Annotated in this window: 190 protein-coding genes, 3 tRNA genes, 5 pseudogenes and 1 riboswitch (2 of these 199 running past the window's edge); of the genes and pseudogenes, 114 read left to right on the top strand and 84 right to left on the bottom strand. The window is 68.4% G+C overall.

Annotation, left to right across the window (positions count from 1 at the left end; genetic code table 11):
* Both dnaN and dnaA read right to left on the bottom strand, forming a co-directional pair.
* Positions 1–1,099 carry the 5' portion of a DNA polymerase III subunit beta gene (dnaN, locus tag AB7878_RS09000; RefSeq protein WP_369494036.1) on the bottom strand. 2 nt of this gene lie to the left of the window's left edge, so the window shows 1,099 of its 1,101 coding nt (coding positions 1–1,099); it begins with the start codon at positions 1,097–1,099; only part of the stop codon is in view: it crosses the left edge, with 1 base visible at position 1.
* Between the two features lie 252 nt (positions 1,100–1,351).
* A complete protein-coding gene (gene dnaA, locus AB7878_RS08995) occupies positions 1,352–2,692 on the bottom strand; it encodes a chromosomal replication initiator protein DnaA (RefSeq protein WP_369494035.1) in 1,341 nt (446 codons plus the stop codon).
* Positions 2,693–2,913: 221 nt separating this feature from the next.
* Between dnaA and rpmH the strand changes: the two genes are divergently transcribed.
* The 4 genes from rpmH to mnmE all read left to right on the top strand — a co-directional run bounded on the left by rpmH (position 2,914) and on the right by mnmE (position 6,942).
* Complete coding sequence (gene rpmH / locus AB7878_RS08990; protein WP_008211413.1) at positions 2,914–3,048, top strand: 50S ribosomal protein L34; 135 nt, start codon at positions 2,914–2,916, stop codon at positions 3,046–3,048.
* 14 nt (positions 3,049–3,062) lie between these two features.
* Entirely contained in the window at positions 3,063–3,461 is a 399-nt protein-coding gene (gene rnpA, locus AB7878_RS08985; protein WP_369494034.1) for a ribonuclease P protein component, read from the top strand.
* 92 nt (positions 3,462–3,553) lie between these two features.
* Positions 3,554–5,266 (top strand): membrane protein insertase YidC, encoded by a 1,713-nt coding sequence (gene yidC / locus AB7878_RS08980; protein WP_369494033.1) that lies wholly within the window; start codon positions 3,554–3,556, stop codon positions 5,264–5,266.
* A 329-nt stretch (positions 5,267–5,595) separates the two neighbouring features.
* Positions 5,596–6,942, top strand: coding sequence for a tRNA uridine-5-carboxymethylaminomethyl(34) synthesis GTPase MnmE (gene mnmE / locus AB7878_RS08975; protein WP_369494032.1), 1,347 nt, complete (start codon positions 5,596–5,598; stop codon positions 6,940–6,942).
* Positions 6,943–6,951: 9 nt separating this feature from the next.
* Here the strand turns inward: mnmE and rbsK are convergent, their stop codons facing one another.
* The 8 genes from rbsK to lptM all read right to left on the bottom strand — a co-directional run bounded on the left by rbsK (position 6,952) and on the right by lptM (position 14,070).
* Positions 6,952–7,845, bottom strand: a complete 894-nt coding sequence (gene rbsK / locus AB7878_RS08970; protein ID WP_369494031.1) for a ribokinase — start codon at positions 7,843–7,845, stop codon at positions 6,952–6,954.
* 155 nt (positions 7,846–8,000) lie between these two features.
* A complete protein-coding gene (locus AB7878_RS08965) occupies positions 8,001–8,615 on the bottom strand; it encodes a hypothetical protein (protein WP_369494030.1) in 615 nt (204 codons plus the stop codon).
* A 181-nt stretch (positions 8,616–8,796) separates the two neighbouring features.
* On the bottom strand, positions 8,797–10,137 hold the full coding sequence (gene hslU / locus AB7878_RS08960; protein ID WP_369494029.1) for an ATP-dependent protease ATPase subunit HslU: 1,341 nt from the start codon (positions 10,135–10,137) through the stop codon (positions 8,797–8,799).
* Positions 10,138–10,262: 125 nt separating this feature from the next.
* Positions 10,263–10,799: an ATP-dependent protease subunit HslV gene (gene hslV / locus AB7878_RS08955; RefSeq protein ID WP_077481846.1), complete on the bottom strand. Its 537-nt coding sequence runs from the start codon at positions 10,797–10,799 to the stop codon at positions 10,263–10,265.
* Between the two features lie 321 nt (positions 10,800–11,120).
* The gene (gene xerC / locus AB7878_RS08950; protein ID WP_369494028.1) at positions 11,121–12,008 is read right to left on the bottom strand and encodes a tyrosine recombinase XerC; all 888 of its coding nucleotides are present in this window, start codon (positions 12,006–12,008) and stop codon (positions 11,121–11,123) included.
* Between the two features lie 4 nt (positions 12,009–12,012).
* On the bottom strand, positions 12,013–12,699 hold the full coding sequence (locus AB7878_RS08945; RefSeq protein WP_369494027.1) for a DUF484 family protein: 687 nt from the start codon (positions 12,697–12,699) through the stop codon (positions 12,013–12,015).
* A 337-nt stretch (positions 12,700–13,036) separates the two neighbouring features.
* Entirely contained in the window at positions 13,037–13,873 is an 837-nt protein-coding gene (gene dapF / locus AB7878_RS08940; RefSeq protein ID WP_369494026.1) for a diaminopimelate epimerase, read from the bottom strand.
* 8 nt (positions 13,874–13,881) lie between these two features.
* Positions 13,882–14,070 (bottom strand): LPS translocon maturation chaperone LptM, encoded by a 189-nt coding sequence (gene lptM / locus AB7878_RS08935; RefSeq protein ID WP_369494025.1) that lies wholly within the window; start codon positions 14,068–14,070, stop codon positions 13,882–13,884.
* Between the two features lie 126 nt (positions 14,071–14,196).
* Here lptM and AB7878_RS08930 point away from each other — a divergent pair, with 126 nt between their 5' ends.
* From AB7878_RS08930 to AB7878_RS08920, 3 genes are all read left to right on the top strand, one after another.
* A complete protein-coding gene (locus tag AB7878_RS08930; protein ID WP_369494024.1) occupies positions 14,197–14,886 on the top strand; it encodes a hypothetical protein in 690 nt (229 codons plus the stop codon).
* 158 nt (positions 14,887–15,044) lie between these two features.
* On the top strand, positions 15,045–15,323 hold the full coding sequence (locus tag AB7878_RS08925; RefSeq protein WP_369494023.1) for a hypothetical protein: 279 nt from the start codon (positions 15,045–15,047) through the stop codon (positions 15,321–15,323).
* A gap of 78 nt (positions 15,324–15,401) precedes the next feature.
* Positions 15,402–15,911 carry a hypothetical protein gene (locus AB7878_RS08920; protein WP_369494022.1) on the top strand — a complete coding sequence of 170 codons (510 nt, stop codon included), beginning with the start codon at positions 15,402–15,404 and terminating at the stop codon, positions 15,909–15,911.
* Positions 15,912–15,924: 13 nt separating this feature from the next.
* Here AB7878_RS08920 and AB7878_RS08915 read toward each other — a convergent pair whose 3' ends face one another.
* Positions 15,925–16,392, bottom strand: coding sequence for a GNAT family N-acetyltransferase (locus tag AB7878_RS08915; RefSeq protein WP_369494021.1), 468 nt, complete (start codon positions 16,390–16,392; stop codon positions 15,925–15,927).
* A 232-nt stretch (positions 16,393–16,624) separates the two neighbouring features.
* Between AB7878_RS08915 and AB7878_RS08910 the strand changes: the two genes are divergently transcribed.
* Positions 16,625–18,139 carry a RimK family ATP-grasp domain-containing protein gene (locus AB7878_RS08910; RefSeq protein WP_369494020.1) on the top strand — a complete coding sequence of 505 codons (1,515 nt, stop codon included), beginning with the start codon at positions 16,625–16,627 and terminating at the stop codon, positions 18,137–18,139.
* Between the two features lie 123 nt (positions 18,140–18,262).
* On the opposite strand, the gene AB7878_RS08905 is transcribed toward AB7878_RS08910, so the two are convergent.
* Positions 18,263–18,514, bottom strand: coding sequence for a hypothetical protein (locus AB7878_RS08905; protein WP_369494019.1), 252 nt, complete (start codon positions 18,512–18,514; stop codon positions 18,263–18,265).
* Between the two features lie 187 nt (positions 18,515–18,701).
* Between AB7878_RS08905 and aroE the strand changes: the two genes are divergently transcribed.
* The 3 genes from aroE (at position 18,702) to AB7878_RS08890 (ending at position 22,098) form a co-directional block, all read left to right on the top strand.
* Positions 18,702–19,532 (top strand): shikimate dehydrogenase, encoded by an 831-nt coding sequence (gene aroE / locus AB7878_RS08900; RefSeq protein ID WP_369494018.1) that lies wholly within the window; start codon positions 18,702–18,704, stop codon positions 19,530–19,532.
* A 160-nt stretch (positions 19,533–19,692) separates the two neighbouring features.
* Positions 19,693–21,441 (top strand): peptide-N4-asparagine amidase, encoded by a 1,749-nt coding sequence (locus AB7878_RS08895; RefSeq protein WP_369494017.1) that lies wholly within the window; start codon positions 19,693–19,695, stop codon positions 21,439–21,441.
* 111 nt (positions 21,442–21,552) lie between these two features.
* Positions 21,553–22,098 (top strand): energy transducer TonB, encoded by a 546-nt coding sequence (locus AB7878_RS08890; RefSeq protein WP_369494016.1) that lies wholly within the window; start codon positions 21,553–21,555, stop codon positions 22,096–22,098.
* Positions 22,099–22,104: 6 nt separating this feature from the next.
* Here the strand turns inward: AB7878_RS08890 and AB7878_RS08885 are convergent, their stop codons facing one another.
* Entirely contained in the window at positions 22,105–22,635 is a 531-nt protein-coding gene (locus AB7878_RS08885) for a gamma carbonic anhydrase family protein (RefSeq protein WP_369494015.1), read from the bottom strand.
* Positions 22,636–22,774: 139 nt separating this feature from the next.
* Positions 22,775–24,496 (bottom strand): patatin-like phospholipase family protein, encoded by a 1,722-nt coding sequence (locus AB7878_RS08880; protein ID WP_369494014.1) that lies wholly within the window; start codon positions 24,494–24,496, stop codon positions 22,775–22,777.
* Between the two features lie 372 nt (positions 24,497–24,868).
* Between AB7878_RS08880 and AB7878_RS08875 the strand changes: the two genes are divergently transcribed.
* Positions 24,869–26,929, top strand: coding sequence for a M3 family metallopeptidase (locus AB7878_RS08875; RefSeq protein ID WP_369494013.1), 2,061 nt, complete (start codon positions 24,869–24,871; stop codon positions 26,927–26,929).
* Positions 26,930–27,064: 135 nt separating this feature from the next.
* On the opposite strand, the gene AB7878_RS08870 is transcribed toward AB7878_RS08875, so the two are convergent.
* The gene (locus tag AB7878_RS08870; RefSeq protein ID WP_077480516.1) at positions 27,065–27,274 is read right to left on the bottom strand and encodes a cold-shock protein; all 210 of its coding nucleotides are present in this window, start codon (positions 27,272–27,274) and stop codon (positions 27,065–27,067) included.
* A 208-nt stretch (positions 27,275–27,482) separates the two neighbouring features.
* Here AB7878_RS08870 and xth point away from each other — a divergent pair, with 208 nt between their 5' ends.
* From xth to AB7878_RS08825, 9 genes are all read left to right on the top strand, one after another.
* The gene (gene xth, locus AB7878_RS08865; protein ID WP_369494012.1) at positions 27,483–28,262 is read left to right on the top strand and encodes an exodeoxyribonuclease III; all 780 of its coding nucleotides are present in this window, start codon (positions 27,483–27,485) and stop codon (positions 28,260–28,262) included.
* Positions 28,259–28,948 carry a YecA/YgfB family protein gene (locus AB7878_RS08860; protein WP_369494011.1) on the top strand — a complete coding sequence of 230 codons (690 nt, stop codon included), beginning with the start codon at positions 28,259–28,261 and terminating at the stop codon, positions 28,946–28,948. Before xth ends, AB7878_RS08860 begins: the two co-directional genes overlap by 4 nt.
* A 189-nt stretch (positions 28,949–29,137) precedes the next feature.
* Positions 29,138–29,971, top strand: coding sequence for a pirin family protein (locus tag AB7878_RS08855; protein ID WP_369494010.1), 834 nt, complete (start codon positions 29,138–29,140; stop codon positions 29,969–29,971).
* Between the two features lie 586 nt (positions 29,972–30,557).
* A complete protein-coding gene (locus tag AB7878_RS08850; RefSeq protein WP_369494009.1) occupies positions 30,558–31,016 on the top strand; it encodes an SPFH domain-containing protein in 459 nt (152 codons plus the stop codon).
* A gap of 426 nt (positions 31,017–31,442) precedes the next feature.
* Positions 31,443–32,078 (top strand): 16S rRNA (guanine(527)-N(7))-methyltransferase RsmG, encoded by a 636-nt coding sequence (gene rsmG, locus AB7878_RS08845; protein WP_369494008.1) that lies wholly within the window; start codon positions 31,443–31,445, stop codon positions 32,076–32,078.
* 56 nt (positions 32,079–32,134) lie between these two features.
* A complete protein-coding gene (locus AB7878_RS08840; RefSeq protein ID WP_077480502.1) occupies positions 32,135–33,016 on the top strand; it encodes a ParA family protein in 882 nt (293 codons plus the stop codon).
* A 9-nt stretch (positions 33,017–33,025) separates the two neighbouring features.
* Positions 33,026–33,892, top strand: a complete 867-nt coding sequence (locus AB7878_RS08835) for a ParB/RepB/Spo0J family partition protein (protein WP_369494007.1) — start codon at positions 33,026–33,028, stop codon at positions 33,890–33,892.
* A gap of 44 nt (positions 33,893–33,936) precedes the next feature.
* Entirely contained in the window at positions 33,937–34,452 is a 516-nt protein-coding gene (locus tag AB7878_RS08830; RefSeq protein WP_369494006.1) for a sigma-70 family RNA polymerase sigma factor, read from the top strand.
* The gene (locus AB7878_RS08825) at positions 34,439–35,209 is read left to right on the top strand and encodes a DUF3379 family protein (RefSeq protein ID WP_369494005.1); all 771 of its coding nucleotides are present in this window, start codon (positions 34,439–34,441) and stop codon (positions 35,207–35,209) included. The genes AB7878_RS08830 and AB7878_RS08825 overlap by 14 nt, the downstream gene beginning before the upstream one ends.
* A gap of 137 nt (positions 35,210–35,346) precedes the next feature.
* Here the strand turns inward: AB7878_RS08825 and AB7878_RS08820 are convergent, their stop codons facing one another.
* From AB7878_RS08820 to bufA1, 5 genes are read right to left on the bottom strand one after another with little or no spacing between them, the layout of a single operon-like run.
* The gene (locus AB7878_RS08820) at positions 35,347–36,141 is read right to left on the bottom strand and encodes a hypothetical protein (protein ID WP_369494004.1); all 795 of its coding nucleotides are present in this window, start codon (positions 36,139–36,141) and stop codon (positions 35,347–35,349) included.
* A 35-nt stretch (positions 36,142–36,176) separates the two neighbouring features.
* Positions 36,177–36,683 carry a DoxX family protein gene (locus tag AB7878_RS08815; protein WP_369494003.1) on the bottom strand — a complete coding sequence of 169 codons (507 nt, stop codon included), beginning with the start codon at positions 36,681–36,683 and terminating at the stop codon, positions 36,177–36,179.
* Between the two features lie 31 nt (positions 36,684–36,714).
* A complete protein-coding gene (locus AB7878_RS08810) occupies positions 36,715–37,500 on the bottom strand; it encodes an HvfC/BufC family peptide modification chaperone (protein ID WP_369494002.1) in 786 nt (261 codons plus the stop codon).
* Positions 37,445–38,371: an MNIO family bufferin maturase gene (gene bufB / locus AB7878_RS08805; RefSeq protein ID WP_369494001.1), complete on the bottom strand. Its 927-nt coding sequence runs from the start codon at positions 38,369–38,371 to the stop codon at positions 37,445–37,447. Before bufB ends, AB7878_RS08810 begins: the two co-directional genes overlap by 56 nt.
* A 5-nt stretch (positions 38,372–38,376) precedes the next feature.
* Complete coding sequence (bufA1, locus tag AB7878_RS08800; RefSeq protein ID WP_369494000.1) at positions 38,377–38,685, bottom strand: BufA1 family periplasmic bufferin-type metallophore; 309 nt, start codon at positions 38,683–38,685, stop codon at positions 38,377–38,379.
* A 346-nt stretch (positions 38,686–39,031) separates the two neighbouring features.
* Between bufA1 and AB7878_RS08795 the strand changes: the two genes are divergently transcribed.
* Together AB7878_RS08795 and AB7878_RS08790 are read left to right on the top strand one after the other, a co-directional pair.
* The gene (locus AB7878_RS08795) at positions 39,032–39,748 is read left to right on the top strand and encodes a glycosyltransferase (RefSeq protein ID WP_369493999.1); all 717 of its coding nucleotides are present in this window, start codon (positions 39,032–39,034) and stop codon (positions 39,746–39,748) included.
* Positions 39,749–39,815: 67 nt separating this feature from the next.
* On the top strand, positions 39,816–40,184 hold the full coding sequence (locus AB7878_RS08790) for a DUF488 domain-containing protein (protein ID WP_369493998.1): 369 nt from the start codon (positions 39,816–39,818) through the stop codon (positions 40,182–40,184).
* Between the two features lie 114 nt (positions 40,185–40,298).
* Here the strand turns inward: AB7878_RS08790 and AB7878_RS08785 are convergent, their stop codons facing one another.
* A complete protein-coding gene (locus AB7878_RS08785; protein ID WP_369493997.1) occupies positions 40,299–41,234 on the bottom strand; it encodes a patatin-like phospholipase family protein in 936 nt (311 codons plus the stop codon).
* A gap of 155 nt (positions 41,235–41,389) precedes the next feature.
* Between AB7878_RS08785 and AB7878_RS08780 the strand changes: the two genes are divergently transcribed.
* Positions 41,390–43,156 carry an SLC13 family permease gene (locus AB7878_RS08780; protein WP_369493996.1) on the top strand — a complete coding sequence of 589 codons (1,767 nt, stop codon included), beginning with the start codon at positions 41,390–41,392 and terminating at the stop codon, positions 43,154–43,156.
* Here the strand turns inward: AB7878_RS08780 and AB7878_RS18540 are convergent.
* The 5 genes from AB7878_RS18540 to AB7878_RS08760 form a co-directional block, all read right to left on the bottom strand.
* Complete coding sequence (locus AB7878_RS18540; protein WP_492614672.1) at positions 43,071–43,325, bottom strand: hypothetical protein; 255 nt, start codon at positions 43,323–43,325, stop codon at positions 43,071–43,073. The genes AB7878_RS08780 and AB7878_RS18540 overlap by 86 nt on opposite strands.
* Before the next feature lie 7 nt (positions 43,326–43,332).
* Positions 43,333–43,626, bottom strand: a complete 294-nt coding sequence (locus tag AB7878_RS08775; RefSeq protein WP_369493995.1) for a HigA family addiction module antitoxin — start codon at positions 43,624–43,626, stop codon at positions 43,333–43,335.
* Entirely contained in the window at positions 43,626–43,796 is a 171-nt protein-coding gene (locus AB7878_RS08770) for a type II toxin-antitoxin system RelE/ParE family toxin (RefSeq protein ID WP_369493994.1), read from the bottom strand. Before AB7878_RS08770 ends, AB7878_RS08775 begins: the two co-directional genes overlap by 1 nt.
* A gap of 212 nt (positions 43,797–44,008) precedes the next feature.
* Positions 44,009–45,079, bottom strand: coding sequence for a phosphogluconate dehydrogenase (NAD(+)-dependent, decarboxylating) (gnd, locus tag AB7878_RS08765; protein WP_369493993.1), 1,071 nt, complete (start codon positions 45,077–45,079; stop codon positions 44,009–44,011).
* On the bottom strand, positions 44,983–46,308 hold the full coding sequence (locus tag AB7878_RS08760) for a glucoamylase family protein (RefSeq protein ID WP_369493992.1): 1,326 nt from the start codon (positions 46,306–46,308) through the stop codon (positions 44,983–44,985). The genes gnd and AB7878_RS08760 overlap by 97 nt, the downstream gene beginning before the upstream one ends.
* A 110-nt stretch (positions 46,309–46,418) precedes the next feature.
* Between AB7878_RS08760 and AB7878_RS08755 the strand changes: the two genes are divergently transcribed.
* Positions 46,419–50,258 (top strand): GH36-type glycosyl hydrolase domain-containing protein, encoded by a 3,840-nt coding sequence (locus AB7878_RS08755; protein ID WP_369493991.1) that lies wholly within the window; start codon positions 46,419–46,421, stop codon positions 50,256–50,258.
* Between the two features lie 108 nt (positions 50,259–50,366).
* On the opposite strand, the gene AB7878_RS08750 is transcribed toward AB7878_RS08755, so the two are convergent.
* Entirely contained in the window at positions 50,367–51,263 is an 897-nt protein-coding gene (locus tag AB7878_RS08750; RefSeq protein ID WP_369495745.1) for an LpxL/LpxP family acyltransferase, read from the bottom strand.
* Positions 51,264–51,351: 88 nt separating this feature from the next.
* Between AB7878_RS08750 and dtd the strand changes: the two genes are divergently transcribed.
* The 4 genes from dtd to AB7878_RS08730 all read left to right on the top strand — a co-directional run bounded on the left by dtd (position 51,352) and on the right by AB7878_RS08730 (position 55,207).
* Positions 51,352–51,792 carry a D-aminoacyl-tRNA deacylase gene (gene dtd, locus AB7878_RS08745; RefSeq protein ID WP_369493990.1) on the top strand — a complete coding sequence of 147 codons (441 nt, stop codon included), beginning with the start codon at positions 51,352–51,354 and terminating at the stop codon, positions 51,790–51,792.
* Between the two features lie 146 nt (positions 51,793–51,938).
* Positions 51,939–53,810, top strand: a complete 1,872-nt coding sequence (gene rpoD, locus AB7878_RS08740; RefSeq protein ID WP_369493989.1) for an RNA polymerase sigma factor RpoD — start codon at positions 51,939–51,941, stop codon at positions 53,808–53,810.
* 245 nt (positions 53,811–54,055) lie between these two features.
* Entirely contained in the window at positions 54,056–54,622 is a 567-nt protein-coding gene (locus AB7878_RS08735) for a cytochrome b (protein WP_369493988.1), read from the top strand.
* A 66-nt stretch (positions 54,623–54,688) separates the two neighbouring features.
* Positions 54,689–55,207, top strand: a complete 519-nt coding sequence (locus tag AB7878_RS08730) for a VIT1/CCC1 transporter family protein (RefSeq protein ID WP_369493987.1) — start codon at positions 54,689–54,691, stop codon at positions 55,205–55,207.
* Between the two features lie 159 nt (positions 55,208–55,366).
* Here the strand turns inward: AB7878_RS08730 and AB7878_RS08725 are convergent, their stop codons facing one another.
* Positions 55,367–55,738 (bottom strand): SnoaL-like domain-containing protein, encoded by a 372-nt coding sequence (locus tag AB7878_RS08725; RefSeq protein ID WP_369493986.1) that lies wholly within the window; start codon positions 55,736–55,738, stop codon positions 55,367–55,369.
* A 124-nt stretch (positions 55,739–55,862) separates the two neighbouring features.
* Between AB7878_RS08725 and AB7878_RS08720 the strand changes: the two genes are divergently transcribed.
* Positions 55,863–55,938 (top strand) — tRNA-Ile (locus AB7878_RS08720).
* A 400-nt stretch (positions 55,939–56,338) separates the two neighbouring features.
* Here AB7878_RS08720 and AB7878_RS08715 read toward each other — a convergent pair.
* Together AB7878_RS08715 and AB7878_RS08710 are read right to left on the bottom strand one after the other, a co-directional pair.
* A pseudogene (locus tag AB7878_RS08715) lies at positions 56,339–56,459 on the bottom strand (IS5/IS1182 family transposase); the annotation flags it as partial.
* A gap of 225 nt (positions 56,460–56,684) precedes the next feature.
* Positions 56,685–58,145 (bottom strand): efflux transporter outer membrane subunit, encoded by a 1,461-nt coding sequence (locus AB7878_RS08710; protein ID WP_369493985.1) that lies wholly within the window; start codon positions 58,143–58,145, stop codon positions 56,685–56,687.
* An 89-nt stretch (positions 58,146–58,234) separates the two neighbouring features.
* Between AB7878_RS08710 and AB7878_RS08705 the strand changes: the two genes are divergently transcribed.
* The 6 genes from AB7878_RS08705 to AB7878_RS08680 all read left to right on the top strand — a co-directional run bounded on the left by AB7878_RS08705 (position 58,235) and on the right by AB7878_RS08680 (position 66,748).
* Positions 58,235–58,852 (top strand): TetR/AcrR family transcriptional regulator, encoded by a 618-nt coding sequence (locus AB7878_RS08705; RefSeq protein ID WP_369493984.1) that lies wholly within the window; start codon positions 58,235–58,237, stop codon positions 58,850–58,852.
* 82 nt (positions 58,853–58,934) lie between these two features.
* Complete coding sequence (locus AB7878_RS08700; protein ID WP_369493983.1) at positions 58,935–60,065, top strand: efflux RND transporter periplasmic adaptor subunit; 1,131 nt, start codon at positions 58,935–58,937, stop codon at positions 60,063–60,065.
* A complete protein-coding gene (locus AB7878_RS08695) occupies positions 60,062–63,124 on the top strand; it encodes an efflux RND transporter permease subunit (protein ID WP_369493982.1) in 3,063 nt (1,020 codons plus the stop codon). Before AB7878_RS08700 ends, AB7878_RS08695 begins: the two co-directional genes overlap by 4 nt.
* 42 nt (positions 63,125–63,166) lie before the next feature.
* Entirely contained in the window at positions 63,167–63,973 is an 807-nt protein-coding gene (locus tag AB7878_RS08690) for an oxidoreductase (RefSeq protein ID WP_369493981.1), read from the top strand.
* A gap of 100 nt (positions 63,974–64,073) precedes the next feature.
* Positions 64,074–64,601: a PaaI family thioesterase gene (locus tag AB7878_RS08685; protein WP_369493980.1), complete on the top strand. Its 528-nt coding sequence runs from the start codon at positions 64,074–64,076 to the stop codon at positions 64,599–64,601.
* Between the two features lie 533 nt (positions 64,602–65,134).
* A complete protein-coding gene (locus tag AB7878_RS08680; RefSeq protein ID WP_439653777.1) occupies positions 65,135–66,748 on the top strand; it encodes a GH39 family glycosyl hydrolase in 1,614 nt (537 codons plus the stop codon).
* Between the two features lie 229 nt (positions 66,749–66,977).
* Here AB7878_RS08680 and AB7878_RS08675 read toward each other — a convergent pair.
* Positions 66,978–67,136, bottom strand: a pseudogene (locus AB7878_RS08675) (ATP-binding protein); the annotation flags it as partial.
* Between the two features lie 393 nt (positions 67,137–67,529).
* Between AB7878_RS08675 and AB7878_RS08670 the strand changes: the two are divergent.
* Together AB7878_RS08670 and AB7878_RS08665 are read left to right on the top strand one after the other, a co-directional pair.
* Positions 67,530–70,646 (top strand): TonB-dependent receptor domain-containing protein, encoded by a 3,117-nt coding sequence (locus tag AB7878_RS08670; RefSeq protein WP_369493979.1) that lies wholly within the window; start codon positions 67,530–67,532, stop codon positions 70,644–70,646.
* 138 nt (positions 70,647–70,784) lie between these two features.
* Positions 70,785–71,036, top strand: a complete 252-nt coding sequence (locus tag AB7878_RS08665; protein WP_369493978.1) for a hypothetical protein — start codon at positions 70,785–70,787, stop codon at positions 71,034–71,036.
* Positions 71,037–71,284: 248 nt separating this feature from the next.
* Here AB7878_RS08665 and AB7878_RS08660 read toward each other — a convergent pair whose 3' ends face one another.
* The 4 genes from AB7878_RS08660 to AB7878_RS08645 form a co-directional block, all read right to left on the bottom strand.
* Positions 71,285–74,359 carry an efflux RND transporter permease subunit gene (locus AB7878_RS08660; protein WP_369493977.1) on the bottom strand — a complete coding sequence of 1,025 codons (3,075 nt, stop codon included), beginning with the start codon at positions 74,357–74,359 and terminating at the stop codon, positions 71,285–71,287.
* Positions 74,356–75,528, bottom strand: coding sequence for an efflux RND transporter periplasmic adaptor subunit (locus AB7878_RS08655; protein ID WP_369493976.1), 1,173 nt, complete (start codon positions 75,526–75,528; stop codon positions 74,356–74,358). Before AB7878_RS08655 ends, AB7878_RS08660 begins: the two co-directional genes overlap by 4 nt.
* 344 nt (positions 75,529–75,872) lie before the next feature.
* Positions 75,873–76,733: an alpha/beta hydrolase gene (locus AB7878_RS08650; RefSeq protein ID WP_369493975.1), complete on the bottom strand. Its 861-nt coding sequence runs from the start codon at positions 76,731–76,733 to the stop codon at positions 75,873–75,875.
* Positions 76,734–76,838: 105 nt separating this feature from the next.
* On the bottom strand, positions 76,839–78,845 hold the full coding sequence (locus AB7878_RS08645) for a S1 family peptidase (RefSeq protein ID WP_369493974.1): 2,007 nt from the start codon (positions 78,843–78,845) through the stop codon (positions 76,839–76,841).
* A 201-nt stretch (positions 78,846–79,046) separates the two neighbouring features.
* Here AB7878_RS08645 and AB7878_RS18500 point away from each other — a divergent pair.
* Positions 79,047–79,745: pseudogene (locus AB7878_RS18500) on the top strand (DEAD/DEAH box helicase); the annotation flags it as partial.
* Positions 79,746–79,868: 123 nt separating this feature from the next.
* Positions 79,869–83,750 (top strand): annotated as a pseudogene (locus AB7878_RS08640) (Lhr family helicase); the annotation flags it as partial.
* A gap of 127 nt (positions 83,751–83,877) precedes the next feature.
* Here AB7878_RS08640 and AB7878_RS08635 read toward each other — a convergent pair.
* The 3 genes from AB7878_RS08635 to glk all read right to left on the bottom strand — a co-directional run bounded on the left by AB7878_RS08635 (position 83,878) and on the right by glk (position 90,540).
* Positions 83,878–86,199: a beta-N-acetylhexosaminidase gene (locus AB7878_RS08635; protein ID WP_369493972.1), complete on the bottom strand. Its 2,322-nt coding sequence runs from the start codon at positions 86,197–86,199 to the stop codon at positions 83,878–83,880.
* 452 nt (positions 86,200–86,651) lie between these two features.
* Positions 86,652–89,354, bottom strand: a complete 2,703-nt coding sequence (locus tag AB7878_RS08630; protein WP_369493971.1) for a TonB-dependent receptor — start codon at positions 89,352–89,354, stop codon at positions 86,652–86,654.
* Between the two features lie 88 nt (positions 89,355–89,442).
* Positions 89,443–90,540, bottom strand: coding sequence for a glucokinase (gene glk / locus AB7878_RS08625; RefSeq protein WP_369493970.1), 1,098 nt, complete (start codon positions 90,538–90,540; stop codon positions 89,443–89,445).
* 469 nt (positions 90,541–91,009) lie between these two features.
* On the opposite strand from glk, the gene AB7878_RS08620 reads away from it, so the two are divergent.
* Both AB7878_RS08620 and AB7878_RS08615 read left to right on the top strand, forming a co-directional pair.
* The gene (locus AB7878_RS08620; protein WP_369493969.1) at positions 91,010–92,296 is read left to right on the top strand and encodes a sugar MFS transporter; all 1,287 of its coding nucleotides are present in this window, start codon (positions 91,010–91,012) and stop codon (positions 92,294–92,296) included.
* A 119-nt stretch (positions 92,297–92,415) separates the two neighbouring features.
* The gene (locus tag AB7878_RS08615) at positions 92,416–93,465 is read left to right on the top strand and encodes a LacI family DNA-binding transcriptional regulator (RefSeq protein ID WP_369493968.1); all 1,050 of its coding nucleotides are present in this window, start codon (positions 92,416–92,418) and stop codon (positions 93,463–93,465) included.
* Positions 93,466–93,938: 473 nt separating this feature from the next.
* On the opposite strand, the gene AB7878_RS08610 is transcribed toward AB7878_RS08615, so the two are convergent.
* A complete protein-coding gene (locus tag AB7878_RS08610; protein ID WP_369493967.1) occupies positions 93,939–94,145 on the bottom strand; it encodes a hypothetical protein in 207 nt (68 codons plus the stop codon).
* 75 nt (positions 94,146–94,220) lie between these two features.
* Here AB7878_RS08610 and AB7878_RS08605 point away from each other — a divergent pair, with 75 nt between their 5' ends.
* Positions 94,221–94,898 (top strand): DUF5343 domain-containing protein, encoded by a 678-nt coding sequence (locus tag AB7878_RS08605; RefSeq protein WP_369493966.1) that lies wholly within the window; start codon positions 94,221–94,223, stop codon positions 94,896–94,898.
* A 213-nt stretch (positions 94,899–95,111) separates the two neighbouring features.
* Positions 95,112–95,255: a hypothetical protein gene (locus AB7878_RS08600; RefSeq protein WP_369493965.1), complete on the top strand. Its 144-nt coding sequence runs from the start codon at positions 95,112–95,114 to the stop codon at positions 95,253–95,255.
* Between the two features lie 480 nt (positions 95,256–95,735).
* Here the strand turns inward: AB7878_RS08600 and AB7878_RS08595 are convergent, their stop codons facing one another.
* The 3 genes from AB7878_RS08595 to AB7878_RS08585 all read right to left on the bottom strand — a co-directional run bounded on the left by AB7878_RS08595 (position 95,736) and on the right by AB7878_RS08585 (position 98,764).
* The gene (locus AB7878_RS08595; protein WP_369493964.1) at positions 95,736–96,107 is read right to left on the bottom strand and encodes a nuclear transport factor 2 family protein; all 372 of its coding nucleotides are present in this window, start codon (positions 96,105–96,107) and stop codon (positions 95,736–95,738) included.
* A 78-nt stretch (positions 96,108–96,185) separates the two neighbouring features.
* Positions 96,186–97,790 carry a S10 family peptidase gene (locus tag AB7878_RS08590; protein WP_369493963.1) on the bottom strand — a complete coding sequence of 535 codons (1,605 nt, stop codon included), beginning with the start codon at positions 97,788–97,790 and terminating at the stop codon, positions 96,186–96,188.
* A gap of 116 nt (positions 97,791–97,906) precedes the next feature.
* A complete protein-coding gene (locus AB7878_RS08585) occupies positions 97,907–98,764 on the bottom strand; it encodes an EamA family transporter (protein ID WP_369493962.1) in 858 nt (285 codons plus the stop codon).
* 105 nt (positions 98,765–98,869) lie between these two features.
* On the opposite strand from AB7878_RS08585, the gene AB7878_RS08580 reads away from it, so the two are divergent.
* The 6 genes from AB7878_RS08580 to AB7878_RS08555 all read left to right on the top strand — a co-directional run bounded on the left by AB7878_RS08580 (position 98,870) and on the right by AB7878_RS08555 (position 103,754).
* Complete coding sequence (locus AB7878_RS08580; protein WP_369493961.1) at positions 98,870–99,382, top strand: GNAT family N-acetyltransferase; 513 nt, start codon at positions 98,870–98,872, stop codon at positions 99,380–99,382.
* Positions 99,383–99,403: 21 nt separating this feature from the next.
* The gene (locus AB7878_RS08575; protein WP_369493960.1) at positions 99,404–99,709 is read left to right on the top strand and encodes a DUF1272 domain-containing protein; all 306 of its coding nucleotides are present in this window, start codon (positions 99,404–99,406) and stop codon (positions 99,707–99,709) included.
* A 169-nt stretch (positions 99,710–99,878) separates the two neighbouring features.
* The gene (locus AB7878_RS08570) at positions 99,879–100,586 is read left to right on the top strand and encodes a hypothetical protein (RefSeq protein WP_369493959.1); all 708 of its coding nucleotides are present in this window, start codon (positions 99,879–99,881) and stop codon (positions 100,584–100,586) included.
* 103 nt (positions 100,587–100,689) lie between these two features.
* On the top strand, positions 100,690–101,280 hold the full coding sequence (locus tag AB7878_RS08565) for a DUF2239 family protein (RefSeq protein ID WP_369493958.1): 591 nt from the start codon (positions 100,690–100,692) through the stop codon (positions 101,278–101,280).
* A 38-nt stretch (positions 101,281–101,318) separates the two neighbouring features.
* A complete protein-coding gene (locus AB7878_RS08560) occupies positions 101,319–102,611 on the top strand; it encodes an MFS transporter (RefSeq protein ID WP_369493957.1) in 1,293 nt (430 codons plus the stop codon).
* Between the two features lie 261 nt (positions 102,612–102,872).
* A complete protein-coding gene (locus tag AB7878_RS08555; protein ID WP_369493956.1) occupies positions 102,873–103,754 on the top strand; it encodes a PhzF family phenazine biosynthesis protein in 882 nt (293 codons plus the stop codon).
* A 12-nt stretch (positions 103,755–103,766) separates the two neighbouring features.
* Here AB7878_RS08555 and eda read toward each other — a convergent pair whose 3' ends face one another.
* The 4 genes from eda to zwf all read right to left on the bottom strand — a co-directional run bounded on the left by eda (position 103,767) and on the right by zwf (position 108,721).
* The gene (gene eda / locus AB7878_RS08550) at positions 103,767–104,411 is read right to left on the bottom strand and encodes a bifunctional 4-hydroxy-2-oxoglutarate aldolase/2-dehydro-3-deoxy-phosphogluconate aldolase (protein ID WP_369493955.1); all 645 of its coding nucleotides are present in this window, start codon (positions 104,409–104,411) and stop codon (positions 103,767–103,769) included.
* A gap of 96 nt (positions 104,412–104,507) precedes the next feature.
* Positions 104,508–106,352 carry a phosphogluconate dehydratase gene (gene edd / locus AB7878_RS08545; RefSeq protein WP_369493954.1) on the bottom strand — a complete coding sequence of 615 codons (1,845 nt, stop codon included), beginning with the start codon at positions 106,350–106,352 and terminating at the stop codon, positions 104,508–104,510.
* 197 nt (positions 106,353–106,549) lie between these two features.
* The gene (pgl, locus tag AB7878_RS08540) at positions 106,550–107,254 is read right to left on the bottom strand and encodes a 6-phosphogluconolactonase (RefSeq protein ID WP_369493953.1); all 705 of its coding nucleotides are present in this window, start codon (positions 107,252–107,254) and stop codon (positions 106,550–106,552) included.
* A 3-nt stretch (positions 107,255–107,257) separates the two neighbouring features.
* The gene (zwf, locus tag AB7878_RS08535; protein WP_369493952.1) at positions 107,258–108,721 is read right to left on the bottom strand and encodes a glucose-6-phosphate dehydrogenase; all 1,464 of its coding nucleotides are present in this window, start codon (positions 108,719–108,721) and stop codon (positions 107,258–107,260) included.
* A gap of 214 nt (positions 108,722–108,935) precedes the next feature.
* On the opposite strand from zwf, the gene AB7878_RS08530 reads away from it, so the two are divergent.
* The 13 genes from AB7878_RS08530 (at position 108,936) to AB7878_RS08470 (ending at position 131,080) form a co-directional block, all read left to right on the top strand.
* Entirely contained in the window at positions 108,936–109,688 is a 753-nt protein-coding gene (locus AB7878_RS08530) for a GntR family transcriptional regulator (RefSeq protein WP_369493951.1), read from the top strand.
* Positions 109,689–109,735: 47 nt separating this feature from the next.
* Positions 109,736–110,767 (top strand): SIS domain-containing protein, encoded by a 1,032-nt coding sequence (locus AB7878_RS08525; RefSeq protein ID WP_369493950.1) that lies wholly within the window; start codon positions 109,736–109,738, stop codon positions 110,765–110,767.
* Positions 110,768–110,858: 91 nt separating this feature from the next.
* Positions 110,859–111,998 carry an N-acetylglucosamine-6-phosphate deacetylase gene (gene nagA / locus AB7878_RS08520; RefSeq protein WP_369493949.1) on the top strand — a complete coding sequence of 380 codons (1,140 nt, stop codon included), beginning with the start codon at positions 110,859–110,861 and terminating at the stop codon, positions 111,996–111,998.
* A gap of 248 nt (positions 111,999–112,246) precedes the next feature.
* Positions 112,247–112,470, top strand: a riboswitch (cobalamin riboswitch).
* Positions 112,471–112,597: 127 nt separating this feature from the next.
* Entirely contained in the window at positions 112,598–114,499 is a 1,902-nt protein-coding gene (btuB, locus tag AB7878_RS08515; RefSeq protein WP_369493948.1) for a TonB-dependent vitamin B12 receptor, read from the top strand.
* A 289-nt stretch (positions 114,500–114,788) separates the two neighbouring features.
* Positions 114,789–117,962, top strand: a complete 3,174-nt coding sequence (locus AB7878_RS08510) for an efflux RND transporter permease subunit (protein ID WP_369493947.1) — start codon at positions 114,789–114,791, stop codon at positions 117,960–117,962.
* 577 nt (positions 117,963–118,539) lie between these two features.
* Entirely contained in the window at positions 118,540–121,716 is a 3,177-nt protein-coding gene (locus AB7878_RS08505; protein WP_369493946.1) for an efflux RND transporter permease subunit, read from the top strand.
* Positions 121,717–121,906: 190 nt separating this feature from the next.
* Entirely contained in the window at positions 121,907–125,080 is a 3,174-nt protein-coding gene (locus tag AB7878_RS08500; RefSeq protein ID WP_369493945.1) for an efflux RND transporter permease subunit, read from the top strand.
* A gap of 186 nt (positions 125,081–125,266) precedes the next feature.
* A complete protein-coding gene (locus AB7878_RS08495) occupies positions 125,267–126,646 on the top strand; it encodes a M16 family metallopeptidase (RefSeq protein ID WP_369493944.1) in 1,380 nt (459 codons plus the stop codon).
* Complete coding sequence (locus AB7878_RS08490) at positions 126,643–128,145, top strand: M16 family metallopeptidase (RefSeq protein WP_369493943.1); 1,503 nt, start codon at positions 126,643–126,645, stop codon at positions 128,143–128,145. The genes AB7878_RS08495 and AB7878_RS08490 overlap by 4 nt, the downstream gene beginning before the upstream one ends.
* Positions 128,146–128,414: 269 nt before the next feature.
* Entirely contained in the window at positions 128,415–128,942 is a 528-nt protein-coding gene (locus tag AB7878_RS08485) for an acyloxyacyl hydrolase (RefSeq protein ID WP_369493942.1), read from the top strand.
* A gap of 102 nt (positions 128,943–129,044) precedes the next feature.
* Positions 129,045–129,377 (top strand): cupredoxin domain-containing protein, encoded by a 333-nt coding sequence (locus AB7878_RS08480; RefSeq protein WP_369493941.1) that lies wholly within the window; start codon positions 129,045–129,047, stop codon positions 129,375–129,377.
* Positions 129,378–129,386: 9 nt separating this feature from the next.
* On the top strand, positions 129,387–130,238 hold the full coding sequence (locus AB7878_RS08475) for an FTR1 family iron permease (RefSeq protein ID WP_369493940.1): 852 nt from the start codon (positions 129,387–129,389) through the stop codon (positions 130,236–130,238).
* A gap of 83 nt (positions 130,239–130,321) precedes the next feature.
* The gene (locus AB7878_RS08470) at positions 130,322–131,080 is read left to right on the top strand and encodes a hypothetical protein (RefSeq protein ID WP_369493939.1); all 759 of its coding nucleotides are present in this window, start codon (positions 130,322–130,324) and stop codon (positions 131,078–131,080) included.
* 73 nt (positions 131,081–131,153) lie between these two features.
* Here the strand turns inward: AB7878_RS08470 and AB7878_RS08465 are convergent, their stop codons facing one another.
* From AB7878_RS08465 to AB7878_RS08445, 5 genes and pseudogenes are all read right to left on the bottom strand, one after another.
* Complete coding sequence (locus AB7878_RS08465; RefSeq protein ID WP_369493938.1) at positions 131,154–132,680, bottom strand: DHA2 family efflux MFS transporter permease subunit; 1,527 nt, start codon at positions 132,678–132,680, stop codon at positions 131,154–131,156.
* Between the two features lie 142 nt (positions 132,681–132,822).
* On the bottom strand, positions 132,823–134,019 hold the full coding sequence (locus tag AB7878_RS08460; protein ID WP_369493937.1) for an HlyD family secretion protein: 1,197 nt from the start codon (positions 134,017–134,019) through the stop codon (positions 132,823–132,825).
* Between the two features lie 9 nt (positions 134,020–134,028).
* Positions 134,029–135,497, bottom strand: a pseudogene (locus tag AB7878_RS08455) (efflux transporter outer membrane subunit).
* Positions 135,498–135,712: 215 nt separating this feature from the next.
* Positions 135,713–136,171, bottom strand: a complete 459-nt coding sequence (locus AB7878_RS08450; protein WP_369493936.1) for a MarR family winged helix-turn-helix transcriptional regulator — start codon at positions 136,169–136,171, stop codon at positions 135,713–135,715.
* A gap of 73 nt (positions 136,172–136,244) precedes the next feature.
* The gene (locus AB7878_RS08445; RefSeq protein ID WP_369493935.1) at positions 136,245–136,493 is read right to left on the bottom strand and encodes a hypothetical protein; all 249 of its coding nucleotides are present in this window, start codon (positions 136,491–136,493) and stop codon (positions 136,245–136,247) included.
* Between the two features lie 167 nt (positions 136,494–136,660).
* On the opposite strand from AB7878_RS08445, the gene AB7878_RS08440 reads away from it, so the two are divergent.
* The gene (locus AB7878_RS08440) at positions 136,661–137,479 is read left to right on the top strand and encodes an AraC family transcriptional regulator (RefSeq protein WP_369493934.1); all 819 of its coding nucleotides are present in this window, start codon (positions 136,661–136,663) and stop codon (positions 137,477–137,479) included.
* An 11-nt stretch (positions 137,480–137,490) separates the two neighbouring features.
* Here the strand turns inward: AB7878_RS08440 and AB7878_RS08435 are convergent, their stop codons facing one another.
* The gene (locus tag AB7878_RS08435; RefSeq protein WP_077484037.1) at positions 137,491–137,745 is read right to left on the bottom strand and encodes a hypothetical protein; all 255 of its coding nucleotides are present in this window, start codon (positions 137,743–137,745) and stop codon (positions 137,491–137,493) included.
* Between the two features lie 290 nt (positions 137,746–138,035).
* Here AB7878_RS08435 and AB7878_RS08430 point away from each other — a divergent pair, with 290 nt between their 5' ends.
* The 8 genes from AB7878_RS08430 (at position 138,036) to AB7878_RS08395 (ending at position 144,328) form a co-directional block, all read left to right on the top strand.
* Entirely contained in the window at positions 138,036–138,908 is an 873-nt protein-coding gene (locus AB7878_RS08430; protein ID WP_369493933.1) for a helix-turn-helix transcriptional regulator, read from the top strand.
* Between the two features lie 106 nt (positions 138,909–139,014).
* Positions 139,015–139,554, top strand: a complete 540-nt coding sequence (locus AB7878_RS08425) for a DsrE family protein (RefSeq protein ID WP_369493932.1) — start codon at positions 139,015–139,017, stop codon at positions 139,552–139,554.
* Positions 139,555–139,736: 182 nt separating this feature from the next.
* Complete coding sequence (locus tag AB7878_RS08420) at positions 139,737–140,675, top strand: substrate-binding domain-containing protein (RefSeq protein ID WP_369493931.1); 939 nt, start codon at positions 139,737–139,739, stop codon at positions 140,673–140,675.
* Positions 140,676–140,683: 8 nt separating this feature from the next.
* Positions 140,684–141,334, top strand: coding sequence for a c-type cytochrome (locus tag AB7878_RS08415; protein WP_369493930.1), 651 nt, complete (start codon positions 140,684–140,686; stop codon positions 141,332–141,334).
* Positions 141,331–142,278 carry a c-type cytochrome gene (locus AB7878_RS08410; RefSeq protein WP_369493929.1) on the top strand — a complete coding sequence of 316 codons (948 nt, stop codon included), beginning with the start codon at positions 141,331–141,333 and terminating at the stop codon, positions 142,276–142,278. Before AB7878_RS08415 ends, AB7878_RS08410 begins: the two co-directional genes overlap by 4 nt.
* Complete coding sequence (locus tag AB7878_RS08405) at positions 142,275–142,706, top strand: protein tyrosine phosphatase family protein (protein ID WP_369493928.1); 432 nt, start codon at positions 142,275–142,277, stop codon at positions 142,704–142,706. Before AB7878_RS08410 ends, AB7878_RS08405 begins: the two co-directional genes overlap by 4 nt.
* Complete coding sequence (locus tag AB7878_RS08400; RefSeq protein ID WP_369493927.1) at positions 142,706–143,473, top strand: sulfite exporter TauE/SafE family protein; 768 nt, start codon at positions 142,706–142,708, stop codon at positions 143,471–143,473. The genes AB7878_RS08405 and AB7878_RS08400 overlap by 1 nt, the downstream gene beginning before the upstream one ends.
* Before the next feature lie 9 nt (positions 143,474–143,482).
* Entirely contained in the window at positions 143,483–144,328 is an 846-nt protein-coding gene (locus AB7878_RS08395) for a TlpA family protein disulfide reductase (RefSeq protein ID WP_369493926.1), read from the top strand.
* Here AB7878_RS08395 and AB7878_RS08390 read toward each other — a convergent pair.
* The gene (locus tag AB7878_RS08390) at positions 144,294–146,741 is read right to left on the bottom strand and encodes a S9 family peptidase (RefSeq protein WP_369493925.1); all 2,448 of its coding nucleotides are present in this window, start codon (positions 146,739–146,741) and stop codon (positions 144,294–144,296) included. The genes AB7878_RS08395 and AB7878_RS08390 overlap by 35 nt on opposite strands.
* 133 nt (positions 146,742–146,874) lie before the next feature.
* Here AB7878_RS08390 and AB7878_RS08385 point away from each other — a divergent pair, with 133 nt between their 5' ends.
* Positions 146,875–149,028, top strand: a complete 2,154-nt coding sequence (locus AB7878_RS08385; protein WP_369493924.1) for a prolyl oligopeptidase family serine peptidase — start codon at positions 146,875–146,877, stop codon at positions 149,026–149,028.
* Positions 149,029–149,032: 4 nt separating this feature from the next.
* On the opposite strand, the gene AB7878_RS08380 is transcribed toward AB7878_RS08385, so the two are convergent.
* On the bottom strand, positions 149,033–149,989 hold the full coding sequence (locus AB7878_RS08380; RefSeq protein ID WP_369493923.1) for a GlxA family transcriptional regulator: 957 nt from the start codon (positions 149,987–149,989) through the stop codon (positions 149,033–149,035).
* 131 nt (positions 149,990–150,120) lie between these two features.
* Here AB7878_RS08380 and AB7878_RS08375 point away from each other — a divergent pair, with 131 nt between their 5' ends.
* From AB7878_RS08375 to hemC, 5 genes are all read left to right on the top strand, one after another.
* Complete coding sequence (locus tag AB7878_RS08375; protein ID WP_369493922.1) at positions 150,121–150,765, top strand: cysteine hydrolase family protein; 645 nt, start codon at positions 150,121–150,123, stop codon at positions 150,763–150,765.
* A 68-nt stretch (positions 150,766–150,833) separates the two neighbouring features.
* Complete coding sequence (locus AB7878_RS08370; RefSeq protein ID WP_369493921.1) at positions 150,834–151,502, top strand: alpha/beta hydrolase; 669 nt, start codon at positions 150,834–150,836, stop codon at positions 151,500–151,502.
* 30 nt (positions 151,503–151,532) lie between these two features.
* A complete protein-coding gene (locus tag AB7878_RS08365; protein ID WP_369493920.1) occupies positions 151,533–152,615 on the top strand; it encodes a sensor histidine kinase in 1,083 nt (360 codons plus the stop codon).
* The gene (locus AB7878_RS08360) at positions 152,593–153,297 is read left to right on the top strand and encodes a LytR/AlgR family response regulator transcription factor (protein ID WP_369493919.1); all 705 of its coding nucleotides are present in this window, start codon (positions 152,593–152,595) and stop codon (positions 153,295–153,297) included. The genes AB7878_RS08365 and AB7878_RS08360 overlap by 23 nt, the downstream gene beginning before the upstream one ends.
* Positions 153,298–153,389: 92 nt before the next feature.
* Entirely contained in the window at positions 153,390–154,301 is a 912-nt protein-coding gene (gene hemC / locus AB7878_RS08355) for a hydroxymethylbilane synthase (protein WP_369493918.1), read from the top strand.
* A gap of 64 nt (positions 154,302–154,365) precedes the next feature.
* On the opposite strand, the gene AB7878_RS08350 is transcribed toward hemC, so the two are convergent.
* Positions 154,366–155,172 carry a DUF481 domain-containing protein gene (locus AB7878_RS08350; RefSeq protein WP_369493917.1) on the bottom strand — a complete coding sequence of 269 codons (807 nt, stop codon included), beginning with the start codon at positions 155,170–155,172 and terminating at the stop codon, positions 154,366–154,368.
* An 81-nt stretch (positions 155,173–155,253) separates the two neighbouring features.
* Positions 155,254–156,165: a hypothetical protein gene (locus AB7878_RS08345; RefSeq protein ID WP_369493916.1), complete on the bottom strand. Its 912-nt coding sequence runs from the start codon at positions 156,163–156,165 to the stop codon at positions 155,254–155,256.
* A gap of 148 nt (positions 156,166–156,313) precedes the next feature.
* Here AB7878_RS08345 and AB7878_RS08340 point away from each other — a divergent pair, with 148 nt between their 5' ends.
* Entirely contained in the window at positions 156,314–157,297 is a 984-nt protein-coding gene (locus AB7878_RS08340; RefSeq protein ID WP_369493915.1) for a helix-turn-helix transcriptional regulator, read from the top strand.
* A gap of 60 nt (positions 157,298–157,357) precedes the next feature.
* Here the strand turns inward: AB7878_RS08340 and AB7878_RS08335 are convergent, their stop codons facing one another.
* The gene (locus AB7878_RS08335) at positions 157,358–157,903 is read right to left on the bottom strand and encodes a DUF488 domain-containing protein (protein ID WP_369493914.1); all 546 of its coding nucleotides are present in this window, start codon (positions 157,901–157,903) and stop codon (positions 157,358–157,360) included.
* Complete coding sequence (locus AB7878_RS08330) at positions 157,900–158,112, bottom strand: hypervirulence associated TUDOR domain-containing protein (RefSeq protein WP_369493913.1); 213 nt, start codon at positions 158,110–158,112, stop codon at positions 157,900–157,902. Before AB7878_RS08330 ends, AB7878_RS08335 begins: the two co-directional genes overlap by 4 nt.
* 111 nt (positions 158,113–158,223) lie before the next feature.
* Between AB7878_RS08330 and AB7878_RS08325 the strand changes: the two genes are divergently transcribed.
* The gene (locus tag AB7878_RS08325; RefSeq protein WP_369493912.1) at positions 158,224–158,979 is read left to right on the top strand and encodes a Bax inhibitor-1/YccA family protein; all 756 of its coding nucleotides are present in this window, start codon (positions 158,224–158,226) and stop codon (positions 158,977–158,979) included.
* A 114-nt stretch (positions 158,980–159,093) separates the two neighbouring features.
* Positions 159,094–160,968, top strand: a complete 1,875-nt coding sequence (locus AB7878_RS08320; protein ID WP_369493911.1) for an MFS transporter — start codon at positions 159,094–159,096, stop codon at positions 160,966–160,968.
* 86 nt (positions 160,969–161,054) lie between these two features.
* Here the strand turns inward: AB7878_RS08320 and AB7878_RS08315 are convergent, their stop codons facing one another.
* From AB7878_RS08315 to AB7878_RS08290, 6 genes are all read right to left on the bottom strand, one after another.
* A complete protein-coding gene (locus tag AB7878_RS08315) occupies positions 161,055–161,924 on the bottom strand; it encodes a beta-lactamase induction protein (protein ID WP_369493910.1) in 870 nt (289 codons plus the stop codon).
* Between the two features lie 70 nt (positions 161,925–161,994).
* Positions 161,995–162,966: an NAD(+) diphosphatase gene (gene nudC / locus AB7878_RS08310; RefSeq protein ID WP_369493909.1), complete on the bottom strand. Its 972-nt coding sequence runs from the start codon at positions 162,964–162,966 to the stop codon at positions 161,995–161,997.
* 2 nt (positions 162,967–162,968) lie between these two features.
* Entirely contained in the window at positions 162,969–163,346 is a 378-nt protein-coding gene (gene erpA / locus AB7878_RS08305) for an iron-sulfur cluster insertion protein ErpA (protein WP_369493908.1), read from the bottom strand.
* Between the two features lie 88 nt (positions 163,347–163,434).
* Complete coding sequence (bfr, locus tag AB7878_RS08300) at positions 163,435–163,905, bottom strand: bacterioferritin (protein ID WP_192107942.1); 471 nt, start codon at positions 163,903–163,905, stop codon at positions 163,435–163,437.
* 103 nt (positions 163,906–164,008) lie between these two features.
* Complete coding sequence (locus tag AB7878_RS08295; protein ID WP_369493907.1) at positions 164,009–164,227, bottom strand: (2Fe-2S)-binding protein; 219 nt, start codon at positions 164,225–164,227, stop codon at positions 164,009–164,011.
* A gap of 56 nt (positions 164,228–164,283) precedes the next feature.
* The gene (locus AB7878_RS08290) at positions 164,284–164,844 is read right to left on the bottom strand and encodes an RNA pyrophosphohydrolase (RefSeq protein WP_369493906.1); all 561 of its coding nucleotides are present in this window, start codon (positions 164,842–164,844) and stop codon (positions 164,284–164,286) included.
* 182 nt (positions 164,845–165,026) lie between these two features.
* Between AB7878_RS08290 and AB7878_RS08285 the strand changes: the two genes are divergently transcribed.
* Positions 165,027–165,103 (top strand) — tRNA-Met (locus tag AB7878_RS08285).
* 68 nt (positions 165,104–165,171) lie between these two features.
* Here the strand turns inward: AB7878_RS08285 and AB7878_RS08280 are convergent.
* From AB7878_RS08280 to AB7878_RS08250, 7 genes are all read right to left on the bottom strand, one after another.
* Entirely contained in the window at positions 165,172–166,023 is an 852-nt protein-coding gene (locus AB7878_RS08280; protein ID WP_369493905.1) for a sulfotransferase family protein, read from the bottom strand.
* Positions 166,024–166,085: 62 nt separating this feature from the next.
* On the bottom strand, positions 166,086–167,093 hold the full coding sequence (locus tag AB7878_RS08275) for a LacI family DNA-binding transcriptional regulator (RefSeq protein ID WP_369493904.1): 1,008 nt from the start codon (positions 167,091–167,093) through the stop codon (positions 166,086–166,088).
* Between the two features lie 16 nt (positions 167,094–167,109).
* A complete protein-coding gene (locus AB7878_RS08270) occupies positions 167,110–169,830 on the bottom strand; it encodes a glycosyl hydrolase 2 galactose-binding domain-containing protein (RefSeq protein WP_369493903.1) in 2,721 nt (906 codons plus the stop codon).
* A 4-nt stretch (positions 169,831–169,834) separates the two neighbouring features.
* The gene (locus AB7878_RS08265) at positions 169,835–171,286 is read right to left on the bottom strand and encodes an APC family permease (protein ID WP_369493902.1); all 1,452 of its coding nucleotides are present in this window, start codon (positions 171,284–171,286) and stop codon (positions 169,835–169,837) included.
* 75 nt (positions 171,287–171,361) lie between these two features.
* Complete coding sequence (locus AB7878_RS08260; protein ID WP_369493901.1) at positions 171,362–174,556, bottom strand: TonB-dependent receptor; 3,195 nt, start codon at positions 174,554–174,556, stop codon at positions 171,362–171,364.
* 141 nt (positions 174,557–174,697) lie between these two features.
* On the bottom strand, positions 174,698–177,076 hold the full coding sequence (locus tag AB7878_RS08255) for a beta-N-acetylhexosaminidase (protein ID WP_369493900.1): 2,379 nt from the start codon (positions 177,074–177,076) through the stop codon (positions 174,698–174,700).
* Positions 177,077–177,132: 56 nt separating this feature from the next.
* Positions 177,133–178,197, bottom strand: a complete 1,065-nt coding sequence (locus AB7878_RS08250; RefSeq protein WP_369493899.1) for a glucokinase — start codon at positions 178,195–178,197, stop codon at positions 177,133–177,135.
* Positions 178,198–178,461: 264 nt separating this feature from the next.
* Here AB7878_RS08250 and queD point away from each other — a divergent pair, with 264 nt between their 5' ends.
* The 13 genes from queD (at position 178,462) to glmU (ending at position 189,387) form a co-directional block, all read left to right on the top strand.
* The gene (queD, locus tag AB7878_RS08245) at positions 178,462–178,815 is read left to right on the top strand and encodes a 6-carboxytetrahydropterin synthase QueD (RefSeq protein WP_369493898.1); all 354 of its coding nucleotides are present in this window, start codon (positions 178,462–178,464) and stop codon (positions 178,813–178,815) included.
* A gap of 295 nt (positions 178,816–179,110) precedes the next feature.
* Positions 179,111–179,494, top strand: coding sequence for a phasin family protein (locus AB7878_RS08240; RefSeq protein WP_369493897.1), 384 nt, complete (start codon positions 179,111–179,113; stop codon positions 179,492–179,494).
* Between the two features lie 260 nt (positions 179,495–179,754).
* The gene (locus AB7878_RS08235; RefSeq protein ID WP_369493896.1) at positions 179,755–180,120 is read left to right on the top strand and encodes a hypothetical protein; all 366 of its coding nucleotides are present in this window, start codon (positions 179,755–179,757) and stop codon (positions 180,118–180,120) included.
* 3 nt (positions 180,121–180,123) lie between these two features.
* Positions 180,124–180,942: a F0F1 ATP synthase subunit A gene (gene atpB, locus AB7878_RS08230; protein WP_369493895.1), complete on the top strand. Its 819-nt coding sequence runs from the start codon at positions 180,124–180,126 to the stop codon at positions 180,940–180,942.
* A gap of 63 nt (positions 180,943–181,005) precedes the next feature.
* Positions 181,006–181,299 (top strand): F0F1 ATP synthase subunit C, encoded by a 294-nt coding sequence (gene atpE, locus AB7878_RS08225; protein WP_056390773.1) that lies wholly within the window; start codon positions 181,006–181,008, stop codon positions 181,297–181,299.
* Between the two features lie 98 nt (positions 181,300–181,397).
* Positions 181,398–181,868, top strand: coding sequence for a F0F1 ATP synthase subunit B (locus AB7878_RS08220; protein ID WP_369493894.1), 471 nt, complete (start codon positions 181,398–181,400; stop codon positions 181,866–181,868).
* 3 nt (positions 181,869–181,871) lie between these two features.
* Positions 181,872–182,405 carry a F0F1 ATP synthase subunit delta gene (locus tag AB7878_RS08215; RefSeq protein ID WP_369493893.1) on the top strand — a complete coding sequence of 178 codons (534 nt, stop codon included), beginning with the start codon at positions 181,872–181,874 and terminating at the stop codon, positions 182,403–182,405.
* 96 nt (positions 182,406–182,501) lie between these two features.
* Positions 182,502–184,052 carry a F0F1 ATP synthase subunit alpha gene (atpA, locus tag AB7878_RS08210; RefSeq protein ID WP_369493892.1) on the top strand — a complete coding sequence of 517 codons (1,551 nt, stop codon included), beginning with the start codon at positions 182,502–182,504 and terminating at the stop codon, positions 184,050–184,052.
* Between the two features lie 77 nt (positions 184,053–184,129).
* Positions 184,130–185,047, top strand: coding sequence for a F0F1 ATP synthase subunit gamma (gene atpG / locus AB7878_RS08205; RefSeq protein WP_369493891.1), 918 nt, complete (start codon positions 184,130–184,132; stop codon positions 185,045–185,047).
* A gap of 184 nt (positions 185,048–185,231) precedes the next feature.
* On the top strand, positions 185,232–186,665 hold the full coding sequence (atpD, locus tag AB7878_RS08200) for a F0F1 ATP synthase subunit beta (protein ID WP_369493890.1): 1,434 nt from the start codon (positions 185,232–185,234) through the stop codon (positions 186,663–186,665).
* 100 nt (positions 186,666–186,765) lie between these two features.
* Entirely contained in the window at positions 186,766–187,188 is a 423-nt protein-coding gene (locus tag AB7878_RS08195; protein WP_369493889.1) for a F0F1 ATP synthase subunit epsilon, read from the top strand.
* Positions 187,189–187,416: 228 nt separating this feature from the next.
* Complete coding sequence (locus AB7878_RS08190; RefSeq protein WP_369493888.1) at positions 187,417–187,953, top strand: energy transducer TonB; 537 nt, start codon at positions 187,417–187,419, stop codon at positions 187,951–187,953.
* A 60-nt stretch (positions 187,954–188,013) separates the two neighbouring features.
* A complete protein-coding gene (gene glmU / locus AB7878_RS08185; protein WP_369493887.1) occupies positions 188,014–189,387 on the top strand; it encodes a bifunctional UDP-N-acetylglucosamine diphosphorylase/glucosamine-1-phosphate N-acetyltransferase GlmU in 1,374 nt (457 codons plus the stop codon).
* Positions 189,388–189,403: 16 nt separating this feature from the next.
* Here the strand turns inward: glmU and AB7878_RS08180 are convergent, their stop codons facing one another.
* The gene (locus AB7878_RS08180; protein WP_442777768.1) at positions 189,404–190,327 is read right to left on the bottom strand and encodes a chorismate transformation FkbO/Hyg5 family protein; all 924 of its coding nucleotides are present in this window, start codon (positions 190,325–190,327) and stop codon (positions 189,404–189,406) included.
* 157 nt (positions 190,328–190,484) lie between these two features.
* On the opposite strand from AB7878_RS08180, the gene AB7878_RS08175 reads away from it, so the two are divergent.
* Positions 190,485–190,757, top strand: coding sequence for a phosphopantetheine-binding protein (locus tag AB7878_RS08175; RefSeq protein WP_369493885.1), 273 nt, complete (start codon positions 190,485–190,487; stop codon positions 190,755–190,757).
* Positions 190,758–190,770: 13 nt separating this feature from the next.
* Positions 190,771–191,697, top strand: a complete 927-nt coding sequence (locus AB7878_RS08170; protein ID WP_369493884.1) for a lysophospholipid acyltransferase family protein — start codon at positions 190,771–190,773, stop codon at positions 191,695–191,697.
* A gap of 144 nt (positions 191,698–191,841) precedes the next feature.
* Here AB7878_RS08170 and AB7878_RS08165 read toward each other — a convergent pair whose 3' ends face one another.
* The 3 genes from AB7878_RS08165 to AB7878_RS08155 are packed head-to-tail and all read right to left on the bottom strand — an operon-like array spanning position 191,842 to position 194,593.
* Positions 191,842–192,612 (bottom strand): glycosyltransferase family 2 protein, encoded by a 771-nt coding sequence (locus AB7878_RS08165; RefSeq protein ID WP_369493883.1) that lies wholly within the window; start codon positions 192,610–192,612, stop codon positions 191,842–191,844.
* Positions 192,609–193,400 carry a beta-ketoacyl synthase chain length factor gene (locus AB7878_RS08160; RefSeq protein ID WP_369493882.1) on the bottom strand — a complete coding sequence of 264 codons (792 nt, stop codon included), beginning with the start codon at positions 193,398–193,400 and terminating at the stop codon, positions 192,609–192,611. Before AB7878_RS08160 ends, AB7878_RS08165 begins: the two co-directional genes overlap by 4 nt.
* Positions 193,397–194,593 (bottom strand): beta-ketoacyl-[acyl-carrier-protein] synthase family protein, encoded by a 1,197-nt coding sequence (locus AB7878_RS08155; protein WP_369493881.1) that lies wholly within the window; start codon positions 194,591–194,593, stop codon positions 193,397–193,399. Before AB7878_RS08155 ends, AB7878_RS08160 begins: the two co-directional genes overlap by 4 nt.
* Before the next feature lie 174 nt (positions 194,594–194,767).
* On the opposite strand from AB7878_RS08155, the gene hemF reads away from it, so the two are divergent.
* Positions 194,768–195,670, top strand: coding sequence for an oxygen-dependent coproporphyrinogen oxidase (hemF, locus tag AB7878_RS08150; protein ID WP_369493880.1), 903 nt, complete (start codon positions 194,768–194,770; stop codon positions 195,668–195,670).
* 8 nt (positions 195,671–195,678) lie between these two features.
* Here hemF and AB7878_RS08145 read toward each other — a convergent pair whose 3' ends face one another.
* Both AB7878_RS08145 and AB7878_RS08140 read right to left on the bottom strand, forming a co-directional pair.
* Positions 195,679–195,900 (bottom strand): hypothetical protein, encoded by a 222-nt coding sequence (locus AB7878_RS08145; protein WP_369493879.1) that lies wholly within the window; start codon positions 195,898–195,900, stop codon positions 195,679–195,681.
* A gap of 85 nt (positions 195,901–195,985) precedes the next feature.
* Positions 195,986–196,636, bottom strand: coding sequence for a DUF4097 family beta strand repeat-containing protein (locus tag AB7878_RS08140; RefSeq protein WP_369493878.1), 651 nt, complete (start codon positions 196,634–196,636; stop codon positions 195,986–195,988).
* Between the two features lie 127 nt (positions 196,637–196,763).
* Between AB7878_RS08140 and gpmA the strand changes: the two genes are divergently transcribed.
* Both gpmA and AB7878_RS08130 read left to right on the top strand, forming a co-directional pair.
* Positions 196,764–197,507 (top strand): 2,3-diphosphoglycerate-dependent phosphoglycerate mutase, encoded by a 744-nt coding sequence (gene gpmA, locus AB7878_RS08135; RefSeq protein WP_369493877.1) that lies wholly within the window; start codon positions 196,764–196,766, stop codon positions 197,505–197,507.
* A gap of 111 nt (positions 197,508–197,618) precedes the next feature.
* On the top strand, positions 197,619–198,170 hold the full coding sequence (locus AB7878_RS08130) for a CcdC protein domain-containing protein (protein WP_369493876.1): 552 nt from the start codon (positions 197,619–197,621) through the stop codon (positions 198,168–198,170).
* A 6-nt stretch (positions 198,171–198,176) separates the two neighbouring features.
* Here the strand turns inward: AB7878_RS08130 and AB7878_RS08125 are convergent, their stop codons facing one another.
* The 6 genes from AB7878_RS08125 to AB7878_RS08100 all read right to left on the bottom strand — a co-directional run bounded on the left by AB7878_RS08125 (position 198,177) and on the right by AB7878_RS08100 (position 203,966).
* Positions 198,177–198,563 carry a peptidase C13 gene (locus AB7878_RS08125; protein ID WP_369493875.1) on the bottom strand — a complete coding sequence of 129 codons (387 nt, stop codon included), beginning with the start codon at positions 198,561–198,563 and terminating at the stop codon, positions 198,177–198,179.
* 41 nt (positions 198,564–198,604) lie between these two features.
* The gene (locus AB7878_RS08120; RefSeq protein ID WP_369493874.1) at positions 198,605–200,395 is read right to left on the bottom strand and encodes a putative bifunctional diguanylate cyclase/phosphodiesterase; all 1,791 of its coding nucleotides are present in this window, start codon (positions 200,393–200,395) and stop codon (positions 198,605–198,607) included.
* A 44-nt stretch (positions 200,396–200,439) separates the two neighbouring features.
* Positions 200,440–201,333, bottom strand: coding sequence for a type 1 glutamine amidotransferase domain-containing protein (locus AB7878_RS08115; protein WP_369493873.1), 894 nt, complete (start codon positions 201,331–201,333; stop codon positions 200,440–200,442).
* Positions 201,334–201,342: 9 nt separating this feature from the next.
* Positions 201,343–202,464, bottom strand: a complete 1,122-nt coding sequence (gene zapE / locus AB7878_RS08110; RefSeq protein WP_369493872.1) for a cell division protein ZapE — start codon at positions 202,462–202,464, stop codon at positions 201,343–201,345.
* A gap of 9 nt (positions 202,465–202,473) precedes the next feature.
* On the bottom strand, positions 202,474–203,157 hold the full coding sequence (locus AB7878_RS08105; RefSeq protein ID WP_369493871.1) for an alpha/beta hydrolase: 684 nt from the start codon (positions 203,155–203,157) through the stop codon (positions 202,474–202,476).
* A 287-nt stretch (positions 203,158–203,444) separates the two neighbouring features.
* Positions 203,445–203,966, bottom strand: coding sequence for a c-type cytochrome (locus tag AB7878_RS08100; protein ID WP_439653822.1), 522 nt, complete (start codon positions 203,964–203,966; stop codon positions 203,445–203,447).
* 396 nt (positions 203,967–204,362) lie between these two features.
* Here AB7878_RS08100 and AB7878_RS08095 point away from each other — a divergent pair, with 396 nt between their 5' ends.
* From AB7878_RS08095 to AB7878_RS08065, 7 genes are all read left to right on the top strand, one after another.
* The gene (locus AB7878_RS08095; RefSeq protein ID WP_369493870.1) at positions 204,363–205,580 is read left to right on the top strand and encodes an efflux RND transporter periplasmic adaptor subunit; all 1,218 of its coding nucleotides are present in this window, start codon (positions 204,363–204,365) and stop codon (positions 205,578–205,580) included.
* A gap of 132 nt (positions 205,581–205,712) precedes the next feature.
* A complete protein-coding gene (locus tag AB7878_RS08090; protein ID WP_369493869.1) occupies positions 205,713–208,955 on the top strand; it encodes an efflux RND transporter permease subunit in 3,243 nt (1,080 codons plus the stop codon).
* A gap of 428 nt (positions 208,956–209,383) precedes the next feature.
* Positions 209,384–212,521, top strand: coding sequence for an efflux RND transporter permease subunit (locus tag AB7878_RS08085; RefSeq protein ID WP_369493868.1), 3,138 nt, complete (start codon positions 209,384–209,386; stop codon positions 212,519–212,521).
* Between the two features lie 339 nt (positions 212,522–212,860).
* Positions 212,861–214,594 carry a sulfatase-like hydrolase/transferase gene (locus AB7878_RS08080; protein ID WP_369493867.1) on the top strand — a complete coding sequence of 578 codons (1,734 nt, stop codon included), beginning with the start codon at positions 212,861–212,863 and terminating at the stop codon, positions 214,592–214,594.
* Positions 214,587–215,285, top strand: a complete 699-nt coding sequence (locus AB7878_RS08075; RefSeq protein WP_369493866.1) for a lysoplasmalogenase — start codon at positions 214,587–214,589, stop codon at positions 215,283–215,285. Before AB7878_RS08080 ends, AB7878_RS08075 begins: the two co-directional genes overlap by 8 nt.
* Positions 215,282–216,544: a sterol desaturase family protein gene (locus tag AB7878_RS08070; protein ID WP_369493865.1), complete on the top strand. Its 1,263-nt coding sequence runs from the start codon at positions 215,282–215,284 to the stop codon at positions 216,542–216,544. The genes AB7878_RS08075 and AB7878_RS08070 overlap by 4 nt, the downstream gene beginning before the upstream one ends.
* A gap of 131 nt (positions 216,545–216,675) precedes the next feature.
* The gene (locus AB7878_RS08065) at positions 216,676–218,223 is read left to right on the top strand and encodes an amino acid permease (protein WP_369493864.1); all 1,548 of its coding nucleotides are present in this window, start codon (positions 216,676–216,678) and stop codon (positions 218,221–218,223) included.
* A 206-nt stretch (positions 218,224–218,429) separates the two neighbouring features.
* Here the strand turns inward: AB7878_RS08065 and AB7878_RS08060 are convergent, their stop codons facing one another.
* The gene (locus tag AB7878_RS08060) at positions 218,430–218,909 is read right to left on the bottom strand and encodes a GNAT family N-acetyltransferase (RefSeq protein WP_369493863.1); all 480 of its coding nucleotides are present in this window, start codon (positions 218,907–218,909) and stop codon (positions 218,430–218,432) included.
* Between the two features lie 215 nt (positions 218,910–219,124).
* Between AB7878_RS08060 and AB7878_RS08055 the strand changes: the two genes are divergently transcribed.
* The 7 genes from AB7878_RS08055 to AB7878_RS08025 all read left to right on the top strand — a co-directional run.
* Positions 219,125–220,150, top strand: a complete 1,026-nt coding sequence (locus AB7878_RS08055) for a DUF3667 domain-containing protein (RefSeq protein ID WP_369493862.1) — start codon at positions 219,125–219,127, stop codon at positions 220,148–220,150.
* Between the two features lie 169 nt (positions 220,151–220,319).
* On the top strand, positions 220,320–222,272 hold the full coding sequence (locus AB7878_RS08050) for a M61 family metallopeptidase (protein ID WP_369493861.1): 1,953 nt from the start codon (positions 220,320–220,322) through the stop codon (positions 222,270–222,272).
* Between the two features lie 189 nt (positions 222,273–222,461).
* Positions 222,462–224,360 (top strand): M61 family metallopeptidase, encoded by a 1,899-nt coding sequence (locus AB7878_RS08045; protein ID WP_369493860.1) that lies wholly within the window; start codon positions 222,462–222,464, stop codon positions 224,358–224,360.
* Positions 224,361–224,524: 164 nt separating this feature from the next.
* Positions 224,525–224,601 (top strand) — tRNA-Arg (locus tag AB7878_RS08040).
* A gap of 107 nt (positions 224,602–224,708) precedes the next feature.
* Positions 224,709–225,758, top strand: a complete 1,050-nt coding sequence (locus tag AB7878_RS08035) for a glycerophosphodiester phosphodiesterase (RefSeq protein WP_369493859.1) — start codon at positions 224,709–224,711, stop codon at positions 225,756–225,758.
* A gap of 181 nt (positions 225,759–225,939) precedes the next feature.
* A complete protein-coding gene (locus AB7878_RS08030; RefSeq protein ID WP_369493858.1) occupies positions 225,940–227,583 on the top strand; it encodes a multicopper oxidase family protein in 1,644 nt (547 codons plus the stop codon).
* A gap of 199 nt (positions 227,584–227,782) precedes the next feature.
* Positions 227,783–229,105: the 5' portion of an alkaline phosphatase family protein gene (locus AB7878_RS08025; RefSeq protein ID WP_369493857.1), read on the top strand. Its footprint extends 723 nt past the window's final position; the window shows 1,323 of its 2,046 coding nt (coding positions 1–1,323); the start codon lies at positions 227,783–227,785; its stop codon lies beyond the right edge, outside the window.

Genomic DNA, 229,105 nt, shown 5'->3' with positions numbered 1-229,105 from the left:
AGAGGCGCAAGGGCATGATCACGTGGCGGGCCTGCTCGCCATCGTGTTCCTGCACGAGGCAACTGGACTGCGCGTCGCGCAGGCTCAGCCTGGCCTGGTCGCCACGCAGCGCGGACAGCGCATCCAGCAGATAACCCACGTTGAAACCGACCGCGAGATCGGAGACGTGGGTGTCGGCCTCGACCTCTTCCACGGCCTCTTCCTGCTCGGGGTTGTGCGCCACGATGCGCAGCTTGCCCGGGGACAGCTCCAGCTTCACGCCGCGGTACTTTTCGTTGGACAGGATCGCCGCGCGCTGCAGCGCGCCGCGCAGCACCTCGCGATCCAGGATGGCGGTCTTGTCGGCGCCCAGCGGGATCACCGCTTCGTAATCGGGGAAACGGCCGTCGATTAGCTTGGAGGTGAAGGTGACGCCGCCGCGACGCACGCGCAGGTGGTTGCGGCCGAATTCCAGCTCCACCTCGCCCTCGCCCGGTTCCAGCAGGCCGATCAGCTCGTTGACGCCCTTGCGCGGGATGATGATCTGCCGGCGCGCCTGCACCGAGGTGGCCAGACTGGTTTCCTTCATCGCGAGGCGGTGGCCGTCGGTGGCCACGCAACGCAGGCTGTGCTCCTGAAGGTCCAGCAGCATGCCGTTCAAGTAGTAGCGCACGTCCTGGTTCGCCATCGCGAATGCGGTGCGCTCCATCAGGTCGCGCAGCGCCTCTTCCGGCAGGCTGACCTTTTCCACCAGTTCGATCGAGTCGATGGTGGGGAATTCGCTGGCCGGCAAGGTGGTCAGGGTGAAGCGGCTGCGGCCCGCGTTCAACGCCACGCGGTCGCCGTTGAGCTTGAGCTCGATGTTGGCGCCATCGGGCAACGCGCGCACGATGTCGAAGAACTTGCGCGCCGGGATGGTGATCTCGCCGTCGGCCAGCTTGTCGGCCGCCGTGGTGGCGATCATTTCCACTTCCAGATCCGTGCCGGTCAGGGACAGTTGCCCGTCGGCGACCTTGACCAGCAAGTTGGCCAGTACCGGCAGGGTCTGCCGGCGTTCCACCACGCCAACGACCTGTTGCAGCGGCTTGAGCAGAGCTTCTCGTTGGATGCTGAATTGCATGTCTGCGCGTCCCCTATGCCTGCTGTTCTGTCTTTGAAAAGAAGTTGGTGGTTGTTGTAGGCGGCGGGGATAACTTTTTCTCGCCGTTTATGCTTTGAAAATCAATGTGTTGCCTGGTTTCCAAGGTGTGCGGAAAGCCGTGCTTTCGAAGTGGGCGGAATGTGGATAACTTTGCCGCCTCGTTCGTCCACGCATTATCCACAGCTTCCCACCCAGCTTATCAAGAACTTGTGCGCATGCCGGGCGAAAAACTCAACCGGTAAGGGTGCGGATCAGCTGTTCCCAGTCCTGGCGCATGCGCGCATCGGCCTCGCACAGCTTCTTGATCGTGCGGCAGGCGTGCAGCACCGTGGTGTGGTCGCGCCCGCCGAAGGCCTCTCCGATCTCTGGCAGGCTGTGGTCGGTGAGTTCCTTGGACAGCGCCATCGCCATCTGCCGCGGCCTCGCCAGCGAGCGCACGCGCCGCTTGGAAAGCAGGTCCTGCAGGCGCACGTTGAAGTATTCGGCGGTGATCTTCTGGATGTTCGGCACCGTCACCGCCTGGGCATGCGTGGCCAGGAGGTCGCGCAGGGTTTCCTCGGCGAAGTCGATGGTGATCGGCTTGCCGTAGAAGTTCGCGCGCGCCGCCAGCGTGTTGAGCGCGCCTTCCAGGTCGCGCACGTTCGAGCGGATGCGCTTGGCCAGCAGCATCGCCACATGCGCGTCCACCGCCACGCCCTTGTCCTGCGCCTTGGCCAGCAGGATCGCCGCGCGTGTCTCGAAGTCCGGCGGCTCGATCGCCACCGACAAGCCCCAGCCCAGGCGCGACTTCAGCCGCGGCTCCAGCTTGTCCACTTCCTTGGGATAACGATCGCAGGTGAGGATGATTTGCTGCTTGGATTCGAACAGCGCGTTGAAGGTGTGGAAGAACTCCTCCTGCGTGGTGTCCTTGCCCGCGAAGAACTGGATGTCGTCGATCAGCAACGCGTCCACCGAACGGAAGCGCAGCTTGAACTGGTCCATGCTCTTGGTGCGCAGCGCCTCGATCATCGATCCCACGAACTGCTCCGAGCGCAGGTACAGCACCTTGCATGCCGGGTTGTTCTGCCGCATCAGGTTGCCGGCCGCGTGCATCAGATGGGTCTTGCCCAGGCCCGTGCCGCCGTACAGCAGCAACGGGTTGTAGGCGCGGCCGGGGTTCTGCGCCACCTGCATCGCGGCGGCCTTGCCCAGCTGGTTGGATTTGCCCTCGACGAAGGTCTCGAAGGTGTAGTGCGGGTCGAGGTTGTGGTTGAACGCTGGTGCGGGCACCGCGGCCGGCTCGGCCACCGCGCCGGCACGTGGCGCGGCGGCGGGCCTGGCGGCGGCACGCGGCGCGCTGGAACCCACTTCCAGACGCACCGGCAACTCGCGGCCGGCCAGTTGGCGGAGCAGCAGGGTGATCTGCGCCAGGTAGCGCTCGCGCACCGTGTCCAGCGTGTACGGGTTGGGAGCGAACAGGGCCAGCCCGGTGTCGTCCTCGCGGGCCTGCAGCGGCATCAGCCAGGTATGCAGATCCTCGGCGCTCAATTCGCCTTCCAGACGCTCCAGGCAGCGCCGCCACAACTCACTCATGAATGTTTCTCGTCCACAGGCAGGGGCGCTTGCGCGCGGGGTGGACGGACAAGTCTAGCAGCACGCTCCAGCTCGCCGATCCCCGACTCGTCCACACGGATATCCACAAGTCGCGGCCCGGCGCTTTACCCGGCAAACCGCGCCGATTTGACATCACAGCCCGCAGCCCCGCATAATTTCCAACCTTTTTATCCACATACACTTCCCTTCGGAGCCACGCCATGAAGCGGACCTTCCAGCCCAGCAAGCTCAAGCGCGCTCGCACCCACGGCTTCCGTGCCCGCATGGCCACCGCCGACGGTCGCAAGATCCTCAACGCCCGCCGTGCCAAGGGCCGCAAGCGCCTGATCCCGTAAGCGGCGCGCGCGCCATGCACCCTGCCGGCCTGCCGCGCGAGTTGCGGCTGCGTCTGGCCGGCGACTTCGCAGCGTTGCGCACGAGCAGCGGTCGCCTCGGCGGCCGCTGTTTTCATGTGCGCTACCGGCCCAACGGACTGGGGCATGCGCGGCTGGGCCTGGCGATTTCCAAGCGGGTGTCCAAGCGCGCGGTGGAACGCAATCGGCTGAAGCGCCTGCTGCGCGAATCGTTCCGTCGCATCCGCGACCAGCTGCCGCCGGTGGACGTCGTGGTGATGGCGCGCGACGTGGCTGCCGGCCTGCCGGGTGCGGAGCTGCTGGCCGAAGCCGACGCGCTGTGGCAACGCCTCGCGGCGATCCGGCTGGCGCCGCCGCCCGCCGCCGCGCCCGCGGCATCCGATCCGCACCATTGATGCCGGTGGATGCCGCCGCCACAATCGCGCGTTGACCTTTCCCTTTCCCCTGTGGCCGCGTGCTGCGTGGCGTCGTCCGGATCCGTGAGCCGATGAACCAGACCCGCAATTTCCTCCTGTTCGCCCTGCTCGCCGTGGCCTACTTCCTGTTCATGGCCTGGGAGAAGGACTACCTGACGCCGCCGCCCGCGCCCGCCGCGAGCAGCAGCGTCGCGAACGCGGCCAGCGCGCCCGGCGTGCCGAACGCCCAACCCGGCAGCGCGCCCGTGGCGCCGACGATCAGCAACGCCGCCGGCGCGAACGCGCCCTCGTCGCTGGTCACGGTCACCACCGACGTGCTGCGCCTCACCATCGACACCCGCGGCGGCAGCCTGGTGCAGGCGCAACTGCTCGACTACCCGGTGGCGCCGCGCACGCACAAGGATCCGAATCCCGCGCCGGTCACCCTGTTCGACAACACCAACACGCATTACTTCGTGGCGCAGAACGGCCTGGTCAGCAGCAGCGATCCCGTGGCCGCGGACCAGCCGAACCATCTCGCCGCGTTCGTCGCCGCGCAATCCAGCTACACACTGGCGCCGGGCCAGAACGAACTCGACGTGCCGCTGACCTGGCAGGACGCCAAGGGCCTCACCGTCACCAAGACCTACCGCTTCACCCGCGGCAGCTACGTCATCGCGCTGGACCAGAAGATCGCCAACGGCGGCAGCACGGCCTGGCAGGGCAATGCCTACACCCAGCTGCTGCGCACCGAGCCGCCGCACGCCGGCAACTGGCTGAAGAACATCTCCAACCCCGAGTCGCGCAGCTTCCAGGGCGCGGCGTGGTACACCGGCGAGAAGTTCGAGAAGCTGCCGTTCAAGGACTTCAGCGAGTCCAAGGACACGCTCAACGGCGACTTCAAGAACGGCTGGGCGGCGATGCTGCGGCTGTACTTCTTCGCCGCGTGGATTCCGCCGGCCGGCGAGACCCTGCACTACGCCACCGACACGGTGAACCCGGGCAGCGCGCACCCGCGTTACCTGATCCGCGCGATCGGCCCCACGCTCAGCGTGGCGCCGGGGCAGAGCGTGGACGCCAAGGCGCGCCTCTACGTGGGCCCGAATGTGCAGGGCAAGCTTGACGCGATCGCACCGGGGCTGGACCTCACCATCGACTACGGCATGTTCAAGGCGATCGCCGTGCCGATGCACGGCATCCTCTCGTTCTTCCATTCCCTCGTGAAGAACTGGGGCCTCGCGATCATCCTGCTGGTGCTCGCGATCAAGGCCGCCACCTGGAAGCTCACCGCGATGCAGTACCGCTCCAGCGCGAAGATGCGCAAGCTGGCGCCGCGCGTGCAGGCGCTCAAGGAGCGCTACGGCGACGACAAGGTGAAGCTGCAGCAGGCGCAGATGGAGCTGTACAAGAAGGAGAAGGTCAACCCGATGGCGGGTTGCTTCCCGGTGCTGATCACCTTGCCGGTGTTCTACGGCCTGTTCTACGTGCTGGAGTACTCGCTGGAACTTCGCCACGCGCCGTTCCTGTGGATGCCCGACCTCAGCGCGCCCGATCCGTACTACATCCTGCCGATCATCTACGCGCTGGTGATGCTGGGCACGCAGTGGTTGAACCCGGCTACCGTGGGCATGGACCCCACGCAAGCGAAGATGATGAAGGTGATGCCGCTGCTGTTCACCGTGATGTTCGCTTTCTTCCCCGCGGGTCTGTGCTTGTACTACGCGGTGAACGGCCTGGTCGGCCTCGGCCAGCAGTGGTGGATCACCCACCACGTGGATCGCGAGGAAGCGGCGACCAAGGCGTAAACCTTGCGATCGTCCGTGATCGAGAGAATCAAACGGGCAGCCATCCCTGGTTGCACTTTCAATTGAAGCGGCCGCGCCGGGCAACCGCCGCGGCCGTCTTCGTTTGTAAACTCCGGCTTTGCCCGCCCTTCGACTCCGCCGCTGCGCGGCTACGCTCAGGGAGAACGGTGCAGGGGCAAGTTGACCCGTTCGTCCTGAGCGTAGCCGCACAGCGGCGCACGCGGGGAGCAGCCATGGATGGCTGCAACTTTGAGGAGCGAGGAAGTCGAAGGACAATGCGTGCGGCAAAATCTTGGTCCAGACCAGAGCGCGACTTGTGAAGCCCCGCCATGACCGTCCAGCCTGACGACACCATCGCCGCCATCGCCAGCGCGCCCGGCGCCGCCGGCGTCGGTGTGCTGCGCGTGTCGGGGCCGCAGGTGCCGGCGATCGCGCAAGTCCTGCTGGGCCGTGCACCGCAACCGCGCCACGCGCACTTCGCTTGCTTCCGCGACGCGCAGGGTGAGCCGATCGACCACGGCCTGCTGCTGCACTTCCCCGCCCCCGCCTCCTACACCGGCGAGCATGTGCTGGAGCTGCAAGGCCACGGCAGCGCCGTGCTGCTCGATGCACTACTGCGCCGCGTCTGCGAACTCGGCGCGCGGCTGGCGCGTCCCGGCGAATTCACCGAGCGCGCCTTTCTCAACGGCAAGCTCGACCTCGCCCAGGCCGAAGCCGTCGCCGACCTGATCGCCGCGCGCTCGCAGGCCGGCGCGCGCGCCGCGCTGCGCTCGATGGAAGGCGTGTTCTCGCGCAAGGTCAAGGCGCTGCTGCAATCCTTGATCGCGTTGCGCGTGCACATCGAGGCCGCGATCGACTTCCCCGAGGAGGAGATCGACTTCCTCGCCGACCCCGCCATCGCGCAACGACTCGACGCGCTGCGCACGCAACTCGACGAACTGCTGCGCGAAGCGCAACGCGGCCTGCGCCTCAACGACGGCCTGCGCGTGGCCATCGTGGGCCGCCCCAACGCCGGCAAGTCCAGCCTGCTCAATGCGCTGGCCGGCAGCGACCGCGCCATCGTCACCGCCATCGCCGGCACCACCCGCGACGTGCTGCGCGAAAGCGTGGCGCTCGACGGCGTGGCGCTGGAACTCGCCGACACCGCGGGCCTGCGCGACACCGACGACGAAGTCGAACGCGAAGGCGTGCGCCGCGCCCACGGCGAACTCACGCGCGCCGACGCCGCCCTGCTGGTCACCGACGCCGAACACGCCGCCGCCGACCTCGCCCTGTTCGACGCCCTGCCCGCCGGTGCCGAGCGCGTGGTGCTCGTCAACAAGATCGACCTTGCCCACACCGCGCCGCATGCGGAAACCCGCGACGGCATCCGCTGGCTGTGGGCCTCCGCGAAAACCGGCGACGGTCTCGACGCCTTGCGCGAACACCTGAAGCTACTTGCCGGTGCCGGCAGCGGCGAAGGCGCCTTCAGCGCACGCCGCCGCCACGTGCTCGCGCTCGAAGCCGTGCGCACCCATCTCGCCCACACCGCCCACGCGCTTGCCACCACCCGCGCCGGCGAACTCGCCGCCGAGGAACTGCGCCAGGCCCAGCATGCGCTGGGCGGAATCACCGGCGACTACACCAGCGATGATCTGCTCGGCGCGATCTTCGGGTCGTTCTGCATCGGCAAGTAGCCGACGCGGTCAGTGCGCGAGCAGGGCCACCACCTCGTGTGCGGACGGCATGCCGCCCTGCGCGCCCAGCTTGGTCACCGACAACGCGGCGGCGGCGCAAGCCTTGCGCACGGCCGCGGGCAAACCTTCGTGCAGGAATACCGCGAGCGCGCCGTTGAAGGTGTCGCCGGCGCCGGTGGTGTCGATCGCGTCGACTTTGAAGCCGGCTTGGTGCGCGGGTTCGGGGTGGACGTCGTCGCGGTACCAGGCGCCTTCGCTGCCGCGGGTGAGCACCACGGGGCACGGGGCGCGGCGCATCAGTTCACGGAAGTCCGTTTGCTCGTCGGCGCCCAGTGCGGTGGCGAGTTCGTGCTGGTTCGGGGTGAGGTAGCTCGCGAGCTTGAGCCACTCGGCGGGCAGCTTCTGCGCGGGCGCAGGGTTGAGGATCACCGGCACGTTTTCGCGGCGGGCCAGGCGCAGCGTGGCTTCCACGGCATCCAGCGGGATTTCCAGCTGCACCAGCACGGCGTCGGCGCGGGCGATGGCGTCGCGCGCGGCTTCGACCTGGGCCGGGCTGACGCGCGCGTTCGCGGCGGGCACCACGATGATCTGGTTCTCGCCTGCGGCCACGGTGATGGATGCGCTGCCGCTGCCTTCGTCGGCCAGGCGGACGACGTGGTCGAGGGCGATGCCTTCGCGCGCCAGCCCGGCGTGCAACTGGTCGCCGAACGCATCGCAACCCAGCGCGCCGACCATCGCCACCTCGGCGCCCAGCCGCGCGGCGGCCACCGCCTGGTTCGCGCCCTTGCCGCCGTGCGCGGTGAGGAAGCGGCTGCCGAGCAGGGTTTCGCCCGGGCCGGGAAAGCGCGGCGCGAGCGTGACCAGGTCCATGTTGATGCTGCCGACGACGACGATGCGGGGCATGGGGGTTCCTGTGCGGTGTTGGTGTGTCCCCTCTCCCGCTTGCGGGAGAGGGGAGCAGAGCGCGCAGTTTGCCTTCGTGGGAAGGATGCGCAAAGCCCAAACAAAACGCCCGCCGGGGTGCGGCGGGCGTCGAGGTGTGGCGACCAAGCGTGCCGTCAGTGCATGTGCTCGATGCCGGCGTCGCCGGGTTCCAGCGCCGGCGCGGGGCCGGCCACGGCGAGCAGGGACTGCGCGTAGCCGTCGCCGATGCTGAGCGTGGAGACTTCGTCCCAGGCGAAGAACGAGGCCTGGCGCATCCATTCCGCGTCGGGGCTGAGTTCCTGCAGGTAGAAGCCGTCGTCGTCGACGCGCACTAGGTGGCCGATGTAGCAGACCTCCTCTTCTTCCTCGGTGTCCACGTGCACGCCGATCACCGGCGACATCGCGCCGGCGGCCTGCACGGCCTCGCGGATGCCGTCCAGCGGGAAGCCGCGCGGCAGCTGCGGGGCAATGCCCTTCAGTTCCAGCGCCTTGGCCATGAAGACGTGGTGGCGCTCCGGCGACTCCAGCTCGGAGATGTCGCGGTGGCGCATCACGTAGATGCCGTCGTCGGTGATGCCGTCGCCGAGCACCCACAGCAGGATGAATTCGCGGCCGACACCGCCCACGTAACCGCAGAAGCTGCCGTGTTCCAACTCGCTGCGCCACAGGCGCACCATGGTGTGCTGCTGCTGGGCCTCGCGCAGCTGGGCGCGCAGGCCATTGGTCTTGAACTCGAGAATCTTTGCCATAGCGGACCTATTTTAGCAGAGTGGCCTCTCTGGCTTGTTCAAACGACATAAGTTCGGCGAACGTGCCAACAAAATGCGGCAATTACGGGATTTGGTGGGATATCTGGCGCCGACGCGCCCTATTCTGGCGTCATGCCCGCTTTCGCGGGCATGACGTTGGCGTGGCGCAGGCGCCACCCTGTTACAGGATGTAACGGCTGAGATCTTCGTTGCTGACCAGGTTTCCGAGGCTTTTGTCTACCTGTTCGGCGTCGATCAGGTATTTTTCGCCGGATTTGTCTGCCGCATCGTATGAGATCGTTTCCAGCAGCCGCTCCATCACGGTGTGCAGGCGGCGGGCGCCGATGTTCTCGGTACGCTCGTTCACCTGGTAGGCCACCTCGGCCAGCCGGTCGATGCCGGAGTCGGTGAACTCCAGGCTCACGCCCTCGGTGCCGAGCAGGGCCACGTACTGCTTGGTCAGCGCGTTGTGCGGCTCGCGCAGGATGCGCTTGAAGTCGTCGACGCTGAGCGCCGACAGCTCGACACGGATCGGCAGGCGGCCCTGCAGCTCCGGAATCAGGTCCGACGGCTTGGCCAGCGAGAACGCACCCGAGGCGATGAACAGCATGTGGTCGGTCTTCAGCGGGCCGTACTTGGTGGATACGGTGGAGCCTTCGACCAGCGGCAGCAGGTCGCGCTGCACGCCTTCGCGGCTGACGCCGGCGCCGCCCCATTCGGAGCGCTGCGCGATCTTGTCGATCTCGTCGAGGAAGACGATGCCGTTCTGCTCGGCGGCCTCCACCGCCTGGGCGCGGATCTCCTCGTCGTTGAGCAGCTTGGCGGCCTCCTCGTCTACCAGCAGCGGGCGGGCCAGCTTGATCGCCAGCTTGCGGTGCTGGCTCTTGGCGCCGCCCAGGTTCTGGAACATCTGGCGCAGCTGCGCGCCCATCTCCTCCATGCCGGGCGGCGACATGATCTCCACGCCCACGTTCATGGCGAAATCCAGCTCGATCTCGCGCTCGTCCAGCGCGCCTTCGCGCAGCTGCTTGCGCAGCTTCTGGCGGGTGTCGCTGTCGGCGGTCGGCGTGGCGGCCTGGTCGTGGCTCCAGTCGGTGGGCGTCTGCCGGCGCGGCAGCAGGGCGTCGAGGATGCGGTCCTCGGCGCGGTCCTCGGCCTGCGAGCGCACGCGCTTCATCGCCTGCTCGCGGGTGAGCTTGTAGGCCACGTCGGCGAGGTCGCGGATGATCGATTCGACATCCTTGCCCACGTAGCCGACCTCAGTGAACTTGGTGGCCTCCACTTTCACGAACGGCGCGTTCGCCAGCGTGGCGAGGCGGCGCGCGATCTCGGTCTTGCCCACGCCGGTGGGGCCGATCATCAGGATGTTCTTCGGCGTGATCTCGTTGCGCATCTCCGTCGGCAGCTGCATGCGCCGCCAGCGGCTGCGCAGCGCCACCGCCACGGCGCGCTTGGCGCCGTGCTGGCCGATGATGTAGCGGTCGAGTTCGTTGACGATTTCGCGGGGGGTCAGTTCGGACATGAAGTCACCGGAAAATGGAGTCTTGCTGGCTCGTCATCCCAGCGAAAGCTGGGATCCAGCGTCTTTCGCGGGCGGCAGAGGCACTGGATTCCAGCTTTCGCTGGAATGACGGCATTGAAGCGCGCCTACAGTTCTTCGATCGTGGTGTTGTGGTTGGTGTAGATGCAGATGTCGCCGGCGATCTTCAGCGCGCGCTCGACGATGCCGCGCGCGTCCAGCTCGCTGTTCTCCATCAGCGCCAGCGCGGCGGACTGCGCGTAGGGGCCGCCGGAACCGATCGCGATCAGGCCGTGCTCGGGTTCCAGCACGTCGCCGTTGCCGGAGATCAAGAGCGAGGCCTCCTTGTCGGCCACCGCCAGCATCGCTTCGAGCCGGCCGAGGCGGCGGTCGGTGCGCCATTCCTTGGCCATCTCCACCGCGGCGCGGGTGAGGTTGTTGCCGTGCTTGTCCAGCTTCTGTTCGAACAGCTCGAACAGGGTGAACGCATCGGCGGTGGCGCCGGCGAAGCCGGCCAGCACGTTCTGGTCCTTGCCGAGGCGGCGGATCTTGCGCGCGTTGGCCTTCATCACCGTGTTGCCGAAGGTGACCTGGCCGTCGCCGCCGATCACGACCTTGCCGTTGCGGCGCACGCTGATGATGGTGGTGGCGTGGAAGGATTCCATAAAAGCTCCAATGTTGAGCGGACGACATGGGGTCGTGTCGCCGGCGCTTCAATGCGGAACGAAACTGCATGGCACGTTCGCCTCCTCTCCCCTTTGGGACGCGGGGAAGGGCCATGGATGGCCCTGCCTTGAGGAGCGAGGAAGAGGATTGAGGTGAGGGGGCACTTTCGCGAAGGATTTAGTCGAAGCGAGCTTCGATGAATACTCTCGTAAGCACCCGCCCCTCATCCCAACCTTCCTCGCTCCTCAAAGCCGACGCCATCCATGGCGTCTCCCCGCGTGCTCTCCGGAGGGGAGAAGGGGCAAACGCAACAAGCGCGTTTACTTTTTTCGGGCCCTTGGATGCGCCGCGTCGTACACCTTCGCCAGATGCTGGAAATCCAGGTGCGTGTAGATCTGGGTGGTGGCGATGTCGGCGTGGCCGAGCAGTTCCTGCACCGCGCGAAGGTCGCCGGAGGATTCCAGCATGTGGCTGGCGAAGGTGTGGCGCAACAGGTGGGGATGCACGTGCTTGGCGAAACCGTGCATCAGTGCGAGTTTCTGCAGCCGCGCCTGCACGGTGCGCGGGCTGATCGTCGCGCCGCCGCGGCCGCGGAACACCGGCGCTTCCGGCGCCCGGCCTTCGGTTTCGCCCAATGTGCGCAGCGCGGCCACGGCGTGGCGGCCCACCGGCACGATGCGCGTCTTGCGGCCCTTGCCCAGCACGCGCACTTCGCCGCCGTCGAGGTCGAGGTCGCCCCAGCGCAGGCCGACCAGTTCGGACAGGCGCAGGCCGGAGGAATAGAACAGTTCCAGCATCGCGCGATCGCGCACGCCCAGCGCGCCATCGCCGCCCGCTTCCACCAGGCTGGCGGCCTCGTCCACGTCCAGCACCACCGGCAGCTTGCGCTGCACCTTGGGGCCGCGCACGCCGGCCAGCGGGTCGTGCGCCAGCGCGCCTTCGCGGCTCAACTGGCGGAACAGGCTGCGGCAGGAGGACAGCAGGCGCTGCAGGCTCTTCGGCGCCAGTCCCGCGCGATGCTGGGCGGCGACGAACTGGCGCAGGCGGTTCGGTTCCAGCGCGGCGAACCCGGCGATGCCCTGCGCCTCCATCCAGGTGGTGAGCTTGGCGAGGTCGCGGCGGTAGCCGTCCACGGTGTGCGGCGAGGCCTGCCGCTCGCCGGCGAGGCGGGCCAGCCAGGCCTCGACCTGCTGCGGGGGCGTGCTCACGGACTCAAGTGAGGTCGTGCGCCCGTGCCAGCGCGGCGGTGACGGTGGCGGCGATCATCTTCAGGAACAGCGTGCCCATGCCGGGCTGGAAGCGGTCCGGGTCCTGGCTGCCGATCGCGAGGATGCCGGCATCGCCCAGCGGCATCAGCGCCGCCGAGCGGATCGCGGCAGCCTCGTCGCCGAACAGCCGCGCCAGTTTGTCGGCCGACAACCGGCCGGAGACGGGCTCGTGCCGCTGCAGCAGCTCGGCCAGCTCGGGCAGCTCGGCGGCGCCGCCGCCCACCTGGCGCAGCCAGTCCGAGCGCGGCAGGTCGGGGTTGTTGCCGAACAGCAGCAGGCGCACCTGCTCGGTGTGGAAATCCTCGCTGAGCCGCGCCATCACGGTGCGCGTGGTCACTTCCAGCGTGTTCGCGCGCAGCAGCGCCACGGTCAGCGCGTGCACGCGTTCCATCAGCCGCTCGTTGTCGGCGGCGATCGCGGTGAGCTCGGCGAGGCGGCGCTCCAGCTCCGCGTTCTTCTCGCGCAACTGCTGCAGCTGGTAGGTGGCCAGCGAGGCCACCGCGCCCTGCTCGCGCGGCAAGGTGAGCTGGGCGGCCAGCTCGGGGTAGTCGCTGAGGAAGGCAGGGTGTTGTTTCAGGTAGGCCGCGACGGCGCCGGCCTCGGTGGCATCGTCGGACAGCGGGACGTTCATGCGCGTTTTCCTCGGGCCGGTCATGCCCGGAGTGTGCGATGGACGCGCGCAGGGATCAATAAAGGATGCTCTGATTGGCCCCGGCACAAACGACATGATGCCCAGAAGGCGCGCAGATTGTCGTGCGTGGCGCTGCCCAGACTGGCTGTCTGGGCAAGACGCGCGCGGCGATGTGCGCGCCTTCTGGGCATCACCCCATCATTCGAATTCAAAAGCAGGGCCGGTCTGTCTGCCTGCATCCCTTCGGCGCGCCGTTTCGACAGACGGCCAGTCTGCCTTCAACGTCGCACCTGTGGTCTGCAGGCAGACAGATCGGTGTCGTTTGTGCCGGGACCAATCAGAGCATCCCGAGCCATTCACCTTCGAACACGAACGCGGCGGGGCCGGTCATCCACAGCGTGTGGCCGGGGCCGCGCCAATCGATGCGCAGCACCCCGCCGGGCAGCTCCACCCGCACGCTTTCGTCCACCTCGCCGCGCCGGCGCAGCACCGCCATCGCGGCGCAGGCGCCGGTGCCGCAGGCCTGGGTCCAGCCCGCGCCGCGCTCGTGCACGCGCAGCTTGAGGCGGCCGCGGTCGAGGCGTTCGGCGAAGCCGGCATTCGCCCCCTCGGCGAAGCGTGCATGCGTGCTGAGCGCCGGGCCCAGCTGCGCCGGCGCGTCCGCGGCCAGCGTGTCCGTTATCACCACCGCGTGCGGATTGCCCATCGACACCGCACCGATCTCCAGCGTGGCGCCGTCGACCTCGATCGCGTAGCGATCCGCCTCGGCCGCCGCCGCGAACGGGATGCGCGCCGGCGCGAACGCCGGTTCGCCCATGTCCACGGTGACCTCGTGCGCGGCGAGCAGGCGCACCGTCACCGGGCCGGACGGGCTCTCCAGCCGCACTGCCTCGCCCAGAGCCAGCGCGCCGGCGCGGTGCAGCCACGCCGCCACGCAGCGCACGCCGTTGCCGCACTGGCCCGAGGGCGAACCGTCGGTGTTCCAGATGCCGTAGTAGTACGCGCAGCTGGGATCGCGCGCCGGCTCCACGCTGAGCAGCTGGTCGAAGCCGACGCCGGTGCGACGGTCGGCCAGCGCGCGGATGCGCGCCACGTCCAGCGCGAACGGCGCGCTGCGGCAATCGAGCACGACGAAGTCGTTGCCCAGGCCGTGCATCTTGGAGAAGCGCAGCATCGCCGCGCTCAGTGCGTGGCGGCGGGCGCGGCGCTGCTGCTCGCCGGGGCCGGCGCCGATTGCGCCGGCACGGGCTGCGGCGGCACGTGGACCGGCGGATGCGGGTTGTTCGGCAAGTACAGCGGACCCTTGTTGCCGCAGCCGGCAAGCAGGGCGGCGGCGAGGCAGAGCGGCAGCAGCAGCAGCGGACGGCGCATGATCGGACACCAGAGGGAAATGGGCGGGAAGGCGCACGCGGCGACCGTGGTCGCCGGGAACGTCCGCAGTATAGCGAGCGCATCCGCGCGGCTTATCATGCGCACGCCCCTGCCCCGGAAAGCCCGATGAACCCGATCGAACTGCTGCGCCTGCCCGCCACCGTGCTGCTGGTGCTGGCGGCGGTCCTGCTGCTGCTGTGCCTGCTGCAGCTGGTGACGTTGCGTCGTCGCCTCGACGCCGGCGCGCGGCTGGCGGCGTGCTGGCATGGGCTGCTGTGCGTGGCGTGTTTCGCGCTGGCGGTGCTGCTCGGCACCGGCGGCTGGGCGCTGCGCGGCTATCGCCTGCTGGGCGAGGAGACGCCGGTGGTCGATATCGACGCGCACATCCTCTCGCCGCAGCGCTGGGCCGTCACGCTCGCCTGGCCCGACGGCAGCACGCGCCGGCTCGAACTGGCCGGCGACGACTGGCGCGTCGAGGCGGTGGTGCTGAAGTGGAAACTGCCGGCCGTGCTCGCCGGCCTGCCGCCGCTGTACCGGCTAGCCCGCATCGACGGCCGCTACGACGATCCCGCGCAGGAGGCGAGCGCGCCGCGCACCGTGGTCGGCCTCGGTTCCACCGACGGCTTCGACCTGCTCGACCTGCGCCGACAATACCCGCGGGCGCTGCCGATGGTGGACGCGGTCTACGGCAGCGGCGCCTTCCTGCCGCTGGTCGACGGCGGCCACTACAGCGTGAGCCTCGCCCGCGATGGCGCGCTGGTGGCGCGGCCGGACGCGGCCACGCAGCAACGCATCAGCTCGCCGCTGGGCGGTTAGCGGCGGAGTCGCCATCCGGCCAACCGGCGCAGGAGCCCCCGCACCTGCCGAACGAAGGCGACGCAGGAACTTGAAGCGCGGCCGCGCTAGATTTCGCGTCGCCACGAGGGCGCGACCGTGCGCCGCCCGTGGCATCCACACCACCGGGGGAGACGCACATGAAGAAGCTCACAGGGGCCGTTTCGGCCGCCGCGCTGGCGCTGGTCGCCGCCGCCGCGTTCGCTGCGCAGCCGGTACGCGACGTCAGCGGCCATCGTCATCCGAACATCGCCGCGGCGCAGCGGCTCACCGACCAGGCCTACCACCGCATCGTCGCCGCGCAGCAGGCGAACGAATGGGACATGGACGGCCACGCGGCGAAGGCGAAGGATCTGCTCGACCAGGCCAACCGCGAGCTCAAGGCGGCGGCGGAAGCGGCGAACCACGACCGCAAGTGACGACCGCGGCGCGCGCGTGAATCGCAACCCGGCCTTGCCGCTGCCGCGGCGAGGCCGGATCGACGGAGAGACGAAGCCATGCGAAATCTTTCACCCTGGTGCTGCGCCAGCCTGCTGTTCGTCAGCGTCGCCGCGCAGGCGGCCAGCGACGGGCTGGACCGCATCACGGTCTACGCCGGCACCTGGCATACGCAAGCCGAGCACTACACCACGCCGTACAGCAAGGTCGGCAAGGAAACCGGCACGCTGCACAACGACTGCTGGCGCGGCCGCGCGTTCTACGCCTGCGAGCAGATCGTGGACGGCCAGCCCAAGGCGCTGATCGTGTTCCAGCGCGGCAAGGACGGCGATCACTACGTCACCCACGCCATCCCCGTCGACGGCGATGCGGGCGGCGCGGGCACGCTGATCGTCGAGGGCGAACGCTGGACCTTCCCGTGGCAGTTCAGCGACCACGGCAAGACCGTCTACGCGCGCACCGTGAACGTGTTCACCGGCCGCGACCGCATCGACTACCGGCAGGAATACTCGCTCGACCAGGTGCACTGGATGCCGATGGCGAAAGGCGTCGAGACGCGCCAGCCCTGATGCCCGCGACTGCTCAGCCAGTCAGCAGCTTCTCGTAGCGCCAGCCATCCCCGCCGTCCTCGTAATAGCTCTCCAGCGCCGCCAACCGACGATAGCCGAGGCGCTCGTACAGGCGGGCCGCTGCGGGGTTGTCGGCGCGCACTTCCAGGCGCAGGGCGCGGCAGCGGCGGCGGCGCGCGAGTTGCTCGGTGGCGTCGAGCAGGGCCGAGCCCACGCCTTGGCCGCGCGCCGCGTGGTGGGTGGCGATCGAGTACAGCCGCGCCACGCCGCTGCGCCTGCGGAAGAACACCACGGCGGTGCCGAGGAAGCGGTGCGGGCCGGTGCTGGCCACCAGCACCTTGGCGCTGTCGCTGTCGAGGTGGCGGCGGAATTGCGCGCGGCTCAGCCGGTCGCTGGTGAAGCTGTGTTCCTCCAGCGCCACCAGGTCGTCGAGGTCGGAGAGTTCGGCGGAGCGGATGCGCACGGTGGCGGCTGGCGTCATGGATCACGGCCTCGGTTGACGGCGGGTGCAGCCGGCCGCGCAGCAAGTCCGTCGGCCGGGGCGGACTGTAGTGCCGGGCTCGCGGTGCGGCAATCGCGATGTCGTGCGGACGCTCAGAAAAGGTTCAGTGCCACGCCTTGTGGAGCGGTCTTGCTGTGCGACACTGCGCGCTCGCGACTCCGCCGCCCTGCGCGCAGGGCGCTTCCCCGCAATCGCAAGCCTGAGTGGTGACATGGCCCGTCTGGTCATCGTGGTCGAGAAAGCCTCCGACTGGGGTTCCTACTACCCGTCCGTGGACGTGGTCAGCGCGGCGGACTACCTGCGCGAGCCGGCGGGCAGCGACGACGAGCGCACCCACGTCATCAACCTGTGCCGCAGCTACAAGTACCTGGGCACCGGCTATTACGTGTCGCTGCTGGCCGAGGCGCGCGGGCACAAGGTGATGCCATCGGTGCGCACCATCAACGACCTGGGCCGGCGCTCGCTGTACGGCGTGGACATCGAGGACCTCAACACCAATCTCACCCACTTCCTGCCCGCCGGCGGCCGCGACACCACCGATTTCGGCATCCTGGTCTACTTCGGCGAGACCGCGTATCCCGCGCTGCAGGACCTGTCGCGGCAGGTGTTCGAATCCTTCCCCTGCCCGCTGCTGCGCATCGAGTTCGAGCGCGACCGCGTGTGGCAGGTCAGCTCGATCAAGCCGGTGGGCCTGCACACGCTGGACGATGCCCAGGAGGACGCGTTCGCCGAGGAGCTGGACCGCTTCTCGCGCAAGCTGTGGCGCAAGCCACGCGCACGCAAGCTGTACCGCTACGACCTCGCGATGCTGGTCGATCCCAACGAGCAGATGCCGCCGTCGAACAGGAAGGCGCTGAAGCAGTTCGTCGCCGCCGGCAAGGAGCTCGGCATCGAGGTCGACACCATCGGCAAGAACGACTACCAGCGCCTCGCCGAGTACGACGGCCTGTTCATCCGCGAGACCACCGCCAGCGACAACCACACCTACCGCTTCGCCCATCGCGCGGAGAAGGAAGGCATGGTGGTGATCGACGACCCGGCCTCGATCCTGCGCTGCACGAACAAGATCTTCCTCAACGACCTGATGGTCTCGCGCAAGCTCGCGGTGCCGCGCACCGAGATCCTCTACCGCGACGACAGCAAAGGCATGAAGGAAGTCGCGGCCCGGCTCGGCTACCCGCTGGTGCTGAAGATCCCCGACGGCTCGTTCTCGCGCGGCGTGGTGAAGGTGGAGAACGAGGAGGCGCTGGGCAAGGCGAGCGGCGAACTGTTCCAGCACAGCGCGTTGCTGCTGGCGCAGGAATACGTCTATACCGAGTTCGACTGGCGCATCGGCGTGCTCAACCGCGAGCCGCTGTATGCGTGCAAGTACTACATGTCGCGCAATCACTGGCAGATCTACAACCACGGCGCCAAGGGCACGGCAAAAACCGGCGGCTCCGAAACCGTCGCGGTGGCCGGCGCGCCGGCCGAAGTGGTGAAGCTGGCGCTGAAGGCCACCAGCGCGGTCGGCGACGGCTTCTACGGCGTGGACCTGAAGCAGGTCGGCGACAAGCCGGTGGTGATCGAGGTCAACGACAACCCGTCGATCGATGCCGGCGTGGAAGACGTCCACCTCGGCGAGGAGTTGTACCTGCGCGTGATGCGCGAATTCCTGCGCCGGATGGAACGCAAGCGGCAGGGCATCGGCAGCCGGGTGCCGCAGCGCGAGCATGCCGGCAGCTGACTGAAAGGGATCGTGCCGGATGCCGCATCCCTGCGGCATCCGGCACCGGGCGCGCTCCCTCGCGCAATGCACTCCCTGGTCCGCGGCATCCCGGCCGCGGGCCGTTCCACTGCCAGATGGAATTCAGTGACGGCGCGTCGCGTGCCCGCGCCGCGCATGCCGCCATGCAAGCCATTGCCGCGGCAGACCCGGTTCGAGGATCAACAGCAGCGCCAGCGGCGCCAGCAACAGCCACACCAGCGGCGCCCAGCCCAGCAGCGCGGTATGCGCCGGCACCAGGGTGGTGACGAGCAGCGCCGCGCCGATGGCCAGCCACAGCAGGGCGATGGCGAGCAGGCGGTCGTGACGGCGGTGGTCGATGATGGTGGGGCGCATGGCGGCTTCCTCGCGGGACGATGGAGCCAGCATGCCGACGGGCTATCTCAAAACCCGCGACGGCAGCTGAGGCAGTCGGTTTGGACGTTGCAGGTCGGGATTCATCCCGACTTCCCGCCCGGGCAGCGCCGATGCCGGGCTGAAGCCCGATCTACGTACAATGGCCGTCCCTTCCCAGGAGCCCCGCATGAGCCAGCCCGCCCAGTTCGCCGTGTTCGGCCATCCGATCGCGCATTCGCTGTCGCCGCGCATCCACGAGGCCTTCGCGCGGCAGTTCGGCATCGCGCTGGAGTACCGCACCATCGACGCCGCGCCGGCGGACTTCGTGGCGGCGGTGCGCGGGTTCTTCGCCGCGGGCGGCGCGGGCGCCAACGTCACCCTGCCGCACAAGGGCGCGGCGTTCGCGCTGGCGGACGAGCGCAGCGCGGCGGCGATGCGCGCCGGCAGCGCGAACGTGCTCACCCGCCTCGCCGACGGCCGGCTCGCCGCGCACAACACCGACGGCGACGGCCTGGTGCGCGACCTCACCGAACGGCACCAGGTGGACCTGCGCGGCCACGACGCGCTGATGCTGGGCGCGGGCGGCGCCGCGCGCGGCGTGGCGTGGTCGCTGCTGGACGCGGGCGTGCAGACGCTGACCATCGTCAACCGCACGCCGGAAACCGCCGATGCGCTGGCCGACGCGATCGGCGAGCCGGCGCGCGTGCATACCCGCTACTGGAACGACCTCGCGAACCTCGGCAGCTACGACCTGATCGTCAACGCCACCTCGGCCGGCGTGCTGGGCGGCGGCCTGCAACTGCCGCCGTCGCTGGTGGGCGCCCGCGCGCTCTGCTGCGACCTCGCCTACGGCGCGGCGGCGATCGGCTTCCTCGCCTGGGCGAAGGCGGCCGGCGCGCGCTACGCCTTCGACGGCCTCGGCATGCTGGTGGAAACCGCGGCCGATGCGTTCGCCCTGTGGCACGGCCGTCGCCCCGACACCGAGCCGGTGTACCAGGCGCTGCGCACGGCGGGCTGAGCACACCTTTGCCAAGCGCGTCACTCTTTCGCGCCGGCATTTGACCCCGTCTAAAAATCCCGGTGCCAGCATGTTCGGCGCAGGGGGTGACGGTGCCGGTCCGCAATGACGCGAGAAGTCACGGGCAGGCCCACATGCAAGGGGAAATCGCATGTTGCGCATGGGAGTGTTCGCTCGCAGCCTGGCCATCGCCGGGCTGACGTGCTTTGCCTGCAGTGCCTACGCCGCCGATGCCGGCGCCAGCCCGGTCGGTTCGTCCAACACCACCACCGCCGATCCGACCGTGCCGCGCCCGCCGGGCCAGCCCTGCGCGGTGCAGCTGTTCAGCAACGACACCTTCAACGACTTCGGCACCCGCCCCTACAGCTACGCGCCGCCCGTCGGCTGCGGCACGCACTGGGCCAAGGTGGTGCTGGAGGCGGATTTCTCCGTGACCGCGGGCCGCCAATTCGATCGCACCGGCTCGATCTGGCTAGGCGGCGTGAACCTGTATTTCGGCACCACCGCCGAGCCTTCGGCCACGGTGGCGCGGAGCTGGCACGTGGAGCGCGACCTCACCGACTACAGCGCGCTGCTCAGGAACGCCGGCCAGGGCCAGGCGATCCTGTGGAACCTGGTCAACGGCACCTACACCGGCGTGCTCCACGGCAGCGCGAAGCTGCTGTTCTACCCGGCGTCGGGACGGGCGCCCGCCCCGCGCGTGCCCGACCAGGTGATTCCGCTGGGCAGCGACCCGGTGGGCAGCGTCACCAACCTGTCCACGTCCACCGACCAGCTGGCCAAGACGCTGAGCTTGCCGCGCAACGTGGAACGCGCCTACCTCGACGTGTTCGCGCAGAGCCAGAACGCCGACGAGTTCTGGTACACCTGCGTGCCCGACCAGTACGCCGCGGCGGTGAACGAGTGCGGCGGCGGCAACTTCCGCGAGGCCGAGGTGAGCATCGACGGCCAGCCGGCCGGCGTGGCGCCGATCTATCCGTGGATCTACACCGGCGGCATCGATCCCTACCTGTGGCGGCCGGTCCCCGGCGTGCAGACGATGAACTTCATGCCTTACCGGGTCGACCTCAGCCCGTTCGCGGGCGTGCTCAGCGATGGTGCGCAGCACACGGTGGCGCTCAGCGTGGCCGGCGCGAACAACTACTTCTCCACCGCCGCGACCCTGCTGGTGTACCAGGACCCTCACAAGAAGCAGGTCAGCGGCCAAGTGACGCGCAACACCCTGGTCGGCCAGGCGCCCGTGCCGACCATTGCCAGCACGCTGGACGGCAGCGGCAACGGCGACATCACCACGAACCTCTCGCGCCACTTCGTGATCGAGGGTTACGTCGACACCTCGCACGGCCGCGTGCAGAACTCGGTGGACCAGACCGTGAGCTTCGCCGACACCCAGGCCTTCACGGTCAACGCGAGCACCTATCGCCAGGTCACCGACCAGCTCACCGCGATGGACGGGGTGAGCCGCAGCCGCATCGGGCCGATCGTCACCCGCGAGTACCGGCAGCAGGTGAGTTATCCGCTGCACGTGGACTACGACCAGCCGGTGGCCGCGGACGGCAGCTTCGCCGCGGCCACCACGGTGCAGCAGGGTTACTCGCTGCGTCGTTCGCGCGCGTTCGCCGGCATCACCTTGTATGCGGACCACGTGGACAACACGGTGGACAGCGCCGACACGCTGGACTTCGACGCCAGCGGCAACCTCACCGGGCACAGCGGTCAGGCCAGCACGCAGGCGTTCGCCTACCGCGATTCGCTGGGCGGCTGCTACCGCGCGGACGTGGCTTCGGCAGCGGGCGCGGTGACCGCGTACAGCAGCGGCCAGGGCTGCCCCGGTGGGCAGAACGGCGTGTACTGGTTCAGCCATCCGGACGGCTCGCCCGACCAGGGCAGTGCACTGCTCGACTGGTGAACGCGCAAGCGCGAGTCATCGGCCTGACATGATGCGCCGCTAGCTTGCCGCCACGGTCGCGGTCGTCCCGATGGACGGCCGCGACCGCGGTTCCGGTCAGGCACAGGTGTCATGCAAGCTCTCGCAACCCTCCTTTCTCGCCGCAAGCTCTGGCTGGGCGGCCTCCTGGTGCTGATCCTCGCCGGTGGCGGCTGGTGGCACTGGAACGCGCGCGCCGCGGCCGCGCCGACGGCCGACGACGGCGGCACGCGCATCCTGCTCGGCCTCGCCGGCGACGCGCTGCACGACGGCCGCCTGGTGGCGCCGGTGGGCAGCAACGCGTTCGAGTTCTACTTCAGCGTGCTGCAACTCGATCCGCACAATCGCACCGCACTGGACCAGTTGCGCGATGCGTTCAAGCCGGCCAGCCAGGACGTGGAGCGGACGATCGCCACGGGCGACCTCGACGAGGCGCAACGCGAGCTGCAGCTGCTGCGTGCCTACGATGTCGGCAACTACAAGTACGACCCGGCGCACTACGAGATGCATTCCAGCAACTACCGGCTGGTTCTGCTCGGCAGTTACCTCGATGCGCAACGCAAGCTGCAGCGCCAGCAGCACGCGCAGGAAGCGGCGGCGATCAGCGCCCGGCAGGCGGATGCGGCCGTGCCGCGATAAAGCCGCTCAACCCGCGAGGTAGTCGTCCTTCAGCCGCACGTAATGCGCGGCCGAATACAGCAGCTGCGCGACCTGGGCGTCGCTGAGCAGTCGCACGAACTTCGCCGGGTTGCCCAGCCACAGCTCGCGTTCGCCCACCACCTTGCCCGGCGGCACCACCGCGCCCGCGCCCACGAAGCCGTGGCGCTTCACCACGGCGCCATCCAGCACGCTGGCGTGCATGCCGATCAGGCAGCCGTCCTCGACCGTGCAGGCATGCACCACCGCGGCGTGGCCGATGGTGACGTCCGCGCCGATCAGGCAGGGGAAACCCGGGCCGTACGGCCCCTGGTGCGCCACGTGCACGATCGCGCCGTCCTGGATGTTCGTGCGCGCGCCCACGCGGATGTGGTTCACGTCGCCGCGCAGCACCGCGCCGGACCAGATCGAGACATCGTCGGCCAGCGCCACGTCGCCGATCACGCTGGCGGCGGGGTCGACGTAGACGCGTTCGCCGAGGACGGGGGCGATGCCCTTGTAGCTGCGCAGGGAGTTCATGACGGGCATTGTAGCGGCGCATGAAAGCCCCTCTCCCTATGGGAGAGGGGTTGGGGAGAGGGTGCGGGGCTAGCGTTGACGCTGCGGCAAGAGCAAACCCTCTCCCCCCGGCCCCTCTCCCGCAAGCGGGAGAGGGGAGTTAGCCGCGCTCCGCTTCCAGCACCCGCATCGTCTCGTTGTGGCCCGCCTCCACCGCGCGCTGCCAGTCCTTCCAATCCAGCATGCCGATGTGGTCGAGCGGCGGGGTGATCAGCCGCTGCGGCAACGCGCGGCAGTGTTCGCTGGTCTCCTCGCTGTTGACCATCGCGGCGCGGGTGAGCGTGGAGACCAGGCCCGGCCAGCGCGGGCCGCGACGCTGTTGCAGCAGCAGGCGCCACCACGGTGGCGTGGCGAAGTCCTCGATGCCGCTGCGCAGCTCGATGTCGGCGCGGATGCTCACGGCGGTGAGGTGGGCGAGGCCGTCGGCGGCCATCACGTCGGTGGGCAGGTTGTCGACCAGCGCGCCGTCCACGTAGACCTCGCCGTGGTGCAGCACCGGCGGCAGCACGCCGGGGATCGCGCTGGAGGCGCGCAGCCACAACCACAGTGGCCCGTGCCGGTGCACCACGCGGCCGGCGCCGGACAGGTTGGTGGAGACGCAGAAGAACGGCTTGGCGAGGTCCTCGATGTCGATCGCGCCGAACGCCTCGCGCAGCAGCCTGGCGGCGCGGCGGCCGCGGGTCAGCGCCACCAGCGGCAAGGTCCAGTCCGACAGCGGGCGGCCGCGCACGAAGGCGGCGTGGAATTTGTGCAGCAAGGTCGGCGTGTCCCAGCCGTCCGCCACGCCGGCGCCGATGATCGCGCCGATGCTGGTGCCGCCGATCGCGTCGAACGTATGGCCGGCCTCGCGCAGCGCCCGGATAGCACCGAGGTGGGCCAGCCCGCGCGCGCCGCCGCCGGCCAGCACCAGGCCGCGGCCGTGGCCGCTGACCAGCCGCGCCACCCGCGCGATGTCGTCCTCGCCGCGGATGTGGTGGTGCATGAACTCGCCGCTGAACTGCGCGCGCCAGCGCCGCGCTGCGCCGGCCTGCACCTGGTGTCCCGCGTGCAGCAGCAACAGGTGACGTGGGCGATGGCGTGCGCGCGATGGATGGCCGGGCGCCGCTTCCGGCCACGGCCGCGCCGGCTGCGCGGCCAGCGCGGGCAGCAGCAGCACGTCGGCCTGGCGCAGGCAGCGCTGGCGCCACAGCGCGTCGCCGCTGCTGTCGAGGTAGATCACGAAGCGTGCCTGCGCCTCGCGCTCGGCGAACCAGTCGCTGCCGCGGCCGGCGCCCAGTTCGGCGTCGATCACCACGCAGTTGCCGTGCGCCTCCAGCGCCTGGCCAAGCTGCAGCGCCAGCGCGCGCACCGGCACGCCGGCGTCCACCGACACGATCGCGAAGGTGCGCGGTGCGTCCGGCGCGGTGTCGCGACGTTCGTTCTGCAGCAGGCGCTGCATCGCCACACGGGCCACGTCCAGCATTGCGCGCGGGTGATGCTCGACCAGCGCCTCGAATGCGGCACGGTCCAGCCGCAGCAGTTCCGAGTCGCGCAGCGCGCGCACGGCGAGGCGGTGGTGGCCGCCCGAGAGCAGGCTGATCTCGCCCACGCATTCGCCGGCGGCGAGCTGGTGCAGCAAGGTGGTGGGGCCGTCGAACACGCCGAGGCTGCCGCTGCGCAGCAGGTACAGCGCGTCGGCCGGCTCGCCGGCCTTGAACAGGTATTGCCCGCCGGGCAGGCACAGCCAGCGCAGCTGCCGCGCCAGCGCCGCGCGTTGCGCGTCGCCCAGGTGCGCGAACATCGCGGTGCGTCCAAGCAGTTCGGCCAGATCGGTCGGCGACATGCGGCGGATGCTACGCCCAAGAGCCTGTTCAATGCTTCCGCATGGCTCGCGCCGGAAGCTGTTTGCGCGCAGACCAAGGAAGAACGAGGGAGTGGACGTCCGTCCACGACTGAGTGATGACGCAGGGATGCGGGCAAACAGATCCGGCCCTTTGGGTTGCCTTGCCGTGGCCGCCATGCGGCAGCGCGTGGCTTGACCTGCCAGCCAGGCAGGCGCTGCGCCACACGCCACCACCTGACGGCCACGGCAAGGCAACGCGGGCTATGCGGAAGCACTGAACAGGCTCTTCAGCATGACAGCCGACCCCGTCACACGGCCACGCTTGATTTCGCCGAGGGCGCTCGCCACGCTTCCGGTTCGAAAGGAGCTTCCATGAATCACGACAACCCGCTGCTGGCCGACGACGCGCTGCCCGCGTTTTCGCGCATCCGCCCCGAGCACATCGCGCCGGCGATAGACGCCATCCTCGCCGACGACCGCGCCGCGATCGACGCGCTCACCGCGGCCGGCGCGCCGCGCGACTTCGCCCACGTGATGCTGGCGCAGGAACGGCTGGAGCAGCGCCTGGCCCGCGCCTGGGCGCCGGTGTCGCACCTGCATTCGGTGGCCGACAACCCCGCGCTGCGCGAGGCCTACGCCCCGGCCGAGGAGCAGCTCACCGACTACGGCCTCGAGCAAGGCCAGAACCGTGCGCTGTACGCCGCCGTGCAGGCGGTGGCCGACGCGCCGGGCCATGCCGCGCTGGGCCGGCCCGAGCGCGCGCTGGTGGAACACGCGCTGCGCGACTTCAGGCTGTCCGGCGTCGCGCTGGAGGAACCCGCGCGCAGCCGCTTCCGCGAGATCGGCGTGGAGCTGTCGAAACTCTCCACCGAGTTCTCCAACGCGGTGCTGGACGCCACCGATGCCTGGCACGAGCACGTCACCGACGAGCGCGACCTCGCCGGCGTGCCCGAGTCCGGCCTGGCGGTGCTGCGCCAGTACGCGAAGGAGCAGGAGCTGGACGGTTTCCTGGTCACGCTGAAGCAGCCCAGCGTGCAGGCCGTGCTCACCTACGCCGACAACCGCGGCCTGCGCGAGCGCATGTACTGGGCCTACCAGACCCGCGCCTCCGAGCAGGGCCCGCACGCGGGCAAGTACGACAACAGCGCGCGCATCGAACGCATCATGGCGCTGCGCCACGAGGCCGCGCGGCTGCTCGGCTACGCCAACGCGGCGGAGGAATCGCTGGCCACCAAGATGGCCGGCACGCCCACCGAGGTGATGGAGTTCCTGCACGACCTCGCCGCGCGCGCGAAGCCGGTGGCGCAGCGCGAGCTGGCGTCGCTGCGCGCGTTCGCGCGCGACGAGCTGGAGCTGGCCAACCTCGAGCCCTGGGACGTGGGCTACGCGTCTGAGAAGCTGCGCCAGCGGAACTACACGCTCGACGAGGAACAGCTCAAGCCCTACTTCCCGCTGCCCGCGGTCATCGATGGCCTGTGGGCGATCGTGCACAAGCTCTACGGCATCCGCCTCGCCCCGCGCGAAGGCGTCGACGTCTGGCATCCCGAGGTGCGCTATTACGACGTGCAGGACGGCGACGGCCGCGTGTTCGCCGGCGCCTACGTCGATCTCTACGCGCGCACCGGCAAGCGCGGCGGCGCATGGATGGACGTGTGCCGCGCCCGCTTCGACGACGGTGCCGCGAAGCAGCTGCCGGTGGCCTTCCTCACCTGCAACTTCGCGCCGCCCACCGAGGGTCGCCCGGCGCTGCTCACCCACGACGACGTGCTCACCCTGTTCCACGAATTCGGCCACGGCCTGCACCACCTGCTCACCGAAATCGCCCTGCCCTCGATCGGCGGCATCGACGGAGTGGAGTGGGACGCGGTGGAGCTGCCCAGCCAGTTCATGGAGAACTTCGGCTGGAACCGCGAGGCGCTGGACCTGTTCGCGCGGCACTGGCAGACCGGCGAGCCGCTGCCCGAGGAACTGTTCCAGCGCATGCTGGCCGCGCGGCATTTCCACGCCGGCCTGTTCCTGGTGCGCCAGCTGGAATTCGCGCTGTTCGACTTCAGCCTGCATCTGGGTTACGACCCCGCCGCCGGGGCACGCGCGCTGGCCGTGCTGGAAGAGGTGCGCAAGCAGGTCGCGGTGCTGCATCCGCCGGCGTGGCAGCGCTTCCCGCACGCGTTCAGCCACATCTTCGCGGGCGGCTACGCGGCCGGCTACTACAGCTACCTGTGGGCCGAGCTGCTCAGCACCGACGCGTTCGGCGCATTCGAGGATGCGGCGAAGGAAACCGGCAGCGTGATCGACCCCGCCACCGGCGCGCGCTTTCGCCACGAGGTGCTCGCGGTGGGCGGCAGCCGCCCCGCGCTGGAAAGCTTCGTCGCCTTCCGCGGCCGCAAGCCCGAGCCGGAAGCGCTGCTGCGCAGCCACGGCTTGCTGGACTGAAACGACGGGACTGAAACGAAGCGGGGGCGGCCACGGATGGCCACTCGTTCGACGTTCGCGATCAGGGACGATCGCAAAAACCAAGAAAAAGCCCGCCATGCGGCGGGCTTTTTCTTGCAGCAGGAGGCAGCAGGCTCAGGCCTTCTGCACTTCCTCGGCCTGCAGGCCCTTCGGGCCCTTGGTGACCACGAAGGTGACACGCTCGCCTTCCTGCAGCGACTTGAAGCCGTTGCCCTGGATCGCGCGGAAATGCACGAACAGGTCTTCACCGCTTTCCGGCGTGATGAAGCCGAAGCCCTTGGCATCGTTGAACCACTTGACCGTACCGCTTTGACGTTCCGACATGACACATACCCTTGAAACATGAATGATTTTGCGGCCGGGAGCGGGTGCAACCGAGCGCAGGATGTAGCAGGAAATCCGGGTCCTCCCCGGCCCTTGCCCGGACGAGCTTACACGGAAACGCGTCGCGGCGTCGGCCGCGGTCGCCGGCGATTCAGCTGGCGGCAGCCCGTACCCAGGCCGGTTCACGGGCATCCCGTACAATATCCGCATGAAGATCGCCTCCTGGAACGTGAACTCGCTGAAGGTGCGCCTGCCGCAGCTGACGCAGTGGCTGGCGGACGCCAGCCCGGACATCGTGGCGCTGCAGGAAACCAAGCTGGAGGACGCGAAGTTCCCCGCCGCGGAGCTTGCCGCGGCCGGCTACCGCAGCGTGTATTCGGGGCAGAAGACCTACAACGGCGTGGCGATCCTCGCCCGCGAGGGGCTGGGCGAGTTCGCCGACGTGGTCACCGACATCCCCGGGCTGGAGGATCCGCAGCGGCGCATCCTCGCCGCCGGAGTCGGCGGGCTGCGCATCGTCGACCTCTACGTGGTCAACGGCAAGGCGGTGGGCGACGAGAAATACGCCTACAAGTTGCATTGGCTGGAACGCGTACGCGAGTTCCTCGCCGGCGAGATCGCGCGCCATCCGAACCTGGTGGTGCTGGGCGACTTCAACATCGCGCCCGACGCGCGCGACGTGCACGATCCGGCCGCCTGGGGCGAGGACATCCTGTGCTCGCCGCCCGAGCGCGCCGCGCTCAAGGCGATCACCGACCTCGGCATGCACGACAGCTTCCGGCTGTTCGAATCGGACGGTGGCCACTACAGCTGGTGGGACTACCGACAGGGTGCGTTCCGGCGCAACATGGGCTTGCGCATCGACCTGATCCTCGTCGGCGAGGCCCTGAAATCCGCCGCCGTCGGCGCGGCGATCGACCGCGAACCGCGACGTTGGGAACGCCCCTCCGACCACACGCCGGTGACGCTGCAACTGGATACCCGATGACTACAAGCAAGACCGATTGGCCCAGCTCGCTCACCGACGACGAGCTCGACGAACTGGACCGCTACCTGCGCGCCCACGTCCGCGAGGGCGACGACCGCCTGCTGCTGGACGGCGTGCACGGCCTGCTCAGCGCGCTCGCGGTCGGTCCGCTGCAGGTGCTGCCGGACGAATGGCTGCCCGAGGTGCTGCACGAACCCTTCGCGAACGAGCGCGAGGGCAACCGCGTGCTGGAACTGCTGGCCAAGCTCAACGACTCGATCAGCGCAGAACTCGACGTGGACGCCTACGAGCCCATTCTCGGCGAGATCGATACCGAGACCGGCCCGCAGCTCTCCGCCGCCGGCTGGTGCGAGGGCTTCAGCCGCGGCATCGACCTGCGCGCCGCGCTGTGGGAAGGCCGGCTCGCCGACGATCCGCAGTTGATGGAACTGCTCGGCCCGGTGATGGCGCTGGCGGTGGACGACGGTGTGCTCAGCGCCGACGCCGAGTTCGAGAAGCTCAGCGACGACGAATACGACGAGTGCCTGTCGCAGGTGCCCGCCGTGCTCGACGCGGTCGGCCAGTACTGGCAGGCCAAGCCCGCCACCGAGGCCGAAGTGGAGGCGATGGTGCAGCGGCACACCGCGCCCGACACCGACCACGACGGCACCCCGCCGCGCCACCGCAGCGGGCACTGGGTGCACTGAGGCCGCTGCGCACGCGGCGGCCTCGTGGGCCACGCAGGAATGCGCGTCCCGGACATCCAGCAGCGGTTTCGCCTTGCGCTCTGACGCCAGGCTTCACACGTGCAGGGAAACGATCCGTTCCCGCCGTGGCGCTTGGATAACGCCCCGCGCGCGATCATCTTGGCGGCATCACCTCACCGGAGCACCGCCATGAGCGAACGCCGCATCCTCCGCCGCATCCGCGGCACCGACACCTCCGACGGCGCGGGCGTGAAGCTGAAGCGCGTCATCGGCCAGCCCGCGCTGGACATGCTCGATCCGTTCCTGCTGCTGGACGAGTTCCGTTCCGACAGCGCCGACGACTACATCGCCGGCTTCCCCGAGCATCCGCACCGCGGCTTCGAGACCGTGACCTACATGCTCGCCGGCCACATGCAGCACGGCGACAACCACGGCAACCGCGGCGACCTCGTGCCCGGCAGCGTGCAGTGGATGACCGCCGGCCGCGGCATCCTGCACTCGGAGATGCCGCAGCAGGAGAACGGCCTGATGTGGGGCTTCCAGCTGTGGGTGAACCTGCCGGCCAGCGACAAGATGACCGCGCCGCGCTACCAGGACATCGGCCCCGAACGCATTCCCACCGTGCAGCCGGCCGCCGGCGTCACGGTGAAGGTGATCGCCGGCGAGCTGGCCGGTGCCACCGGCCCGGTGGCCGGCATCGTCACCGCGCCGGTGTACCTGGACATCGCGGTGGAGCCGGGCGCGCAGGTGGAGATTCCGCTGCCCGAAGGCCACCACGCCTTCGCCTACGTGTTCGACGGCACGGACGCCGAGGTGGCCGGCGAGAAACTCGCACGCAGCGAGCTGGCCGTGTTGTCCGAGGGCGACAGCGTGCGCATCGCCGGCCGCGCAGCGCCGGCACGCGTGCTGCTGGTCGCCGGCAAGCCGTTGAACGAGCAGGTCACTCGCTACGGGCCGTTCGTGATGAACACGCCCGAGCAGATCCACGAGGCGATTGCCGACTTCCGCGCCGGCAAGTTCTGAGGGTCTGTGAAACAAACAGACTCTCAGTCCGGCCACGGATGGCCGGTCGCGGGTCAGGCACCCATGTGCCTGATTCGCGGGAGCGAGTACGGACAAATACGTCTGGAGCGGATTTGGACAGCCGCAGGCTGGCCCGAAGGGGGCATGCCATGGATGGCATGCACACATGAGCCGGACTCGCGACTGGAAAATTCCACAGGATGTGGAATTTTTCACAAACACTGACGCGCCGCGTCCACAGCTGCCCCGGCCGCGCAGGTCGGGGTTTGGCCCTGCCGCCGGCGTACCGCCCGCGCGGATGGGCGCGGTAGGGCGAAAAGCAAACCGGTCGACATACCCGGCGTGACCGCCTGCCCGGAAGCGCGCGCTGCACGGCCGTGTGCGCTTCCTGCCGGTGCGGCTGGTACGGCTGATGCTTGACTTCAGGCGAGTCGGTCGATGCCGACACAGATTCAGACGGCGGTGCTTGCAAGCCACGCAGGACCGGCGTTAAATAAAGATTAATCTTCGCATGTTCATGTGGCTGTATCCTCAAGTTGCTGTCGAACCACAACAAACGATAGATAACCCACTGATTTTTCTAGCCATGTTCGCACTGATCCTCGCCGCCGCCCTCAGCCTGCTCGCGCTTGCCGCGATCGCGGTGAAGCATGTGCCCGACGGGCAGGTCTACAGCCTCTACCGCCACGGCAAGCCGGTGCGCCTGTTGCAGCCGGGCACCCACGTGGTGCTGCCGCTGCTGGACCGAGTCGGTCATCGCATCGATCTCGGTGGTCGCGTGCTGCGCTTCGAGGAGCCGCTGGCCGACGCGCGCGACGTACGCGGCACGGTGTACTGGCAGGTGCTGGAGCCCGAGCGTGCCGACGCGGTGATCGAGCAGGCCGACCAGCTGATCCGCCGCGGCGCGCTGGAAGCACTGCACGGCGAGGCCGAGGCGAACGCCGACGATCGGCGCGCGCTGGGCCAGCAGCTCAAGCAGAGCCTCAACGGCACGCTGCGCTCGCGCGGCGTGATGGTGACCCGGGTGGAACTGGACTTCGCCTGATCCACCACGGCTCCGCGCAGAGCGCCCGAGAGCGCCGCGCGACAGGGGAATGAAGCAAGCCTTGAACCCGCCACCCGGCGGGTTTTCTTTGAGCTTGTGGCCGCCTGACTAGCGACAAAGCTCAGCCATACCCCACCGTTCGCCCTGAGCGTAGGCCCGCAGGGCCTACGCGGGGAGTGGCCACGGATGGCCACGCTCTGGGAAGCGAGGAAGTCGAAGGGTGATATCGCCGCCGGGCGCTTCGACTTCCTCGCTTCCCAGAGCGCAACCATCCGTGGCCGCTCCCCGCGTGCGCTTGCTATACGCAAATCTTGTTGAGCAGTGTGACCAAGGATGGCTGCCCGTTTGATCTTCGCGATCATGGATGATCGCAAGGATGGATTACCGGATACTGGCCGGCCCTTCCATCGCTCCACAGGATTCCGCATGACCGCCCGCGCCGCCCTGCAAGCCCGCCTGGAACAAGGCGTCGCCGCGCTCGGCCTCACCCTGCCCGTGGGCGCGGCGGAGCGCCTGCTGGATTACCAGGCCCTGCTGGAACGCTGGAACGCCGCCTACAACCTCACCGCGATCCGCGATCCCGCCGAGATGGTGACCCGCCACCTGCTCGACTCGCTGGCGATCCTGCCCTACGTGCAGGGCGAGACGCTCGCCGATCTCGGCACCGGCCCCGGCCTGCCCGGCATCCCGCTGGCGATCGCCGCGCCGGGCCGGCAGATCCTGCTGGTGGACTCCAACGGCAAGAAGGTGCGCTTCCTGCGCGAGGCGATCCGCGCGTTGCAACTCGACGGCGTGCGCGCCGTGCAGTCGCGGGTGGAGGACGTGGAAGGCACGTTCGACTGCATCACCGCGCGCGCCTTCGCCAGCCTCGCCGACATGCTGGGCTGGGGCGGCCATCTGCTGGCGCCGGGCGGCGTCTGGCTGGCGATGAAGGGCAAGGCGCCGGACGAGGAATTGCCCGGCGTGCCGTCCGGTTTCGCGGTGCGCGGCATCCACGCGCTGGCGGTGCCGGGGCTGGACGCCGAACGCAGCCTGGTGGTGCTGGGCCGCACCGGCGACTGAACCCGTCCTGCCGGGCCTGCTAATCTACGTCTCCTTTCGCGACACGAAACGACGACATGGCACGCATCCTCGCTGTCGCCAACCAGAAGGGCGGCGTCGGCAAGACCACCACGGCAGTGAACCTCGCGGCGGCGCTGGCCGCGGCGAAGCGCCGCGTGCTGCTCGTCGATCTGGACCCGCAGGGCAACGCCACCATGGCCTCCGGCGTGGACAAGCACGCGGCGCGGCCGAACGGCTGCGCGGTGCTGCTGGAGGAAGCCACGGTGGCCGATGCGGTGGTCGCCACCGACGCCCATTACGACCTGCTGCCCGGCAACGGCGATCTCACCGCCGCCGAACTGAAGCTGATGGACACGCTGGCGCGCGAGCACCGGCTGAAGGAGCAACTGGCCACGGTGGCCGGCCGTTACGACACCATCCTGGTCGACTGCCCGCCCTCGCTGAACCTGCTCACGCTCAACGCGCTCACCGCCGCCGACGGCGTGCTGATCCCGGTGCAGTGCGAATACTTCGCGCTGGAAGGCCTTTCCAGCCTGCTGGAGACGGTCAAGGCGGTGCGCCAGCGGCTGAACCCGAAGCTGGAGATCGAAGGCCTGCTGCGCACCATGTACGACGTGCGCAACAACCTCGGCAACGAGGTCTCGGCCCAGCTCACCCAGCATTTCGGCGACAAGGTGCTGCGCTCGATCATCCCGCGCAACGTGCGCCTCGCCGAGGCGCCCAGCCACGGCCAGCCCATCCACCTGTACGACCGCAGCTCGCGCGGCGCGATCGCCTACATCGGCCTCGCCGGCGAGATCATCCGCCGCGAACGCGGCCTGCCGCCGGTGGCGGTGGAGTCGCACGAGGCCGACGATTCAACCGACATGATCGAGCCGTCCCCCGCGGGCGCGCATGGCGTGGTGCTCAAGGCACCCGCCGCCAACCACCAGGATTGAGGCTGAGGAATGGCTGCTGCAAAGAAACGAGGACTGGGTCGCGGGCTGGATGCGCTGCTCGGCGGCGAAGGCGCCGCCACGCCGGTGCTGGAGCAGGAGGGCGAGTTGCGCATGCTGCCGATCCAGCAGATCCAGCCCGGCAAGTACCAGCCGCGCCGCCACTGGAACGACGAAGCGCTGGACGAGCTGGCCGCCTCGATCAAGGCGCAGGGCCTGATCCAGCCGGTGGTGGTGCGCGCGATCGGCAAGCACCAGTACGAGCTGATCGCCGGCGAGCGCCGCTGGCGCGCCGCCCAGCGCGCGCAGATGAGCGAGATTCCCGCGCTGGTGAAGGACGTGCCGGAAGTCGCGGTGCCCGCGATGGCGCTGATCGAGAACATCCAGCGCCAGGACCTCACCCCGCTGGAAGAGGCCGACGCGATCAAGCGCCTGATCGGGGACTTCGACCTCACCCACCAGCAGGCCGCCGACGCGGTGGGCCGTTCGCGCGCCTCCGTGTCCAACCTGCTGCGCCTCACCGAGATGCCCGAACCGATCAAGCGGCTGCTCGACGACGGCAAGCTGGAGATGGGCCACGCGCGCTGCCTGCTTACGCTGGACGAAACCCTCGCCGTGCCGCTGGCCCGCCAGGCGGTGACCCTGGGCTGGTCGGTGCGCGATCTGGAAGACGCCGCGCGCCGCGCGCAGGCCGCGCCGAAGGGCAAGGCCAAGGGCACGCCGCCGCGCGACCCCAACATCGCCGCGCTGGAACGCGAGCTGGCCGAGCGCTTCGCCACCCGCGTCGAACTCGCCGCCGCCCGCGGCGGCCGCGGCAAGCTGGTGATCCACTACCACAGCAACGACGAGCTCGAAGGCATCCTCGGCAAGATCCGCTGACGATGGCTTGAAAGATGAAACGCCTCGGGCCGGTCTCTCTAGTCGTGAACCCCCGACAGCGACAATTCGAGGCGCTGACCCGCGCGCACGCCGGCGACCTGTACCGCTACGCCTACTGGCTGTGCGGGCAGGACGCGCTGGCCCAGGACTTGGTGCAGGAAACCCTGCTGCGCGCGTGGAAAAGCCTCGACGCGCTGCGCGAGGCCGAGTCCGCCAAGCCCTGGCTGCTCACCATCCTGCGCCGCGAGCACGCGCGCCTGCACGAGCGCAAGCCGCTGGACACTGTCGAGCTGGACGACAATCTCGCCGAGGACGCCGCCTGGGCCAGCCCCGAGCGCCACGGCGACGCCGCCGAACTGCGTGAAGCCATGTCGAGACTGCCGCACAAATACCGCGAACCGCTGCTGCTGCAGGTGCTGGGCGGCATGAGCTGCGAGGAGATCGCCGCCGAACTGGACCAGCAACCCGGCGCGGTGATGACGCAATTGTTTCGCGCGCGGCAGAAGCTGAAATCCATCCTGCAGGGCCGCCGCCCGGAGGTGCAGCATGGACTGCCTTGAATTCCGCCGCCGGCTAGCGGCCGAGCCGCAGTCGCGCGATCCCGAGCTGCTCGCCCACCGCGACAGCTGCGCCGCCTGCACCGCCGCGTGGGAACGCGCCCAGGTGTTCGAGCGCGAACTGCTGGCAGCGCTGGAGGTGCCCGTGCCGGCCGGCCTCGCCGACCGCGTGCTGCTGGCCCAGGCCACCGACGAGCGCCGGCAGCAGCAGGTGCGCCGCCGCCACGTGGCCTTCGCGCTGGCCGCCTCGCTGCTGCTCGCGCTGGGCGTCGGCGGCTACGGCTGGCGCCAGCTCGATGCACGCTCGCTGCCCGCGCTGGCGGTGGCGCACATGCCCGGCGAAATCCACTCGCTCGACCTGAACCAACCCATCAGCGAAGCCGCCATCGCCGCCGGCTTCGCCGTGCGCGGCGTCAGCCTGCGCGGCCCCGCGCCCGCCGACGTCACCTACGTGCACGACTGCCCGGTCGGCCCGTACAAGACCGTGCACCTGGTCAGCCGCATCGACGGCACCCCGGTGGCCGTGCTTTACCTGCCGCACAAGCAGGTAGCGCAAGCCCGCGACTTCCACCGCGACGGCTGGCACGGCCGCATCGTGCCACTCGCTCACGGCACCTTGGTGATGCTCACCGACCGCAGCGGCGCGCCGCACTTCGATGCGGTGGCGCGGGGGTGGCGGGTGGCGATTGATGGGGTGGGTGGGGTGCAAACGGCGGGAAGCGGCGCGGTGGATGAGGAGCCGGGGCGGTTGGCGCCTTGAGGGTGATGGCGTTTCTTCGCATACAGGACCGCGTCAACCGCGAGGCCCTGGCTCGCCGATTGCCTGAGCTGAATTTTGCTGACGACCGGGAAGCGTGATACGAGCACGTGGGGGCGCTCGTTGTTGACTCAAAGCAGTCATTCAAGACTTGAGGGATAAGTCTTCGCAAACTTCCCTCGCGGCTCGGCGGTCCCGGCCAGTTCAGCTGCTGCTAGGAAATCAGCGCACTCTTCGGGCTTGAGGATCGACACGTACTTCTTCAAATTGGCACCCGCCAATGAAACCTTTTGCCATTCCATAGGAATCGTTTTTCCAACAAAACACCGAAACGCAAGGCCGGCAAGCAGAAATCCATGCAACCAGCCTATATTCACCCTGCTGGAAGATGGTTCTGAAACCCAGCCTCTGGCATCAACAGTAGGCGACTTCTCTAATAGTGCGACGGATATTGAAGCCTCGCGAGGGAACTGTGCCTCACCAAGAAGGTATTGCCGAAATGTTGACTCATAGGGTCCTAGCCTGCAGCTGCTAGTCATCACGCTTGCACGCCACACTACACTGGCTGCGAAATACGCTAGGTGATCGCCGTCTTCAACGCGATTCAGGAGCGCCAATACTTTCCTCGGCGTATCGAGTCGCGTGACATGCTTGAAAAGCATGATCTGGTCGTTATCTGGCTTTGTAAGCCTTGCCAAATGATCCTCGCTCTTGGAGAAGAGCTTTTCGCAGCGAGCACAAAGGAGGTGCTTTGTGGTCTGTCTGTTGGTAAGGGCTGCGGTTCCGCCAGAAATATGTATTGGTGCCTTTGGATTTGAAGCATCAACCTCGCAAATCCTGCGATAGGACCATGCCGGGATCAGATGGCTATTCTGCAAATCACCGTGCTTGTGGCAAAGAGCGCAGACGCCCATCATTTTCGTGATATCCACCATCCGGCTGATGGCGTGATTCTATCTGGTGAGCTGCTTTATCGTCCCGCAGCCTGTGGGGCCGATGTGGCATTACGCCGAAATACCCGCTTCACCACCCCATCCACCGATACTCTTCCCGCCCCCAGCGCCACCAAGGCCAGCAGCATCAGCCCCCAGGCCTTGTGGTCGTTGAAGTCGCCGCCGATCAGGCCGGTCCAGAAGCCGTGCGGCCACAGGTCGGGGTACGAGACCACGGCGACGATGTTGTAGACGAACAGCACGGCGGCGACGACGCGGGTGCCGAGGCCCAACGCGAGGAACCACGGCAGCACCAGTTCGGTCCAGGTGGCGAGCGCGGCGGCCAGCGCGGGCGCGAGCAGGGGCACGTGGTATTCGTTGTCGAACAGGTAGGCGGTGCCGCTGGGGTCGGCCCACTTCACGACGCCGGCGCGCCAGAACGCGAGCGCCACGAACACGCGGAACAGCAGCAGGGCGAGCGGGGTGAGCACGGCGAGTTGTGCGGTGAGGCGCGACCAGCGGGCGATGGCGAGGGTAGCGTTCATGTGGACGATTCCTCCGAGGTGAAGTGATGGATCACGCGGCGAGCAGCGCGTGTTCGAGCAGGGGAAGCAGCAGGGTCTCGGGTGCGACCTGTGCATCGATGAGCTGCGCGGCCGCGAGCGCCAGGGCTGGCGATGCCTCGTGCTGCAGCGCGCGCACGAACGCGGCTTGCGCGGGAGCGATCGCGCGCATCGCCACCTGGCCGTCCTCGCGCCACAGCAACACGGATTGCGGGATGGCGGGATCGAGATCGCCGGCTTGCGACGACTGCGCGTAACGCCACAGGTCGAGCACCGCCCAGGCGGAGGACAGCACGCGCATGCAGGGCCGCAGGCGCAGCGCGTGGTCCACATCGGCGAGCGCGGCGATCAGCGCCGCGGCATCGGCGGGCGCCTCGTCCGCGGCCAGCGCGACTTCCTGGCGCAACCATTCCAGCCTCGCCACGTCGCCCAGCCACGGCCATGCCGCGGTTTCCGGCTGCGCGGCGAGGTAGTCGGCGAAATCGGCGCCATAGTCCTGCAGGTTGCCGCTGCGGCTGCCGCGGTACGCGGCGTGGCGGGTGGCGAGGCCGTCGAAGCAGTCGTCGCCGAGCAGGCGCTGCAGCGCGGGGTAGCTGGTGGCCAGGGCGTCGACGTGGATCGCGAGGTTCGCATTGCGGTAGATGCGCAGGCGTGCGGAGGGCGCGATGCCGCGTGCGGCGATCCACGGCTCCAGTGCGGGCGCGGCGCCGTCGACGATGGCGCCGGCGAACGCGCGCTGCAGCTCAGCCAGCGAGGGCGGCGAGACCGGCATGGGCGTGCTCGTCGGGATGGTGTTCATCGAGGCCTCGCTCATCGGGGCGGTGCTGGTCGAGGCAGGCCGTGGCGAGCCGCGCCTCGTCCTCCAGCACGGCGAAGTCGGGCAGGTCCTGGTCCCATTCGATCAAGGTGGGCTGCGCGCCGAGGCGCGCCAGCGTGTAGTCGTACAGCGCCCACACGGCGGGATCGACGCGGCGGTCGTGCGAGTCGATCAGCAGCGGCCCGCCCAAGCCTTGCTTGCGCGTGAAGCCGGCCAGGTGCAGCTCGCCCACCGCGGCGGCGGGGATGCCGGCGATGAAGGCGTGCGCGTCGTAGCCGTGGTTCACGCTGTTGACGTAGACGTTGTTGACGTCGAGCAGCAGGCCGCAGCCACTGCGCTCGGCGAGCGTGGCGAGGAATTCCCACTCGGGCATCGTCGAATGGGTGTAGTGGATGTAGCTGGAGACGTTCTCCACCAGCACGCGGCGGCCCAGCGCGTCCTGCAGCTGCGCCACGCGCGCCACCATCAGGTCCAGCGCCTCGTCGGTGTATGGCAGCGGCAGCAGGTCGTTGTAGTGGCGGCCGCCGATCGCGCCCCAGCACACGTGCTCGGACACCAGCGCGGGCTCGGCGCGACGCATCAGTTCACGCAGCGCGGCGAGGTGCGCGGGGTCCAGCGGATCGGCCGAACCCAGCGACAGGCCCACGCCGTGCAGGCTCACCGGGTAGTCGCGGCGCACGGCGTCGAACGCATCCCACAGCGCGCCGCCGGCGCAGAAAAGGTTTTCGCTGTGCAGTTCGAAGAACGGCACGGCGGGGCGATGTTCCAGCACGTGAGCGACGTGCGCCGGCCGCAGCCCGATCCCGACCTGCGTCGGGATCGGCTGCGCACGCACGGGGCGTGACGGGAACACGGCTATCAGCTCTTCTTCATCATGTCGTCGTGCGACATGGCGGCATGGGCCTGCAGCGAACCGCCATCGATCTTGCCGCACAAGCCGGCCGGCACCGCCACGAAGGCCTGCGGATCGCGTGCCTTGCTGTCCTGGCCGGCGCAGGAATGACCCGGCGACTGGCAGTCGTTCTTCATCGCGGCGTTGACGCCGTAGCACTTCTGGGTGGCCTGCGCGGCCATCTTGTCGGCGGCGTGGGCGGTGCTGGCGGCGCCCAGCGCGCCGGCGGCGAGCAGGCTGAGCAGGGCGGAGCTGAGGATGGTCTGGGCTTGCATGGGTGTCTCCCGTGGATGCCGGAGGATTCCGGCTGCGGTAGATGACCCGGCGGGGGCGGATTTCATTACAGCGGGTTTGCGCCCCCGTTCCGGGCACTGCCCCGGACTCGCCAGTCGTCATCCCGGCGCAGGCCGGGATCCAGTAGCGGCAAGGCCAGCTCAGGCCGCACCGTCACTGGATGACCAGCTTCGCTGTTGTGAAGCTCCTCCGGCCTGCGCCGGAATGACAATTTTTGGAGCTCGCAAGATGCTCGGAGCATTGCCATCCGGCGACCCGTGCCGCGAGGCATTAAACTGCGCTGCCGCCGCGCGTCCGCGGCGCCCGTTTCCGCCGAAGGCCCGCCCCATGCCGCAACTGTCCGTCGTCGTCCCCGTGTTCAACGAGCGCGACAACATCCCGCCGCTGCTCGCCGAGATCGCCGCCGCGCTGCGCGGCCGGGTCGACTACGAGGTGGTCTACGTCGACGACGATTCCAGCGACGACAGCCGCGCCGTGCTCGATGCGCAGAAGGCGCAGCACCCCGAGCTGCGCGTGCTGCACCACGTCACCCGCAGCGGCCAGAGCACGGCGGTGTGGAATGGCGTGCGCGCGGCGCGCGGCACGTGGATCGCCACGCTGGACGGCGACGGCCAGAACGATCCCGCCGACATCCCGAAGCTGCTCGCCGCCCGCGACGGCGCCGCGGCCGAGGTGAAGCTGTTCGCCGGCTGGCGCACCACGCGGCGCGACAGTTTCAACAAGCGCATCTCCTCGAAGATCGCGAACGCGGTGCGCTCGCGCATGCTCAAGGACGCCACCCCCGACACCGGCTGCGGGCTCAAGCTGTTCGACCGCGAGGTGTTCCTGCGCCTGCCCTACTTCGACCACATGCACCGTTACCTGCCCGCGCTGGTGAAGCGCGCCGGCTTCCAGAGCACCAGCGTGCCGGTGGGTCACCGCCCGCGCACCGCCGGTGTCTCCAAGTACGGCATGCTGGACCGCCTGTGGGTGGGCCTCGCCGACCTGCGCGGCGTGGCCTGGCTGATGCGCCGGGGCAAGGTGACCCGCGTCGAGGAGCTCTGATCTGGGTCACGCCTGCGCGACGGCGCGGGCGTATGCTGGAACGCATTCCCCTGCAGGGAGTTGCGTGATGAGCATTGCCGTGAAACGCGTCTACGAGCCGCCGGCGAAGTCCGACGGCTATCGTGTGCTGATCGACCGCCTGTGGCCGCGCGGACTGAAGAAGGAAGACGTGCCGCTGGATTTGTGGGCCAAGGAGCTGGCGCCGTCCACCGCGCTGCGCCAGTGGTTCGACCACGATCCGGCGAAGTGGGAAGGCTTCCGCCAGCGCTACGCGGGCGAGCTGGACAAGCGCACCGAGCACTGGCACCCGCTCGCCGAGCGCGCCGCGAAACATCCCGTCACCCTGCTCTACGGCGCCCGCGACGAGGAGCACAACAACGCGGTGGTGATGAAGGCCTACCTGGAAAACTGGCTGCGCACGCACGGGCCGCGCTGACGCGCATGGCTACCGCTACGGGTAGGAGCGCACCCTGTGCGCGAAAGCTCTGGCGTTGATCGAAGCAGAAGCATTCGCGCACAGGGTGCGCTCCTACGGGCCATCCGCGCCGGGTCACGTCAGCGGCGTGGCGCCGCGCGGCCAGTGCGCCAGCGCCTCGCGCGCGGCCAGCCGGCCCAGCTCGATCAGCTCGCGGGCGCGGTAGAACTCGTAGGGGCTGGCCATGTTGCGCGGCAGCTGGATCAGGAGATCCGGCTCGTAGGCGGCGAGGCGCAGCCGCGCCAGGTTCGCCTGCATCAGGTCCATCGCCTGGGTGAGCAGCTCGAGCGCGCCGGGCTCGCGCGTCGCGTCGCCGTTGCCGCCGTGCGGCATCAGCCGACCGATGAAGGCACCGATGCGCTGGCGGTAGCCGGGCGCGTCGGCGGTTTCCTCGCCGGCCGGCGGGGGCGGCGAGGGTTCGGTGGCCGCGCCGTCCACGCTCACCGCGATCAGGTAGTCCGCCGGTTCGCGGATCAGCGGCGTCACCGGCACCGGGTTGAGCAGGGCGCCGTCCACCAGCCGGCGACCGTCGATGTGATGCGGGCGGAACACGGTGGGGATCGCGATCGAGGCACGGATTGCATCGAACAGCGGGCCGCGCGACAGCCACACCTCGCGCTCGCGGTCGAGGTCCACCGCCACCGCGGTGAACGCCAGCGGCAGCTCCTCGATCAGCGCGTCGCCGATCAGCCCGCGCAGCGTGCCGATGATCTTCTCGCCCTTGATCAAGCCGCCGCCGGAGAAGGTCCAGTCCACCATCCGCAGCACGTCGAACTTCGCCAGCGCGCTGACCCAGTCGCGGTAGACGTCCAGCTTGCCCGTCGCGTGGATGCCGCCGATCAGCGCGCCCATCGAGCTGCCGGCGATCGCGGTGATGCGGTAACCCTGCGCCTCCAGCTCCTCGATCACGCCGATGTGCGCCAGGCCCTTGGCGCCGCCCGAGCCCAGTGCCAGCGCCACGGTGGGCTGGCGGCGCGTGTCGGCGGCTGCGAGGGGGAGCGGCGCATTCATCCGCGCATTCTGCGCCGGATCGGGGTGAATGCACCGTGCGCGGTTTGCGGCTGCGCCGCCGTCGCGTAGCATGAAGGTGGAACCGCCACCAGGGTGAGACCGATGCAGACAGCACGCGGGGCGTCGTCGCCGACCGCGCCAGCCGGAGCCGCCGCATGAGCTGGCAGGCCTGGGCGGTGGTCGCCGTGATCGCGGTGGCGATGGCGCTGTTCGCCAGCGAGAAGCTGCGCATCGACCTGGTGGCGCTGCTGGTGCTGGCCGCGCTGGTGGTGCTGGGCATCGTCAGCCCCAGCGAGGCGCTGTCCGGCTTCAGCAACGAGGCCACGGTGACGGTGGCGGCGATGTTCGCGCTTTCCATCGGCATCGAGCGCTCGGGCGTGCTGGAGCCGCTGAGCCGGCTGTTGATGCGCATCCGCAAGCCGTGGCTGCTCACGCTGGCCCTGATGCTGGCGATCGCGCCGATGGGCGCGTTCGTGAAGAACATCGCGCTGGTCGCCACCTTCCTGCCGCTGGCGCTGCGCGTGTGCCAGCGCACCGGCACCTCGCCGGCGCGGGTGCTGATGCCGATGGCCTATGCCGCGCAGATGGGCGGCGTGTGCACCCTGATCGGCACCTCCTCCAACCTGCTCGCCGATTCGCTGGCGCAGCAGCATGGCCTGCCCGCCTTCGGTGTGTTCGAGTTCACCGGCATGGGCGCGCTGCTGGCGGTGGCCGGCATGCTTTACCTGATGCTGGTGGGGCGCTGGCTGCTGCCGCGCCACATCGACGCCGACGAGATCGAGGAGGTGGAGATCGGCAAGTACGTCACCGAGCTCGCGCTCACCGCGTCTTCGCCGCTGCTGGGCAAGAGCATCGGCGAGGCGCAACTGGGCGAGCGCTACGGCGTGTATCCGCTGGAGCTGCTGCGCGGCGAGCGGCGCATGTGGTCGCCGCGCTCGCAGCAGATGGAGGAAGGCGACGTGCTGCTGGTGCGCGGCGACTGGGAGAAGATCGAGGAGTTCCAGCGTCGCGCCCACCTGCACAACGTGCCGGAAAGCCGCTACGTGCGCGACCCCGACCATCCGCGCGTGCTGGCCGAGATCATGGTGGCGCCGGCCAGCCTCGCCGAAGGCCGCCGGCTGGCCGAGACCGATCTCGGCCGCCGCCCCGACGCGGTGGTGCTGGCGATCCACCGCCGCGGCCAGGTGCTGCGCGACAAGCTCAGCGACGTCAGCCTCGCGGTGGGCGACGTGCTGCTGGTGCTGGTCGACGAGGGCAGCATGCCGCAGCTGCGCGGCGACGACGCCTTCATCGTGCTCAGCGAGCGCGACGACGCGCGGCGCATGTCGCGCAAGGCGATCGTGGCCGCGGCGATCATGGCCGGCGTGGTGGTGGTCTCCGGCCTGCGCTGGCTGCCGATCCCGGTGGCGGCGATCTGCGGCGCGGCGGCGATGGCGCTCACCGGCTGCTTCGGCCGCAAGGACGTCTACGAGGGCATGGACTGGAAGATCATCATCCTGCTCGGCGCGATCCTGCCGCTGGGCACCGCGATCGAGAAGACCGGCCTGTCGCAGGAAGTGGTGCAGGCGGGCCTCAGCCTGATCGGCAACCACGGCCCGCTGGCCGCGCTCGTGATGGTGTACCTGCTTACCGCCCTGCTCACCGAGCTGATGGGCCACAACCCCTCGGTGGTGCTGATGGTCGGCATCGCCGCCAGCGTGGCGCACGCCGTGCACGCCGACCCGCGCCCGTTCGTGGTGGCCGTGGCCTTCGCCGCCGCCACCTCGTTCGCCACACCCGTCGGTTATCCCACCAACACCATGGTGTATTACGCCGGCGGCTACCGCTTCACCGACTTCATGAAGGTGGGCATCCCGCTGATCGCGCTGTTCTGCGCGCTGTCGATGTGGCTGATCCCGAAGTTCTGGCCGTTTTATCCCTGAGCTTGCGGGGGTCAGGCGCCACTGGCGGCGGCAATTCGTTGGTTGTGCCCCATGACGCCAGCCAGGCATGAACGACTTCTCCCGGGATGACCTCACCTCGGGCGATCGATCGCGAGACCTCGAGTGTTCCTTCAGGATCGGGTTGCGCGGGCGTCGCGATGGTGTCCATGGTGCTCTCAGGCTGCAGCCAGCTTGAGTTTGCCGACGCCTTGCAGGTCGACGTGCTGGCGCGCGAGCCACAGATCGTGCATGCCCTGCATGGCCAGCCAGCTCTCCGGGCTGCGGCCGAGCGCCTTGGAAAGGCGCAGCGCCATTTCGGGAGTAAGACGGCTGGAACCGTTGAGGACACGACTCAGCGTGGACGGTGCAACACCGAGCTTTTCGGCGAGTTCGCGGCCGCTGATGTCGTTGGGCTCAAGGTAGACGCCGGTGATGAACTCACCGGGGTGAGGCGGGTTGTGCATGTTCATCAGTGGTAGTCCTCGTAGTCCAGCACGTAGGCGTTGCCTTCCCTGAACTCGAAGGTGATACGCCAGTTGCCGTTGACGTTGATCGACCAGCGGCCCTTCATGGAGCCTTTCAGCGGGTGGAGCCGGAAACCGGGAATATCCATGTCCTCGATGGCCTTGGCGGTGTCCAAGGCCACAGAGTTGCAAGCGCAGCCGTTTGGCGTGGCTTGCCTGGACACCGGATGCGTTCCCTGTCTCGAAGAGACGACGCAGCCCCTTGTGTCGAAAGGACTCGATCATGCCGACACCGTAGCATGTTGCGTATCACGCAACAAGGCGACGTTGTGCCCGGGCACGTCAAACGAGCCCGCAGGCAGCGCAAAGACGAGGCAGGGTGGACGACCTACTTCGCCTCGCTCTTGATCGCATGCCCGCCGAACTCGTTGCGCATCGCCGAGAGCAGCTTGTCGGAGAACGATTCGGTGTCGCGCGAGCGCAGGCGTTCGATCAGCGAGGCGGTGATGATGGGGGCGGGCACGTCGAGGTCGATCGCCTCGTCCACGGTCCAGCGGCCTTCGCCGGAATCGACCACGTAGGGCGCGATGCCGTCCATCGAGGGATTCTTGCCCAGCGCGTCGGTGGTGAGGTCGAGCAGCCAGGAGCGCACCACGCTGCCGTAGCGCCAGATCTCGCCGACCTGGTGCAGGTCGAGGCCGAATTCCTTCTTGTGCGCGAGGATGGAGAAGCCTTCGGCGTAGGCCTGCATCAGGCCGTATTCGATGCCGTTGTGGACCATCTTGGTGAAGTGGCCGGAACCCACCGGGCCGACGCGGCCCCAGCCCTGGTCCGCGGCGGGCGCCAGCGTCTCGAAGATGGGCTTGAGCGCCGCGACGGTTTTTTCGTCGCCGCCCACCATCATGCTGTAGCCCTCCTTGAGGCCCCAGATGCCGCCGCTGGTGCCGGAGTCCACGTAGCCGAGGCCGTGTTCGGCGTACAGTGCGGCGCGGCGCAGCGTGTCCTTGTAGTTGGAATTGCCGCCGTCGATCACGGTGTCGCCCTTGGCTAGCAGCGGCAGCAGCGCGTTGACGGTGTCGTCGGTGATCTTGCCCGCGGGCACCATCAGCCACAGCACGCGCGGCGCGGGCAGCGCCTTGACCAGCGCCGCCAGCGAGTCGGCGCCGCCAATGCCCTTGGCCGCCACCGCCTGGCGCGCGTCGGCGCTGGGGTCGTAGCCGGTAACCTTGTGGCCGCCTTGCACCAGCCGCTCCGCCATGTAGGCGCCCATCTTGCCCAGCCCGACCATGCCCAGTTCCATCGCCTTGCTCCACGTGTATTGAAGGGATGCGGCGGCGCGTTGTGCGCGCCCACCGCGGGATTTCAGGATCGCTTGCCCTGCGCGTCCAGCCAGCCGCCGCTGAAGCCGGCGGCGCGCAGGCCGTCCACGATATACCGGCAGCTGCGCAAGAGCTTCCACAGCAGGCCGCTGCGCTGGTTCTCGACCATCAGCAGGATCGGCCCGGTGTTGATGCCGAAGAAGTACGGCGAGACCCAGCCGCAGGCCGCGTCGCCGCCCCAGCTGGGGTTGAAGCTGGCCTCGAAGCCGTAGGGGTGCTTGTCGTGCAGCGCCAGCGTGTGGATGAAGTAGTGCAGCGTGGGTAGCACGATCTCGGGTGCGAACGGCAGCGAGGCCACCACCGCCCATGGCGACAGCGTGCCGTCGTCGATGCCCCACGGCGCGCCGCGACCCACGTAGCCGTAGAACTGGCGTGCGACGCCATCGACGGTGCGGGTGGTTTCGCCGGGACCGTCGCTGGCGGTGATGCCCCAGCACTCCGCGCCGTAGCCCTTGAAGCCCAGCGGGTTGTCGACCGCGTAGCGCTGCTGCACCAGGCTGGCGCGCCGGCTGTTCTCGAAGTAGTCGATGCCCTTGCCGCGCATGAAGGCGTCCCGGATGCCGCGGAAGTCGATCCACACGTGCGACAGCTGGTGGGTGAACAGCGGCCCGCAGTAGAGGTAGTCGAGGTCGTAGGCGTGCTTCCACTCGTAGGTGGAGGCCCAGGCCGCGAACGCGGCGGGCGGCAGCGCGTGCGTGGGCGAGCCCAGCGCCAGCGTATACAGCAGCAGGCCTTCGTCGTAGCCCTGCCACTGGTGCGGGATGAAACCGCTCTCCGGGTGCCAGCCGTGGCCGATGGTGCCGTCCGCGGCTTGCGCCCAGGCCCAGTCGGCGCGGCGGTAGAGCAGGTCGGCCAGTTCGCGGATCTCGCGCTGCTCCGGCGTGTCGGCGCGGAAGTACGCCGCCGCGGTGAGCATGCCGGCGAACAGGAAGGCGCTGTCCACGGTGGATAGCTCGCATTGCCATGCGCGCTTGCCGCTCTGCATGTCGAGGAAGTGGTAGTAGAAGCCGCGATACCCCGTGGCGTCGGGTGCCTCGCCCTGCACGCTGTCGCGGAAGAAGCGCAGCGTGGCCAGGGTGCGTGCGATCGCGCTGCGCTCGGCCAGCAGGCCGCGCTCCACCGCCACCGGATACGCGCTGAGCGCCATGCCGGTGGCGGCGATGCTGGCGGGCCAGTCGGGCGCGGTCTTGTCCGCCACCAGGCCGTTGTGCGGATTCGTCTCGTACTGGAAATACGCCCAGGCCTTGTTCTGCAGATGCTGCAGCTGCGGGCCGGATTCCAGCGGAGGATGCGAAGTGATGGTGGGCATGCGCGGACGTGGCGGAATGTTCGCCAGCCAGCGTGCCGCCCGCGCTGCATTGACGCCGTGAATGCGTACGGCCCCGCATGCTCGACGCTTCCCCGCATGAAACTCCGCCGATGATCGCCGCCACGCCGCGACACTGCCTGCTTTCCAACGGTCGCAGCACCGTGATGCTCGACCGTCATGGCACGGGCTTCAGCCGCTGGCGCGACCTCGCGGTGACGCGTTGGCGCGAGGATCCGGTGGTCGACGGCTGGGGCAGCTGGCTGCTGCTGCGCGACGAGGACAGCGGCGAAGTGCGGTCGCCCACGCGGCAACCGTTCGGTCACGACGCACCCGACGACGCCGTGCAGTTCGAGCCCGGCCGCGCCACGTTCCGGCGCCGCCACCACAGCCTGCACAGCACGCTGGAGGTGGCGGTGGCCGCCGATGCGGACGTGGAGCTGCGCCGGCTCACGTTGAGCAACCACGGCGACCGCGTGCGGCGTCTCTCGATCACCAGCTGCGCCGAACTGGTGCTGGGTCCGGCGGGCGCGGACGACGCGCATCCCGCGTTCTCCAAGATGTTCGTGCGCACCGAATGGGATGCCGCAAGCGGCCTGCTGCTGGGCACGCGCCGCAAGCGTTCGAACGACGAGGCCACGATCTGGGCCGCACAGGCGTTGCGTGTCGTCGGTACGGCCGAAACCGCCGCGTCCGAGGTCGAGACCGACCGTATGGCCTTCCTCGGCCGCGGCCGCGCGCTGCGCCATGCGCAGGCACTGCAGGCAGGCGCCGCGTTGGGCGGCGGCTCGGGCTGCGTGCTCGACCCGGTGTTCGCGCAGCGCCGTCATTTCACGCTGGCGCCGGACAGCGAAGTCACCGTGCTGCTGTGGACGCGGCTGGCCGACAGCCGCGACGGCGTGCTGGCGCTCGCCGCGCAGGCGGGTGATGCGGGTGCCGCCGCGCGGCTGTTCGACGGCGCCGCGCAGCAGGCGCAGGCACGCTTGCGCGAGTTCGGCATCGACGATGCGGAGGCCGACCGCGCCGCGCACTGGCTGGATGCGCTGCTGGTCAGCGATGCCGCGCAACGCGCCGCACCGGAGGCCATCGCGCAAGGCCGCGGTGGCGCGCCCACGCTGTGGGCCGCAGGCATTTCCGGCGATCGTCCGATCGCGCTGCTGAGCCTGCACGGCGAAGGCGATCTGCCGCGCGTGCAGGAGCTGCTGCGTGCGCAGCAACTGTGGCACGCGCAACGTTGCGCGGTGGACGTGGTGCTGCTCGATGCGGGCGGTGCCGCGGCGCAGACGGCGCTCGCTGCGCTGGTGCAGGCACGGCAGGCGCAACTGAAAGCCGACGAGACCTTGCCCAAGGCCGAGCTGTTCGCGCTGCAGGAAGGCGCGATCGGCGACGAACTGCGCGACGGCCTGGCCTGCGTGGCGCGGCTGGTGTTGGACGGTGAAACCGCAGCGCGGCCGGCCGCGGCAAGCGCGGCATCGACACCCGCGCCGCCATTGCGCGCCACCGCGCAGGCGCGCGAGCTTGCCGCGGCCGCCGCATCGCCGGAATTCCCCAGCGGCATCGGCGGCTTCGTCGAGCAGGGTCGTGCCTATCGCATCGAACTCACCGAGGGCCGCTGCACGCCGCAGCCCTGGGTGAACGTGATCGCGAACCCGAACTTCGGCTTCCTCGTCTCGGCCGAGGGCGGCGGCTACGCATGGTCGATCAACAGCCAGCAGAACCCGCTGACGCCTTGGCCGAACGATCCGGTGAGCGACTGCCCGCACGAGGTGCTGTACCTGCGCGATGCGGACAACGGTGCGCTGTGGAGTGCTACCGCGGCCCCGATCCGCGTGGCCGGCGCGAACTACGCCACCACCCACGGCAAGGGCTGGAGCCGCTTCGAGACCGATGCCCACGGCATCGCGCTGGAGCTCGTGCAATGCGTGCCGGTGGACGACTCGCTGAAGCTCGCGCGGCTGCGCCTGGCCAATCGCTCCGCACGCACGCGGCAGCTCTCGCTCACCGCCTACGTGGAATGGGCGCTGGGCCCGAACGGTTCCGTGCCCGCGCCCTTCGTGCAGACGGCGCGCGACCTGCGCACCGGTGCGTTGTTCGCGCGCAACCACTGGCGGCCGGATTTCGGCGAGCGCGTGGCCTTCGCCGACCTCGAAGGTGCCCAGCAGTCGATGAGTGGCGACCGCGCGGCCTTCCTCGGCCCGCTGGGCGCGCCGGATCGTCCGGCGGCGTTGCATGACGATGCGCCGCTGCCCGGCCGCTTCGGCGCGGGGCTCGACCCTTGCGGCGCGCTGCAGCTGCGCATCGAGCTGCCGCCGCACACCGAGCTCGAACTGCGCTGGCTGCTGGGTGATGCCGCCGACGAGGCCGGTGCGCAGGCGCTGGTGGCGAAGTACCGCGCGATCGATATCGACGCCGTGCTGGCTGCGATCGCCGCGCAGTGGAACGGCCTGCTCGACGCGGTGCAGGTGCGCACGCCCGACCGCGCGCTGGACCTGATGCTCAACGACTGGCTGCTCTACCAGGTCGCCGGCTGCCGCCTGTGGGCGCGCACCGCCTACTACCAGGCCAGCGGCGCCTGGGGTTTCCGCGACCAGCTGCAGGACGTGATGGCGTTGTGCGTGAGCCGTCCCGACCTTGCGCGCGAACACCTGCTGCGTGCGGCCGGCCGCCAGTTCGCCGAGGGCGACGTGCAGCACTGGTGGCTGCCGCCGGACGGGCAGGGCATACGTACCCGCATCAGCGACGACCGCGTGTGGCTGGCGCACGTCGCCGCGCACTACGTCGAGGTCAGCGGCGACGTGGCGGTACTGGATGAGGCCTTGCCCTTCCTCGCCGGGCAGGCGATTCCCGATGGCGCCACCGACGCCTATTTCCAGCCCGGCAGCTCGAACGACAAGGCCAGCCTGCACGAGCATTGCGCCCGCGCGCTGGACTCCGCGCTCACCCGCGGCGCGCACGGCCTGCCGCTGATGGGCACCGGCGACTGGAACGACGGCATGAACGCCGTGGGTGCGGGTGGCCGCGGCGAAAGCAGCTGGATGGGCTGGTTCCTGATACGCACGATCGAGGCCTATGCGCCCCTGGCCGAAAGCCGCGGCGAGATCGTCCGCGCGAGGGCCTGGCGCGACTACGCCGCGGCGATGCGAGCGGCACTGGAACAGGCCTGGGATGGTGCCTGGTATCGCCGCGGCTATTACGACGACGGCGCACCGTTGGGCACGCACACCAGTGACGCCTGCCGCATCGACACCATCGCGCAGTCGTGGAGCGTGCTGGCCGGTGCCGCCGATGCCGCGCACGCGGCGCAGGCGATGGCCTCGAACGAGCGCGAGCTGGTGGATCACGAACATCGGCTCTCACGCCTGTTCACGCCGCCGTTCGACCAGGGCAGTGCGGAGAATCCCGGCTACATCAAGGGCTATCCGCCCGGCGTGCGGGAGAACGGCGGCCAGTACACCCACGGCGCGGTGTGGTCGATCTTCGCCTGGGCCGCACTGGGCGACGGCGACCGCGCGGACGAGCTGTTCGGGTTCTTCAACCCGATCCGCCACAGCGACGATGCCGACGCGGTGGCGCGCTACAAGGTCGAGCCCTACGTCTCCTGCGCCGACGTGTACTCGGTGGGCGACCTGGCCGGCCGCGGCGGCTGGACCTGGTACACCGGTTCGGCTGCCTGGCTGTACCGCGCGGGGCTGGAAGCCATTCTTGGCTTCCGCAAGCAGGGCGACGCGTTGGGCATCGACCCGTGCATACCGAAGGCGTGGCCCGGCTTCGACCTCGATTACCGGCACCGCGGCCGCACCCGCTACACGATCCGCGTGGAAAACCCGCATGGCGTCTGCCGTGGCGTGACGACACTGGAGCTGGATGGCCAGCCGCTGCCCGCAGGCGAGCCCGTCGCGCTGCTCGACGACGGCGGAGACCACCTCGTGCGCGTGGTGCTGGGTCAACTGTAGGAGCGCACCCTGTGCGCGAAATGCTTTGGCGCTGATCGGAACAAAAACATTCGCGCACAGGGTGCGCTCCTACAGCGATGCCACGGATACAGGCCGGTATCAGCCCGCCTACGCGTGGTTCTGCGTGTCGTACGGGCTGGGACGGTCGTGCGCCGACCAGCGCTTGTACTGCCACTGGTACTGGGAAAACGCGAGGTCCACGCAGGCTTCCACGCCGCGATTGAGCGCGGTGCAGGCCACGCCGAGATCGGCGTCGGCCAAGCCATCCGGCGCGGGCAGGATGTGGATGCGGTAGCCGGCACCCTGCGGCAGGCGTTCGGCGAAGGCGTACAGCACGGCGGCGCCGGTGCGCGCGGCGAGGCGCGGCAGCAGCACCATGGTCAGGGCGTCGCGGCCGAAGAACGGCGCGAACTCGCCCTCGCCGGCGCGCGGCTTCTGGTCGGGCAGGATGCCCACCGTGCCGCCCGCAGCGAGCCGCTTGTACAGCGTGCGCACGCCGGCGCCCTCGGCGCGCACCTGCTCCGGCGCCAGCGCGCCGCGCACCTTGCGCAGCAGGCCTTCCACCGCGGCGATGCGCGGCGGGCGGTACAGGATCGCCATCGGCGTCTTGCGGCACAGCCAGTAGTTCAGCAGTTCCCAGCAGCCCAGGTGCGGCGCGGCGACGATCACGCCCTTGCCGGCGGCCAGCGCGGCGTCGAACAGCGCCTCGCCGCGCACCTCGCGCACCAGCTGCAGCGCGCGTTCGGCGCCGCCGCCCCAGATCTTCACGATCTCGGTGGCCGACTTGCCGCTCTCGGCCAGCGCCTCGCGCAGCAGTGCGGCGCGTGAAGCCGCGTCCAGCCCGGGCCGGGCGATCGCCAGGTTCACCGCCACGTGGTGCGCGGTGCGGGTGCGCCGCCACAGCGCGAGGCGGCCCAGCAGCGCGCCGGCGGCCTGCAGCGTGCGCAGCGGCAGCAGGGCGAGCAGGCGCAGCAGCAGGTAAAGGAGGTAGATGTCGACACGCATCGGCGCAGTGTACGGGATCGTCATCGACCACCTTCCACCGGCCGCGCGGCGCGCTTATGCTGCGCACTTCGCCTCCCGCCGAGTCGCCATGATCGCCTTGATCCAGCGTGTGCTCTCCGCCCGTGTCGAGGTCGCAGGCGAAACCGTGGGAGCGATCGGTCCCGGCCTGCTGGCCCTGGTGGCGGTGGAACCGCACGACGGCGAGCCGCAGGCGCGGCGCATGCTGGAACGCCTGCTCGGCTACCGGGTGTTCGCCGACGCCGCCGGCAAGATGAACCGCTCGCTCGCCGACACCGGCGGCGGCCTGCTGCTGGTGAGCCAGTTCACGCTGGCCGCCGACACCCGTTCCGGCATGCGCCCCAGCTTCACCGGCGCGGCGCCGCCCGAGCACGGCCGGCGCTGGTTCGAGCGGCTGCTGGAGCTGGCCTGCGCCGCGCATCCGGCAGTGGAAACCGGGCGCTTCGGTGCCCATATGGTGGTGAGTCTGGTCAACGACGGGCCGGTGACGTTCCGGCTTGATACCGGCTGAACATCCGGCGCGGGAGTTGTCATGCAAACCCGCGATCTGGCGCGATTTTTGCTGTCAGTTCCGGCGAAATTTCCACCTTGAAAACTGGTCAAAAAAGCAACACATCGCTATAATGTCCGGTTCTTGAACCCTGCGGCGGTCGGTGAATGAACAACAAAGTCCACGAGCAACAGTCCGAAATCAAGGCGCTCATCGCCAAGGGTCTGGAGCAGGGTTACCTCACCTACGCCGAGATCAACGATCACCTGCCCGACGACATCGTCGACGCGGAGCAGATCGAGGACATCATGGCGGTGCTCAAGGGCGTCGGCATCGAGGTGCACGATGCCGCGCCGGACGCCGACCCGCTGGCCGACAACGCGCCCGGCGCGACCGGCGACGACGAGGCCGCCGCCGAGGAAGCCGTCGCCCTGCTTTCCGCCGTGGACGCCGAGGTGGGCCGCACCACCGACCCGGTGCGCATGTACATGCGCGAGATGGGCACGGTCGAGCTGCTCACCCGCGAGGGCGAGATCGCCATCGCCAAGCGCATCGAGGAAGGCCTGGCCCAGGTGCAGCAGGCGCTGGCCAGCTTCCCGCTGACCATCGAGCTGCTGCTGGAGGAGTACGACCAGCACCTGGACGGCAAGCGTCGCCTGTCCGAGATCCTCGCCGGCTTCCTCGACCTGGAAGCCGCCGCCGACGCCGCGCGCATCGAGGCCGAGGAAGCCGCGGCCGCCGCCGCCGAGAACGGCGAGGAGAGCGAAGGCGACGAGGAAGACGAGGAGGCCGATTCCGAGGAGGAGGAGGCCGTGGCCAGCGGCCCCGATCCGGAGGAGGTCAAGCGCCGCATGGAGCTGCTGCGCGACCATTACGCCAAGTTCCAGAAGGCGGCTCCCAAGGCCACCAGCATCACCGACAAGAAGATCGTCAAGCTGCGCGACCAGATGGCCGAGGAGTTCCTCAAGCTCAAGCTGCCCAGCGCGCTGATCGACGGCTTCGTGCGCAAGCTGCGCGAGGTGGTGGGCGACATCCGCCATCACGAGCGCGTGCTGATGGAGATCTTCGTCAAGCACGTGAAGATGCCCAAGGCCGAGTTCCTGAAGGCCTTCCCCAGCAACGAGGGCAACGTCGAGTGGGCCGCCGAGCTGGGCCGCAAGCGCCAGAAGTGGTCGCCCAACGTCAAGACCCACCGCGAGTCGATCGACGCCGAGCAGGAGAAGCTGGCCGCGATCGAGCAGAAGCTGTTCCTGCCGCTCACCGACATCAAGGAAATCAACCGCGCCATGGCCAGTGGCGAGGCCAAGGCCCGCCGCGCCAAGAAGGAAATGGTGGAGGCGAACCTGCGCCTGGTGATCTCGATCGCCAAGAAGTACACCAACCGCGGCCTGCAGTTCCTCGACCTGATCCAGGAAGGCAACATCGGCCTGATGAAGGCGGTGGACAAGTTCGAATACCGCCGCGGCTACAAGTTCTCGACCTACGCGACGTGGTGGATCCGCCAGGCGATCACCCGCTCGATCGCCGACCAGGCGCGCACCATCCGCATTCCGGTGCACATGATCGAGACGATCAACAAGTTGAACCGCATTTCCCGCCAGATGCTCCAGCAGTACGGCCGCGAGGCCACGCCGGAGGAGCTGGCCAAGGAAATGGACATGCCCGAGGACAAGATCCGCAAGGTGCTGAAGATCGCGAAGGAACCGATCTCCATGGAAACCCCGATCGGCGACGACGAGGATTCCCACCTCGGCGACTTCATCGAGGACAGCAACGCCTCCTCGCCGATCGACTCGGCCACCGAGACCGGCCTGATGGAAACCGTGCGCGACGTGCTCGCCGGCCTCACCCCGCGCGAGGCCAAGGTGCTGCGCATGCGCTTCGGCATCGACATGAACACCGACCATACCCTGGAAGAGGTCGGCAAGCAGTTCGACGTCACCCGCGAGCGCATCCGCCAGATCGAGGCCAAGGCGCTGCGCAAGCTGCGCCACCCCAGCCGCTCCGAGCAGCTGCGCTCGTTCCTCGACGTGGATTGACAGTTACCCGCAACATAGCCTTCAACGGCCGCGCAAGCGGCCGTTGTCGCATGCGGCTGCCGATTCCGCTCCGAGACGCGGCGCTTGCGGCTCAGAAATGCCACAGTTTCCGCAGCTAGCATGTGTGCTCCGCCCGGCCTTGCGGTCTGCCGGCGGCTTGCCGGCATCACCGGACCGGTTTTGCCGTACCTGCCCCGGACGCCGCAAGACCAGTTGTGCCAGTGAACCAACGAGCGCGCAGGCCCATGATGCAGACGTCATCCACCGTTGCCGCGCGAGCTGCGGCGATCCGCTACGACCGCACTACCATCGTCCTGCACTGGCTCACCGCGCTGCTGGTGCTCGTGCTTTTTGCGCTGGCCATGCTCTGGGACTTTCTGCCCCGCGCCACGCGCACGCAGATGCATTCCCTGCACATCTCGCTGGGCATCGTGCTCGCTGCGGTGTTGTTGCTGCGGCTGGCGTGGCGCGCCACCCGCGGCAGGCGGTTGCCGATGGCTGCCGAGGGGGTGCAAGGCAAGGCGGCCACGGCGATGCACTACCTGCTCTACCTGCTGCTGGCAGTCCAGGTGATCCTCGGTTTCGCCTGGCGCTGGGCGCAGGCCGAAACCTTCCAGTTCTTCGGGCTGTTCCCGCTGCGCTTCGCCACCGTCAGGAACGGACCGCTGGCGCACACCTTCGGCGACCTTCACGACATTGTCGGCTGGACCATCGTGATTCTGGCTGGCCTGCATGCCACGGTTGCGCTGGTCCATCACTACGTCCTCAAGGACGGCGTGTTGCGGCGGATGACGGGCGACAGCGGGACGTGAGTCGCCTGCATCGGGAGTCGCACCGGGCGGGCTGCGCTCAGCGGTGCTGCTCGCCGGCCTGGCGGGATGGATTGCCGGTGCCATGTCCATAGCGACGGGCGAGTAGGTGTTGGTGAGCTCGTAGTCGGACACCGAGCATGCCGACCTGGCGCGCGAGCGCCGCGAGTGGCGGAAGCCCCGGAGTCGGAAGCCAAGGAGCTGGCCCAGATCTACGTGGCACGCGGATTGACGAAGGAGCTGGCGCGGCATGTGGCGGAACAGCTCAAGGCCCACGGCGTTCTCGGCGCCCATGCGCGGGATGAGCTGGGCATTTCCGAGCACGGCCACACGCCCGGCGCAGGCCGCACCGACCTCGGCGGCAACCTTTTCCATCGGCGCCGCCACTCCGCTGCCGCTGGTGCTGGGAGCACCGGATTCCCGGCTGGTACCGGTGGTGGCAACGGGTTCGATCCAGCGCCTTGTCCTGCTCGGCATCGCCGGCGCCGGGACCGGCGGTGCCAAAGCATTGAAACCGGCGATGCGTGTCGTGACATAGGGCGCGTTTGCGATGGCGTTGACCGCAGGCGTCGGCATGCTGGCTGGTAAGGTCATCTAGCCGAGGCTGCGGTTGCCGTACGCGCAGGGCCAAGCCGCTGTGCCCCTATCCTGACTTGGAGCGGGTCATGTACTTCCTCTCCGGTGGGCAGGAGGTGCAAGGGTGCGACGACGACCGTGCAAACGGTTGTCGCCGCATCCGGCCCGTGCTCAGCCCATGTCGTAGAAGAACTGCTCGCTCACCACCTTGCCGCCGTGCACGTGGTACACGCACAGCTCCGACATCTGCGTGCGGCCGCGGCCCCTGAACGTCACGTCCATCGACATCGCCACGCTGAACCAGTTGCCGGTCACCAGCGGGTCGCTGACGGTGCCGCCATGCATCGTCTCCACCATCGCGGCGAACTGGCGGCCCTTCTCGTAGATCGCCTCCAGCCCCTTCGCGTCGCCCAGGGCACCCGCCGGCGCGCCCGGCATCTCGATGCTCACCGCATCGGGTGCGTACAACTCCCGCTGCGCCTGCTCGTACTCGCCCTTGCGGCACAGCTCGACCAATCGCTTCGCCATGGCTTCGGTATTCATGGGGGGATCTCCACAGGGATGGAGCGGACAGACTATGCCGATTTGCTGACAGCGTGCTGTCAGCAGACGCGATCGTCTCGACGCCCACATTCCCTGCCGCTACCATGCCATGCTCGTTCTCCATGGGCCTGTAGCACAGCGGTTAGTGCAGGGGACTCATAATCCCTTGGTCGAAGGTTCGAATCCTTCCGGGCCCACCATCTTCTGCAGCCAGTTTTCCAGTTTTGGTCTTTCAGCCGATAAGTGTCAGTTTTGACACTTTCCAGTGGTAATGCCGTTGACAGTTTTTGACGGAAACTGGTCAGTACGCAAATGTGGATGTAAGCAAAGGTTGGCCAGTACGTGCTCCTGCGAGGACGATCACCAGGTCTGGTGATCTTGTTGCAAGACGCTAGCCACCCGCCTGCGCGTGCGGGCCGAACATAGCCTAGTTTCCGGTTGGACGGGATCACTCCGCCGGTGCCGATCAATGGGGGAGGATCTCCATCAGAAGGCCACAGTCGACCCAAAACCGACCTTGACGAGCGTCCGCTTTTGGGAAGCCAAATTTTTGTATTCGGTTTGGAGCCGTGCCCCAACTGAGGAATTGCGCAAGCGCCAGATATGAGTAATACAAGCCCAAGCCGTCGAGCTTTCGATGGTGCGCTCCCCGTCCTTGGCGAACCGACGGCATCGGTCGATGCCAAGCAGAGGTACGCTCAACGATCCAGCGTTTGGGCAGGCCTGGTGGGCGGCACTAACCTTTGAAGCGGAGCACTAAGCTCGCCCAGGCGCTGATCACTCTGGTCAGTCAGCCGGAGCTGCCTCGTCGATTCGTCGCAAAAGCCGATTCCGTTGGGCATGGTAGAGCGGAAAATCGCGGTGCTGTAGCAGATTGATGCCTACCGTGAACTGTCCAGCTCGTTTGCCTTCGACGTCCGGGCTTAAGTCGGCCCTCCGGCCAGTTCTACTTGATGGCGACCACGTCGGATTTGCGCGGTTGCCAACCACCACCGAGTGCCTTGAACGTTGCGACCGCTGCGCGTGCTGATTCCATTTGCGCCTGCGCTCGCGCATCCGAGGTTTGCAGGAGCGTCTGGTCGGCATGGAGCACGTCGATCAGGCTCGCGGCACCGTTCTGATACGCAATCGATGAAGATTCGCGCGCCCGGGCCAGCGATGCTTCGCCCTGGCTCAGCGTGACGGCCTGTTCCTCGCGGTTGACCAATGCCGAGAAGCTGTTCTCGACATCCTCGGTTGCGCGAAGAACGGCTTGGCGATACGCAGCCAAGGCTTCCGTATCCCGCCCCTTGGCCGCCTTGATCTGCGCATTGATGCGACCGAAGTCGAACAGGCGCCAGCGCAGGCCCAGCACACCCGCTGCTTGGTTCGCTCCACTGGTAAACAGGTTGCCGCTGGAAACCGCTGTGGCACTGCCCAACAGGCCGCTAAGCGAAAACTTCGGGTAGTACTCGGAGATGGCCTCACCGATCCTCGCATTGGCCGCAGCGAGATGCCGTTCGGCGACGATCAGGTCGGGCCGGCGCTGGAGCAGATCCGCGGGCGAGCCCAGGGAGGCAATCTTCGGCGTGGCCGGTATCGGCGCGGCTGCCGCAAGTTCAGCCCGGTGCGTACCCGGAGGCGACCCCAGCATCACATCCAGCGCGTTCATTGCCGCATCGAGGTAGGTCTGGAGGACGGGCACCGTCGCCTGGACCTGGGCCAGCTCCCCTTCCGTTTGCCGTACCTGATATTCGGCGGCGAGGCCCTTGCCGTAAAGCAAGTTGACTTTCGCCAGTAACTCCTGCTCGACCTTCACTTGCCGCTGGGCAATCTCAAGACGGGTCTGCAGCCCCCGGACGGCGATGTAGATATCCGCAGTCTGGGCGGTGACTTCCAGCCGCGTGGCAGCGACGCCCGCTTCCGATGCCTGATAGTCCGCCAATGCAGCCTCGCGTCCGCGCCGCAGCCCTCCGAAAACATCTATTTCCCAACTTGCGCCCAGGTCTGCTTCATAGGCGTTGCCCCATCGGTCATAGTTGGGTGTGGCATTGAGTACTTCCCCCAACGGGGTCTCAATCGATTGATGTGCCCGGGCCGCCGATCCACTGATGCTGCCCGAAGGAAGCAGCGCGGCGTCGGCGCCACCGAGCGCGGCACGCGCCTGCGTGACACGTGCTGACGCCTGCGCCAGATCAAGGTTCTGCTCAAGGGCCAGCGATACGAAGTGCGACAGCAGCGGATCGTCAAAACCCTGCCACCATGTCGCGAGGTCGGCCGTGCTTGCCACATGTTGTTGTTCAACCGCTGCTTGCCCGATGTAGTGAGCCGGAAGCGGTGCGTCGGGCCGGCGATAATCCGGGCCCACTGCGCAACCGGCCATGACGCTGGCGCACAGTAGAAGGGCGAGAGAACGGCGGGGAAGCATGAGTGTCCTCGGGACGGTAGTTGAGTGGTGACTATATTACGATATGGTCACTCGTTGTCAACATTCCTCCGCCGCGGTAAGCTCTTGGCATGAACAAAGCCCCTTCCTTTGTCCCGCAAGAGCGGGGACCGTCGGATCATGACGTCCGCACCCAGATCGTCGAAGCTGCAACCGAGCACTTCAGCCATTTCGGCTACGAGAAGACAACCGTTTCCGACCTTGCCAAAGCCATCGGATTTTCCAAGGCCTACATCTACAAATTCTTCGGTTCCAAACAGGCGATTGGCGAAGTGATCTGTTCTGGCTGCCTGACTACGATGATGACGGCAGTGGGCGAGGCCATTTCCGATGCTCCCACTGCATCCGAGCGTTTGCGCCGAATGTTCCGGGCACTCGTGAAAGCCGGCAGCGACCTGTTTTTCCACGACCGCAAGCTCTACGACATTGCTGCCGCGGCGGCCAGCGGGCCATGGCCCTCGGTGCAGGCCTATGAAGAACATATCAAGCAGCTCATCACGGAAATCATCGTCGAAGGTCGTGATTCAGGCGAATTCGAGCGCAAAACACCTCTGGACGAGACAGCCAACGCCATCTATCTGGTGATGCGGCCCTACGTCAATCCGCTCTTGCTCCAGCACAGTCTCGACCTCGCTGCCGAGGCCGCAACGCGGCTTTCCGGCTTGGTTCTGCGCAGCCTGGCGCCATGACTGGCTGAAGGTCGTTGGTGACTATTGACTAAATTGGTCACTAAGATGAGAATGTAGGTCCTGTCTTGCGAGGAAGGACCTCATGCGCCGCCGCCACATTGCGTCATCCGTCATATGCCTGTTGCCACTCGCCTTGGCGGCATGTGGCAATAAACACGCTTCCGATCCGCGCACCGAAGCTCCCCTAGTCGGGATCGCACCGGTCACGGTGGCGCCCTCTGCGTCGCTGTCATTCACCGGCGTCGTAGGTGCCCGAGTTCAGAGCGACCTGGGTTTTCGTGTCGCCGGAAAGGTGCTGCAACGTCTGGTCGATACGGGACAGACGGTCAAGCGTGGCCAGGTGCTCATGCGAATCGATCCGATCGACCTGCGGTTGGATGCGGCCGCACGGAAGGAGACGGTTGCTGCGGCCCGTGCCCGGGCGAAGCAGGCCGCCGAAGATGAAGCTCGCTATCGCGGACTGGTGGCTGCTGGCGCGGTATCAGCGTCGGCCTATGGTCAGATCAAGGCGGCAGCCGATTCCGCCCGCGCCGACCTACAGGCGGCCGAGGCGCAGGCCGATGTAGCGAACAATGCATCGAGCTACGCCGTATTGCTGGCCGACGCCGACGGCGTCGTCGTGGACACGCTGGCCGAGCCCGGCCAGGTCGTCAGCGCGGGCCAAGTCGTGGTGCGTCTTGCACACGCAGGCCCTCGCGAAGCCATCGTCCAATTGCCTGAAACGCTGCGTCCGGCCATCGGCTCCGGGAGCGAGGCCACGCTGTACGGCCGGGATCAGACAGCCGTACCCGCGAAGTTGCGACAGCTCTCGAGCGCAGCAGATCCCCTGACGCGTACCTATGAGGCGCGATATGTACTCGAGAGCGCACTTGCCCATGCGCCGCTCGGTGCCACTGTCACCATCCGTATACCGGATAAAGAAAGTTCTGCGCAGACTGGGATGCAGGTACCGATCGGTGCCGTTTTCGATCCGGGCAAGGGCACGGGCGTCTGGGTGGTAACCGGCAATCCGGCTCATGTCGCATGGCGTCCGGTCAAAGTGCTCAGCCTGACCGACGACACCGCACGCGTTGACGGCCTCGACGGCAAACTCGAGGTCGGTACCCCGGTCGTGACACTCGGCGCCCCGCTACTGCATGACGGCGAAAAGGTCCGGCCCTCGAATGTCGCCACACAGACGGCCGAGATCGTAGAACGTGGAGGCTTGCGATGAGCGGTTTCAATCTCTCGGCGCTCGCTGTCCGCGAACGCTCTGTCACGCTGTTCCTGATCATCCTGATCTCCGTGGCAGGCGTCATCGCCTTCCTCAAACTGGGGCGCGCGGAAGACCCGCCGTTTACGATCAAGCAGATGACCATCGTCACCGCGTGGCCGGGGGCAACGGCTCAGGAGATGCAGGATCAGGTCGCCGAGCCCCTGGAAAAGCGCATGCAGGAGTTGCGCTGGTACGACCACACGGAGACGTTCACCCGTCCCGGCCTGGCCTTCACCGTGATGGAGCTGCGCGACAATACACCACCGTCGCAGGTGCAGGAGCAGTTTTACCAGGCACGCAAGAAGATCCACGACGAATCGGCGCAACTGCCGGCGGGCGTCATCGGCCCTATGGTGAACGATGAATATTCGGATGTGACCTTCGCACTGTTCGCCTTGAAAGCCCAGGGTGAGCCACAACGGTTGCTGGTGCGCGAAGCGGAGGCACTGCGCCAGCAGCTGCTGCATGTCGCGGGCGTAGAGAAGGTCAACCTTGTCGGCGAACGGCCCGAACGTGTCTTCGTGTCCTTTTCCCACGATCGCCTGGCGACGCTCGGCGTTTCGCCACAAGACATCTTCGCGGCACTCAACAGCCAGAATCTTCTCACCCCGGCGGGTTCGATCGACACTCAAGGGCCACAGGTCTTCATTCGCCTGGACGGCGCCTTCGACAAGCTGCAGCAGATTCGCGATACACCGATTGTTGCCCATGGGCGGACGTTCAAGCTGTCGGATGTCGCCCAGGTGAAGCGGGGTTACGAAGATCCTCCGACGTTCCTGGTCCGCAACGATGGCAAGCCGACGCTGTTGCTGGGCATTGTGATGCGTGACGGTTGGAACGGCCTGGATCTGGGCAAGGCGCTGGATCAGGAGGTCACCAAGATCAATGCCGGATTGCCGCTGGGCGTGAGCCTGACGAAAGTGACCGACCAGTCCGTCAACATCAAGTCGGCCACCAACGAATTCATGGTCAAGTTCTTTGTCGCCCTGCTCGTGGTGATGGTTGTGTGCTTCGTGAGCATGGGGTGGCGTGTCGGCGTCGTGGTCGCGGCGGCCGTCCCGCTGACACTGGCGGGTGTGTTCGTTGTCATGGCCGCCGCGGGGGACAACTTCGACCGGATCACCCTCGGTTCACTGATCCTCGCCTTGGGCCTGCTGGTTGACGACGCCATCATCGCCATCGAGATGATGGTCGTGAAAATGGAGGAAGGCTACAGTCGGGTCCAGGCATCCGCCTACGCGTGGAGCCATACGGCCGCGCCCATGCTGGCCGGCACCCTCGTCACGGTCGTCGGTTTCCTGCCCAACGGCTTTGCCCGGTCCACCGCCGGCGAATACACCCACAACATGTTCTGGATCGTGGGCATTGCGCTGATCACTTCATGGATTGTCGCCGTGGTCTTCACACCGTACCTCGGCGTGAAGTTGCTGCCGGAAATACCGAAGATCGAAGGCGGCGAGAAGAGCATCTACGACACGCCGCGCTACAACCGCTTCCGCCGCGTGCTGGGCCGGGTCATCGCCCGCAAATGGTTGGTGGCTGGAGCGGTCGTAGGATTGTTTGCACTGGCCATCATCGGCATGGGGCTGGTCAAGAAGCAGTTTTTCCCGACGTCAGATCGACCGGAAGTGCTTGTTGAGGTGCAGATGCCGTATGGCACCTCGATTGAGCAGACCAGCGCGGCAACGGCCAAGGTCGAAGCCTGGCTGGCGAAACAGAAGGCGGCAAAGGTCGTCACGTCTTACATCGGCCAGGGCGCTCCACGCTTCTTCCTGGCGATGGCGCCTGAATTGCCCGATCCGTCGTTCGCCAAAATCGTGGTGCTCACAGGCGATGAGAAGGAACGGGATGCCCTCGAGGACAGACTGCGCCAGGCGGTGGCCGACGGGTTGGCGCCCGAGGCGCGGGTGCGCGTCACCCAGATTGTGTTCGGCCCTCCTTCGCCATTTCCCGTGGCCTTCCGCGTCATGGGGCCGGACCAGGAAGAACTTCGCGCGATCGCCACGCAGGTCAAGGCGGTCATGCGCGCCAGTCCGATGATGCGTACCGTCAATACCGACTCGGGACTGCGCGTTCCCACCTTGCGCATCACCTTGAACCAGGATCGGCTGCAGGCCGTAGGGTTGAGTTCGAGTGCCGTAGCACAGCAACTCCAGTTCCTGCTGACCGGTGTCCCGGTCACTGCGGTTCGCGAGGACATTCGCTCTGTGCAAGTGGTGGCACGCGCGGCTGGTGACATCCGCCTTGATCCAGCAAAGATCAACGGCTTCACGCTGTTGGGATCGGCCGGCCAGCGCGTTCCGCTCTCACAAGTCGGAACCGTGAATGTTCAGATGGAGGACCCCGTTCTTCGTCGAAGAGACCGCACGCCGACCATCACAGTACGCGGCGACATTGCAAACGGGTTGCAACCGCCAGACGTATCAACGGCGATGCTGAAGCAACTGCAGCCGATCATCGCCAAGCTGCCGGATGGCTACACGATCGAAGAAGCAGGCTCCATCGAACAGTCTCGCAAGGCCAACGGGGCCATCGTGCCGCTTCTTCCCATCATGATCGCGGCCACGCTCCTCATCATCATCCTGCAGGTGCGCTCGATCGCGACCATGATCATGGTGTTTGCGACCAGTCCGCTCGGCCTGATCGGCGTTGTTCCCACACTGTTGTTGTTCAATCAGCCGTTTGGCATCAATGCGCTGGTTGGCCTGATAGCGCTCTCAGGGATCGTGATGCGCAACACCCTGATCCTTGTCGGGCAAATAAGGGACAACGCAGAACATGGATTGGCGCCTTTCGATGCCGTGATCGAGGCGACGGTGCAGCGTGCGCGACCGGTGATTCTGACCGCATTGGCGGCGATCTTCGCCTTCATCCCGCTGACCCATTCGGTGTTCTGGGGAACTCTCGCGTACACGCTGATCGGCGGCACGTTTGCAGGAACCATTTTGACCCTAGTGTTCCTGCCGGCCATGTATTCCATCTGGTTCAAGATCAAGCCTGCGCAATCGCATGGCTGATCCACTGTTCATCCCAATTCACCCTTGACGAAAGGAACTTCCATGTCCAATTCCAAAGTAGTCGTTATTACCGGTGTGTCATCGGGCATCGGACGCGCCACCGCGGAGAAGTTTTCCAAGCGGGGCTCCCAGGTATTCGGCACTGTGCGCAACACGGCAAAAGCAAAACCAATTCCCGGTGTTGCACTGATCGAGATGGATATCCGTGACGAAGCGTCGGTTCAAAAGGGAATCCGGGCCATCATTGCTCAGGCCACGCGCATCGACGTGCTGGTCAATAGTGCGGGCATGACCCTGATCGGCTCAACAGAGGAAACGTCGATCGACGAGGCTCAGTCACTGCTAGATACCAACGTCCTGGGCGTCTTGCGCACAACCCAGGCGGTCCTGCCGCACATGCGCAAGCAAGGCTCAGGAAGGATAGTCAACATCAGCTCGGTGCTTGGCTTTCTTCCTGCTCCGTACATGAGCCTCTATTCGGCATCCAAGCATGCCGTTGAGGGACTGTCCGAGACCCTGGACCACGAGGTACGCCAATTCGGAATTCGCGTGGCGCTGGTCGAACCGTCTTTTACAAGAACCAACCTGGATCTCAACGCGCCCCAGACGGCTTCCAAGATATCCGACTACAGCAGAGAGTTCGGCGTCGTTTCCCAGGCCATCCAGAGAAATGTCCAAAAGGCGCCCGAACCCGATGGCGTAGCCGACACCATCGTCGATGCTGCTTTGGGAGCCTGGAAGATGCGCCGTACGCCCAAAGGCGAGGCCTCCCTGCTGGCCAAATTGCGCCGCTTCATGCCTGCCGGACCGGTCGAGAAAGGCCTCAGAAAAACGTTTGGCCTGGGTTGACATCGCACCTGATTGAACGTGGCGACTTTAATATTCCAGCCACGTTTCACGGCTAATTTCAGTCTTAAGAGCGTCTTATGCCCACCGTATCGAATAGTGATTGGACTGCTCAACAGGAAACGCAAGGGAACGCTCCCTTGCCGGCGACGGAAAGCCTGGTCTCGTTCAAGCGGAACGGCTCGCCGGCAAGACCGGGCGCGAAATCCTTGAAGCCATGATGTCCGGCGACCTGCCATACCCACCGATGAACGAGACCATGAATATGACGTTGCTGGAAGTAGGTGACGGACGAGCTGTGTTTCAAGGAATTCCTCTGCAGCAGCACTACAACCCGCTGGGCTCGGTGCACGGCGGCTGGTTTGCCACACTCCTCGATTCGGCATTGGGCTGCGCCGTGCAAACCACGCTACCGGCCGGCCGCTCCCACACCACGGCCGAACTCAGCTTGAACATCGTGCGGCCAGCGTCACATAAGACAGGCCCGCTGCGTGCAGTTGGCACGGTTATCCGCGCTGGCCGACAGATCGCCACAACAGAAGCCCGTGTGGAGGACGAACAAGGCAAGCTGTATGCACACGCGACCACAACTTGTTTTGTCTTCGACGTGCCAGCCAGTAGCGCTAGCTGACTGCAATCCCCGACGGCATGGCCGCTTTGCGGCATGCATTTGCGGAAGGCGACCGGCCGTTGTTGGCCGGAAGGCGCCTGTCGTTGGCGTCCGCACTGGTCAGCACCAGCAAGGTGGTCAGAGATTGCCAGCAGGCCGGTCATTGGTTACCGGAGCACTGGTCAACGAAAGCCGGCATCCGCAGAGCGGTCAACAACGGTCCGTCGACTGCTGCAAATATGTGGGGCAAAGCGGACGTTCGAGCACGTATCGCTTACCGCAACAGTTGGGTAGTGCACATCTCGCATATCTGCTATCCGTGACGAGCGGGCTTCGGCGGAAATCAACTGGTGAAGAGATCCTTGCCCAGTTGCTGGAGTAGGCCTGCGACTCACCCATCAGATTACACAAAATTATGCACACCCTCGGCTGTCGATTTGCTTTGCGAAAATTCGTATCGGCTCAACAATTTTTGCTTTTCTGTGCTTGACCGGAAGGGAAGAACGACATCGCGGTGGTAAGTTTCCATACGGTTCAATGGCAGGGCATCAGGCATGAGATCATGGCGCGCATGGCCATTCACCTTGGTGCTAGCCGTCTGTTCGTTGGGCGGCCTTGTGTCCACCACCCGTGCCGAGCAGCCCACCCGTCACATTGACGTCACTGTTGACGGCCCGAAGGCGCCGCTCGATCGCTTTTTCAATCTGTCGGTCGGCTCGGACTACCCGGGTACGTTGATCCGTGCCGACAGCCTCGCGCAGCTGCGCATTCAGCACCGGGAGCTGGGCTTCCGTTACGTCCGCTTCCACGCCATCTTCCACGACGTACTCGGAACCTATCGTGAGGTTCAGGGCAAGCCGGTCTACGACTGGACCAAGATCGACTATCTCTACGACCACCTCCTCGCGATGGGAGTGCGGCCATTCGTCGAGCTGGGGTTCACCCCCGAGGCGATGAAGACCTCGGACCAGCACGTCTTCTACTGGAAGGGCAATACATCGCACCCGCAGATGGATCAGTGGGCGGGGCTGGTCGCCGCCTTCGCGCGCCATCTGGAACAGCGCTATGGCAGACGGGAAATCCGCAGGTGGTACTTCGAGGTCTGGAACGAGCCGAATCTGGCCAGCTTCTGGCAGAACGCCGACCAGGCAGCCTATTTCCACCTCTACGATGTCACCGCGCGCACCATCAAGCGCATCGATCCGAAACTACGGGTCGGCGGTCCGGCCACCGCAGGCGCCGCGTGGATCCCGTCATTCATCGCGCATGTCGTGCAGGTGGGCGCACCACTGGATTTCATCACCACCCATACCTATGGCGTGGAGGGCGGCTTTCTCGACCAGGACGGCAAGGCCGATACCAAACTTTCGCCTTCGCCCGATGCGATCGTCAGCGACGTGCGCAGGGTGCGCGCGCAAATCCAGGCGTCGCGCCGGCCGGGGCTACCGCTCTACATCACCGAATGGAGCACCAGCTACACCCCGCGCGACGCCGTGCACGACTCGTACGTGAGCGCCGCCTATATTCTCGCCAAGCTCAAGGCTTGCGAAGGCCTGGCCCAGGGCATGAGCTACTGGACCTTCAGCGACCTGTTCGAAGAGCCAGGCCCGCCGACCGCGCCGTTCCAGGGCGGCTTCGGCCTGATGACGCCCGAGGGTATCCGCAAGCCGGCCTACTTCGCCTACAAGTACCTCAACGCGCTGGGCCGGACCGAACTGAAAACCCCGGACACGCAGAGTCTCGTGACGTGGGACGATGGCGTGCTGAAAGCCCTTATCTGGGATTTCGCCACGCCCCGGCAGGACAAGACCGACCGCGACTTCTACACCAAGATTTTGCCTGCCCGTTCTGCTCCGTCGGTAAGCCTCGACCTGAAACACCTGCGCCCGGGCACGTACCGCGTCGAGATCCACCGCACCGGCTTCGACGCCAACGACGCCTATACGGCTTACTTGCGGATGGGCTCGCCGGCCTCACTGAGCCCGGCGCAACTGCGAAAACTACAGGACGCGACCCGGGACATTCCTGAGGAGCGTCAGCTGACCATTGGTCCGACAGGTGCCGCCACCCTGCGCATTCCGATACGGACCAACGACGTCGTGCTGGTCGTCGTGAAAAAGCCGTCGCTTCAACCCCGAAGCAGCGCAGAGGTTCCCGGTGTGCTCTAGCTGGCTCAGGTGGCGGGGGGCGCATGCGGCTCAGCAGATGGCAGCGTGAAGGTCAACCACACGGATCGAGGGAGTGCCGCTTCGGGACCAAATGCCAGCCTCAGGCGCTCCCGCAGGTTGACGAGGCCGGTACCGGTTCCATCGTTTGTCTGCATCAGGCCCACGCCAGTATCGGCAACTCCGACCCGACAGCGTTCGCCACGTACCTGCACTCGAACGTCGATGCGGCCGCCGCCCATTCGGCGAAGCTGAGGTTGGTGGTGATGGCCAGACTGGTGTGCTGGTAGCGCTTGCCGATGAGGTGCAACAGCAAGGCGCCGCCAACCTGCGAGAACGGCAAGTAGCCCAGTCCGTCGAGGATGACCAGGTCGGCCTCGATGAGACGGGTAGTCCCTGCTGCAACCACAGGAGCGGATGTTCAATCCTTAACAAACATTTATTTTCGTTTCAGGTTGCTTTTAGGTCGAGCGGTTAGAGATGGCGAAAGGTTTCGTGTAATCGAAGTTACCGGGGAGAAAATAGTCGTTGTTGGGCGACCGGAATCTTTGATCGTAGTGTCCCGTTCGAAACAATTCGGACATACCGGGGAAGGGGTTAAATCATGAAAAGCAAACATACCGTCGCATCTGCGATGCAGCCGGTTGTGACGGCATTTTCGTCACGGCTTGTCCCGGCGCCTAAGCTTGTGAATGATCCAGTGCCACCGGGTATGGGTACCCGCACCCAGCCATTCGTACAGCGGCCACTCGCGCGCGCCATATTCATGATCGTGGCGGGGCTCATGGCCACCACCGCCGCGGCGCACGCCGCGGACCTCACCGGCGATTCCCCGGTCACCGCGGCCGCGGGCGGGACGAGCGCTCCGGCTGCCGATTCCGCGCCGCAGACCGCAGCGGCAGGCTCGGTCGCGCCCCCCGTCGAGCAGAAGAAAGTCAAGCGGCTGGAAGCCGTCACGGTCACCGGCAGTCTGATCCAGGTGCACAGCCGCAGCGAAGTTTCTTCCAGCCCGCTGGCGACGATCGGCATCGACCAGATCGCCGCCGCCGGCCAGATCTCCCTCGACACGGCAATCGGCCGGATGCCACAGTTCGCGGCTGCACAGGGCCAGAGCGAGGTCGGCGACGTGCAAGGGGCCACCGGCTTCCAGGGCGGCCAGTCCTACGCCGACCTGCGTGGCCTCGGCGCCGAGCGCACCTTGGTGCTGCTCGACGGGCAGCGCCTGGTGCCGACCAACCCGAACGGCGCGGTCGACCTGAACTTGATTCCCATGGCGCTGCTCGAAGACGTCGACGTGATCACCGGCGGCGCCTCGGCTACATACGGTTCGGACGCCGTAGCGGGTGTCGTCAACTTCCGCCTGCGTCAGCACTTCCAGGGCATCCAGCTCTCCGCTCAGACCGGGGGGAGCACCCAAGGCGGTGGCCAGGAAAACAGCGCCAGCATCCTTATGGGCAACAACTTCGCGGACAACAAGGGCAACGCGGTCCTCGACCTCGAGTACAACCAGCGCGACGCGATCACCGGTGCGGATCGCTCCTTCTTTTCCGACCCCGTGAACTTCAATCGCGCCGTGCCGCGCGCGCCGGAAGGTATTTTCAGCGCTGGCGAGCTTGGTGGGAATATTCCGATTTCCGCGGTCAACTCCATCCTGGCTGGCTACCCTGGCACGACGCCGATCTCGGGCACCGGCAACTACGGTGGCTACATCGGTCTGAACAGTAACGGCACCCTGTTCACCACGCGCGCCGCGGGCAACTGCGTGCAGAACTACCAAGGGCCGGTGGGCAAGATCCCGGGGCTCGAGATTTCACCGAATTGCTCGACGATCGAGAACTATCTGGGGAAATACTTCTTTGTGCAGGTTCCGTCGCATCGGATCAATCTGTTCTCGAAGGTCACCTACAAATTCGACGAATTCCTCGAGGCATATGCCCAGATCAACTTCATGAGCTCGACCGCCACGGACAACAACGGCCCCGCGTTCGCCGGTCCAGGCAAGTACGTTTACGTGCCGCAGAACAATCCATTCGTGACGGGCAATGCCGCGTTGATGTCCCTGCTCAATGCCCGCACTGCAACGACCGCTGGCGGTTCCCCGAGCACCGGGCCGCTGGAGATGGAAGCCTGGTTGACCGGGCTCGGGCCGCGCATCGAGAGCTTCCGTTACCATAACTACCAGCTGACCGGCGGACTCAATGGCTGGTTCGGCTGGTCGAGCTGGAAGTGGAACGCTTTTGCGTCGTACGGACAGACCAACTTCAACAACGATCAGCAGAACAACGTCAATCTGCCGGCGCTCGAGAATATCTTGTACGGCACGGCGAACTACGTTGGTTCCAATGGCAACAACTGTGTCGGTTACGCTTGGAATCCACTCGGTGGCCACCCGGTAAGTCCCGGCTGTCTGGCGTATGTCACGGGTACCGCGCATAACAACATGGTGCTCACGCAGGATTACTTCCAGGCCTCCGTCAGCGGGGATCTCGTGGACCTGTGGGCAGGGACTGTTGAGGCCGCATTCGGCGTCGACTACCGCTCGGATAGGTTCAACTACCGGGCCGATTCGTCTCTGAATCCGGCATTCAACGTGATGCCCTCGCCGATCCCGCCGGACATTATCTCCCCGTCGTACGACCTTATTGGTTCGACGGCCGGCTCGATGAACGTGGGCGAGGCGTTCGGTGAGCTGCGTGTGCCGCTGCTGAGCAACGAGCCGCTTGCAAAGGATCTGTCGCTCGACCTCGGCGAGCGTTATTCGCATTACAACCTGTTCGGCGGCGAAAACACCTGGAAGGTGGGTCTGAGCTGGCAGGTCAACGACGCGTTGATGTTCCGTGGCGGGTTCAACCGGGCGATTCGCGCGCCGAGCCTGCAGGAGCTGTACAACCCGGTCGTGCAGGCGCAAGACAGCATCAATGGCGATCCGTGCGAAGTCGGCAGTCCGCAACGCAGCGGTTCGAATGCCTCCCAGGTGCAGGCGTTGTGCCAGGCGCAAGGTGTGCCCGCGTCGGTGTATCCATCGTTCACCTACGGTCTCAATTCGGCGAACGGCATCATCACCGGCAACACCGATCTGAAGCCGGAGAAATCCGATACCTACACGTTGGGCTGGGTGCTGACGCCGCGCTTCAATGCGCCGATGGCGCGTGACCTCGGCATGTCCGTTGACTACTACCACACCGCGATCAAGGGCGCGATCGCAGGCGTGACCCTCGATTCGGTCCTGCAGAACTGTTTCAACGCCAACAACTCGAATCCGGGCTACTCCGAGAGCAACCCCTTCTGCCAGCGAATCACGCGTGATCCGGCCACCGGAGCCATCACGCTGGGCCGGGAATCCTCGGAGAATATCGGTTCGTATGTCACCACAGGCGTCGACGTCGAAGCGCACTGGGGTTTCCCGTTGCGCGACTTGGGGCTACCCCTCGATGGCAAGGTAAGGCTGCAGACGTTCATCTCGTACGTGCACTCGCTGACGATTTCCGGCGTGCCTGGGATCGCGGCCAGTAACTACGCGGGCTCGGTTGCCGATACCAGTACGGCGTTGGCGGCCGATGGCTCGAGCATCTCTGACCTGTCGCATCCGAGATGGAAGGCCAACACGACGATCGGCTACTCCGTTGGGCCGGTGTCGGCGGCGCTGCACTGGCGCTACATCTCGGCGATGACTGACTTGATGGACGGCGCCGGAAGCGGCGATCCTGGTGTCCCGGCCTACAACTACTTCGACTTGGATGCTCATTGGCAGGCGACCCACAACATCATGCTCACAGCGGGCGTTGCAAATCTGACCGACAAGGCCCCGCCGCGGATCGCGGGCGCACCACTGCTGACGGATGCGGCGACTTACGATGTCGTGGGACGCACGTACTTCGTCGGCATCAAGGCCAAGCTATGAAGTAAGGCGCATGTCCCGGTTCCGGCTGCGTGTCCACTCACGCAGTCGGAGCCGAACTAGAGCCGCTTTATGGCAACGCCGAAAAGTCTCACACACCTGCAACATGGTCCCGTGCCGACAATCGAGGGGATCGACACGATGAAACAGCAGACATTCCGGATGGTGGCGGATCAAGGCGAAGGTTTCGAGCAACACCCGTGTGTTCCTCTACCTGTCGACCGCTGGTGGTGGCCCATGGAGCCTGGATCGGTTGATTCGACGCCGGTAAGCCTGCTCGCGAAATCATGGCTGCGCGGCGGCCTTCTGACACTATTTGTATGGAATTCGCATTCACAATATGTCGGAACGACCCCGGTTCTGACACTTCTTGATAGTAATGGTTGTGATTAACTCGCAGTAAGATCAGGTTGTATGCGGAAAAGCATGAGTTGGCCGCGTGGCCAACGTTGATCCACCGGCGCAACGCGGATCGAATGCCCCGATCTGGTCTCTGGCCACCATCGGCTCGAACTCAAGCATTCGCTGGCCAGGACGGGACAAGTGCGCGCTGGCTTCGACGGGGGGAAGTCATTGGATCGGCTGTCTGCGTTGGAGCGCACGCAGTTTTCGAGGGTCCGCCGGAGAGGCGCAGGCGCTGGCTAGACCGCGGCCCGGTCGATGCCGCCCGCAATCCAGCGCCTGGAACGGGCGCCCAGAGCGTCCAGATACGCGTAGATCACCGGCGTGATGTAGAGCGTGAGCAGCTGGGAGAACACCAGGCCGCCAGCGACGCAGAGCCCGAGCGGCCGGCGCGAATCCGCACCCATGCCGGTACCGAACGCAATGGGCAACGTGCCCATCAGGGCGGCCATGGTGGTCATCATGATGGGTCGGAAACGGATCATCGCCGCTTCGTGAATCGCCTGCCGCGCAGGCACGTCGTCGTTGCCGCGCTGACGCTCCAGCGCGAAGTCGATCATCATGATCGCGTTCTTCTTGACGATGCCGATCAGCATGATCATGCCGACAAAGGCATACAGGGTCATCGGCAGGCGGAAGAGATAGAGCGTCAGCAGCGCGCCCATCGAAGCGGATGGCAGGCCGGACAGGATCGTGATCGGGTGGATGAAGCTCTCGTACAGCATGCCAAGGATGATGTAGACGACGATCACGGCGACCAGCAGCAACCAGCCCATGTTGGAGGTCGAGCTCTGGAACGCCGCCGCGGTGCCGGCGAAGCTGCCCTGTATGTCGGCCGGAATGCCGATCGCGAGCGTCGCGCGCCGAACGCCGGCCACCGCGTCGCTCAGGGCTTTGCCGGGGGCCATGTCGAAGGAGACCGTGATCGCCGGAATCTGCCCCGAATGATTGATCTCCTGCGGCATGGTGCTCGGCCGCACGCTGGCCACCGCGGCCAGCGGCACCATGGCATTGCCATTGCCGCGCAGGTACAGCCTGGACAAGGCCGATGCGTCCTTCTGGTATTTCGGCAGCAGTTCAAGCATGACCTTGTACTGGTCCGCCGCCGCGTAGATCTGCGATACCTGCTGCCCTCCGAATGCGTCGGCCAGCGTCGCCTCGATCTGGTCGGGCGTCACGCCGAGCGCCCCGGCCCGCGCGCGATCGATGCTGACCTCCACGGAGGGTGCGGCCCGATCGAAGTCGCTGTTGACGCCGACGAAGGTCGGGTCGCGCTGCAGGGTGTCGACCAGGCGGATGGAATAATCCTGCAGCTCGGCCAGGTTGAGCCCCCGGAGCGTGTACTGGTAGCTGGAGCGCGAGCTGCGACCGCCGACGCGGATGCTGGGCGGATTGACGATCGTGACCCGCGTCCCCGGGATGTCACTCAGCTTCGCGCGCAGCTCATTCGTCACCTGGTCGGCGGAAAGCCGGCGTTGCGCGAGCGGCTTGAGGGCGATGACCAGGCTGCCGCTCTCGTCGGACTGCAATGCCCCCACGTTGGGGTCCCGCTCGATGATCTGCCGCACCTCGGCGACGTACTTGATGTACTGGTCGAACGAGGTGCCCACCGCGACCTGGACGTCGCCGCGGAGCTGGCCGGTGTCGTCGCTGGGCAGGAAGTCCTGCGGCATCACCTCGAACAGGACGACGCTCGCCAGGATGCTCGCCACGAACAAGCCCAGGATGAACCGGCCGTGGTCCATGCTCCAGCGGAGGCTTCGGTCGTACGCGTCCCGCAGCCGGTCGAAGGCACGCTCGCTCCAGCGGTAGAGCGCGTTGTGGTCTTGCGGGTCCTCGCGCCGCAGGACCCGCGCGCACAGCATCGGCGTCAGCGTCACCGAGACCAGGCCCGATATCAGGATGGCCACGATGATCGTCACGGCAAATTCGTGCAGCAGGCGGCCGATGATCCCGCCCATGAAGACGATGGGTATGAACACCGCCGCCAGCGACACCGTCATCGAGATGATCGTGAAGCCGATCTCCTCGGATCCCCTGAGCGCGGCGGTGCGCGGGCTCTCCCCCGCCTCGATGTGCCGGACGATGTTCTCGAGCATCACGATCGCGTCGTCCACGACGAAGCCCACCGAAAGCGTCAATGCCATCAGCGAGAGATTGTCGAGGCTGAAGCCCAGGGCGAACATGCCGAGGAAGGTGCCGACGATGGCGATGGGGAGGGCAAGGGACGGGATCAGCGTCGCCCTGACCGTGCGCAGGAACAGGAAGATCACGCCGACGACCATCACGCCGGCAATGAGCAGCGTCAGCTGCACATCGTCGACCGCCGCCCTGATCGACTGGCTGCGGTCGTAGAAGATATGCATCCTGATCGACGCCGGAAGCTGCGCCGAGAACTGCGGCAGCATGGCCTTGACGTGGTCCACCACCGCGATGGTGTTTGATCCCGGCTGGCGCTGGATTTCGATGGTCACGGCGCGCTGGTCGTTGTACCAGTCCGCCGAGCGGACATCCTCGACGCTGTCCACGACCCTGGCCACGTCGCCGAAGGTCACGGGAGCGCCGCCGCGATAGGCGATGATCTGGCGGCGGAACTGCGCCGCGCTGCTGAGCTGGCCATCGGTATGCACGACCGCCGTCCTCGACGGGCCGTTGAGCACGCCGGACGCCTGATCCGTGCTGGTGGCGCTGACGGCCGCGGCCAGGTCGCCCAGGGTCAGGTCCCTGGCCGCCAGCGCAGCTGGATCGGCCTGGATCCGCACGGCGTACTTGGCCGGTCCGTGGACCGTGGCCTGGGCGACGCCGTCCACCGTCGAGATCTGGTTCACGATCACGGTCCGCGCATAGCGGTCGATGGTCGCTATCGGAAGGCTCTTCGACGTAAGCACGATGAAGAAGACCGGTTGCGCCGAGGGATCGTTCTTGCGGATCGTGGGCGGATTCGGCATCGCGCTCGGCAGCAGGCGACTGACGCTCGAGATCGCCGCCTGCACGTCCTGCGCGGCGGCGTCGATGTTGCGGTCGAGGTTGAACTGGATCGTGATGCTGGTCGACCCCTGGCTGCTCGACGAAGTCATCGAGTCCACCCCGGGGATGCCGGACAAGGCGCTTTCCAGCGGAGTCGCCACGGCCGATGCCATGGTCTCCGGATCGGCGCCGGGCAGGTTGGCGCGCACGTTGATCGTCGGAAAGTCCATGTTCGGCAGTTCGCTGACCGGCAGCATGAAATAGCCGAACGTCCCGAAGATCACCAGGGCGGCCATGACCAGGATCGTCATGACGGGACGTTCGACGAACCGGCGCGAGATGTTCATTGCGGCTGGCCGGTCCCGGCGCCGCCCGGCGCACTCGGCCGTGCGCCGTCGTCCGCGGCGAAGATGTGCACCCTGGCTCCCGGGGTGACACGCAGCTGCCCCTCGACGATCACCTGTTCACCGGGCCTGAGATCGCCGGAGACGGCTACGTTCCTCGAGTCGTCGAAAAGAACCTTGATGTCGCGCTGCACGGCGCGCCCGTCCTGCACCTGGTAGACATAGGGGCCGTCGGGCCCCTCGTTGATCGCATCGTGGGGGACCACCAGGGCGTCCGGAATGTCGTCCAGCGTGACGCGGACGTTGACCAGCTCGCCCGGCAGCAACGAAAAATCCGCGTTGCCGAAATTGGCGCGCAGCTCGACCGTGCCGCTCTGGCTGCTGACCGCATTGCTGGTGAAGTCGACCGGCGCCGACAGCGCGGCACCATGGGCGCCGGGCAAGTCGATCTCGGCGAGGATGGGGTGCGATTCGAGCCGCGCATGGATGCGCGGCAAGTCGGACTGCGGCAGGTTGAAGGAGAGCTTCACCGGCTGGATCTGCGCGATCGTGACCAGCGGCGTGCCACTGGTCGCCGCGACCATGTTGCCCGGCTGCACCAGCAGCGGCCCGGTCTTGCCATCGATCGGGGACCGTATCCGGGTGTAGCCGAGGTTGATCCGCGCGAGTTCCAGCGTGGCCTTGTCGGCCGCCACCGTGGCGGCCAGCACCGCCACGTTCGTCGACGAGGTGTCGTGCAACTGCGCGGAGATCGTGTGGCGGCGATACAGGTCCTGGTAGCGCCCCAGGTCGCGGCGGGCGTTTTCCAGCAGCGCCTGATCCCGCTGCAAGGTCGCACTGGCCTGGTCGACCGCGGCCTGGAACGGGCGCGGATCAATCTGGAACAGCAGGTCCCCCCGCTGGACGAAACTTCCTTCCTTGAAAGCGGCGGACTCCAGCGTGCCTTCGACCCGCGCCGTGACCTGGACCGTAGCCGCCGCGACGATCGTGCCGACCGTGTGCTCGACGACGGCCATGCGGCGGCGCTCGACGGTCGATACGCGGATCGGCACGGTTTTGTCCGCGGGGACGCGAGTGTGTGCGCCGGTTCCGGCGTAATGCCAGTAGATTCCCAGAACACACGCCAGCGCCATGGTTCCGAGAAGTCCGCTGCGGATACTGCGCTTGCTCATGCCCACCATCCCGGATCTCGTGATGTCGCGTGCACTCCCGATTTGCCGATGGCGGGCGGCCGCCAGGGCGGCAACGGCAGCCATGGAGGACAGGTGGCAGGGAGTGTCGAAGGTCGAGCGTGCCGCCAGCGGCAAGGCCGGGTTCGCCAGTCCCCTGAGAAACCTGTGGATGCTGGTCGTTCTGCCTTAGCCTTTTCTTAGTGAAACGCTCGTCTGCACCATGACCGCAGACAAGCCGGCACCGATGGCGTCCCTTCTGCGCGGATGCTCGTGGCGGTACGCCAGGGGCCGTTCGGCGACCGGCCTGCACCGGTGGCGGACTGCCCGGCGAGGCGCCGGCCGCGTCAGGCCGCCAACCGTTCCAGCCAATCCTCCAGCTGCATCAGCACCTGGCCGCGGCCGGGTTCGGCTTCGTTGAACAGCTCGTGGTACAGGCCCGCGAAGTAGCGCGTGGTGAGCCTTTTCGTGCGCGCGGCGGCGGTGGAGAAATCGCGGCTGCCGGCGGCGTCGACCAGGGCGTCTTCGCCGGCCACCAGCAGCAGGGCCGGCACTTCGAGGCGGTCGGCGTCGGCGATGCAGGCGGCGCCGGCGCGGAAGATGAAGTCGGCGAGGCGCGGGCTGACGCGGTCGTGGCACAGCGCATCGTCGCGGTAGGCGGCCACCACCAGCGGGTCGTGGCTCAGGCGCTCCAGGTCGAGGCCGTTGCGCAGGCGCAGATTCGGCGCGAGCCGTGCCAGCGTCGCGGCCAGCCGCCGCAGGCCCGGCGAAGCGTGGCTGCGCAGCGCGGGCGAGGACAGCACCAGCGCCTGCGGCGTGATGCGCTCGTCCAGCACGGCGCGCAAGGCGACCAGGCCGCCCATGCTGTGGCCCAGCAGTAGTGGTGCGGCGCCCAGCGTACGCGTGTAGTCGGCGTACACCACGGCCAGATCCGCCAGCAGGTCATCGGGATGACTGAGCACGCCACGGGGACCGGGGCTTTCGCCGTGGCCGCGCTGGTCATAGCTGCGCGCGGCATGACCGTGCGCGTTGAACCAGCGGGCGAGGTCACCGTAGCGGCCGGCATGCTCGCCCAGCCCGTGCACGAGCAGCACGCCGCCGCGAGCTTGCGGCAGCGGCCAGTCGTGCAGGCGCAAGGGCTGGCCGTCGGGCATCTCCAGCCATGCCGCGTCCCGCTTCCGTTCCGTGTCGTTCGTCCTGTGCGCCAAGGGGTCTCGCTGTCTCACGCCTGCCTTTCCGTCATCGGTTGCGGTGCGGTGCCGCACGTGGCCCGCACGGGGGCATGGTCCGCCATGCCCTTGCCGCTGCGCCTATCAATGCTCCATCACCCGCATGTCCTTGGTCAGCAGGTCGAGCTTGTCCTTCATCTCGGCCTGCGGCTGGTTGCCCGCGGTGCCGAAGAAGGCGGTGTACAACACCCGGGGCGACGCGCCGGCGGCGACCGGCGCGACCACGGCGTCGATCTTCATCAGGTCGTTCTCGTAGCGGGCCACGGCATTGTAGGGATACTGCCGCTCCGACAGCTTCTTCCAGCGGCTGCTCATGTCGTCGTCCAACCCGGACGGCGGCGCGATGTTGCGCTGGACGTTGACGTTGTTGTGGTCGTCGGAGGTGTTGTTCTTCCAGATCTCCACATCGCCCACGTCCCACACCGGCTTGCCGCCGTCGAGGAAGAAGCGGAAGCCCAGCTGCAACAGGTTGTCCGGCTTGACCGGCTGCACCGAGGACGGATAGGCGAACGCCACCCGCTGCGAGGCGTAGCTGAAGCGCTGGCCGTAGTCATAGTCGATGTGGATGTTGCGGAACGCGGCAGGCTGCAGCTTCGGATCGGCGAGGAACCCCTTCCACTGCGCCAGGGTGCCTTCGTAGCTGGCGTAAACGAAGCTGCTCAGCTCGTCGAGGTCCAGCCGCGAGTCGTGCAGGCCGGAGGGTGGCACGAAGCGCATCAACATGATGCTGCCATCGGGCACCGGCAGCGAATACGTCACCACGAGCGCGTTCGCGTAGGGCAGCGGCCAGATGGCGACGTGCCACGGGCGTTGCCAGCGGTCGAGCCAGGTCGATTCGCTGATCGGCTTGCCGAGCGAGGTGATCTTGACCTTCTCGCTGGCGACCTCGCGCTGGAACAGGCCGGTGCGCGCCAGCAGGTCCATGCGCGCCTTCGCGTCGCCGTAGAACTTCGCCGCATCCGCCCCGTCGGGGCGGCGGATCTGGATCAGGCCGTTGTGCCCGGCCGCACCGATGCGCACATAGCCATTGCCGTCCAGTGTGAAATAGCGCGGCTGCGTGCTGCTATGGCCCCATTCGCCATCGCTGCCGCGCACGATCAGCGACGGGAAGCCGTTGATGATCGTCTGCTGGTGCAACAGCCGCGCCGAACCCGCGCCGTTCGGGAACAGGTTGGCGGCCTCGCGATCCAGCAGCGCCTTCTGCAGCCCGTCCTCGTACGCATCGAAGCGCGTCTGGTAGTCGCGGTAGAAGTCGGCGAGGCTGGCGGGCAGCGCGAACTGGTTCTTGAGCTCGCCGTTCTGCACCGTGTCGAACAGGTCGAGCCGGTAGTCGATGCGCGCATCCATGACGGCCTTGCCGTCCGGCGCGCCCAGCACCTCGCGGATCGGCAGCGCGTAGTTGAGGTTTTCGTTCGCCGACTTCATCAGCACCACGCCGATGACCTTGCCGTCCTTGTCCAGCAGCGGGCCACCGCTGTTGCCGGGTGAGGCGGCGGCGGAGAAGCGCATCCACTTCCATGCGCCGTCCTGCTCTTCCGGCGTGTCGGAGGTGTACAGGCCGTCGCGGATCACCACGCCGGTGCCGAGTGCGTTGCCCACTGCATAGACGACCGTGTTCAAGGTCGGCTTGGTGTCGATCGCCAGCGCCGCGTCGCCCGCGGGAGGGCTGGCCAGCGTGAACACCACGAAATCCCTGCGCAGGTCGAATTTCTCGATCTTGCCGATCGGGTACACGTTGCCCTTGGCGTCGCGCAGTGCGGGCGCGCCCCACAGGCTGTCCCGGCCGGCGAGCAGCACGTGGCCGGCGGTGACGTAGCGGCCGTGGCCGATCGCGAACGCGGTGCCGATGGAGTGGTACTTGTCGGTGCGTTCCTGGTACGGCAACAGGTCCAGCGGCAGCGGCTTCTCGTAAGTCAGCGTGTCGCTGGTCGGCTTGGCCTGCACCACCTCGAAGGTGGCCGCTTCGATCTGCGGCAGCGCCGACGGATCCAGGGTGGCGGCGTGCGCCGCCGGGACGCCAAGGCCCCACAGCAACGCCAGTACGCTAATCCGGCCCAGACGGCGGATCGCCCCATCGCACCATGTACGCATACGTGTCCTTCGCATGGAGGCGCGGCCCGCGGACTCCCCTCGGCATCCTCGCGGGCGGCGGCCGGCATGCATCTTGGCATGGCGCCGCATCGCTTGCATGGCTGGCGGCGGCCGAAGCGTGAGCAGGATGCGGGCAGACGCAGGGCACTGGGCGGGGCGCGTAGAATCGAACGTCCCCGACTGCCATCGCGCCCTGCCTGCATGCAAGCGGATGCCTCCCCGCTGACCGGTTTCCACCCCGCCGTCGCCGCCTGGTTCGGCGGCCGCTTCGCCGCGCCCACCGCGACGCAGGCGCAGGCGTGGCCGGCGATCCGCGACGGCGGCCACGTGCTGGTGGCCGCGCCCACCGGCTCGGGCAAGACGCTCACCGCCTTCCTCGCCGCGATCGACGCGCTGGTGCGCGAGGGTGTGGCGAACGGCGGCACGCTGCCGGACGAGACGCGGGTGGTCTACGTGTCGCCGCTGAAGGCGCTCTCCAACGACATTCACGTCAATCTCGAAGAACCGTTGGAAGGCATCCGTGCCGAACTGGAAAAGCGCGGCCTGCCCGACGTGGCGATCCGCACCGCCGTGCGCACCGGCGACACGCCGCAGGCCGAGCGCGCATGGATGCGCAAGACGCCGCCGCACATCCTGGTCACCACGCCGGAGTCGCTGTACATCCTGCTCGGTTCGGCTTCCGGGCGGGAGATGCTCAAGAGCACGCGCAGCGTGATCGTGGACGAGATCCACGCCGTCGCCGGCAGCAAGCGCGGCGCGCATCTCGCGTTGACGCTGGAGCGCCTGGAGTCGCTGTGCCAGCGGCGGCTGCAGCGGATCGGGTTGTCGGCGACGCAGAAGCCCATTGAGGAAGTGGCGCGGTTTTTGGTGGGCGCAGCCCCTTCCCTTCTCCCTCCGGGAGAAGGTGCCCAAAGGGCGGATGAGGGTTCGGTCGAAGCGAAGCATCACGCTCGCACCGAACCCTCTCCCCAACCCCTCTCCCGAGGGGAGAGGGGCTTGGAGAAGTGCTGCACCATCATAAATACGGGCCACACCCGCCCCCGCGACCTCGCCCTCGAACTCACCGCCGTGCCGCTGGAAGCGGTGATGTCAAACGATGCGTGGGAATTGGTCTACGACCGCCTCGCCCAGCTGGTGCAGGCGCATCGCACCACTCTGGTGTTCGTCAACACGCGGCGGCTGGCCGAGCGCGCGGCGCGGCATCTGTCCGAGCGCTTGGGCAAGGAGACCGTGGCGGCGCACCACGGCAGCCTCGCGAAGGAGCAGCGCCTCGACGCCGAGCAGCGCTTGAAGCGCGGCGAATTGTCGGTGCTGGTCGCCACCGCCTCGCTGGAACTGGGCATCGATATCGGCGACGTGGACCTGGTCTGCCAGCTCGGCTCGCCGCGTTCCATCGCCGCCTTCCTGCAGCGCGCGGGCCGTTCCGGCCACCACGTCGGCGGCACGCCCAAGGCGCGGCTGTTTCCCACCACGCGCGATGACCTGGTCGAATGCGCGGCCCTGCTCGACGCGGTGCGCCGTGGCGAACTCGATGCGCTGGTGCAGCCGCCGCAGCCGCTGGACGTGCTGGCGCAGCAGCTGGTCGCCGAAGTGGCCTGCCGCGAGTGGGACGAGGACGCGCTGTACGCTCTGGTGCGTGGCGCGTATCCGTATCGCGATCTGGCGCGCGCGGATTTCGATGCCGTGCTGCGCATGCTGGCCGAAGGTTTCACCACCCGCCGCGGCGCACGCGCCGCCTACCTGCACCGCGACGCCGTGCATCGCCAGGTGCGCGCGCGGCGCGGCGCACGACTGGTCGCGCTCACCTCCGGCGGCGCGATTCCCGACACCGCCGACTACCTCGTGGTGCTGGAACCGCAGGCCACGGTGGTCGGCTCGGTGCACGAGGATTTCGCGGTGGAAAGCCTTGCCGGCGACATCTTCCAGCTCGGCAACACCAGCTACCGCATCCTGCGCGTGGAGCGCGACCGCCTGCGCGTGGAAGATGCGCACGGCGTGCCGCCCAGCATTCCGTTCTGGCTGGGCGAGGCGCCGGGACGCACGGACGAGCTCTCGTTCGCGGTATCGCGGTTGCGCGAAGAGCTCGACGCCTTGCTTGAACCCCTCTCCCATCGGGAGAGGGGCAGGGGTGAGGGTTCGGTACTCGCGGAACACTCCGGCATGGCCGAACCCTCTCCCCCGGCCCCTCTCCCGGAGGGAGAGGGGAGTAAAGCCAGGGCATTCGCATGGCTGCGCGACGAACTCGGCCTCGGCGACGCCGCCGCGCAACAGCTGCTCGACTACCTCGCCAGCGCGAAAGTCGCGCTGGGCGTGCTGCCCACGCAATCGGTCATCGTGTTCGAGCGCTTCTTCGACGAATCCGGCGGCACCCAGCTCGTCATCCACGCGCCGTTCGGCAGCCGCATCAACCGCGCCTGGGGCCTGGCGCTGCGCAAGCGCTTCTGCCGCCAGTTCAACTTCGAGCTGCAGGCCGCGGCCACCGAGGACGCGATCGTGCTGTCGCTGTCCACCAGCCACAGCTTTCCGCTGGAGGAAGTGGCGCGCTACCTGCACTCGGCGAGTGCCGAGCACGTGCTGGTGCAGGCCTTGCTCGACGCGCCGCTGTTCCCCGCGCGCTGGCGCTGGAACGCGGTCACCGCGCTGGCGCTGCCGCGCTTCATCGGCGGCAAGAAGACGCCGCCGCAGCTGCAGCGCATGAAGAGCGAGGACCTGCTCGCCGCCGTGTTCCCCGACCAGGTCGCCTGCCTGGAGAACATCGTGGGCGAGCGGCAGATTCCCGACCATCCGCTGGTGGCGCAGACCCTGCACGACTGCCTGCGCGAAGCGATGGACATCGACGGCCTGCTGCGCCTGCTGCGTGCGCTGGAGGGCGGCACGATCCGCCTCGTGGCGCGCGACCTTGCCGCACCCAGCCCACTGGCGGGCGCGGTGCTCAACGCTGCGCCCTACGCCTTCCTCGACGACGCGCCGCTGGAGGAACGTCGCACCCGCGCCGTACGCCAGGACGTTCCCGCCAGCGCCGGCGACCTTGGCCGGCTCGATCCCGACGCGATCACCGCGGTGCGCGCCGAAGCCTGGCCCGAAGTGCGCAGCGTGGACGAGATGCACGAGGCGCTGGATGCGCTGGGCGGCGTCACCGTGGATGAGGCAATAGCGAATGAGGGCTGGGACGACAAGCTGCGCGCGCTGGCGAACGACCAGCGCGCCACGCGCTTTGAAACCCCTCTCCCCCTGCCTGCGGTAGGGGGAGAGGGTTGGGGAGAGGGGGAAGCTCTTGCTTCTCTCGTTACTCGTCGAAGCAAAGCCAAAAACTTCCCCCTCACCCCACCCTCTCCCCCAACTGCGTTGGGGGAGAGGGAGGAAAGCACGATGTGGGTCTGCGCCGAAAAGCTCCCGCTATGGCAGGCCATGCACTCCGAAGCCACACTGCGCCCCGCCATCGCCGTGCCCGCCGAATACGCCGCACAGTCATGGACCCGCGAGGACGCCTTGCGCGAACTGGTGCGCGGCCGTTTGCTGGGCCTGGGTCCGATCACCGTGGACGCGCTGGCCGCACCGCTGGGCGTGGCGCCGACCGAGGTGGAAGCCGCGTTGCTGCGCCTGCAGACCGAAGGCTACGTGATCCAGGGCCAATTCGACCCGGATGTGGCCGAAACGCAGTGGTGCGAGCGCCACCTGTTGGCGCGCATCCACCGCTACACGCTGGGCCGGCTGCGGCGCGAGATCGAGCCGGTGAGCCGGCGCGAGCTGATGCGCTTCCTGCTCGACTGGCAACACCTGAGCCCCGCCACGCAGCTGCGCGGCCCCGACGCGCTGCCCGCGGTGCTGACCCAGCTGGAGGGCTACGAGGCCGCGGCTGGCGCCTGGGAGGCGGAGATCCTGCCCGCGCGCATCGCCGACTACTCGGCCAGCTGGCTGGACGAGCAGTGCCGTGCCGGCCGCATAGCCTGGAACCGCCTGCGCGCCGGTGGCGGCAGCGGCCCGGTGCGCGCCACGCCCATCGTGCTGTTGCCACGCCGGCAAATGGCCGTCTGGACGGCCGTCGCGCAAGACGATTCGCCGCAGGAAGGCCTTCTTTCATCGCGCGCGCAAGCGGTGGCCGACGCGCTGCGCGAGCACGGCGCGCTGTTCTTCGACGAACTGCAATCCATCGTCCATCTGCTGCGCACCGAACTGGAAGACGCGTTGGGCGAGCTGGTCGCCGCGGGCCGCGCCAGCGCGGACAGCTTCGCCGGCCTGCGTGCCCTGCTGCTTCCCGCGGCGAAGCGCGAGGCGCCGCGGCATCGGCGGATGCGGCGGCATGTGTTCGGCGGGATCGAGGATGCGGGGCGGTGGTCGCTGGTGCGTTCTTCAGCGCAAGATCGACCCCTCACCTCAATCCTCTCCCCGCAGGAGAGAGGAGGCGAACGTGGCGCTTCGCGCCGAGATGATTCGATTGAAACGGAGCACGTCGCCCGCGCCCTGCTGGCTCGCTACGGCGTGGTGTTCTGGCAACTGCTGGAACGCGAGGCGCCGTGGTTGCCGCGCTGGCGCGAGTTGTCGCGGGTGTATCGCCGGCTGGAGGCGCGCGGCGAGATTCGCGGCGGCCGTTTCGTGGAAGGCCTGGTGGGCGAACAGTTCGCCTTGCCCGAGGCGATCGCGCCGCTGCGCGCGATCCGCCAGCGCGCGGACGATGGCGAGCTGGTCGTGGTGGGCGGTTGCGATCCGTTGAACCTGGTGGGCGGCGTGCTGGTGGGCGACAAGGTGCCGGCGGTGGCCGGCTCGCGGGTGCTCTATCGCGACGGCGTGCCGCTGGCGGCGCAGGTGGCGGGCAAGTTCGTGCCGCTGGCGGAGCTGTCCACCGCCGAGACGCAGGCGGCGCGGCAGGCGCTGCAGCTGCGTGCCGCGCAGCGTCGCACCGCCTGAACGGCGCTTTTGATCCATCCGCACGCGATGGGTCGCTGGAACGCCACGGGCGAAGGGAAGGCGCGCCGTCGAGCCGATGGCGGCACGGCCCACCCCCGCGTGCGGAGGTGGGTGCAGCCCGGCAGCTTCAGGGTCCGGCTTCCAGCGACACCCGCCCCAGCGCATACAGCGGCCCGGCGATGGGCGCGGTGTAGACCAGGCACAGGCCGTGCTCGCCGCTTTGCGCAGGCAGCTTCGCATCCAGCTTGAACCGGCGCGGGCCGCGTGCGGGATCGGGCAGCGGCATGCTGGCCAGCACTGCGCCATCGCAGCGGTCGGCATGCACCACCAGTTCGCCGAACGGCGTGCCGTGCGGGCGCGAGACCACCAGTTTCTGCTCGTGCGCCAGCTGGAAGTTGCGCGGCAGGCGCACGGCGTCGACATGGATCGCGGCGACCCCATCCATCAGCGTGGGCGGGAACAGCTGGCAGGTATCGAACACGTTCACCGCGTATACCGGCTGGGTACTCGTCGCGTCGGGCATCGGTTGCACGCGCAGGCGGAAGTCGCTGCCGGGGCAGTTCGCCAGCGCGGTGCCGGGCAGGCTGAGCAGCGCGGCGCGGTCCAGCACGCGTTCGCGTGGCGCGGACAGTGCACTGCCGTCGGCGGCGAAGCTGGCGGCGCGCACGGTGGCGGGCAGGCTCACGTTGAACGGCGCGTCGTAGCGCGGCGAGGCTGGCGTGGGCGTGCTGCCGTCCAGCGTGTAATGGATGCTTCCGAAACCGGTCTGGTCGGAAAGCGTCACCGTGGCCTTGCCGGTGGCCAGCGCCACGTTGCGGTCGGCCTGGATGTCCACCGCGAAGGCGCTGTCGGCATAGGCGACGTGCTGCGCCCGTTGGCGCGCGAGTTGCGCCGGCAGGCGGGCGAGGAAGCCGGGCCAGTCGTTCGTGGCGGCCGGCGACCAGGCCACTTCGGCAAGCGCGTCCAGCCGCGGGAACACGGCGTGCTCCACGTGCGCCATCGTCGGCAGGTGCTCGGTCCACACGTTCGCCTGCATGCCCAGCACGTGCTTCGCCTGCGTGGCGTTGAGCACGTCGGGCACGGCCCGGAAGCCGTAGACGTCCTGCAGCGACTCCACGCCGAGGCGGCCGGAGTATTCGTCGGCGAGGTCGCCCTGCACGTGGTCGAAGTAGAGATCCGGCGCGGGCGACATCACCACATCGTGGCCGAGCAGCGCGGCCTTGATCGCACCATCGATGCCGCGCCAGGACATCACCGTGGCGTCGGCGGGCAGGTTGTCGCCTTCGAGGATCTCGTCCCAGCCGATCAGCTTGCGGCCGTGCTGGTCGAGGTACTGGCCGATGCGGCCGATGAACCAGCCCTGCAGCGCGTCCTCGCTGGTGATGCCGAGCGCGTGCATCTTCGCCTGCACCGCGGGCGAGGCCTGCCACTGGTCCTTGATCGCCTCGTCGCCGCCCACGTGGATGTACTTCGAGGGGAACAGCGCCATCACCTCGTCGAGCACGTGGTCGATGAAGACGAAGGTATCGTCGTCCACGTTGTAGAGCCAGGGATTCACGCCGGAGTCGATGGAAACCTTCGGCCGCTGGCCGGTGACGCCGACCTGCGGATACGAAGCCACCGCGGCCTGCGCGTGGCCGGGCATGTCCAGCTCCGGCACGATGGTGACATGGCGCGCGGCGGCATAGGCCACCACGGCGCGGATCTGCGCCTGCGTGTAAAAGCCGCCGTAGCGCTGCGGCTCGCCGTCATGGCCGGCGTCGGGCGGCGTGCGCCATGCGCCGATCTTCGTCAGCTCGGGGTAGCGCTTGATCTCGATGCGCCAGCCCTGGTCGTCGGTGAGGTGCCAGTGCAGCACGTCGAGCTTGAGCTGGGCCATCTGGTCGATCAGCTTCTCGACCTCGGCCACGCTCTGGAAGTGGCGCGCGGAATCCAGCATCAGCCCGCGCCAGGCGAAGCGCGGCCAGTCGCGGATGCTGAGCGCAGGCACTTCGACCGCGCCTTGCTTCGCGTCCGGCGTCAGCAGCTGGTACAGGGTGATGGCGCCATGGAACAGGCCGGCGTCGTCGCGCGCGGTGATGCGGATGCCCTCGGGCGTGACGTCGAGGGCGTAGCCTTCGGCCTGCGCCACCGGCGCCAGCGGGTCGCGCTGCAGCACGATCGCGTGCGTGGTCTTGTCGTCGTCGGCGAGGCGCAGATGCAGGCCGCGCGTGCGCGCGACGAGGTCGATCAGGTAGTCCGCGGTCTGTTTCGTCGCGGCGTCGTGGCTTGCGAGCACCACGGGCGTGTGCACGTCCACGGTGAAGCCGCCGTGCTGCAACGTGAGTTGTGCCGGCAGCGGAATCAGGGAGGGTGGTGCCGTGTCCCGCGCGCGGGCGACGTGCGCCGGCAGCAGAGCAAGTGCGAGCAGCAGGCAGGCGCAGCGGGACAGCGAGGCAAGACGATTCATCGGTGGCTCCTGCGGTGGGCGGGGCAGAGCGCCCCCAATGCCTCGAAGTTAAGCGACTTCCTTGCTCGTCATTCCAGCAAAAGCTGGAATCCAGTGCCTTTGCCGCATGACAAACGTCGCTGGATTCCGGCTTCACCAGCCCTCCGGCTGTTGAAAAGCATCTCGCCGGGATGACACAGCTTGACTTCGAAGCGATGGAGCGCCCCCTTCTCGACCCCTCAACCGCCAAGGGGAGAGGGCTCGTAAAAACCAGCATGCCATCTCCGTGGCTGCTCCGGACAAAAAATCGCCGGGAGCGATTTTTGACATCGCGCCAGCGATGGCCCGAAGGGTGACCGCCATGGATGGTGGTCACAAAAAGACGGGCCCGCAAAGTGAAGCCGGGCCCGCTCGGGGAGAGTGCAGGCCCTCCATGGCCCGCGTGGATGCTGCGGTGTAGCGGAAACGCCGGATCAGAACTTCAGATGCGCGGTCAGGTAGTACTGACGGCCGTTCTCGTAGAAAGCGGTCGGGATGTACGCGCTCTGGTAGTACTTGGTGGTCGGGTTGTTGAGGTTCAGCGCATCCAGGCTGAAGCTCAGCCAATCCGTCGCCTTGTAGCCGATGGACGCACCCAGCGTGCCGGTCGCCGCCTGGTAGTAGGGCACCGCGCCCTGCAGGCCGATCAGGAACGACGAACGCCAGCTGTAGCCGATGCGCGCGTTGAACATGTCGTTTTCGAAGTAGGCACCCACGTTGTAGGTGTTCTTCGAGGTGCCGAGCAGGTTGTGCGTGCCATCCGACCAGGTGAAGGACGAGGAGCCGTCCGCATAGGTGTAGTTGAGATTCACGCCGAAGTATTCGCCGATCGGCTGGTTGTAGGTCAGCTCCAGGCCGGACAGGCGGGCATCGGCATTCAGCGGGATGGCGACGTTGTACGTCTCCAGCTGGTGGCTCAGCTCGCTGTAGAGCTGACGGTTCGTGGTGCCGTAGGCCACGTAGTCCTTCATGTTCATCGAGTACGCGGTGGCCGCCAGCAGGCCGCGCGGCATGAAGTACCACTCCAGGCCGGCGTCGAAGTTGGTCGACAGCACCGGCTTGAGGTGTGGGTTGCCGCCGCCGCCGGTCTTGCTCAGGTCCGAACCCCACGAGGACGCGCCCAAGGCGGAATAATCCGGCAGGGTCTGGGTCTGCGACACCGCGAAGCGGGCAATCAGATCCTCGGCCAGGTTGAACTTCAGGTTGAAGCTCGGCAGGAAGCGGCCGTAGTGGTTGCTGTAGTGCTTGCGATTCCACATGCCGAACAGGCTGCTCACGTCCGGATTGACCGTGGTGGCGGCATACGTGTCGATGCCTTGGCTGATGTTGACGTAGCGCAGGCCGGCGTTACCGCTCCAGTTGTCACCGTGGAAGTTGGCCTGGAAGTACGCCGCCGCGTTCTTCTCGTCCACGCTCCAGTCGGCGCCGTAGTTGTGGCGGCCAGTCGGGCCGTTATTGCCCGCGAGCCAGGTGGCGGTGGAGTTGACCGCATTGGCCAGCGCGGACTGGGTGAAGTACCAGATGTTGCGCGGGAACTGGCCGCCGATGCCCTCGGCGAAGTTGCCCGGGTAGCTGCCGGTGGCGGCAGTCTGCAGTGCGCCCCAGAGGTTGCCCGGGGTAGCGCCTTCCGGCGACACGGTGGCGCGGTCATGCTTGGCGTAACGGACGCCGTAGTTGAACGATTCCAGCGTGCCCGCATTCATGTACTGGGTGAAGTCGGCCGAAAACCAGTTTTCCTTGTCGGTGGCCTTGATGAGCTGGTCGCCCCAGGTGCCGTTCCACTGCGCACCGGCCAGGCTGCCGTCGCCGCCCACGCTCCAGTCCACCGGCGAGCCGGCACCATGCGTCTGCCAGCTGGCGCCGCCACCATAGTTGTCGGTGAGTTCGGCGATGTACTGCTTCGGCGTGGTGCCGGTGCCCTTGGTGGTGCCGGCCTGGAACGTCGCCGTCACGTTGTCCGACACGTTCCAGTCGGCGTCCGCGGTGTAGTAGTAGGTCTTCGCCTGCGACTGGCGCGCGATCATGTCGTACACGGTGTAGGGCGTGCCGGCCTTGCCCGCATAGGTGGCGTTGGTGAGCACGCCGTTCTGCACGGTGTAGCCCGGGTTCGGCGCCTGCGTCATGCCCCAGTTGCCAGCCCACAGCATGTAGTTGCGGTTGTAGTTGTCGGCGTCGAGCTTGGAGTAGAAGCCGCTCAGGCCCAGGGTCAGGTCGCTGTTCGGGCGGAACTGAGCCTCCAGCAGGCCGCCTTTGCGCGTGCGGGTCTGGGTGAACAGCGTGGAGCCGAGCAGCGAGGGAATGTACACGCCCACGAGGTCGGGATTGGTCGCCGCCACCGGACTGGTCGCGCCGATCTGGGTGAAGCCGCTGGGAAGCTCCTGGGCTTCACGCTGCAGGTGGCGCTTCTCGTCGAACACCTGGGCCAGGACGCCGAACGTGCTGTCGTCGTTCTTGTAGTTGAACAGGCCGGCGAACTGACCGTCGGTCTTGGACGCAGTGCTGGAGTACACGCCGCCGATGCTGGCGTCCACGGTGTACTGCTTGGTGAAGTCCAGCGGCTTGCGGGTGATGATGTCCACGTTGCCGGTGGTGCCGCCGTCCTGGAAGCGGGCTTCGGAGGACTTGTGCACTTCCACGCGGCTGACGATCTCGGACGGCAGCAGGGTGTAACTCACGCTGCGGCCCACGGTGTTGCCCTGGCTGAGCACGAACCAGTCGGCCGTGCCGACGGTGTGGCCGTTGATGAGCGTCTGGGTCAGGCTCGGGGCGGTGCCGCGCAGGCTGATGCGGTCGGCTTCATCGAAGCCGCCTTCCTGGGCACTGGACGAGCTGATGTCCACGCCAGGCAGGGCGCGCAGGGTGTCGGCCACGTTGTGCGCCGGCAGCTTGCCCACGTCTTCGGCAGTGACCACGTCGACGTTGGAGTTGGCGTCACGCTTGATGTCGAGCGCCTTCTCCTGCGAAGCACGGACACCGATCACGGTGACCGTCGACAGGGTCTTCGTTTCCTTCTTGCTCGGAGCGTTGTTGTCCTGGCTGCTCTGTTGATTCTGGCTGTTGTCCTGCGCGTACGCGCCGACGGACAGGCACAGGCCGGCGACGATGCTCGCGGCTAGCAGTGTCTTGCGATGGTTCATGATGTCCTCCCCTCAGAGGCTGGATCGGTCCGGGACCGGGTTGTCGTGGTGGTGGCTTGCTTGTTTGACGGCGTTCGGCGCCGTGTCGCTAGAGCGGTGGCATGGCTTGATCTCCCTGCCGCTCGTCCAGAAACCAGCCGGCGGCGCCGATGACACCTAGCTGGCCGTGCTCGATCAGTCGTACGGGAACCTTTTGCAGGAAGGCGCGCATTACGCCCTTGTTGAAGTAGCGCTCGGCGAAGCTGCTGGCGCGCAGGAAGCCGTGGATCTGCGGCAGGATGCCGCCGGCGAGGAACACGCCGCCGCTGGCGCCGTACAGCATCGCCAGGTCGCCGGTGAAGCTGCCGAGCAGGCCGCAGAACACCTGCAGCGCTTCCAGCGCCGCGGCGTCGTGGCCGGCCAGCGCGGCGCCGGTGACTTCCGCCGGCGTCATCAGCGCCACCGGGCAACCACGCAGTTCGCACAGCGCGTGGTAGAGCTTGAGCAGGCCGGGGCCGGAGAGCGCGTCCTCGTACGAGACATACGCGCGGCCGCGCGCCAGCACGCGCAGGATCGCGATCTCGCGTTCGTTGCCGGGCGCCAGCGCGATCTGGCCGGCCTCGGTGGGCAGCACCTGGACATGGCCGGCGCGTGGCAGCAGCACCGCCGAACCCAGCCCGGTGCCCGGCCCCATCACCAGCACCGGACCGCGTGCGGCCGGTTGCGCGGTCTCGATCACCGGCAGCGTCTCGTCCACGCTGAGGAACTGGGTGGCCCAGGCCACCGCCTCGAAATCGTTGATGACTTCCAGCTGGGCCAGGCCGAGCTGTTCGCGCAGCGCGGCGATCGACACCGGCCAGGGCAGGTTCTCGTTGACGATCGCGTCGTCCAGCACCACGCCGGCGCTGGCCACCACGCAGCGGCGGATGCGCCCCTGCAGCGGGGCGTGGCCGGCGATCGCCAGCTGCGCCACGAAATCGCGCAGCAGGCTGCCGAGGTCAGACCAGTCGGCGCAGTGGTAGCGGTGGTAGTGCAGCACGCGGACCGGCTGGCGGTCGCCGGGGGTGCCGAGCATCAGGCCGATGCGCGCATGGGTGCCGCCGACGTCGGCGGCGAGGAACGGCTCACCGTGTTCATGCGCGCCATTCGCCGCCGACGGTCGCGGCGACGGCTGGGCGGCATGACGCTGGCTGGCGAACTCTCCCACGTGGCTTTCCCCTTGGTCCGCTGCGATCGGCTGGTGCGGCGCGTGCTGCGCGCAAGGCCACCGGCTGGTGATGTTGGCGGAGTCTGGAAGCGATATGACAACGTTGTCAAGTGACTGTCCCGAAATTTTCACCATCACCTGTCAGGCCGTGCAACATGACCGTTGGCAGGGGTTGCGGCACTGGATCGATTCAAATCCCGGCAGCACGCCAAAGTGCGGCGCATCAGGCCTCGCTGCGCGCAAAGAAGGAGGAAAGGCACCGGTAGGAGCGCACCCTGTGCGCGATGCTTTTGGTTCCAGCCGAGGGGCGCAAAGCATTCGCGCACAGGGTGCGCTCCTACAGGGTGCGCTGGCCGCTTTGCGACTGCCGGTTGACAACGTTGTACTTTGCAGCCAATAAAGTAGGCTTCGGCGGCCGCTGGTGCCGTTATGCTCACGGCCGTCCACGCCGTTCCCGGGGAGAGACTCCATGGCAAGCACGCTGGCGGCCGCGCCGTCCGACCGCTCGAACATCGGGCCGATGATCATCATCGGCGTGCTGTTCTTCATCTTCGGCTTCGTCACCTGGCTCAACGGCCCGCTGACGATCTTCGTGAAGCTCGCCTTCAATCTCGACGACGTCAGCGCGTTCCTGATCCCGGTGGCGTTCTACCTGTCCTATTTCGTGCTGGCGCTGCCGTCGGCGGCGATCCTCAAGCGCACCGGCATGAAGCACGGCATGGCGCTGGGCCTGTTCGTGATGGCGATCGGCGCGGTGCTGTTCGGCGAATTCATCAACCTGCGCACCTACCATGGCGCGCTGGCGGGGCTGTTCGTGATCGGCGCCGGGCTGTCGCTGCTGCAGACCGCCTCGAATCCCTACATCAGCATCCTCGGCCCGATCGACAGCGCGGCGCAGCGCATCGCCTTCATGGGCATCTGCAACAAGTTCGCGGGCTTCCTCGCGCCGTTCGTGTTCGGCGCGCTGGTGCTCAGCGGCATCGACACGCTCGACCAGCAGGTGAAGGCGGCGCCGACGCCGGCGGCGGCCGACGCGCTGCTCAACAGTTTCGCCGCGCGGGTGTACTGGCCGTACATGGCGATGGCGGCGCTGCTGGTGGTGCTGGCGATCTGGGTGGTGCGCTCCTCGCTGCCGGAGATCAAGCCGGCCGGCGCGAACGACGAGCACGCGATCGGCCACACCGGGCGCAGCGTCTTCAGCTTCCCGCATCTGTGGCTGGGCGTGCTGTGCCTGTTCCTGTACGTGGGCGTGGAGGTGATGGCGGGCGACGCGATCGGCATCTACGGCCAGGGCCTGGGCCTGCCGCTGGACGCGACCAAGCATTTCACCGCCTACACGATGTTCGGCATGCTGCTGGGCTACATCGTGGGCCTGGTGCTGATCCCGCGCTTCGTCTCGCAGCAGCGCTACCTGGCGGTATCGGCGGTGCTCGGCGTGCTGTTCGCGGTCGGCGCCTACGCCACCACCGGCTACGCCTCGGTGACCTTCGTCGCCGCGCTGGGCTTCGCCAACGCGATGATGTGGCCGGCGATCTTCCCGCTGGCGATCAAGGGCCTGGGCAGCCACACCGAGGTGGGCTCCGCGTTCCTGATCATGGGCATCGTGGGCGGCGCGCTGATCCCGCAGGTGTTCGTGCACCTGAAGGAGGTCATCAATTTCCAGCTGGCGTTCCTGCTGGTGATCGTGCCGTGCTACCTGTACATCCTCTACTACGGCTTGCGCGGCCATCGCGTCGGCCAGCATGCGGCGGGCTGAACGACGCATGCGGCAAGCAGGCCTCCGCCCGCTAGACTGTGCCGCTTGCACGGCGGCATCCGCCTCCGGCGGCAACCCGGTTCGCACCGCCCCTTCCCAAGGCATCTGAGGCCTCACGCTTGCGCAGCGCCACCATCAAGGATGTAGCCGAGCAGGCGGGCGTCTCGCTGAAGACCGTCTCGCGGGTCATCAACAACGAGCCCTCGGTGCACGCGCGCACGCGCGAGAAGGTGCAGCGCGCGATCGAGGCGCTGGACTACCGGCCCGACCCTTCCGCGCGCAGCCTGCGCAGCACGCGCGCCTACGCGGTGGGCCTGGTCTACGACAACCCCAACCCGCACTACATCATCAGCATGCAGAGCGGCGTGCTGGCGGCCTGCCGCAAGAGCGGCTACGGCCTGCAGATCCATCCCTGCGATTCCACCTCCCCGCGGCTGGCCGAAGAGCTGGTCGCGCTGGTCGGCAACGCGCGGCTGGCCGGCCTGGTGCTGGCGCCGCCGATGTCCGAGCAGCCCGAGCTGATCCGCAAGCTGGCGGCGGCGAAGATCCCGTTCATGCGGGTGATTTCCGCGCGGCAGGACCCGCAGGACGGCTACCCCTGCGTCTACGTGGACGACCGCGACGCCGCCTACGCGATCACCGAGCACCTGATCCAGCTTGGCCACACCCGCATCGGCTTCCTGTGGGGCGGTCGCGACCACCGCTCCAGCCCCGAGCGCTACCAGGGCTACGAGGACGCGCTGAAGGACTACGGCATCGCGCTGGACCGCAAGCTGATCCTGCCCGGCGACTACTCCTTCGACGACGGCTTCCGCGGCGCGCGCAAACTGCTGGCGCTCAAGGACCGGCCCACCGCGATCTTCGGCTCCAACGACGAGATCGCCGCCGGCGTGCTCGCCGCCGCACACTCCAGCGGCCTCAGCGTGCCATGGGAACTCTCCATCGCCGGTTTCGAGGACAGCCCGTTCTCCAAGCAGTCCTGGCCCGCGCTCACCACCGCGCGCCAGGCCACCGAGGAAATCGCCCGCCACGCGGCGCAGCGGCTGATCGGCAACCTGCAGCGCGCGGCGAACGGCGAACCGCTGGAAGAAGGCAACGAGGGCTTCAGCCCGGAACTGGTGGTGCGCGGTTCCACCGCGCCGCTGCGGAGCGCGCCGGCGAAGCGCTGACGCGCTCGCGCCTATCTCCCTCTCCCGCGCAATGCCTGCTTCCCTCTCCCGCTTGCGGGAGAGGGGTTGGGGGAGAGGGGCCTTGGCTTCTGCGCGTTCGCAGGTTTCAGAGCAGTTTCGTGCGCCTGCCGGCGCCCGAGTTACTTTTCTCTTGCGTGGCCAAGAGAAAAGTAACCCAAAGAGAAGGCCACCCCGGTTGGCGCTTTCCGTCCATCCATGGACGGAAAATCCGTGAGTCGGCGCCGGGCTTTTCGAGCGGGCATCCTGCCCGCGCGAAAAGGCGAGGCCATCCATGGCCTCGCCCGCTGCGCGGCCTGATCGTCCCCGCCTCACCGCCGCCCAGGGGCCCCGGAAAAGCAGCGCGCATCCTGCGCGCACTGTCCGAAGAGCCAAGTCAGGAGCGTGGCCCGTCGCGCCCTGCAGCACCTCGACAAGAAAAAGCCTTCTGCACCCCATGCCTAATGTGCAAGTGCTCAGGTCGTGGCCGCCTGCTCGACGTCGCGCATCGGGAACCCAATATCGGCGCTTGCTTCGCCACGCATGAGTGCGGCAAAACCTTGCGACGTGCTGACAAATACCTTGCCATGCTCAACCGCGACTACGATCCGCTCGACCCAGTCGCCCCCAAAGGTGCGGACCCGAACCCGATCTCCCGTCTGAAACTCGTTTCTGTTCGCCATAATACAATTTCTGCTTGCGCACAGAAATTTTCTGTGCGATTCTTGTGTCACTCTCTTGTAGAAGGGGTTGCGAGCATGGCTGCGCAGAAGGAAGTGACAATCAAGCCGCCGTATGTGTCATTCACTACATTCACCAATGCAATCAACAAGTTGCGTGAAGTTGGAGTTCCGAACCGGATTGATGCCAGCGTTTTTCGCGGACAGTCTGGTTCCGGAATTGCGGCACTGATCGGCGCGATGAAATATTTGGGCTTCATCGACGACGCCGGAACGCCGAGCGGAACTTTCAAGCAACTCGTTGATTCCAAAGATGAAGAGCGTGGCGCCATTCTCAAGCCCGTTCTGCTGGACCGGTACAAATTTATCACGAACGCTGGATTCGGGCTGGAAAACGCCACGTCCCAGCAGGTTGAACAGGCCTTCCGTGATCAGAACATTTCTGGCAGCACAGTTACGAAGTCTGTTGGCTTCTTTTTGGCCGCTGCCGACTTGGCGGGCCTCAAAACGTCGTCGCATGTGAAGCCACCTAAGCCTCCGCGTAGCTCTGGCGGAAGCCGTCCGAAAAAGCGCGCAATGAGCAAGGGGGCGGCCGCAGACACCCCGTCTACTCCTCACGCTAAGGGTGCTAAGAGCACCGCCGAGTTGCTACTTGAGAAGTTCCCCGACTTCGATCCCGCATGGGACGTCGACCTCAAGAAGAAGTGGTTCGATGCGTTCGGGACGCTTCAGACGAAGATGCTGAAGGAGGACTAGCCGTGAGGAGATAAGCGAGGCACTCGGGACACAGATTCACCAGCCGCCCGGGTGACCTAACGACAAGGCCCCTTACGCTCTACTCCGGCAAGAGACGAAGCGTAAGGGGCCGTGGCTGGATCTACGTCTTTGGAAGCGCTGCTAGTTCGCTTACTTCAGTCCGGGATGCATGTTGGACGCATGCAAATCAACCCGGATAAGGAGGTGATGCTAATGAAGCAGTTGAAGCTTGCACTTCCCCTTCCCGATGGTTTCGTACTGATCTTCCGTCCGTACCGTGACCTGAAGAATGGTAAGCGCATCTATGCAAAAACATACGGCTATCGTGCATTCCCGATGGTAGTCAAAGCCGCTTAACCCGGGCTTGCAGCGCTTCCGATTTTAGGCCTTCGACTTTGCCCTGTCCAACTTCGGATAGTAGGGACGGTGGCAACTAATCTTCATGCTTTCGCAGCCGCTTCGCGGCTGCGTCAGAGTGCGCGCTTGGAGCGCGCTGCTCTGCCCGGGCCCCCTATGGCGCGGCGGGCGGGTGGAGGAAAGTCCGCAGGATGGCCGGCAGGAGGCCGGCCAGTTTTTCGCCGGTACATGGACGTGCCGTCGGAAAACCCCGTAACCCGCCCGCGCACCCGGAAGGCAGGATGCCTGGAGGGCGCGCTATCGGGGTGTCGTTTCCTCTTGGTTACTTCTACTTTGGACAAGCAAAGGAGAAGTAACTCGGGCCGCGGCAGCGGCTCGAAACCGCTTTGAATCTGGCGGGAGTAGAGCAAGAGCCCCTCTCCCCCGGCCCCTCTCCCACAAGTGGGAAAGGGAGAAAGTGCGGCGAACCCGCGTCAACCCTCACTCGCTGTAGTCGGCGATATAGATCAACCGCCCGTCGTGCTGGCGAAACTCGCTGCGCCCTTCGAGCGCGATGGATTGCCCCGCGCGCACCCCATTCGGCAGGTCGACCGCGAAGGTACCTTCGAAGTGGATGCCGGCATGCGCGCTATCGCCGTCCTCGCGCCACGCGGTGATGGTCTGGTGGCGCATCGAGAACAGGTGGCGCGAGCTTTCGGCGAGGTGGCGCAGTTCCGCGATGCCGAGGGTGCGCACGCTGAGCACGCCGGCGGTGTAGTTCTCGAACACCACCTCGTCCTGCATCGTCGCCAGCATGGCGGCGACGTCCATGCGGTTGTAGGCATCGAGGTAGCGGTCGATCAGGGCGCGCATGTTCGTTCCGGCTTGAGGCGGGGCGTGCATTTCAGCACGCGCCCGTCGTACCTGCCAGCCAGGCCGGAACCGGGAAGCTCAGTGCTTCACGTTGTCCGTGCTCTCGATGAAGCGCGCCACGTTGTCGTGGAGTTTCTTCAGCGAGGGCTCGTGGGCGTAGACCATGTGGCCGGAGGGGTACCAGTGGTAGGAGATGTTCTGCTGCAGCGAGTCGGGGATCGGCAGGTGGTGCATCTCGTACTCGGCGGCGTAGAACGGCGTGGCGAGGTCGTAGTAGCCGCCGTTGAGCATCACCTTGAGGTCGGGGTCGGTCTTCATCGCCATCGCGAGGTCGGGCATCACGTTGGTGGACTGCTGCAGCGCCTCGTGGCTGCCGGGCGCCTTGTGCGACATGTCCCAGTGATGGATGTCGGCGTATTCGCGGTAGTGCTGGCCGTCGCCGAACTTCAGGTCCTTGCGTACGTAGTCGTTGAACGCGGCGATGTAGGCCGAGCTGATCGCCGAGGACTGCGGATCGTATTCGGACTCCTTGCTCAACGGGTCCAGCGAGGGGCCGGAGAAGCGGGTGTCGAGGCGGCCGGTGGTGGTGTCGTCGTTCGCCTGCAGCTCGTGCTCGAACATGCCGCCGGAGACGCGCAAGTTCGCCTTCACCCAGTACGCCGCGGGCAGGCCGGTGTACTGGTGCAGCTTCTCGGCGATCGCCTGCTTGCGCGCGGCGTCCAGCGTGCTGCCGGCCATCAGCGCCTGCGCGTATTCACCGGTGGCGAACTGCTCCACTTCACTCAGCAAGGTGTCGAGGTCGGCGGGCGGCGACGGCAGCCGGTGGTGGTAGTACGCGGTGGCGGCATAGGTGGGCAACGCCAGCTCGTAGGGCTGGTCCACGCCGGGGTTGGTCTCCGGGCCATCGATGCTGTTGTCGAAGCTCAAGATCTGCGACAGCAGGATCACGCCGTTCAAGTCCACGCTGTCCTCGTTGGTGAGGATGTTCGAGACCACCGCCGAGCGGGTGGTGCCGTAGCTCTCGCCGAACAGGTACTTCGGCGAGTTCCAGCGACCGTACTTCGACAGGAACTGGGTGATGAACTGGGCGAACGCGTGGCCGTCGCCGTCCACGCCGTAGATCGCCTTCTCGCGGTCCTTCATCTGCTCGGCGCGCTTGGCCGGGTCCTTGTCGTCGGCGATCAGCCGGCTGAAGCCCGCGCCCGGCGCGTCGATGAACACCAGGTCGGAGGCGTCGAGCAGGCTGTAGCTGTTGTTGACCAGCTGGTAGGGCGCGGCCGGCGTGTGGGTGTCGTCGGCGGTCACCACGCGCCTGGGCCCGAACGCGCCCATGTGCAGCCACACCGTGGCCGAGCCGGGGCCGCCGTTGTAGATGAAGGTGACCGGCCGCTCGCCCGCCTTCGCGCCTTTCTTGAAGTAGGCGACGTAGAACATGCTCACCGTGGGCTCGTGCTCCTTGTCGCCGGAGCCGTGCAGCACCAGGGTGCCGGCCACCGCCTTGTAGTTGATGCCGTGCCCTTCCACCGACACCGAACCCTCGCTGGTCGACGACTGCGGCTTCACCAAGGCCGCGTCAGGCGCGTTGGCCGGCTGCTCCTTGTCGTGCTTCTTGCCGGTGTCGGCGACGACGGCGGTGCTGAGCAGCAGGGCGGCGACAGCCGCGGCGAGGGGCAGTTTGCGCATCGGCGTTTCCTCGGCATGACGGAGGCGCGCGGCGCCTCGGGAAGCGGCCAGCATGGAACCGCATGCCCGCCCGTGCATGCCCCGGAAGTCACTGCCGTTACGGCAATACCTTGCGCTCAGGCCCAGGCCAGCAAGGCGATCGCCAGCAGTGCCAGCCCCAGCCCGGCGAGGTTGATGCGGCTCAGCTGTTCGCGGAACAGCAGCACGCCGGTCAGCGCGCCCAGCACCACCACGCCCAGGTTCATGCTGGCGAACACCAGCGCCGGATGCTGCGGCAGCGCGCGGTGCGCGCGCAGGTAGAACAGGATGTTGCCGAAGTTGAAGAGGCCCAGCAGCAGGCCGCCAAGCGCGTTGCGCAGGCGGAAGCGCGCACCGCTGCGCACCGCCCGCCACGCCGCCAGCGCGAACGCCACCACCAGCGCCAGCGCGAACATCGCGACCAGCGACGTGCCCAGCGGCACGTGCGCCGCGGCCACGCGCTTGAACAGCACGTCGATCGCACCGAAGCCGGCGAACACCACGAGCGGCCACAGCCAGCGCGCCGAAGCGTTTGCATCGTGGCCGCGTTCCGATCGCCACACCATGCCGAGCAGCGCGGCGAGGCCCAGCACGCAACCCAGCGCCTTGGTCGCATCCAGCCGCTCGCCGAACAGCAGGAACGCCGCCAGCAGCGAGAGCAGCAGCGATAGCCGCTGCGCCGCGTCCGAACGCACGATGCCCGCATGCCGTACCGAGGCGCCCAGCGCGAGAAAGATCAGGGGCAGCAACACGCCCAGCCCCAGCAGCGCGAACCACGGCGCGCCCGCCTGGCGCAGTGGCGCCAGCGGGGCGGGCAGCAGCAGCGCGGCGAGCGCGCCTGCCGCCACGTAGTTCCACGCCACCGCCTGGCCGATGTCCAGCCCGTAGCGTCGCGCCAGCTTCAGCAGCACCGACACCAGCACGCTGCAGATCGCGCTCGCCAGCACGTAGATCATCGAACGGTTCCCGTGACGGAAGGATCGCGAGCTTAGCCGATCGATTGCCGCGGCCGCCGCCGCGTGGAAGCATGGCCGCTCCACGCAACGGCAGGTGACGACCACATGGAAATCCGCTTGCTCGGCCGCCACGACGCACCCGCCTATCAGGCGCTGCGCCTGCAGGCATTGCGCGACAGCCCGCAGGCGTTCAGCGCCAGCGTCGAGGACGAGGCGAACCGCAGCCTAGACGAGGTGGTGACGCGCATCGTGCCCGCCGCGGACGGCTCGGTCTGCACGCTGGGCATCTTCGTCGACGGCGAACTGGCCGGCTTCGTGGCCCTGCTCCATCCGCAACGGGCAAAGTTGCGCCACTGCGCCGAGCTGGCGGGCATGTACGTGGCGCCGGCGTATCGCCGGCGCGGTTGCGGCGCCGCCCTGCTGCGGGCGGTGATTGCGCATGCGCGCGCCATCGACGGCGTCCGCCAGCTCGGGCTCAGCGTCAATGCCACGAACATGGCGGCGAAGGCGCTGTACCGCGCGATGGGCTTCACGTGCTGGGGCGTGCAGCCGCAGGCGTTGCGGATAGCCGGCGTGTTCCACGACGAGGAACACATGCAGTTGCGCTTCGATCCCTGAGCCTTCACCGGAGAACTCCGCATGCTGGAACTGCGCCCCACCTGCGAACACTGCGACAAGCCGCTGCCGCCCGATTCGACGGACGCGATGATCTGTTCGTACGAGTGCACGTTTTGCCGCGACTGCGTGGCGCGCCTGCACGACGTCTGCCCGAACTGCGGTGGCGGCTTCGTGCCGCGGCCGATCCGTCCCGCGCGGGAGTGGAGAAGCGGCGTGTTCCTCGGCCGCCAGCCGGCCGGCGACAAGCGCGTGTTCAAGCCGGTGGATCTCGTGGCGCACGATGGCTTCGCCGCGCGCCTGCGCGAGCTGCCGCCCGAACGGCGCTGATCGGGCGCGAAGTCCGTCCCGGTTCTCCGGATGCCGATCCGGCGGCCGCGGCCCGTGCGGAACCAATCGGCGCATGGCCTGTCATCGTCCAGGCCTGTGCGCCGTTCGCCGTCGCACGATCGGGAAGGAAGCTCGCCGCGTGATCGGACGGAAGGCATCGGCAGAACGCGTGACACCCGTCCGGCGGCGCCTGCGCTGGACGCACATCGCCACGCTGGCGGCGGTGCTGCTGATCCACCTGGGTTTCCTCGCCTTCCTGCTCGCGCCGTCGCCGGGATGGCGCTGGCCGGCGCAGGAAACATCAACCGAAGCGCCGGATGCACTGTTCGTCCGTATGCTGCCGGTGCGGACCGAGCCGGTCGCGCCGCCGCAACCCGCGTCGCCGCGTCCCGTGCCGCAGGCACATCGGCCGCCGCCCGTGGCCTTGCCCGCCCTGCCGACGGCACAGGCGGCAGCGCCGATATCGCCGGTCATGCCGCGCGCCGCCGACAGCCTGGTCGCCACCGCCCCACCGGACTTCGTGACCGGCGGCGGACGCTTCACCGGCCCGGACTACGGCCAGCAGAACGTGCGCGTGCCGGGCAGCGGCGCGCCGATCCGCGGCATGCCGACCTTCCGCATGGCCGATCCGCGCATGCAGGGGCTGGCCGGCGTGGTGCGCATCATCGGCCGCATCACCGGCGCCGTCGATCCGCACTGCCTCCAGCTCGAGCGCCAGCAGGCGATGTCGGTGCAGGAGCGTATTGATCGCCACGTCGACGCCGCCGACGCGCGGATGGTCGCCATCGCCGCGCGCTACGGCTGCCCCGACCCGCTGAAACCGGGCGCCGCGATGTACAACTTCTACCGCCCGCGGCAGGTCGTCGGCGCGCATTGAGCGCAGCCGTCACCGTGTGGACGGGTGCATATTTTATCCGGGTAGTATTGACAACACATTTGACCCGGGCAAAATAGGCGACCGACCCAGACGGCAGTCCGCCATGCATCCGCACGACAGCCCCAGCTGCACCGCCTTCGACGGCCACACCTTGATCGCCTCCGGTGCGCTCGCCGTGGTGGCGGTGGCGGTGAAGCGCCTGCTCGACAAGCACCCCGCGCGCACGCCGCTGATCCTCGACGACGCCACCGGCCAGCCGGTGGAAATCGACTTCCGCGGCCGCGCGGACGAGGTGCTGGCGCGCCTGAGCCCTGCGCCGGATGCCGCTGCGCCGCGCGGCGCCGGCCGCCCCCGGCTCGGCGTGGTGGCGCGCGAGGTGACCTTGCTGCCGCGCCACTGGTATTGGCTCAACAGCCAGCCCGGGGGCGCCTCAGTTACCTTGCGCAAGCTGGTGGAGGATGCCCGCCGCCACAGCAGTGCGAAGGATCGCGCCCGCCTCGCCGGCGAAGCCGCCGACCGCTTCATGCGCGTGGTAGCGGGCGACCTCGCCGGCTACGAGGAAGCCTCGCGTGCGCTGTGGCGCGGCGACCGCGACGCTTTCAACCGCCATACCCGCGGCTGGCCGAAGGACGTGCGCGAGCACGCCCGCCGCCTCGCCGCGATCGCCCGCGATGCGCAGGCCGAGGCGGGCTGAAACCGCCCGCGCAACGCATCGACCCATCGGAATCCCCCATGTCCTCCGCGACTCCCCAAGCTTCGCCGCTCGCCCATCGCGACTTCCGCCTGCTGTTCGCCGGCAGCTCGATCTCCGCGCTGGGCGACCAGTTCACCCTGGTCGCGTTGCCGTGGCTGGTGCTCAAGCTCACCGGGAGCCCGGCCGCGCTGGGCCTGGTGCTGGCGGCGATGGCGCTGCCGCGTGCGGCCTTCATGCTGATCGGCGGCGCGGTGGTGGACCGGCTCTCGCCGCGCCGCGTGCTGCTGTGGGCGCGCGCGATCAATGCCGTGCTGATCGGCATGTTGACGCTGCTGGTTTTCGCCGGCGCGATCCGCATGCCCGTGGTCTACGCGCTGGCGCTGGGCATCGGCCTGTCCACCGCGTTCGCCTACCCGGCCGGTTCCGCGCTGCTGCCCAGCTTGTTGCCGCCGCAGCTGCTGCCATCGGCGAATGCGCTGATGATGGGTGCGCGCCAGTTGAGCCTGTTCGTGGGGCCGGGCCTGGCCGGCCTGGTAATCGGCGCCGGCGCCGCGCCTGCCACGGCACATGGCGTGGTGGACGCCGGCGGGCTCGGCATGGCGTTCGCCGTCGATACCGCGAGCTTCCTCGTGTCGCTGGCCTCGCTGCTGCTGATCCGCCAGCGCGACGACGTGCATGCACGCGTCATCGAAGGCCACGTGCTCGCGAACGTGCTGGGCGGCCTGCGCGCGATCTGGGCCGACTTGCCGCTGCGCGCTTTCGTGCTCTACGTGGCGGTGGTGTCGGTGTTCGTGGGCGGCCCGCTGCAGGTGGGCTTGCCGGTGCTGGCCGACACGCGGCTGGACCACGGCGCCGCGTCGCTCGGCATCCTGATGACCGCGAACGGCGGCGGCATGCTGGTCGGCGGTTTCCTGTCCGGCTGGGTCAGCCGAATCGCACGCGGACAATTGGGCCTGATGATCCTGTGCATCGACAGCCTCGCCGGCCTGGCGCTGGCCGCGCTGGCCTTCGATCACTCCACCGTGATGGGCGCGGCCCTGCTGGCCACCACGGGCCTGCTCGCCGGCATCGCGCAGATCGCCGTCGTCAGCTGGATCCAGCGGCGCGTGCCGCCGGCGATGATGGGTCGCACGATGAGCGTGCTGATGTTCGCCTTCATGGGCCTGGGGCCGTTGTCGGCGGCGCTCGCCGGCAGCCTGCTGAAGCTGGTGTCACTGCCCGCGATGTTTGCGGCCGCGGGACTCGCGCTCACGGCGATCGCGTTGACCTGCATGAGCAGCCCGGCGTTGCGCGCGATCGGCACGCCGTTGCGCGTGCCGGCAACAGAGTGACAGGCATCGTCCAGCCGAGTGGCAGCGCATGTTTGGGGGGACTGATTGGCGACAAAGTTCAGCCGATACTCCCACCGTTCACCCTGAGCGTAGGCCGGCAAGGCCGAAGTCGAAGGGCGGCGCGCTGCGAGTGCTTCGACTTCGCTTGCTATCGCAAGCTACGCTCAGCATGAGCGGGGTTCCCGGCAGCCTGTCGGACTTTGGTCGGTTGGGCTGCTGGCAGAGCACCGTTGCTGATCAGGTGAGGAGACGGGTTGTCCGATGAACGCCACGCACACCGTTCGTTTTCGCCAGGTCGACGTGTTCAGCGCCGTGCCGTTCAAGGGCAACCCGCTGGCCGTGGTGTTCGACGCCGACGGCCTCGACACCGCGCGGATGCAGGCCATCGCGCGCTGGACCAACCTGTCGGAAACCACCTTCCTGCTGCAACCGGATGATCCGGATGCGGACTACCGCGTGCGCATCTTCACCACCGGCGGCGAGCTGCCGTTCGCGGGGCATCCCACCCTGGGCACGGCGCATGCGCTGCGCGAAAGCGGCTATCGGCCGCGCCGTCCGGGTCGGCTGGTGCAGCAATGCGGCGTGGGCCTGATCGAGCTGAGCGAGCGCGATGACGGCTGCTGGGCTTTCGCCGCGCCACCCGCGCGCATCACGCCGTCGCCGGTGGCTGGGCATGCCGAGTTGGCGCGTGCGTTGCACAGCGATGCGATCGATTTCGCCGCGCCACCCTGCACCGTCGACAACGGTGCTCCGTGGCTGATGGTGCGCATGCAATCGGCCGCCGACTGCCTGGCCCTGCAGCCGGACATCGCGGCGCTCGCGCCGGTGACGCGGGCCGCCGGCACCGACGGGCTGGCCATCTACGGGCCGCACGCCGCCGGCGGCCCGACCGACTTCGAGCTGCGCTGCCTGATGACCGGAGGCAGTTTCGGCGTGGGCGAAGATCCCGTCACCGGCAGCGCCAATGCCGCCCTGGCCTGCCTGCTGGACGCGCAGGGCAGGCGTCCCGCGGCAAGCTATTCGGTGCGCCAGGGCACGGCGCTGCAGCGCGACGGTCGCGTGGCGATCGAGCACGACGGAGACGGCCGCATCTGGATCGGCGGCGCCTGCGTCACCGTGATCGAGGGCAGTTTCCGCTATTGAAGCGGAGCCGCGTCAGCGCAGCGCCGCCGCCTCGCGCGCCAGCAGTTCGATGCCGGCCCAGTCGCCGGCCTGCAGCTTGTCCTTGGGCGTGAGCCAGGAGCCGCCCACGCAGGCCACGTTGGGCAGGGCGAGGAAATCCGGCGCGCTGGCGAGGCTGATGCCGCCGGTGGGGCAGAAGCGGATCTGCGGCAGCGGGCTGGCCCAGGCGGCCAGCAGTTTCGCGCCGCCCACGGGCACGGCGGGAAACAGCTTCAGGTGCTTGTAGCCGCGTTCGAGCAGGCTCATCGCCTCGCCCGCAGTGGCCACGCCGGGCAGCAGCGGCAACGCGCTGGCGTCGGCGGCGTCGAGCAGTTTCGGCGAGACGCCGGGCGACACCGCGAAGCGCGCGCCGGCCTGGCGCGCGGCTTCGAGCTGCGCGGCGTCGAGCACGGTGCCCACGCCCACCACCGCGCCTTCCACCTCGGCGGCGATGGCGCGGATCGCGTCCAGCGCCACCGGCGTGCGCAGCGTCACCTCGATGCTGCGGATGCCGCCGGCGACCAGCGCGCGCGCCATCGGCACGGCATGGGCCAGCTCGTCGACGATCACCACCGGCACCACCGGGGCGAGCGCGAGGATTTCGGCGAGGACGGTCTGCTTGTGGTCGGTGCTGTTCATGGGTGGGCTCGCGGGAGAGGGTTGGCGTCGTCGTAGGAGCGGCTTCAGCCGCGACCGGTCACGGAATCGCGGCTGAAGCCGCTCCTACGGTGTTGTTCAAGCATCGGCGGCGTGGTGGCGGTCGTGCCGGCCGAAGATGGTGGCGCCGGTGTCGGCCGAGCCCACCGCGTTGCGCAGGGAGGCGAACAGTTCGCGGCCCATGCCCACGTGGCTGGCGGAAAGATCGGCATGCACCTGCTCGCGCGCCGCCCATTCGGCCGGGTCCACCTTCGCCTCCAGCGTGCCGGCGATGGCGTCGAGCTTGACGAGGTCGCCGTCGCGCAGCTTGCCCAGCGGGCCGGCGTCGACCGCCTCGGGAGTGACGTGGATCGCCGCGGGAATCTTGCCGGAGGCGCCGGACATGCGTCCGTCGGTGACCAGCGCCACGCGGTGCCCGCGCGCCTGCAGCACGCCCAGCGTGGGGGTGAGCTTGTGCAACTCGGGCATGCCGATCGCCTTCGGCCCCTGGAAGCGCACCACGGCGATGAAGTCGCGGTTGAGTTCGCCGCGGTCGAAGGCGGCCTGCACCGCGTTCTGGTCGTGGAAGATCACCGCGGGCGCCTCGATCACCAGGCGGTCGCCCGGCACCGAGGACACCTTGATCACCGCGCGACCGAGGTTGCCCTTGAGCACGCGCAGGCCGCCGTCGGCGCGGAAGGGTGCATCGGCCGGGCGCAGCACGTCGAGGTTGCCGCTCGCCGTGACCGCCTGCCACGCCAGCTCGCCGGACTCGTCCAGCACCGGCAGGCTGCGGTAGGCGTCGAGGCCCTGGCCCCACACCGTGTGCGCGTCGCCGTGCAGCAGGCCGGCGTCGATCAGCGAGCCGATCAGGAACGGCATGCCGCCGGCTTGGTGGAAGTGGTTCACGTCGGCCGATCCATTCGGGTACACGCGCGCCATCAGCGGCACCACGCCGGACAGCGCGTCGAAATCTTCCAGCGTCAGCACGATGCCGGCCGCGTGCGCGATCGCCACCAGGTGCAGCAGATGGTTGGTGGAACCGCCGGTGGCGTGCAGGCCGACCACGCCGTTGACCACGCTGCGCTCGTCGAACATGCGGCCCAGCGGGGTGTGCTGTTCGCCCGGTGCGGCGATCTCGGCGAGGCGGTGCACCGCGGCTTCGGTGAGCGCGTCGCGCAGCGGCGTGTTCGGGTTGACGAAGCTGGAACCCGGCAGGTGCAGGCCCATGATCTCCATCAGCATCTGGTTGGAGTTCGCGGTGCCGTAGAACGTGCAGGTGCCGGGCGAGTGGTACGACGCCGCCTCGGCTTCCAGCAACTCGTCGCGCGTGGCCTTGCCTTCGGCGTAACGCTGGCGCACCGCGGTCTTGGCGTCGTTGGAGATGCCGCTGGGCATCGGCCCGGCCGGCACGAATATGGTGGGCAGGTGGCCGAAGGAGAGCGCACCTATCATCAGGCCCGGCACGATCTTGTCGCAGATGCCCAGCATCAGCGCGCCGTCGAACATGTCGTGCGACAGCGCCACCGCGGTGGCCATCGCGATCACCTCGCGCGAGAACAGGCTCAGCTCCATGCCGGCGCGGCCCTGGGTGACGCCGTCGCACATCGCCGGTACGCCGCCCGCCACCTGGGCGGTGACGCCGGCCTCGCGTGCCACGCGGCGGATCAGCTCGGGATAGCGCTCGTAGGGCTGGTGCGCCGAAAGCATGTCGTTGTACGCGGTGACGATGCCGAGGTTCGGCGCATGGCCGCTGCGCAGCGCCGCCTTGTCGTCGGTGCCGCAGGCGGCGAAGCCGTGCGCGAGGTTGCCGCAGGAAAGCCGCGCGCGATGCGGACCTTCGCGATGCGCAGCGTCGATGCGCGCGAGATAAGCGGTGCGGCTGGCGCGGCTGCGCTCGGCGATGCGGGCGGTGACTTCGGCGAGGATGGGGTGCAGGGTCATGACACGGTTCCGATAATCAACAAACGGAGCGAACAGCGGGCCATGGATGGCCCGCCCGCGGCTCGGGCGCCTTCGCGCCTGAGCCGTCGGAGCCTGCGCCGGGCTGCGCCCGGCACAGGCGAGTCAACAATGGGCAGGAGCCCATTGTTGACATCAGGCACGGCGCTCTTGCTTTGCCGCCATACCTGCGAGAAACATCAAGGACACCAGTACACGGCGAGCGGCACGCGATCCTGCTGCACGACAGCGCGCACCGGATAGTTCTTCGCCTCGGCCAATCCCAGCCGCACGTCCGCCAGCAGGTCGCGCTTCTTCTCGCCGCTCACCAGGAGATACAGCGCGCGGGTAGCGAGCAGCGCGGGCAGGGTGAGCGTGATGCGCGGCTCGCCGGCGCCGGGCGCCTGCATGGTCAGCACCTTCGCCTTGCCCTGCGGGTCCAGCGCCTCGGCGAGGCGGTCGCCGCCGGGGAAGAACGAGGCGGTGTGACCGTCCTCGCCCATGCCCAGCACCACCACGTCGAACGGCGCGGGCAGCGCGGCGATGCGCGCCTCGGCCTCGGCCAGCCCGGCCGCGGGCGTGGCGGCGCCGGTGTACAGCGGCACGAAACGGGCGGCGGCCGCGGAGCCCTGCAGCAAGGTGGTTTCCACCAGCTTCGCGTTGGAGCGCGCGTCGCTGTCCGGCACCCAGCGTTCGTCGACCAGGGTGACGGTGACCTTGGCCCAGTCCAGCGCCTGTTTCGACAACTGCGCGAAGAAATCCTTCGGCGTGCTGCCGCCGGAGACCGCGATCACCGCTGTGCCGCGCTCAGCGATCGCCTCGCGCAGTTGCGCGGCGACGCGCTCGGCCAACGCCGTGGCCTGGGCACTGCAGTTCGTGAAGCTGTGGGTGGTGACGTTCGACATCGCTTACTCGTCTTCGTGCCAGGTGCGGCCGTCGCGCTCGATCAGCGCCACCGCCGCGCTGGGGCCCCAGCTGCCGGAAGCGTAGGGGCGCGGCGGCTCGCCGCCGGCGGCCCACGCGGCGAGGATGGGGTCGGCCCAGCGCCAGGCCGCCTCCACTTCATCGCGGCGCATGAACAAGGTGGGGTTGCCGCGCACCACGTCGAGCAGCAGGCGCTCGTAGGCGTCGGGCTGCGAAACGCCGAACGCCTCGGCGAAGCTCATGTCCAGTGGCACGTGGCGCAGGCGCAGTCCGCCGGGGCCGGGATCCTTGATGGTGAGCCACAGCTTCACGCCCTCGTCCGGCTGCAGGCGCAGCACCAGGCGGTTCTGCGCCAGCGGGCCGGCACTGGTACCGAAGATCGAGTGCGGCACCGGCTTGAACGCCACCACGATCTCGGACACGCGCTCGGGCAGGCGCTTGCCGGTGCGCAGGTAGAACGGCACGCCGGCCCAGCGCCAGTTCTCGATCTCGGCCTTCAGCGCCACGAAGGTCTCGGTATCGGATTTCGCGCCGTTCAGCTCGTCCGGATAGCCCGGCACCGACTGGCCTTCGGCCACGCCGGCGCGGTACTGGCCGCGTACGGTGAGCTGGCTGGCGTTGCTTTCATCGATGCGCTTGAGCGAGCGCAGCACCTTGAGCTTCTCGTCGCGCACCGCGTCGGGCGACAGCGAGGCGGGCGGCTCCATCGCCACCATGCACAGCAGCTGCAGCAGGTGGTTCTGCACCATGTCGCGCAACGCGCCGGCGCGGTCGTAGTAGCCGGCGCGGCGGCCCAGGCCCAGCGTCTCGGCCACGGTGATCTGCACGTGGTCGATGTGGCTGGCGTTCCACAGCGGCTCGAACAGCGCGTTGCCGAAGCGCAGCGCCAGCAGGTTCTGCACCGTTTCCTTGCCGAGATAGTGGTCGATGCGATAGGTCTGCGATTCGGCGAACACCTGGCCCACCGCGTCGTTGATCCGGTTCGCGCTGGCGAGGTCGCGGCCGATCGGCTTTTCCAGCACCACGCGCGAGTGTTCGCCGTTCAGGCCGCACTGGCCGAGCCGGCGGCAGATGTCCTCGAACAGCTCGGGCGAGGTGGAGAGGTAGAACACGCGGATGTGTTCGGGCTGCTCGCCGATCAGCGCGGCGAACGCGTCCCAGCCCTCGTCCTTGCGTGCGTCCAGTGGGCGGTAGCCGACCAGCTGCAGGAAGGCGTCGAGCTTGGCGGGGTCGGCGCCGTTGCCGGCCAGCGACTCGCGCAGCTGGCCGCGGTAGCCGGCGTCGTCCAGCGGCTCGCGGGCCACGCCGAGGATGCGGCTGCCGGCCGGGATCTGGCCGTCGGCATGGCGGTGGAACAGCGCGGGCAGCAGCTTGCGCAGGGCGAGATCGCCGGTGCCGCCGAAGATCACCAGGTCGAAGGCGTCGACCTTCTGGAAAGTAGCCGTCACGCAAGCACCTCGAAGCGGGAGGGTGGCTGGCCGTGGGGGTGGCCGGCCCGTCTGCCAACGATAGTACCAGTGGAATACCAGGACAAGAACTTGTCTGCATACGAATTCATTCATGCAGACAATCCGGCGAAAACACGGCCTTTGCATTGGTTTCAACTGAAACGGACGTCCAGACGACTTGCGGCCAATGGTTTGCTATTGGTATCTTCTCGGGATGGAAACCGCCCTGGCCCGCGAATACCGTCGCATCTGCCGCGACCCGACCAGCCACCAGCCGCTGGCCTACCTGCGGCTGCGCCGCGCGATCCGCAACGTGGTCGAGCACCGCGACATCGAGCCGGGCCAGGCGCTGCCCAGCGAGCGCGACCTGTCGCAGGCGCTGAAGCTGTCGCGGGTCACCGTGCGCAAGGCGATCGCCGGCCTGGTCGAGGAAGGCCTGCTCACCCAGCGCCATGGCGCCGGCACTTTCATCGCCGAGCGCATCGTCAAGCCGATGTCGCGGCTGTCCAGCTTCACCGAGGACCTGCGCGACCGCGGCCTGCACCCGCGCTCGGAGTTCTTCGAGCGCAGCGTGGGCGAGGTGACGCCGGAGGAGGCGATGGCGATGAACCTGTCGCCCGGCTCGCTGGTGGCGCGCCTGCACCGCGTGCGCTACGGCCAGGACGAGCCGCTGGCGATCGAGCGCAGCGTGGTGCCGGCCAGCGTGCTGCCCGACCCGATGGTGGTGCGCGACTCGCTGTACGAGGTGTTGGAGACACTGGGCTGCCGCCCGAAGCGCGCGCTGCAGCGCCTGCGCGCGGTGTCGCTGGGCGCGCAGCACGCGCGCCTGCTGCACGTGGCCGCCGGCAGCGCCGGGCTCAACATCGAGCGGCGCAGCTTCCTCGACGACGGCCGCGTGGTCGAGTTCACCTGCTCCTGGTACCGCGGCGACATCTACGACTTCGTCGCCGAGCTGCACGCCGATTGATTCCCCGTTGCGCGCCGCGCGACGCTTCCCCCCGACACGAGAAACCCATGCACGCCAGCGACACCTTGATGTTCCGCGAAGCGCACGAATCCGCCGACGTGGTGGCGCGCCAGTTCGCCGCCAACGAGAAGGTGGTGGGCGAACTCGCCGCTGCGCTGCGCGCGCAGCCGCCGCGCTTCATCGTCACCTGTGCGCGCGGCAGCTCCGATCACGCCGCCGCCTACGCGAAGTACGTGTTCGAGACCCAGCTCGGCATCGTCACCGCCTCGGCCTCGCCCTCGGTCACCTCGGTGTACGCGGCGCCGCAGCAGTGGGAAGGCGCGTTGTTCATCGCGATCTCGCAGTCCGGCAAGAGCCCCGACCTGGTGCGCAACGCGCAGGCCGCGAAGGTCGCCGGTGCGCGCGTGGTGGCGATGGTCAACGTGGAGGACTCGCCGCTGGCCGCGCTCGCCGACACCGTGATTCCGCTGCACGCGGGCCCGGAGCGCAGCGTCGCCGCCACCAAGAGCTACGTCGCCGCGCTGGCCGCGATCCTGCACCTGTGCGCGCGCTGGCACGGCGACGCCAAGCTCGCGGCCGCGCTAGCCGCGCTGCCCGATGCGTTGCGCGCGGGCTGGGACGCGGACTGGTCGGCGCTGGTCGACGGCCTCGCCGAGGCGCACAACCTGTTCGTGGTGGGGCGCGGCTTCGGTTTCGCGGCCGCGCTGGAGGCGGCGCTGAAGTTCAAGGAAACCTGCGGCCTGCATGCGGAGGCGTTCAGCGCCGCCGAGGTGAAGCACGGCCCGATGGCCCTGGTCGGCCCGCATTTCCCGGTGCTGTGCTTCGCCCAGGACGACGACACGCTGGAGAGTACGCTGGCGGTGGCGCGCGAATTCCGAGGCCGCGGCGCGAACGTGCTGGTGGCCGCACCGGGCCGGAGCGGCGACGGCTTCCTGCCGCTCGCCGCCGGCCTGCCCGCGCTGTGCACGCCGCTGCTGACGATCCAGAGTTTCTATCGCGCCGCCAGCGCGCTGGCGCTGCGCCGCGGCTACAACCCCGACGTGCCGCCGCACCTCAACAAGGTCACCGAAACCGTCTGATCTCCCGTAGGAGCGGCTTCAGCCGCGACCTCTCCACGGGGAATCGCGGCTGAAGCCGCTCCTACCGATTGCTTTCCATCGAGCTTTTGCCATGACCACCGCCCTCACGAACGCCCGCGTCCTCACCGCCCACGGCTGGCGCGACGATCTCGCCGTGCTGGTCGAGGGCGAGCGCATCGCCGCGCTGCTGCCGAACGATCACCCGCAAGTGCGCGCCGCGCAGGTGCAGGATCTGGCTGGCGCGCTGCTGGTGCCGGGCTTCATTGACGTGCAGGTGAACGGCGGCGGCGGCGCATTGTTCAACGCCGCGCCCACGGTGGCGACGATACGCACGATCGGCGCCGCGCACCGCAAATTCGGCACCACCGGCTTCCTGCCCACGCTCATCAGCGACAGCACGGACGTGATGCGCGCCGCGCTGGCGGCGGTGGCGCAGGCCTTCGACGAAGGCGTACCGGGCCTGCTCGGCGTGCATCTGGAAGGCCCGTACCTCGCGCCCGAGCGCAAGGGCGTGCACGATCCGAAGTGGTTCCACGTACCGGGCGAGGAGGAACTCGAGCTGCTGTGCGCGCCGCATCGCGGCGTGCGGCTGGTGACGCTGGCGCCCGAGCGCGTGCCGCACGCCAGCATCGCGCGGCTCGCCGCCGCCGGCGTGCTGGTCAACGCGGGCCACACCGCCGCCGACCACGCCACCATCCGCGCCGCGCTGGCCGCGGGCGTGCGCGGCTTCACCCATCTGTTCAACGCGATGACGCCGCTGGGCAGCCGCGAGCCCGGCGTGGTGGGCGCGGCGCTGGACGACGCCGGCAGCTGGTGCGGCATCATCGTCGACGGCCACCACGTGCACCCGACCAGCCTGCGCAACGCGATCGCCGCCAAGCCGCGCGGCAAGACCCTGCTGGTCACCGACGCGATGCCGCCGGTGGGCGCGGATTCGACCGAGTACGTGCTCAACGGCGAAACCATCGTGGTGAAGGACGGCATCTGCCAGACCGCGAACGGCGTGCTCGCCGGCTCCGCGCTGGACATGGCCACCGCCGTGCGCAACAGCGTGGCGATGCTCGGCCTGCCGCTGGACGAGGCGGTGCGCATGGCCAGCACGTATCCTGCCGATTTTCTCGGCCTGGGCAGCAGTCACGGCCGCATCGCGGTGGGTTGTCGCGCCGATCTCGTGGCGATGGACGCTGGCTGCCGCGTGCAACAGAGCTGGATCGGCGGCAAGTCCTCGTAAGCCAGTCATCGCAAGCGTGCGCCCTGCGCGCGAAGGTTCCGACGAGGCCGAGCTGACCGAGATCTACAACACCGAACGTCAGTTGCTTTACGTGGCTTGCACGCGTGCCCGAGACCAGTTGCATGTCTCGGCGGCGCGACCTGAATCCGAGTTCTTGCAGGATTTGAAGCCGTGAAGCGGAGGTCGGCGTGCAGTGCTCATTGATGCCCGGCAAATCCGGAAACGGTACGCCAACCCTCGATTTTGGTTAGACTGCGCCCCGTTCAGGTGTCCCGACGCCATTGGCCGAAGGGATGAAACGGGAAGCCGGTGCGTGGCGCATGCCACCAGTCCGGCGCTGCCCCCGCAACGGTAGGCGAGTACACGCGCGGCCATCCGCCACTGTGTCGAGGACACGGGAAGGCGCCACGCGGGACGGTGCAGGCACCGTCCGCTCGCAAGCCCGGAGACCGGCCCGGACATGACTGCTGGCTCGCGGTGGGCGAGGCCGGACAGACGCGTCCGGCCTCGCCGTGCCTGCCTGTTCCCGCCTTCCCTCACCGTTCGCCGGCCCATTGAACGCAATGTGCCGCGCGGTGTGCACGGCCGAGGAACGAGACGTGAAGAAGACCCTGCTGGCCGCGGCGCTGCTGTGCTGCCTCCCCGCCGCCTACGCCGCCGACCAGAACGACGCCAGCGCGCTGGCGCCGGTGGTCGTGACCGCCACCCGCACGCCGATCACCGCCGACGATGCGCTGTCCTCGGTCAGCGTGATCACCCGCGCCGACATCGAGCGCCTGCAGCCGCTGTCGGTGGCGGACCTGCTCACCGGCCTGCCGGGCATCAGCTTCGCGCAGAGCGGCGGCCTCGGCCAGCTCTCCACGCTGTTCCTGCGCGGCACCAATTCCACCCACACCCTGGTGCTGGTCGACGGCATCCGCGTCGGTTCGGCCACCGCCGGCTTCGCCCGGCTGGAGCAGATCCCGGTGGAGCAGATCGAGCGCATCGAGATCGTGCGCGGCCCGCGCTCCAGCCTGTACGGCTCCGACGCGATCGGCGGCGTGATCCAGATCTTCACCCGCCACGGCCAGCCGAACGGCGGCACCGCGCCTTCGTTCAGCACCACGGTCGGCAGTCATGGCCTCGCCGGTGCGACCGTCGGGCTGTCCGGCGGCGACGCGCACGCCTGGTACAACGCGAGCCTCGGCGGCCAGTACACCTCGGGCTTCCCCGCCTGCCGCATGGGCGCGGCGGAGGCCTTTGCCGGCTGCTTCGCGGACGATCCGCGCAACGACGCCTTCCGCGACTGGAACGGCGCCTTCAACGCCGGCTACCGCTGGGACAACGGCACCGAGCTGGCCGGCGACTGGCTGCGCAGCAAGAGCTTCGTGGAGTACGCGGGCAGCCCGTTCGGCAGCAACCGCGCGGTCGACGAGCAGCGTGTGGCCGGTGCACGGCTGAGCTTCTCGCCGCTGGAGGCGTGGAAAGTCACGTTGACCGCGGGGCAGAGCAAAGACCTGTCCACCACGTATTACCAGGGCACGTACTTCGGCACGTACTACCCGCTGCAGCAGACCGGCTATGCCGATTCGCGCCGCAACCAGGCATCGTGGCAGAACGATCTCGCGCTGGCCGCGAACCAGCTGCTGACCGTGGGCGTGGACTGGCAGCAGGAGCATGTGGACAGCAACACCGCCTACCTCGCCACCCACCGCACTGACACCGGCGGCTTCGCCCAGTACCAGGGCACGTTCGGCCGCAACGAGTTGCAGGCCTCGGTGCGCCGCGACCACAACAGCCAGTTCGGCAACCACGACACCGGCGCGCTGGCCTGGGGCTACGCGTTCGACCACGGCCTGCGCCTCAGCGCCAGCTACGGCACCGCGTTCCATGCGCCCACCTTCAACGATCTGTACTTCCCACCGTTCTTCGGCACGCCGTCGGCCAATCCGCAGCTGCGGCCGGAGACCTCGCACAGCACCGAGCTGGGCCTGCAGCAGCAGCTGGACGCCTGGCACTGGGCGGTGAATGCCTACGAGACGCGCATCAACCAGATGATCGTGCTCGACCCGGCGCAGAACTACGTGCCGTTCAACCTGAGCCGCGCGCGCATCCGCGGCGTGGAAGGCCAGCTCGGCACCACGCTGGCCGGCTGGCAGCTGCAGGGCTACCTCACGCTGCAGCAACCGAAGAACGACGACGGCGGCGCCGCCAGCGGCAACGTGCTGCCGCGCCGCCCCGAACGCACCGCGCGCATCGACCTCGACCGCCGCTTCGGCGCGTTCGGCGTGGGCGGCACCTGGTATGCAGCCGGCCGCAGCTACGACGACGTGGCGAACCTGCATCCGCTGGGCGGCTACAGCACGCTGGCGCTGCGCGCGAGCTGGCAGTTCGCGCCGGACTGGCAGGTCGAGGGCCGCCTCGCCAACGCGTTCGACCGTCGCTACGAGACGGTCTGGTACTACAACCAGCCCGGCCGCACCTGGTCGCTGACGCTGCGCTACAGCCCTGCCGCGCGCTGAGCGCGGGACAGTGAACGCGATGGGCCACGGAAGGCCGGTCGTCGCAGGAAGCACGCGCCCCTGTCGCGCGTGCTGACACGGTGGCATCGGAGCATGCCGACTGCGTCGTGCAGGGACGGGGGAGGAGGCGCGAACAAGGATGTTCACCCCTGTCTTTCGACAGGGGCCGCCTTCAGGCACATACGCCGCGGCGGCGGGCGGCGCATAAAAGGTGCATGACCGCGAACGCGCCCATGCAGCCCCCCGCCGTGCGCGTTCGCCCGCTATGCTGGCGCGCCACGGAGGACACGTGAACATTTTCGCGCCCATGATTCGCCGACCCATCGGCACCGTGCTGCTGGCTTTCGGGCTGGCGCTGGCCGGCACGTGGTCGTACCTGTTGCTGGGCGTGGCGGCATTCCCGTCGATGGAATTCCCGTTCATGGGCGTGAACGCGCAGCTGCCCGGCGCCAGCGCGCAGGTGATGGCCACCTCCGTGGTGGCGCCGCTGGAGCGGCACCTGGGACGCATTCCGGGCGTGCAGCACATCAGTTCGACCGCCACCGAGGGCGGCGCGCAGATCGGCCTGCAGCTCGACTTCGGCCGCAATCCGGACCAAGTCGCGCACGACGTGCAGGCGGCGATCAATGCGGCGATCCCGGATCTGCCCAACGACATGCCCAGCCCGCCAAGCTACTTCAAGGCGAACAGCACGCAGATCCCGATCCTGCTGGTGGCGCTGACCTCGAGCAGCCTGCCGCCGGACAAGCTCTACGACCTCACCGACACGGTGCTCAAGCCCGCGGTGGCGCAGATCCCCGGCGTGGCGCAGGTGGATGTGGGCGGCGGCACGCCGCACGCGGTGCGAGTGGCGCTGAATACCGCGGCGCTGGCGCATGTCGGGATCACCTCCAACGACGTGGCGAACGCGCTGCGCGCGGCCAACGTCACCTCGCCGCAGGGGGTGATCGGCAACGGTGCCACCCAGCTCACGGTGACCGCGAACGACGCGCTGCACGACACGCAGGATTTCGCCGACCTGGTGATCGCCAGCCGCAAGGGCGTGCCGATCCGGCTGTCCGACGTCGCCACGATCAGCAGCGGCCAGCAGAACCAGTACACCGCGGCCTGGTTCAACCAGCACCGCGCGGTGGTGCTGCGCATCACCAAGCGCGCCGATGCGAACGCCGTGGCCACGGTGGACGCGATCCGCGCGCGCCTGCCCGAGCTGCGCGGCCTGCTGCCTGCCGACGTCAAGATCACGCCGATCTTCGACCTCACGCCGACCACGATGTCGGCGCTGCACGAGGTGGAAGTGGCGCTGCTGATGGGCATCGTGATGGTGGCGCTGGTGATGCTGGTGTTCCTGCGTCGCGCGCGGCCCACCGTGATCGCGATGTTCAGCATCCCGCTGTCGCTGGCCGGTGCGCTGGTGGTGATGTGGATGCTGGGCTTCACGCTCAACATCTTCTCGCTGGTGGCGCTGGTGCTCTGCGTTGGCTTCGTGGTGGACGACGCGATCGTGGTGATCGAGAACATCGTGCGCCACATGGAGCAGGGCAAGCCGGCGCTGCAGGCGGCGCTGACCGGCGTGCGCGAGATCGGCTTCACGGTGATCTCGATCACGCTGTCGCTGATCGCCGTGTTCGGGCCGATGGTGTTCGGCAACAACACATTCACGATGCTGATGCGCGAGTTCTCGGTGACGCTGATCGCGACCATCGTGATCTCGGCGCTGGTCTCGCTGACGCTCACGCCGGCGCTGTGCGGCAGCTGGCTGGCGCACGACGACATGGTGGCCGTGCGCACGCCGGGGCGGCTGGAACGCTGGGCCGAACGCTTCGACCGCTGGATGTTGCGCGTCTACGAGCGCGGGCTGGACTGGGCGATGCACCACCGCCGGCTGATGCGCTGGCAGCCGCCGATCCTGCTGGTGCTCACCGTGCTGCTGGCGGTGCTGGTGGGCATGACCGCGGGCGGCGGCCTGATGCCGAAGGAGGACACCGGGTTGATCCGCGCGCACATCACCGCCGACGCGAACATCTCGCCGACCCTGATGATGAAGCGCACGCGGGAGATCGTGGACCGGATCCATGCCGATCCGGCGGTGCTCGACGTGACCGCCTTCTACGGCAGCGGCAACAACGGTGCGAGCAGCAACGAATCGCGCATGTTCATCGATCTGAAGCCGCTCGGTGACCAGCCGGGCGAGCGCCGCGACGGCGCGCAGCAGGTGGTGGACCGGCTGAACAAGCAGTTCAAGCCGCTGGCCGACCTCGACGTGACGCTGACCACGGTGCAGTTCATCAACATGGGCGGCGGCGGCCAGGGCCAGGGCCAGTACAGCTTCAACCTGGTCAGCACCAGCGGCGCATCGCTGCAGCAGCCCACGCTGCGGCTGGCCAAGGTGATGCGCGGCATGTCGCAGTTCCGCGACATCACCACCAGCTTCGACAGCATCGGCAAGCAGCAGATGCTGGAAGTCGACCGCGCCGCGGCCGCGCGGCTGCAGCTGAGCATGGGCGCGATCGACGACGCGCTGAACAAGTCGTTCGGGCAGACGCCGGTGTCGACGATCTACTCGGACATCAACCAGTACTACGTGGTGCTCACCTCCGACCGCGCCGATGCGCTGAGCCCCGACACCCTGCTCAACACCTACGTGCGCAGCGCGCAGGGCAAGATGATTCCGCTGTCGGCGGTGGCGCGCATCCGGCCGCACATCGCGCCGATCAGCATCGACCATTACGACCAGGTGGAGTCGTCCTCGATCAGCTACAACCTCGCCAAGGATGTGACCCAGGCCGAAGGACTGCAGCGGGTGAGCCAGGCGATCTTCGCCGCGCACCTGCCGGACGGCGTGCAGAAGCAGTACACCGGCGAGAACCAGGATCTGCTCGACGCGCTGAGCAATGCGCTGCTGCTGTTGCTCGCGGTGATCGGCGCGATGTACGTGGTGCTGGGCATCCTGTACGAGAGCCTGATCCACCCGCTGACGATCATCTCCACCCTGCCCGCCGCCGGCATGGGCGCGTTCCTGGCGATGCTGCTCACGCATACCCAGCTCACCGTGATGAGCGTGATCGCGGTGCTGATGCTGATCGGCATCGTGAAGAAGAACGCGATCCTGATGGTGGATTTCGCCCTGGTGGCCGAACGTGAGCACGGCATGGATCCGCCCGCGGCGATCCGCGAGGCGGCGCTGGTGCGCTTTCGCCCGATCACCATGACCACCCTGGTCGCGATGGGCGCGGCCTTGCCGCTGGCGGTGGGTTTCGGCGCGGGTTCGGAGATGCGCCAGCCGCTGGGCATCGCGATCCTGGGCGGCCTGTTCGTGTCGCAGCTGCTGACCCTGCTCTCGACGCCGGCGATCTACCTGTGGCAGCACGACCGCCGCGAGCGCAAGGCGAAGCGCAAGCTGCTGCGTGAGGAGGTCCGCCGCCAGCGCCAACTGGGGCGGCAGATACCGGCGCTGCCGAAGTAGGAGCGGCTTCAGCCGCGATTCCGTCACCATGAAGCGGTCGCGGCTGAAGCCGCTCCTACGCGGCCGCTTCCCCGACAGAATCAAGTCCAGTCGTCGCCGGGACGGCATGGTCGCGAGAACGGACCGGCCACGCTTTCCACCCAACGGACCCATCCCGCGTACCGCCCCTGCCTTTCGACAGGGGTACGCCTTCAGGCACATACGCCGCGGCGCCGGGTCGGGCATAAAGAGCGCCTGATCGGGAACTGTTCCATGCCGCCGTCGGTCGCGTGCGTGCTCCCGCTATGCTGAGAGCCTGTTCAATGTCTCCACGTAGCTCGCGTTGCCCTCGCATGGCCGTCAGGTGGTGGTGTGTGGCGCAGCGCCTGGCTGGCTGGCAGGTCAAGCCGCGCGCCGCCGCTTGGCGGCCATGCGAGGGCAACCCTTCGGGCCGGGTCTGTTTGCCCGCATCCCTGCGTCATCACTCGGTCGTGGACGGACGTCCACTTCCTCGTTCTTCCTTGGCCTGCGCGCAAACAGCTCCCGGCGCGAGTCACGCGGAGACATTGAACAGGCTCTTACGCGCCACGGAGGACACGTGAACATCTTCGCCCCCATGATCCGCCGGCCCGTCGGCACCGCGCTGCTGGCGATCGGCCTTGCGATCGCCGGCTTCTGCGCCTACCTGCTGCTGGGCGTGGCGGCGCTGCCGTCGATCGAGTTTCCCGGCGTGGGCGTGCAGGCGACGGTGCCCGGCGCCAGCGCGCAGGTGATGGCGAATACCGTGCTGTCGCCGCTGGAGCGGCACCTGGGGCGCATTCCCGGCGTCAGGATGATGTTCGGCAATGCCAGCGAAGGTTCGGCGCAGATCCAGATCATGTTCGACATGAGCCGCAGCGCGGACCAGGCGGCACGCGACGTGCAGCAGGCGATCAATGCCGCGCAGCCGGACCTGCCCACCGGCATGCTGCCGCCGCAGTACTTCAAGTTCGACACCTCGCAGATCCCCATCCTGCTGGTCACGCTGACCTCGACCAGCCTGCCGCCGGACAAGCTCTACGACCTCACCGACACCTTGCTGAAGCCGGCGGTGGCGCAGATCCCCGGCGTGGCCCAAGTGGGGGTGGGCGGCGGCACGCCGCATGCGGTGCGGGTGGCGCTGAACAGCGCCGCGCTGGCGCATGCCGGGATCACCGCGAACGACGTGGCGAACGCGCTGCGTGCGGCCAACGTCACCTCGCCGCAGGGCGCGATCGGCAACGGCAGCACCCAGATGACGGTGACCGCGAACGACGCCCTGCACACCGTGCAGGATTTCGCGGGCCTGGTGATCGCCAGTCACAACGGCGTGCCGATCCGGCTCAGCGACGTGGCCACGATCACCGGCGGCCAGGAGGACAAGTACGCCGCGGCCTGGTTCAACGGCCAGCGCGCCGTGCTGATGCAGATCAACAAGCGGGCGGATGCGAATTCGGTGGCCACCGTGCAGGCGATCCTTGCCCGCCTCCCCGAGCTGCGCGGCCTGCTGCCGGCGGACGTGCAGATCCACCCGGTGTTCGACCTCACCGGCACCACCAAGTCGGCGCTGCACGAGGTGGAAGTGGCGCTCATGATGGGCGTGGTGATGGTGGCGCTGGTGATGCTGGTGTTCCTGCGCCGCGTGCGACCCACGGTGATCGCGATGTTCAGCATCCCGCTGTCGCTGGCCGGCGCGTTCGTGCTGATGTGGGCGATGGGCTTCACGCTCAACATCCTGTCGCTGGTGGCGCTGGTGCTGTGCGTGGGCTTCGTGGTGGACGACGCGATCGTGGTGATCGAGAACATCGTGCGCCACATGGAGCGGGGCACGCCGGCATTGCAGGCTGCGCTGACCGGCGTGCGCGAGATCGGCTTCACGGTGGTCTCGATCACCCTGTCGCTGATCGCGGTGTTCGGGCCGATGGTGTTCGGCAACAACATGTTCACCCTGCTGATGCGCGAGTTCTCGGTGACCCTGATCGCGACCATCGTGATCTCGGCGCTGGTTTCGCTGACGCTCACGCCGGCGCTGTGCGGCAGCTGGCTGGCGCACGACGACGTGGCGGCCGCGCGCACGCCGGGCCGGCTGGAGCGCTGGGCCGAACGTTTCGACCGCTGGATGCTGCGGATCTACGAGCGCGGGCTGGACTGGGCGATGCACCACCGCCGGCTGATGCGCTGGCAGCCGCCGATCCTGCTGGTGCTGACGATCGCGCTGGCGGTGCTGGTGGGCATGACCGCCGGCGGCGGCCTGATGCCGAAGGAGGACATCGGCCTGCTGCAGGCGCAGCTCAGCGCGGACGCGAACATCTCGCCCACCCTGATGGCCAGGCGCACCCAGGACGTGACGGCGGCGATCCAGGCCGACAAGGACGTGCTCGACATCACCACCATCCTCGGCGGCAACAACAACGCCGGCGCGGTCGGCAACCATTCGACCCTGTTCATCGACCTGAAGCCGCGCGGCGACAAGCCCGGCGACCGCAGCGACACCGCGCAGCAGGTCGTCGAGCGCCTGACCAAACAGTTCAAGGACCTGCCCGACCTGACGGTGTCGCTGACCCCGGTGCAGTTCCTCGGCGGCGGCGGGGGCGGCAGCAGCGGCGGGCCGATGTTCTCGTTCCAGCTCACCAGCACCAGCGGCACGTCGCTGCAGCAACCCACGCTGGACGTGGCGCGGGTGATGCGCGGCATGAAGCAGTTCCGCGACGTCACCACCAGCTTCGACAGCATCGGCAAGCAGCAGATGCTGGAAGTCGACCGCGCCGCGGCCGCGCGGCTGCACCTGGGCATGAGCCAGGTCGACGACGCGTTGAACGACGCGTTCGGCCAGACGCCGGTGTCGGTGATCTACTCGGACATCAACCAGTACCAGGTGATCCTTACCTCGAACAAGGCCGACACGCTGAGCCCGGACGCCCTGCTCAACACCTACGTGCGCAACACGCAGGGCAAGATGATTCCGCTCGCGGCGGTGGCGCGCATCCGGCCGCACATCGCGCCGATCTCCATCCAGCACTTCGACCAGATCGAGTCCTCGGCGGTCAGCTACAACCTCGCCAAGGGCGTGAGCCAGATCGAGGCCTTGAAGCTGGTGAACCAGGCGATCTACGCCGCGCACCTGCCGGACGGCGTGCAGAAGAAGTACACCGGCCAGAACAAGGACATGCTCGATGCGCTCACCAACTCGCTGCTGCTGCTGCTCGCGGTGATCGGCGCGATGTATGTGGTGCTGGGCATCCTGTACGAGAGCCTGATCCATCCGTTGACCATCATCTCCACCCTGCCCGCCGCCGGCATGGGCGCGTTCCTGGCGATGCTGCTCACGCATACCCAGCTCACCGTGATGAGCGTGATCGCGGTGCTGATGCTGATCGGCATCGTGAAGAAGAACGCGATCCTGATGGTGGATTTCGCCCTGGTCGCCGAGCGCGAGCACGGCATGGATCCGCCCGCGGCGATCCGCGAGGCGGCGCTGGTGCGCTTCCGCCCGATCACCATGACCACCCTGGTGGCGATGGGCGCGGCGTTGCCGCTGGCGATCGGCTTCGGCGTGGGCTCGGAGATGCGCCAGCCGCTGGGTATCGCGATCCTGGGCGGACTGTTCGTGTCGCAGCTGCTGACCCTGCTCTCGACGCCGGCGATCTACCTGTGGCAGCACGACCGCCGCGAGCGGAAGGCGAAGCGCAAGCTGCTGCGCGAGGAGATCCGCCGCCAGCGCGTGCTGGCGCAGCAGATGCCGGCGCTGCCGAAATAGGCTGGGCCGGGCCGGGGCCCGCTTGCGGCAGCGGCGCTGCCGTTCGACCCCTGTCTTCCGGCAGGGGCCGCCTTCAGGCACATACGCCGACACGCGAAGCCGAGCATAAAGAGCGCATGATCGGGAACCGTTCCATGTCGCTGGCGGTCGCGTATGTACTCTCGGCACGCATGCGTGCCACGGAGGCCGCGTGAACGTCTTCGCCCCCATGATTCGCCGGCCCGTCGGCACCACCTTGCTGGCCATCGGGCTGGCGCTGGCCGGCGCCTGGGCTTATCTGCTGCTGGGCGTGGCGGCGTTGCCGTCGCTGGATTTTCCGGGCGTCTACGTGGTGGCCAACCAGCCGGGCGCCAGTGCGCAAACCATGGCCAACACGGTGCTGGCGCCGCTGGAACGCCATCTGGGCCAGATTCCCGGCATCGACGACATGTACGGCAATGCCACCGAGGGCGCCGCATCGGTGAGTGTGCGCTTCAACTTCTCGCGCACCGCGGACAGCGCGGCACGCGACGTGCAGGCGGCGCTCAACGCGGCCGCGATCGACCTGCCGCCGGGCATGCCGTCGCCGCCGCAGTTCTTCAAGTTCGACACCTCGCAGATCCCGATCGTGTTCATCACGTTGACCTCGACCGGATTGCCCCGGGACGGGCTGTACGACCTCGCCGATACGCTGCTCAAGCCGGCGGTGGCGCAAATCGACGGCGTGGCGCAGGTGCAGGTGTTCGGCGGCACGCCGCATGCGGTACGGATCGAACTGGACAACAACGCGCTGGCGGCGAAGGGACTCACCTCGAACGATGTCGCCAACGCGCTGCGTGCGGCCAATGTCACCTCGCCGCAGGGCACGCTGAGCGACGGCCGTACGCAAATGACGGTGACTGCCAACGACGGCCTGCGCCAGCCGGCCGATTTCGCCCACTTGCTGATCGCGGTGAGGAATGGCGTTCCGGTACGCCTGTCCGACGTGGCCCGGGTCTACGGCGGCGAGCAGGACGAATACCAGGCGGCATGGTTCAACGACCAGCATACGGTGGGCCTGCAGATCACCAAGCGGCCGGAAGCCAATGCGGTGGCGACGGTGGAGGCGATCCGCGCCCGGTTGCCGCAGCTGCGCGCGTCGCTGCCCTCCAACATCACCCTCACGCCGGTGTTCGACCTGACCCAGACCACCAAGTCGGCGCTGCACGAGGTGAAGGTGGCGCTGCTGATCTCGATCGCGATGGTGGTGCTGGTAATGCTGGTGTTCCTGCGCCGGCTGCGCCCGACCCTGATCGCCACCCTGAGCGTGCCGTTGTCGCTGGCCGGTGCGTTCGTGGTGATGTGGGCGCTCGGCTACACGCTCAACACCTTGTCGCTGGTGGCGCTGGTGCTGTGCATCGGTTTCGTGGTGGACGATGCGATCGTGGTGATCGAGAACATCGTGCGCCACATGGAGCACGGCATGTCGCCGATGCAGGCGGCGCTGACCGGCGTGGGCGAGATCGGTTTCACGGTGATCTCGATCACGCTGTCGCTGGTGGCGGTGTTCGCGCCGCTGCTGCTCGGCAACAACATGCTGATCATGCTGCTGCGCGAGTTCTCGGTGACGCTGACCGCGGCGGTGGTGATCTCGGCGCTGGTCTCGCTCACGCTCACCCCGGCACTGTGCGCCCACCTGCTCAAGCACGAGCCGGTGGACCGGAAACCGCCGGGCCGCCTCGAGCGCGCGGTGGAACGCTTCGACCGCGGCATGCTGCGCGTCTACGAACGCGCACTGGACTGGGCGATGCGGCATCGGCGGATCATGCGCTGGCAGCCGTTGATCTTGCTGGTCCTTACCGGCCTGCTCGGCGTTGCGGTGGTGAAGACCGCCGGCGGCACCTTCATGCCGGAAGAGGACACCGGGCAGCTGCAGGTGGACATCAGCGCCGATGCCAACATCTCGCCGGAACAGCTGGCCGAGCGCACCAGGGCGGTGATGAAGATCATGCTGGCAGACCCGGCCGTGCTGGATCAGCTGACCATGCTCGGCGGCAATGACGCCGGCGGCGCGGTGGGCAATTCGGCGCAGATGTTCGTCGACCTGAAGCCACGCGGCAGCGGCCCGGGCGAACGGCCGGAGAACATCAAGAAGGTCATCGAGCGTCTGTCGAAGCAGTACGACAAGCTGGCCGACGTGAAGGTCTCGGTCAGTGCCTCGCAGTTCCTCGGCGGGGGCGGCAGCGGCGACAAGGGCGGCCAATACGAATTCCAGCTGATCGACAGCAACGGGGGCGACCTGCAGCCGTCGGCACTGAAGATGGTGCGGCGGATGCGCACGATGAAGGAATTCCGCGACGTCAGCAGCAACTTCGACCAGGTCGGCAAGCAACAGCTGCTCATGGTCGATCGCCAGGCAGCCAGCCGCCTGCAGGTCAGCATGGGTGACGTGGACACGGCGCTGTACAACTCGTTCGGCCAGCACCAGGTCTCGACGATCTATTCGGACATCAACCAGTACGCCGTGGTGCTCACCGCCGGCACGGCGGAGAGCGTCAGCCCGGAAGGACTGTTGAACCTGCGCGTGCGCAACAACCAGGGACGGATGATCCCGCTGTCCGCACTGGCGCACGTCGCACCCAACAGCAGCCCGCTGCGCATCCGCCATCACAACCAGCTGGAAGTGGCCACGATCACCTACAACCTCGCCAAGGATGTGCCGCAGGACACCGGCATCAGGCTGGTCGGGCAGGCGGCCTACGCGGCCGGGCTGCCAGCCGGCGTCCGGGTCGATTTCACCGGCCGCAACCAGCGCCTGCAGCAGGCCCAGTCCAACGGCATGGTGCTGCTGATCGGCTCGATCATCGCGATGTACATCGTGCTCGGCATCCTCTACGAGAGCCTCGGCCATCCGCTGACCATCCTGTCCACCCTGCCGGCCGCCGGTGCCGGCGCCTTCCTCGCCATGCTGGTGACGCAGACGCAGCTCTCGCTGATGGCGATCATCGCGATCCTGATGCTGATCGGCATCGTGAAGAAGAACGCGATCCTGATGGTCGACTTCGCGCTGGTGGCGGAGAGAACACGCGGCGTGCCCGCGCCCGAGGCGATCCGCGAGGCCGCGCTGGTGCGTTTCCGCCCGATCACCATGACCACCCTGGTGGCGATGGGTGCGGCGCTGCCGCTGGCGATCGGTTTCGGCATCGGTTCGGAAATGCGCCAGCCGCTCGGCATCGCGATCGTCGGTGGCCTGATGGTGTCGCAGCTGCTGACCCTGCTGAGCACGCCGGCGATCTACCTGTGGCAGCACGACCGCCGCGAGCGCAAGGCGAAACGCAAGCTGCTGCGCGAGGAGCGCCGCCGCCGGAAGCTGGTGACCAAGCAGATGCCGGCCTTGCCGGGGTAGGAGCGGCTTCAGCCGCGACTGGCGGTGAAGAATCGCGGCTGAAGCCGCTCCTACGGCCGCTCCTACGGCCGTTCCTGCGCCATTCCTGCGATCCGGCAAACACGGAGCGCCCGCAGGGCGCGGTCGCGGGCACGGTTCAGCCCGGCTTGCTATGGTTCGGGCTTCCTGCCGAACGGACCCAAGCCCATGCGCCTGCGCCCGGCCGCCTTGCTGGCCAGCCTCACCTTTTGCGTCGCCACGCTGTCGCCGCCGCCCGTCGCAGCGGCGGACGCCCTCAGCATCCCGGCTATCCAGTACCGCGAGCGCACGCTGCCGAACGGCCTGCAGGTGCTCAGCGTGGAGGACCACGCCAGCCCCAACGTGGCGGTGCAGATGTGGTACCACGTGGGTTCCAGGGACGATCCGCAGGGCCGCTCGGGCTTCGCGCACCTGTTCGAACACCTGATGTTCAAGAGCACGAAGCACATGCACGCCGAACAGTTCGACCGGCTCACCGAGGACGTGGGCGGCGCCAACAACGCCTCCACCGGCGACGACATCACGAACTACTACGAGGTCGTGCCCAGCAACCACCTGCAGACCCTGCTGTGGGCCGAGGCCGAACGGCTGTCCAACCTCAACGTGGACGAGGCGAACTTCACCTCCGAGCGCGCCGTGGTGGAGGAGGAATACCGCCAGAGCGTGCTGGCCCAGCCCTACGGCAAGCTGTTCAACGCGATCGACGAATACTCGTACAAGGTGCACCCGTACAAGCGGCCCACGATCGGCAGCATCCCCGACCTGGAGGCCGCCTCGCTCAAGGACGTGATCGCGTTCCATGACACTTACTACCGCCCCGACAACGCCACCCTGATCGTGGCCGGCGATTTCGATCCGAAGCAGCTGGACGCCTGGGTCGACCGGTACTTCGGCTGGATTCCGAAGCCCGCCACGCCCATCCCGCAGGTGGACGCGAAAGAGCCGAAGCGCAAGAAGGACGCGCGCTACACCGTGACCAGCGAGACCGCGCCGCTGCCCGCGGTGGCAGTGACCTGGCTGATCCCGTCCGCGCATGACGGCAAGGACCTGATCCCGCTGCAGGTGGCCGCCGCGCTGCTGGCGCAGGGCGATTCCTCGCGGCTGTACCAGTCGCTGGTCTACCGCCACCAGGTGGCGCAGCAGGTCGGCGCTGATGCCGACGGCCGGGTCGGGCCGGGGCTGTTCACCGTCTACGCGATCCTCGCCAGCGGGCACACCACGATGGAGGCGGAGAAGCTGCTGCACGAGGAAATCGTGTGGCTCGCCACCCAGACTATCCCCGCGGCCGAGCTGGACAAGGTGAAGACCCAGTTGCTGACCAGCGAGCTGAAGCAGCGCCAGACCGCGCAGGGCATCGCCTTCGCGCTGGGTCAGGCCACGCTCACCGAGGGCAGCCCCGCGCGCGTCAACAGCGACCTCGGCGCGCTGCAGCAGGTCACCGAACAGGACGTGCACCGCGTGCTGCGCGACTACGTCACCGGTGCCCACAGCGTCACCATCGACTACATGCCAGAGTCCAGGGCCGGCAAGCCGGGAGACGCGAAATGATCCGTCGCCATCGTTCCCGCGGTTTGCTGCGTTCGGCCGTCTTTACGGCCATCCTGTGCGCTGTGGCCGGCGGCGCATTTGCCGCCGATGCCGGCGCCAGCTTTCCCGCCACGCCGCCCGCGCCCGGTCCCGCGCCGCAGCTCAGCGTGCCCGTGCCGACCGCGCAGACCTTGCCGAACGGCCTGGTCGTGGTCAGCGTGCGTCGTGCCGGGCTGCCGCTGGTCACCGCGCAGCTGGTGTTGCGCAGCGGCGGCGAGATGGACCCGGCCAACGAGGCCGGCCTCGCCGACCTCACCGCGAACCTGCTGACCAAGGGCGCCGGCGGCAAGAGCGCGCCGCAGATCGCCGCCGCCGCCGAGGCGCTGGGCGGTTCGCTGCAGGCCGCCGCGGGCTGGGACGAGAGCGCGGTGGGCATCACCGTCACCACGCCGAAATTGCCCAAGGCGCTGGACCTGCTGGCCACCGTGGTGCGCCATCCCGACTTCGCGCCGGACGAGCTGAAGCGTGCGCAGGCGCAGGCGGCGGACGACTTGCGTCTCGCGCTGAGCCGGCCGATCGCGCTGGCCTCGCTGGCCGCCGGCCGCGCGGTGTTCGGCGATGGCGCCTACGGCCATTCGCGCACCGGCACGCCGGCCTCGATCGCGCGCATCACCCGCGCCGATGTCGAACGCCTGCACACGGAGTTGTACCGGCCCGACAACGCGATCCTGGTGTTGGCCGGCGACATCACGCCGGCGCAGGCGGCGCAGTTGGCGCAGGCCAGCTTCGGCGACTGGCGGAAACCCGCCACGCCGCTGTCGGCGAAGCCGAAGGGCAGCACCGACAGCAAGCTGCCCGCGCTGCTGCTGATCGACCAGCACGGCGCCGGCCAGGCCGGCGTGGTCGCCGCGCATGCCGCGCCGCCGCGCAAGGACGCCGGCTACTACACCGGCGTGGTCGCCAACGCGGTGCTGGGCGGTTCCTACTCGGCGCGGCTCAACGAGGAGATCCGCATCAAGCGCGGACTGTCCTACGGCGCCAGCAGCCGGCTGCAGCCGATGGCCGACGCCGGCCTGTGGCTGGCCGCGGCGCAGACCAAGAACCCCTCCGCGCCGCAGGTGGTGGAACTGATGCGGCAGCAGTTCGCGGCACTCGGCGACGGCCGGGTGCCCGTGGCGGAACTGGCTGCGCGCAAGGCCACGCTGGTCGGCGGCTACGGCCGCAGCCTGGAGACCACCGCCGGCCTCGCCGAGCAGGTCGCCGAGCTCGCGGTCTACGGCCTGCCGCTGGCCGACATCGGCCAGTACATCGCCAAGGTGCAGGCGGTCACGCCGAAACAGATCGAGGCCTATGCGCGCAAGCACCTCGATGCGAAGCACATCCGCGTGGTGGTGGTGGGCGACGCCGCCCAGTTCGCGCCGGCGCTGCGCAAGGCTGATCCGAAGGCCGCGCTGCTGGAGGCCGGCCAGCTGGACCTGGACAGCCCCAGCCTGCAGCCGGCGGCCCCCGTCCGACCCTGAGCGGTTCTTTGGCTCGTCATTCCGGCTTTCGCCGGGATGACGAACCTCAAGTTCAGGCGCATCCGGTGATGGATGGCCACCCGTTTGATCCAAGCGACGAAGGCTGATCGCAAGGTCTTGGCGGGTCATGCACGGGTGCCGCCGCATAGTTGCCGCTGGCGAAACGCTGTGTTTCCGGTCGTCGCACGCACCGGTCGAGCACGGTTCACTTACAATACCGGGCGGTATAGTTCATGAATTAGATCCCCTGTCCCCGCAGGTATTTCGTCATGTCCCACCGTCCGCGTTTCCTTCGCCCCCTCGCGGCGACCGCCCTGGCGCTCGCCGCCCTGCCGGCCGCTGCCGCCCATATCGAACTGCAGGCCGGCCGCAGCTACATGGACAACCGTGCCGCCAACGCCGTGTTCGTCGAAAGTGTGTTCGCCGCCCACCCGCTCGGCGACACCGGCATCCGCTGGGCACCCGATCTCTCGCTGGGCTGGATCAACGGTCGCGATATCGAGCGTTACCGCCATGCCCGCTACGGCACCAGCGACGACATCTGGCTGGCCGCCGGCGGCGTGCGCCTCAGCGCGGGCGACTCCGGCGACTGGTACAGCCATTTCTTCTACGGCTTCCAGGTCGCGCTGCACAGCGGCCGCACGCAGGCGCTCAGCAGCGCCTACGAATTCGTCAACACGGTGGGCTGGCAGTGGCGCCACCTCAGCTTCCAGGTCCGCCACATCTCCAACGGCAAGCTGCACGAGCCGAACCGCGGCGAGACGATGGCCCTGGTGGGCGTGGGCTTCGATCTCTAGGCGACCCATGTCGGGGTGCGTCCGGTGGGCAGCCCGTTGACACGCGAATAAGAACAATTATCATTCGCCAATCATCCGACTGGCGCACCCCGCCCTGCACCCATGAAAAACCCGTTCCTGCCGCTGGCCCTGCTGACGGGCATCGCGCTGCCTTGCATGGCGTCTGGCGCCATGCCCGAGTACGCCCTGGTCATTCGCAACCACGCCTACCAGCCCGCCACGCTGCAGGTGCCGGCGAACACCAAGTTCAAGCTGCTGGTGCGCAACGAGGACGCCACGCCGTCCGAGTTCGAGAGCAACGACTTCAACCGCGAACAGATCGTGCTGCCGGGCACCACGACGACCGTATACGTGGGTCCGCTGGACAAGGGCCGCTACAGTTTCTTCGACGATTTCCACCGTGCCACCGGCAACGGCGTGCTGGTCGCGCAGTGAAGCGCTGAGATGCTCGGCATCGCACTGCTGGTGTTTCGCGAGGTGCTGGAAGCGGCGCTGATCGTGAGCATCGTGGCCGCCGCTACACGCGGCGTGCCGCGGCGCGGGCGGTACATCGGCGGTGGCATTGCGCTGGGCGCGGCCGGCGCGACGCTCGTGGCTGCCTGCGCCGGCGCGATCGAGCAGGCGGTGGGCGGCGCCGGGCAGGAATTGTTCAACGCCGGCGTGCTGCTGGCGGCGGTGCTGATGATCGGCTGGCACGTGGTGTGGATGTCCAGCCATGGCCGCGAACTCGCCCGCGAGATGCAATCGGTGGGGCACGCCGTCAAGGCCGGTTCCAGCTCGCTGGCCATGCTGCTCGCGGTGGTGGCGCTGGCGGTGTTGCGCGAGGGCTCGGAGGTGGTGCTGTTCCTGTACGGCATGGCGGCCGGCGGCGCGGGCACGGGCGACCTCGTGGCCGGCGTGCCGTTGGGCGTGGTCGGCGGCGCCGCGGTGGGCTACGCGCTGTACTTCGGCTTGCTGCGCATCCCGCTGCGCCATTTCTTCAGCGCGACGAACGGCATGCTGGTGCTGCTCGCCGCCGGGCTGGCCTCCACCGCCACGCGCTTCCTGATGCAGGCGGACTGGCTGCCGGCGCTGGGCACACAGCTGTGGAACAGCTCGGCCGTACTCAGCAACGGCTCGGTGCTGGGCCAGGCGCTGCACATCCTGGTCGGCTACGACGCGCGTCCCAGCGGCATCCAGCTCGTGTTTTATCTGTCCACGGTGCTGCTGCTCGTCACCGGCATGCGGCTGGCGCCGCGCTTCGCGGCCCAACGCCCGCATCCGCCGCCCGACGCGGCGTCCCGCCAGGCGTCCTGAATCCCCACGAAGTGGTCGTCGCAGACCCGTCGCCGTGTGCGACAGGCGACGGCCGGTGCCCACTCATCCGCCCGAATCCTGTCATGACCCATCCAGCCCCCAGTTCTTCCACCGCCGGCATGCGCCGCGTCGCGCTCGCCTGCCTCGCGCTGGCCGGCGCCGCCGGTGCATCACAGGCCAGCGCCGACGACTTCATCGTCTATTCGCCGCACGTGGTGGCGACGCAGAGCGAGATCGAGCTGCGTGGCTATAAGTATGACGATTCGCGCGCCGACTGCCACGGCGGCAGCGCCGCCGAGCTGTCGCTCGCGCATACCTTCAACAGCTGGTGGAAGGCGGAGTTGTACGTCGCCAAGTACCAGAAGGCGCCGGGCGACGGCGAGCACTTGCTGGGCTACGAGTTCGAGAACACGTTCCAGCTCACCCCAGCCGGGGAATACTGGGCCGACTTCGGTTTCCTCGCGGCCTACGAGCACAACACGCGGCCCGGCGAGCCGGACACCGCCGAGTTTGGCCCGCTGATCGAGAAGACCGTCGGCCGCTACACCCACACGGTGAACCTGATCTGGGAGAAGCAACTGGGCACGGGTGCCGCCGGCAAGTACGAGTTCCGCTACGCCTACCAGGGCACGTATACGCTGTCCTCCGCGTTTCGTCCGGGCATCGAGGCCTACGGCCGCCCGTCCGACCACGCCTACCAGGCCGGCCCGGTGATCGCCGGCGACTGGCGCATGCCGGGCACGATGAGCGAGTTCGAATACCGCCTTGGCGTCGTGTTCGGGATCAACGCCCGGGCGCCGCACCGCACCTGGCTGGCGCAGCTGGAATACGAGTTCTTCTGAGGCGCAGCGGTCTGCCTTCGCCGCAACGGCAGCGGCTCCAATCGGAGCCGTTGTCGTCGTGGGTGTCCGCGCGTCAGTGCCCGCCGCCGACCGGCCTGACCTTGGGCGTGAACGGCGGCTTGGCGAGGTAGATCACCGCGATCAGCGCGATGAAGATCCAGCCCAGCACGTGGAACACCTCGTTGAAGGAGATCTGGAAGCTCTGCTGGGTGATCATGCCGTTCAGCACCTCGGCGCCACGCTGCGGATTGCCTTGCCCGACGTGCTGCAGCGCCGCCTGCGCAGTCGGGTTGTAGGGGTTGATGTGTTCGGCCAGTTGCTCGTGGTGGGTCACCGCGCGGCGCGTCCACATCAGCGTGGTGATCGAGGCGGAGAAGCTGCCGCCCAGGGTGCGCAGGAAGGTGGCCAGGCCCGAGCCCGCGGCGATCTCGTTGGTCTGTAGGTCGGACAGCAGGATGGTCAGCGTGGGCATGAAGAACAGCGCCACGCCCAGGCCCTGCCACAGCTGCACCATCGCCACGTGGTAGAAGTCGATCTGCAGGTAGAAGTCCGCGCGCATGAAGCAGGTCGCGCCCATCACCAGGAAGGAGGCGGCGGCGAGCAGGCGCAGGTCCATGCGCGTGGCGTACTTGCCCACGAAGAAGGTCAGCAGCACCGGGATCACGCCCAGCGGCGCGGTGGCGAAGCCGGCCCAGGTCGAGGTGTAGCCCAGGTTCTGCTGCAGCCACAGCGGCACCAGCAGCGCGATCGAGAAGAACGCGGCGTAGCCCAGCACCATCGCCAGCGTGCCGGTGGTGAAGTTGCGGTGGCGGAACAGCTTGAGGTCGACGATCGGATCCTTGTCGGTGAGCTCCCAGATCAGGAACACCGCCAGCGAGATCGCCGAGACGATGCTGGTGATGATGATGAACTGCGAGTTGAACCAGTCCTCGTCGTTGCCCTTGTCCAGCACGACCTGCAACGCGCCCACGCCGATGATGAGCGTGATCAGGCCCACGTAGTCCACCCGCGGTCGTTCCAGCTGTTCGAGCTTCGCGCGCAGCTGGTTCGCGACCACCACGCTGGCGAAGATGCCGATCGGCACGTTGATGAAGAAGATCCACGGCCAGGAATAGTTGTCGGTGATCCAGCCGCCCAGGATCGGGCCGGCGATCGGCGCCACCACCGTCACCATCGACAGCAGCGCCAGCGCCATCCCGCGTTTCTCCGGCGGGTAGGTGCCGATCAAGAGGCTCTGCGTGACCGGGTACATCGGCCCGGCCACTGCGCCCTGCAGCGCGCGGAACAGCAGCAGCATCTCCATGCTCTGCGACACGCCGCACATGAACGAGGTGAGCGAGAACAGCAGGGTGCACCACACGAACAGCTTCACCTCGCCGAAGCGGCGGGTGAGGAAGCCGGTCAGCGGCAGCGAGATCGCCATGCTCACCGCGAACGAGGTGATCACCCAGGTGCTCTGGTCGTTGCTCACGCCCAGGTTGCCGGCGATGGTCGGCAACGACACGTTCGCGATCGTGGTGTCCAGCACCTGCATGAAGGTGGCCAGCGATAGCCCGATCGTGGTGACGGCAAGATTCGGTGGACGGAAGTGGGTGCTCATGGGGTTCGTCGTGGGGTCGGCGTTTCCCTCTCCCGTTTGCGGGAGAGGGTGCCCGGAGGGCGGGAGAGGGTGCGTGCGGAGCGCGGTGTCGCCTGCCCTCTCCCCAGCCCCTCTCCCGCAAGCGGGAAAGGGGCTCGGCTCGTTACTTCGTGCCGCCCGCCATGTTGGCGTGGATGATCTCGGCGATCAGGCCGTCGGCCTTGGCCGCCTGCTTCTCGTAGACATCGGTGCTGAGGATCGGCTGGGCGGGCGGCTGCTGCGCCAGCATCGGGCCGTTCTGGTCGTGCAGGTTCACGTCCACGTTGAGCGACATGCCGATGCGAAGCGGGTGCGCGTCGAGCTGCTTCGGATCGGTGAACACCACGCGCACCGGGATGCGCTGCACGATCTTGATCCAGTTGCCGGTGGCGTTCTGCGCGGGCAGCAGCGAGAACGCGCTGCCGGTGCCGATGCCGAGGCTGGACACCTTGCCCTGGTACTTCACCTTGCCGCCGTAGACGTCGGACTCGATTTCCACCGGCTGGCCGATGCGCATGTGGGTGAGCTGGGTTTCCTTGAAGTTCGCGTCGATCCACACCTCGTGCAGCGGCACCACCGCCATCAGCGGCGTGCCGGGCGCCACGCGCTGGCCCAGCTGCACCGAGCGCATCGCCACGTAGCCGGTCACCGGCGCCACCAGGGTGGTGCGCTCGTCGTCCAGATACGCCGCGCGGAACTTCGCCGCGGCGGCCTGCACGTCGGGATGCGAGGCGACCACGGTGTCGTCCACCAGCACCTTGCTGGTCTGGTACTGCTGCTGGGCGGCGACCAGCGCGCTCTGCGCGGCGGTCAGCTCGTCGCGGGCATGCGACAGCTCCTCCGCGGAGATCGCGCCGGACTTCGCCAGCCCCGTGCGGCGGTCGTAGTCGGCCTTGGCCTTGGCCACCGCCGTCTCGCGCGCGGCGACCAGCGCCTGCTGGCCGCTGACGCTGGAATACAGGCCGCGCACCTTGCGCACCGTGGCGGCGAGGTTCGCCCTGGCCTCGGCCAGCGCCACGTCGGCGTTGGAGCGGTCGAGCTTCACCAGCACGTCGCCCTGCTTCACCAGGTCGCCGTCGTCGGCGCCGATGGTGACCACGGTGCCCGGGATCTGCGGGGTGAGCTGCACCACGTTGCCGCCCACGTAGGCGTCGTCGGTGCCCTCGTACCAGCGGCCGTCGAGGAAGTACCACAGCGCCCAGACGATCGCGGCGAGTACCACGACCGCGGCTAGCGCGCGCAACAGGAAGCCGCGGCGCTTGTTGTTCTGCGGCGGCTGGGCGGCCGGGGTGGCGGCCGCGGTGGGGTTCTGGCTGGACATGGAGCTGCCTCAGGAATGGTGTGCGGATGCGGAGGAAACGGATGCGGCGGGCGCCGGCGCCGGCTGGTCGGGCGTGGGGCGGTAGCCCCCACCGAGGGCCTGGATCAGCTGCACCGAGCGATCGGACTGCTGCGCCTGCAGCGCGGCCATGCGCTGTTCGGCGACGAGCAGCTGCTGGCGCACGCTGAGCGCCTCCAGATAGCTGCCCACGCCGGCCTTGTAGCGCTGTTCGGCGAGCTTCCATGCGTCGCTCGCGGCATCCACGGCGCGCTGCTGCGCGGCGGCCTGCTCCTTCAGCGATTGCAGCGCGTCGATATCGTCGGCCGCCTCGTTGACGGCGCTCACCAGGGTCTGGTTGTACTGCGCTACGGCGAGGTCGTACTGCGCATCCTTGCCGGACAGGTTCGCGCGCAGCCGGCCGCCGTCGAAGATCGGCAGGCTGAGCGACGGGCCCACCTGATAGAACCGCGACGAGGCCTCGAACAGATTGCCGCCGCCCATGCTGAGCAGGCCGGCCATCGCGCCGAGACTCACGTTCGGCAGGAACTCGGTCTTGGCGACCTTGATGTCCTTGCTCGAGGCTTCCACCCGCCAGCGCGCGGCGACCAGATCGGCGCGATGGCCGAGCAGATCCACCGGCAGATTCGCCGGCACACTCAGGGCGGACGGCGCCAACAGCCGCGGTCGGGTGATGTCGAGGCCGCGATCCGGGCCCTTGCCCAGCAGCACCGACAGCGCGGACTGCGCCGCGTCGATGGCGCGGGCGGCCACAGCCTGCTGCTCCTCGGCGCTCGCCACTTCCGCATCGCCCTGCTTCAGCTGCAGCTGGTTGTCGATGCCGGCGGCGACGCGCTGGCGGGTCAGCTCGCGCGACTCGTTCGCGCGCTGCAGTTCGGCCTTCGCCACGTCCTGCTGCGCATAGGCGTAACCCAGCTGCACGTAGGCGCGCGCCACGTTGCCGGACAGCTCGATGCGCGCGGCCTGCGCCTCGACCTCGGCGGCGCGGGCCTGGCCCACCGCCGCTTCCCAGGCGGCGCGCTTGCCGCCCCACAGGTCGAGATCCCACTTGAAGCTGGCGTAGCCGTACTTGGCCATCGAGAAGTGCGCCAGCTTGCTGCCGAACGCGCCCGGCGGACGGGCGCCGGCGATCGCGGCACCGCCATTCACGCTCGGCCTGCGCGCGGCCTCGGCGACGCCGGCCGCGGCCTGCGCCCGCGCGCGCGCGCATCGGCGACGGCGAGGCTGGGGTTGTCGTGCAGCGCCTCGGCGATCAGCGCATCGAGCTGCGGATCGCCGAGCCCGGTCCACCAGTCCGCCTGCGGCCACGCGGCGTCGGACGGTACGTGGGCAAGGCTGCGTCCGGCCTGGAGTGAGGACGGGTCGATCGGCGTACCGTCCGGATGCAGGCCGCCGCTGCTGGCGCAACCGGCCAGCGCGAGGGTCAGTCCGACCGCTGCCGCAAGGAGATGCAGACGCATGAGCTTTCGGTCTCGAAACAGGTGGGGGTAGGGGCCAGTCTTGAATGACACTTGCTTGGACCCGTTCGTCCTGAGCGTAGGCCGAAGGCCGAAGTCGAAGGACATGCCAGTGAAGGGCTGTCCACGCTTGGCGGCGCTTCGACTACGCCCGCGGCGCGGGCTACGCTCAGCGCGAACGGTTGGGAATCGGGTGGTTCTGAGTAAGTGCCATCAGGTCAGTCTTTGTTGCGCAGCGCGAACAGCACGCGCTCCAGGTAGTCGTGCAGCCGGTCGCGCTCATCGGCATCCAGCGAGGCTTGGGCCGCGGCCAGCACATGCTCGTTGCAGCCGTTGAGCTGCCGCCACAGCGCATCGCCCGCGTCGGTGAGTTCGATGCGCAGCGCGCGCCGGTCCTGCTGGTGCGGGCGCCGGCGCAAGTAACCCCGGCGCTCGAGCTGGTCGAGCTGGCGGGTCATCGCGCCGCCGTCCAACTCCACCGAGCGGGCCAGCTCGGTGGCGCTCATCGGACCCAGCCGGGCCAGCCGTTTGAGTATCAGGAACTGCGTGAATTTCAGCTCCAGGCCCTTGGTCGCGATCTCCGCCTCCATGGCGCGCACGATCTCGGCGCGCACCAGGCCCAGCAGGACGCCGAGGCTCTCGCGCGGGCTGGAGAAGGCGATGGATTCGGTGTTCATGGCCGCGCATTCTATTGCCGAAAGTATATTTGTCAAGGCAAATATGTGTGCGTCGAATTTTGTCCCGGCAAGATCAGCCGTGGCGCTGCCGGCGCGCCTCCAGTTCGTCGCGCACCATCTCGGCCAAGGCCGGGTCGCGGATCGCGAACAGCTCGAACACGCCCAGCGCCTGCAACGCGGGCAGCACGGCCAGCAGGCGGGGTTCGGCGCGGCGGCGCGCGGCTTCCGGCGTGGCCGGATCGAGCATCTCGTGGGCGCAGGCGACGAAGGTTTCCAGCGGCGAACGGTACGGAACGGCAACGGACAGCGTGGACGAGGGCATGCGGACTCTCCGGTGGGGACGCCAGGGCGGCGAACGGGGAGGCGGGAAACCGCGGGCGAGGGCAGCGGCAGCGCGATCCGGCAGTCGGCGCCGGACGTCGGCCAGCTTACGCACGCGCTGCGGCAAACTGATAACGTTACTTGGTCAACAAATGTCGAGAATCGGACATGGGCGCCTGGCACCAGCAACTGCACGACCGCATCGAGAGCGCCGACGGCCCCGCCGTGATCGCCTACTGGGACGAGGGCGAGGCGGCCAGCGAGCAGGACGGGGAAACCCGTACGCACGACTGGCACCGCCACCTGCGCGGGCAGGTGTACTGCATCGAGAGCGGCCTGCTGCACGTGCACACCCGCTACGGTTCCTGGCTGCTGCCGCCGCACCGCGCCGGCTGGATGCCGCCCGGCGAACTGCACACGGTGAGCGTAAGCGGGCCGATGAGCGGCTGGGGCCTGTTCATCGCGCCCGAGGTGTGCCCGGGTCTGCCCGAGCGCCCTTGCGTGCTCGGCACCAGCGAGCTGATGCGCGCGCTGGTGCGGCGCGCCAGCAGCTGGGTGCTGGCCGAGCGCCTGCAACCGGAACAGGAGCGCGTGTCCGTGGTGTTGCTGGACGAGTTGCGCTGCGCGCCGCAGGAGCCGCTGCACCTGCCGATGCCGGTCGACCGCCGCCTGCTGCGCATCGCCCATGCGGTGCTGAAGACGCCGCAGGACAACCGCAGCCTGGAGGACTGGGCCGGGCACGCCGGCCTGTCGGCGCGCAGCCTCAGCCGCCTGTTCCGCCACGAGACCGCGCTGAGTTTCGCGCAGTGGCGCCAGCAGGCGCGGCTGAGCCGCGCGCTGGAACGGCTGGCCGAAGGCATGCCGGTGGCGCAGGTGGCCGAGGCCACCGGCTACGCCAACACCAGCGCCTTCATCGCGATGTTCCGCCGTGCCTGCGGGCAGTCGCCGGCGCGCTACTTCGAGCGCGCGCCGGCGGTGGCCGCCTGAGCCGGCCTCGCTCAGCGCCGGTCCTCCGGCAGTTCGTCGCGCACCATCGCGGCCAGCGCCGGATCGCGGATCGCGAACAGTTCGAACACGCCCAGCGCCTGCAGCGTGGGCAGCAGGGCGAGCAGCCGCGGCTCGGCCTCGCGGCGCACCGGCTCGGGCGTGGCCGGATCCAGCATCAGTTGCGCGTTGACCACGAAATCGGTCAGCGCATCGGGTTCCGCCAGCACGCGGCTGGCGGCTTCGCGGTCGGTGATCAGCAACGACATGTCGATCTCCTTGCATGACAACAGGGACGTGGGACGTGGCCCCGACGTTACCGACGGCGCACGCGGAGGTTCCATCCGGAGCGTGCTGGGAGCGGGATACGAGGAGGCGAAGGGGTTGCGCGTTGCACGCAACCGCGGGACATCCCGGCCCGGCAGGTGCCGTCCATGACGGACGGGCCGGGACATCCGTTGGATCTGGGGAGTAGCGTCACCATAAATCCTAGGCCAGCACCATGGGGAGACAGTTCCCGCTGCTGGTATTCCCACTACCTCCCCTCGGCCCTACACGCATGCAGCATTCCCGGCAACGCACCGAGTTGAAGGCCTTCCTGCGCACTCGCCGCGCCGCGCTCGCGCCCGAGGCGGTGGGACTGCAGCGTGGCGGGCGCCGGCTCACGCCCGGCCTGCGCCGCGAGGAAGTGGCCGCGCTGGCCGAGGTGGGCCTCACCTGGTACACGTGGCTGGAGCAGGGGCGCGCGATCAACGTGTCCGCGGCGGCGCTGGCGCGCATCGCGCGGGCGCTGCGGCTGGACGCCACCGACGAGGCCTACCTGTTCTCGCTGGCCGGGCTGGCGCGCGCGGAACCGGTGCGCAACCACGTGGTGCTGCCGCCCTCGGTGCAGGGCGTGCTCGACCTGTACCAGGCGCCGGCCTTCGTGCTCGATCCGGTGTTCGACGTACTGGCCTGCAATGCGCTGGCCGAGCGGCTGTACCAGTTCGGCGAGTTCCACGGCCGCTTCGCCGCCAACCACCTGTGGAACGCGTTCATGAACCCGGCGCGGCGGCGGCTGTACGAACCCTGCTTCGAACCGGGCATGCTCAACCTGCTCGGCATCTTCCGCATGAACCAGGCGGCGCATCCCGACGATCCACGCTTCGATGCGCTGATCGAAGCGCTCGCCGCGGCCAGCCCCGAGTTCGTCTCGCTGTGGCAGCGCCATCAAGTCACGCCGCTGACGGCCTGGATCGCGCATTTCCGCCACCCGGAATTCGGCGAGGTGCGCGTGCACTCCAACCGTTTCCCGCTGCGCGACGCCGACGGCACCGCCAGTGGCGCCACCGCGTTCTTCTTCGTGCCGGAGGACGCCGCGACCGCGGCCAGCTTCGCGTGCATCGCGCGCCGGCTGCAGCATGCGGACGAGGTGGAGCCGGAGCCGGCCTGATAAGACGTGTTTATCGTCACCATCATCAAAACCGTCTTGGCTTATCGATGCGGGCCGGCCTAGCATGCGGCGTCGCTCATCCGCGTCGCCACGCATCGAGGTCGCCATGCTACGTTCGCTGCTCTCCGGATTGCTCGTGCTCAGCCTGCTGCCCGCCGCTGCGATGGCGGCCGACAACCCGGCGCCCCCCATCACCGCCGCCGGCGCGTTCCACCCGGTGCCGCACGCGGCCTACCTGCCCGACCGCAACGCCACCTACAAGGTGGTGTTCTCGATGACCAAGCCGAGTGACAAGCCCGACCACGTCAATCCCGCGCTGGAGCGCGTGGCGCGCACGGTGAACCTGTACGCCGCTTCGGGCGTGCCGCTAGCCCACCTGAAGTTCGTCGCCATCGCCTACGGCCCGGCCACCGCGCTGGTGCTGGACGACGCGCACTACCGCGCGAAGTTCGGCGTGGCCAACCCCAACCTCGCCGCGATCGCGCAGCTGCGCAAGGCCGGCGTCACGGTGGCGGTGTGCGGGCAGGCGGTGATCGAGAACCACTTCGAGGACGCCTGGGTGGCGAAGGACGTGGAGGTGGCGCTGTCCGCGCTCACCACGATCACCGAACTGCAGCAGCAGGGCTATGCGCTGATGCCCCTGTAACCCATCGGGTTACAGGGGCATCAGCCGGGCCATGGATGGCCCGACGTCGAACAGGCGCGGCACGCGCCTGTTCGAGCGGAGCCGAGTCCGGCCTTGCCGGACTCGGCGAGCCAAAAAAGTGCAGGACGCACTTTTTTGGCATCAAGCAAGCGCTCTTGCTCTGTTGCTTTTGGGGAAAACCGATGAAGCAAACACACTCATGGATGGCTGCCCTCGTGCTGGCCGCAACCTGCGTCACCGCCCAGGCCGCCACCCAAACCCAACCCGACTACCTCCCCCCCTGGAACCCGCCACCCGCCGGCCTGCAATTCAGCGTGCCGCCGTTCGACGCCATCGCCGACCTGCACGGTGACGTGGTCGATCCGCAGCTCACGGTGTTCTTCGCCGGCAACCAGTTCATGGTAGTGCACGACCTGGTCGCCGCGTTCAAGGCGGCGCACCCCGCGTACCAGCGCGTGTTCGTGGAAACGCTGCCACCCGGCATCCTGGCGAAGCAGATCGAGAGCGGCGCGCTGGTGATGGGCAACCTGCGCCTCGCGCTGAAGCCGGACGTCTATACGGCCGGAAAGGGCGCGGTCGAGCGCCTGCAGAAGGAACACGGCTGGTTCGCCGCCAGCGCCGACTACGCGCGCAACCCGCTGGCGATCCTGGTGGCGAAGGGCAATCCCAAGCACATCGAAGGGCTGAAGGATCTCGGCCGCCCCGACGTGCGGGTGAGCATGCCGAACCCGGCCTGGGAAGGCATCGCGAAGCAGATCGAGGCCGGCTACCGCAAGGCCGGCGGCGAGACGCTGGACCACGCGGTCATGGTGACCAAGGTGCAGGACGGCAGCACCTTCCTCACCACCATCCACCACCGGCAGTCGCCGCTGCGCGTGCTGCAGGGCGAGTCGGACGCAGCGCCGGTGTGGTCCACCGAGGCGTACTTCCAAGAGCAGATCCTGCATCACCCGGTCGAGACGGTGGCGATCCCCGCGGCGCAGAATGCCGTCGCCACCTATACCGCCGTGCGCCTGAAGGCCGCACCGCATCCGCAGGCGGCCAAGGATTTCCTCGCCTTCATGCAGAGCCCGACGGCGCAGGCGATCTACCGCAAGTACGGCTTCCAGCCGCTGAAGTGAGGTCTGCCATGCTGCGCATCCTTGCCCTGCTCGCTCTGCTGGCGCCACTGGTCGCCGGCGCCACCGATGCCGCCACGAGTGCCGCCAAGATCGTCAAGCAAGGCAACGGCAAGGGCGCCGCGCCCTGCATGGCCTGCCACGGTGTCGACGGTGGCGGCATGGAAGCCACCGGCTATCCGCGCCTCGCCGGGCTCGATGCGGCCTACCTGCAGCGCCAGCTCGACGATTTCGCGAACGGCACGCGTGCGAACTCGGTGATGCAGCCGAACGCCAGCGCGCTCAGCGAAGACGAGCGCGCGGCCCTGGCGAAGTACTACAGCGCGATGCCGCTGCCCGCGCGCTTCGCCAAGCCGGCAACGGCACCCGATGCCAAGGGCGAACGGCTGGCCACGCGCGGCGACTGGAGTCGCGAGCTGCCAGGTTGCGTGCAATGCCACGCGCCCGGCGGCGTGGGCGTGGGCGCGAGCTTCCCGCCGCTGGCCGGCCAACCCGCGGCCTACATCGAAGCGCAGCTGCGCGCATGGCAGCAGGGCACGCGCCACAACGATCCGCTGGCGCTGATGCAGCACGTCGCGAAGCAGCTCACGCCGCAGGAGATCCAGGCCGTGGCCGGCTGGTTCGCCGCGCAGCCGCTGCCGGCCACAGGGAGCACGCCATGAAACATTTGCCGATCATGCTGCTCGGCGCGCTGGTGCTCACTGCGTGTTCGCATCCGGCGCCCGAAGCGCCGGCCGCCGCGAAGCCCGCGCCAGCCGCCAGCGTCGCGAAAACGACGAGTGAGCCGGCGCAGGCCAAGGCGCCGCCGGCGTTCACGCCACCCGCCGAGTCCGCTATTCCCACCGGCCCGCTGGGCGACGAGATCCGCCGCGGCATGGCGATCTTCACCGACACGCCGGAACACGCGCACGACTACGTGGGCAACGGCCTCAGCTGCAGCAACTGCCACCTCGACGCGGGTCGTCTCGCGAACTCCGCGCCGTTGTGGGGCGCGTGGGGCGTGTACCCGCAGTACCGCAAGAAGAACGGCCGCGTGAACAGCTTCGGCGAACGCCTGCAGGGTTGCTTCCGTTTCAGCATGAACGGCAAGGCGCCGCCACTGGACAGCGACGTGATCGTGGCGCTGCAAACCTACGCGTGGTGGATGGCGAAGGGCGCGCCCACGGGCGAGAAACTGGCCGGCGCGGGTTACCCCAAGCAGGGCTTCAAGCCGCCGCAGCCGCCCGACTACGCGCGCGGCGCCGCGGTCTACGCGAAGGACTGCGCGCTGTGCCACGGCGCCAACGGCCAGGGCCAGCAGGTGGCCGGGCGCAACGTGTTCCCGCCGCTGTGGGGGCCGCAGTCCTTCAACTGGGGCGCGGGCATGCACGAGCTCGACAACGCCGCCGCCTTCATCAAGGCGAACATGCCGCTCAGCCGCGGCGGCACGCTCAGCGACCAGGACGCCTGGGACGTGGCGATGTACATGGACGCGCATGAGCGCCCGCAGGATCCGCGCTACGCCGGCGATGTCGCCGCCACCCGCGCGAAGTACCACGACACCCCGATGTCGCTGTACGGCACCACGGTGAACGGTCACCTGCTCGGCAGCGGGACGGCGAAATGAGCACGCCCGTGCATCGCCTCACGCCCGCGTTCGGCGTGGCCGGGCAACTCGATGCGGACGACATCGCCGCGCTGGCCGCGCAAGGCTGGCGCAGCCTGGTCTGCAACCGTCCTGACGGCGAGACGGCAGACCAGCCGGCCAGTGCCGAACTCGTGCAGGCCGCGGCCGCGCATGGCCTCGCGTGGCGTCACATCCCCGTCGTCTCCGGGCAATGGCGCGACGCCGATGTCGCCGCGTTCGCCGAGGCGATGCGCACGCTGCCCGCGCCGGTGCTGGCGTTCTGCCGCACGGGCACGCGCTCGATCCACCTGTGGGCGTTGGCGATGGCGGACACGCTGGATGCCGAAAGCCTCCAACGCATCGCCGCCGATGCCGGCTACGTGTTGCACCCCGCGGTGCTGCGTCGCGCACCGGGTGCGCTGCGCTGATGCTGTCCGCCGACCTGCTTGCGCTGGCCTGCGGCGGGCTGGTGGGCTTCTCGCTGGCGTTGATCGGCGGCGGCGGTTCCATCCTCGCCACGCCGATGCTGCTCTACGTGGTGGGCCTGCCCGACCCGCACCTGGCGATCGGCACCAGCGCCGTGGCGGTGGGCGCGAACGCCTGGGCGAACCTGTTCCCGCACGCGCGCGCCGGCCACGTGCGCTGGCCGGCCGCGCTGGCGTTCGCGGCGGCCGGTGTGCTGGGTGCATTCACCGGCTCCAGCCTGGGCAAGCGCGTGGATGGTCACCATCTGCTCGTGCTGTTCGCGGTCCTGATGCTGGTGGTGGCGGTGCTGATGCTGCGCGGCCGGCGCAACGGCGCGGAAAGCGGTTACCCGAAGCCGCGGCTGTTTCCCCGGCTCGGCGCCACCGGTTTCGGCGCGGGCATGTTGTCCGGCTTCTTCGGCATCGGCGGCGGCTTCCTGATCGTGCCGGGGCTGATCTTCGCGAGCGGCATGGAGATCATCGCGGCGATCGGCAGCTCGCTGGTCGCGGTGGGCGCGTTCGCCTCCACCACCGCGATCAACTACGCCGCCTCCAGCCTGGTCGACTGGCGCGTGGCCGCGCTGTTCGTGGCCGGCGGCATCGTCGGCGGCTGGCTCGGTGCCCGCCTCGCGCGGCGTCTGGCGCGCACTCGTGGCGCGCTCAACCTGGTGTTCGCGCTGGCCATCGTGGCCGTGGCCGTGTACATGCTGGTGCGCAACCTGCATTTCTGAGCGCCGCTTGTGAACCTCGGTCCTTTCGCTTTTTCCACCGGCCTGATCGCCCTGCTGTTCGGCCTGGTCGCCGCGCTCGCCACCGCCGGCTTCCTGCGCAAGCGCGGCCTGCCCGACGCCGGCGCCGCCTTGTACCTGGCCCTGATCGCCGGCCTGCTGCTGGCGCGCGTGGCCTACGTGCTGCGCTGGCGGCAGCAATATCTGGAGCAGCCGTTCGGCATCCTCAACCTGCGCGACGGCGGCTTCGATCCCGCGGCCGGGCTGGTCGGCCTGGTGCTGGCGGCGCTGCTGATCGGCTGGCGTCGTCCCACCCTGCGCAAGGCACTGGCCGCGGGTGCGCTGGCGGGCTTGGCGGCCTGGGGCTTCGCCACGCTGACGGCGCAGCTCCTTCGCGAGGCGACGCGGCAGCCCATGCCCGCCGTGGTGCTGCGCGATCTTGAAGGGCACGAGGTGGTCATGCAGTCGCTGCGCGGCAAGCCGCTGGTCGTCAACCTCTGGGCCACCTGGTGCGGGCCGTGCCGCAGCGAATTGCCGATGCTGGTGGAGGCGCAGCGTCGGATGCCGCAGCTGCGCTTCGTGTTCGCCGACCAAGGCGAAGACGCCGCGACCGTGGCGGACTATCTGCGCCGGGAGCGATTGGCGCCGCAACTGGTGCTGATCGATGGCAAGCTCGAGTTGTCCGCCCGTTACGGCGTGCACGGCTATCCCACCACGTTGTTCCTGGACGCCGACGGCATCCTGCGCGACCAGCACATGGGCGAACTGTCGCGCGCCACCCTGGCCGACCGGCTGCGGCGCATCGCGCCGCAGCCGGCGACGCTCACTGCGCCGGACGCTGCTTCACATACGTACTGAACAACTCGTCGATGCGCCGGTACTCGTCGTACCAGTCGTCGGCGTGCTTGAAGTCGTGGCGTTCCAGCGGGTACAGCGAGATCCAGAAGTCCTTCTTGTGCAGTTCGACGAAGCGCTGGTACAGGCGGATCGAGTCGCTGGCCAGCACGTTGTCGTCGATCAGGCCGTGTTCGATCAGCAGCGGATCCTGCAGGTTCTGCGCGTATTCGATCGGAGAACTCGTCTTGTAGGCCTCGGGGTCGAGCTGCGGGTCGTTCAAGATGTTCGAGGTGTACTCGTGGTTGTAGGTGACCCAGTCCGACGGCGGGCGCAACGCGGCGCCGGCCGCGAATTCGCCGGGTGCGCGCAGCAGCGCCATCTCGGTCATGAAGCCGCCGTAGCTGCCGCCGTAGATGCCCACGCGTTTCGGGTCGACGCCGTGGTGCTTGACCAGCCAGGCCTTGCCGTCGAGCAGGTCTTCCAGTTCCGGATGGCCCATGTTGCGGTAGATCGCGGTGCGCCAGTCGCGGCCGTAGCCGGCGGAGCCGCGGTAGTCCAGGTCCAGCACCACGTAGCCCTGCTGCACCAGCAGGTTCTGGAACATCTGCTCGCGGATGTAATACGTCTCCTGCTTCGACACGTCCTGCAGGTAGCCCGCGCCGTGCACGAAGAGCACCGCGGGGCGTGAATCAGGCGAATCGGTTTCGTTCGCGGGGCCGTAGTACTTCGCGTAGACCGTGCCGGCGCCGTGGCTGGAGGGTACCTCGACGAACTGCGGCTGGATCCAGGCGCGCGCGGTGTACGCGCTCTTCATGGTGTCGGTGAGTTCGCGTGGCGTGCCGCCGCCGGCGTTCTGCACCGCGAGCTGGCTGAGCAGGTATGGCGCGGAATGCAGCACGGCGAGCTGGTTGCCTTCGGGCGACAGCGTGAAATCGTCCACGCCTTCGTACTGCGTCACGCGCGCCAGCTCGCCGCCGCTTGCAGGCACGCGGTAGACGTCGTAGCTGTGCGGCGCGGTCTTGTTCGCCAGCAGGTAGAACCACTTGCCGTCGGGGCTGAGCGCGGGTTGGCTCATTTCGTAGCGCGTGTTGTCGGTGAGCGCACTGGCCTTGCCGTCCAGCGGTTTCACGTAGAGCCGCGACCAGCCACTGGCCTCGCTGAGGTACCACAGCGTGCGGCCGTCCTTGAGCCAGCCGAAGTCGTTGAAGCTCCAGTTGATCCAGGCGTTGTCGTGCAGGCGGTCCTGCGCCACCAGCGCGTGGTTCGCGAAATCGACGCTGGCGATCCAGCGGTCCTTGTTGTCGATCGCGCGCAGTTGCACGGCGGCCTGGCTGCCGTCCTCGCTCCACACGATGCCGCCGCCGCTGCCCTGGTTGGCGATGGTGACCGGGCGCACCGCGGGCGCCTTCAGCGCCTTGGCTTCGTCCGCGTGGCCGGCCTTTTCCAGCGTGGCGATGGTCCGGTCGCGGATCGCCTTCAGCGGGTCGTCCTTGATGCCGGGCAGAGTGTCGGTGGCGAGCGGCCAGACCTTGTGCGCGGCGAGATCGAGCAGCAGCAGCGACTGCGGCGCCGGATCGTCGCGGCCCACGTAGTCGCGGGCCTTCTGCAACTCGGTATAGCCGGAGTCGGTGACGTAGTGGATCACCCCCGGGGCCTTGCCGTCGTCGTGGTGCGCGGGCTCGGTGATCACCAGCATCCAGCGGCCATCGGGCGACAGCTCGGTGTCCACCGCCTTGACCTTGTCGCCCAGCCAGAACGGCTGCGGCGCGCGGCTGGCGTCGGCGGCTTCCAGCGCCTGCTGCTGCGCGCGGTGCGCGTCGCGGTCGGCCTTCATCTCGCGCAGCGTGCTGAACAGTTCCAGCTGCTGGCGTTCCAGCGCGTCGGGTTTTTTCGCTTGCGGGTCGTCGGCGAACTTCAGGATCGCCGCGGGTGAAGTGACGCCGCTGGCGAGGTCGTAGCCGTACCAGTCGTTGCCGTCGCGGAACTGCAGCGTGCGGCCGTCGGCGGAGAACTGCGGCGCGGATTCCGGCTGCGGCGTGCGTGTGACCTGCACGCGGCGGCCGCTGGCGAGATCGACCAGGAACACGTCACCGTGCAGGATGAAGGCGGCATGCGTGTGGCTGCGGTCGTACACCGCGGGGCCGTCGGCCTGCGCCATCGCAGCAGGGTCCAGCTTCGTCGCCGCACCGCCCGTCGCGCTCACCTGATAGAGATCGCGCACGCTATCGCCGTCGCGCTTCAGCGTGTAGTAGAGGCTCTTGCCGTCCACACTCCAGTACGGACTCTCCACCGCGTGGCCGATCCAGTCGGGGCTGGCCATGATGGTGGCCAGGTCCAGCGGTGCGCCGGCAGCGCTCGGTGTCGCGGGGGCGGCGAAGCTCGCCGCGGGCAGCGTGGCGAGGGCGATCAGGCCGGCGAGCAGCAATCGGCGCATGGGAGTTCCTGGCGGGGAAAACTTCAGGATACCGGGCGCGGCGAAGGCGCAGCCGCCCCTGTGCCGAAAGTCAGGTGCATGGGCCGGGAGCCGGGGTTACCCTCGGGGGCGGTCCCACGGTCGGAGAATCCGCATGCGCCCCGTACTTGCCCTGTCGCTTGCGTTGTTCGCGGGCATGGCCGCCTGCATCGCCGATGCCCGGCAGATGCCCACGCCTCCGCAACGCGACGTGTCGCTGATCGGCGGCCGCATGCCGGAACCGCCCGCCACGCCGCGGCACGACGACGCCAGCGTGCTGCACGGCGTCACCGTGGCGGATCCGTACCGCTGGCTGGAAAACCCTGCCGACCCCGCGGTCGCGGCCTGGATCAAGGCGCAGAACGCGTACACCGAGCAGGTGCTGGCGACGATGCCGGACGGCCAGGCGATGAACGCGCGCGTGCGCGAGCTGGCGATCACCTCCACCACCCGCTCCGGCCCGCTGCTGGCCGGCGGCACGCTGTTCTATATGCAGGAGACACCGCCGCAAGCGCAGCCGCAGCTGATCGCGCAGCCGTGGCCGAACGGCACGGCGCGCGTGCTGGTGGACCTCAACGCGAACGGCGGCAACACCGCGATCACCGGCTACTGGCCCTCGCCCAGCGGCCGCTACCTCGCCTACGGCACCGCCGAGGGCGGCAGTGAGCTCACCACGATCCACGTGCTCGACGTGCAGAGCGGCAAGACCTTGCCCGACGCCCTGCCCTGGGCCGGTGGCGGCACCACGCCGCAGGGCGTGGCCTGGGATGCGAACGAGCGCGGCTTCACCTACGTGCGCTTCCCGCCGCCGCCCAAGGGTGAGAATGTCGTGCAGTTCCACGCCGCGCTGGTGCACCACGTGCTCGGCGAGCCGGCCGCGAAGGACGTCGCGGTGTTCGGCAAGGATTTCTCCAAGGTGGCCGAATACCGCCTGCTGAGTTCGCCCGGCGCGAAGCAGCTCGCCGTGCTGGCGAACGTGGGCGACGGTGGGCCGGCCGAGGTGTGGCTGCGCGAAGGTGAGGCATGGAAAAAGGTGCTGGGCGATGCCGCCGACGTGCGCTTCGCCGGCTGGGTGGGCCAGCGCCTGTTCGTCGCCAGCTTCGCCGGCGCGCCGCGTGGCAAGCTGCTCGCCGTCGCCGCGAACGGCAAGGTCGGCGAGGTGCTGGGCCAGCGCGAAGGCGCGTTGCAGCGGGTGGCGCCGATCGCCGACGGTTTCCTGGTGGTGCGCAGCTGGGGCCCGGACTGGTGGGTGGAGCAATACGACCACGCCGCGAAATTCGTGCGCCGCCTGCCGCTGCCCGCGCACGGCATCGGCATCGGCGGCATCGCCGGCGAGGCGGGCCAGGCGCACGCGCTGATCGGCTATGCCGGCTGGACGCTGCCCTCGCGCTGGGCCGAATACGATGCGAAATCCGGCACGCTCAAGACCGTATTCGAGGTGAAGGCCGCCGCCGACTATTCGAAGATCGAGGCGCACCGCATCGACGGTGTGTCGAAGGACGGCACGAAAATTCCCGTCACCGTGCTGGCGATGAAAGGCGTAACGCCGAACGGCCAGCGGCCGACCATCCTGTACGGCTATGGCGGCTTCGACATTCCCGTGGCGCCGCATTTCGTGGGTGCCGAGCTGGCCTGGCTGGAACGCGGCGGCGTGCTCGCCTACGCGAACCTCCGTGGCGGCAACGAGAACGGTGAGCTGTGGCACGCGCAGGGCCAGAAACTGCACAAGCAGAACGTGTTCGACGACTTTCATGCGGCGGCCAAGGCGCTCATCGCCACGCACTGGACCGACCGCACCCACCTGGGCGCGCTGGGCGGCAGCAACGGCGGCCTGCTGATGGGCACGCAGATCGTGCAGCATCCGGGCGACTACCGCGCCGTGGTGGGCATGGTCGGCATCTACGACGTGATCCGCCACGAGACCGAGTTCGCGAACGGCGCCTACAACGTGCCCGAGTACGGCACGGTGGCCGATCCCGCGCAGTTCAAGGCCACGCTCGCCTACTCGCCGTTGCAGAACGTCAAGCCGCACACCGCCTATCCCGCGGTGCTGCTCACCACCGGCGCGAACGACCCGCGCGTGGCGCCGTGGCAGTCGCGCAAGTTCGCCGCTGCCCTGCAGAACGCCAGCAGCTCGCAGCCGCCGATCCTGCTGCTCACCCGCATGAACGCCGGCCACGGCATCGGCGCACCGTTCTCGCAGCGCGTGGGCAACACCGCGCTGATGCTGACGTTCTTCGCGCAGGAGCTGGGCTTGCCGACGAAATAACTTCTTACCGCCCGCGGAACTCGCGCCGGTACAGCGACGGCGTGGTGTGCAGCGCGGCGCCGAAGTGCTGGCGCATGGACAGTGCCGTGCCGAAGCCGGCGCGTTCGGCGATGCGTTCGATCGGCTGCGCGGTGGTTTCCAGCAGCCGTTGCGCCAGCGCCAGCCGCTGCGTCAGCAGCCACTGGCCCACGGTGGTGCCGGTGTGCTGGCGGAAGTGACGGGTGAAGCTGCGCCGGCTCATCGCGGCGCGCACGGCCAGCGAGTCGAGGCTGTGCGCGGCGTCGAGGTGGCGCGCGGCCCAGTCCAGCGTCTTGGTCAGCGGCGTGTCGCGCGACGTGGCCAGCACCGGTTGCTCGATGTATTGCGCCTGGTTGCCCTGCCGGTGCGGCGGCACCACCAGGGTGCGCGCCATGCGGTTCGCCGCTTCCGCGCCCAGGCGCTGGCGCAGCACGTGCAGGCAGCAGTCGATGCCGGCGGCGGTGCCGGCCGAGGTGAGCACGTCGCCCTCGTCCACGTACAGCACGTCGGGATCGAGCCGCACCTGCGGGTAGCACGCGGCGAAGCGCGTGGCCCAACGCCAGTGCGTGGTGGCGCGGCGGCCGTCGAGCAGGCCGGCCTCGGCCAGCACGAAGGCGCCCACGCACAAGCCCACGATCAGCGCGCCGCGCGCGTGCGCCCGCCGCAGCGCGGCCAGTAGCGGCGCGGGCGGCGTTTCGTGCGGATCGCGCCACGACGGCACCACCACGATGTCGGCCCAGGCCAGCGCGCGCAGGCTGTGTTTGGTCACGATGCCGAAGCCGGCCTGGCTGCGCAGTTCGCCCGGCTCGGCCGCGCACACGCGCAGCTCGAACGGCGACGGCTCCGCGTCGGCGGTCTCGCCGAACACCGCGCACGGCACCGACAGGTGGAATGGCCGGATGCCGTCGAACGCCACCACCGCCACGCGCTGCTTCGTCGTCATGTGGATGCCCTCGACCAGTGTGGCCCGATTCTAACCAAAGCTGGCATTCGGGCCACTGCCGCCGGATCGAGCGGACGCGGATCATGGCGGCACCGGGACGAACCGTCCCCTGCCTTCGAGGAAGAGCCGCCATGACCGAAGTCCAGCAACCGCGCCGCGCCCTCGTCGTGGTCGACGTGCAGAACGAATACGAGAGCGGCGGCCTGCGCATCGCGTATCCGCCGGTCGCCGATTCGTTGCGCCGTATCGGTGAAGCGATGGACGCCGCCCGTGCCGCCGGCATCCCGGTGGTCGTGGTGCAGCAGATGGCACCCGCCGACGCCCCGCTGTTTGCCGAAGGCACGCATGGTTGGCAATTGCACGAGGTGGTCGCCGGCCGGCCGCGCCAGCACTTCGTGCAGAAGAAGCTGCCCAGCGCGTTCGCGGGCACCGATCTCGCCGCGTGGCTGGCCGCGAGCGGCATCGACACGCTCGTCGTGGCCGGCTACATGACCCACAACTGCAACGACACCACGATCAAGCACGCCTTCGATGCGGGGCTGGCGGTGGAATTCCTGATGGATGCCTCCGGCAGCGTGCCCTATGCGAACCGCGCCGGCAGCGCCACGGCGGAGGAGATCCACCGCGTGTTCGCGGTGGTGGAGCAGTCGCGCTACGCCGCGGTGATGACGACCGACGAATGGATCGGCCACCTCGCTGCAGGCACCGTGCCGGAGCGCGACACCATCCACGCCTCGCACCAGCGGGCGCTGGCGCAGCTGGCCGCGGCGGCCTGAGGCAGGGAGGCGGAGATCGCGGGCTCGGCAGGCGCTAAGCTGTGGGTCTTTCCGCCGCGATCTCCACCATGTCCGAGCTGCTCCCCGCCATCGAACACGAAACCGCCGCCAGCCCCCGCTACAGCGTGATCTGGCTGCACGGCCTGGGTGCGGACGGCCACGATTTCGCGCCTATCGTGCCGGAGCTGGTGGCGGCGGACTGGCCGGCGCTGCGCTTCGTGTTTCCGCATGCGCCGGTGCGGCCGGTGACGGTGAACGGCGGCATGCCGATGCGCGCCTGGTACGACATCGTCGGCTTCGACTTGCTGGCGCAGCAGGACGAGGCGGGCATCCGCGCCTCGATCGCCGCCACCGAGGCGCTGATCGCGCGCGAGAACGCGCGTGGCGTGCCCGACGAGCGGATCTTCCTCGCCGGCTTCTCGCAGGGCGGCGCGATCGCGCTGGCCGCGGGTTTGCGCCATGCATCGCGGTTGGCTGGCATCGTGGCGCTGTCCACCTACCTGCCGATCGCCGACACGCTGGCCGCCGAGCGCAGCGCGGCGAACGCGGCGGTGCCAATCTTCCAGGCGCACGGCAGCTTCGATCCGGTGGTGATCCCGCCGCGCGGCAGTGCCAGCCGCGATCTGCTGCAAGGCCTGGGCTATCGCGTGGACTGGCACAGCTATCCGATGGCGCACGCGGTCTGCGCCGAGGAAATCGCCGACCTGCGCCGCTGGCTGGGCGCGAGATTGGGCTGAACTGGCGCGACGCTGCGGCATACTGCGCGCATGCGCGAGCCCTTCTTTCGCCACCCCGACGAACCCAGCCCGCTGCCGGACTTCTGCAGCCTGCCGGTGCTGTTCACCCTGCTGGTGACCGGCGCGCTGGCTGCGACGGTGGTGTGGCTGGCCGCGGGCGACCATCGCGACCTCTCCGGCTACAGCGTGGGCATCCTGTTCGTGACCTGGCTGGCGCTGGTGATCGGCGTGGTGCTGTGCCTGCTGCGCACGTGGCTGCAACGGCTGCCGGGACACCTGCCCTACCTTGCCGCGTGGTTGCTGATGATGCCGATCGTGGGCGCGGCGAGCTGGATGGCGCACGGGCTGGACGAGGCGCTCCAAATGGGCCTGCTGCGCGACGGCGCGGCGGCCTTCGTGCGCGACAACGTGCTGATCGCCGCCCTGCTCGGCGCGGCGATCCTGCGCTACTTCTACGTGGCCGCGCAGTGGCGGCTGCGCCTCGCCGCGGTGAGCCGGGCGCAGGTGGAGGCGTTGCAGGCGCGCATCCGCCCGCACTTCCTGTTCAACAGCATGAACACCGTGGCGGCGCTGATCCCGCTCGACCCGGCAGCGGCCGAGCGCACGGTGGAGGACCTGGCCGAGCTGTTCCGCGCCGCACTGGGCCAGCACGAGGGCCTGGACGAACGGGGCGACGGCACGTTGGGCGAGGAACTGGCCCTGCTCGACCGCTACCTCGCGATCGAGCAGCTGCGCCTGGGCGAACGCCTGCGCGTCGAGCGCGCACTGGACGACCTGCCGCAGGCGTTCCCGCTGCCGCGCCTGCTGTTGCAGCCGCTGGTGGAGAACGCGGTGCGCCACGGCATCCAGCCGCTGCGCGAAGGCGGCACGGTGACGTTGCGCGGGCGGCGCGACGGCGCAGCCATCGTGATCGAGATCGCCAACCCGTTGTCGTCCGCGCCCGCCCGCAGTGGCAACGGCCATGGCCTGGACAACGTGCGCCGGCGCGTGGCGTTCCGCTACGGCCCGCGCGCCGCGGTGCAGGCGGGGGCGCAGGGCGAGCGCTACGTGGTGAGCCTGCGGCTGCCGTTCGAGACGAAGGGGAATGACGATGCGCGTGCTGATCGTCGATGACGAACCGCTGGCGCGCATGCGCCTCGCCACGCTGCTGGGCGAGTGCGAAGGCGCCGAGCTGGCCGGCAGCGTGGGCGACGGCGAGGCCGCGCTTGCCGCGCTCGCCGAACTGCAGCCCGACCTGCTGCTGCTCGACATCAACATGCCCGGCCTCGACGGCCTGGCGCTGGCCGCGCGGCTGGCCGGACGCGCGCGGCCGCAGGTGGTGTTCTGCACCGCCTACGAGAACCACGCGCTGCACGCCTTCGAGCTGGACGCGGTGGATTACCTGCTGAAGCCGGTGCGGCTGGAACGCCTGCGCGGGGCGCTGCAGCGCGCGCGCAAGCGACTGGCGGACGCGCCGCGTGCCGCCACCGCGTGGCTGCACGCGCGCGTGCGCGACGAGCAGGTGCGCGTGGCGCTGGACGAGGTGATCTGCCTGCTCGCCGAGGAGAAGTACGTGTGCGTGCGGCACACCGGCGGCGAGCTGCTGATCGACGAATCGCTGCGCCAGCTGGAGGAGGCCTACCCCGAACAGTTGATCCGCCTGCACCGCAACTGCCTGGTGCCGCCCGCCCGCCTGCTGGGCCTGAAACCGCTGTCCGACGGCCGCGTGCTGGCCCGCCTCGCCGGCACCGACTTCAGCCCCGAGGTGAGCCGGCGCAACCTGCCGGCGCTGCGCAAGCTGCTCAGGATGGGGTGAACGCTGGTTGCGCGGCGCGTCGATTCGTCGCTGCCTGCGCAGCCATCGCTGCATCGGCGACAATGGCGCACAAGCCAGACCGTGGAGCCCGCATGACCCCGAACACCTTGCGCATCGCCACCCGCAAGAGCGCGCTCGCGCTGTGGCAGGCCGAGCACGTGGCGGCGCTGCTGCGCGCGGCGCATCCGGGGCTGGCGGTGGAGCTGGTGCCGCTGTCCACCCGCGGCGACGAGATCCTCGACCAGCCACTGGCGACGATCGGCGGCAAGGGGCTGTTCCTGAAGGAACTGGAAGTGGCGATGCTGGAAGGCCGCGCCGACCTCGCCGTGCATTCGCTGAAGGATGTGCCGGCCGAACTGGAGCCGGGTTTCGCGCTGCCGGCGATCCTGCCGCGCGCGGATGCGGCGGACGCCTTCGTCAGCAACGACTGTGCCGACCTCGCCACCTTGCCGCCGGGCGCGAAGGTGGGCACGTCCTCGCTGCGCCGGCAGGCGCAGCTGCGCGCGCTGCGGCCGGACCTGGAACTGCTGGATTTGCGCGGCAACGTGGGCACGCGGCTGGCGAAGCTGGATGCCGGCCGTTACGACGCGATCGTGCTGGCCTGCGCGGGGCTGGAGCGGCTGGGCCTGGCCGCGCGCATCCGCAGCCGGCTGGCCGCGCCGGACTGGCTGCCGGCACCGGGGCAGGCGGCGATCGCGATCGAGGCGCGCGCCGACCAGCCGGCCACGCTGGCCCTGCTCGCGGTGCTGGACGACGCCGACACGCGGCAGGAGGTCGGCGCCGAGCGCGCGATGAACCAGGCGCTGGGCGGCAGCTGTACGGTGCCGGTGGGCGCATGGTGCACGCTCACCGAACGCGGCCTGCACCTGCGCGGACTGGTGGGCGACGCGGCCAGCGGCCGCCTGCTGCACGCGCAGGCGGACGGCGAGGATGCCGAGGCGCTGGGCCGCGCGGTGGCCGCGGCGCTGTTCGCGCAGGGCGCCGCGGAGTTCCTGGGCGCATAGACACCGAAACGAAAACGGCCCCCGCCGAAGGCGGGGGCCGTCGATGCTTCCCGAATCCCAACCCTCAGAAGTTGTAGACCAGGTTGGTGGTGGTCAGCGTGTCGGTCTTCCGGATGCCGGGCAGCACGTCGCTGTTGCGGCGCACCTGGAAGCCCACCTTCAGCGCCAGTTTCTTGGTCATGCTGACGGCGAGGCCGGCGTCGTTCTGCAGGTAGGTGTTCTTGGAGCCCGCTTCCGTCAGGAACGTGTCCTCGAACGAGGTATTGTCGGTGAGGCGGAACTTGTAGTTGACCAGGCCGCGGGCCACCACCTCGTGCTGCACCGTCTGCCGTTCCTTGGTGACGACGCCGGCGATGTCCACGGTGAGGTCGGCCGGGCGGTACTTCTTGTAACCGGGACCGATTTCGAACGACAGCTCGTTGCGGGCGTCCTTCAGCGCGATGTAGCCGTAGCCCAGCGAGACCACGCCCTGCCACAGGTTGGCGCCGAACTGGTCGTGGTCGTAGCGGCCCGCGCCCACGATGTAGCTGCGCGGATCGAGCTTGTAGCCGACCGAGGCGCCGCCGTCGTAGCGGTTGGCGGTGGTGTTGAATTCGTTGATGGTGTTGCCGTTCTGGTCGATCACCTTCTGCTGCACCTTGGTGCGCAGCACGTCGAGGAAGAAGCTGTTCTTCCACTGCTCGTTTTCCTGGCTCAGGCCGAGCTTGGCGTTGACGTTCTGCGAACGGGTGTTGCCGGTGGCGGAGGCGAAGCCGAATTCGCCCGAACCGCTCCAGCCGCCGTTGTTGGTGGCGCCGTTGGCGTCTTGCGCCTGCGCGCCGAAGCTCGCGCATGCCGCCAGCAGCAGGGCGGCCATCAGGGTCTTGTTCATGGGTGGATATCCGTTTCGTTAAGCAATTGTAAGTGGCACACCTTAACGCAACGGCTTGAATTTTCAATGAACACGGGCCGATCAGGCCGCTTTTGCACCCACGGCGTCGGCCAGCGCACCCTCGTACAGCCAGCGTTCCAGCAATTGGCCCAGCAGGCAGCCGGGCGCGGCGAGCGCGGCTGCGAGCAGGTTGCCGGAAGCGCCGCCCAGCAGCAGGGCCGTGCAGGGCAGTGCGTAGCTCAGCAGCGAGGCGACCAGGCGCACGGGGAAGCGGCCGCGGTTCGCCGCGTCCTCGCCGGCGGCGGTTTCAGGCTCGCGCAGCGATTGCCACAGCCCGCTTTCCAGCAGGCCCTGGCCGAGCGCCAGCGCCAGCAGCAGCAGGACCCACAGGTAGGCGCCGCGGCCGCCAATGAACTCGTCTTGCGCCAGCACGCTCAGCCACAACCAGAGGCCGCCGATGTAGGCCGCGATGGTGATGCGGCAGGCCGGCAGCAGGGCGGTTGCGCGTTGCAGCGTGGGCGGCAGGCGGGCACGGTCGTCGTGGGTGGCCAGCAGCAGGCTGACTAGGCTGCACAGCATCAGCGCCGTACCGGCCAGTCGGGTCACCCAGAAGCTGTTGTCGCCATGCGCCAGGCCTGCCACTGCCAGCACCGGCAACCAGGTCGCCAGGGCCATCAGTGCGGAACGCGTGGGGCGGTGGCCCGGCCGCGGCAGCCAGCCGTGCCAGCTGGCCAGCCCGGGTATCCGCAGGCAGGCCAGCAGCAGGCCGCTGCCTGCCAGCACGGCGCCCAGCCCCAGCGGGATCAGGGTGCCGCTGCGGCCCGGCGGGCTCAGCCCCAGCAACAGCGACAGGCCCAGCCACAGCCAGATCCCGTAACCGGTGGTCGCCAGCACCTGCAGCAGTGCCGCGGCGCGGTTCGAACGGGCGGACGGCACCGCTGGCGTCGCCATGTCGGCCGCGATCGCATCGGGCCACTCGCGGGTGGACTGCATGGAGGATTCCGTCGGGGAAGGCGGGGTTGCAAGCTTAAGCCAGCCGTCACGGATGCGGGTTAGCCAAACGTTCGGCAGGCTTGCGGGCGCCGGCGGGCGTACCCATGCTAGGAGGCTCACGCACCTTGCCGCGACCGCCGAGCCCGCCATGGACCGCTACGAACGCATCCTCACCCTGCATCGCCTGCTGAAGTCGGCGCACTACCCGGTGCCGCTGCCCAAGCTGATGGACGAGCTGGAGTGCTCGCGCGCCACGCTGTACCGCGACGTGGCCTTCCTGCGCGACGCGCTGGGCGCGCCGATCGAGAGTGCGGGCGGCGAGCACGCCGCGTTCCGCTACGAGCTGGGCGAGGGTGAGCGTTTCGAGTTGCCGGGTCTGTGGCTCACCTCCGACGAACTGGCGGCGCTGCTGGCGCTGAACGAGCTGATCGGCCGCAGCGGCCCGGGCGTGCTGTCCGGTGCACTGGCGCCGTTCAAGTCGCGCATCGAGCACCTGCTGTCCGACCGCGGCAGCGGCAAGGCGTTGCCGGTCGAGCGCATCCGGGTGATCCCGTGGGGCGCGCGCAAGCTCGACCAGCAGGCGTTCCGCATCGTGGCCGGCGCGGTGCTGGAACGGAAGCAGCTGCGCTTCCGCTACCGCGCGCGCACCACCGGCGCGGACAGCCGCCGCACCGTCTCGCCGCAACGCCTCACCCATTACCGCGACAACTGGTATCTCGACGTGTGGGACCACGACCGCGAGGCGCTGCGCAGCTTCGCGGTGGACCGCATCGCCGAGGCGCAGGCGCTGGACGCGTCCGCGCGCGACTTGCCCGAGGCCGAGCTGGACCAGGCGCTGGCCTCCAGCTACGGCATCTTCGCCGGCCAGCCCAAGGCCTGGGCCACGATCCGCTTCTCCTCGCATGCCGCGCGCTGGGTGGCCGACGAGCACTGGCATTCGCAGCAGAAGGGCGAGTGGCTGGGCGACGGCCGCTACGAGCTGCAGCTGCCGTATTCCAATTCCAAGGAATTGTTGATGGACGTGCTCAAGTACGGCCCGGACGCCGAGGTGATCGCGCCGCTGTCGCTGCGCGAGGAGATGAAGATCCTGCTGCAGCTGGCGCAGGGCGCGTACCAGGCGCCGCCGCGGTAGGAGCGGTGTAGGAGTGGCTTCAGCCGCGATTCGTGTGCCCGGTCGCGGCTGAAGCCGCTCCTACGCTGACGTGGAAGGTGCCGCATAGCTGAGCTCGCCGTTCTCGATGTGCGCCGCCGAGGTCCACGGGTGCACCACGCTGTGATGCAGGTCGAGGATGTGCACCACCTCGATGCCGCGCTGCTTCAGCACGTCGGCGATGATCGAGCGGTGGCAGCGCCACCACACCGCTTCGGCGCACATCATGGCCGTGCGCTGGCGCGCGGCGAAGGCCAGCATGGCGGCCAACCCCTCCGCGAATTCCGCGCTGGCGAGGTGGTCGGCGTAGCCGCGGAACGCGGCATTGCGCCAGGCGGTGTTCGGCGAATCCGGTTGTGCCCGGCGTCGCCCGCCCAGTTCTGGAAACCATTGGTAGCCGATGCCGTGTGCCGGCAGGCTCGCGGCAAGCGCATCGCGCGCGAACTGCGGCCAGCGCCGCGAGCCGGGGAAGCGGCGCACGTCGGCGATCGCCTCGATGCGGTAGGCCGCGAGCAGGGCGAGGAATTCCTCCAGCGTGCGGGTGGAGTGGCCGATCGTCCAGATCGTGGCGGGTGCGGCGGCGTTCACGCGATCTTCGAGAGCGCCTTGCCCTTGTGCATGGCGACGTGGTCGGTCTTGTCGCTCTTGATCTCGTATTGCGGATCATCCGGGCTGCAGTGGCGCGGGTGGCCCTTGTACAGCGTATCGACCGTATGGACCTTGATGATGTGGCCGGTGACGTAGCCGGCCTCGGAATTCCAGCGCACGTGGTCGCCGATGTGGAACTGCTGGCTCATGGCGGTGGTCTCTGTAGCCTGACGATGCGGCCCATGTTCGCACTGTCCGCGTGCAGCGACTGCAAACGGCAGGCGGGCGGGCTAGGATGGGCATACCTACAGGAGAAAGCCATGCAAAGCGGCAATCCCGCCCTCAACAAGAACACCTTCCTCGACGCGGCCAGCGGCGCGGTATTCCAGCACGACGGCAACGCCATGACGCTCAACGGCACGGTCAACAAGACCGGCCTGCTGCTGGTGCTGGTGGTGATCGGCGCGATGTTCAGCTGGAGCCGCTTCCACGGCGCCGAGAGCCTGCCCGCGCTGGGGCCGCTGGTGCTCGGCGGTGCGCTGGTCGGTTTCGTGCTGGCCATGGTCACCGCGTTCAAGAAGACCTGGGCGCCGGTCACCGCGCCGCTGTACGCGCTGGCCGAGGGCGTGTTCGTGGGCGCGCTGTCGGCGATCTTCGAGATGCGCTACCCCGGCATCGTGATGCAGGCGGTGGGGCTGACCTTCGGCACCATGGCGGCGATGCTGCTGGCCTACCGCAGCGGGCTGATCCGCGCCACCGACAAGTTCAAGCTCGGCGTGGTCGCCGCCACCGGCGGCATCCTGCTGGTCTACCTCGCCAGCTTCGTGATGGGTTTCTTCGGCCACTCCTTCGGCTTCATCACCGGCAGCAGCACCATCGGCATCCTGTTCAGCCTCGCCGTGGTGGTGATCGCGGCGCTGAACCTGATCCTCGACTTCGACATGATCGAGCAGGGCGTGGGCGCCGGCGCGCCGAAGTACATGGAGTGGTACGGCGCGTTCGCGCTGGTGGTGACCCTGGTGTGGTTGTACCTGGAGATGCTGCGCCTGCTGTCGAAGCTGCAGTCGCGCAACTGAGTACGCCGCGCCTGCACGGTTGACGAAACGCCCGCACACCGCGGGCGTTTCGCTGTCTGCGGCCGGTAATCGCGTATCGGCTAAGCTGCGGCCAGCCCAGTCGCAAGGATACGCATGAGCCAGTTCGCCCTGTTCGGTCAGCGTCGTTTCGCGCCGTTCTTCTGGACGCAGGCGCTGGCGGCGTTCAACGACAACGCGTTCCGCAATGCGTTGCTGGTGCTGGTGGCGTTCCAGCTGGGGCTGGATGACCGCGCGGCCTCGCTCTACACCAACCTCGCGCCGGCGCTGTTCATCCTGCCGTTCTTCCTGTTCTCGGCCACGGCGGGGCAGCTCGCGGAGAAGATCGAGAAGACCCGCATCATCCGCTGGGTGAAGCTGTTCGAGATCGCCGCGATGGCGGTCGCGGCGGCGGGCTTCATCACGCATCACGTCAGCCTGCTGCTGGTGGTGCTGTTCATGATGGGCCTGCACTCCACCGTGTTCGGGCCGATCAAGTACGCGATCCTGCCGCAGGCGCTGAAGCCCGCCGAGCTGGTGGGCGGCAACGGCCTGGTGGAGATGGGCACCCAGCTGGCGATCTTGTTGGGCATGATCGCGGGCACCACGCTGATGGGTGTGGCGCGGATCGGGCCGTGGCTGGCCGCGGGCGTGACGATAGGCGTGGCGGTGATCGGTTACCTCATCTGTCGCGCGATTCCGCCGGCGCCGGCCACCGCGCCGGATCTGAAGGTCAACTGGAACCCGTTCGGCGAGACCGCGCGCGTCGTCGGCATCACCCACGCCGACCGTGCGGTGTGGAATGCGGTGCTGGGCATCTCCTGGTTCTGGTTCTTCGGCACCGTGTTGATCGCGCAGCTGCCGATCTACACGCGCGAGACGCTGGGCGGCGACAACACGGTCTACACCCTGGTGCTGACGCTGTTCTCGATCGGTAGTGGCCTCGGCGCGCTGGCCTGCGAGAAGCTCTCCGGCAAACGGGTGGAGATCGGCCTGGTGCCGCTGGGCGCATTCGGGCTCACCGTGTTCGGCGTGGACCTGTACTTCGCGCGGCACGGCCTCGCGCCGGTGCGCGGGCTGGACTGGCTGGGCTTCCTGCACGGCGCGGGCAGCTGGCGCGTGGTGCTCGACCTCACCCTGATCGGCGCGTTCGCCGGCCTCTACGTGGTGCCGCTGTTCGCCTTCGTGCAGGCGCGCGCGCCGCGCGACAAGCTCTCGCGCATCATCGCCGGCAACAACATCATGAACGCCGTGCTGATCGTGGCGGCGGCGGGCTTCGGCCTGGGCCTGGGCGCGCTGGGGCTGGACGCGGTGCAGATCTTCCTCGCCGCCGCGCTGCTCAACGTGCTGGTGGCGGCGTACATCTTCACCCTGGTGCCGGAGTTCATCCTGCGCTTCGTCACCTGGCTGCTCACCCGCACGCTGTACCGGGTGCGTGCGGACGGCCTGCAGCACATTCCGGAGGAAGGCCCGGCGCTGCTGGTGTGCAACCACGTGAGCTACGTCGATCCGCTGCTGCTGATGGCGAACCTGCGCCGGCCTGCACGCTTCGTGATGTATTACCGGATCTTCAACGTCCCGCTGCTGCGTTTCCTGTTCAGGACGGCAAAGGCGATACCCATCGCCGGGCAGAAGGAAGACCCGGCGGTGCTGCAGCAGGCGTATGACGCCATCGACGCCGCGCTGGCCGACGGCGAACTGGTGTGCATCTTCCCCGAGGGCGCGCTGACCCGCGACGGCACGATCGCGCCGTTCCGTCCCGGTCTGGAAAAGATCCTCGCGCGTCGCCCGGTGCCGGTGCTGCCGATGGCGCTGCGCGGGCTGTGGGGCAGCATGTGGAGCCGGCGCGATTCCGCGCTGCATCGCGCGCGCCTGCCGCGGCGCTTCCGCGCGCGGGTGGAACTGGTGGTGGATGCGCCGCTGCCACCGGAGCGCGTCAGCGCCGCAGGTCTGGAAGCACGCGTGCGCGAGTTGCGCGGCGAGTTGGCGTAGGCCGTCTCGACGGGCGTAGGAGCGGCTTCAGCCGCGATTGGGCATGAGATCGCGGCTGAAGCCGCTCCTACCGCTGGCCGATGGCCTCAGCGCAACCAGCCGCCGATCACGATCAACGCCACCACGCTGAGCCAGGCCAGCAGGGCGCGCAGCAGCGCGCTGCGCAGGCGTCGCAGCTCGACGAGCGGATCGCTGCGTTCCTCGGCGTAGCCTTCGCCGCCCTCGATGTCGACCTGGATGTCCGCACGCGCGGCGGCGCCGAGGAAACCCGGGCCCTCGTTGAGCCAGCTGTTCGGCAGGGCCTGCTGGTGCCAGCGGCGCCAGGCGCCGATCACCGCGTCCCAGTGGCCGACCAGGGCCAGCGTGAACACCAGCAGCTGCGCGGGAATCCAGTCCAGCGCGTTCGCGAAACGGCGTGCGGTGCCGCGCGCCTCGGCGTCCAGCCGCAACGTGTCGTCGTGGCCCAGCGCGCGCGTCAGCCGGTACAGTAGCGCGCCCAGCGGGCCGAGCAGGAAGAACCAGAACAGCACGCCGAAGCGCCGGCGCAGTGCGGCGTAGGCGGTGGCCTCGCCCAGTCCGGTGGCCTGCCACGCCACGTGTTCGCCATCCTCGCCCAGCGCCTGCGCGGCGGCTTCGCGGCTGGCGCCGTCCGGCGCGGCGAGGATCGCCTCCAGGTCGGCCTCGAACGCGTGCGGGCCGAAGCAGAACAACAGCACCGCCAGCGCGAACAGCAGCTGCAGCAGGTCGGCCAGCGGTGGCAGGCCCAGCAGCCAGGTCGCCAGCGCGCACAGCACCAGCGGCAACAGCAGCGCCAGCACCACGCGACCCGTGCCGCTGGTGTCGCCCAGTTGCGCCACCCAGCGGCGGAAGCCGGCGTCGTTGCGCCAGTGCGCGAGGCGCGGCTGCCAGTGCAGCAGGCCGAGGGCAATCAGGGCGACGAGCAGACGTATGGCCATGCGCTTCTCCGGGGGAACCGCCGCATTGTAAGCGAGCCTTTCGCGCGTCACATGACGCACGAGGCGCGGCTCAAGCGTGTACGGCGCGCGCCGCGAGCAGCGCGTCGAGCTCCAGGCCCGCGCGCTCGCGCAGCCAGTGTTCGAGCAGGCGGTAGGACACCGACAGCGGCGTGGAGGGCAGGAAGCTGCCGTCGGCGATGCCGTCGGCGATCTGCCGCGGGGTAAACCAGCGCGCGTCTTCCAGCTCGCGGTCGCGCAGGCGGATCGCGGGATCGCGGGCCACGGCGGTGAAGCCCACCATCAGCGAGGCCGGCATCGGCCAAGGCTGCGAGGAGTGGTAGCACACCTCGCCCACCAGCACGCCGGATTCCTCCATCACCTCGCGGCGCACCGCATCCTCCAGCGCCTCGCCCGGCTCGATGAAGCCGGCCAGCGTGGAATAGCGCCCGGGCGGCCAGCTCGCCTGGCGGCCGAGCAGGCAGGCACCCTCGTGTTCCACGATCACGATGATCGCGGCGTCGGTGCGCGGGAAATGCATGCGGCCGCAGGCGGCGCTCGTGCAGTGCATGCGGTGGCCGGCGGAGACGATGACGAGCGGCGCGCCGCAGTGCGCGCAATGCCGCGTCTCGCGCTGCCAGTGCGCCAGGCCCTTGGCGTAGGCGAACAGGCCAGCCTCGTCGGCGTGCAGCAGCAGGCCGGCTTCGCGCAGGCTGGCGCGGCGCGCGACCAGGCTTGCTTCCAGTGCGCCGGCGTGCGCGTCATCCGTCAGCGCCAGCAGGAAATGCGGGTGTCCGTCGGCGATGCCGAGCAGCCACGCGGGCGTATCGGCGCACAGCTGTCGGCGCTCGACGGCATCCAGCCAGCGCAGCGCGTCGCGGTCGGCGTGCAGGAAGGCGCGGCCTGCCGCGTCGAGCAGCAGGAAGCGCACATCGGGCGCGATGGCCTGCGCGGCGACCCATGCCGTGTCGTCGCGGCGTTCGGCCATGCGGTCGAGGATCAGGCTGAGTCCGGCGAAGGTGTTGCCCTGCGTAGCTGCGCCCATGTTCAGGCGGAGAACGAGGAGCCGCAGCCGCAGGTGGTCTTCGCGTTCGGATTGCGTATCACGAACTGCGCACCGCCCAGGTTCTCGCTGTAGTCGATCTCGGCGCCGGTGAGGTATTGCAGCGACAGCGGATCGCACAGCAGGGTCACGCCCTCGCGTTCCAGCGCGAAGTCGTCCTCGGCCTGGGCCTCGTCGAAGGTGAAGCCGTACTGGAAGCCCGAGCAGCCGCCGCCGGAGATGTACACGCGAAGCTTCAGCGCGGGATTGCCCTCCTCCGCGATCAGCTCGTGCACCTTGCGCGCGGCGGCCTCGGTGAACAGCAGCGGCGCGCCGCTGCTGCGGTAGTCGGGAACGACGGGAAGCTGGAGGACGGTATCCATGGCACTCAGATGGGGGCGCGGGCGGGCGCTACAAGCATACTTCGCCTGCCTTGCGCCGGCATGACCGTCGTGCGGCTACGGCAGGCGATCAGCTCTGCATCTTGCTTTGCAGGTAGCGTTCCGCGCCGATGTCCTTGACCAGACTCTGCTGGGTTTCCAGCCAGTCGATGTGCTCTTCCTCGTCGTGCAGGATGCCCTTGAACAGGTCGCGGCTGACGTAGTCGGCGATGCCCTCGCTGTGCGCGATCGCCGCGCGCAAGTCCTTGGTGGCAGCCAGTTCCAGGTCGAGGTCGCCCTGGATGCACTCCAGCACGTTCTCGCCGATGCGCAGCTTGCCGAGGTGTTGCAGGTTCGGCAGGCCGTCGAGGAACAGGATGCGCTCGATCAGGCGATCGGCGTGCTTCATTTCCTCGATCGATTCCTTGTACTCGTGCTCGGCCAGCTCCGCGTAGCCCCAGTCCTTGAACATGCGGTAATGCAGGAAGTACTGGTTGATCGCGGTGAGCTCGTTGTAGAGCACCTTGTTGAGGAATTCGATGACCTTGGCGTCGCCCTTCATGGCCGCTCTCCGTTCGCTGGGGATGCGACGACTATACGAACTCCGCCGTCAGGCGGGCGTAACGCGAATGGCAATGGTTTGCGCGTGGGAACGCGCGGACGGCTCAGGCGGTCGCGACGAAGGCGGGCAGCGCCACCGCGGATTCGTGCTGCTCGATCGCCTGCGCAAGGCAGGCACGCGCCTCGGGTTCGCAGCAGCCGCAGCAGTCCGAGCAGCCGGTGCGCGCCTGCAGCTGCGCGAACGTGCGCACGCCATCGGCGACTTCGCGGCGGATGTCGTGGTCGGTGACGGCGTTGCACAGGCAGATGTACATGCCGCGCATAAGAACGCAAATGCGAATGATTGTCAACTATGCAAATGGCGCGGGCGTTTCGCCGTTCAGGCGGCGCGCCAGCCATGCCGGGGTTCGTCCGGCGTGGGATCGCCGTCCTCGCGTGGCGGCGCGTTGCCCAGTTCGACCCGGCACAGGCCTTCCACCAGCGGCGCGAAATGGCGCAGCGCGCGCTCGTACACCTGCCGCTTGAAGTTCACCACGTGGGCGGCCGGGTACCAGAAATCCACCCAGCGCCAGATGTCGAACTCGGGCTTGTCGCACGCATCCAGCCGCAGCGAGGCCTCGTCGCTGACCAGCTTGAGCAGGAACCAGACCTGCTTCTGGCCGATGCAGGTGGGATGCTGGTGGTGGCGCACGTAGCGCTGCGGCAGCTTGTAGCGCAGCCAGCCGCGGGTGGCAGCCACCACCTCGACATGCTCGGGCGCCAGGCCGGTTTCCTCTTCCAGCTCGCGGTACATCGCTTCCAGCGGCGTCTCGTCGCTGCGCATGCCGCCCTGCGGGAACTGCCAGCCGTCGCGGTTGATGCGGCGCGCCCAGAACAGGCGGCCGTCCGCGTTCAGCAGCACGATGCCCACATTCGGACGGTAGCCATCGACGTCGATCATCTCGTCATCCTCGGGCCGTGCCACGCACCGGCAATAGCCGACGCGCGCAAGGCGATGACCCGATTCAACCATGCAGGCCGAAGCGCGGCAAGCCGGAAAACTTGAACCGTAGCGTGCCCGCCATTAAACTGCCGCGCCCCGCCTTCGGCATCACAAACGATCCGGCGCGGCGGATTCCCCATGGCTATGTAGCTCAGCCGGTTAGAGCACAGCACTCATAATGCTGGGGTCGGTGGTTCGAGTCCACCCATAGCCACCATTTGCCTTGCAAGATCAGCAAGTTGGATCAGATGGCCCGCCTTCGCCGCGGGCCTTTTCGCGTCAGGGTCACACGATCGGCACCTGGCTGACGTTGTTCTTCGGATCCATCCAGAACGATTCGTTCATGAAGCGGCCGAAGATCTCGCGCGGCAGCACGGAGGTGCGCTCGATCGGCTCCACCTTGGGGCGCACGGTGTGCAGGCCGGGCATGCCGACGCGGGCGTCGAACTCGTCAGCGTGGTAGGCGATGTGGTCGAAGTCGTGTTCGAACCAGGGTTCGCCGATGAACTGGTAGACCGCGCGCAGGGCCGCCGCGGGGTTGCGCACCAGGCTTTCGTAGGTGAGCAGCAGCAGGTGGCCGGGCGCGTACTGGCCGTAGAACGCGTCCTTGGTGGCCTGGAAGGAGAAGCCCACCATGCCGCGCGGGTCGGTGAGCGCCTCGACGCGCGAGTACACCGTGGTGTTGGTGTCGAAGCGGAACACCTTGCTGACGCCGACCGGCTGCCGGCGCACCAGCCGTTCCATGCTGTCCAGCACCCAGGACAGCTGGCGCACGCAGGCGATCACCTTCGCTTCCGGAAACAGCATGTCGAGCAGCTGCATGCGGCTGCACCACAGCCGGCTGGTGTCGAACACGATCGCGGCATCGCCGCCCGCGTGTCCCGCGTAGAAGTTCTCGACCAGGCCGCGCAGCATGGCCACGCGCTGCTCGTCGGAGACGTCGAACGAAAAATCGTTCTTGCTGCTCGCCTCCGCGATCACCACGCCCATGATGTCGGCGAGCGGGCTGGTCATGCCGGCGTGGAAGCGCGGGTTCTGGTTGAGGATGGCGGCCAGCAGCGTGCTGCCCGAGCGCGGCAGCCCGGAGATGAAGTGGAACTTCCGTGGCGGCTTCGCGGCAGCGGGGGCGGCAGGCATGGGGCGCTCTCCTGTGGATCGGTGCGGTGGACGTGGCGTCCGGCGAAATATACGCGGACGCGTCAGGCCGGCGCCGCGGTCGAGGCGCGGATGCGCATTTCGTAGTCAACTTCGACCATCCGCGGCTCGCCCTTGTCCAGCACGCGCAGCAGCAGTTCCTCGGTGGCGCGCCGGCCCATTTCGCGCACGGGCTGGTGGACGGTGGTCAGCGGCGGCCACACCTGGGTGGCGATCGTGGTGTCGTCGAAGCCGCAGATGGATACCTCGCCGGGCACCGACACGCCCGCTTCCGCGGCGGCCCAGATCGCGCCGACGGCCATGTCGTCGTCCGCCGCGAAGAGCGCGGTCGGCCGCTGCGGCAGCGCCAGCAACTGGCGCATGGCGGCCACGCCCGAGTCGAAGGAGAACCGGCCCTGGACCATGTACGCGGGGTTTTCCTGCAGTCCCGCGCGACGGAGGCCGTCGCGAAAACCGGCCAGACGCCAGATGCCGGCGCCGTGTTCGGGATCGCCGAGGATATGCGCGATGCGGCGGTGGCCCAACGACACCAGGTGATCCACCATCGCCGCGGCGGCCTCGCGTTCGCGCAGCATCACGCCGATGCAGTCCCCGGGATGGCGCGGCGCGATCGAGGCGAACGGCAGGCCGCCCTGGCGCAGGCGTGCCAGCAGCTGCGGGTGGTCGGTGATCGGCGGCGTGAGGATCAGCCCGTCGGGCCGGTGCCGCGACAGGATGTCCTCGACCCGCTCGACGAAGTCCGTCGCCGCCGAGACCAGCGGCTGCACCATCATGCTGTAGTGCTGCGCCTCGCAGGCCTCCAGCACGCCGGTCTGCACTTCCATGATGTAGCTGGGCGAACGGTTGTCGTACAGCAGGCCGATCATGAAGGAGCGGTTGGTCGCCAGGCTGCGCGCCGAGGTGAGCGGGCGGTAATGGAGTTGCGCCATGGCGGCCAGCACGCGCTCGCGCACGGTGTCGCGCACGTTCGGCTCGTTGTTGAGTACACGCGACACGGTTTTTTTCGAGGTGCCCGAGGCGCGGGCGACGTCGTCGATGGTCGCGCGCGTCATGAAAGTCTGGCCGGATTCAATGCGTGGTTCCTTGGTCGGCGCCTGCCGGGTGCTCGATGGTGACGGGGACGCGCCGGCTCGGCACGTTCCATCCGCCCACTTCGATGATCGGCGTCGCCGTGCCCTGCGCGGCGAAATGCGCGGTCAGGGTGAGCGACTCGCCGGGCCACAGCGTAACGTCATTGTCGCTCCACAGGACCGGCAGCACGGGTTGGCCGTCGGCGGGCTGCCTGATCGAAAGGTGCTGGAACAGCGCCACACCGCTGGATCCGGCGGGCAGACTCAGCGTGACGGTGGCGATGTCCCGGGCGCCCTCGCGCCGCACGCTCGCCCGCGCGTCGCTGCTCGCGCCCGGCAGCGACTGCAGCGCAGTGAAGTCGGCGTACTGCGTCAGCGGCGTGAGGTACCAGTTCGAATGCGGCCAGTCGAGCCGGTCGGCCTGGGTGGAAAGCCAGTAGACGTTGCGGCTGACCGGCTTGCCGTCGGCGGCGGCGAGTTCCAGCTCGACGAAGTACGTGCGCGACAGGCCGGCGGGCGCCGGCAGTGTCGCGACCTGCTGTGCATGGTTGCCGGCCAGCGCGATGCCTTGCAGCTTGCGCTCGTAGCGCACGCTGCCGTCGAGGTTGCGCACGCGGATGCGGGCCTGCAAACCCTGCGCATCGGCCAGCGTGTGGTTGACCAGCACCACGCCATGCGTGTCGTAGGCGTACTGGATGTGCAGCGGCTCGTTGGCCTTCTTCGCGCCGAAGTAGGCGCCGGCCGGGTTCAGGTACCAGTCGTACAGGTGCCAGTGCAGCGCAGGCCAGGCGTTGTTGAGCATCCAGTGGATCACGCCGGTGGCGGGGCTGGCCGCGTCCATGTGCGCGTTGAACCCCTCGAACTCGGCGCGGGTGTTGTCGTAGTTGTCGAGCTGGGCCTTGGCGACGTAGTCGGCGAGACCCTTCGGTGCGCCGTAGCGCGTGGCCAGCGCGTGGTCGAACGGTGCGAGGCTGGCGAACGGCGACCACGCGGCGGAGGCGTGGTATTGCCGCGTCTGCGGGTACTTCCAGAGTGCTTCCTGCTCCTGCGGCGAGAGCATGCGTTGCAAGTCCTCCATCCGCGGAATCGCGGCGCCCGCGCCGACCTCGGAGTCGAAGCCGAACGCGCCGCCCAGCTTGTCCGCATACCAGTAGGACGGCGGTATCCACGCGTACGGCCCGGCCATCTTCATGCCGGACGGCCCGGTTTCCGCCGTGGCCTGGTCCGCGGCCGCCGCGATGACCGGCAGCGTCCAGCCTTCCGCATGCAAGGTGTCGACGTACATCTTCGCGATCGCGGGCGGCGGCGCGTTGTCGCTGCCGATCAGGAAGGCGATCACGGACGGGTGGTTGCGCAGCAGACGCGCCTCGCTGGCCATGGAGTCTTCGGCCACTTTCATGTCGGCGGCATCCCACGGCTTGCCGCCGGTCTTCGCCGCCGACTCCCACATGTCGCAGCATTCCCAACCGGCGAGGATCAGGATGCCGTCGCGGTCGGCGAGCTCGTAGAAGCGCTGGTTCTCCAGCTTGCCCTCGCTGCGGATGGTGTTGAGGCCGAGGTTGCGCACGTAGCTGAACTCGACCTCCATACGCGCGCGATCGTCGCGCAGGAACAGGTCCGGCGCCCAGCCGGCGCCGCGGATCAAGAGTGGCTTGCCGTTGACGACGAACTGGCGATAGCCCTGCTTCGTGAGATGCGAGCTGACGCTGCGGATGCCGAAGCTCGCGCCGGCCTTGTCGGATGTCGCGCCGTCGACCGTGGCGGCCATCCGCAAGTCGTACAGCGGATGCGCGCCCATGCCGACCGGCCACCAGATTTCCGGATGGCTCAGCGTGAGGGCGGGATCCGTGCCGGGCGAGAACGTCGCCGTCTGCGTCTGGCCGGGGGCGAGCTGGATGGTCTGGCGCAGCGACACGCCGGCGACTTCGCCGGTGATCGTCGCCGCGTGCGCCACCGTGTCGAGGTTGCGTGCCTCCACCGTCACGGTCAGTGCAGCGCGCGCGAGATCGGGCAGCGACAGCGTCGATGCCACATGCGGGAAGCGCAGTTCGACCGGCCCCGTCTGCACCACGTCCACGCCGCGCCACGGGCCCATGTTGTTGTCCGGCGGCGTGGGGTTCCAGTCCACCCAGCCGATGGTCAGGGCCCGGCGCGGATCGGCCGGATGCACGCGCAGCGCGAGCGTGTTGACGCCGGCATGCACCCAGCGCGTCACGTCGAATTCGTGCACCGGATAGGCGCCGGCGATGGCGGCATGGTCGGCGACCAGATGCCCGTTCACCCACAGGTCGGCGCTGGCAACGATGCCATTCGTGCGCAACAGCGTGTGCGTCCCCGCGGCGGCCTTCGCCAGCGTGAATTCGCTGCGGTACCACCACGGATTCACGAACAGCTGGCCGCTGGCATCCGGCACCTGCACCGCGCGCAGGTTGTCGCTGTGGAACACATCCGGGAACTTGCCGTTCTCCAGCAGGCCCGCCATCACCGTCGCGCGGCCGCTCACCGGATACCAGTCGCGGGTGGAGAAACCGGCGGCGGAGATCGCGGCGCCGCCTTCCTGCGCCTTGGCGCTGTCCTGGATCTGCCAGTGGGCGATGGTGGTGACGGAGCCGGCGCCGCCGTTCACCGGCGTGGGCGCGTAGGCGGTCGCGGCGTGCGCCAGCGGCGCGAACGCCAGTGTCGCGAGCAGCAGCAATACGGGTCGGGTGAGGGTGCGCATGATGTCAGTCGTTCCCCAGATAGGCTTCGCGGATTTCCACCGGCGCGAACGGCCAGCAGCGGTTGACCCTGGCCCAGATCGCGAACACCACGAGGCCGGCGACGATCCACGCGCCGGACAGGATCAGCGACATCGCGGACGCCGACACGTAGACGTAGATCCAGCCCAGCAGCGCCATCACGCACGGTATCGGATACAGCCATTGCCGGTACGGCCGGATCAGCAGCGGCTGGCGCTTGCGCAGCACCACCAGCGCGGCGATCTGCGCGATGGATTGCACGATGATGGTGGCCGCCAGCAGCATGTTGATGACTTCGGTGAGGTCGAAGAACGTGCCGATCGCCGTCACCACGCCCATCGTGAGCAAGGCCACGTGCGGGAAGCCGTGCTTCGCGTGCAGCTTGCCGAACACCGACAGGAACACCTTTTCGTGCGCCGCCTGGAACGGCACGCGCGAGCCGCCGAGCAGGCCCGCGAACACCGAGGCGAACGCGGTCACGATGATCAGGACGGTCATGCCCGCGGCGGCCAGGTGCCCCCAGCTGCGCTCCACCACCAGCGAGGCCACCGACCTGGATTGGGCGATTTCCTGCCACGGCGCCACGCCAAGCACGCTGAGGTTGAGCACGAGGTAGACGACCATCATCGCGATGATCGAGATGATGATCGAGCCGGGCATCGTGCGGCCGGGGTTGCGCAGCTCGTCGCCCATGTAGGCGGTGGTGAAGTAGCCGAGGTAGTCGTAGATGCCGAGGATCAGCCCCGCGCCCAGGCCCACGAAGAAGTGGCTGCCGAATGCGCCGGCCGGGTAGCTGAAGGCGAATTCCGGGTGGAAGTCCGAGAAGCCCGCTGCCGACACGCCGATCACCGACACCAGCATGATCACCCACAACGCGATGGTGATCGCGCGGATCGACTCGATCCGCCGGTACAGCAGCCAGGTGACGAGGCCGGTCGCCGCCAGGCTGACCAGATGCACCGGCCACCAGCCGAGGTGCGGGAAGAAATACTCCAGGTACTCGACCATGCCGATGATGCCGGTCGACATCAGCAGCGGGATCGTCAGCAGCACCGTCCAGATGAACAGGAACGGCATCAGCTTGCCCGTGCGGTACTGGAACGCTTCGCGCAGGTAGACATAGGTGCCGCCGGAGCCGGGCATGGCGGCGCCCAGCTCCGCCCAGACCAGGCCGTCGGCCACCGCGAGGAGGGCGCCGGCGATCCAGCCGATCATCGCCTGCGGCCCGCCCATGGTGGCGACCATGATCGGGATGGTGATGAACGGCCCGATGCCGCACATCTGGGTCATGTTGATCGCGGTGCCCGAGAACAGGCCGATCGATCGGTGGAAGCCGTCGCTGCGGACGGGCTTGGATGCGCTGGGATCTGGCATGTCTGCCTTGCCGTTGTGGGTTGGATGCAACGCGGTGCGCTTGAACTGCAGCCGTGGCGTCATGCCCGCTGCCGCGGGCATGACGCCACGGTCAGAACCACCGGAGCGGCGAGGGAACCGCTCCGGTCGCCGCTACTGTCACCACTGCCCGCGCACGCCGACCATGAACATGCGCTCGGAGAAATTCGAGTGCGCGGGCTGGTCGGGCCACACGAGGTAATACCGTTGGTATTCGTTGGTGAGGTTGGTGCCATCCACGAACACCTCGGCATACTTGTTGATCTTGTACGAGACCGAGGCGTCGAGGTACTTCTGCGGTGCCTCGTACATCTCCATGCCGGTGATGCCGCCCACGCTGTCCATTACCGCGCGCCGCGAACGGTAGTTGTACGCGAGGCGGGCCTGGAAGCGGTCGTCTTGGTACCACAGGATGAAGTTGCCAGACTTGGTGGAGTTGTCCTGGAACGGGATCTTGGCGCCGGACAAGTCCCGTTCGCCCGAGTTGCTGGGCGCGTAGGTAGCGTTCACCTCCATGCCGGTCTTGGACAGGATGCCCGGCAGGAAGGTGAAGCCCTGGCGGTAGTCAAATTCCGCGCCGTGGATGCTGTTGCCGGTGCCCTGCACGGGCTCGTTGATCACGATGCAATGGTTGCGCACCACGCCGTCCTCGTCCGGCAGGGTGCAGTTGGTCACGCTGCCACTCTTGATGAAGCTCTGCACATTGATGCGGAACAGTGCGAGGCTGAGCATGCTGGTGGGGTTGATGTAGTACTCCAGCGACGCGCCGTAGTTGGTGGAACGCCACGGGTTGAGGCTGGGGTTGCCGCTCGACTGGCCGTTCGCGACGCGGAAGATCGGCCCCTGCGGCGTCTCCATCAGCGAGTAGTTCAGCTGCAGCCCGCCACCCCAGGTACTGAGGTCCAGCGGCATCATGTTCTTGGAATAGGCCAGCCGGAATTTCAGCTGGTCGGTGATGTCCAGCGAGAAGTTGGCCGACGGCAGCACGTCGTGGTAGCTGCGCGTGGTGATCGAGGTGCCGGCGTCGGCGGGTTCGTCGCCGTACGAGCCCGGGGCGCCGCTCAGGTGCTGGGTGACGTTCAGGTGGGTGCGGATCACCCTCACGCCGACGTTGCCGCTGTACGGCATGTTGCCGAGGGTGCCGCTGAAATCGCCCTGCAGATAGCCCGTCAACTCCTTCAGCCCCACGCCCCAGCTGGTGCCCGGCTCGCCCACCTGCACGGTATCGGGGTAGAGCGACTTCCAGTACGCGATGGGGTTGATCATCGCGGAGGGGTTGATCGCCCAGAAGTTGATGCCCGAGCCGAGCAGGTTGGTGTACTGCTTGAAGTTGCCCGACAGCGGCGCCGCGGTATTCGGCATCGATATCGCGGACAGCGGCCCCGCGCGGAAGTAGCCCTGGTCGTTGCCCGCGGTGCACGAGCCGCTGTTCATGACCACGTCGGCGCCGACGTAGCGCACCAGGCAGCCGTTCGGGTCGGTCGCCCCCATGCCGGCATAGACCGGCGTTTCCAGCGTCCAGCCGAGGTTGTTCGCGCTGCGGATGCTGTTGCGCACGCCGAATTCGAGCTGGAAACCGTCCTGGAAATCGTACTTGCCATCGAAACGCAACGCGTTCAGGGCCACCTCGCGGTTGTAGTCGCCGGAGGATTCCAGCGTCTTCATCGTCCAGCCGCTGGGGTTGGCGAAATCGCTGGCGAGCGACGAAGGCATGCCGATCGTGAGATAGCGGCCGCCGAAGTTCGCGACGATCGGTATCGTGTTCTGCGGCACGCCGTTCGCGTTGAACACGCGGTTGCCGCCCAGCTGCGATGGATAAATCATGGTGCCGGGCGGCACGTTCACGCCGTCGTTCAACACGTTGGGCCACAGCGCGCCGTCGGAATCGGAGATGTTGACGTCGGTTTCGACGTTCGACTGGGACGCGGTGTCGCGGATGCCGCGCAGGCTGGCCGTGAAATTGCCGCCGTTGTCGTAGTCCAGCTGCAGGTTGAAGTTCTTCGCGACCGAGCTCTTCTGGATGATCTGCGAGAACGACTCCACGTCGCCCGGCCACTTCTCGTACACCTGCGTGGTGTACAGCTGCGAGCCCTCCCAGCCCGGTTCCGGCGTGCCGTAGGAGCCGAGCGCGGGGCTGCCGGTATTGCGCGATTGCAGCGGCACGTAGGTGGCGCCCTGCCAGTTGGTGGAGTTGAACTGGATGCCGAAGTTGCGATCCCACTCGCGCTGCTGCGAGTAGAAGTAGTCGCTGGTCAGGCTGAAGCCGTTGCCGAGGTCCATCTGGAACGAGGCATTGCCGGATTTGCGCTTGCGCTGGGTGGTGGTGTCGTAGAGGCCGATGTTCTGGCTGCCCATGAACACGCCGTTGGACTTGCCGTCGCCGTTGACGTCCACGCTGCCGTCGGCGTTCTGCACCATCTGCGACGGGATCGGTGCGCCGTTCCACGCGGTCAGGAAGCCGTTGTAGCTGGCCGCGCTGGTCGCGTTCTCGCCGTTCAGCACGACGCCGTACTGGTCGAGGCCCTCGGTGGAGTTCATTCGCCGGGTGTTGGAGAAGTCGGCCGACACCAGCAGGCCCCAGTGGCCGTCGTCGTTGAACGAGATCAGGCCGTTGGCCTCGGGCCCCCAGTGGCGCGTGGTCGAGCCGCGCTCGCCGTTCGCGGAATAGCTGTAGGTGAAGCCGCTGGGCAGATCCCAGGGCCGGTAGGTATGCAGGTTGATCGCGCCGCTGATGCCGCTGTCGGTGGTGCTGGCGGTGGACGACTTCAGCACGTCCACGCCGTGGAACAGCGTGGACGGCAGCATGGTGAAGTCGGGCTGCTGCGAGTCGATCTGGTCCGCCGTGATGAACACTTCGCCGTTCAGCATGGTGCCGACCTGGGGCAGGCCGCGCACGTCCACCGAGGTGCCCACGCCGGCGTCGCGGTTGATCTGCACGCCGGTGACGCGCTGCAGGGAGTCGGTGATGGTCACGTCGGGCAGCGCGCCGATGTTTTCCGCCGTGATGCTGTCCTGGATGTTCGGCGCATCGCGCTTCAGGTCGATCGCGCGCATCTGCGAGGCGCGCACGCCGGAGACGGTGACGGTGGACAACGTGACCGCCGCCTTTTGCTTCGCGGCATCGGCCTTGGACTTGGCTTTCGCGGCATCGGCCGGCGACGCAGCCTGCGCGTCCTGCGGCGTGGCGGCCTGCGCCCCCGGGTTGTCCGCCGGGGCACCCGGGCGCGGCGATGCCATGGCCGAGGTCGCCACGACGGCGAGCAGCGACATGGAGATGGCGAATGACAAGGGGTGCTTGCGATGGTCGGTGGACATGGACTTTGCCTCTCGGTTGATGTCGGTCGAATCCCAACTGCTCCGCGTTGCTTCAAAACCTGCGCATCCGGATGACATCCGCCGTGCGACGCGGCACGGTGCGGCGGTCACGCTATGCAACCGGCATGGCGCTGCGCGCCATCACCGTTTCCCCGTTCGGCGCTCCCCCTGCGGAACGCCGGTTTCCGTGTTGCCTTTCGAAAACGTGATGCGGGCCAGCGCCCACTGCCCGTCGCGCGGGTCGCCCGTGGCGACGATGCACAAGTCGCGGGCGCCGTTGCCCGGCGTCGTCGCGATCGGTGCGCCGAGACGGGTCTGTCCCGATGCCTGCGCCGCCGGCGTCAGCGGCAGGCGGGCGAGCAGCGGCCCCGTGCAGGAGTCGGCATGGATCTCGAACTCGCCAGCCGCGCCGACCCTGGGGCGCACCACGGCATCCTTGGCCTCGTCGCCGAAGCGCCATGTCACGCGCGCCACGCTCAGGTTGACGTGCGTGACGCCTGCCAGCGGCGCCTGCGGCCACAGCCAGCACATGTCGCCGACGTCCATCGTGTAGACCGGCCGCGGACCCCGCGCCGGCTGCCGGCCGCCCAGGCGCATGCCCGGCTGGTGCGAGCAGGAGGCGAGCTGGCTGCTGTCGCGGCCGAGCAGCGTCGCGGCATCCAGCACCTGCATGCGCGGCGCGGCGAGCGGGTAGCCATCGGGCATGAAGGTTGCCGCGCGCAGCGTGGTCCGGTCTCGTGCAGCGAGTGTCAGCGGGCGGACATACGCCGTGGAAGCCGGCGTCGGTGCGGAACCGTCGGTCGTGTAGCGGATCGTGCCGAAGCCGGTCTGGTTGGCGAGCGCGACGCGCAGCGTGTCGCCGGCACCTGCCGTCACGTCGAAGGCGGGCGCAAACGCCGTGTCGGCATAGCCGATGCCGAGTGCGCGGTAGCGCTCCAGTTCGGCGGGCAGGCGCTGCAGGAAGCCGTGCCAATCGTGCGCGGCCGCCGGCGACCAGCCCAGTTCCGCCAGGGCGGCGACGCGCGGGTACAGCGCATGCTGGTCGCGCGCGAAGTCCGGCATCAGTTCGGTCCAGAGCCCGGCCTGCACGCCGATCACATGGCCGGCTTCGGCCGCGCTGGCGCCGTGCGGGATCACGACGGTGTCGTAGGCCTGCCGCAGCGTCGCCATCGGCGGCTGCCCTGGCCATTCGTCGGGCAGGCTGGACTGGTAGTGGTCGAAGTACAGCGACTCCTGCGGCGTCATCACCACGTCGTGGCCTTGCCGCAGCGCGGCCAGCGCCACGCGCTCGCCGTCGTTGCCGTGCCAGGACATCACCACTTCCGCAGCCGGCAGCGTCGCGCCCGCGACCAGTTCATCGTCCCAGCCGACCGGCGTGCGCCCGTGCGCAGTGAGATGCCCGGCGACCTGGCCGGTGAACCAGCCTTGCAGTTGGTCCATGTTCGCGAGGCCCAACTGGTGCATCTGCGCCTGCACCGCGGGCGAGGCGTTCCACTGCTGCTTGTCCGCTTCGTCGCCGCCGATCGAGACGTACTTCGAGGGGAACAGTCGCATCACCTCGTCGAGCACGTCGTCGACGAAATGCAGGGTCTTCGCGTCGGGCTTCAGCAGCCACGGACTGACGCCCCAGTCCGTCCACACGGGCGGACGCTGGCCGGTGACGCCCAGCCACGGATACGCGGCGATGGCCGCCTGCGCATGCCCGGGCAGGTCGATGCCCGGCACCACGGTGACGTAGCGTTCGGCCGCGTAACGCACGATCTCGCGCACCTCGGCCGCGGTGTAATGGCCGCAATAGGGTTGGTCGGGCGAGCCGGTCAACTCGGCATCGAGGCCCACCGCGTTGCGGCAGGCGCCGGTTTTCGTCAGTGCGGGGTAGCCGGGGATGTCCAGGCGCCAGCCCTGGTCCTCGGTCAGATGCCAGAGCAGCACGTCGAGCTTGTCGAGCGACATCCAGTCGATCAACCGCTCGATCTCGGCCACGCTCTGGTAATGCCGTCCGGAGTCGAGCAGCAGCGCGCGCCAGGCGAAACGCGGGTGGTCGTCGATGACGCCCGCGGCCACTTCGGCCGCACTGCCGCGGGTCCAGCCGGGCGGCGTCAGCAACTGCCACAGGGTGACGCTGCCGTAGAACGCGCCGCGCGGCGTGCGCGCGGTGATCCGTATGCCCTGGTCATCAATCACGATGCGGTAGCCGGCACCGCCCGCCACGTCCGCGTGCGGGTCGATGTTGAACGTGATGGCGGCGCGCGCGTCGGCCGCCGTCGTCGCGTGCAATCGCAGGCCGCGCGTGTCGGCCAGCAAATGCACGAACCGGTCCACGATGGCTTGCAGCTGCGGGCGATCCGCACCGTGCACGGCGACCACGGCGCCATCCGCAATCTCGACCGCGGGCGATGCGGCGGGGTAGGCGTGGGCGGGCTGCGGCAGCAGCGACCAGGCAGGCGCGGCCGGCGTCGCCGTGGCGATGCCCATGGTCGCCAGCCACGCGGCGGCGAACGCGGCGAGACCTTTTCCCACGCACGCCCGCGCGCGCGGCTGTCCGGAAAGGCGCGGCGCCGATGTCGCGATGACGTTCACGGGGCCGGACCGCCTGCCGCGGCGGGGCGCGGCGTCGTTGCAGCGGACGTGCCACGTCCGAGGTACCACCTCGCCGCGCCCAGCACGCCCTGGCGTCCGTGCTCCGTCACCCATACCGGAACCTGCGACAGGAACGCGCGCACGCTGCGTCCGTGCAGGAAGCGCTCCTCGAAATCGCTGCGTGCCAGCAGGCCGAACATCGAATCCAGGAAGCCGCCGGCGAGGTACACGCCGCCGCTGGCAATGTAGGCCATGGCCAGGCTGCCGGCGAAACTTCCCAGCGCCGCGCAGAAGACCTCCACCGCTTCCGTGGCCTGCGCATCACTGCAGGCCATGGCGGCCGCGGTGACGGCCGCGGGCGTGGCCAGCCAGGGTGTTGTCCCGTGCAAGGCGCACAGGGTCCGGTAGAGGGTCAGCAGGCCGGGACCCGACACGATGCGCTCACACGGCAGGTAACCGCCATCCGGCACCAGCTGCGCGAGGATCTCGCGCTCGCGGATCGAGTGCGGCGCGAAATCCATCTGGCCGGCTTCCGTGGCCAGCACGCAGCCGCCAGCGGGACCGGACAGGCGCACCGCCGCGCCCAGGCCGGTACCGGGACCGATCACCAGCGTCGGGCCATCGGCGTGGCGATCCGGCCCGCACAGCAGGCGGCCGCCGCAGACCAGCGGGTTGTCGAGCGCGTACCCCAGCGCCTCGAAGTCATTGAGTGCGGCCAGGTCGTCCAGCGCCAGCGCCCTGCGCACCGACGGTAGGTGAATGGGCCAGGCGGAGTTGTCGTTGAGCACCTCGTCGCCCATCAGCTGGCCGGCGCAGGCGAGCACGCAGCGCCGCACCGGGGCCTGCACCTCGTCGTCGACGAAGGCCTGCAGAAGTTCCGCCAACCCGCCGAAATCCCCGCAGGCGAACTTGCGGTAGGCCAGCACCTCGACCGCGCGCCCCCCGTCTTGGGCGACTTGGATCAGCGCCACGCGGGCGTGCGTGCCGCCGACGTCGGCCGCCAGGAATGGCGTCGTCGAGACACTTGCCGGTCGATCCGGTTGGTCGATTGCCGCGTTCACCGTGCTCCCCCGCAACGGAACGGGTGACAGCTTGCGAGTCGTTGACACCGGTGTCAATCCGCGATGCAGCGCGCTGCGACAAGACTGATGTTTGAATGTATCTCATTGAAAATGTTTAATTAACCGCGATGTTTTGGGCGTCGTCATGTCTTTGACATGCTGTGCCGCAGCATTCCGTGGTGCCGCCGCGGGCCGGCTATGGCGTCGATCGGGAAGAGGGCTGGCCCCCGCGGGCGCGCAGTGGCGGCGCGATAGAATGCCGCGATGGATATCTTCAAGACCTTCACCCTCGAGGCCGCACACCGCCTGCCGAATGTGCCGGCAGGGCACAAGTGCGCGCGCCTGCATGGGCATTCCTTCCGCGTGGAGATCCATCTGAGCGGCGAGATCGGCGCCGACAGCGGCTGGGTGATGGATTTCGCCGAGGTGAAGGCGGCCTTCCAGCCGTTGTTTGAGCGGCTCGACCATCACTACCTCAACGACGTCGAGGGGCTGGAAAACCCCACCAGCGAGCGGCTGGCGATATGGATCTGGGAGCGCCTCAAGCCGGCACTGCCGCTGCTGTCCGAAGTCACCGTGCACGAGACCTGCACGTCGGGCTGCCGCTACCGGGGGTAGGCCGGAATCCGGGTCGGGCGGGAAAGCGAACGCTCCGGCATCGTTCCTGGCGTCCGGGACGGAACGCCCGCGGGCGGGAGACCGGTGCGGCCGGTGGGCCCGGAATCGCCTGCATTCCTGAGCCTGTAGCCGTGAGTATTGCGGCATTGCGACAGCTGCGTGACTGATCCAATGATGTGTATATCCTGAATATTTTCACAGTGGTCTTGCCCGGCCACAAAAAATATATTGCATTGCACAAAAAAGCTTGCTAGAGTGCTTGCCACTACCCCGCAAACCCCACGAGGGCAAGCTCATGAACCAGCAGTACAGCAACCAGTTTTTCGCCTACACCAAGCAGATCACCGAGGGCGCGTTCAAGGCGCAGTCGCTGGCCCTGAAGAGCCTGGAGACGGTCGCCGGGCTGCAGCTCAAGGCGTTTGAGCAGCAGACGCGTGATTCGGCCGCCTTCGTGGCCGAGGCGCTGGAAACCCGCGACGCCGACGCCCTGCGCGGCCTGTGGGAAAAGGGCGCCAGCCTCAGCCGCGAGCAGGCCGAGCGCGCAGTGGCGGTTTCGCAGGAAATCATCGCCGTGACGCAGAAGGCTGCGGAGTCGCTGCAGGCGCTGGTGCAGGAACAGCGCCAGGCCGCCAACGAGGCGGTGACCGCGCCGGCCGCGAAGAAGGCCGCCGCGAAGTAAGCAACGGAACAACCCGAGTGGCACCCTGCCGGCGGCCCCCCTCCCTCCCGCGCGGCAGCAAGGGCCGGACTTCCCCAGTCCGGCCCTTTTCTTTGGTGAATCAGGCGACAACGTCTGCACTCGAAGCGGGCTGCGGGACAAGTTGCCGCAGCGTTCGCGGCTTGTCGCTGCAAGCGGGGCACTGATATACTTTTACGGATTGAATCATGGTTCGTGGCTGTATCGGTGCCACTTGGTGGAAACCGGTGCGGAGAGGTTACGTGCTCAACAGTCTCGACGCCGGTCGGCGCCTCGCACTGCGCACGGTGCTGCTGCAACTTGCGGTGGCGGCGATGGTCGGCGCGGTGTTCCTGCTGAAGGGGCATCGGGAGGCGGTTGCGGCCGCGGCCGGAGCTTTCACGGTGGCGCTGGGTACCGCGCTGATGTCCGTGCAGGTCTTCGGTCGCCTGGTCGGCGGCGCGGCGGCTTTCGCCCGCCTGCTGCTCGGCATGCTGCTGAAGTGGGCAGCGGTCGTCGGCGGGCTGGGGTTGATCCTGTTTCAGTACAAATTGCCGCCGCTGGCCGCCGTGACGGGGCTGGTGGCTGCCTACGCGGTCTATCTGCTGGCGTTCAGATTCAAGGGTTGATACATGGCAAGCGAGCCGCAGGGCGGTCTTACCGAATACATCCAGCACCACCTCCAGCACCTCGTGCCGCATGCGAGCAAGGAAGGTTTCTGGGCGGTGCACCTCGATTCGGTCGCGGTGTCGCTGGTGTTGGGCGTGCTGTTCTGCCTGTGGTTCTGGCTGAAGGCGCGCAAGGCCACCGCCGGCGTGCCGTCCAAGGGCCAGGCGTTCGTCGAGATCATCCTCGAGTTCGTCGACGGCCAGGTCAAGGACGTGTTCCACGGCGATCGCCGCGTGCTGGGCCCGCTGGCGCTGACCGTGTTCGTCTGGGTGTTCCTGATGAACGCGATGGACCTGCTCCCGGTCGATCTGCTGCCGTGGATCACCGAGCAGTTCGGCATTGGCCACTTCCGCGCCGTGCCCACCGCCGACATCAACATGACGTTCGCGATGTCGATCACGGTGTTCCTGCTGATCATCGTCTACAGCTTCAAGGCCAAGGGCTTTGGCGGCTATATGCACGAGCTGTTCACCGCGCCGTTCGGCAAGCACCCGGCGCTGTGGATCCCCAATTTCGCGCTGAACCTGGTCGAGCTGCTGTCCAAGCCGGTGAGCCTGGCGATGCGACTGTTCGGCAACATGTATGCGGGCGAGCTGGTGTTCATGCTGATCGCCGGCCTGTTCAGCGCAGGCGCGGGCCTGGCCGGCTGGGCGCTGTATGGCGCCGGCATCATCGGCTACACGGTGTGGGGCATCTTCCACATCCTGATCATCTCGATCCAGGCCTTCATCTTCATGGTGCTGACGATCGTGTACATCTCGATGGCGCACGACCATCACTGATTCCGGTTCTGTTTCAGTTCTTCAACCCTTCAACGCAACAACCGTTTTTTCGAGGAGATCACCGTGGAACATCTTGTCCAGTTTGCACAAATCCAGGGCTTCACCGCCATCGCGCTCGGCCTGATCATCGGCCTCGGTGCGCTGGGTGCCTGTATCGGTATCGGCGTGATGGGCTCGAAGTTCCTGGAAGCCGCCGCCCGTCAGCCGGAGCTGGTGCCGCTGCTGCAGGGCCGCATGTTCCTGCTGGCCGGCCTGATCGACGCGGCGTTCCTGATCGGCGTGGCGCTGGCGATGTACTTCGCCGTGGCGAACCCGCTGCTGGGCAAGATTCTGACCGCCGCCGGCGCCGGTCAGTAAGTCGTACTCCGGCGTGCTGCCGCGGCAGCACACCGCAAGTCGGCGCGGGCCATTGAGGCCCGCGCTGGTTCCATTCCGTATTTGCAGGTAAGGCAGCGATGAATTTCAACGCGACCCTGATCGGCGAAATGATCGCTTTCGCCATCCTCATCTGGTTCTGCGTCCAGTTCATCTGGCCGCACATCAACAAGGCCATCGAGGAACGGCAGATCAAGATCGCCGAGGGCCTCAGCGCCGCCGAGCGCGCGCACGCCGAGCTGAAGGCGGCCGACACGAAGGTGGCGGACGAGGTGCGCAAGGCGCGCCAGCAGGCGTCCGAGATCATCGACAAGGCGCAGCAGCAGGCCAACGGCATCCTCGACAAGGCCCGCGCCGACGCGATCGTCGAGATCAATCGGCTGAAGGCCGCCGCGCAGGACGACATCGCCGCGATGGCGCAGCAGGCGCGCGAGCAACTGCGCGAGCGCGTGGGTGCGCTGGCCGTGCAGGGCGCTTCCAAGATCGTGCAGCGCGAGGTGGATGCCTCGACGCACAAGGCACTGCTCGACCAGCTCGCCGCCGAGGTCTGATCCATGGCCCAGGCAATCACTCTCGCCCGTCCCTACGCTCGCGCCGCGTTCGAGCTGGCACATGCCAGCGGCGCGCTGGCCGCGTGGTCGCAGGCGCTGGGTTTCGCCGCCGCGGTGGCCAGCGACGCGCGCGTGGCCGGCCTCGGCAACGATCCGCGCGTGCAGCCGGCGCAGCTGGTGATGCTGCACCTGCCCCAAGGCATGGCGGCCGATGCGCCGTTCGCGCAGTTCCTGGGCGAGCTGGCCGAGCACCGCCGCATGGCGCTGCTGCCGGAAGTGGCTGCGCTGTACGAGCAGTATCGCCGCGAGTCCGAGTCGCAGCTGCTGGTCAAGGTGACCAGCGCGATGGCGCTGGACGCGGCACAGGCCGAGCAGCTCAAGGCATCGCTGAAGCGCCGCTTCAAGCGCGAGATCGAACTCGATGCCCGGGTCGATGCCTCGCTGCTGGCCGGCGTGGTGATCGACGCCGGCAGCGAAGTGATCGACGGTTCCGCGCGCGGGCGCCTCGAGCGCCTGGGCAACACGCTCGCACAGTAATTTTCACGCGAAGTCCGTTTCGCGGAGAGCAAACCCCGGCATCCAGTCGGACTCTCAAAGAAAGCATCGCGTTTACAAAATTTCAGGATAACGACCATGTCCAGCACCACCCTGAACCCGTCCGAGATCAGCGAACTGATCAAGAACCGCATCGAGCAGTTCAAGCTCGGCGCGGAGGCCCGCAACGAGGGCACGATCATCAGCGTGTCCGACGGCATCGTGCGCATCCACGGCCTGGCCGACGTGATGCAGGGCGAGATGATCGAGCTGCCGGGCAACGCAACTGCGCTGGCGCTGAACCTGGAGCGCGACTCGGTCGGCGCGGTGGTGCTGGGCGAATACCAGCACCTGCGCGAGGGCGACGTGGCCAAGACCACCGGTCGCATCCTCGAAGTGCCCGTGGGTCCCGAGCTGCTCGGCCGCGTGGTCGATTCGCTGGGTAACCCGATCGACGGCAAGGGCCCGCTCAACGCCAAGCTCAGCTCGCCGATCGAGAAGGTTGCGCCGGGCGTGATCTGGCGCAAGAGCGTCGACCAGCCGGTGCAGACCGGCTACAAGTCGGTCGACTCGATGATCCCGATCGGCCGCGGCCAGCGCGAGCTGATCATCGGCGACCGCCAGACCGGCAAGACCGCGCTGGCGATCGACGCGATCATCAACCAGAAGGATTCGGGCATCTTCTCGATCTACGTGGCGATCGGCCAGAAGCGCTCGTCGATCGCGAACGTGGTGCGCAAGCTGGAAGAGAACGGTGCGCTGGCCAACACCATCGTGGTGGTGGCCTCCGCTTCCGAGTCGGCCGCGCTGCAGTACATCGCGCCGTACGCCGGCTGCGCCATGGGCGAGTACTTCCGCGACCGCGGCCAGGATGCCCTGATCGTTTACGACGACCTCAGCAAGCAGGCCGTGGCCTACCGCCAGATTTCGCTGCTGCTGAAGCGCCCGCCGGGTCGCGAAGCCTATCCGGGCGACGTGTTCTATCTGCACTCGCGCCTGCTCGAGCGCGCTTCGCGCGTCTCCGAGGAGTACGTCGAGAAGTTCACGAACGGCGAGGTGAAGGGCAAGACCGGCTCGCTGACCGCGCTGCCGATCATCGAGACCCAGGCCGGCGACGTGTCCGCGTTCGTGCCGACGAACGTGATCTCGATCACCGACGGCCAGATCTTCCTCGAGACCGACCTGTTCAACGCCGGCATCCGTCCGGCCGTGAACGCCGGCATCTCGGTGTCGCGCGTGGGCGGTTCGGCGCAGACCAAGATCGTGAAGAAGCTCTCCGGCGGCGTGAAGCTGGCGCTGGCGCAGTACCGCGAGCTGGCCGCGTTCGCGCAGTTCGCCTCCGATCTCGATCCGGCCACCCGTGCCCAGCTCGACCGCGGCCAGCGCGTCACCGAGCTGATGAAGCAGTCGCAGTATGCGCCGCTGTCGATCGCCGAGCTGGCGCTGTCGGTGTACGCCGCCGAGAAGGGCTACCTCGACGACCTGCCGGTGAACAAGGTGCTGGCGTTCGAGAAGGGCCTGCACGCCTTCATGCACCAGAACCACGCCGAGCTGATGAAGAAGATCGTCGCCACCGGCGCCTGGGATGCCGAGATCGAAGGCGTCTTCAAGGCTTCGCTGGACGAGTACAAGAAGACGGGTAGCTGGTAAGAGCAGCGGGGAGCAGGAAACGCCACCACCCCGTTCTCCAGACCCCGTTCCCCAGGCGAGCACAGCGAGCGAAACAGATGGCCAGCGGACGCGAAATCAAAACCAAGATCAAGAGCACGCAGAACATGCGCAAGGTGACGCGCGCGCTCGAAATGGTCTCGGCCTCGAAGATCCGCAAGGCGCAGGATCTGATGAAGGCCTCGCGTCCGTATGCGCGTTCCATGCGCAAGGTGATCGCGCACGTGGCGCAGGCCAGCACCGACTTCAAGCATCCGTTCCTGGTCGAACGCGACAACGTGGCGCGGGTGGCCTACATCGTGGTGTCCACCGACCGCGGCCTGTGCGGCGGCCTGAACTCCAACATGTTCCGCCGCCTGCTGCCGGCGATCCAGGAGTGGCAGGGCAAAGGCGTGCAGGTCGACGTGGTGGCGATCGGCCAGAAGGCGCTGCAGTTCTTCCGCCGCATCAAGGGCGTGAACCTGACCGGCAGCACCACCCATCTCGGCGAGCGGCCGAAGCTGGAGCAGCTGATCGGCGTGATCAAGGTGGTGCTGGACGCCTATTCGGCGAATGCGCTGGACCGCGTGTTCCTCGCCTACAACGACTTCGTCAACACCATGACGCAGAAGCCGACCATCGACGCGCTGCTGCCGTTGCCGCTGGTGGCCGCGGAAATGGAAGCGCACCAGGCGGCCGGCGAGTCGGCGTATGCCGGCATCAAGCTGGAGCAGGCCCACGACTGGGACTACATCTACGAACCCGACGCGCAGACCGTGCTGGAGCACGTGCTGGGCCGCTACATCGAATCGGTGGTGTACCAGGGCGTGCTGGAGAACCTCGCCAGCGAGCACGCCGCGCGCATGGTCGCGATGAAGAGCGCGTCGGACAACGCGAACAAGGTGATCGACACGCTGACCCTGGTCTACAACAAGACCCGGCAGGCGGCGATCACGCAGGAAATCAGCGAGATCGTCGGCGGAGCTGCGGCTGTGTAAGTGCGGTCATCCATGACCGCGAAGATCAAATGGGCGGCCATCCGTGGCCGTGGTTGAATCAAAGCGATCATCCGTGATCGCAGAGCAAGATCAAAAGGCAACCGTCCGTGGTTGCACTCGAAATAAGAGCGACGCGCTAGCGGCGCTATGACAAAACACTTAAAGATCCATCCGGAGCACATCCATGAGTCAGGGCAAAGTGGTTCAGATCATCGGCGCGGTCATCGACGTCGAGTTCGCGCGCGATCAGGTGCCGCAGGTGTATGACGCGCTGAAGATCGACGGCACCGAGATCACGCTGGAAGTGCAGCAGGTGCTGGGCGACGGCGTGGTGCGCACGATCGCGCTGGGTTCCACCGACGGCATGAAGCGTGGCCTCGTGGCCCGCAACACCGGCGAAGGCATCAAGGTGCCGGTGGGCAACGCCACCCTGGGCCGCATCATGGACGTGCTCGGCAACCCGATCGACGAGGTCGGCCCGATCAATGCCGAAGACCGCTGGGTGATCCACCGCGAGGCGCCGTCGTATGCCGATCAGGCGCTGGCCAACGAGCTGCTGGAAACCGGCATCAAGGTGATCGACCTGGTCTGCCCGTTCGCCAAGGGCGGCAAGGTCGGCCTGTTCGGCGGCGCCGGCGTGGGCAAGACCGTGAACATGCTGGAACTCATCAACAACATCGCGACCCAGCATTCGGGCCTGTCGGTGTTCGCCGGCGTGGGTGAGCGTACCCGCGAAGGCAACGACTTCTACCACGAGATGCAGGACGCCGGCGTGGTCAAGCTGGATAACCTGCCCGAGTCCAAGGTGGCGATGGTCTACGGCCAGATGAACGAGCCGCCGGGCAACCGCCTGCGCGTGGCGCTGACCGGCCTGACCATGGCCGAGTACTTCCGCGACCAGAAGGACGCGAGCGGCAAGGGCAAGGACGTGCTGTTCTTCGTGGACAACATCTACCGCTACACGCTGGCCGGCACCGAGGTGTCCGCGCTGCTCGGCCGCATGCCGTCCGCCGTGGGCTACCAGCCGACACTGGCCGACGAGATGGGCGTGCTGCAGGAGCGCATCACCTCGACCAAGACCGGTTCGATCACCTCGATCCAGGCGGTGTACGTGCCCGCGGACGACCTGACCGACCCGTCGCCGGCCACCACCTTCGCGCATCTGGATTCCACCGTGACCCTGTCGCGCCAGATCGCCTCGCTGGGCATCTATCCGGCGGTGGATCCGCTGGACTCCACCAGCCGCCAGCTCGATCCGCAGGTCGTCGGCCAGGAGCATTACGACGTGGCCCGCCGCGTGCAGGGCATGCTGCAGCGCTACAAGGAGCTGAAGGACATCATCGCCATCCTCGGCATGGACGAGCTCAGCGAGGAAGACAAGCAGGTGGTGGCGCGCGCCCGCAAGTGCGAGCGTTTCTTCAGCCAGCCGTTCCACGTGGCCGAAGTGTTCACCGGCGCGCCCGGCAAGTACGTGTCGCTGAAGGAAACCATCCGCGGCTTCAAGATGATCGTCGAAGGCGACGTCGACCACCTGCCGGAGCAGGCGTTCTACATGGTCGGCGGCATCGACGAGGCCATCAAGAAGGGCGAGGAGATGGGGGCCAAGCAATCCGCGTAAGCGGATTGCGCAACAGCATGGGCAATCTGGCGAGAACGCCACCATGCAAGCCGGCTCTTCCTGCTTTTCGTTCATCCGCGAACGTGACGAGTAACCAACCATGACCACCCTCCGAGTCGACATCGTCAGCGCCGAGGCCGAGATCTTCTCCGGCGAGGCCACGATGCTCGTCGCCACCGGCGAGCTGGGCGAGCTGGGCATCACGCCGCGCCACGCGCCGCTGATCACCCGTCTCAAGCCGGGCCATGTCGACGTGGTGCTGGCTGCGGGCGAGCGCCAGCAGTTCTACATCTCCGGCGGCATTCTCGAGGTGCAGCCGCAGGTGGTCACCGTGCTGGTCGACACCGCGATCCGCGCCGCCGACCTCGACGAGGCCGCCGCGCAGCGCGCGAAGAAGGAAGCCGAAGACGCGCTGGCCAATCGCACCGACGCGCTGGAAGTTTCCGAGGCGCAGGCCAAGCTGGCCCAGGCGATGGCCCAGCTGCAGGCGCTGGAGCGGCTGCGGAAGAATTTGAAGCACTGAGGCTTTGCTTTTGCGATCTTCCCTGATCGCGGAAATCAAATGGGCGGCCATCCATGGCCGCACTCCTGGTAAGAGCGGCCGCTTCGTTTGGCAGCCTCGTTGAAGCAGACGCCGGCCTTGCGCCGGCGTTTTTGCGTGCGGGGATTGCCTATGCGACCATGGCGGCGCTTCAAATTACGTGTGTAATTTGATAGCGTTGCCGACACTCGCCGGATGGAGAAGGTCGTGATGACACGCATCAGGTTGCTGGCTCCGGGCTTGCTCGCGCTGGGCGTGGCGGGCTGCGCCACGGTCGCCGCGCCGCCCGCCGGGGCGCCGAACGAAGGCTCCGCCAGTTACCGGATGCTCGACGACGGCCACGTGGCGCATTACCCGCTGGCGATCGGTGACACCGCCACGGGTGCCACGCCGTTTCGGCGCGTGACGCCGGCCTATCCGCCGGAACAACTCGCGGCCTGCCCGCCGGTGCAGGAGGTGCGGGTGCAGGTGATCGTGGACGATGCGGGCAAGGTCAGCGACGTGCGTGATCTGTCGACGGACGATGTGTCGGCCGCATCGCGCAGTCCGTTGTTCTACGCCGCCGCGCGCGCGGCAGTGCTGCAGTGGGAGTTCAATCCGTTGCGCATCAACCACTGGGCCGCGGACGCGGACGGCAACACCCACGCGGTGGACAGCAAGACCAAGCCGTTCAGCCTGAGCTACGCGTTCCGCTTCGAGTGCCATGCCGGCAAGGCGACGGTGATGTCCGCGTCTGCGCAGGGTTGAGCCGGCGTCCGGCAGGGGGCTGATAGACTCCGCGGATTCTCCACGTCAGGGCAGACCCGCATGAGCCAGGCCCCCCTTCACGTCATCGTCCTCGCCGCCGGCGCCGGCACGCGCATGAAGTCCACGCACCCCAAGGTGCTGATGCCGCTGGCCGGGCGACCGCTGCTGGCGCACGTGCTGGCCACCGCGCGAGCGCTGCAGCCGGCGGCGATCCACGTGGTGTACGGCCACGGCGGCGACCAGGTGCGGGCCGCGTTCGCAGGCCAGGATGACTTGCATTGGGTGCTGCAGGCCGAGCGCCTCGGCACCGGTCACGCGGTGGAGCAGGCGCTGCCCGAGGTGCCCGATGCGGCGCAGGTGCTGGTGCTGTACGGCGACGTGCCGCTGACCCGCGCCGGGACCCTGCGCGAACTGGCGCAGGTGGAAGGCGGCTTCGGCCTGCTGGCGATCCGCGTGGCCGAACCGCGCGGCTACGGCCGCGTGCTGCGCGACGGCAACGGTCACGTGCGCTGCGTGATCGAGGAAAAGGACGCCGACGACGAGCAGCGCGCGATCGACCTGGTCAACACCGGCATCCTCGTCGCGCCCGCCGCCGCGCTGCGCGTGTGGATTGCCGGGCTCGACCGCGACAACGCACAGGGCGAGTACTACCTCACCGACATCTTCGCGATGGCGAACGAGGAGAAGCGCCCCGCGCTCAGCGTGGAATGCAGCGATCCGGTGGAGGCATCCGGCGCGAACGATGCCCTGCAGCTCGCGACGCTCGAAACCGAATACCGCCGGCGCGCCACGGGCGCGCTGATGCGGGCCGGCGTGCGACTGGCCGATCCCGCACGCATCGACGTGCGTGGCGCCGTGAACGCCGGCCATGACGTGGAACTGGATATCGACGTGATCCTCGAAGGTGCGGTGAGTCTCGGCGACGAGGTGCGCGTGGGCCCGTTCGTTCGGCTCAAGGACGTGCGGCTCGCCGCCGGCACCGTGGTGCAGGCGCATTGCGATCTGGAAGGCGTGGTCACCCACGGCCCCTGCACGATCGGTCCGTTCGCGCGGCTGCGTCCCGGCACCGAACTGGCCGCCGGCGTGCACGTGGGCAACTTCGTCGAGACCAAGAAGACCCGCATCGGCGAGAACAGCAAGGCCAACCACCTGTCCTACCTCGGCGACACCGTGATCGGCCGCGGCGTCAACGTGGGCGCCGGCACCATCACCTGCAACTACGACGGCGTGAACAAGTTCGTCACCCGCATCGAGGACGGCGCCTTCATCGGCTCCAATGCCGCGCTGGTGGCGCCGGTGACGATCGGCGCGCAAGCCACCATCGGCGCCGGCTCGGTGATCACCCGCGACGCCCCCGCGGGCGAACTCACCGTCGCGCGCGGACGACAGGCCACGCTGCACGGCTGGCGGCGGCCAACGAAGAAGCCGGCGTGAGTGCTCTCCCGCACCCTCAGGCGTAGCGCCAGCCATCCAGTTCCACCAGCAGCTCGCTGCGGCAGACGTCGCCGTGCAGCAGCAGCACGGGCACGCCGGGGAGGCGCTGCTGCAGCCGTTCGCGTACGCGCGGTGCGTCGGCGAGGTGGCGCACGTACGCCTTCAGCGGCGCCTGGGTGTCGAAGCCAGCGGGCATGCCGGCGCTGGCCAGCAGCGCTTCCAGGTTGATCAGGATCTCGTCGAGCTGCGCGGCGGTATCGCCCGCGTGGGCGGAGGCGTGGCCCACCACGGCGGCGGTGCCGGAGATCGCCAGCGCGTCCTGCGCGGGCAGGCGCATCGCGCGGGCGAAGCCGGGCGCGGTGCGGCCGTACTGGCGCGGGTAGCGCCAGGCGCTGACCTGGCGCGGATTCTCCACCGCGGTGCCGGCCTGCGCGCTGGCCAGCAGGTAGACCTGCAGCAGGTGCGGATCGCCGTGATGGCCGATCGCGGTGGCGGCGGGATAGCCGCCGGCGAACCAGTCGCCGCAACCCTCGGCGCGGCCGTCGCAGAACAGCTTGTAGCGCTCGGTGTCGCCGTCGCCCTGGTTGATCGCGCCTTGGTAGTTCCAGAGGCGCAGCACCTGGCGTTCATCGCGGCCGCCGATGAACTCGCGCAACTGCGCGTAGGCGACGCGGGCCGCGCCGGCGGGGCCGCCGTGTTCGCGTTCATCCAGTTCCAGCGCGGCGTACAGCCAGCTGCCACCGGCCGACCAGCGCAGCGCACCGTGGCGGCCGTGCTGCACCGGCCCGTCGACCTGCCAGGCTTCCAGCGATGCGGGCGCGTCGAAGGCTTCCAGCGGAACGCGCAGCCAGCGCGGGTCGTCGGTGTCCGCAGCGTGGCCGCCGAAGCCGAACACCGCCAGCGTGCCGGGCTCGGCCAGCAGGGCGGCGGCATCGTTCATGCGATAGGAAATGCGCGGCGCGCGCGCAAGGCCGGCCTCGGCCCATCGACTTTCACAACCCTCGACCATACGTGCAACCGGGAAAGACAAGGGCTCCATGTTACACTTCGCTACTGCTTTTCACCGTTTCGACGACGTTTCCCGAGTTTCCGCGCACATGGCCGAATTGACTCCTGCCCAGCACGAGCTGGCCACCCTGATCGTGGAAAGCCTGAACCTCGAAGCGGTCGATCCCGCGAAGATCGATCCGGACGCGCCGCTGTTCGGCGGCGAGCTGGGGCTGGATTCGATCGACGCGCTGGAGATCGCGCTGGCGGTGTCCAAGCGCTACGGCTTCCAGCTGCGCTCGGACCACCCCGACAACCAGCGCATCTTCGCCAGCCTGCGCGGCTTGAGCGCGTTCGTCGAAGCGCATCGCGCGCCCGGCTGAAGCCGCCTGCGGCATGAGCGAGGCCACGCACTGGCGCCAGCATCGCGAAGGCGGCAGCCGCTTCGCGTACCGGCTGATCCGGCTGCTGGCGCTGCGCGGCGGCCGGCGCTTCTGCCGACTGCTGATGTATCCCGTGACGCTCTATTTCTTCCTGCGCCGCGGCGCCGAGCGGCGCGCCTCGCGGCAATACCTCGCGCGGGTGTTCGGGCACCCGCCCGGCCCGTGGCCGATGCTGCGCCAGTTCCACGCCTACGCGGTCACCACGCTGGACCGGATCTTCCTGCTCGCGCACGGCGAACGCGGCTTCGCGATCGAGATCGAGGGGTTGGCGGAACTGGAACGGCGGATTGCCGAAGGCCGCGGCGTGCTGCTGGTCGGTTCGCACCAGGGCAGCTTCGAAGCCTTGCGCGTGCTCGGCGCGCGGCGTCCCGACGTGCCGTTGCGCGTGGTGCTGGACAAGGGCAGGACGCCGGCGATGACCGAGCTGCTGGAGGCGCTGGCGCCGGATGTGGGCGCGGCGGTGATCGATGCCGCGCAAGGCGGCGCGCACGTGGTGCTGGCCGCCGCCGAGGCGTGCCGGCAGGGTGCGATGGTGGCGCTGCTGGCCGACCGCGCGGGCGGGCACGAGGCGCAACGCGCGGTGGATTTCCTCGGTGCGCCGGCGCCGCTGCCGGTGGGGCCGTGGCTGCTGGCGAACGCGCTCAAGGTGCCGGTGCTGCTGTGCTTCGGCCTGTACCTGGGCGGCAACCGCTACCGGCTGGTGTTCGAGCCGTTCGCCGAGTGCGTGGCGATTCCGCGCGAGCAGCGCGGCCCGGCGCTGGACGCGCTGCTGACGCGCTACGCGCAGCGGCTGGAACACTACGTGCGGGTGGCGCCGTACAACTGGTTCAACTTCCACGATTTCTGGCAACGGCCCGGCGACGGTTCTGCATCTCCGTAGGAGCGCACCCTGTGCGCGACAGCTGGAAGTGAGTGAAGAGAAGTGAGTGGATAGAGAAAGCATGAGAAGCGGGGCGCCCTGCTCTCTTCTCTCACTTCTCACTCCTCTTCACTCACTCCTCCCCATCGCGCACAGGGTGCGCTGCTACACGCTGACCAGCGGGTCGCGCATGTCGTCGATCACCCGCGGCGCGGTGTGCGAGCGCCGGTAGCTTTCCGCCACGCGGCCGTAGTGCAGCACGCGGCCGACCGTGTACGCGGTGATGCGCAAGGTGTCGCGCACCGGCCGCAGGTGGCTGGCGCGGGCGCCGGGCGGATAGCGCGAGGCGATCGGCACCGCGACCACGCCCATGCCCAACTCGCGCGAGGCCGCGATCAGGATCGCCGCCTCGAACACGAAGTTCTGCGCCGGCAGGTCGACCAGGTCCAGTGCGGCGCGCGGATACCAGCGCTGGCCGCTCTGGGTGTCCGCCACCGGCTGGCCGCAACCCCAGGAAATGCCCCAGTCGGCGAACGCGTTCGCACGGCGGCGTGCCTTCGGCTGCTGTGCCTTGTCGAGCAGGCGCGCGGCGATCACCAGCTGGCCGGGATACGCGGCGGCGGCGGCCACGATGCGCGGGATGTCGGCCGCCAGGTGCTGGCCGTCGCCGTCCATCGTCAGTACCGCCTCGTAGCCCTGGCGCAGCGCCTCGCGGAAGCCGTCGCGCAGGGCCTGGCCCTTGCCTTGGCGGTGGTCGTGGCGCAGCACGGTCACCGGCAACGTGGCCAGGATCTCCGGCGTGCGGTCGTCCGAGCCGTCGTCCACCACGATGACGGGGACGTTCAGGGCCAGCACCGACTCGACCACGCCGCGGATCGCCGCCTCCTCGTTGAGGCAGGGAATCAGCACGCACCAGCGGGGCAGGGCGGGGTTCACGCAGCGGGCTCCACGGCTATCAGCAGGTCCAGCGCGGTGGCGAGCTCAAGCCGGCAGCGGCCGCCGGCTCCGGCCAGCAGTGCCAGCAGCGGCAACGCGGCGGCGGCGGGATTGCCGACCGCCGCATCGGCCAGCGTAGCGGGCGGCGGCGTGGACGAGGCGTGATCCGCGGGCAGCTCCAGTCGCAGCCGCGCCAGCGTGGTCGCGCCCGCTTCCGGCGCCAGCAGCAGCGCACAGCCGAAGGGGCGGTCGCAGCCGGTCATTTCCAGCAGCGGGCCGTGTCCCGCGATGTCGCTGCATGCCAGCAGCACCGGACGCTGTTCGGCCAGTGCCTGGGCGGACGCTTCCAGCAGTGCGGCGGCAAAGCTGCGGGCGCCGGCGCAGACCGCGCTGGACGGCGCGCGGCAGCCGGTGGCGATGGTCCAGTAGCCGGCCGGCGCGTTGTGCACGGAATGGTGGAAGCGGGTGGGCGAGAGCTCGGCCGGCGCACGCGCCAGCGTGCTGCAGATCGCGTCGGTGATCGCCTGGTCGCCGTGCGCCGAGGCGAACACGCAGGCCAGCGTGGCGGGATCGCGGCCGCTCATCGCCAGCGCCTGGCCGGCGACTTCCACTGCGAGCCGCACGCTCTCCGGTGCACGGCGGCGTTCGTTCGCGGGCAGCAGCGCGGCGGTCGGCGCGGCGGGTGCGACCGGCGCGTCGCCATTGAGTCGGGCGCGCAAGGCGGCGAAGTCCGCGAACTGCGGCGACCACAACCCGATGCCCTCGACGAACAGATCCAGTGGCTTCATGGCGAGCGCCCGAACACGAGGCAGGCATTGTTGCCGCCGAAGCCGAAGGAATTGCTCAGCGCCACATCCACGCGTCGCGTTTCGTTCTGCCACGCGAACTGCGGCCCGCAGGCGGGATCGGGCGTGGCGGCGCCGAGGTTGCCGGGCACGAAGCCGTGCTCGATCGCCTGCAGCGCGATCGTGGCCTCGACGATGCCCGCCGCGCCCAGCGTATGGCCGGTGAAGCCCTTGGTCGAACTCGCGCGCGTGGTCGCGGGGAAGCGGCGCGCCAGCAAGGCGGCTTCCATCGCGTCGTTCTGCCGGCTGGCGGTGCCGTGCAGGTTCACGTAGCCGACTTGCGCGGCGCCGATGCCGGCACGGGCCAGTGCCGCGTCCAGCGCCAGCTCCGCGCCGTGGCCTTCGGGGTGCGGCGAGGACATGTGCCACGCGTCGCTGGCCTCGCCGTAGCCGAGCAGGCGCGGCGCCCGCGGCGCGGCGTCGATGCGTTCCAGCAGCGCGAAGCCGGCCGCCTCGCCGATCGAGATGCCGTCGCGCGCCGCGTCGAACGGGCGGCAGGCGGCAGGCGAGATCAGCTCCAGCGCATTGAAGCCGAACAGCACGTTGTCGCAGAGGCTGTCCACGCCGCCCACCACGGCCGCGTCGGCGAGGTCGAGTTCGATCAACCGCGCGGCGCTGGCGAACACCTTGGCGCTGGACGAGCAGGCGGTGGAGACCGTGAGGCAAGGTCCTTCCAGCGCCAGTGCGGCGGCGGCGAACGCGCTCAGCGAATCCGGCGCGTGCAGCGCTGGGCGACGCAGGTCGGCGGGGAAACGGCCGTCGGCGTCGAGCCGGCGATACGCCTCCTCGGTGGCGCCGATGCTGGCGGTGGAGGTGCCGAGCAGCAGCGCCACGCGGCGCGCGCCGTAGCGCGTGCGCGCCGCGTGCACGCGGTCGAGGAATCCGTCCTGCTGCAGGCCCAGCCAGGCGAGGCGGTTGTTGCGGCAATCCCAGCCGGCCAGTGCAGGCGGCAGCGCCGTGGTTTCCACGCCGTTGACGCGGCCGACCCAGCCCAGCCGCGGCGCGCTGCCGAAATCATTGGGCCGCAGGCCGCCGCGGCCGTGCCGCAACGCGTCGTGCTGGGTTTGCAGCCCGCTGCCGAGCGCGGAGCTGACCGTGCAGGCGCTGACCGCGAGCGGGCGCATCGGTGTCGTCATCGCGCCAGCCTAGCGAGCGCCTTCCGCGCTGCCTAGCTTGCATGTCGCCGGCGGCGCAGGTGCGTTCAGCTGCGGTGCGCCCCTGATCCCGGACAAACCCGCGCGACGCCTCGTCGCAGCGGTGACGGCGACCGCTCTTGCTAAGCTCGCACCGATATCAACGGAGTCACCGCGATGAGCGAACAAGCCGACCGCGCCGAAACCTTCCTGCGCGAACTGCAGGACCGCATCTGCGGGGCGCTCGAACAACTGGACGGTTCGGCACGTTTCGTCGAGGACGCCTGGACCCGCACGGCGGGCGGCGGCGGTCGCACGCGGGTGCTGCGCGACGGCGCGCTGTTCGAGCAGGCCGGCGTGAACTTTTCGCGCGTCAGCGGCAACCAGTTGCCGCCCAGCGCCACCGCGCATCGGCCGGAGCTCGCCGGCGGCAGCTTCATCGCCACCGGCGTGTCGCTGGTGCTGCATCCGAAGAACCCGTACGTACCCACCACGCACGCGAACGTGCGCTACTTCGAGGCCAGCAAGCCGGGCGTGGAGCCGGTGTGGTGGTTCGGTGGCGGCTTCGACCTCACCCCGTACTACCCGTTCGACGAGGACGTGGTGCACTGGCACACGGTGGCGCGCGACCTGTGCGCGCCGTTCGGCGCGGACACCTATCCGCACTACAAGCGGTGGTGCGATGAATACTTTTACCTGAAGCACCGCGGCGAGACGCGCGGCGTGGGCGGCCTGTTCTACGACGACCTCGACGAAGGCGGCTTCGAGCGCTGCCTCGATTTCACCAAGGCCGTGGGCCAGGGCTTTCTCGATGGATATCTGCCGATTGCACAGCGCCGGCGCGACACGCCGTACGGCGAACGCGAGCGCGAATTCCAGCTGTACCGCCGCGGCCGCTACGTGGAGTTCAACCTGGTCTACGACCGCGGCACCCTGTTCGGCCTGCAGTCGGGCGGGCGCACCGAGTCGATCCTGATGAGCCTGCCGCCGCGGGTGCGCTTCGAGTATGCGTACCAGCCGGAGGCCGGGTCGCCGGAAGCGCGGCTGGCGGAGTACCTGCAGCCGCGCGACTGGCTGTAGCGCTCGTCTCAGGCCTCGGCCCTGAAACCCGCGGTGCGCAGGCAGCGGGCATAGGCGACGCTGCGCATGCCCACACCCGTGCCGTCGATGGCATAAGCCTTCGATACGGTGGACTGGACGCGGCAACTGCGTTCGGCGTGCTGGCGCAGCGCGACGCGGTTCAGAGGTGTGCTGGCGCAGCCGGCCAGCACCGCGACGACGACGGCCGCGGCGAGGATACGGGTGTTCATGGCAAGCTCCGGGCGAGCCATCCGGACGATGGCTCGCGGCAATGGTTAGAGTGTTCCGTTGCGGTGGTGAATGCCGGGTCGCGGCTTACGGCGTGGCGCCGCTGAACTTCTCCGCCGTGGCTCCCTTCACCGTCCCGATCTGCGCGCTGTCGCTGACCTTGAGCACCACCTCGCGGCGGAACTCCAGCGTGCCCTGCACCACCGCGTGCGGGCCGATCACGATCACCGGCTTGCGCTCGCTGCCCCAGCGGAACCAGCCGTTGTTCGGCTTGTCGACCAGGATGCCGCCCTCGACATGCGAGCCGGCGCCCACGGTGATGTCGCCGGCCACGGTTTCGAGGCCGCCGGCGACGTGGGCGGCGTCCAGGGTGATCGCGCCGTTGACGTTGGAGAGGTGGCCGCTCACCTGCGCGCCCTGCGCCAGGGTGATGGCGCCGTTGACCGCCTCGACCTTGCCGTCCACCTGGCTGCCGGCGGCGAGCCGGATCGCCCCGTTGACGGTGCCCAGTTCGCCGGCGCGCGCCTGCGCGCCGAGGTCCACCGAGCCGTTGACGGTGCTGGCCTTCTGCACCACGGCGTGATCGCCGATGTGCACGCTGCCGTTCACCGAGCTGACGTCGCCGGCATGTTGGCCGGCGTCCACCTGCACGCTGCCGTTGACCTTGTCGATGTCGTTGTCCGCGGCGACGGCCGCCAGCGGCAGGAGGAGGGCGAGTGCAAGCAGGATGCGGCGCATGGCGTGACTCCGTTTCATGGAATGGCAGGGACTGGGATGCGTCGTGGGGGCAAACGGTTGATGTGACCTTTGGCAGGGGCGGCAGCTGCCGCTACCATTCCGTCCTTCCCCGCCGAGAATCCACGCCATGCACAAGCTCGTCCTGATCCGCCACGGCCAGTCGCAATGGAACCTCGACAACCGCTTCAGCGGCTGGGCCGACGTGGACCTCACCGCGCTGGGCGCCGAGGAGGCGCGCGAGGCGGGCGAGCTGCTGAAGCGCGAGGGCTATGCGTTCGACGTGGCGCACACCTCGGTGCTGAAGCGCGCGGTGCACACGCTGTGGGGCGTGCTCGACGCGATGGAGATGTCGTGGCTGCCGGTGCACACCGACTGGCGCCTCAACGAACGCCACTACGGTGCGCTCACCGGCCTCAACAAGGCCGAAACGGCGGCGAAGTACGGCGACGCGCAGGTGAAGGTGTGGCGCCGCAGCTACGACATCCCGCCGCCGCCGCTGGAGCGCGACAAGAACGAATCGGTGCACGACCCGCGCTACGCCGCGCTCAAGCCTGCGCAGATTCCCGACACCGAGTGCCTGAAGGACACCGTGGCCCGCGTGCTGCCGTACTGGCACGAGGTGCTGGCGCCGGCGATCAAGGCCGGCCAGCGCGTGGTGGTCGCCGCGCACGGCAACTCGCTGCGTGCGCTGGTGAAGTACCTGGACGGCATCTCCGACGCCGACATCGTGGAGATGAACATCCCGAACGGCGTGCCGCTGGTGTACGAATTCGACGCCGAGCTGAAGCCGCTCAAGCGCTACTACCTCGGCGACGCCGCCGCGATCGAAGCGAAGATGGCCGCCGTCGCCAACCAGGGGAAAGCGAAATAATCGTTCCGTCGCGCATGACAGCTGTCATGCGCGACGCCTGCACCGCGTCCGTCGCGCGACGTGCGCGGCTCGGCTAGGCTGCGCGCATCCTTCCCGCCGGATGCGCCGACCATGTCTCCCCATCTGATGAGCTACGCGATCATCGTGCCGCTGATGGCGTTGATGGTCTGGCGCCGGATCAGCCGCCAGTTCGGCCGCCAGCCGATCCGGCGCAAGCGGATGACCGCGCGCATCGTGATCTTCGCGGCGATCGGCGGCTTGCTGATGCTGGGCGGCCTGCAGGACGTCCGGCTTGCCGAAGGCGTGCTGGGCGGCGCGCTGATCGGCGCGGCGCTGGGCCTGCTCGGCTTGCGCCTGACCCACTTCGAGACCGACCCGCTGAAGGGCGACTGCTACGTGCCGAACCCGTGGATCGGCGCCGTGCTCACCGCGCTGCTGCTGGGCCGGCTGGCCTGGCGCTTCCTGGTGCTGTGGCCGCAGATGCAGCACGCCGAGGCGCTGGCCGCCAGCGCGTCGCCCGGCACTAGCATGCAGATGGGCTACCAGTCCAGCCCGCTGACCATGCTGGTGATCGGCCTGCTGGTGGGCTACTACATCGCCTACTACGCCGGCCTGCTGGTGCATCACCGGCGCTACCAGCAGTCCCGCGTCCCGGCCATCTGAGATGGTTCAGGGAGTCACGCTGAAATCGACTTCCAGCGGATAGGGCTTGGGCGCAGCGGGCGGCACGGGAAACGTCCACGTGGCGAACTGGCTGGCCATGCAGCGGGCGACCGGCGTGGCCGGCTGCACCGCGACGTGCTGCGGCTTGCCCTGCGCATCCACGTCCAGCACCAGGGTGAACGGCGACTTGCCGGTCGCCGCGTCGCCGGCCATGCAGCCCTTGTAGGCGTCGGTGGTGGGGTTGCCGATCTTGCCCCACAGCGCCCTCTGGTAGGCCGGCCCGGTGACGGCGGCCTCGGCCATCTTCGCCGCATGCACGCGCGCCTCGAAATCCTCGTTCGGGCCGGCCGATGTGCTGCCGAGCAACAGGATGAAGGCGAGGGCGACAGGCATGGCGGGGTTTCCGGCGGCGGATTTGCCGCGACCTTAGCAGTTCATGCGCCGCGTGCCGCATGCGCGCGCAGCCAGCCGGCCACCTCGGCCGCCGGGAGCGGCATGGCGATGTGATGGCCCTGCACCTCGTCGCAGCCCATGTCGCGCACCGCGGCGAGCACGCTCGCCGTCTCCACGCCCTCCATCACCACGCGAAAGCCCAGATCGTGGCCCAGCGCCGCCATCGCGCGCACGATCGCGGCGTCGTGCTGGCGGGTGTCGAGCCCGCGCACCAGCGACTGGTCGATCTTCAGGCAGGTGGCCGGCATCCGGCGCAGCGCGTCGAGGTTGCTGTAGCCGATGCCGAAGTCGTCGATGGCGATGCCCACGCCGGCATGGCGCAGCGCGACGAGCACGTCGCGGGTGAGTTCGTTGTGGTGGATCGCGGTGCCCTCGGTGAACTCCAGCTCCAGCCGGTTCAGCGGCACGCCGTGGCGCTGCGCCGCCGTGGCGAGGCGCGCCTCCAGCATCGCGTCCAGGTCGACGCTGGAGACGTTCAGCGACAGCCGCACGTCGAGCCCGTCGCGCAGCCACGCGGCCAGTTGCGCGAGGCCGTGGTCGAACAGCCAGTCGGTCAGCGCGCGCATCAGGCCGGCTTGCTCGGCCAGCGGCACGAAGGTGGCGGGCGAGACCGCGCCTAGGGTGGGATGGCGCCAGCGCGCCAGCGCTTCCAGCGCCACGCAGCGGCCGCTGGCCAGTTCCACGCGCGGCTGGTAGTGCAGCTCCAGCTCGGTGCGCTCGGACAGCGCGGCCGCCAGCTCGGTGACCAGGAAGAACTCCTGGCGCTGGCGCTCGTCCTGGCTGTGGTCGTACACGGCCCAGCCACGTCCGCTGCCCTGCGCGACGTGCGAGGCGCTCATCACGCGCCGCAGCGGATCGCCGCCGCGCAATTCGTGCGCCTCGACCTTGAGCAGGCCCACGCCGGGCTGCAGGCTCAGCGGCACGCCGAGGCAGTCGAAAGGGACGCGCAGCATGGCCACCAGTTCGTCCAGGCGCGCGGGAGGCAACGCATCGTGCCGGCCGGCCGGCAGGACCGCCAGGCGCGACACGCCGACCTGGTAGAGCTGCATGTCCGGCGTCATCCACGCCTGCGTTCGTTCGGCCATCGCGCGCATCAGCGCGTCGGCGTAGACGTGGCCCATGGCGCGGACGAGGGCATTGAAACGCGCCACCGGCGCCGCCTCGATGGCGACGATCCAGGCCGTGTCGTCGTCGCCCGGCAGGTGCGTGCGCAGGTCGGCGAAGAAGGCGCTGCGGTGCGGCAGGCCGGTGGCCGGGTCGGTGCGGTTGAGATAGCTGCGCAGCGTCGCCCCCGTCCCGGCCAGCGAAGCCGCGTCGCGCAGGGCGGCGTGGGCGCTTGCGTGCGGCGCCGGATGCGGGCCGCGATCCAGGGCGAGCAATACGCCCAGCTTTTGTCCCCCGAGGCCGAACACGGGTTCGCAAGCGAAAAAGCCGATCCCGGCCTGCGTGGAATCGGCGCCGGCGGACAGGAAGCGGAGATCCTCGCGTGCGTCGGGCAGCAGCTCGGCGTTGCCGTGGCGCGCGGCGGCGCGGCAGACGGCAAGCAGCGCGTCGTCGAGCGGCAGCGCATCCGGCAGGCCGGGCGGGGTGTACCAGAACGCGCTGCCGTCGGTCAGCAGCAAGGCCACCAGCGGCACGCCCAGCGCGCCGGCCGCCAGCCGGGCCACCGCCTCGAAGCCGGGCAGGGCGTGGTGCTCGCTCGCGTGCATGGTTGCCGGCACGTGGTCGGTGTCGGGCCGCCCGTCAGGGAGCGGGCCCTGCCAGATATCCATCGTCCCCTCCCCCTGCGCGGCAGCGTGGTGCCGGCCGACGCAGGCTACTGCGGCGGCGATGGGGTGGCAATGCGCGTGACGGGCTGTTCGCGCAGCATGGCCGCGAACTCGCGCGCGAACAGGTGCGCGTCGCCCGGCCAGCGCGCAGAGAGATAGTTGCCGTCCCGCACCACGAAGGCCGGTGTCGCGTCGCGCGCGCTGTCGCGCGCAAGGCCGCTCGTCTTGCGCCGGTAATGCGGCGCAGTGCGCGGCACGTCGAGGAAATCGTCCGGCGCGGCCAGCGCGCGCGTCACCTCCTGCTGGGTGGACATGTAACCGGGCGGTTCGCCCTGCGTTTCGCGATAGGTGCGGTAGTAATCCGGATCCCAGAAACGGACGATGCGCGCGGTGGTCCAGGCTTTCTGCTCCAGCGCCCAGGTCAGCGCGGTGGTGCGCCGGCCGTGCAGCACCGAACGACCATCGGCGGCATGGCTGCGCGCGACCAGCAGCACGCCGTGGCAGATCGCCGCCACCGGCTTGTCGGTGGCGAAGCAGGCGGCGACCAGCGCCTGCAAGCGCGGGCTCTCCAGGTATTCGCGCATGCCGCGCGCGCGATGGCCGCCGGGCAGCAGCAGGCCATCGAACGCCATCGCGTCCAGTGCATCCCAGCGCAGCGGTGCGCGGAACGCGGCGTCGCGCTGCATCGCGGCGTGGGCGCGGCGGGCGTCGCGGTTCGCCCGCAACAGCAGGCCGACCAGCCGCAGTCGGTCGAGGCCCGGAATCCAGCCCCAGGGATCCAGGCCGCGGCCGCTCAACATGAGGGTATCGGCTTGCGCAGGCCGGCCGTCGGGCGTGGCGAACGTCACCTCGTGGCCGGCGGCGCGCAGGATCTGCCAGCTCACCGCCGCCTCCGAGGGGTCGTAGTCGCGGCGCGGCAGCGGGATCAGGAGGCGGGACATGGCGCAGGGTCAATCGGCGCGGTGCGGCAGCGCCAGGTATTCCTCGCTCTGCATCTCGATCAGGCGCGATTCGGTGCGGCCGAATTCGGCGCGGTGGCGCTCGCCGTCGTACAGCTCGGTGATGGGTGCGGCGGCGGAGAGGATCAGCTTCACGTGGCGGTCGTAGAACTCATCGACCAATTGCACGAAACGCTTGGCGGCGTCCTCGCTGTAGACGGTGAACTGCGGCACGTCGGAGACGATCACCGCGGGGCCGGCCTTGGCCAGCGCGATGTAGTCGGCCACCGCGCGCGGGCCTTCGCACAACGCGGCGAAGTCGAACCACAGGAGGTTGTCGGCGCGCTTGCGCAGCGGGATGTCGCGGCCGTTCACGTGCAGCGCGCCGCCTTCACGAATGTCGCCGCGGGCATGGCCCTGGAAGATGCGTTCCATCGCGCGGTGCGCCTCCGCGCCGGGCGGCGTGTAGTACACCGCGGCCTGGCTCAGCGCGCGCAGGCGCCAGTCGTGCGAGGAGGCCATCTCGACCACGCGGCAGTGCCGGTCCAGCAGTGTGATCGCGGGCAGGAAGCGCGCGCGCTGCAGGCCGTCCTTGTAGAGGTTCGCGGGCGCGGTGTTCGAGGTGGTGACCAGCGCCACGCCGCGCGCGAACAGGCTTTCCAGCAGGCGTGCGAGGATCATCGCGTCGCCGATGTCGTTGACCAGGAATTCGTCCAGGCACAGCACGCGGCAGCGCGCGGCGAGGCCGGCAGCCACCTCGTCCAGCGGGTCCTGGCGCTCGCCCAGTTCGCGCAGGCGCTCGTGCACCTCCTGCATGAAGCGGTGGAAGTGCCGGCGCAGCGCCACGCTGTGCGGCAGGCTGGCGGCGAACAAGTCCATCAGGAAGGTCTTGCCGCGTCCCACCGTGCCCCACAGGTACAGGCCCTGCGGTGGCGGCGTGGATTCGCTGGCGAGCAGCGATTTCAGCCGGCCGAACAGGCTGCCGCCGTTGCCGTTCGCCGCGGCGCACAGCGCCGCGTGCAGGCGGTCGAGCTCGGGCAGCACCGCGAGCTGGGCGGGGTCGGATTCCCAGCGGTGCGCGGCCACGCCTTCGTGGTAGCGCACGCTGGGTGCGGGCGATGGGGTTTCGCGCATGGGTGCGGGTCAGCCGCGCGCCGGCGGCAGCCAGTCGGCGACGGCGTGCTTCACCGCGCCGCGCAGGTCCATCAGCCGGCGATGGAAGAAGTGGCCGGTCTCGGGCATGCGGATCAGCTCGGGCGGCTGCTCCATGCCGGCGATCCAGTCGAACACCGCCTGCGGCTCCACCACCTCGTCGGCCTCGCCCATCACCACCAGCCACGGGCAGGCGGGCAGCGCGTCGCCCATCGTCCAGCGCCCCACCGGCGGCGCGATGCTGACCAGCGCGTCGGCCTTGAGCCGCACCGCATTGCGGATGGTGACGTAGCTGCCGAACGAGAAGCCGGCCAGCCACAACGCATCGGCGGGGCGCACGCGGCGCAGCCAGGCCACCACCGCAGCGAGATCCTCGCTCTCGCCGTTGCCGTCGTCGTACGTGCCTTCCGACGCGCCGGTGCCGCGGAAGTTGAAGCGCAGCGTATCCAGCCCCGACTCGCGCAGCGCGCGCTCCACCATCGTCACCACCTTGTTGTGCATGGTGCCGCCCTGCACGGGATTGGGGTGGCAGACCACCGCCACCCCCCGGCGCGCGTCGGCACGCTCGGCCACGTCGCCAATGCACTCCAGCGCGCCGGCGGGGCCGGTGAGCGTGAAGGCGGCCGCTTCCGTAGGGAAGCCAGCCGGGTTGGGCGGGAGTTCGGGGAAGTTCATGGGGACATTGTAGCGGAGGCTTTCCCGCCGCCCCGGCGCCATGCTTGGCGTCCGGGCGGCGGTACTCGTGGGTCGGGATTCATCCCGACGAACCCGGCGTGTCGCCTGAGGCTACTGCGTCGGGTTGCGAGGGAGGGGGCGCTTGCCTTTCGCGGGATGGGCCCTCTCCCCAACCCTCTCCCGCAAGCGGGAGAGGGGGCAAACGAAAACGCCGCCCACGAGGGGCGGCGTTTGCTTGAGCTTCATTGAAGCGGGCGGCGCTTGCTTCAACTTGATCGGGGCCTGCCTTACTTGGCCTGGTCCACGATCCAGGTGACCGCGGCCTTCACCTGCGCGTCGGTGAGCGCGGGGTTGCCGCCCTTGGGTGGCATGAAGTTGCCGTCCGGACCGTGGTAGCCGTCGGTGGCGTGCTTGATCAAGGTGTCCAGGCCTTCGGCGATGCGCGGCGCCCACATCGCCTTGTCGCCCAGCTTGGGCGCACCGGCGACGCCGGCGGTGTGGCAGCTGTGGCACAGCTGGCCATAGATTTCCTTGCCGTCGGTGGTGCCGCCGTAGGCGACCTGCGAGGCGGCGGCCTTGGCCGCGGCATCGGCGGCAGCCTGCATGGCGGCGCGACCGGTGTTGCCGGCGTACACGGCACCGGCGGGCGCGAGCCGCGCGGCGACCTGCGCCTGCACGTTCGGGTCGGTTTCCTTGGGTTCGCTACGGTAGATCGCCAGGGCGACCAGGATCAGCACCACGGTCAACGCCGCCAGTCCGCTGATCATCCTGGCGAACTGGCGCACGAAAACCCGGTCGGAATCGTTGATGGAACCGCTCACGTATGTACTCCAGGTCGGTGGTTCGTCCGGAAGGCCCCTGCGGCGCCCGGCCTGCCGGTTGGCTGTCGGGTGCCCGCACCTGCCTTGGCCGCGATGCAACGCGGCGAGTCGGTCAGGCGCAAGGCCCGGAGTATAGACGAAGCCTCCGTCCGGCGGCAGCGGCGATCTGTCGCGCCGCGGAACCGCGGCGCCCGATGCCGGTCCAAGCGGCGCGGCGCAACATGGCGGGAGTACATCCCTGCCATCGGTCATGCCCCACCCCTGTCAACTGGCATTGTTCCATTTCGTTGCACTGCACCTATGCTTGGTCCCCATCAGCCGGCCGCGGACCGCGTCGGCGCGGGTTCCACCCTGGCACAGTTTTCATATCGGGAGTTTTCTGCAATGTCGCGTTTTTGGAAGATCGCGCTGATCGTCGTCGCGGTGGTGGTGCTGGCCATCGTTGCCGTGCGCCTGCTGCACAAGCCCAGCGGCGCGGGGAAGCCCGGCGACGCGGGCGGCAAGGACAGTGCTCCCCCGGTGCCGGTCACCGTGGTGCCGGTGGCGCGGGAGAACGTGCCGGTCTATCTCACCGCGCTGGGCACGGTGCAGGCGCTCAACACCATCACGGTGAACCCGCAGGTGGGCGGCCAGCTGATGAGTCTCGATTTCACCGAGGGCCAGCCGGTGAAGAAGGGCCAGCTGCTGGCGCAGATCGACCCGCGCACCTACCAGGCGGCCTACGACCAGGCGGTGGGCAAGCGCAACCAGGACCAGTCGCTGCTGGCCACCGCGCGCAGCAACTACGAGCGCTCGAAGGATCCGAAGTACAGCCCGTACGTGTCGAAGATCGACCTGATCACCCAGCACAACACCGTGGCGCAGTACGAGGCGGCGGTGGCGGCCGACGCCGCGGCGATCAGCAGTGCGAAGACCCAGCTCGACTACACCCAGATCCGTTCGCCGATCGACGGGCTCGCCGGCATCCGCGGCGTGGACCCGGGCAACGTGGTGACCACCGCCAGCACCATCGTCACGCTGACCCAGCTGCACCCGATCAACGTGATGTTCACCCTGCCCGAGCAGAACCTGGACTTGGTGCGCAAGGCGCAGCAGGAGGCGCCGCTGCAGGTCACCGCGCTGGATCGCGTGGATGCGCACCCGGTCGCCACCGGCGGCGTGCTCAAGGTGGTCGACAACCAGATTGACACCACCACCGGCACGTTCCGCCTGAAGTCGGAGTTCCCGAACGAGAAGAACGAGCTGTGGCCCGGCCAGTTCGTCAACGTGCGCCTGCAGGTGCGCGTGGACGATGGCGCGCTGGTGATCCCCGCCGAGGCGGTGCAGCGCGGCCCCGACGGCGACTATGTCTACCAGGTGCAGGCCGACAACACGGTCAAGATGCAGCCGGTGGTCGTGGCCGGCGAGGTGGGCGACAGCCACGTGATGATCGGCACGGGCCTCAAGGCGGGCGAGCAGGTGGTCACCGAAGGCCAGTTCCGCCTCAAGCCCGGCAGCAAGGTCAATCCGCTGAAGCCCGGCGAGGTGCCGCCGGCGCCCAGTGCGGCGGAGTTGCAGAAGGCCAAGCAGCAGGGCAAGGGCGGCGGTCGCCGCGGCCGCTGACGAACCCCGGCCGCCGTCGCCACGGTGACGGCGGCCTGACCCCCGCCGCCGGCATGGCGGCGGACCACGCATCACCTCCCGGCGCCAACCGCCGGCGAGCAGGACGCCATCCAGACAGCCGCACGGACACCCATGGGATTCTCGACGCTCTTCATCCGCCGCCCGATCGCCACCTCGCTGCTGATGGTGGCGATCCTGCTGCTCGGCATCCTGGGTTACCGCCAGCTGCCGGTGTCGGCGCTGCCAGAGATCGAGGCGCCCAGCCTGGTGGTGACCACCCAGTATCCGGGCGCCAGCGCCAGCACCATGGCGGTGCTGGTCACCACGCCGCTGGAGCGCCAGCTGGGGCAGATCTCCGGGCTCACCATGATGAGCTCGGACTCGTCCGCGGGCCTGTCCACGATCATCCTGCAGTTCTCGATGAACCGCGACATCGACGTGGCCGCGCAGGACGTGCAGGCCGCGATCAACCAGGCGCGCGGCGTGCTGCCCAGCAACCTGCCGTACCCGCCGGTGTACAACCGCGTGAACCCGGCCGACGCGCCGATCCTCACGCTGTCGCTGCAGTCCGACAGCCGGCCGCTGCGCGACGTCAACGACTACGCTGACTCGATCCTCGCGCAGAAGCTGTCGCAGGTGCCGGGCGTGGGCCTGGTCTCGATCGCCGGCAACGTGCGCCCCGCAGTGCGCGTGCAGATGAACCCGGCGCAGCTTTCCAACCTCGGCCTCACCCTGGAGGACGTGCGCAGCGCGCTCACCCAGGCCAACGTCAACGCGCCGAAGGGCACGCTGAACGGCAAGACGCAGAGCTACTCGATCGGCACCAACGACCAGCTGAAGGACGCCGCCGAGTACCAGAACACCATCATCAGCTACAAGAACAACGCGCCGGTGATGCTCTCCGACGTGGCCAAGGTGGTCGACGGCGTCGAGAACGACCAGCTCGCCGCGTGGGCGAACGGCAAGCCCGCGGTGCTGCTCGACGTCCGCCGCCAGCCCGGCGCGAACATCGTGCAGACCGTGCAGCAGATCCGCCAGATCCTGCCCGAGCTGCGTGCCGCGTTGCCGGCCGACGTGCACCTGGACGTGTTCGCCGACCGCACCATCACGATCCGCGCCTCGGTCGAGGACGTCGAGTTCACCCTGCTGCTGACCATCTTCCTGGTGGTGGCGGTGATCTTCGTGTTCCTGCGCCGGCTGTGGGCCACGGTGATCCCGTCCGTGGCGGTGCCGCTGTCGCTGCTCGGCACGTTCGGCGTGATGAGCTTCACCAGCATGTCGCTGGACAACCTCTCGCTGATGGCGCTCACCGTGGCCACCGGCTTCGTGGTGGACGATGCGATCGTGATGATCGAGAACATCGTGCGCTACATCGAGCAGGGCAAGGACGGCAAGGAGGCGGCCGAGCTGGGTGCGAAGGAGATCGGCTTCACCGTGCTGTCGCTGACCGTGTCGCTGATCGCGGTGTTCCTGCCGCTGCTGCTGATGCCCGGCGTCACCGGCCGCCTGTTCCACGAGTTCGCCTGGGTGCTGACCATCGCGGTGGCGATCTCGATGCTGGTGTCGCTGACGCTGACGCCGATGATGTGCGCCTACCTGCTGAAGCCCGACCAGCTGCCCGAGGGCGAGGACGCGCACGAGCGCCACCTCGCCGCCGGCAAGCGCACCGTGTGGTCGCGCACCGTGGGCTTGTACGAGCGCACGCTGGACTGGGTGCTCGACCACCAGAAGCTGATGATCGTGGTGGCGGCCGCCACGGTGGCGTTCACCGTGTTCCTGTACATCGCGATCCCCAAGGGCCTGCTGCCCGAGCAGGACACCGGCATGATCACCGGCGTGGTGCAGGCCGACCAGAACGTGGCGTTCCCGGCGATGGAGCAGCGCACCAAGGCGGTCGCCGAGGCGCTGCGCAAGGATCCGGCGGTGGCCGGCGTGGCGGCGTTCATCGGCGCCGGCACGATCAATCCCACGCTCAACCAGGGCCAGCTGTCGATCGTGCTGAAGGACCGCGGCAAGCGCGACGGGCTGGACAAGATCCTGCCGCGCCTGCAGCAGGCGGTGGCCGGCATTCCCGGCGTGGCGCTGTACCTCAAGCCGGTGCAGGACGTGACGCTGGACAGCCGCGTCTCCGCCACCGAGTACCAGTACGCGCTGTCCGACACCAACACCGACGAGCTGTCGAAGTACGCCAACCAGATGACCCAGGCGTTGCGCCAGCGGGCCGAGCTGGCCGACGTGGACAACAACCTCGCCGACCAGGGCAACGCGCTCAAGCTCACCATCGACCGCGAGAAGGCCAGCCGCCTCGGCGTGCCGGTGCAGACCATCGACGACACGCTGTACGACGCGTTCGGTCAGCGTCAGATCTCCACCATCTTCACCCAGCTCAACCAGTACCGCGTGGTGATGGAGGTGGCGCCGCAGTTCCGCACCACCACGGCGCTGCTCGACCAGCTCAGCGTGCGCGGCAACGGCAACGGCGCGCTGACCGGTTCGACCGCCACCAGCTTCGGCCAGCTGAAGTCCAGCAACTCGGCCACGCCGTCCGGCATCGGCAACACCGGCAACGTGGGTTTCCAGATCGGCGGCGGCGGCACCATCCCGCTGTCCTCGCTGGTCAGCGCCAAGGTCACCAGCGCGCCGCTGGTGATCAGCCACCAGCAGCAGCTGCCGGCGGTGACGCTGTCGTTCAACGTGGCGCCGGGCTACTCGCTGTCCGACGCGGTGTCGGCGATCCACCAGGTCGAGGCGCAGCTGGCATTCCCGCCCACGGTGCGCGGGGAGTTCATCGGCAAGGCGGCGGAGTTCTCCAACAGCCTCGGTGACGAGGTGCTGCTGCTGCTGGCCGCGATCGTGGTGATCTACATCGTGCTGGGCGTGCTGTACGAGAGCTACATCCACCCGCTGACGATCATCTCCACCCTGCCGCCGGCCGGCGTGGGCGCGCTTCTCGCGCTGATCCTGTTCGGCATGGACTTGTCGGTGGACGGCATCGTGGGCATCGTGCTCTTGATCGGCATCGTGAAGAAGAACGCGATCATGATGATCGACTTCGCGATCGAGGCGCAGCGCAAGGGCATGAATGCGCGCGACGCGATCCACCGCGCCTGCCTGCTGCGCTTCCGCCCGATCATGATGACCACCGCGGCGGCGATGCTGGGTGCATTGCCGCTGGCGCTGGGCAACGGCATCGGCGCCGAGCTGCGCCGGCCGCTGGGCGTCTCCATCGTCGGCGGCCTGCTGCTCTCGCAGCTGGTGACGCTGTACACCACGCCGGTGATCTACCTGTACATGGAGCGTTTCCAGGATTGGCTGCGCGCGCGTCGCGAGCGTCGCCTGCTGGCCCGCGCCCAGGCCGACGGCACGGCGCATTGAGAGCCTGTTTGCGATCTCCGTATGGCCCACGTTGTCTTGCCGTGGCCGCCAGGTGGTGGTGCGTGGCGCAGCGCCTGCCTGGCTGGCAGGTCAAGCCGCGCGCTGCCGCATGGCGGCCACGGCAAGGCAACCCCTGCACCCATCAATTTCGGGGCCGGGTCTGTTTGCCCGCATCCCGGCGTCATCACTCCGTCGTGGACGGACGTCCACTCCTTCGTTCTTCCTTGGCCTGCGCGCAAACAGCTCCCGGCGCGGGCCATACGGAGATCGTAAACAGGCTCTAAGGCTTACGCTACCTGGCACCGCGCGGCGGTGTCGCATCCAGCGCGGCGAAACGATCAACCGTTTCGCCGCGTGCACGTTGAGCAGGACATGATTCGCAGCATTTCCACCCCCTTTCCCACGCCGTCCCGCCACGGGTTCCGGGCATGAACATCTCCGGCGCCTTCATCCGCCGCCCGATCGGCACCTCGCTGCTGGCCATGGGCGTGTTCGTGGCCGGCCTGATCTGCTACCTGCTGCTGGGCGTGTCGGCACTGCCGAACATGCAGTTCCCCGCGATCTTCGTGCAGGCCAGCCAGGCCGGCGCGGATGCCTCGACCATGGCTTCCACCGTGGCCGCGCCGCTGGAGCGCCACCTGGGCCAGGTGCCGGGCATCGAGATGATGCGCTCGTCCAGTTCCGAGGGCAGCACCTTCGTCTTCATGATGTTCAACGGCGGCGTGAACCTGGATTCCGCCGCGCGCGACGTGCAGGCCGCGATCAACGCCGCGATGCCCGACCTGCCCACCGGCTTGAACGGCACGCCCAGCTACCAGAAGGCCAATCCCAACGACGATCCGATCATCGCGATCGCGCTGACCTCGACCACGCAGTCGGCGGCGCAGCTGTACAACGTGGCCGACACGCTGCTGGCGCAGCGCCTGCGCCAGCTGAAGGGCGTTTCCTCGGTGGACATCGCCGGCGCCGCCACGCCGGCGATCCGCGTCGACGTGAACCTGCGCGCGCTGAATGCCATGGGCATCTCGCCGGACGACCTGCGCAACGCGCTGGTGGCCGCCAACGTCACCTCGCCGGAGGGCTTCCTGTCCAACGGCAAGACCACCATGGCGATCAGCGCCACCGCCCAGCTGCACACCGCCGACGAGTTCGCGAACCTGGTGATCGCGATGAAGAACGGCACGCCGGTGCGCCTGTCCGACGTGGCGCACGTCTATGCCGGCACCCAGGACGCCTACCAGGCGGCCTCGTTCCAGGGCAGGCCTGCGATCCTGATGTACGTCTACAAGAAGTCCGACGCCAACGTGATCGCCACGGTGGATGCGGTGCGCGCCCAGCTGCCGTTGCTGCGCAACTACCTGCAGCCGGGCACGGTGATGACGCCGTTCTTCGACGGCACGCCGACGATCCGCGCCTCGCTGCACGAAGTGCAGGCCACGCTGCTGATCTCGCTGGCGATGGTGGTGCTGACGATGGCGCTGTTCCTGCGCCGGCTCGCGCCCACCCTGATCGCCGCGCTGGCGGTGCCGCTGTCGCTGGCCGGCGGCTTCGTCGCGATGTACATCCTCGGTTACACGCTGAACAACCTCACCCTGCTCGCCCTGGTGATCGCGATCGGCTTCGTGGTGGACGACGCGATCGTGGTGATCGAGAACATCATCCGCCACATCGACGCCGGCATGACGCGGATGGAGGCGACGCTGGCGGGCGCGAAGGAGATCGGCTTCACCATCGTCTCGATCACCGCCTCGCTGATCGCCGTGTTCATCCCGCTGCTGTTCGCCGGCGGCTACACCGGCATGTTCATGCACGATTTCGCGGTGACCCTGGTGTCGGCGATCGTGATGTCGGCGCTGGTCTCGCTGACCCTGACCCCGGCGCTGTGCGGACGCTTCCTCAACGGCCACGACCACCACGCCGAGCCGTCGCGGCTGGGCCGCGCGCTGGACCGCTTCCACGCCGGCATGCTGGCGGTCTACAGCCGTGCGCTGGCGTTCTCGCTGCGCCACGCGCTGGCGTTCTCGCTGACTCCGCTGGCGCTGATCGCGGCCACGTTCTTCCTGTTCGGGGTGGTCAAGAGCGGCATGTTCCCGCCGCAGGACACCGGCCTGATCTGGGGCCGTGCCAGCTCCAGCGCCACCGTCTCGTTCGGGCAGAGCGAGCAACGCCTGCAGCGGCTCATCGACATGCTGCTGGCCGACCCGGACGTGGCCACCGTGGGCACCCGGCTGGGCAGCAGCCGGCAGGGCACCAGCGGCTCGTTCAACATCGACCTGAAGACCCGCGCCGAGGGGCGCAAGGACGACACCTTCGCGGTGCTGGCGCGGCTCAGCGCCAAGGCGGCGAAGTACCCCGACCTCAACCTGCGCCTGCGCCCGCTGCAGGACCTGCCCAGCGCCAGCGGCGGCGGCACCAGCCAGGGCGCGCAATACCAGGTCGGACTGCAGGGCAACGACCTGGCCACGCTGGAACTGTGGCTGCCCAGGCTGGTGGCCGAGCTGAAGAAGAACCCCAAGCTGCAGGACGTGGGTAGCGACGTGGACGAGGGCGGCCTGCGCCAGAACATCGTGATCGACCGCGCCACCGCGGCGCGCCTCGGCGTGTCGATCGGCGCGATCGACGGCGCGCTGTACGACGCGTTCGGCCAGCGCCAAGTGTCCACCATCTACTCGGACATCAACCAGTACAAGGTGGTGGTGAACGCGCTGCCGAACCAGACCGCCACGCCGGACTCGCTGAACCAGGTCTACGTGCGTTCCAGCGCGGGCAAGATGGTGCCGCTCACCGCGATCGCGAAGCAGGTGCCGGGGCTGGCGCCCTCGTCGATCACCCACGAGAACCAGTACACCACGATGGATCTGAGCTTCAACCTCGCTCCCGGCGTGAGCATGGGCGAGGCGATGGCGATCATCCAGGCCACCGTGACGAACATGCGCATGCCGGGCGACATCAAGCTCAACCTCGGCGGCGACTTCCGCCGCTTCCGCGACATGCAGGGCGGCATGGGCTGGCTGATCCTGGCCGCCGTGCTCACCGTCTACATCGTGCTGGGCATGCTGTACGAGAGCCTGATCCACCCGGTGACGATCCTGTCCACCCTGCCGGCGGCGGGCATGGGCGCGCTGATGGCGCTGTGGCTCACCAATACGGAACTCTCGGTGGTGGCGCAGATCGCGCTGGTGCTGCTGATCGGCATCGTCAAGAAGAACGCGATCATGATGATCGACTTCGCCCTGGTCGCCGAGCGCGAGCACGGCAAGAGCCCGCTGGAAGCCGCGCACGAGGCCTGCCTGGTGCGCTTCCGTCCGATCATGATGACCACCATGGTGGCGATCCTCGCCGCGCTGCCGATCGCGATCGGCCTCGGCGAAGGCAGCGAACTGCGCCGCCCGCTCGGCATCGCGCTGATCGGCGGCCTGCTGATCTCGCAGAGCCTGACCCTGCTCTCGACGCCGGCGCTGTACGTGGTGTTCTCCTGCCTCGGTGCGCGCTGGAAAGCCTGGCGCGCGCGCCGCGCCGAAAAGCGTCGCGGTCGGCACGTGGAGCCGGTGCGGCTGCCGGGCTGAGTTCTTGCCTCCTTTGCGGGATCGCCGAAACCGGCGTTTCCCCTCTCCCGCTTGCGGGAGAGGGGTTGGGGAGAGGGGCTCTTGCTCTTGCGCGAGGAACAAAGCGGTTTCGAGCCGCTGCGGCGGCCTGATCATCCCCGCCTCACCGCCGCATAGGGGCCCCGAAGAGCCGCGCGCTCCTGCGCGCAGAAGCAACTGCCAACGCCGGAACCGGGGCCGTGGCGTTGCCGACGCGATTGCCCGGCTGAACGCACCGCCGCCACCCCCGCGCGCAAGCTCGCCACTCCCCGTAAGATGACAGCCCGGCGTCCGCCGGGTTGCCATCAGGGGGCATGCGGCATGGTTCGGTTTCCGTCGCGTTTCACGCGCAATGGCGTGGTGCGGGTGCTTGCCGCGTTGGCTTTCGCGGGCTGCGCCTGGGCGACGGTGTGGCCGGAGCCGCAGCCGCTGCAGAAGTTGTTCGTGCTGGTGCTGATGCTGCTCGTCGCCGGCGCGCTGCTGTGCGCCACCTTGCGCCTCGCCTTTTCGCTGCTGCTGGGCGGCGGGCTGTTCTTCGCGCTGCGCTTCATCTCCGGCCTCAAGGAGACCTATCTCGAAACGGCGCTGATGCCGGCGGATTTCGTCTACTACGCGCGCTCCAGCCTGATCGCCACGCTGCGCCATTATCCGCACCTGTATCTGCTGGCCGCCGGCGTGCTGCTGCTGGTGCCGTTGCAGCTGGCGCTGGCGTGGCGGCTGGACCGGCCGTTGTCCGCGCGGCGGCGCGGCTGGCGCGCGGCGGCTTGGCGCGCCGGCGGCGTGCTGCTGTGCGCGGTGGCGTTCCGCGTGTGCCTGCTGCCGGCGGGGCCGTTCGCCACGCTGCACAACCGCGACGTGTGGGACAAGCTTTCCGACGACGCCCAACTCACCAACTTCTTCATCAACATCAACGACGGCGGCGTGACCATGCCGGCGATGTCGGACGACGCCACGGCGCAGCGCGCGTGGGCAGCCACCGCGAGTGCCGTCGAAAAGCAGGCCAGGCCCGGCACGCGGGCGGCGCCGTATCCGGACATCGTGCAGGTGCTGGAGGAGAGCACCTTCGATCCCGCGAACTTCACGGCCTGCGCGGTGCCGGGCTGCAAGTTCGCGATGTTCCAGCCGGATGCGCGCACGCGCGGCACCGGCCTGTTGCGCACGCACACCTGGGGCGGCGGCACCTGGGTCAGCGAGTTCGCCGTGCACACCGGCTTGCCCCAGGACATCTTCGGCGCCGGCGGCATGTACGCACCGTTCGTGCTGGCGCCGCACGTGCACGACACGCTGCCCGACCTGCTGCGCCGCCTGGGCTACCTCACCATCGCGATCTATCCCACCAACAGCGAATTCCTCAACGGCCGCGATGCGTACCGATCCTACGGCTTCGACCATCTTTACGGCGCGGAAGAGCTGGGCCTGGACGAGTGGGAGGAAACCGATGCACAGATGTTCGCCGCCGCGAAGCGCGTGTACGACAAGGTGAAGAAGCCGGGCCAGCCGGTGTTCGTGATGATCCTCACGATCAACCAGCACGGTCCGCACGACGACAACCCGATGGCGAAGCTGCCGTCGCCGTGGCGCAACATGGTGCAGGGGTTGTCCGGCAAGGACGAGAGCGCACTGGATTTCGACACCTACCTGTGGCGCCTGCACGATTCCGACGTGGCGATGCAGGGTCTGGAGCGCGATTTCCTCGACCGCGGCGAACCCACCGTGCTGGTGCACTTCGGCGACCACCAGCCGTCCTTCGACGGCCTGATCCGCCCGCTCAAGCGCACGCTGCCGCCCGCGCTGCAGCCGGAGCGCGATTTCCTCACCTACTACATGATCAAGAGCAACTTCGCCGGGCCGCCGCTGTCGAGTTATCCCGCGCTCGACATCGCCTTCCTGCCGACCATGGTGCTGCAGGCCGCCGGCCTGCCCGAAGACGCCTACTTCGCCGCCGCCACCGAATTGCGCAAGCGTTGCCAGGGGCGTTTCGACGACTGCCCGGACAAGGCGCTGCTGGCGTCCTACTACGCGTGGATCTTCCGGCGGCTGCACGTATATGAGTGAGGCGCATGGCGCACCGGCTTCGCCCAGGCTTGCCACGGCCACGCTGCTTGCCGCGTGTGCCGCGATCGCCGGTGCGCTGCTGGCTGTGCACTCCCCCGATTGGCTGTGGCTGCACTGGTTCGCCAAGCCGCTGGCCACCGCAGTGATCTTCGCGCTGGCCTGGCGCGCGCGGCCCGTGGTGTCGACGCGCTATCGGCGCTTCGTGCTGGCCGGCATCGCCTGCTCGCTCGCGGGCGACGTGTTCCTGATGCTGCCGGGCGATCTGTTCGTGCCGGGGCTGCTGGCGTTTCTTGTCGGGCACGCGTGCTTCATCGCGGCCTTGCTCGGCGACAGCCGCTTCGCCAGGCCGGCGTGGCCGCTGCTCGCCTGCCTGGCGTATGGCGCGGTGAATCTCGTCCTGCTGTGGAGCGCGATCGCAGCACCGCTGCGCGTGCCGGTGATCGTCTACGTCGCGGTGTTGTGCAGCATGGGCGGGCAGGCGGTGGCGCGCGCGTGGCGCGGCGACGCCTCGGCGCGGCTGGCGGCGCGCGGCGCGCTGGTGTTCATGCTGAGCGACAGCGTGCTGGCCTGGGACCGCTTCCGCGGCCCCGTGCCGCTGGCCAGCCTGTGGGTGCTGGCGGCGTATTATCTGGCGTTGTGGTGGATCGCCCGCTCGGTGCAGGGCGTACCGGTCGAACGCGAGGCGGCATGAACACGCAGGAACTCATCATCACCTGGGCCACGCCGGTGTTCTTCCTGCTGATCGGCATCGAGCTGCTGGTGGCGAAGCTGCGCGGGCGCGATGCCTACGCCGGCAACGACGCGATCAACAGCATCGGCCTGGGCGCGATCTCGCAGCTGGTGGCGGTGTTCAGCAAGTTGCTGACGATCGGCATCTACGCGTGGTGCGTCGAACACCTGGCGCTGTTCGCGCTGCCCGCCGACAGCGTGCTGGTGTGGGTCGGCGCCTTGCTGGGCTACGACTTCTGCTACTACTGGCTGCACCGCAAGGGCCACGAGACGAACATCCTGTGGGCCGCCCACGTGGTGCATCACCAGAGCGAGCGCTACAACCTCTCCACGGCCTTGCGCCAGACCGGCAGCGGCGCGTTGCTGGGCTGGATCTTCTACCTGCCGCTGGCGATCCTCGGCGTGCCGGTCGAGGTGTTCGTGGTGGTCGCGCTGATCGACCTGCTGTACCAGTTCTGGGTGCACACCGAGCAGATTGGCCGGCTGGGCTGGTTCGACCGCGTGTTCTGCTCGCCGTCCAACCACCGCGCCCATCACGCGGTGAACGACCGCTACCTCGACCGCAACTACGGCGGCATCCTGATCGTGTGGGACCGGCTGTTCGGCAGCTTCGTGGAAGAGGACGACACCGACCCGCCGGTGTACGGCACGCGCTCGCCGCTGCGCAGCTGGAATCCGCTGTGGGCGAACGCCGAGGTGTACTGGCGCACCGCGCAGGATGCGTGGCACGCGCGGCGCTGGCGCGACAAGCTGCGGGTGTGGATCAAGCCGCCGGGCTGGCGCCCCGCCGACGTGGCGGCGCGTTTCCCGAAGCCGGCCTTCGCGATGCCCGACACGCGTTACGACCCGCCGCTGGCCGCGCCGCTGAAACTCTACGTGCTCGTGCAGTTCGCGGTGTTGCTGGGCATGGTCACCCAGTTCCTCGGCCTGGCCGGGCACGCCGGTTTGCCCGAGTTGCTGCTGTATGCGGCCTGGCAGGTGTTCGGCCTGTGCGTGCTGGGCGCGCTGATGGAAGGCCGACACTGGGCATGGTGGGCCGAGGGCCTGCGTGTGCTGGCGATGGCCGCGCTGCCGTTCGCCGCGGGGCGCTGGTTCGGCGTGGCGCATCTGGACGTCCGCGTCGCACTGGCCTTCGCGCTGGTATTCGGCGCCAGCGCTCTGGCCTTGCCGTGGTTGCACGCCGGCACACGCGTGGTGCATCGCGGCGCGGCGCGTGCATGACTGCTGGCCCATGACTGGGGAGCCCGGCCCGCAGAATCCATCCGGGCTTTTCGCCTCGAATGTCTTCTGCGGGCCAGGCTCCTGCGGCATGGATTCGATATGATCCGCCGGTTGCCCGCAGGAATGAGCCCATGCGTTTTCTGAGCCGAATGCTCCGCCACAAGTCCGTCGAACAGCTGCAGAGCGAGGCGGGGCAGCGTGGCGATTTCCGCCGCGTGCTGGGCCTGTGGCAGCTCACCGCGATCGGCATCGGCGGCATCATCGGCGTGGGCATCTTCGTGCTCGCCGGCCAGCAGGCGGCGATGAACGCCGGCCCCGCGGTGGCGCTCTCGTTTCTGATTGCCGGCGCGGGCAGCGCCTGCGCCGCGCTGTGCTACGCCGAGTTCGCCGGGCTGATCCCGGTGACCGGCAGCGCCTACACCTACGGCTACGCGGTGCTGGGCGAGTTCGTGGCCTGGATCATCGGCTGGGACCTGCTGCTGGAATACGCGCTGGTGGTCGCGGTGGTGGCGATCGGCTGGTCGGGCTACGTGCAGGTGCTGCTGGCCTCGGCGGGCGTGCACCTGCCGGAGTGGGCGCAGCAGAGCATGAGCGCGCAGACCATGCACTACTACCTGCAACAGTTGTTCGGCGTGCATGGCGGCACGGCCATTGCGGCGCCCAGTGACGGTCACCGCTTCAACGTGATCGCCGCCGGCGTGTCGCTGGCGGTGGCGCTGCTGCTCACCGTGCGCATGGAATGGGGGGCGCGTTTCAACACCGCGATCGTGGCCATCAAGGTGCTGGGCGTGCTGCTGGTGATCGGCGTGGGCGCGTTCTACATCAACACCGCGAACTGGCATCCGTTCGTCCCTGCGCGCGCGTTCGACGCGCAGGGCGTGGGCCACTTCGGTTGGGCCGGCGTGCTCACCGGCGCCAGCGTGGTGTTCTTCGCGGTGTTCGGCTACGACACGCTGACCACGGCGGCCGAAGAAGCCAAGCATCCGCAGCGCGACCTGCCGCGCGCCGTGCTGCTGTCGCTGGCGGTGGCGATGGTGCTGTACATCGCGGTGTCGCTGGTGCTCACCGGCATCACCCACTACAGCAATCTCAACGGCGACGCCTCGGTGTCGCAGGCCTTCGAGGCGATCGGCCTGCATTGGGTTTCCATCGCCATCGCGGTGGCCGCGGTGGTGGGCGTCACCAGCGTGCTGTTCGCGTTCATGCTGGGCGCGGCGCGCATCTGGTTCGCGCTGGCGCGCGACGGCCTGCTGCCGGCGTGGTTCGCGAAGGTCAGTCCGCGTTTCGGCACGCCGGCGCGGCCGACCGTGATCCTCGGCGTGTTCACCGCCATCGTGGCCGGCCTGCTGCCGATCGGCGAGGTGGCCGAGCTGGTCAACATCGGTACGCTCAGCGCCTTCATCATCATCTGCACCGCCGTGCTGGTGCTGCGCATCCGCAAGCCGCAGCTGCCGCGCAGCTTCCGCATGCCGTGGATCGCCGTGCTGGCGCCGCTGGGCGTGGCGTTCTCGCTGCTGCTGATCTTCGGCGTGCCGTGGCTGGATGCCAACGGCTGGCAGCGCATCGGCGGCCTGCCCGCGATCACCTTCGAGCGCTTCGTGATCTGGATGGCGCTGGGTTGCCTGATCTACTTCGGCTACGGCATCCGTCACAGCAAGCTCGACGGCGAACGGCTGTAGGCGTGACGTAGGAGCGGCTTCAGCCGCGATTCGATCTGCGGTCGCGGCTGAAGCCGCTCCTACGTGCCAGGTTGCGGGTTTCAGGAGGCATGGATGTCCTACGCGCCATCCGGCCGCTGGCACGTGTGGGCTTTCTGCAGCAGGTCGTCGCCGACGCAATGGCCTGCGCCGCGCAGGAGAATCCCGCGTGATTGCCACTGCAAGCGTCAGGCCTGGTGGTTGACCATCGCGCCGATGCGCTTGGTCATGAACACGCTGTTCGGATCGGGCCGATAGTCGCCGAACGGCGCGCAGGGCGCGAAGCCGAACGCGGCGTACAGGTTCCGCGCCGGCTCGAAGAACGCCATCGCCCCGGTTTCCAGGCTCAGCCGTGCATAGCCGCGGGCACCCGCCTCGCCGATCAGGTGCTGCAGCATGTGCGAGGCGACGCCACGGCGCAGATGGGTGGACGCGGTGCGCATGGACTTGATCTCGCCATGCAGCGGATCCAGTTGCTTCAGCGCGCCGAAGCCGGCCAGCACCGGACCATCCCACACGCACCAGAACGTGACGTCCGGCCCGCGCAAGCCGTCGAGGTTCAGCGCGTGACGGCTTTCGGCTGGTGCCGTGGGGGCGAGCGAGTCGAGATGTTCGCGCAGCAGGGCCAGCACCTGCGGACGGTCCAGCGTGTCGAGGCGTATGTCCATGGCGGCGGTCGTGCTTCCCGGGGCGTGCCGCGAGTCTAGTCATGTACCGATGGCTCGGACAGCCCGGACGCGAAATGGCGCTGCACAAGGTTTCGCATCGGCGACTTCGGAGGATGTGGTGCGCAAACTGTGGTGCGCAAGCGAGGCATGCACATGCGCCGGGTCCGCATGCCGAGGCATGATCCGCCGATCCGGGCAGGGCGGGAGGGCTGGGCATGCAGGAGACGGCGGGGCTTTCGGGCCAGGCAACGGCCTGCGCGAATTGCGGCACGCCGCTGGGCGGCGAGTACTGCGCGCGGTGCGGCGAACGTCGGCTGCACCCGGACGAGCACACGCTGCGGCACATCGTGGGCGAGTGGTTCGAGGCGTTCTCGCATGGCGAGGGCCGCCTGCTCGTCTCGCTGCGCACGCTGCTGCTCAAACCGGGCGAGTTGACGCGCGAATACTTCCGCGGGCGGCGCATGCCGTATGCGCGGCCGGTGGCGCTGTTCTTCGCGGTGAACCTGCTGTACTTCCTGCTGACCAGTCTGAACACGTTCTCCACAGTGCTGGAGACACAGATGAGTGTGACGCCACTGGAGCACGCGAAGCAGACGATGGTGCTGGACAAGGCGTTGGGTCCGCGGGTTTCGGCGACGGTGAAGGCCGAGGTGATGGCGGATTACTGGGCGCTGTACGGATCGGAGCGCGCCGCGGTCGCTGCGGGTCGCGCCGCCTCGGCCGCCGAGCAGAAGGCCGACAAGGAGAAGGGCGTTGCCGCCAGTCGCCACCCGGCGGCACTGGAAGCGGTTTATCGCTACCAGGAGCGGTTCGACGAGCGCACCGAGACGCTGTCGCGTGCCTTGGTGGTCGCGCTCGTGCCTATGCTGGCGTGCTTCCTGTGGCTGACCCTGGCGCCGCTGCGCCGTGGCTTGCCGGAACTGCTGATCTTCGCGACCCACTTGTGGAGCGGGCTATTGCTGATACTGCTGCTGTTCGGCTGGTTGGTGACGGGAGCGACGCTTGCAACGCGATGGTTCCTGGATGGCAGGGTGCCCGCGATCCTGCAGAACGACACGTATGCAAGCATGGCCCTCGCCGTGCTGGTGGCGATCTACGTGTATCGCGCGCTGCGTGCCTACCTCCACTATCCGCGCGTCGGCTGCGCGATCCTGTGTACGTGGATGCTGGCGGGCCTGTTCTGGTCGTTGCAGCTTTACCGCCTGCTGTTGTTCTACGTGACGGTGCAAGTGCTGCACTGAGCCGACGCCGCAAAATCATGCGTCGTCCGCGCGTGACCTCTGGCAGGGTGCCGCGCGCATGTCGCGATCTACCATCGCCCGGTCACCCGCCGCTCGCCGCCACGACGAACGACGCGTTCCTGCCGGCAGTGCGGTTTCCGCGCGGGCCGGTGCCTGCCCGGAGCCACCCGTGAATCGTCATCCCTTCCGTTCCAGCCTGATCGCCGCCGCGGTGGTCGGGGCGCTTTCGCTGTCTGTCGCCGCCACCGCGCAGGATGCCCGCCGCGCCGCGCCGCAAGACACGCCGTATCCCGGCCAGCTCACGGTGAACGTGGACCTCACCGACGCCGCGAAGCGGATGTTCCGCGTGCACGAGACGATTCCGGTGAAGCCGGGCGAATTCACCCTGCTGTATCCGGAGTGGATTCCCGGCGAGCACGCGCCGTCCGGCCCGATCCAGAACGTGGCCGGGCTGATCATCACCGCAAACGGCAAGCAGCTGGCGTGGCGCCGCGACCTGCGCGACATGTTCGCGATTCACCTGGACGTGCCCGAAGGCGTGAGCCAGCTCGATCTCTCGTTCCAGTTCCTCTCGCCGGGTGACGGCGAGGGCAGCCTGTTTGGCGCGAGCGCTTCGTCCACGCCGAACCTGGTGGACGTGGAGTTCAACCAGGTGGCGTTCTATCCGGCCGGCTACTACTCGCGGCAGATCCAGATCCAGCCCACCGTGCAGTTGCCTGCCGGCTGGAAGTTCGGTACTGCGCTGCAAGTGGCCAAGCTACAAGTGGCAAACCAGAGTGCTGGTCAAGCGGGCGACACCGTGCAGTTCAAGCCGGTGAGCTTCAACAACTTCGTGGATTCGCCGCTGATCGCGGGCGAGCACTTCGATCGCGTGGACCTGGCGCCGGGCGCGAAGGTGCCGGTGCACCTCAACGTGGTGGGCGACGGCGCGAAGGACGTCAAGCTCACCGCCAAGCAGCTGGAGCAGCAGCGCGCGGTGGTGACGCAGACCAACCTGCTGTTCGGCGCGCACCACTACGACCACTACGACTTCCTGCTCACGCTGTCCGACCACACCGGCCACTTCGGGCTGGAACACCACCAGTCCAGCGACGACCGCCTGCCGGCCGACTTCTTCACCAACGACGACATGCACACGCTGGCGGCCAGCCTGATGCCGCACGAGTTCGTGCATTCGTGGAACGGCAAGTTCCGCCGCCCCGCCGACCTGTGGACGCCGAACTTCAACGTGAAGATGCAGGACGACCTCTTGTGGGTGTACGAGGGCCTCACCGACTACTGGTGCAGCGTGCTCACCGCGCGCTCCGGCCTGTGGACGCCCGAACAGTTCCGCGACACGATGGCGAACATCGACGCCTCGATGAGCGAGCGCACCGGTCGCGCCTGGCGCTCGCTGCAGGACACCGCCGACGCCGCGCCGCTCACCTACTACGGCGGCGGCGGCTGGGCGAACTGGCGCCGCGGCACCGACTTCTATCCGGAAGGCCAGCTCTTGTGGCTGGACGTGGACACCAAGATCCGCGAACTCTCCGGCGGCAAGCACTCGCTGGACGACTTCGCGCATGCCTTCTACGGCATGGAAAACGGCAGCTACGTGACCAAGACCTACACCTTCGACGACGTGGTGAACACGCTGAACCAGGTGCAGCCGTTCGACTGGGCGAGCTTCCTCAAGGCGCGGCTGGACTACACCGGCCCGGAACTGCCCGAACACGGCATCGCGCGCGGCGGCTGGAAGCTGGTCTACACCGACAAGCCGAATGCCGAGACCAAGGCGATGGAAGGCATCCGCCACGGCGTCAACCTCGCCGCCTCGATCGGCCTGTCCGCGTCCAAGACCGGCAGCATCTACGACGTGCAGTGGAGCGGCCCCGCGTTCCAGGCCGGCCTGGTGCCGGGCGAGACCATCGTGGCGGTGGACGGCAAGGACTACTCGCCCGACGCGCTGAAGGACGCGATCACCGCGGCGAAGACCGGCAGCGCGCCGATTGAGCTGCTGGTGAAGAACGTCGACGTTTACAGCACGGCGAAGATCGACTACCACGGCGGCCTGCGCTACCCGCACCTGGAGCGCACCGGCGGCAAGGACCTGCTCGGCGCGATCGCCACGCCGCGCAAGTAGTGCATATTTCGCCTCTCCCGCTTGCGGGAGAGGCTGCCCGCAGGGCTGGAGAGGGCGCTTTTCGCCATGCGTCACCGCATTGCCCGCGCATGACCTCTGGCAGGGGAGCCCGCCCCGCGGCCGGTCTAGCATCGGTCCCTCATGCCCGCACCCTCCGTCCCGTGCGGGCCGTTGCCCAGGGAGAATCCATTGAAAGCCACCCGCCTCGCCTCCGCCATCGTCGCCAGCGCCTTCGGCCTGGTCAGCCTCAACGCACTCGCCGATGTGCCGCCGCCGCAGGATGTGGCCTACCCCGGTACGCTGCAGATCAGCGTGGACGCCACCGACCTCGCGCACCGCGTGTTCCGCGTGCACGAGGTGGTGCCCGCGCAGCCCGGCCCGCTGACCCTGCTGTACCCGCAGTGGCTGCCCGGCAACCACTCGCCCAGCGGCCCGATCGACAAGTTCGCCGGACTGGTGGTGAAGGCGAACGGCAAGGTGCTGCCGTGGACGCGCGATCCGCTCAACGTATTCGCATTCCACGTCGAGGTGCCGCAGGGCGCCAGCAACGTGGAGGTGGACTTCCAGTACCTGTCGCCGCAGAACACCCGCGAGGGCCGCGTGGTGATGACGCCGGAAATGCTCAACCTGCAGTGGAACGCGAACTCGGTGTACCCGGCCGGCTACTACAGCCGCCAGATCAAGACCGAGGCCAGCGTGAAATTCCCCGCCGGCTGGCAGTTCGGCAGCGCGCTGGAAGTGGCCTCGCGCGATGGCGACACCGTGCACTTCAAGCCCACCACCTACAACACCCTGGTGGACTCGCCGATCTACGCCGGCAAGTACTTCAAGCGCATCGACCTCGATCCGGGCGCGAAGACGCCGGTGCACATGGACATCGTGGCCGACGCGCCGAAGTACCTCGAGATCAAGCCCGAGCAGATCAAGCCGTTCCGCGAGCTGGTGCAGCAGATGTACAAGCTGTACGGCGCGCACCACTACGACCACTACGACTTCCTCGTCTCGCTCAGCGACAAGATGAGCGGCAACGGCCTGGAGCACCACCAGTCCAGCGAGGACGGCACCTCGGCCGACTTCTTCACCGAGTGGAAGAAGAACGCGCTGGGCCGCGACCTGTTCTCGCACGAGTTCAACCACTCCTGGGACGGCAAGTACCGCCGCCCGGCCGACCTGTGGACGCCGAACTTCAACGTGCCGATGCAGGATTCCCTGTTGTGGGTGTACGAGGGCCAGACCCAGTTCTGGGGCCAGGTGATGGCCTCGCGCTCGGGCCTGTGGGACACCGAGCAGGCGCACGACATGTGGGCCTTCGTGGCCGCCACGTACGACAAGGGCCGCCCCGGCCTCGCCAGCTGGCGCAATGTGCAGGACACCACCAACGACCCGATCATCGCCCAGCGCGCGCCGCTGCCGTACCGCAACTACCAGGGCAGCGAGGACTACTACTCCGCCGGCCAGCTGATCTGGCTGGACGTGGACGGCAAGCTGCGTGACCTGAGCCATGGCAAGAAGAGCATCGACGACTTTGCCAAGGACTTCTTCGGCATGGACAACGGCAGCTTCGTCACCAACACCTACACCTTCGACGACGTGGTGAAGACGCTGAACGCCATCGCCCCGTACGACTGGGCGAGCTACCTGCGCACGCGACTGGACGGCCACGGCCCGATCACCGGCGGTTTCGAAGCGCACGGCTGGAAGCTGGTCTACACCGACCAGCCCAGCGCCGCGGTGAAGGCCTTCGAGGCCCGCCGCCATGTCGCCGAGCTCACCTACTCGCTGGGCGTGTCGGTGGGCAAGGGCGGCCAGATCGGCGACGTGCTGTGGGACGGCCCCGCCTTCAAGGCGGGCCTGGCCCCCAGCATGACCGTCGTCGCCGTCAACGGCCACGACTACGACCCCGATGCGCTGAAGGACGCCGTCACTGCCGCCGCGAAGGACAAGAACCAGCCGATCGAACTGCTGGTGAAGAACTTCGACGAGTACAAGACCATCCGCATCGACTACCACGACGGCCTGAAGTACCCGCACCTGGTGCGCGACACCAGCAAGCCCGACACGCTCACCACGCTGTTCAAGGCCCGCTGAGTTGAGCTTCCTCCCCTCTCCCGCGTGCGGGAGAGGGGCTGGGGGAGAGGGAGTTCTTCGCCGAGCGCCCACGCAAGCTCCCGCATGGGCGATCCCCACCATCTCCGCTATACTGCCCGTCCGCCGCGGATCGCAATGCTCCGTGCGCGGCCTCGCAGCACCACGCGCCCGTAGCTCAGCCGGATAGAGTAGTGGCTTCCGAAGCCATTGGTCGGGGGTTCGAATCCCTCCGGGCGCGCCATTTCCCTCCGGCATTTCCAGTCTTGATTCCTGGCCGGGAAGCCGTGCTTGACCGCTTCCAGACGCCGCTGCACCTATGCTGGGCCGTCGCCATCGACGGGAGTGGGCATGTCCCCCGTGATCGAGAAACCACTTGCTGCACGCGTGCAGGTGATCGCCCACCGTGGCGCCAGCGCGCACCTTCCCGAGCACACGCTGGCGGCGTATGCGCGGGCGATCGACGATGGCGCGGATTTCATCGAACCGGATCTGGTGATGACGCGCGACGGCGCGCTGGTGTCGCGGCACGAGAACGAGATTTCCGGCACCACCGACGTGGCGGCGCATGCGGAGTTCGCGTCGCGACGCACGACGAAAACCATCGACGGCGTGGCAGTGGAAGGCTGGTTCACCGAGGACTTCACGCTCGCCGAGTTGAAGACGTTGCGGGCGCGCGAGCGGCTGCCGGAACTGCGCGGCACGGCGCATGACGGGCTGTTTCCGGTGGCGACGTTCGCCGAGATCGTGGCGCTGGCGGCGGCGTGCGGGCGCACGGTTGGGATCATCCCCGAGATCAAGCACGGCACGTATTTCCGCAACATCGGCCTGCCGATGGAAGACGCGCTGCTCGATGCGCTGGCCGCGCACGCGTACACGCGCGCGGCGCCGGTGGAGATCCAGTCCTTTGAGGTCGGCAACCTGAAGTACCTGGACGGCGAGCGGAAGCGGCGCGGCATGGCGAACCTGCACCTGCTGCAGCTGCTGGGCGAATCGCACGAGCAGCCGTTCGACGTGGTGGCCGTGGGCGGTGCGCTGGACTACGCGGCGATGACGACGCCGCAAGGCTTGCGCGAGATTGCCGCTTACGCGGATGCCATCGGCCCCTCGACGCGCGCGGTGTTGCCGCTCACGCAGGATGGTCGCCTCGGCGCAGCCACCGCATTGGTGCGCGATGCGCATGCGACGGGGTTGGAAGTGCACGTGTACACGCTGCGCCCCGAGAACGCGTTCCTTCCGCCGGCGTTGCGCGATGGCGATGACCTGCACCAGCGCAACGAGGCCGGCAGCCTCGCGGAAATGCACGCGCTGCTCGATGCCGGCATCGATGCGTTCTTCACCGACGATCCGGCGTTGGGACGCAAGGCGGTGGACGGGCGGGGAGCGAGTGCAGGGAAGTGAGTGAAGAGTAGTGAGAAAAGCGGGGAACGAGCCACCGACCCGCTCTCGCTTCTCTCTCCGCTTCACTCGCTCCCGTCCGTCACCGTACCGTCATCCCGCGCCTCTACGGTGCGGGCATGACGCGCGCCAGCCTTCGTTCCAGCGGATGTGTCGCCATGGCCCACGCCGCCGGGCGGTCGGCGTGAGCCGCTCGCGGCGGGATTTTCTGCGCGCCGCCGGCGGCCTGCTCGGTGCGGGCCTGCTGGCCGATGTGCTGGCTGCGCCGGGCGTGGCGGCGGGCGCGATGACGGGCATGCCGATGCGCACCACCGCGGCACGCCTGGCCGCACCGAACGTGCCGCTGGTGAACCCGGCCACGCTGGCGCGGTTCGTCGATGCCTTGCCGCTGCCGGCGCGTGCGCGTCCCGTCGGGCGGCGCGCGCACCCGGCCTGGCCCGGGCGCCTGCTGCCGTGCTATCGCATGGAGATGCGCGCGTTCGCGGCGCGTCTGCATCGCGACCTGCCGCCCACGCCGCAATGGGGCTACGCGGGCAGTTCGCCGGGACCCACGATCGAGGTCGAGCGCGATCAGCCGGTGCTGGTGGAATGGGCGAATGCTTTGCCGGCGCGACACTTCCTGCCGATCGACCACACGATCCACGGTGCCGAGCGCGACAAGCCCGAGGTGCGCGCCGTGACCCACGTGCACGGCGCGCGCGTGCCGGCGGACAGCGATGGCTGGCCCGAGGACTGGTACGCGCCGGGCCGCTCCGCGCTGAACCGCTATCCGAACGCGCAGGACGCGGCCACGCTGTGGTACCACGACCACGCGATGGGCATCACCCGGCTCAACATCTACGCCGGCCTGTACGGCGCGTGGCTGGTGCGCGATGCGCAGGAGCGCGCGCTTGGCCTGCCGTCGGGCGAGTGCGACCTGCCGCTGTTCCTGTGCGACCGGTTGATCGGCCGCGACGGCCGGCTGTATTACCCGGTGTCCGACGATCCCGCGGCGCCTTGGGTGATGCAGTGCCAGGGCAACGCCGTGCTGTGCAACGGAAAGCTGTTTCCGTATCTCGAGGTGGAGCCGCGCCGCTATCGCCTGCGCCTGCTCAACGTGGCGAACAGCAGCTTCTTCGAGCTGGCGTTGACGCACGGCCTGGCGTTCCAGCAGATCGGCAGCGACCAGGGCCTGCTGCCGGCGCCGGTCGAATGCGGACGCATCACGCTGTATCCCGCCGAGCGCGCCGACGTGGTGGTCGACTTCGCCGGCCTCGCGGGACAACGGGCGCAGCTGCGCCTGCATGGCACGGGCATCCTGGAATTCCGCGTGCGCGATCGCGGTCGTCGCGACGACTCGGTGTTGCCGGCGCGCCTGCGCCCGGTGCCGCGCCTCGACGTGGCCGGTGCACGTGATCGCGTGCTGAGCCTGGGCGAGGTGGACGATGCCGGCGGCAACGCGCTGCGCATGCTGCTAGCCGGCAAGCGCTGGTCCGATCCGGTGAGCGAGCGGCCACGCGCGGGCAGCGTGGAGACCTGGAGTTTCGTCAACCTCAGTGGCGATGCGCATCCGGTGCACCTGCACCTGGTGCGCTTCCAGGTGCTCGACCGGCGGCCGTTCGATCTGTTCGCGTGGAACGCGCGGCGCGAGCTGAAGTACACCGGGCCCGCGCAACCGCCGCCGCCGCACGAGTCCGGCTGGAAGGACACCGTGCGCGCCGACCCGGGCATGGTCACGCGCATCGCGGTGCACTTCGAGGGCGAGCCCGGCCGCTACGTGTGGCACTGCCATCTGCTTGAACACGAAGACAACGAGATGATGCGGCCGTACGAGTTGCTGCCGGCCTGAGCGTGTTCCAGCGCACATGCCGGCGCGTTGTCGTCGCATTGTCACCGGCCGCGGCTTCCCTGTCTTGCGCGCGCCAACGTGCCGTCATCTGCGCGGACCAGACTGCCGCCCTGACCTCGGCATGCACGTCGTGCCGCGGTCGGAATCAGGGGGAACCACTCACGCCGGCCGTCCGCAACGGCCGCAGGAGAAGCCGATCATGTCCACGATCTTCCGCCGCAGCCGGTTGAGGGCATTCGCCGTTGGCGCACTTGCCACCGGCATCGCCGGCCTGGCCAGCGCGCAGACCGCCACGCCGCCCGACCAGGACGCCACCTTCCGCGCGCATGCACACACCGCGGACCACCATGCGCAGCAAGGACTGCCCGGCGGCATGGTGATGCTGCATCGTCCCGACGATGGCGACGACCGCAGCAACCGCACCCGCACGCCGATCAAGCACGTGATCCTGCTGATCGGCGAGAACCGCACCTTCGACCACGTGTACGCCACCTACACGCCGCCGCGCGGTCAGCAGGTGCGCAACCTGCTTTCCGAAGGCATCGTCAACGCCGACGGCACGCCGGGCCCGCAGGTGGCGAAGGCGCAGCAGTGGCAGGCGCAGAGCACCGGCAAGTTCGCGCTGGCGCCGCAGCACACCGCGCCTTACGCCACGCTGCCGGCGATGAACACCGGCGGCGCGCCGACCCAGGCGCCGTTCGCCTCGGCCCAGCAGGCGCAAGCCATCGAGCCGGGTCTGCCGGACGCCGCCTACGGCGAACTCGCCGCCGGTGGCACCGGCCTGCCGAACCACGTGCTCGACACGCGCTTCCCCGCCACGCTGCCGAACGCGCCGGTCGACATGCACGCCTCGCTCGGCTACGACGATTACGCCAACAGCCCGGTGCACCGCTTCTTCCAGATGTGGCAGCAGCTCGACTGCGACGCCGCCACCGCCACGCTGGACAACCTCAGCGGCTGCCGCAACGACCTGTTTCCGTGGGTGGAGACCAGCGTCGGCGCGGGCAGCAACGGCAAGCCGCAGCCGGCGAACTTCACCGACCAGACCACCGGCGAGGGTTCCACCGCGATGCAGTTCCTCAACATCGCCCACGGCGACGCGCCGTACTTCGCCGAGCTGGCGCGCACCTACGCGCTCAGCGACAACTTCCACCAGTCGGTGATGGGCGGCACCGGCGCCAACCACATCATGCTCGGCTACGGCGAGCCGATCTGGTACGCCGACGCGCAGGGCCGCCCGGCGGTGCCGCCGGCCAACCAGGTCGAGAACCCCGACGCGCAGCCGGGCACCAACAACTGGTATGTGCAGGACGGCTACGGCGGCGGCTCCTACGTCGATTGCGCCGACGACAACCAGCCCGGCGTGGCCCAGATCAGGAACTACCTGCACGCGTTGCCCTACGACGCATTCCACGGCGGCAACTGCCGGCGCAACGCCTACTACCTGGTCAACAACTACAACCCGGGCTACCTCGGCGACGGCACGCCCGCACCGCTGGGCGCCAGCCAGTTCACCATCCCG

This window comes from Rhodanobacter humi, from assembly GCF_041107455.1.
In the GTDB taxonomy this organism is placed as follows: domain Bacteria; phylum Pseudomonadota; class Gammaproteobacteria; order Xanthomonadales; family Rhodanobacteraceae; genus Rhodanobacter_A.
The sequence above is the reverse complement of the archived record's forward strand: the minus strand, read 5'-3'. Positions and strand labels throughout refer to the sequence as shown.

Bases quoted from the DNA above. Each gene is read 5' to 3' on its own strand.
- AB7878_RS08450 (WP_369493936.1), bottom strand. From the start codon at position 136,171: ATGAACACCGAATCCATCGCCTTCTCCAGCCCGCGCGAGAGCCTCGGC.
- dapF (WP_369494026.1), bottom strand. From the start codon at position 13,873: ATGCTGCGCTTCTCCAAGATGCACGGCCTGGGCAACGACTTCGTCGTG.
- AB7878_RS08605 (WP_369493966.1), top strand. From the start codon at position 94,221: ATGGCTGCGCAGAAGGAAGTGACAATCAAGCCGCCGTATGTGTCATTC.
- AB7878_RS08095 (WP_369493870.1), top strand. From the start codon at position 204,363: ATGTCGCGTTTTTGGAAGATCGCGCTGATCGTCGTCGCGGTGGTGGTG.
- hemF (WP_369493880.1), top strand. From the start codon at position 194,768: ATGAGCGAACAAGCCGACCGCGCCGAAACCTTCCTGCGCGAACTGCAG.
- AB7878_RS08055 (WP_369493862.1), top strand. From the start codon at position 219,125: ATGCAGGAGACGGCGGGGCTTTCGGGCCAGGCAACGGCCTGCGCGAAT.
- AB7878_RS08180 (WP_442777768.1), bottom strand. From the start codon at position 190,327: ATGAACGATGCCGCCGCCCTGCTGGCCGAGCCCGGCACGCTGGCGGTG.
- AB7878_RS08595 (WP_369493964.1), bottom strand. From the start codon at position 96,107: ATGCGCGCCCTGATCGACCGCTACCTCGATGCCTACAACCGCATGGAC.
- AB7878_RS08390 (WP_369493925.1), bottom strand. From the start codon at position 146,741: ATGCGCCGATTGCTGCTCGCCGGCCTGATCGCCCTCGCCACGCTGCCC.
- AB7878_RS08820 (WP_369494004.1), bottom strand. From the start codon at position 36,141: ATGGTGGATATCACGAAAATGATGGGCGTCTGCGCTCTTTGCCACAAG.
- AB7878_RS08345 (WP_369493916.1), bottom strand. From the start codon at position 156,165: ATGCAGTCCACCCGCGAGTGGCCCGATGCGATCGCGGCCGACATGGCG.
- AB7878_RS08270 (WP_369493903.1), bottom strand. From the start codon at position 169,830: ATGCGCACCCTCACCCGACCCGTATTGCTGCTGCTCGCGACACTGGCG.
- AB7878_RS08895 (WP_369494017.1), top strand. From the start codon at position 19,693: ATGGGAGTGTTCGCTCGCAGCCTGGCCATCGCCGGGCTGACGTGCTTT.
- eda (WP_369493955.1), bottom strand. From the start codon at position 104,411: ATGAACAGCACCGACCACAAGCAGACCGTCCTCGCCGAAATCCTCGCG.
- AB7878_RS08915 (WP_369494021.1), bottom strand. From the start codon at position 16,392: ATGACGCCAGCCGCCACCGTGCGCATCCGCTCCGCCGAACTCTCCGAC.
- AB7878_RS08555 (WP_369493956.1), top strand. From the start codon at position 102,873: ATGAACGCCACGCACACCGTTCGTTTTCGCCAGGTCGACGTGTTCAGC.
- AB7878_RS08730 (WP_369493987.1), top strand. From the start codon at position 54,689: ATGGATTGCCGGTGCCATGTCCATAGCGACGGGCGAGTAGGTGTTGGT.
- AB7878_RS08905 (WP_369494019.1), bottom strand. From the start codon at position 18,514: ATGCGCCCCACCATCATCGACCACCGCCGTCACGACCGCCTGCTCGCC.
- AB7878_RS08385 (WP_369493924.1), top strand. From the start codon at position 146,875: ATGCGCCCCGTACTTGCCCTGTCGCTTGCGTTGTTCGCGGGCATGGCC.
- AB7878_RS08870 (WP_077480516.1), bottom strand. From the start codon at position 27,274: ATGTCGGAACGTCAAAGCGGTACGGTCAAGTGGTTCAACGATGCCAAG.
- AB7878_RS08290 (WP_369493906.1), bottom strand. From the start codon at position 164,844: ATGATCGACGTCGATGGCTACCGTCCGAATGTGGGCATCGTGCTGCTG.
- mnmE (WP_369494032.1), top strand. From the start codon at position 5,596: ATGACCGTCCAGCCTGACGACACCATCGCCGCCATCGCCAGCGCGCCC.
- AB7878_RS08295 (WP_369493907.1), bottom strand. From the start codon at position 164,227: ATGCGCGGCATGTACATCTGCCTGTGCAACGCCGTCACCGACCACGAC.
- rsmG (WP_369494008.1), top strand. From the start codon at position 31,443: ATGACCGCCCGCGCCGCCCTGCAAGCCCGCCTGGAACAAGGCGTCGCC.
- hslU (WP_369494029.1), bottom strand. From the start codon at position 10,137: ATGTCCGAACTGACCCCCCGCGAAATCGTCAACGAACTCGACCGCTAC.
- atpD (WP_369493890.1), top strand. From the start codon at position 185,232: ATGAGTCAGGGCAAAGTGGTTCAGATCATCGGCGCGGTCATCGACGTC.
- AB7878_RS08735 (WP_369493988.1), top strand. From the start codon at position 54,056: ATGATGCAGACGTCATCCACCGTTGCCGCGCGAGCTGCGGCGATCCGC.
- AB7878_RS08575 (WP_369493960.1), top strand. From the start codon at position 99,404: ATGCTGGAACTGCGCCCCACCTGCGAACACTGCGACAAGCCGCTGCCG.
- AB7878_RS08425 (WP_369493932.1), top strand. From the start codon at position 139,015: ATGCTACGTTCGCTGCTCTCCGGATTGCTCGTGCTCAGCCTGCTGCCC.
- AB7878_RS08240 (WP_369493897.1), top strand. From the start codon at position 179,111: ATGAACCAGCAGTACAGCAACCAGTTTTTCGCCTACACCAAGCAGATC.
- AB7878_RS08890 (WP_369494016.1), top strand. From the start codon at position 21,553: ATGCAAGCTCTCGCAACCCTCCTTTCTCGCCGCAAGCTCTGGCTGGGC.
- dnaA (WP_369494035.1), bottom strand. From the start codon at position 2,692: ATGAGTGAGTTGTGGCGGCGCTGCCTGGAGCGTCTGGAAGGCGAATTG.
- AB7878_RS08910 (WP_369494020.1), top strand. From the start codon at position 16,625: ATGGCCCGTCTGGTCATCGTGGTCGAGAAAGCCTCCGACTGGGGTTCC.
- AB7878_RS08275 (WP_369493904.1), bottom strand. From the start codon at position 167,093: ATGACGCGCGCGACCATCGACGACGTCGCCCGCGCCTCGGGCACCTCG.
- yidC (WP_369494033.1), top strand. From the start codon at position 3,554: ATGAACCAGACCCGCAATTTCCTCCTGTTCGCCCTGCTCGCCGTGGCC.
- AB7878_RS08410 (WP_369493929.1), top strand. From the start codon at position 141,331: ATGAAACATTTGCCGATCATGCTGCTCGGCGCGCTGGTGCTCACTGCG.
- AB7878_RS08320 (WP_369493911.1), top strand. From the start codon at position 159,094: ATGAGCCAGTTCGCCCTGTTCGGTCAGCGTCGTTTCGCGCCGTTCTTC.
- AB7878_RS08530 (WP_369493951.1), top strand. From the start codon at position 108,936: ATGGAAACCGCCCTGGCCCGCGAATACCGTCGCATCTGCCGCGACCCG.
- AB7878_RS08695 (WP_369493982.1), top strand. From the start codon at position 60,062: ATGAGCGGTTTCAATCTCTCGGCGCTCGCTGTCCGCGAACGCTCTGTC.
- AB7878_RS08580 (WP_369493961.1), top strand. From the start codon at position 98,870: ATGGAAATCCGCTTGCTCGGCCGCCACGACGCACCCGCCTATCAGGCG.
- AB7878_RS08600 (WP_369493965.1), top strand. From the start codon at position 95,112: ATGAAGCAGTTGAAGCTTGCACTTCCCCTTCCCGATGGTTTCGTACTG.
- AB7878_RS08175 (WP_369493885.1), top strand. From the start codon at position 190,485: ATGGCCGAATTGACTCCTGCCCAGCACGAGCTGGCCACCCTGATCGTG.
- AB7878_RS08840 (WP_077480502.1), top strand. From the start codon at position 32,135: ATGGCACGCATCCTCGCTGTCGCCAACCAGAAGGGCGGCGTCGGCAAG.
- gpmA (WP_369493877.1), top strand. From the start codon at position 196,764: ATGCACAAGCTCGTCCTGATCCGCCACGGCCAGTCGCAATGGAACCTC.
- AB7878_RS08280 (WP_369493905.1), bottom strand. From the start codon at position 166,023: ATGCCTGCCGCCCCCGCTGCCGCGAAGCCGCCACGGAAGTTCCACTTC.
- AB7878_RS08795 (WP_369493999.1), top strand. From the start codon at position 39,032: ATGCCGCAACTGTCCGTCGTCGTCCCCGTGTTCAACGAGCGCGACAAC.
- AB7878_RS08415 (WP_369493930.1), top strand. From the start codon at position 140,684: ATGCTGCGCATCCTTGCCCTGCTCGCTCTGCTGGCGCCACTGGTCGCC.
- rpmH (WP_008211413.1), top strand. From the start codon at position 2,914: ATGAAGCGGACCTTCCAGCCCAGCAAGCTCAAGCGCGCTCGCACCCAC.
- AB7878_RS08660 (WP_369493977.1), bottom strand. From the start codon at position 74,359: ATGAACATCTCGCGCCGGTTCGTCGAACGTCCCGTCATGACGATCCTG.
- pgl (WP_369493953.1), bottom strand. From the start codon at position 107,254: ATGTCGAACGTCACCACCCACAGCTTCACGAACTGCAGTGCCCAGGCC.
- AB7878_RS08145 (WP_369493879.1), bottom strand. From the start codon at position 195,900: ATGAACACCCGTATCCTCGCCGCGGCCGTCGTCGTCGCGGTGCTGGCC.
- AB7878_RS08400 (WP_369493927.1), top strand. From the start codon at position 142,706: ATGCTGTCCGCCGACCTGCTTGCGCTGGCCTGCGGCGGGCTGGTGGGC.
- AB7878_RS08060 (WP_369493863.1), bottom strand. From the start codon at position 218,909: ATGGACATACGCCTCGACACGCTGGACCGTCCGCAGGTGCTGGCCCTG.
- AB7878_RS08350 (WP_369493917.1), bottom strand. From the start codon at position 155,172: ATGAACAAGACCCTGATGGCCGCCCTGCTGCTGGCGGCATGCGCGAGC.
- AB7878_RS08525 (WP_369493950.1), top strand. From the start codon at position 109,736: ATGCACGCCAGCGACACCTTGATGTTCCGCGAAGCGCACGAATCCGCC.
- AB7878_RS08090 (WP_369493869.1), top strand. From the start codon at position 205,713: ATGGGATTCTCGACGCTCTTCATCCGCCGCCCGATCGCCACCTCGCTG.
- AB7878_RS08420 (WP_369493931.1), top strand. From the start codon at position 139,737: ATGAAGCAAACACACTCATGGATGGCTGCCCTCGTGCTGGCCGCAACC.
- AB7878_RS18540 (WP_492614672.1), bottom strand. From the start codon at position 43,325: ATGGACACCATCGCGACGCCCGCGCAACCCGATCCTGAAGGAACACTC.
- AB7878_RS08085 (WP_369493868.1), top strand. From the start codon at position 209,384: ATGAACATCTCCGGCGCCTTCATCCGCCGCCCGATCGGCACCTCGCTG.
- AB7878_RS08755 (WP_369493991.1), top strand. From the start codon at position 46,419: ATGATCGCCGCCACGCCGCGACACTGCCTGCTTTCCAACGGTCGCAGC.
- AB7878_RS08190 (WP_369493888.1), top strand. From the start codon at position 187,417: ATGACACGCATCAGGTTGCTGGCTCCGGGCTTGCTCGCGCTGGGCGTG.
- AB7878_RS08645 (WP_369493974.1), bottom strand. From the start codon at position 78,845: ATGCGTACATGGTGCGATGGGGCGATCCGCCGTCTGGGCCGGATTAGC.
- AB7878_RS08680 (WP_439653777.1), top strand. From the start codon at position 65,135: ATGAGATCATGGCGCGCATGGCCATTCACCTTGGTGCTAGCCGTCTGT.
- bfr (WP_192107942.1), bottom strand. From the start codon at position 163,905: ATGAAGGGCGACGCCAAGGTCATCGAATTCCTCAACAAGGTGCTCTAC.
- AB7878_RS08460 (WP_369493937.1), bottom strand. From the start codon at position 134,019: ATGTCCAGCCAGAACCCCACCGCGGCCGCCACCCCGGCCGCCCAGCCG.
- AB7878_RS08220 (WP_369493894.1), top strand. From the start codon at position 181,398: ATGAATTTCAACGCGACCCTGATCGGCGAAATGATCGCTTTCGCCATC.
- AB7878_RS08725 (WP_369493986.1), bottom strand. From the start codon at position 55,738: ATGAATACCGAAGCCATGGCGAAGCGATTGGTCGAGCTGTGCCGCAAG.
- AB7878_RS08655 (WP_369493976.1), bottom strand. From the start codon at position 75,528: ATGAGCAAGCGCAGTATCCGCAGCGGACTTCTCGGAACCATGGCGCTG.
- AB7878_RS08560 (WP_369493957.1), top strand. From the start codon at position 101,319: ATGTCCTCCGCGACTCCCCAAGCTTCGCCGCTCGCCCATCGCGACTTC.
- AB7878_RS08315 (WP_369493910.1), bottom strand. From the start codon at position 161,924: ATGGCCATACGTCTGCTCGTCGCCCTGATTGCCCTCGGCCTGCTGCAC.
- AB7878_RS08785 (WP_369493997.1), bottom strand. From the start codon at position 41,234: ATGAATGCGCCGCTCCCCCTCGCAGCCGCCGACACGCGCCGCCAGCCC.
- AB7878_RS08435 (WP_077484037.1), bottom strand. From the start codon at position 137,745: ATGTCGTTGCTGATCACCGACCGCGAAGCCGCCAGCCGCGTGCTGGCG.
- AB7878_RS08065 (WP_369493864.1), top strand. From the start codon at position 216,676: ATGCGTTTTCTGAGCCGAATGCTCCGCCACAAGTCCGTCGAACAGCTG.
- AB7878_RS08815 (WP_369494003.1), bottom strand. From the start codon at position 36,683: ATGAACGCTACCCTCGCCATCGCCCGCTGGTCGCGCCTCACCGCACAA.
- AB7878_RS08075 (WP_369493866.1), top strand. From the start codon at position 214,587: ATGAGTGAGGCGCATGGCGCACCGGCTTCGCCCAGGCTTGCCACGGCC.
- AB7878_RS08880 (WP_369494014.1), bottom strand. From the start codon at position 24,496: ATGTCGCCGACCGATCTGGCCGAACTGCTTGGACGCACCGCGATGTTC.
- bufA1 (WP_369494000.1), bottom strand. From the start codon at position 38,685: ATGCAAGCCCAGACCATCCTCAGCTCCGCCCTGCTCAGCCTGCTCGCC.
- AB7878_RS08920 (WP_369494022.1), top strand. From the start codon at position 15,402: ATGCGAAATCTTTCACCCTGGTGCTGCGCCAGCCTGCTGTTCGTCAGC.
- AB7878_RS08080 (WP_369493867.1), top strand. From the start codon at position 212,861: ATGGTTCGGTTTCCGTCGCGTTTCACGCGCAATGGCGTGGTGCGGGTG.
- AB7878_RS08215 (WP_369493893.1), top strand. From the start codon at position 181,872: ATGGCCCAGGCAATCACTCTCGCCCGTCCCTACGCTCGCGCCGCGTTC.
- AB7878_RS08155 (WP_369493881.1), bottom strand. From the start codon at position 194,593: ATGACGACACCGATGCGCCCGCTCGCGGTCAGCGCCTGCACGGTCAGC.
- AB7878_RS08665 (WP_369493978.1), top strand. From the start codon at position 70,785: ATGAAACAGCAGACATTCCGGATGGTGGCGGATCAAGGCGAAGGTTTC.
- AB7878_RS08860 (WP_369494011.1), top strand. From the start codon at position 28,259: ATGACTACAAGCAAGACCGATTGGCCCAGCTCGCTCACCGACGACGAG.
- AB7878_RS08365 (WP_369493920.1), top strand. From the start codon at position 151,533: ATGCGCGAGCCCTTCTTTCGCCACCCCGACGAACCCAGCCCGCTGCCG.
- AB7878_RS08260 (WP_369493901.1), bottom strand. From the start codon at position 174,556: ATGTCCACCGACCATCGCAAGCACCCCTTGTCATTCGCCATCTCCATG.
- AB7878_RS08360 (WP_369493919.1), top strand. From the start codon at position 152,593: ATGCGCGTGCTGATCGTCGATGACGAACCGCTGGCGCGCATGCGCCTC.
- AB7878_RS08610 (WP_369493967.1), bottom strand. From the start codon at position 94,145: ATGGCGAACAGAAACGAGTTTCAGACGGGAGATCGGGTTCGGGTCCGC.
- AB7878_RS08760 (WP_369493992.1), bottom strand. From the start codon at position 46,308: ATGCCCACCATCACTTCGCATCCTCCGCTGGAATCCGGCCCGCAGCTG.
- AB7878_RS08070 (WP_369493865.1), top strand. From the start codon at position 215,282: ATGAACACGCAGGAACTCATCATCACCTGGGCCACGCCGGTGTTCTTC.
- hslV (WP_077481846.1), bottom strand. From the start codon at position 10,799: ATGGAATCCTTCCACGCCACCACCATCATCAGCGTGCGCCGCAACGGC.
- AB7878_RS08590 (WP_369493963.1), bottom strand. From the start codon at position 97,790: ATGCGCAAACTGCCCCTCGCCGCGGCTGTCGCCGCCCTGCTGCTCAGC.
- AB7878_RS08195 (WP_369493889.1), top strand. From the start codon at position 186,766: ATGACCACCCTCCGAGTCGACATCGTCAGCGCCGAGGCCGAGATCTTC.
- rbsK (WP_369494031.1), bottom strand. From the start codon at position 7,845: ATGCCCCGCATCGTCGTCGTCGGCAGCATCAACATGGACCTGGTCACG.
- AB7878_RS08630 (WP_369493971.1), bottom strand. From the start codon at position 89,354: ATGAACCATCGCAAGACACTGCTAGCCGCGAGCATCGTCGCCGGCCTG.
- AB7878_RS08965 (WP_369494030.1), bottom strand. From the start codon at position 8,615: ATGGCAAAGATTCTCGAGTTCAAGACCAATGGCCTGCGCGCCCAGCTG.
- AB7878_RS08565 (WP_369493958.1), top strand. From the start codon at position 100,690: ATGCATCCGCACGACAGCCCCAGCTGCACCGCCTTCGACGGCCACACC.
- AB7878_RS08780 (WP_369493996.1), top strand. From the start codon at position 41,390: ATGAGCTGGCAGGCCTGGGCGGTGGTCGCCGTGATCGCGGTGGCGATG.
- AB7878_RS08480 (WP_369493941.1), top strand. From the start codon at position 129,045: ATGAAAAACCCGTTCCTGCCGCTGGCCCTGCTGACGGGCATCGCGCTG.
- AB7878_RS08170 (WP_369493884.1), top strand. From the start codon at position 190,771: ATGAGCGAGGCCACGCACTGGCGCCAGCATCGCGAAGGCGGCAGCCGC.
- AB7878_RS08140 (WP_369493878.1), bottom strand. From the start codon at position 196,636: ATGCGCCGCATCCTGCTTGCACTCGCCCTCCTCCTGCCGCTGGCGGCC.
- atpB (WP_369493895.1), top strand. From the start codon at position 180,124: ATGGCAAGCGAGCCGCAGGGCGGTCTTACCGAATACATCCAGCACCAC.
- AB7878_RS08035 (WP_369493859.1), top strand. From the start codon at position 224,709: ATGTCCCCCGTGATCGAGAAACCACTTGCTGCACGCGTGCAGGTGATC.
- xth (WP_369494012.1), top strand. From the start codon at position 27,483: ATGAAGATCGCCTCCTGGAACGTGAACTCGCTGAAGGTGCGCCTGCCG.
- AB7878_RS08825 (WP_369494005.1), top strand. From the start codon at position 34,439: ATGGACTGCCTTGAATTCCGCCGCCGGCTAGCGGCCGAGCCGCAGTCG.
- AB7878_RS08105 (WP_369493871.1), bottom strand. From the start codon at position 203,157: ATGAACTTCCCCGAACTCCCGCCCAACCCGGCTGGCTTCCCTACGGAA.
- AB7878_RS08380 (WP_369493923.1), bottom strand. From the start codon at position 149,989: ATGACGACGAAGCAGCGCGTGGCGGTGGTGGCGTTCGACGGCATCCGG.
- AB7878_RS08945 (WP_369494027.1), bottom strand. From the start codon at position 12,699: ATGAACGTCCCGCTGTCCGACGATGCCACCGAGGCCGGCGCCGTCGCG.
- AB7878_RS08705 (WP_369493984.1), top strand. From the start codon at position 58,235: ATGAACAAAGCCCCTTCCTTTGTCCCGCAAGAGCGGGGACCGTCGGAT.
- AB7878_RS08750 (WP_369495745.1), bottom strand. From the start codon at position 51,263: ATGCGTGTCGACATCTACCTCCTTTACCTGCTGCTGCGCCTGCTCGCC.
- AB7878_RS08445 (WP_369493935.1), bottom strand. From the start codon at position 136,493: ATGCCCTCGTCCACGCTGTCCGTTGCCGTTCCGTACCGTTCGCCGCTG.
- glmU (WP_369493887.1), top strand. From the start codon at position 188,014: ATGAGCCAGGCCCCCCTTCACGTCATCGTCCTCGCCGCCGGCGCCGGC.
- hemC (WP_369493918.1), top strand. From the start codon at position 153,390: ATGACCCCGAACACCTTGCGCATCGCCACCCGCAAGAGCGCGCTCGCG.
- AB7878_RS08115 (WP_369493873.1), bottom strand. From the start codon at position 201,333: ATGTCCCGCCTCCTGATCCCGCTGCCGCGCCGCGACTACGACCCCTCG.
- AB7878_RS08635 (WP_369493972.1), bottom strand. From the start codon at position 86,199: ATGAATCGTCTTGCCTCGCTGTCCCGCTGCGCCTGCCTGCTGCTCGCA.
- AB7878_RS08485 (WP_369493942.1), top strand. From the start codon at position 128,415: ATGTCCCACCGTCCGCGTTTCCTTCGCCCCCTCGCGGCGACCGCCCTG.
- AB7878_RS08700 (WP_369493983.1), top strand. From the start codon at position 58,935: ATGCGCCGCCGCCACATTGCGTCATCCGTCATATGCCTGTTGCCACTC.
- AB7878_RS08325 (WP_369493912.1), top strand. From the start codon at position 158,224: ATGCAAAGCGGCAATCCCGCCCTCAACAAGAACACCTTCCTCGACGCG.
- erpA (WP_369493908.1), bottom strand. From the start codon at position 163,346: ATGGATACCGTCCTCCAGCTTCCCGTCGTTCCCGACTACCGCAGCAGC.
- dtd (WP_369493990.1), top strand. From the start codon at position 51,352: ATGATCGCCTTGATCCAGCGTGTGCTCTCCGCCCGTGTCGAGGTCGCA.
- AB7878_RS08405 (WP_369493928.1), top strand. From the start codon at position 142,275: ATGAGCACGCCCGTGCATCGCCTCACGCCCGCGTTCGGCGTGGCCGGG.
- AB7878_RS08495 (WP_369493944.1), top strand. From the start codon at position 125,267: ATGCGCCTGCGCCCGGCCGCCTTGCTGGCCAGCCTCACCTTTTGCGTC.
- AB7878_RS08790 (WP_369493998.1), top strand. From the start codon at position 39,816: ATGAGCATTGCCGTGAAACGCGTCTACGAGCCGCCGGCGAAGTCCGAC.
- atpG (WP_369493891.1), top strand. From the start codon at position 184,130: ATGGCCAGCGGACGCGAAATCAAAACCAAGATCAAGAGCACGCAGAAC.
- AB7878_RS08120 (WP_369493874.1), bottom strand. From the start codon at position 200,395: ATGGATATCTGGCAGGGCCCGCTCCCTGACGGGCGGCCCGACACCGAC.
- AB7878_RS08875 (WP_369494013.1), top strand. From the start codon at position 24,869: ATGAATCACGACAACCCGCTGCTGGCCGACGACGCGCTGCCCGCGTTT.
- queD (WP_369493898.1), top strand. From the start codon at position 178,462: ATGGATATCTTCAAGACCTTCACCCTCGAGGCCGCACACCGCCTGCCG.
- nagA (WP_369493949.1), top strand. From the start codon at position 110,859: ATGACCACCGCCCTCACGAACGCCCGCGTCCTCACCGCCCACGGCTGG.
- AB7878_RS08670 (WP_369493979.1), top strand. From the start codon at position 67,530: ATGGCCACCACCGCCGCGGCGCACGCCGCGGACCTCACCGGCGATTCC.
- AB7878_RS08710 (WP_369493985.1), bottom strand. From the start codon at position 58,145: ATGCTTCCCCGCCGTTCTCTCGCCCTTCTACTGTGCGCCAGCGTCATG.
- AB7878_RS08330 (WP_369493913.1), bottom strand. From the start codon at position 158,112: ATGAGCCAGCAGTTCCACATCGGCGACCACGTGCGCTGGAATTCCGAG.
- AB7878_RS08475 (WP_369493940.1), top strand. From the start codon at position 129,387: ATGCTCGGCATCGCACTGCTGGTGTTTCGCGAGGTGCTGGAAGCGGCG.
- AB7878_RS08930 (WP_369494024.1), top strand. From the start codon at position 14,197: ATGAACCCGATCGAACTGCTGCGCCTGCCCGCCACCGTGCTGCTGGTG.
- AB7878_RS08490 (WP_369493943.1), top strand. From the start codon at position 126,643: ATGATCCGTCGCCATCGTTCCCGCGGTTTGCTGCGTTCGGCCGTCTTT.
- aroE (WP_369494018.1), top strand. From the start codon at position 18,702: ATGAGCCAGCCCGCCCAGTTCGCCGTGTTCGGCCATCCGATCGCGCAT.
- AB7878_RS08690 (WP_369493981.1), top strand. From the start codon at position 63,167: ATGTCCAATTCCAAAGTAGTCGTTATTACCGGTGTGTCATCGGGCATC.
- AB7878_RS08160 (WP_369493882.1), bottom strand. From the start codon at position 193,400: ATGAAGCCACTGGATCTGTTCGTCGAGGGCATCGGGTTGTGGTCGCCG.
- AB7878_RS08810 (WP_369494002.1), bottom strand. From the start codon at position 37,500: ATGAACACCATCCCGACGAGCACGCCCATGCCGGTCTCGCCGCCCTCG.
- AB7878_RS08585 (WP_369493962.1), bottom strand. From the start codon at position 98,764: ATGATCTACGTGCTGGCGAGCGCGATCTGCAGCGTGCTGGTGTCGGTG.
- nudC (WP_369493909.1), bottom strand. From the start codon at position 162,966: ATGGGCGCAGCTACGCAGGGCAACACCTTCGCCGGACTCAGCCTGATC.
- AB7878_RS08130 (WP_369493876.1), top strand. From the start codon at position 197,619: ATGTCTCCCCATCTGATGAGCTACGCGATCATCGTGCCGCTGATGGCG.
- rpoD (WP_369493989.1), top strand. From the start codon at position 51,939: ATGAACAACAAAGTCCACGAGCAACAGTCCGAAATCAAGGCGCTCATC.
- AB7878_RS08125 (WP_369493875.1), bottom strand. From the start codon at position 198,563: ATGCCTGTCGCCCTCGCCTTCATCCTGTTGCTCGGCAGCACATCGGCC.
- AB7878_RS08440 (WP_369493934.1), top strand. From the start codon at position 136,661: ATGGGCGCCTGGCACCAGCAACTGCACGACCGCATCGAGAGCGCCGAC.
- AB7878_RS08775 (WP_369493995.1), bottom strand. From the start codon at position 43,626: ATGAACATGCACAACCCGCCTCACCCCGGTGAGTTCATCACCGGCGTC.
- AB7878_RS08465 (WP_369493938.1), bottom strand. From the start codon at position 132,680: ATGAGCACCCACTTCCGTCCACCGAATCTTGCCGTCACCACGATCGGG.
- AB7878_RS08370 (WP_369493921.1), top strand. From the start codon at position 150,834: ATGTCCGAGCTGCTCCCCGCCATCGAACACGAAACCGCCGCCAGCCCC.
- AB7878_RS08925 (WP_369494023.1), top strand. From the start codon at position 15,045: ATGAAGAAGCTCACAGGGGCCGTTTCGGCCGCCGCGCTGGCGCTGGTC.
- AB7878_RS08470 (WP_369493939.1), top strand. From the start codon at position 130,322: ATGACCCATCCAGCCCCCAGTTCTTCCACCGCCGGCATGCGCCGCGTC.
- AB7878_RS08375 (WP_369493922.1), top strand. From the start codon at position 150,121: ATGACCGAAGTCCAGCAACCGCGCCGCGCCCTCGTCGTGGTCGACGTG.
- AB7878_RS08265 (WP_369493902.1), bottom strand. From the start codon at position 171,286: ATGACGCCACGGCTGCAGTTCAAGCGCACCGCGTTGCATCCAACCCAC.
- zapE (WP_369493872.1), bottom strand. From the start codon at position 202,464: ATGCGCGAAACCCCATCGCCCGCACCCAGCGTGCGCTACCACGAAGGC.
- edd (WP_369493954.1), bottom strand. From the start codon at position 106,352: ATGACCCTGCACCCCATCCTCGCCGAAGTCACCGCCCGCATCGCCGAG.
- AB7878_RS08885 (WP_369494015.1), bottom strand. From the start codon at position 22,635: ATGAACTCCCTGCGCAGCTACAAGGGCATCGCCCCCGTCCTCGGCGAA.
- AB7878_RS08430 (WP_369493933.1), top strand. From the start codon at position 138,036: ATGCAGCATTCCCGGCAACGCACCGAGTTGAAGGCCTTCCTGCGCACT.
- AB7878_RS08340 (WP_369493915.1), top strand. From the start codon at position 156,314: ATGGACCGCTACGAACGCATCCTCACCCTGCATCGCCTGCTGAAGTCG.
- rnpA (WP_369494034.1), top strand. From the start codon at position 3,063: ATGCACCCTGCCGGCCTGCCGCGCGAGTTGCGGCTGCGTCTGGCCGGC.
- AB7878_RS08835 (WP_369494007.1), top strand. From the start codon at position 33,026: ATGGCTGCTGCAAAGAAACGAGGACTGGGTCGCGGGCTGGATGCGCTG.
- AB7878_RS08620 (WP_369493969.1), top strand. From the start codon at position 91,010: ATGGCAAGCACGCTGGCGGCCGCGCCGTCCGACCGCTCGAACATCGGG.
- AB7878_RS08855 (WP_369494010.1), top strand. From the start codon at position 29,138: ATGAGCGAACGCCGCATCCTCCGCCGCATCCGCGGCACCGACACCTCC.
- lptM (WP_369494025.1), bottom strand. From the start codon at position 14,070: ATGCGCCGTCCGCTGCTGCTGCTGCCGCTCTGCCTCGCCGCCGCCCTG.
- atpA (WP_369493892.1), top strand. From the start codon at position 182,502: ATGTCCAGCACCACCCTGAACCCGTCCGAGATCAGCGAACTGATCAAG.
- AB7878_RS08850 (WP_369494009.1), top strand. From the start codon at position 30,558: ATGTTCGCACTGATCCTCGCCGCCGCCCTCAGCCTGCTCGCGCTTGCC.